The following is a 224536-nucleotide window of genomic DNA, read 5'->3' as shown; positions in this document are numbered from 1 at the left end:
CTGGCGAATACGCTCGATGTCTTCCGGGGCCATACGCGGCGTAATGTACGCCGCCACCGGATCGCCGGGCGCGAGCTTGACCAGCAGAAACGCCACCAGTGAAATAAAGAACAGCATCGGCAGCAGCTGCAGCAGCCGACGCGTGAGGAGTGTGTTCACGACGTGCCCTTTCAAAAGCCCCGACCTGACGGCCGGGGCAATCACTTATTTCTGATAGATTTTTGACAGATCCTGGAACAGATAGACCGGTTTCGGCTCCGCTTCCTCGGTGCCGCCAAAACGCTTGTCCACAGCGACGGTCGCATTGGTGTAGGCGATCGGGTAGTAGGTCATGTCGTTTGCCACGGTCTGCTGAATTTGCTTATAGATATCGGCCCGTTTTGCGGCGTCGGTTTCCACTGCACCTTTATCCCACAGGGCATCAAACTGCGGATTTTTGTAGTGCGCGTAGTTATAGGCTTCGTTGCTCATGAACAGCGATTTGTAACCGTCCGGCTCGGAGCCCATGATGTAGCCGCCCAGGTTCAGCTCCCACGCGGTGTTGTTCATATCGAGGCTGCGCTGAGACATGGCGTTGGAGTCCAGCGGCATCAACTCCACGTTCACCCCAATGCCCTTCAGCGCCTGCTGAATGTAGAGCGCCATGCTCTCCTGGGTTTTGTTGGTGTTCACGTACGCCAGGCGCAGCTTGAGATTGTCGGGCGCGCCGGACGTCTTCAGCAGCTCTTTGGCTTTTTGCAGATCGAACTTGTACTGTTCGACGTCATCCGTCTTGTAAAGCGTATCTGGCGTCAGGAACGACGTTGCCGGTTTAGCGTAGTCCAGTGAGGTAAACGCGGTCTGGGTGAGCTCGTCCTTGTTGATGGCATACGCGATGGCCTGACGCAGCGCTTTGCTCTTCATCACCGCCACGTTCTGGTTGAACGTCATATAGGCCAGACGGCCTTCCGGATAGACCACGAAGTCAAACTTACCGGTATTTTTCAGGCGGTTCACGTCCTGCGGGTCAACCATCTTGAGGTTGATTTCCCCGTTTTGCAGCGCAAGGTTGGCGGCGTTGCTGTCTTTGGCGAAACGGTAGGTGACCGAATCAAGCTTCGCTTTGCCGTTCCAGTAATCGTCAAAACGGGTCAGGGCGTAATATTGCCCGGCGCGGTACTCTTTGAATTTGAACGGCCCGGAACCTACCGGCGCATCGTTTTTGCTGCTCTTTTCCAGGTCGCCTTCACCGGCGAACACGTGCTGCGGGATCGGGTAGATTTGTACCAGGGTGCCGGTAAAGGCCGCGCTGACCTGCGGTAGGGTGAATTTGACGGTGCGCTCATCCACCTTGCTCACCTGTACCGGCTTGTCGCCGTAGGTGAACATGCTGCGGAAGATGCTGTGCTGTTTGGCATCCAGCAGCTTATTGAACGTAAAGACCACGTCGTCCGCCGTCAGCGGCTGGCCGTCCTGCCATTTGAGGTTGGGTTTTAACGTCAGGGTATAGCTCAGGTTGTCGGCGGAAGGCGTCAGGCTTTCCGCCAGGCCCCACTCAATGTTGCCGTTATTAAAACTGTACAGCGGGGCATAGAGCGCCTGCATGATCGTTAACGTCGTACGGTCACTGGCATAGAGCGGATTAACGGCTAACGGGTCGCCGGAGGTAATTCCAATAGTTAGCGAACCGCCCTCTTTTGGCGCGTCGTTTTTTGCCGCTGAGGGCGTATTTGTCTCTTTATTTTTCGCATCATCACAGCCCGCCAGGCCTAACGCGAGCGAAACGACCACTGCCGATAACAGAAGCTTGCGCATCTCACTAACTCCTTGCCTTATAAAGTGTTTATTACTGCATCTTTTATTTATGTTGAAGCATCATATTCAGCTTTATCGGTTTACGCATTAATTATGAAAATGCGATTTTCGATTAAGCTTATGCCGGATTTGATATATATAAGCGCCGGAAGGAATAGCGGCAGATCGATTACGCTCAGTTCGTTAAACGCTTCACAAATCTCCTGCTACACTGCCTCAACACATCACTCAAAAGGCAGGCCAACATGTCAGACAACACGTATCAGCCACCAAAAGTGTGGGAATGGAAAAAGAACGGCGGCGGCGCGTTCGCCAACATCAACCGCCCGATTTCCGGCGCGACCCATGAGAAAGATCTGCCCGTGGGCTCCCACCCGCTGCAGCTTTACTCTCTCGGAACACCGAACGGTCAGAAAGTGACGATCATGCTCGAAGAGCTGCTGGCGCTGGGCGTGACGGGCGCGGAGTACGACGCATGGTTGATCCGCATCGGCGAGGGCGATCAGTTCTCCAGCGGGTTTGTTGAGGTGAACCCGAACTCGAAAATACCGGCGCTGCGTGACCACTCCACGAACCCGCCAACGCGCGTCTTTGAATCCGGCAATATCCTGCTCTATCTGGCAGAGAAATTCGGTCACTTCCTGCCGAAAGATCCGGCTGGACGCACCGAGACCCTGAACTGGCTGTTCTGGCTGCAGGGCGCAGCGCCGTTCCTCGGCGGCGGCTTTGGCCACTTCTACAACTACGCGCCGGTAAAAATTGAATACGCGATTGACCGCTTCACCATGGAAGCCAAGCGCCTGTTCGACGTGCTGGATAAACAGCTGGCGCGCGGTCGCTACGTGGCGGGTGAAGAGTACACCATCGCGGATATCGCCATCTGGCCGTGGTTCGGCTGCGTGGCGCTGGGCAGCGTCTATAACGCCGCCGAGTTCCTCGATGCAGAGAAGTACACAAACGTGCAGCGCTGGGCGAAAGACGTGGCGAATCGCCATGCCGTTAAGCGCGGCCGTATCGTTAACCGCACCAGCGGCGAGCTGAACGAGCAGCTCCACGAACGCCACGCGGCGAGCGACTTCGATACCAATACGGAAGATAAGCGTCAGGCGTAATGTTCAGCCGGGCGGGTCCCCGCCCGGCAACTGAGATCCCAGCCCAGGGCATGATTAGCTTAAAGGTTGAGCCGGTATTGCTGGCACTATCTGGACGTTTTTCTCGCGTCAGAGAGTGAGAAATGACGTCTCAACCGACAGCAGTCACAAAGGATCTGTTATGAAACTTATTAAAACAACGCTGGTTATCAGCGCCCTCATTTTTTCCACCTCGGGAATGGCTATCGACAAAACCGCCGCTGGCGCGGTAGCAGGCGCGGCCATTGGTGCGGCCACGGGCAAAGATCTGAAATCGACCGTTGGCGGCGCCGTCGTGGGCGCAGGCACAGGTGCCATGTTCAAAAACGGCGGCAAAGGTAAAGCCGCGCGTAAGGGCGGCGCGGTAGGTGCTGCCGTAGGCGCAGGTGCCGCGGCGGTTACCGGCAAGAGCGTGCTGAAAGGTGCAGCCGTTGGTGCGGGCACGGGCGCGCTGATTGGTGAAGCGACGCACTGATAAATACAGCCGGGCAGCGCTCTGCGAGCCCGGCCTCGTTGTTATGCAGTAATCCCTCCGCACAAAGTCTCAAATTTTTGCGATCCGCTTTCAGAAATCACATCTTCCCCTGTGTCACAACCCCGTGAACAGTTGCCTGCCGTAGCCTGAAGATTACAATGCATTTGCTTATCGTAAACTACAGGCTACAATAATGGCTAAGGTCAAACACTACATCACAGCAGACGGGTACGACCCTTTTGATGCATATCTGAGAAGTGTGAAAGATCCCATAGCAAAAGCCATGATTGCTACACGTGTCGCCAGAATGTCTACGGGTAACTATGGTGATTGCAAGCCATGCAGAGAGAGCGTTTCAGAACTCAGGATTGACCAGGGGCCGGGTTACCGCGTCTATTTCAGCGAAGTCTTCGATCCGGCAGATGGCGCAGTGAGTCTGGTGCTATTGACTGGAACGAAAAAAAAGCAAAATGCAGATATTGACAGGGCCGTTGAGTATCTCAACGACTACAAGCGCAGGATATCAGAGGAAATCGGAATGGCTAAATCAGTACTTCATGATGACGCAATGGTACAGCTCCTGAAAGATTCTCCGGATTTCGCGCCCGTATATCTTCATCAGGCTTTTATTGAAATTGACGAGCCCGGAGGCTATGAGGCGTTCATGCTGGCTTTACGACATGTGATTGAAGCTTCTGGCGGGATGACCGTCATTGCTAAACGTGCAGGCATTTCTCGCGAATCACTCTATAAATCACTTTCACCAAACGGTAACCCTTCATTTAAGCGTATTGCGGAAGTGGCATCCGCAACGGGATATCCGATTTCCCGAATTGCAGCTGCAGGGTTAAACGCACCAGCGTGAGACGCACGTCAAAATACGCCCGGATGTGCTAGCCGCGCGAAGCATCAATGACGATCGTCATGCTGAAACGCCATTGGAAAAGGCGGTAAGAGACATGCCTGCATGCCGCCTCATCTGTTGCATTAATACTTAATGTCCCGCGCTTTTTGTCTTCCGGACTGTTTCATCTGACGCTTGTCCTGACGGCAGTCGTGATTACTCTGGTTATTGTTCGCCACGCAGGTCTGCTTCACCTGCCGCGACGCGTCGCGGGTTTCCTGCCTGACATCACGCGCCACGCGCCGCTCCTGCGCCTGCTGGGTCGCACTGGCAGAAACCGAGAACAGCATCAGAAGAATGCAAGAAAGGACAGGAATGACAGATAACGATCTGTTCATAGCAACACCTCGGAGAAGAGAGCCCAGAACGTCAGGGGGTTAGCAAAAGAATAGCAGTTTCAGAAGGGGCTGAATGGGGAAGGCGTTAATAATATAAGGCCGCACAAGGCGGCCTTGTACGTTGCGTTATGCCGTCAGGCGGAACTTCTGCACCGAGCGCTGAAGCTCTTCGGTCTGGCGCTCCAGCGCCGCCGCCGCGGCAGAAACTTCTTCAACCAGCGAGGCGTTTTGCTGGGTCACGCCGTCCATCTGGGTAATGGCAATCCCGACCTGCGAAATACCCTTGCTTTGCTCCTCAGAGGCGGAAGCGATTTGCTTCATGATGGTTGTCACTTCCGTCACGTCGCGCAAAATCGCATCCATGGTGGTGCCGGTGTCGCTCACCAGCTGCGCCCCCTGCTCTACGCGGGAAACGGAATCGGTAATCAACCCTTCAATCTCTTTAGCCGCATTGGCACTGCGGCTTGCCAGGTTGCGAACTTCGCCTGCCACTACTGCGAAACCACGCCCCTGTTCGCCGGCACGCGCCGCTTCAACCGCCGCATTGAGTGCCAGAATATTCGTCTGGAAGGCAATGCTGTTGATCACATTGGTGATTTCAGCAATTTTCTTCGAGCTTTCCGAAATACCGCTCATGGTGGTCACCACCTCTTCCACCAGCGAGCCGCCGCGGCTGGCGGTAGTTGAGGCCACATCGGCCAGCTGGCTGGCCTGACGCGCGCTTTCCGCGTTCAGTTTCACCGTGGCGGTCAGCTGTTCCATGCTGGCTGCCGTCTCTTCCAGCGCAGCCGCCTGCTCTTCGGTACGGGAAGAGAGGTCGTTGTTACCGCTGGAGATTTCCGTCGCGCCGCGCCAGATATTTTCACTGCCGGAGCGAATCGTGCTGACCGCTTCGCGCAGGCTGTCCTGCATCGCGCTCAGCAGCGGCACCAGCTGCCCCACGCAGTTGCGGCCGAACGGCTCAATGGGCTGGCTGAGATCGCCCTGGGCAATCTGGCGGAACTGCTGGCGAATGCGAGCCAGCGGTTTGACCAGCATCGCCACCAGGTAACGGTCGGTGAAGAGCAGGATCAGCAGGCCGATAATCGTGGCGACGATAATCACCGTGCGGGTCATGCTTGTCAGGCCGTCCACCACCACGCGGGTGCTGTCGAGCGACTTCGCGGCGGCATTGTTGAACGCCTCAGCGGCCGCACCGAACGCGCGGCTCAGCGGTGGCGTGACGTTGTTGGCCTGCTGGCGATACCCCTCCAGAGCCCCCTGCTTCGCCTGCTGCATTTGCGGCGTGACGCCCTGTTCAAGCAGCGCCTGCCAGGAGCCGATCACCCGTGAAGAGATCTGCTCGTCCATCGGGCCTGGGGAGATCGCTTTCATCTCGGCCAGTTTCTTGCCCATGTTATCCAGCGCCTGTTGGGCGGAGGACAGATCCGGCGTGCCGCCTGCGGCTTTGACTTCCATTGCGCGGCTCAGACGGGTCACAAAGCGGAAATATTGATCGTTACCCTGGCTGAGTACCGTCATCTGTTTAACCAGCTGGCGGTCGACTTCATTGCCATCCGATACGCGAGAAAGGGACCAGGTGCTGTACAACCCAACGCCCGCCCACATTAAACAAAAGATCCCGAGAATCGTCAGCATGACGAAACGGATCGTGAAATTACGGAGCATATTCATAAGTCTTCCTTGCCGTGAGGGTGAGTTCGCCCAGAGGCGAGTACTACTCTCGTTATCGGCAGGAAAGAGGGAAATTATAACGTTTTGTGATCATTTTTAATTAGCGTGGCTTCACTGGTCACACAGCTGCCGTTAATCATTAGGCCCGCGCTTAGTGATGCAATTTGTGATGTGATAAGTGCAGAGTGGGAAAGCGCTTTGAATCTGTGGCAGGCGTCGTCGGATAAATAGTGCTGTCTGATGCCCTCACCCCGGCCCTCTCCCACAGGGAGAGGGAGAAAGGCCGCACCGAGCGGTCCCCTCGCCCCTTTGGGGAGAGGGTTAGGGTGAGGGGTAAGGTGTACTTTATTTCTTACTGATCTTATCCAGATACCCCATCACAAACGCAGACAGCACAAACGTCAGGTGGATGATGACGTACCACATCAGTTTGTTATCCGGCACGTTCTTCGCGTCCATAAAAACGCGCAACAGGTGGATAGAAGAGATCGCCACAATCGACGCGGCCACTTTATTCTTCAGCGACGAAGCATCCATTTTGCCCAGCCAGCTGAGCTTCTCTTTACGCTCGTCGATATCGAGCTGGGAGACAAAATTCTCGTAGCCGGAGAACATCACCATCACCAGCAGCCCGCCCACCAGGGTCATATCCACCAGCGACAGCAGCACCAGAATCAAATCCGCTTCGGCAATAGAAAAAATGTTCGGCAGAACATGCCAGATTTCCTGAAAGAACTTAATCGTCAGTGCGATAAGTGCCAGCGAGAGGCCAAAATAGACGGGGGCCAGTATCCAGCGGGAGGCGTACATGGCATTTTCAAAAAAGCGTTCCATAAAGTCCTGTTTGCAAAAGAAACCAGCGCCCAGTATATCTCAACGGCGCTGGCTGTTTGCAATAACTCAACGGTACGTCACTCAGACGTTGTCTGGGTTAACTTCGGGACGTGCGTACTCCGGCCAGACTAGCGCCACCAGTTCAGGATAGGCTTCCAGACTGAACTCGCGAAAACACTGACGCAAATTTAATACGTCCAGATCGGAATAAGAGACCTTCTCGCCGTTAAGACAGCGCTTTTTAATATTGTCATAATATTTATAGACTGCTGAATTCAGATCGCTACAGCGACGCTGCGCCTCAAACAGTCCAGGCGTGTCATTAATTTCCGACATTTTCATGCGCTTAATTGTCGCGTGTAAAAAGTCGATATATTCGTGGTTCACCCGCCAGTACCAGACAGGCGTAACGGAGTTCATCAATACAGAGAAATGGTCTTCCCCTTCCTCTTTTGTCATCAGTTCAGGTTGCGGGGGTTCACTGGTGTCTTTCGACACTTTCGTTTTATTGAACTCCTGCATCAATAAAAGCACACCAGCGGTCAGTAATAGTAATGTGATGACCGTAAAAAAGATGCTGTTCATGGGTAGGCTCCATTTTTTTTGATTTTAAATTTGCCTCATGATATTGTCAACGAATCTCACGCCTTTACCAACCCCACCCTGTTGAAAATAAAGGAAATTAAAAATGCTGCCCGACTATCTCGTCCCGGCTAAGTACCACATTACGCCTGTGGAACAGCAACCGATGGAAGCAGAAAAAGAGGCCAGTTTCACTCAGGGGAAAAGAAAGCTCTCTGATTTCGAGCCCGATATATTAATTGGTGTTTCCCGAACTGGCAAATCCCGAAATATGTTGCTGGAAGAGCACGATCGCCATATAAAAGATCGCTTATTTCGCGCCATAAAAATTGAAGCCTTTGTCCACCTGCTGAATGACCTGCAGGCCGAGGGTGAAATAGATTCCCAGAAACTAAGTCAAATAATGGCTGAAAAAACCGAAGAAATTAATGAAGCGGGCAATGAAATTTGGCTTAATTTAATTACGCGCGAAAAAAACAACCCAATCTTTTATAGCCTGGGGGAAGATTAACGTGAAAGAAGTTAAAAACAACGACGTTTATTTGACTTTAGATGATAAAAAAAGTGATGAATTTATCTTAAAGCAAAATCTCGAGGCGCTGAGAAACACAAAAAATGACGAGATGACGCGTATTACGCAAGACCTGGTATCGATCCCGGCGACGCTGGTTCGTCTGAAATGGCAGAATCGCCGTGAAATTTATCCGTTGCAGGTCAAAGAAGAAATTTACGGTGCCGTGATGAACGCCATCATAGAGCAGCGTCCCGAGCTGAAAGAGAAGCTTCTGGGACGTCTTGAGGCCAATTATCAGTATCTGCTTGCCAGAGAAATCTCCACCCTGCGTCTGACGCGCAAGCTGTCCGACGGTGAGTACCGTACCTCAAACGTCACCTGCGTGGCGCTTGATGAGGACGCGCTGGCAATCCCTTCTACCGCACCGACGGATAATAAAAACGCTTAAGCCGACAGGCATAAAAAAAGCCGGCTTTCGCCAGCTTCTTTATCACTTCGAGGCCGCTTTCTCTTCGCCGACCAGTCCAATCTTCAGGTAACCCGCCTGATGCAGCGTGTCCATTACCTTCATCATGGTTTCATAATCAACGGTTTTATCCGCGCGGAAGAAGACCGTGGTGTCTTTCTTACCGCCCGTAAGCTGCTCCAGCGCCGGGATGACCGAGTCGGCCGTCACCGGGTCGTTCCCGAGGAACATTGATTTATCCGCTTTCACCGACAGGTAGATAGGCTTCTCCGGGCGCGGCTGGGGCTGGCTGGAAGAGGCGGGCAGATTCACCTTCACATCCACCGTCGCCAGCGGCGCGGCCACCATGAAGATAATCAGCAGAACCAGCATGACGTCGATAAACGGCGTCACGTTGATTTCATGCATTTCGCCGTTATCGTCCAGATTTTCGTTTAGACGCATCGCCATACTCTTAACCTGCGCGCAGTTTAGACGCCGCGTGCACCGGCTTAACCGAGCTGGCGTTCAGGTCGAGATCGCGGCTTTGCAGCAGCAGAACCTGCGCGGCAACATCACCCAGCGTGGCTTTGTAGCTGCCAATCATGCGTGCGAAGATGTTGTAGATAACCACCGCCGGGATAGCGGCGACCAGACCGATTGCCGTCGCCAGCAGCGCTTCTGCGATACCCGGCGCCACGACCGCCAGGTTGGTGGTTTGGGTCTGCGCGATACCGATAAAGCTGTTCATGATGCCCCAGACCGTTCCGAAAAGACCGATGAACGGTGAGATCGCGCCGATGGTCGCCAGATAGCCATTGCCGCGTCCCATGTGTCGGCCAACGGCCGCAACGCGACGCTCCAGGCGGAAACCGGTACGTTCTTTGATCCCTTCGTTATCTTCACTGCCAGCGGAGAGTTCCAGCTCGTTCTGCGCTTCGTTCACTAACAGGGTGGTCAGGCTTTTCGCGTGGAAGGATGAGGTCATATCTGAAGCCTGATCCAGAGAGCGGGCTTCAGCCAGCTGCTGCTGTTCCCGCTTAAGGCGACGCTTCTGCGAAAGCAGCTCGGCGCTTTTGCTGAAGAAGATAGCCCAGGTGACAACGGACGCCAGAATCAGGCCGATCATCACAATCTTAACCACGATGTCAGCATGCTGATACATGCCCCAAACGGAGAGATCCGTCTGCATCAAATTATTACCCACTCTGTATCTCCAGGACGCAAATCACAAAATCTGAGCGTAATAATATCAAAACGTCGTCGAATTGATAGTAGTTCTCATTAGTATTTGCATGGTGCCGTAATTTTCGTTCACTTTCCTTGCGCTTACGCAGTAAAAATTTCTTATGCAAATTTTTGCTAATATTTTCTGCTTATTCGATAAGCCCCGGGGTGCAGTTTTTTCCAATCGTGGTAGTCTGGACGTCCAGACGTATAAAAACAGGGTTAGCGAACATGACAAAGAAGCATCTTGATACCACGCTGGTACAGGCAGGACGCAGCAAAAAATATACGCAGGGATCGGTCAACAGCGTGATTCAACGAGCCTCCTCGCTGGTGTTTGATACCCTAGAGGAGAAAAAAATCGCCACGCGTAACCGCGCGAAAGGCGGGCTGTTTTATGGCCGTCGCGGCACGCTGACCCATTTCTCTCTTCAGGAAGCGATGTGCGAGCTGGAAGGCGGCGCGGGCTGCGCGCTGTTCCCGTGCGGGGCGGCGGCGGTCGCCAACACCATTCTGGCGTTTGTGGAACAGGGCGACCATATCCTGATGACCAACACCGCCTACGAGCCCAGCCAGGACTTCTGCACCAAAATCCTCAGCAAGCTCGGCGTAACGACCGGCTGGTTCGACCCGCTGATCGGTGAAGGCATTGCCGAACTTATTCAGCCAAACACGCGCATTGTGTTCCTGGAATCTCCGGGATCGCTCACCATGGAAGTTCACGACGTACCGGCTATCGTGAAGGCCGTGCGCAGCAAAGCGCCAGAGGCGATCGTGATGATCGACAACACCTGGGCGGCGGGCGTGCTGTTTAAAGCCCTGGAGTTCGACATTGATATCTCGATTCAGGCGGCGACGAAATACCTGATAGGCCACTCTGACGGCATGATTGGCACCGCGGTTTCCAACGCGCGCTGCTGGGATCAGCTGCGTGAAAATGCCTACCTGATGGGCCAGATGGTGGATGCAGACACGGCCTACATGACCAGCCGCGGACTCCGCACGCTGGGCGTTCGCCTGCGTCAACACCATGAAAGCAGCCTGAAGGTGGCCGAATGGCTGGCGCAGCATCCGCTGGTTGAGCGCGTGAATCATCCCGCGTTACCGGGCAGTAAAGGCCACGAATTCTGGCAGCGTGATTTTACGGGCAGCAGCGGTTTGTTCTCGTTCATACTGAAAAAGCGGCTGAATCACGACGAGCTGGCGAGCTATCTGGATAATTTTACCCTCTTCAGCATGGCCTACTCCTGGGGCGGTTTTGAATCCCTGATCCTGCCTAACCAGCCGGAACAGGTTGCGGCTCTGCGTCCCGGCGGTGAAGTGGACTTCAGCGGTACCCTGATTCGACTGCATATCGGTTTAGAAAACGTTGACGATCTGATTGCCGATTTAGCAGCAGGGTTCGAGCGTATCGTGTAGAGTGCTGGCTGAAAATGTACTCCCTGGACGCTTTTGTGGACACCGCAAGCAGAAAAGTCTGCTTGAGTTGCGCCCGGGATCAAACCCGACGGGCGAATAAGGGAGTACAATAGCGCTATATCTGCTGTTCCACAGGAAAGTCCATGGCTGTTATTCAAGATATTATCGCGGCGCTCTGGCAACACGACTTTGCCGCGCTGGCGGATCCTCACGTCGTCGGTATCGTTTACCTCGTGATGTTCGCAACTCTGTTTCTGGAAAATGGATTACTGCCAGCCTCTTTTTTACCCGGTGACAGCCTGCTTTTACTTGCCGGGGCGTTAATCGGGAAAGGCGTCATGGACTTCACGCCAACGATGGTTATTCTCACTTCCGCAGCAAGCCTGGGCTGCTGGCTGAGCTATCTGCAGGGCCGCTGGCTCGGGAATACCCGCGTCGTGAAAGGCTGGCTGGCGCAGTTACCGCATAAATATCATCAGCGTGCGACCTGCATGTTCGATCGCCACGGCCTGCTGGCACTGCTGGCGGGGCGTTTCCTCGCGTTTGTTCGCACGCTTCTGCCTACGATGGCGGGCATTTCCGGTCTGTCAAACCGCCGCTTTCAGTTCTTCAACTGGCTCAGCGCCCTGCTGTGGGTGGGTGTGGTCACCACGCTCGGCTACGCGCTGAATATGATCCCCTTTGTGAAACACCATGAAGATCAGGTGATGACCTTCCTGATGGTGCTGCCGATGTTCCTGCTGGTGGCAGGACTGGTGGGAACCATCGCGGTAGTGATAAAGAAAAAGTACTGCAGCGCCTGATACCCTCACCCTGACCCTCTCCCCATAGGGGAGAGGGGAAAAGCTTAAGCTCCCTGCATCGTTCTTATACGTGATGCATCTTCTCCCGGCGTGACGCCGAAATATCGCTTAAACTCCCGACTGAACTGCGACGCACTTTCGTAACCCACCCGCATCGCCGCCGCGCTGGCCTTCATGCCGTCGTGGATCATCAGCATCCGCGCCTTATGCAGCCGGTAGGTTTTAAGGTACTGCAGCGGCGAGGTGCTGGTTACCGACTTGAAGTTATGGTGAAACGCCGAGACGCTCATGTTCGCTTCCGCCGCCAGCTGGTCGACGCTGAGGTTTTCCGTGTACTGGCTTTCGATACGCTTGAGTACGCGGCTTATCAGGCTGAAGTGGGTCTGTCGGCTCACCAGAGCCAGTAACGCCCCGCCGCCCGGGCCCAGCAGCACGTGGTAGAGAATTTCGCGGACGATCTGTTTGCCCAGAATACGCGCGTCCAGCGGCCTTTCCATCACGTCCAGCAGACGTTCAATGGCGCAGAGGATCTCTTCCGACAGCGTCGCCGAGTTAATCCCGCTCGACGCCATAGACGGCTGGAAGAATTCGTCTTCGCCAATATCCATCAGCAGCTCCTGCAGCTGAAGAATATCGACGTTGACGCGAATACCGGCCAGCGGAACGGCCTCTGTCGCGAAGGTTTCACATTCGAAGGGTAAAGGTACCGTCAGGAGCAGATATTCATTGGTGTCGTAGCGGAACACGCGCTCGTTGATATAGCCAATTTTATGGCCCGAGAAGAGAAAAACGATGCCCGGCTGGTACATGACCGGCGTGCGCGTCCCGGGCTGCGTGCCGTAGAGCAGGCGAATGTCAGGAAGCAGATCGCTGACGCCATTTTCTTTATCTATCAGTCTTTTAATCTGCGCAGTGAGCTGATGGCAGATCGCTTCACGGTTCATATTACGTTACTCCGGGTACGGTTTCCGACGTTGACAGTGTGCGTGCTTTTCCGCGCTTTCTCCAGCGCTCTGTAGAAATGGGCAAGACATCGGCAGGAATGTGCATTGAGAGGATAGCCCCGGACGGCCACAATGTGCAGCATCAGGTCGCCCTCTGCGCCACCACGGTTTTTCACCCACTAAAGGGAACGAGCAATGAACAACTTTAATCTTCACACCCCAACCCGCATTCTGTTTGGTAAAGATGCTATCGCCGATCTGCGCGCGCAGATCCCCGCTGACGCCCGCGTACTGATCACCTACGGTGGCGGCAGCGTGAAAAAAACCGGCGTGCTGGATCAGGTTTACAGCGCCCTGGACGGTTTGGACGTGCGTGAGTTCGGCGGCATCGAGCCAAATCCGTCTTACGAAACGCTAATGAACGCGGTGAAAATTGCCCGCGAAGAAAATATCACCTTCCTGCTGGCCGTCGGCGGCGGCTCCGTGCTGGACGGCACCAAGTTCATCGCGGCGGCAGCGCACTACGCTGACGGCATCGATCCGTGGCACATTCTGGAAACCCGCGGCAGCGACATTAAAAGCGCAATCCCGATGGGCTCCGTGCTGACCCTGCCGGCCACCGGTTCTGAATCCAACAAGGGCGCGGTGATCTCCCGTAAAACGACCGGCGACAAACAGGCCTTTATGAACGAACACGTTCAGCCTGTGTTCGCGATCCTGGATCCGGTTTACACCTACACCCTGCCTGCGCGTCAGGTGGCGAACGGCGTGGTCGATGCCTTTGTTCATACCGTTGAGCAGTACGTCACGTATCCGGTAGATGCCAAAATTCAGGATCGATTCGCGGAAGGCATTCTGCTGACGCTCGTCGAAGAAGGTCCGAAAGCGCTGAAAGAGCCGGAAAACTACGACGTTCGTGCCAACGTCATGTGGGCGGCAACGCAGGCGCTGAACGGCCTGATCGGCGCTGGCGTGCCGCAGGACTGGGCAACCCATATGCTGGGCCACGAGCTGACGGCGATGCACGGTCTGGATCACGCTCAGACGCTGGCCGTTGTGCTGCCTGCCCTGTGGAACGAAAAACGGGATACCAAGCGTGCCAAACTGCTGCAGTATGCCGAGCGCGTGTGGAACATCACCGAGGGTTCTGACGATGCGCGTATTGATGCCGCCATCGAAGCGACCCGCAGCTTCTTTGAAGGTCTGGGCGTGCCAACGCGTCTGTCCGGCTACGGCCTGGACGGCAGCTCCATCCCTGCCCTGCTGGCGAAACTCGAAGAGCACGGCATGACCCACCTGGGCGAGCACGGCGATATTACGCTCGACGTGAGCCGTCGCATCTACGAAGCGGCACGCTAAGCGTTTTTGCCCTCCCGACTTTCGTTTTTTGACATTTCGTCCAGACTTAATGCACAACCCATCGCCGGAGGAACCCTCCGGCGATGCGCACCTGAAGGAGGAAAAATGGCAAACCAAACCGTAATCAAGCTGCAGGACGGCAACGTGATGCCCCAGCTGGGGCTAGGTGTATGGAAAGCCGGTAACGACGAGGTCGTCTCCGCCATTCATAAAGCCCTGGAAGTCGGCTATCGGTCCATTGATACCGCCGCCGCATATAAAAACGAGGACGGCGTGGGTAAGGCACTGGCCAGCGCTGGCGTCCCCCGCGATGAGTTATTCATCACCACGAAACTGTGGAACGACGATCAAAAACGTCCCCGCGAAGCGCTGGAGGAGAGCCTGGAGAAACTCCAGCTCGATTTCGTCGATCTCTGGCTGATGCACTGGCCGGTTCCGGCTATCGATCACTACGTTGATGCCTGGAAAGGGATGATTGAACTGCAGAAAGAGGGGCTGGTGAAAAGCATCGGCGTCTGTAATTTCCAGGTTCATCACCTGCAGCGGCTGATTGACGAAACGGGCGTTGCGCCAGTGATTAACCAGATCGAGCTGCACCCGCTGATGCAGCAGCGCCAGCTACACGCCTGGAACGCTACGCATAAAATCCAGACCGAGTCTTGGAGCCCGCTGGCGCAGGGCGGCGAAGGGGTGTTTGATCAAAAGATTATCCGTGAGCTGGCGGATAAATACGGTAAAACCCCGGCGCAAATCGTCATTCGCTGGCATCTGGACAACGGCCTGGTGGTCATCCCGAAATCGGTCACGCCATCGCGCATCGCCGAGAACTTCGACGTCTGGGATTTCCGTCTGGACAAAGACGAGCTGGGTGAGATTGCGAAGCTGGATAAGGGTAAACGTTTAGGCCCGGACCCGGACCAGTTTGGCGGGTAATCGCGTAAAAAAGCCGGGTGGCGGCTTCGCCTTACCCGGCCTACGTGTCGACATAAAAACCCCGGCTCGCCGGGGTTTTTTATTTACGCTTTGCGCTTCACGGGCTTCTTCACACTCGAATTACCGTTCGAACGCTGATGCACAATCGGCGTGTGCTTGGTCAGCGCCGGGCGCGTATTGCGGTTCTGGCGACGCGCTTCGCGCATCTCATCCAGCGTCGGGGCCGGTACCAGGCAGTCGCGGCGCGAGCCGATCAGGTGTTTTTTACCCATATCTTCCAGCGCCTGACGGATCAGCGGCCAGTTTTTCGGATCGTGGTAGCGCAGCAGCGCTTTATGCAGACGGCGCTGTTTATCCCCTTTCGGCACCACCACCTCTTCACTCTTATAACCAATCTTACTCAGCGGGTTCTTGCCGGTGTAATACATGGTCGTCGAGTTAGCGAGCGGTGACGGATAGAAGTTCTGCACCTGATCCAGGCGGAAGCGACGCTGCTTCAGCCACAGCGCCAGGTTCACCATGTCCTCATCGCGCGTGCCCGGGTGGGCAGAGATGAAGTATGGGATCAGATACTGCTCTTTACCCGCCTGCTTTGAATAGGTATCGAACAGCTCTTTAAATCGATCGTAGCTGCCCATGCCCGGCTTCATCATTTTCGACAGCGGGCCTTCCTCGGTGTGCTCCGGCGCAATCTTCAGATAGCCGCCGACGTGGTGCGTCGCCAGCTCTTTGATGTAGCGCGGATCTTCCACGGCGATGTCGTAACGTACCCCGGACGCGATCAGGATCTTCTTGATGCCCTTCAGGTCCCGCGCGCGGCGGTAGAGGTTGATCGTCGGCTCATGGTTAGTGTCCATATGCTCGCAAATGCTCGGATAGACGCAGGAGAGGCGACGGCAGGTTTGCTCCGCGCGCGGCGACTTGCAGCGCAGCATGTACATGTTCGCGGTTGGGCCGCCAAGGTCGGAAATCACGCCGGTAAAGCCCGGAACCGAGTCGCGAATCGCTTCGATCTCATTGATGATCGAATCTTCAGAGCGGCTCTGGATAATGCGCCCTTCGTGCTCGGTAATAGAGCAGAAGGAACAGCCGCCGAAGCAGCCGCGCATGATGTTGATCGAGAAGCGGATCATCTCATACGCCGGGATACGGGCGTTACCGTACGCCGGGTGCGGCACGCGCTTGTACGGCAGCGCAAAGACGCTGTCCATCTCTTCGGTGGAGAGCGGGATCGCCGGCGGGTTGATCCAGATAAAGCGCTCGCCGTGCTTCTGCATCAGCGCGCGGGCGCAGCCCGGGTTGGTTTCATGGTGCAGAATACGGGACGCGTGCGCGTAGAGCACCTTGTCGGCTTTCACCTTCTCGTAGGACGGCAGCAGCACGTAGGTCTTTTCCCACGGTTTCGGGCGCGGCGGCTGCACAACGATTGACTTCGCTTCCGCTTTTTTCGGCTCAACCGGCTTGTTATCGGCACACGGCAGATCTTCACCGTACGGGTGCGGGATAGGGTCGATTTTGCCCGGCATATCAATGATGCGGGAATCCACCCCGCTCCAGCCCGGCAGCGCCTCTTTCACCATAATGGCGGTATTGCGCACGTCGCGGATGCTGCTCACCGGCTCACCCTGCGACAGACGGTGCGCCACTTCCACCAGCGGACGCTCGCCGTTACCGTAAATCAGCATATCGGCTTTGGAATCCACCAGCACCGAGCGGCGTACGGTATCTGACCAGTAGTCGTAGTGGGCGGTGCGGCGAAGGCTCGCCTCGATGCCGCCCAGGATCACCGGGACGTCTTTCCAGGCTTCTTTACAGCGCTGGGTATAGACCAGGGTCGCGCGGTCGGGGCGTTTACCCGCCACGTTATCCGGCGTGTAGGCGTCGTCATGGCGCAGCTTGCGGTCGGCAGTATAGCGGTTGATCATCGAGTCCATGTTGCCTGCGGTGACGCCGAAGAACAGGTTCGGTTTACCCAGACGCATAAAGTCGTCTTTGCTGTTCCAGTCAGGCTGGGAGATGATCCCCACGCGGAAGCCCTGCGCCTCAAGCATACGGCCACAGATGGCCATGCCGAAGCTCGGATGGTCAACGTAGGCATCGCCCGTGACCAGAATGATGTCGCAGCTGTCCCAGCCCAGTCGGTCCATCTCTTCCCGGGACATCGGCAGGAATGGCGCCGGTCCAAAGCAGGCCGCCCAGTACTGGGGCCAGGAGAAGAGGTCACGATCCGGCTGGATCAGGGAAATTGCGCTCATAATGCTTCCGAAGAAAAAATAGACAAAAGGAGCGGGATTATACGCTGTTCATCCGCCAGATTTGAAGAAAAGGATGCATGAAGCAGGCAGATATTCGGGGAAGTCGTTAAAATACGGCGCCCTGATAATTTTGAATCATAATATTCACTATATTTTCCGGTGAGTTGCCCCGGAACGTGTTATTGCGCGGAGCTCTGTCGTGAAGCCCAACGATTCGTTACATGTATCCCAGCTGCGGGTTGTCCTTCACCTCTGCGGTTTTCTGGTTCTGCTGTACAGCCTTTCCATGCTGCCGCCGATGGTGATCGCCCTGCTGAATAAAGAGCGGACCTACTTTGCCTTCCTGACCACCTTTTTAACCTTTTTTACTCTCGGAGGGCTAACCTGGCGGGCAACACGTCACGCCGGCATACAGCTTCGCACCCGCGACGGGTTTGTGATTATCGTGCTGTTCTGGCTGCTGTTTTCATTCATTAGCGCCATGCCGCTCTGGATGGATGACGGGCTACAGCTCTCCTTTGCCGACGCGCTCTTTGAAGGGGTTTCCGGGATCACAACCACCGGGGCAACGGTGATCGGGGACGTCAGCGCCCTGCCTAAGTCTTACCTTTATTACCGCGCACAGCTGAATTTCATTGGCGGGTTAGGCGTCATCGTGCTGGCCGTCGCGGTCCTGCCGCTGCTGGGCATCGGCGGCATGAAGCTCTATCAGTCAGAGATGCCGGGGCCGTTCAAGGAGGAGCGTCTGACGCCCCGCCTTGCCGATACCGCGCGCACGCTGTGGGTGACCTACTTCGCGCTGGGCGTAGCCTGCACCCTGGCCTACTGGCTGGCGGGAATGTCATTTTTTGACGCCCTCTGTCACGGGCTGTCGACCGTGTCGTTGGGCGGATTTTCCACCCGCAGCGAGAGCATTGGGTTTTATGACAGCCACGCGATTGAGCTGGTCGCCGGGGCGTTTTCACTGCTCTCCGCGTTCAACTTCACCCTCTGGTACGTCGCCATTGTCAGACGCACCCTGAAACCGATTCGCCGCAGCCCGGAGGTTAAATTCTTTCTGAGCGCCGCCGCGGTGATTATTGTCATCACCGCCTGGCAGGTCTGGCATGCCGGGATGTACAACGCCACGGATAGCCTGGTGCACGCCTTCTTCCTTGCCAGTTCGATGATGACCGATAACGGCCTTTCGACAGCCGACTATGCCCAATGGCCCGCACACACCATCTTCCTGCTGTTGAGCGCCAGCTTTTTTGGCGGCTGCGTAGGCTCGACCTGCGGCGGGATCAAAGTCCTGCGCTTTCTCATTATGTTCAAGCAGAGTATTCAGGAGATGAACCAGCTGGCGCATCCGAGAGCGCTGCTGAGCATTAAGGTGGGCAAAAGCGTGGTGAATGAACGCGTCCTGCGCTCGGTATGGAGCTTCTTTTTTCTCTACGTGATGATCACAGGCTTTTTTGTCTGGTCGCTCAACCTGATGGGCTACGACCTGTTTACCGCATTCGCAACGGTTGCCGCCTGCATCAACAACATGGGGCTGGGGTTTGGCGAGACGGCGTCGACGTTCGGCACGTTAACCGAGGGGGCAAAACTGCTGATGTGCGCGGCGATGATCCTGGGGCGTCTGGAAATTTATCCGGTGCTGATTCTGTTCTCGCGCTTTTTCTGGCGGGCATAAAACATTCCCGGCGAACCGGGAATGACAGGATTATGGCGCAGGGTTGATCAGCATCTGCCCCACGGAGCCCCTGTCCATCATCTCCAGCGTCTGGCTGTGGAACAGGAACGGGAAGTGCGGCCACGAAGGCTGACCGTAATAGACAAGCAGTTCAACCTGGCCGTCCACCCAGACGGTATCTTTCCAGCCGCGGTCTTCCGGGAACGGCATCGCGCCGTTGACGTTGCGGATCAGGAATGCCACCCCTTCAATATGGAACGACTGCGGCATATCTGAACGGACCGTCCAGCGCTCCCAGGTGCCCTGCTGCGCGGTAATGTCGATGCGGTTGACGTCCCACAGCGCGCCGTTGATGCCCGGGTCGTCGCCCAGGCTGATATCACGGCTACGCACCGGCGAGCCGCTCATGATCTCCTGCGGCAGCAGACGCATTGGCAGGCTATCGGTCACCAGCGGCAGCAGACCGGTCGGGCGCAGGGTCAGAACCAGAGTCGAGACAAGAATGCTCGACGGTTCAAAGAACCCGCGAATGCGGTCCACAATGCTGGCCGCTTCACCGCAGGTGACAGACACTTCATCCCCATTGGTCATATCAATGAGAACTTCACGACGTTCGCCCGGCGAGAGCGCCAGCTGTTTGACGGAAACCGGCGCCGGTAAAAAGCCCTGGTCGCCGGAGATCACGTGCAGCGGACGGCCATCGCTCATTTGCAGCTGATAGCGGCGCGAGTTAGACGCGTTGAGCAGGCGCAGGCGCACCCAGCCGCGCGAAACTTCCACATACGGGCTTTGCGCGCCGTTGACCAGCAGCGTATCGCCGACAAAGCCACCGCTGCCCGGCTCGCTGTATTCTGGCGTACCGAAATTATCCAGACGCTTGTCCTGGATGATAACCGGGAAGTCATCCACGCCGTAGTGGTTCGGGATCGGCAGGGATTTGCTGACCTCATCTTCCACCAGCCACATTCCGGCCAGGCCATTATAAACCTGCTGCGCCGTGCGGTTAGGCGTGTTGGCGTGATACCACAGGGTGGCCGCGCTCTGGCGAATCGGCAGAACCGGCGCCCAGTCGGCGCTGGGTGACATCATTCGCGCCGCGCCGCCAATCAACGGGCCAGGCACCTGTAAGCCGCTGATGGTCATGGCGACATTTTCAGGGGTACGGTTACTGTAGATGAGCTTTACGTCATCGCCATTCCACACGCGTATGGTCGGCCCAAGGTAACGTCCGTTAATGCCCCAGACCGGCGCGCGCGTCCCTTGGGTAAAGGACCAGTGGCTGCGCTGCAGCGTCAGGAAAAGCGGCTGACCGCGACGGGATTCAATTAATGGCGGAATGGGCAGCGGCTGTTGCTGCCCGGCGGCGCTGGCTGTCAGCGGCATCGCACCCGCACAAAGGGCGATCCCGGAAGCCTGAATAAACTGACGCCGACTGAGTGACATATAAGCTCCATCTGAAACGACTAACAACGCGGGAATTCGTTTTCCCTTCAACGCCGGATTAAATCTTACCGGCGGCTTCTCTCTCTGCGACTTCTTTGTCGAGCTGCGCAATGTGCTGAGCCATCAGCTCACGGCAGTGCGCTGCCAGCTCGCGCACCTGGTCTTTACCGTATTTGCTGGTATCGACGGGTGGCAGCATTTCGACAATCACCAGCCCGTTATTCAGGCGGTTAAGATTAATCTTATTCGAAGTATTGGAAACACACACAGGAATAATTGGAACACCTGCCGCAATTGCGGCATGAAACGCCCCGGTTTTAAACGGCAGCAGGCCGCGGCCGCGGCTGCGCGTTCCTTCCGGGAACATCCAGATTGAGATTCTGCGCTTTTTAAAATGATTGACCACTTCCGCAATGGTGCTGTGCGCTTTCGCACGGTTATTACGGTCGATCAGCAGGTTACCGGTCAGCCAGTACAGCTGGCCAAAAAACGGGATCCACAGCAGGCTTTTTTTCCCCACCGTCACGGTCGGTGGCAAAACGATATTTGCGGCGGTCACCATATCGTAATTGTTCTGATGGTTGGCGATATAGATGGCGTTACCGAAATTCTCCGCCCCTTCAGGCAGACGTTTTTCAACCTTCAGACCAAACAGCGGCGCAAGGCGACCGAACATATGGCCGAAGGTGGCAACATGCTTAGGATTACGCGGACTGAACAGGCAATAGATGCAGCCGAAAATACAGACCAGAATGCAGTAGATAACGGTAAGAATAAGACGAACAATATATAGCATAGCGACCTCTGAAGCCCCAACAGCTGACAATTATACTTCACCTGTGGCCAGGTAAGGACTTTATTACGAGCGCGTATTGTTAATCGCAACGCACGAATTAACAACGATTTTACGGGAAATTTTATTGAAACTCCCCCTCCGGGCAGAGGGGGATATCACGACATTACTCTTCGCTGTCACCCGCGGTGCTGCGTGCAGGAGAGTCAATCTCCACGCGGTCGATGCGCTGCAGGCCGCGCATCAGCGAGCCGCGGCGACCGCGCTCACCCACCACTTTCTGCAGCTCTTCCGGACGAAGCTTGATCTTACGCTTGCCGACGTGAATGGTCAGCGTGCTCTGCGGCGGCAGGAGGAAGAGGTGCGCCAGGCCATCTTCGCCTTTCGCGGCTTCCGCCGACGGGATGTTGATGATCTTGTTGCCCTTGCCTTTCGACAGTTCCGGCAGATCGCTGACCGGGAACATCAGCATACGTCCGGCGGTGGTGATCGCCAGCAGCATGTCGCTTTCGTTCTCGATCACCAGCGGCGCCATCACGTGGGCGTTGTCCGGCAGGCTAATCAGCGCCTTACCGGCACGGTTACGGGAGACCAGATCGTTGAAGGTACAGATAAAGCCGTAGCCCGCATCGGACGCCAGGAGCAGCTTCTGGTCATCGGCTTCCATCAGCATATGGTCAACCGTCGCTCCCGGCGGCAGCGTCAGCTTGCCGGTGAGCGGCTCGCCCTGCCCGCGCGCGGAAGGCAGCGTAATCGGGTCGATGGCGTAGCTGCGGCCGGTGGAGTCGATAAACGCCACCGGCTGGTTGCTCTTGCCTTTCACCGCCGCTTTGAAGCTGTCGCCCGCTTTGTAGCTCAGGCCCGGCGCGTCGATATCGTGGCCTTTGGCGCTGCGCACCCAGCCGCTCTGCGACAGGACAATGGTGACCGGCTCGGACGGCTGCATGTCGTGCTCGTTCATGGCCTTCGCTTCTTCGCGCTCGTGCAGCGGAGAACGACGGTCGTCGCCGAAGGCGTCGGCATCGGCCTGCAGCTCTTTCTTCAGCAGGGTATTCATCTTGCGCTCGGACGCGAGGATCGCCTGCAGCTGATCGCGCTCTTTTTCCAGCTCGTTCTGCTCGCCGCGGATCTTCATCTCTTCCAGTTTGGCAAGATGGCGCAGCTTCAGTTCGAGGATCGCTTCGGCCTGGGTTTCGCTGATGCCAAAGCGCGACATCAGCGCCGGCTTCGGCTCGTCCTCGGTACGGATGATCTCAATCACTTCGTCGATATTGAGGAACGCCACCAGCAAACCTTCGAGGATATGCAGGCGCTTAAGCACTTTCTCCAGACGATGGTTCAGACGACGGCGGACCGTATCGCGGCGGAAGGTCAGCCATTCGGTGAGGATCTCCAGCAGGTTTTTCACCGCCGGGCGTCCGTCGAGACCAATCATGTTCAGGTTGATGCGGTAGCTTTTTTCCAGATCGGTGGTGGCGAACAGGTGGTTCATCACCTGCTCCATGTCCACGCGGTTGGAGCGCGGCACGATCACCAGACGGGTCGGGTTTTCGTGATCCGATTCATCGCGCAGGTCGTCCACCATCGGCAGCTTCTTATTGCGCATCTGTGAGGCGATCTGCTCCAGCACTTTGGCACCGGAAACCTGATGCGGCAGCGCGGTGATCACCACGGCGCCGTCCTCTTTATTCCACACCGCGCGCATGCGCACGGAGCCGCGACCGTTCTGGTAGATTTTGCGGATTTCCGCGCGCGAGGTGATGATCTCGGCTTCGGTCGGGAAATCTGGCCCCTGCACGATATCCAGCAGCTCGTCGAGCGTGGCTTTCGGCTGCTCAATCAGGGTAATAGCGGCTTTCGCCACTTCACGCAGGTTGTGCGGCGGAATGTCCGTCGCCATACCGACCGCGATACCGGTGGTACCGTTCAGCAGGATGTTCGGCAGACGCGCAGGCAGCATCTTCGGCTCCTGCATCGTACCGTCGAAGTTCGGCACCCAGTCAACGGTTCCCTGACCCAGCTCGCCCAGCAGCACTTCGGCATATTTAGAGAGGCGGGATTCGGTATAACGCATCGCCGCGAAGGATTTCGGATCGTCCGGCGCACCCCAGTTCCCCTGCCCGTCCACCAGCGGGTAGCGGTAAGAGAACGGCTGTGCCATCAGCACCATCGCTTCATAACAGGCGCTGTCGCCGTGCGGATGGTATTTACCCAGTACGTCACCGACGGTACGGGCGGATTTCTTAAACTTGGCGGTGGCGTTCAGCCCCAGTTCGGACATCGCATACACGATGCGGCGCTGAACGGGCTTCAGGCCATCCCCGATAAACGGCAACGCCCTGTCCATGATGACGTACATGGAGTAGTTCAGGTAGGCGTTTTCCGTGAATTCATGTAGCGCGAGGCGCTCTGCCATATCGCTCATTACGTGTGATTCCTCAACTCAGAAACCGAAGGGTTTCAGGCAATATTGCCGCAGATACTACCTCATCTGATGAATTGAGTCACAAAGAAAAAGGGCCGCACAGGCGGCCCTTTTCGGGTTATTTGTTCAGCTTAATAACCTGCTTCACGTCGATTTCAAACTCGTTCCAGTCTTTATCGACTTTACCCTGCAGTTCAACTTTATCCTGCGGAGTGACGGTCACGCCGTTCCAGCGCTTGTGGTCAATCTCAACCACGACCGTGCCGGATTCATCGCGGAAGGTGTAGCGGTCATCGGACAGGCGCTCGGTAATGTTCCCGCGCAGCTTCACCCAGGCATCGTCCTTCAGGTCTTTCACTTTTGCCGCGGTGGTGAGGTTGGCGTTGTTATCGACAAAACCGCCCTGCTGAGTTTGCGTCTGGGTCTGTGTGGCCGATGGGCCAGTAAAACCGCCCTGAGCAGCAAAGACCGGCGCGGTGGTCATCATCATGATGGCAGCAATTGCAGCGAATTTTTTCATCTTCATCTCTCCCTTTAATGTCGTTTCGCAGTCCATTTAACAGGGTAATCCTTAACAACTTCTTAAGGGAAAAATTTATTTATTATTGCTGTACAGCAGGCGCTTACAGAGGGTTTACTGACGACATCAAGGAGGGAACATGCGCATTTTACTGGTTGAAGACGACAGGTTAATCGGCGACGGTATCAAGGCGGGGTTGAGCAAAATGGGTTTTAGCGTGGACTGGTTTACCGACGGTAAAACCGGCCAGGCCGCGCTCTCCTCTGCACCCTATGATGCCGTGGTGCTGGATCTGACGCTGCCGGAAATTGACGGTCTGGACATTCTGCGCGCGTGGCGCGAAAGCGGGCGCAGCGAGCCGGTACTGATTCTGACGGCGCGGGATGCGCTTAACCAGCGCGTCGAAGGGCTGCGTCTTGGGGCGGATGATTATCTCTGTAAGCCGTTCGCGCTGATCGAAGTGGGTGCCCGCCTCGAAGCGCTGGTCCGCCGCAGCCACGGCCAGGCGAGTAGCGAGCTGCGTCACGGGAAGGTCACGCTCGATCCAACCCGTCTCGTCGCCACGCTGGACGGTGAGACGCTGACGCTCAAGCCGAAAGAGTTCGCGCTGCTGGAGCTGTTAATGCGTAACGCCGGTCGGGTGCTGCCGCGAAAGCTGATCGAGGAAAAACTCTATACCTGGGACGACGACGTCTCCAGCAACGCCATCGAGGTTCACGTCCATCATTTGCGCCGCAAGCTTGGGAGCGAGTTTATCCGCACCGTGCACGGCATCGGCTACACCCTGGGTGACGCATGCAACTGAGCCTGAAGCTGCGCCTGACGCTTCTCTTTTTACTTCTCTCTCTGACGGCCTGGTTTGCCGCCAGCCTGGTTGCCTGGCAGCAGACGACCCACAAGCTCGACAAGCTGTTCGATACCCAGCAGATGCTGTTTGCTAAACGGCTGCTGACGATGGATCTGGACGAGATCCGCGCCCCCGAACGCATGCGCGAGATCCCGAAAAAAGTGAAGCACGGTCGTCTGGACGACGACGCGCTGGCTTTCGCCATTTACGCCGTCGACGGCAAAATGCTCCTCAACGACGGTGAAAACGGACGCGATATCCCGTACCACTATCGCCGCGACGGGTTCGATAACGGGCAGCTGCAGGGCGACAACGACGAATGGCGCTTTTTATGGCTGACCTCACCCGACGGGAAGTACCGCGTGGTGGTCGGCCAGGAGTGGGAGTACCGCCAGGAGATGGCGCTGGACGTGGTCAGCTCGCAGCTGACCCCCTGGCTGGTGGCGCTGCCCGTGATGTTGCTGCTGCTGATCGTCCTCCTGAGTCGGGAGCTGAAGCCGCTGAAAAAGCTGGCGCAGACCCTGCGCTCCCGCTCGCCGGATGCCACCGATAAACTGCCGACCGAGGGTGTCCCTACGGAAGTGCGCCCCCTGCTCGACGCGCTGAATCATCTCTTCGCGCGCACCCAGGAGATGATGACCCGCGAGCGCCGCTTTACGTCCGATGCCGCCCACGAGCTGCGCAGCCCGCTGGCGGCCCTGAAGGTGCAAACTGACGTGGCGCAGCTCTCTCATGACGATCCGCTGGCGCGGGAAAAGGCGCTGACGCAGCTGCATGCGGGCATCGACCGCGCTTCCCGGCTGGTGGATCAGCTCCTCACGCTTTCGCGTCTGGACTCGCTGGATAACCTTGACGATGTCGAACCGATTCCCCTGGCCGACTTGCTGCAGTCGGCCGTGCTGGATATCTGGCATCCGGCGCAGCAGGCGGGCATTGATATTCGCCTGAACATCCATGCACCAGAGGTGACACGCACGGGCCAGCAGCTGCTCCTGAGCCTGCTGGTGCGCAACCTGCTGGATAACGCGATCCGCTATAGCCCGCGCGGCAGCGTGGTCGACGTGACGCTGGACGCGCGTGGCTTTATCGTGCGCGACAACGGCCCAGGCATTTCACCGGACGCGCTGGCGCGCATCGGCGAGCGCTTTTATCGCCCGCCGGGTCAGGATGCCACGGGCAGCGGGCTGGGGTTATCCATTGTAAAACGCATCGCCACCCTGCACGGGATGCGCGTTTCGCTGAGCAATGCGCCTGAAGGCGGTTTTGAAGTGAAGGTCAGCTGGTAGGGATTATTGCGTTTAACGCAAAAGACTTTGCACATTTTGCTCATTTTACCGCACCGTCCTCGCGCGTAGAATACAGGCCATACTCTCATCATCGAGGACAAATAATGAGCAACATCCTGATTATCAACGGTGCAAAAGAATTTGCGCACTCTAAAGGCCAGCTGAATGACACCCTGACCGAGGTCGCGGACGGTTTCCTGCGCGACGCCGGGCATGATGTTAAGGTCGTGCGCGCGGACAGCAACTACGACGTGAAGGCCGAAGTGCAGAACTTCCTGTGGGCTGACGTGGTGATCTGGCAGATGCCAGGCTGGTGGATGGGCGCGCCGTGGACCGTGAAAAAATACATGGACGACGTGTTCACAGAAGGTCACGGCTCGCTGTATGCCAGCGATGGCCGCACCCGCTCTGACGCCTCCAAAAAATACGGCTCGGGCGGCCTGATTCAGGGCAAAAAATATATGCTCTCGCTGACCTGGAACGCCCCGCTGGAAGCCTTCACCGATAAAGATCAGTTCTTCGAAGGCGTGGGCGTTGACGGCGCGTACCTGCCGTTCCACAAGGCTAACCAGTTCCTGGGCATGGATCCGCTGCCGACCTTTATCGTCAACGACGTGATTAAAATGCCTGACGTCCCGAGCTATATCGCAGAATATCGCAAGCATCTCGCGGAAATTTTTGCTTAACTGGTAGCCTGGAATTAAAGGAGTAGTAAACATGCTTACCGTAATCGCAGAAATCCGTACTCGTCCAGGTCAACATCACCGTCAGGCGGTGCTGGATCAGTTCGCGAAAATTATCCCGACCGTACTGAAAGAAGAAGGCTGCCACGGCTACGCGCCGATGGTGGATGCCGCCACTGACGCCAGCTTCCAGGCGACCGCGCCAGACTCGATCATCATGGTTGAGCAGTGGGAAACCGTCGCGCATCTTGAAGCGCACCTGCAGACCGCGCACATGAAAGCGTGGAGCGACGCGGTGAAGGGTGACGTGCTGGAAACCCACATCCGCATTCTGGAGCAAGGGGTTTAAGTTTCCCCTCCCCCGCCCTCTCCCGAAAGGAGAGGGAGAACAGATCCAGGCCCGGTGAGCGTCAGCGCTACCGGGCTTTGTTTTTAGGTGCTTTTCTTCCCCGGCTTTAACCCACGGTGTAGCTCGTTGATGCGCTTCATCGACTTGATGGTGCGCTGCGGCTCGGTGGAGGCGACGGATAAAATGATCATCTCCAGACACAGCAGTACCGTGCCGTGGAGCGGAATTTTGCCTTTTTCGCCGCCGCGCGGAACGTGGATCACCACGCTGGCCTCCTTGCTGAAACGCGAATCGAGGGCGTTGGTCAGCAATATAGTTGGAATGCCCAGACGTTTTGCTTCACGCAGCGTGGTTTGCCCCTCCCGGTGCGCGGATTTCTGCGCCATCATCACCAGCACGTCGCCGCGCTGAAGCGCAATCAGCTGCTCGGCAAGCCCTATTCCGGTACGGTTAAGCGGCGTGGCGGGTAACCCCATGCGACTGAACAGCCTGGCGGTGTACTCGGCCAGAATGCCGGAGGCGCCAATGCCAAATATGGCGACCTGCCTCGCCTGCGCCAGCAGAGAGACCGCCTGGGCCATCGCGTAGCGGTTGTGGGGTTCGGATAACACCTCGCAGGTGTGCTGATGCCCCTCCAGCACGAAATCAATGCTCGCGTTAACGTCGCTGGCGAGCGTATTCACCGTGGTGGACATCTTTTCGCTGGAGGTGACCACCGGACCAAACCACTGCTCCAGCGTTTGCTTGAGATCGCGCAGCCCGGCGAAACCCAGCGCCTGAATGGCGCGGACTACCGTGGCATCCGATGTTTTCAACAGCGTCGCGATCTCCATTGCGGTCTGTTCCATCACCGCTTCGCGGTTGTCATGGATATAGCGTGCAACCTGCAGCAGACGCGGCGTCAGCTGATGCGCACGCGCGCGAAAGCGGTCACCATAGACATCCACGCGCCCTTTCTCTTTGCGGATCACCGTGACGCCTCCGGCAGCGGACGCCCGGCAATCTGCGACTGCACCTGCGCGGCCATCAGCCCTAACGAGGCGTACGAATTCGAGATGGCCTCTTCACGCGAGATCAGCACGTAATGCCCGGTTCTGCAGGCATTCAGGAACTGACACCAGCCCGGCATGACCGCATCCATCGCCGCCAGCTCGTCCTGCGGTTTACCGCCCGTATCCCCGCGCCAGGTGGCGAAGACGAAATCGGCATCCAGCTCCGGCAGGCGCTCGGCGCTGACGTCGATGCGCCCTCCGTCCGGGATGGACTCAATCAGCGGCGGGAAGATGAACCCGGCGTCGCGCAACACGCGGCCCAGCGAGTGGTAGCTGTGCATGGCATTAATCTTTCCCTGATTCGCCTGAATCACGGACACGGTCACCTTGCGGGTATCAATAGCCGCCTTCAGGGCCTTAATCTGCTCCTGATAGCGCCGCTCCAGAATCTTGAGCCGCGCCTGCGTTCCCGTCAGCTGAGCCAGCTTGCGGTAGATCTCCGGCGCGCCGCCGTCGAGATGATCGATACTCACCGTCGGGGCAATTTTCGCCAGCTGTTCCAGCGGGGTGTTGCGGGTCGGCTCGGTAATAATTAGGTCAGGCTTTGCGGCGGCGATGGCTTCAATGTCGATATCGGCCGTGCCGATAAATGTAATGTCGGAATTATCGAAGTCGACGCCGGTCAACATGCCGCTGGAGCGCAGAAAGTGGCTGCCGTCCGGCCGCGTGCGGCCATGGCTTGCCACCGGCGGCACGCCAAGCTCAATCAGCGGAATGGTGATATCCAGATCGTGTAAAGAGACAATCCGTTTCGGATGAACCGGTACCACCACTTTTCGGTTAAGATCGTCAGTAAACGTCTGCGTCGGCTCCGCCGCACCCACCGCGAACCCCACCAGCAACAGCATCGAAAACACTACGCGCATTTTAGTCCCCTAAAATCTGTCCCGACGCTGCCAGAGCAGCAGCAGGAAAAACGGTCCGCCAATCAGTGAAATCACAATTCCCGCCGGCAGCTGCAGCGGGAGGAACGCCAGACGTCCGACGTTATCCGCCAGCAGCACCAGTAGCGCGCCCAGCACGGCGCTTCCCGTCAGGAGCGCGGTTTGCCCACCGCGCAGCAGCAGGCGCGCCATATGCGGGGCAATAAGCCCCACGAAACCAATACTGCCCACGCACGAGACGCAGGCCGCCGTCAGCACCACCGGGGCGAGAACCCGCAGCAGCGCCAGCCGGGTTATGCGCACGCCAAGGCCCGCGGCGGCCTGATTGCCAAGCAACGCCACGTCCGCAGCCCGTGCGGTAAACAGCAGCAGCGCAAACGCGGGGGCAGCCCAGAGCGCGGCTAACCCCACCAGCGTCCAGTTTGCCGCATGCAGGCTTCCCGCCAGCCACAGCATCGCCGTCTGCACGTCCCGCACGTCGGCGGTGGTGATAAAGACGCCCATTGCGGCGGCAAACGCCCACGACACGCCGATGCCGATCAGGATAAACCGCGGGCGCGAGATATCGCGCGCCAGGCCGATAACCAGCAGCGCGGTAAGCAGCCCACCGGCCATGCCGACCAGCGGACGCCAGGCCAGGCCCAGCGCCGGGAACTGAAAAATCAGCAGCAGTACCGCCGCGCTACAGCCCTCCTTCACGCCAATAAGCCCGGGATCGGCCAGACCATTGCGGGTGATGGACTGCATTGCCGCCCCCGCCATGCCGAGCATCGCGCCGCACAGCACCGCCATCAGCAGGCGCGGCAGGCGGATATCCATCACGATGTAGCGCGTCTCCGCCGTCAGGCTCTCAGGAGAAAACAGCGCGCGCCCGATGGCGGAGATGGGAACAGGCAGAGAACCGTGCGTCAGGCCAAAGCCCAGCAGGCTTAACGCCACCAGCGCTAAAAGCGTCAGGCAGGCCAGCGCCCTCGGGCGAACCAGCGCCGATAAACGGCCAATACGGATCGCGCGGAATCCGGCCCGGTTCATTTGAACATCCTCGATGCCATAAAGATGAATACGGGTGCGCCGACCAGGGCCGTCATGATGCCGGTTGCCAGCTCCCAGGGCGTAAACAGCGTGCGGGCGGCGATATCCGCCAGCAGCAGAACCAGCGCGCCACACAGGGCAGACAGCGGCACCATCACGCGTAAATCGACCGACACCAGACGGCGAATGAGCTGCGGCACGACCAGGCCGATAAAGCCAATCGGCCCGGCAATTGAGACGGCCGCGCCGCAGAGCAGCGCGATGGCCAGCAGGGCAAGCAGGCGGGTTTTCAGCAGCGACACGCCAAGCCCCTGCGCCATCCGGTCTCCCAGCGCCAGCATGTTGAGCGAGGGCGACAGCCCGATGGCGAGAACAAAACCGGCTGCTGCAGCCCACAGGGCGCTCCGGAGCGTCTGCACGTTGATCCCGGCCAGGTCCCCTGCCAGCCAGGTGCGCATGGCGAGCAGCGTCTGTTCATCGAGGATTAACACCGCGGCGGTAATCGACGAGGCAAACGCCGACATCGCCACGCCGCACAGCGTGACCTTCATCGGCGTAAGCCCGGTGCGACCGGACGAGGAGAACATCAGCACCAGCAAAAACAGCGCGGCGGCACCGGCGGCGGCAACGAGCGGGCGCCCAAACGGCAGCGACAGCCCAAGCGCGCTGGTAATCACGACCGCCAGCGCGGCCCCGGCGTTGAGCCCCAGAATATGCGGCTCGCCGAGCGGGTTGCGGATCACGGACTGCAGCAGCACGCCCGCCACGCCGAGCGCGGCGCCCGTCACCATCGCGGCGCTGAGGCGCAGCAGTCTTAATTTGATAATGACGTTATGGTCGAAATTGCGCGGATCGAAATGGAAAAATGCCTCCACCACCGTCTGCGGGGCGATGAAGCGTGCGCCGATGCCCAGATGCATAATCGCACCCAGCGCCAGCAGCAGTGCGAAGATCGGAAAGGCCAGAGAGGAGCGCATCATGGCTGAACGGTACTCTGGCGAAACGGCATAAAGAACGGCTTGCCGGTCAACGGGTTTATGGACATATGCACGTCCACATCAAACACCGCTTTGATCAGCTCCGGCGTGCAGGCATCGCCCTCATGCAATACGCCTGCAACTTTCCCCTGGCGTAAAAAGACCAGCGAGTCGCCGTAGTTTACGGCGAAGTTGAGATCGTGCAGCACCACCACGACGGTACGTCCGTGCTGGCGGGTCAGGGTGTGCAGCAGTTCCAGGATCTCCACCTGATAGCGGAGATCGAGAAACGTTGTGGGCTCGTCAAGCAGGATATACGGCGTTTGCTGCGCCAGCGCCATGGCGATCCAGCAGCGCTGACGCTGGCCGCCGGATAAGCTTTCCACCGGCATATGGGCAAACTCCGCCGTGCCGGTCAGGCGCAGGGCCTCTTCCACCGCCAGCTCGTCCTCGTCGCTCCACTGGCGCATAAAGTTCTGCCAGGGAAAACGCCCGCGCGAGACCAGCTCAAAGACGGTCAACCCTTCCGGGAGCAGCGGAGACTGCGGCAGGATACCCAGCTGGCGGGCGACGGCTTTGGTCGGCTGCTCGTGGATCGCCTTGCCGTCGAGAACTGCCGCGCCGCCCAGCGGCTGAAGCAAACGCGCAATGGTGCTCAGCAGCGTGGATTTTCCGCAGCCGTTCGCCCCTACCAGCACGGTCATTTTCTGCTGTGGGATCGCAAGGGAGATATCATCAACGATGATTTTTTTCTGATAGCCCGCAGAGAGGTTCTCCAGAACCAGTCCCGGTTTTTTTGTGTTGTGAGCCACGTGAATGCCAACGTAATAAAAAAGCGCAACAAATATAAATAAAAATCATTCTCTTTTGAGAGTTTGACGCTGCGCCATGTAGTAGTCAAGAGAAGAAACACCCTGATAAAACCAGGGGTAAGCCTGAGGAAAAATGAACAAGCAATGACTTTAAAAAGCATTTAATTCAATAAATTAATAATCATCCCGCTGCGCTTATACGCCCGGCTAAACGTTGTAGTCGATTTTTTCTTTTTTCCATTTACTACTACATTCGCGCATGATTGAATGATTCTCAATTACATGTCCGATGCCCACCGTGGCTAACGGACAGACCGTAAAGGGCAATGACTCACACATTTTTCCGCGAAACGTCATTCGCGGGATATTTCGGGATAACAGATGTAATGGCTACGTTCACACCTTCACTCTCTGGGGTAAAAGGGCGCGCGCTCTTTTCACTGCTGTTTATGGCGCCGCTGGTGCAGGCAGCAGATAACACCGCGACTAAAGACGGCGAAACGCTTACCGTCACCGCCGATCCAAATACGACGGCGGAGGCCACGAATGGCTATCAGCCGTTGAATACCTCCACCGCGACGTTAACCAACATGCCGATGCTGGACATCCCGCAGGTGGTCAATACCGTCAGCGACAAAGTGCTGGCGGATCAGCATGCCACCACGCTGGATGAAGCGCTCTATAACGTCAGCAACGTGGTGCAGACCAACACCCTGGGCGGCACGCAGGATGCCTTCGTGCGCCGCGGATTTGGCGCGAACCGCGACGGCTCGATCATGACCAACGGCCTGCGCACCGTGCTGCCGCGCAGCTTTAATGCCGCAACCGAGCGCGTAGAGGTGCTGAAAGGCCCGGCCTCGACGCTCTACGGCATTCTCGATCCGGGCGGCCTGATTAACGTCGTCACCAAACGCCCGGAGAAGACCTTCGGCGGTTCCCTTTCCGCTACCTCGTCCAGCTTTGGCGGCGGCACCGGACAGATCGATGTTACCGGCCCGATTGACGGCACGCGCCTGGCGTATCGCCTGACGGGCGAATATCAGGACGAGGATTACTGGCGTAATTTCGGCAACGAACGCAGCACCTTTATCGCTCCGTCGCTGACCTGGTTTGGCGATGACGCCACCGTGACCGTGCTCTATTCGCATCGCGACTATAAAACGCCGTTCGATCGCGGAACGATCTTCGATCTCAACACCAAAAAGGCCGTCAACGTCGATCGTAAAACCCGCTTCGACGAACCGTTTAACGTGACCGACGGCCAGTCCGATCTCGCTCAGCTCAACGCGGAGTATCGCCTCAACAGCCAGTGGACCGCGAAGCTCGACTACAGCTACAGCCAGGATAAATACAGCGATAACCAGGCCCGCGTGATGGCCTACGATTCTAAAACCGGCAACCTGACCCGCCGCGTGGATGCGACCCAGGGCTCGACCCAGCGTATGCACACGACGCGCGCGGATCTGCAGGGGAACGTGGACATCGCGGGCTTTTACAATGAGATCCTGACCGGCGTGTCGTATGAGAATTACGATCTGCTGCGTACGGATATGATCCGCTGTAAGAACGTTAAGGACTTCAATATTTACCACCCGAGCTACGGCAGCCTCGGCAAGTGCACCACCGTCTCGGCATCCGACAGCGATCAAACCATTAAGCAGGAAAGCTACTCCGCCTACGCGCAGGACGCGCTGTACCTGACCGATAAGTGGATCGCCGTCGCCGGAATGCGCTATCAGTATTACACCCAGTACGCGGGGAAAGGCCGTCCGTTTAACGTGAACACCGACAGCCGCGACGACCAGTGGACGCCGAAGCTGGGTTTTGTGTATAAGCTCACCCCGGCGGTCTCGCTGTTTGCCAACTATTCCCAGACGTTTATGCCGCAGTCGTCCATTGCGAGCTATATTGGCGACCTGCCGCCGGAAACGTCGAACGCGTATGAAATCGGCGCTAAGTTTGATCTGTTCGACGGCATTACCGCCAATATCGCGCTGTTTGATATTCACAAGCGCAACGTGCTGTATACCGAGAGCGTAGGTGATGAAACCGTCGCTAAAACCGCAGGCCGCGTGCGTTCTCAGGGCGTGGAGGTGGATCTCGCCGGGTCGCTGACCGAGAACACCAACATTATCGCCAGCTACGGCTATACCGACGCGAAGGTGCTGGAAGACCCGGACTATGCGGGCAAACCACTGCCGAACGTGCCGCGCCATACCGGCTCCCTGTTCCTGACCTACGATATTCACAATGCGTTTGCCGGGAATACCCTGACGCTGGGCGGCGGCGGGCACGGCGTAAGCCGTCGCTCAGCAACCAACGGTGCGGATTATTATCTGCCGGGCTATTTCGTGGCGGACGCGTTTGCGGCGTACAAGATGAAGCTACAGTATCCGGTGACGCTGCAGCTGAACGTGAAAAATCTGTTTGATAAGACCTACTACACGTCGTCCATTGCGACCAACAACCTGGGCAACCAGATTGGCGATCCGCGCGAAGTGCAGTTTACGGTGAAGATGGAGTTTTGATGTAAAAAAGCCCGGTGGCGCTAACGCTTACCGGGCCTACGAACCATTCCCTCTCCCGGCGGGAGAGGGTTAGGGTGAGGGCATCAGGCCTCAATATCCGCCATATCGCCTTTCTCCTGCAGCCAGTTGCGTCGGTCTTCCGAACGTTTCTTGGCAAGGAGCATATCCATCATGGCGTTGGTTTGCTGCTCGTCTTCGTCGCTGATCGTCAGCTGCACCAGACGGCGCGTGTTCGGATCCAGCGTCGTTTCGCGAAGCTGCATCGGGTTCATCTCGCCCAGCCCTTTAAAGCGCTGCACGTTCGGTTTGCCCTTCTTGCGCTTCAGCTGTTCCAGCACGCCCGCTTTCTCTTCTTCCGTCAGCGCGTAGTAAACCTCTTTGCCGAGGTCGATACGGTAGAGCGGCGGCAGCGCCACGTGGACGTGACCGTTTTTCACCAGCGTTTTGAAGTGCTTCACGAACAGCGCGCACAGCAGCGTGGCGATGTGCAGACCATCGGAGTCCGCATCCGCGAGGATACAGATCTTGCCGTAGCGCAGCTGGCTCAGATCGTCGCTGTCCGGATCGATGCCGATCGCCACCGAAATATCGTGCACTTCCTGCGAGGCCAGCACTTCATCAGAAGAGACTTCCCAGGTATTCAGGATCTTACCCTTGAGCGGCATGATCGCCTGATATTCACGATCGCGCGCCTGCTTGGCCGATCCGCCCGCCGAGTCCCCTTCCACGAGGAACAGCTCGGTACGGTTGAGATCCTGCGCGGTACAGTCCGCCAGCTTGCCCGGCAGCGCAGGGCCGCTGGTCAGCTTTTTACGCACAACTTTCTTCGCGGCACGCAAACGACGCTGGGCGCTGGAAATGGCCATTTCGGCCAGCATCTCTGCCGCCTGAACGTTCTGGTTCAGCCACAGGGTAAACGCATCTTTCACCACGCCGGAGACGAACGCCGCGCACTGACGTGACGACAGGCGCTCTTTGGTCTGACCGGCAAACTGCGGATCCTGCATCTTCACGGAGAGCACGTAGGCGCAGCGATCCCAGATATCTTCCGCCGACAGCTTCACGCCGCGCGGCAGGATGTTGCGGTATTCGCAGAACTCACGCATCGCGTCCAGCAGCCCCTGACGCAGGCCGTTGACGTGCGTACCGCCGAGCATGGTTGGGATCAGGTTGACGTAGCTTTCGGTCAGCAGCTCGCCGCCTTCCGGCAGCCACAGCAGCGCCCAGTCCACGGCTTCGGTATCGCCGCTAAAGTTACCGACAAACGGTTTTTCCGGCAGCGTCGGCAGTCCGTTTACCGCTTCGCACAGGTAGTCGTTCAGACCGTCGGCGTAGCACCAGGTTTGTGCGGTATTGTTAACGTGATCGGTAAAGGTGATTTCCACGCCCGGACACAGCACCGCTTTGGCTTTCAGCAGGTGCGTCAGGCGAGAAACGGAAAAACGCGGGCTGTCGAAGAAGCTTTCGTCAGGCCAGAAGTGGACGCTGGTGCCGGTGTTGCGTTTGCCGCACGTGCCGACAACCTGCAGATCCTGCACCTTATCGCCGTTTTCAAACGCGATGTTGTACACCTGACCATCGCGACGGACGTTCACTTCCACGCGTTTGGACAGAGCGTTCACCACGGAAATGCCCACGCCGTGCAGACCACCGGAGAACTGGTAGTTCTTGTTGGAGAACTTACCGCCTGCGTGCAGGCGACAGAGGATCAGCTCAACGGCAGGCACGCCCTCTTCCGGGTGGATATCCACCGGCATGCCGCGCCCGTCGTCGATGACTTCCAGCGACTGATCGGCGTGCAGAATGACGTCAACGCGTTTGGCATGGCCCGCCAGCGCTTCGTCCACACTGTTATCAATAACTTCCTGGCCCAGATGGTTTGGGCGCGTCGTATCGGTGTACATCCCCGGGCGGCGGCGAACCGGCTCAAGCCCGGTGAGGACCTCAATGGCATCAGCGTTATAGGTTTGCGTCATGATTTAAACTAGCAATTCGCATTGATTGTCAGTGGCTGTGCAGTCCAAGAAAATCGACAATCTGGGTGAAATGATTCTCAAAGCCCGTGAAAGCATGGTTTCCGCCCTCTTCTATAGTCTGGCGGCAGGAGGCGTAATACGCCACTGCCTGGCGGTAATCCAGCACTTCATCACCCGTCTGTTGCAGCAGCCAGATGAGATCCGGTGCCTCAAGCGGGTCGACCTGCATAACTTTGAGATCGTAAATATGGCGTGACTCTAGCACATATTGCTGCCCGGTGTAGGGGTTCTCGTTTTCGCCAAGAAAGTCCCTCAGCAGCTCAAATGGCCGTACCGCCGGATTAACCACAACGGCGGGCAGCATGAAGCATTGTGAGAGCCAGGTGGCGTAGTACCCGCCCAGGGATGAACCGACCACACCGAAGGTTTCGCCGCCGTGCGCAAGCACAATAGATTCCAGCATCTCCGCGGCCTCTGCCGGGTAAGGCGGCAGCTGCGGGATAATCATCTCAACGTCGGGGTGATGCTCGCTCAGCCACTGGCGAAACTGTGTCGCTTTTGCAGAGCGCGGCGAGCTGTTGAATCCGTGCAGATAAAGGAGCGTAGACATCAATAGCCTTCTGAAGCGGTATCCGGGCGGAATTTTGCACCGGTCAAACGGCAGACTTCCGTGGTCAGCGTGCCGTCGGCATGCAGTTCCAGCCAGCGCCAGCCTGGCGCGATGGTATCCAGCGTAAAGTTGGCGCAGTGCGGCTTAAACTGAACGCAGGTCGACGGCGTCGCCAGCATGCGGCGCCCGTTCCAGTCGAGATCCTGTTCCTGATGAATATGTCCACACAGCAGATTTTTCACCCGCGGGAACTTCGCCAGCACGCGATCCAGCGCCGCGGAGTTGCGCAGGCTGTGCTGATCGAGCCAGCTGCAGCCCGCCGGCAGAGGATGATGATGAAGCAACAGCAGCGTGTGACGTTCAGGTTCAGCAGCCAGTTTGGTCTCAAGCCAGTCGAGCTGAAACTCGCTTAACTCACCGTGCGGGACGCCAAACACCTGGCTATCGAGCAGCAGGATCTGCCACTGTTCACCCGCAAAAACACATTTCGCCGGAGAAATTCCCGCATCCTGAAGAGAGCTGTACATGGCGGGCTGGAAGTCATGGTTTCCCGGCAGCCAGACGCAAGGCACGCTAAAGCTCGCGATGCCTTCAGCAAAATGCTGGTAGGCCGCGGAGGACTGATCCTGCGCCAGATCGCCCGTTGCGACAATCAGATCGCATGCACGGTTTTCAGCGTGAATGGCGCTAAGTACCGCCTGATAACTCTCCCAGGTGTTGACCCCCAGTAGCGTTTCATGCTTTTCGGCAAAAAGGTGGGTATCGGTGATTTGTAATATCCTGACTGGCGCCCCACCAGCAACAGTCAGGTTCAACAGGCTTTCCAAATGGTGTCCTTAGGTAGGTTTATGACGCTAACAAACCGGAATCGCCATTGCTCCATGTGCTAAACAATATCTTAGCCAGTCGGCTAAAAACTGGTTAATTTGATGCTTTTCGTCGCGTTGATGCAACTTTTTATTCGGGTAATCATACCGCGCCTTGAAGCGAAAGATCTGCTGGCTTGAACACACTTCAGCGACCATCGCGTCGTGATAGAGACGCACCGTCATCGACGGCAGGCTCCAGTAGCTAATGCTGGGTGCCGTTTGCTCAATCTCCACCAGCGTAGTGTAGCGCGTTGATTCTGTTATCGTTAACCGATACTGCGCGTTGCTCACCTGATAGCTTACCGTTTCGCCGGGTGCGTCGTTTCGCGGCAGCAGGCGGCGCAATTGTGCGAAATTGGTTTCGCACAGGCGCATCATTTCTGGGAAGTCAGGTGTATAGCGCTTCATTTTTTCCACTCGTTTCGTAATGTCTGATAATGCAGCTGCAGCCATTGCAGGGCGATGACAGACGCTGCGTTGTCGATTTTCCCCTCTTCTACCCACTGATAAGCCTGTTCCCGGCTCACCACATGAACCCGAATATCTTCGTTTTCATCTGCCAGACCGTGGATCCCTTCCGCCGTCGTGGCGTCCACTTCGCCCACCATTATGGACAAGCGCTCGCTGGTACCGCCCGGGCTTGCCAGATAGCTCAGCACCGGTTTTGTACGGCCCACCACCAGCCCGGCCTCTTCCAGCGCCTCGCGACGGGCGACGTCTTCAACAGACTCACCTTCTTCGATCATCCCGGCCACCATCTCCAGCAGCCACGGGCTCTCACTGACGTCATAAGCGGCGATGCGGATCTGCTCCACCAGCACAACTTCGTCACGCACTGGGTCAAAGGGTAGCAAGACTGCCGCATGCCCGCGCTCAAAAATTTCGCGTCTGATTTCGCCGCTCATTTCCCCGTTAAACAGGCGATGCCTGAAACGGTAAAGATCCATTGAAAAAAAACCGCTATAAAGCGTTTCTCGTGCAATAATTTCTACATCGTTTTTGGCGAATGTCACGGGCAACTTTTCTGGTTTTTGCATGAGTCGAGTCCTGGTAGCAATGGTGATGAAATTGTGAATTTCAAGGCTGTTTGGCTGCCGTTTGTAAGGCTATATGGTAGATTGGTGCAAATTACCGCCAGATGGCACGTTACGCCAACCTTTTGGTATGGAAGATTCTGTTAGAATCGGCAATTATTTTTTAATTAGATCAGCGCTAATACTGCTTCACAACAAGGAATGCAAATGAAGAAATTGCTCCCCATCCTTATCGGCCTGAGCCTGACGGGCTTCAGTGCAATGAGCCAGGCGGAAAACCTGTTACAGGTCTACCAGCAGGCACGTCTGGGCAACCCTGATTTACGTAAATCAGCGGCCGATCGTGATGCTGCGTTTGAAAAGATTAACGAAGCGCGTAGCCCCTTGCTGCCACAGTTAGGTTTAGGTGCAGATTATACCTACAGCAACGGTTTCCGCGACGCTAACGGCGTAAACTCCAATGCTACCAGCGCCTCACTGCAATTGACACAGACGCTGTTTGATATGTCCAAATGGCGCGCCCTGACCCTGCAGGAAAAGAGCGCGGGTATCCAGGATGTGACCTATCAGACCGACCAGCAGACGCTGATCCTGAACACCGCCACGGCGTACTTCAACGTGCTGAGCGCGATTGACGCACTCTCCTACACCGAAGCGCAGAAACAGGCGATTTACCGCCAGTTAGATCAAACCACCCAGCGTTTCAACGTGGGCCTGGTCGCGATCACCGACGTGCAGAACGCCCGTTCACAGTACGACACCGTGCTGGCTAACGAAGTGACCGCGCGTAACAACCTCGACAACGCGCTGGAATCCCTGCGTCAGGTCACCGGGAATTACTATCCTGAGCTGGCGTCGCTGAACGTGGACAGCTTTAAAACGGATAAACCGCAGGCCGTTAACGCCCTGCTGAAAGAGGCGGAAAACCGCAACCTGAGTTTGCTGCAGGCGCGTCTGAGCCAGGACCTGGCCCGCGAGCAAATTCGTCAGGCGCAGGACGGCCATCTGCCAACCCTGAGCCTGAGCGCGTCTACCGGTGTCTCTGATACGTCCTATAGCGGCTCTAAAACCAATACGTCCCAGTATGACGACAGCAATATGGGTCAGAATAAAGTGGGTCTGAGCTTCTCCCTGCCGCTATATCAGGGCGGTCAGGTCAACTCTCAGGTGAAACAGGCGCAGTACAACTTTGTTGGCGCGAGCGAGCAGCTGGAAAGCGCCCACCGCAACGTGGTGCAGACCGTGCGTTCCTCCTTCAACAACGTGAACGCCTCAATCAGCAGCATCAACGCCTATAAACAGGCCGTTGTGTCTGCACAGAGCTCCCTGGATGCGATGGAAGCGGGCTACTCGGTCGGTACACGTACTATCGTTGACGTGCTCGACGCGACCACCACGCTGTACAACGCGAAACAGCAGCTCTCCAGCGCGCGCTACCAGTACCTGATTAACCAGCTGAACATCAAACAGGCTTTGGGTACGCTGAACGAGCAAGACCTGCAGATGCTGAACAGCGCGCTGGGCAAACCGGTCTCCACCTCTCCGGACAGCGTTGCGCCGGAGAACCCGGAGCAGGTTGCCGCGGTTGATAACTTCAACGCTAACAGTAGCACCCCTGCGGCACAGCCGGCCGCTGCGCGTACCACTACATCCGCCAGCAAAGGCAATAATCCGTTCCGTAACTAAGAGTGTTATCAGGCCCACTGCGGCCTGATGCCCTCCACCCCGCCCCTCTCCCACAGGGAGAGGGGCGCATCTGAATCACATCCGAACGTAAGCCAACGTAAAGATCCCCCTGATTCCGCCCCTCTTCGCTTCATTTTCAACCACTCATCCTCTATTCTGAGCGTTATTACCACTGGGTCCTGGAAGACAAACATGAAACGGACAAAATCCATAAATCACGCTTCGTTCCGCAAGAGCTGGAACGCGCGTCACCTCACCCCTGTTGCGCTGGCGGTCACGGCTGTCTTTATGCTGGCAGGCTGTGAGAAAAATGACGAAACGGTTTCGCTGTATCAAAACGCAGACGACTGCTCTGCCGCAACCGGCAAAGCCGCCGAATGTAAAACGGCTTACACCAGCGCGCTGAAAGAAGCGGAACGTACTGCACCGAAATATGCCTCACGCGAAGACTGCGTGGCGGAGTTTGGTGAAGGTCAGTGCCAGCAGGCACCGGCTCAGGCAGGCACCGCACCTGAAAATCAGGCGCAGGCGCAGTCCAGCGGCAGCTTCTGGATGCCGCTGATGGCAGGCTACATGATGGGTCGCCTGATGGGCGGCGGTGCGGGCTACCAGCAGCAGCCGCTGTTTAGCTCGAAAAACCCGGCCAGCCCGGCTTACGGTCAATATACCGATGCCAGCGGCAAAGGCTACGGCGCAGCGACCCCAGGCCGCACCGTGAACGTACCAAAAACGGCGATGGCGCCGAAGCCTGCGACCACCAGCACCATCACCCGCGGCGGGTTTGGTGAATCTGTGGCGAAGCAGACCAGCATGCAGCGCAGTGCGACAGGCACCTCCTCTACTCGCTCAATGGGCGGCTGATCATGGAACGAGTCAGTATCACCGAGCGCCCGGACTGGCGCGAAAAAGCCACCGAGTACGGTTTTAACTTCCACACCATGTACGGCGAGCCGTACTGGTGTGAAGACGCCTATTACAAGCTCACGCTGGCTCAGGTGGAAAAACTGGAAGAGGTGACGGCCGAGCTGCACCAGATGTGCCTGAAGGTCGTGGAAAAGGTCATCGACAGCGACGAGCTGATGGCAAAGTTCCGCATTCCGAAGCACACATGGGGCTTTGTGCGCCAGTCGTGGAAAACGAATCAGCCTTCGCTTTACTCTCGCCTGGATCTGGCGTGGGACGGCAAAGGTGAACCGAAGCTTCTGGAAAACAACGCCGATACGCCAACCTCTCTATATGAAGCGGCGTTCTTCCAGTGGATCTGGCTGGAAGACCAGGCCAATGCCGGAAACCTGCCGGAAGGCAGCGACCAGTTTAACAGCCTGCAGGAAAAGCTGATTGAGCGTTTTGCCGAGCTGCGTGAACAGCATGGCTTTAACCTGCTCCATCTCGCCTGCTGCCGCGACACGGAAGAAGACCGTGGCACGGTTCAGTATCTGCAGGACTGCGCCGCCGAAGCGGAAGTGGCGACCGAGTTCCTCTATATCGAGGATATCGGTCTGGGTGAAAAAGGTCAGTTTACGGATATGCAGGACCAGGTAATCAGCAACCTGTTCAAGCTATACCCGTGGGAATACATGCTGCGCGAGATGTTTTCCACCAAGCTGGAAGATGCTGGCGTGCGCTGGCTGGAGCCGGCCTGGAAGAGCATCATCTCTAACAAAGCCCTGCTGCCGATGCTCTGGGAGATGTTCCCGAACCACCCGAACCTGCTGCCAGCCTATTTTGCGGAAGATGATTACCCGCAAATGGAGAAATACGTCGTTAAGCCGATCTTCTCCCGCGAAGGCGCAAACGTCTCGATTATCGAAAACGGCAAGACGCTGGAAGCGGTTGAAGGGCCATACGGCGAAGAAGGGATGATCGTCCAGGAGTTCTATCAACTCCCGAAATTTGGCGACAGTTATACCCTGATTGGCAGCTGGCTCATCAACGATCAACCGGCCGGGATTGGCATTCGCGAAGATCGCGCGCTGATCACGCAGGATCTGTCACGGTTTTATCCGCACATTTTTGTCGAATAGGCCGCAGCCTGATGCCCTCACCCCGCCCCTCTCCCACAGGGAGAGGGTGCAAACACTAAAAACGGCAACCTGAGGTTGCCGTTTTGCTTTTATTATCCCACCTGCACCGACAGCATACTCAGACTGCCCATCTCAATACCGTCGACCGGGATCGTCACCGGTTCCTGACCATCCCACGCGCCAAGAACGTACAGCAGCGGCAGGAAGTGTTCCGGCGTCGGGTTAGAGAGCGAACCGCCATCATGATCCAGATAGTTCACCAGCGGATGCTCCTCAAGCGGGCCTTGCCAGGTCAGGTTCGCTTTGACGTAGTCGTTAAAAGAGGTTGCCCACGGGTACGGCGTGTTCTCACCGTGCCAGCGTGCGGTACGCAGGTTATGCACCACGTTGCCGCTCGCCACCAGCATGATGCCTTCATCACGCAGGGTTGCCAGCTTGCGCCCCACCTCCAGATGCCAGGCCGCCGGTTTAGTGCTGTCGATGCTCAACTGCACCATCGGGATATCCGCGTCAGGATACATTTTAATCAGCACGCCCCAGGAGCCATGGTCAAAGCCCCAGGCTTCTTTATCCAGCGTCACAGGGACAGGTGCCAGCAACTCTACCAGCTTTTGCGCCAGCTCAGGCGAGCCGGGGGCCGGATAATGCGTGTCGTACAGCGCCTGCGGGAAGCCGCCAAAATCATGAATGGTTTTTGGCGCTTCCATGGCGGTAACGCCCGTCCCACGGGTAAACCAGTGTGCAGACACCACCACGATCGCTTTCGGACGCGGCAACGTCTCGCCAAGATGACGCCAGGCGCGGGTATAGACGTTGTCTTCCAGAACGTTCATAGGGCTACCGTGGCCTAAAAACAGGGCTGGCATACGGGAAGAAGTCATGGTGATATCCTTACAGAAGGTGTCAATTTAATGGTGCTACATTACGCGCAATCCGGCAAAGATGAACGCAGATAAGCGTGAAGATCATCATCAGGAAATTTGAATGTAAGGAATGTGTAAAGCCGGGTTTTAACCCTCGCTTTGCCAGAAATGAATCATTTATATTAATGAGAATCATTATCATAAGGAGCAATGCATGTCAGTCCCCCTGATTCTGACCATACTGGCGGGCGCCGCGACCTTCATCGGTGCGCTCCTCGGCGTGCTCGGCCAAAAGCCCTCTAACCGCGTACTGGCCTTTTCACTGGGCTTTGCTGCCGGGATCATGCTGCTCATCTCCCTGATGGAGATGCTGCCTGCCGCGTTGGGCACAGAAGGCATGTCTCCGCTGCTGGGCTACGGCATGTTTGTCTTTGGCCTGCTAGGATACTTTGCCCTCGATCGGATGCTACCACACGCGCATCCGCAGGATTTAATGCAGAAAAACGTGACGCCCATGCCGCGCAATATCAAGCGTACCGCCGTGCTGTTAACGCTTGGCATCAGTCTGCACAACTTCCCGGAAGGGGTCGCTACCTACGTGACGGCCAGCAGCAATCTTGAGATGGGCTTTGGCATCGCGCTGGCGGTCGCCTTACACAATATTCCTGAAGGACTGGCCGTCGCCGGCCCCGTGTATGCCGCAACGGGATCGAAACGCACCGCGGTGTTCTGGGCGGGGATTTCCGGGATGGCCGAAATCCTTGGCGGCGTACTGGCCTGGCTGATCCTCGGTAGTCTGGTCTCTCCGGTAGTGATGGCGGCGATTATGGCCGCGGTAGCCGGGATCATGGTTGCGCTTTCGGTGGATGAACTGATGCCGCTGGCGAAGGAGATCGATCCTAACAACAACCCCAGCTATGGCGTGCTGTGTGGAATGTCGGTGATGGGATTAAGTCTGGTTCTCCTGCAGACCGCAGGAATCGGGTAAAAAAAACGCCGGGATATCCCGGCGTTTTTATTTTCAGCTGGCTTTGCGCTCGTGCGCCTGGCGATACTCAACCAGATCTTCAATCGTGACCACCGGCATGTTGTGCAGGCGGGCAAAGGTGATGCACTCCGGTGCGCGCGCCATGGTGCCGTCATCGTTGGTCAGTTCGCACAGCACACCAGCAGGTTTGAAGCCAGCCAGCGTCACCAGGTCGATCGTCGCTTCGGTGTGACCACCGCGGGTCAACACGCCGCCCGCCTGCGCACGCAGTGGGAAGACGTGGCCTGGACGGTGCAGATCGGATGGCTTCGCACCATCAGCAATCGCTGCACGTACGGTGGTCAGACGGTCAGCCGCAGACACACCTGTGGTCACGCCATGCGCCGCTTCAATGGTCACGGTAAAACCGGTACCAAAGGCGCTGGTGTTGTTTTCGACCATCATCGGCAGATCGAGCTGCTTACGACGATCTTCATTAATACACAGGCATACGATGCCGCTGCCGTGACGGATGGTCAGCGCCATCTGTTCAACGGTCATGTTTTCGGCGGCGAAAATCATGTCGCCTTCGTTTTCACGGTTTTCATCGTCAAGCACCATCACACCGCGGCCTTCGCGCAGTGCATCCAGTGCATGTTCAACACGTTGAGTTGAAGTGCCAAAAGAGGAAAGTAGCGTCTGATTCATGGTAAAAAAACCTCATTAACATTATGGTTACCAGAATCAGGGCAGTCTTAGGAGCGCCGTATAAGCGGCAAAAAGATAACGTGAGCGGGCCCATGCCCGACTTGATCGTTACTCTCTCCCATCCGGACTCTAACCGTCGGCCCCGGAATTACACCGGATCTGCTGACCTTTGAGTATTCACCCAAAGCGCTCGCGGGCTTTCAGCGTCACGCTGATTTACCGCCGGTGGGGAATTTCGCCCCGCCCTGAGAATAAGCGAGATAACTATAACGCTATTGATTATCCTGGGCAATGCATAAGCATCAAACAATTTTGTTTACCCCGGGCATGACGCGCTACAATGGACACTAACACTTTTCCATCAAGGGAAACGCCAATGATTGACCCGAAAAAAATTGAGCAGATCGCGCGTCAGGTTCATGAATCTATGCCAAAAGGCATTCGTGAATTTGGTGATGACGTAGAAAAGAAAATCCGCCAGACGCTCCAGGCGCAGTTGGTTCGCCTTGATTTAGTCAGCCGCGAAGAGTTTGACGTGCAGACCCAGGTTCTGCTGCGCACCCGCGAGAAGCTGGCGCTGCTGGAACAGCGTCTGAGCGAGCTGGAAAACCGCAATGCGCCGGAAGAAGTGAAGCCGGCACCGGCCATTCCACCGGTGGATGACCAGGAGTAAGTGCGGCCTGATGCCCTCACCCCAGCCCTCTCCCACAGGGAGAGGGAGAAAAAAACGGGCCAGCTGGCCCGTTTTTTTTTACTGACTGTCTTTCTGGATCTTCTTGATGATGTTGGTGGTTGAGCACCCGTCCTCAAAGTTGAGCACCATCACCTCGCCGCCGTTGGCCCAGACCTCTTCGCTACCCGCGATTTGCTCCGGCTTGTAATCCCCACCTTTTACCAGCAGGTCCGGCAGAATGCCGGCAATCAGGCGCTGCGGGGTATCTTCTTCAAACGACACCACCCAGTCCACCGCTTCCAGCGCGCCGAGCACAATCATGCGCTGCTCGAGCGGGTTCACCGGACGCGTTTCACCCTTCAGGCGTTTCGTCGATGCATCGCTGTTAACCGCCACAATCAGGCGATCGCCCAGCTTGCGCGCGTTCGCCAGATACGAAACGTGGCCCGCGTGCAGAATGTCGAACACGCCGTTGGTCATCACCACTTTTTCACCACGCTTGCGCGCGGCGGCAACGGCCACCTTCAGCTCGTCTTCGGTCATGACGCCAAAACCGGTATCCGCACGACCGCGCACCGCGTTTTCCAGCTCGATTGGCGAAACGGTTGAGGTACCAAGTTTACCGACGACCACGCCCGCCGCGGCGTTAGCGAAGTAGCACGCCTCTTCCAGCGAGTTTCCTGCTGCCAGCGTCGCCGCCAGCACGCCGATCACCGTATCACCGGCACCGGTCACGTCGTACACTTCCTGCGCCTGGGTTGGCATATGCAGCGGCGCTTTGCCCGGCTGCAGCAGCGTCATCCCCTGCTCGGAGCGGGTCACCAGCAGCGCGGACAGCTCGAAATCGGCAATGATCTTCATGCCGCGCTCAACCAGTTCGTCCTCGGTTTTGCACTTACCCGCCACCGCTTCAAACTCGGAGAGGTTTGGCGTCAGCAGCGTCGCGCCGCGATAGCGCTCAAAATCGGTCCCTTTCGGGTCGATCAGCACCGGCACGCTGGCTTTACGCGCCAGCTGAATCATCGTTTGCACGCTCGCCAGCGCGCCTTTGGCGTAGTCGGACAGCACCAGCGCGCCGATATTGCCCAGCGCCTGGTTGATACGCTCGTGCAGCGGCTCAGGATCAACGCCTTCGAACCCTTCTTCAAAGTCGAGGCGGATCAGCTGCTGGTTGCGCGACAGCACGCGCAGTTTCGTAATCGTTGGGTGGGTCGGAACAGAAACGAAGTCGCACTTCACGTTCACGTCCGCCAGCGACTTGCTCAGCGCGCGCGCCGCATCGTCGATGCCGGTCAGGCCCACCAGACGCGACTGCGCGCCCAGAGAGGCAATGTTCATCGCCACGTTTGCCGCGCCGCCGGGACGCTCTTCAATGGTGTCGACCTTAACCACCGGTACCGGTGCTTCCGGAGAGATGCGGCTGGTAGGCCCATACCAGTAGCGATCCAGCATCACATCCCCAACAACCATTACCCCAGCACGTTCAAACTCTGGCAGTGTTACTTTCATTCCTGACTCCAGAAAGATTCACAATTTGCGCGCGATAATATCACACTTGATTTGTTACGCACGGTTCCACCAGCCACTTCTGCCAGCTGGCCGTTACCTGAGCACGTTCATGAGCAAAACAGTCCAGCGCCACGTGCCCCGGCTGCTCCTGCAGCGCCAGGTGGTGAAGCTCATCGCGCAGCGTCGTATAGGCGCGGGTTAAGGCCTGCGCCTCCTGCTCGTCCATGATGTCGTTTTGCGCCAGCAGCTCCAGAATGCGCACGTTATCGGACCAGCGCGTCAGCTTCGGCTTGTCGTGGGCGTGCAGCAGCACCAGATACTGGGTAATGAACTCAATATCGGTAATCCCGCCCTCGTCGGCTTTAATATCAAAGCGATCGCGGTGTTTATTGCCGAGATGCGCGCGCATTTTCTCGCGCATTTCGCGCACTTCCGTTTGCAGCGTGCTGCCATCACGCACGGTGGTCATAACCTCCTTACGGATGACGTCAAACTGCGTTTTGAGCTGCGGATCGCCATACACCACGCGAGCGCGCACCAGCGCCTGATGCTCCCACGTCCAGGCTTCATTCTTCTGGTAATCGGCGAAGGACTCCGTCGAGGTTACCAGCATGCCCGCCGCGCCGGACGGACGCAGACGGGCATCCACTTCATACAGAATGCCCGACGAGGTGCGGGTGCTGAAAAGATGCATAATGCGCTGCGCCAGGCGAAGGTAGAACTGGCGCCCGTCAATTTCACGCTCGCCGTCGGTCATTACGTCAACCGGGCAGTCGTGCAGGAAGATTAAATCCAGATCGGAGCTATAGCCCAGCTCCCAGCCGCCAAGCTTGCCGTACCCCACGACCGCAAAGCCGCGTCCTTCACGTTCGGCCAGGTGTTTCGGCTGGCCGTAGCGCGCCACCATCTGCACCCACGCCTGATGGACCACCGCGTCGATGATCGCCTCAGCAAGCCAGGTTAAGTGATCGCTCACTTTCATCACCGGCAGCGTTCCGGCGATGTCAGCCGCCGCCACGCGCAGCATCTGCGCCTGCTTAAACTGGCGCAGCGCCTCCAGCTGTTGCTCTTCGTCCTCTTCCGGCACGCGCAGCAGATACTGACGCAGCTCGTCCCGGTAGGCATCCGTCGCCGTTGGCTGATACAGCGTGTTCGGGTCGAGCAGCTCATCCAGCAGCAGCGGGTAACGCGCGAGCTTGTTGGCCACCATCGGCGACGCGGCGCAGAGCGTAATCAGGTGCTTCAGCGCCCCCGGAAACTCGCTCAGGAGTTCCAGATAGGTGGTACGCGTGATAATCCCGCTCAGCAGCGGCATCATGCGCGACAGCGGCACCGGCGCGTCCGCCCGCGAGCAGACCTCGCTCAGCAGGTGCGGCATCAGGTGATCCAGCACCTGACGACCTCGCGGGCCGATGGCGCGTTTGTTCAGCTCAAGACGGAAATCCGCGATCAGCGCCACCACGCGATGGCGGGCGTCGTCGGTTAAGTGCGTCAGCACCGGCGTGGTGTCATCTTCCTGGAGCGCGTCCTGCCACAGCTCGCGCCAGTGCTCGGAAAGGGCATCGTCCGGTGATTCACTTTCGTCATCACCGATCAGCTCGTTAAAGATGCGGCGCACGCCCGCCATGTGAGCGTCCAGCCGTTCGGTTAACGCCGCCCAGTCGTCCACGCGCATGCCCCAGGCCAGGCGCGCCCGGTTAAGGTCATCGCCCGGCAGGGTCTGGGTCTGTTCGTCGTTGATGCTTTGCAGCAGGTTTTCCAGACGGCGCAGGAAAAGATAGGCCTCGCGCAGGGTTTGCGCGTCGCCGTCCGGCAGCAGGTGCAGCTGCTCGATGGCGCTCAGCGTCGGTAACAGCGAGCGGGACTGCAGGGACGGCTCACGGCCACCGCGAATAAGCTGGAAGACCTGAACGATAAATTCGATTTCGCGGATGCCGCCCGCGCCGAGCTTGATGTTGTCTTTCAGCCCGCGACGGCGCACCTCACGGGCGATCATCCCTTTCATATTACGCAGGGACTGGATCACGCTGAAGTCGATATAGCGACGGAACACGAACGGGCGCAGCATGGCGCGCAGCTCGTTGGCGTAAGCGTCGTCGCTGTCGCCCATGATCCGCGCTTTAACCATCGCATAGCGCTCCCAGTCGCGCCCCTGCTCCTGGTAGTAATCCTCCAGCGCGGCAAAGCTCAGCACCAGCGGTCCGCTGTCGCCAAACGGGCGCAGGCGCATGTCCACGCGGTAAACAAAACCGTCCTGCGTCGGCTGATCCAGTGCCTTAATCAGACGCTGACCGAGGCGGGTAAAGAACTGGGCGTTGTCCAGCTCGCGACGGCCGCCGCGCGTGGAGCCGTTCTCGGGCCAGGCAAAAATCAGGTCGATGTCGGAGGAGAAGTTCAGCTCGCAGCCGCCCAGCTTGCCCATCCCCAGAATCAACAGCGGCTGAGGAACCCCTTCCTCGCTGCACGGCGTGCCCCACTCTTTACAGCAGGCGGCGTAGAGCCAGTCGCGCGCGGCGACAATCAGCGTTTGCGCCAGCTCGCTTAGCTGCTGCAGCGTGCTCTCTTCGCTCACCAGCTCCAGCGCCTGAGCCCAGGCAATGCGCACCATCACCCGACGACGGAACTGGCGCAGGACGCGCATCAGCGTGGCTTCATCCGCAACGTCTTCGAGTGCGGTTTGCAGCCAGCCGGCGTAATGCCGCCACTCGTCCGCCTGCGGCGGCGCGTTCTCAAGCTCTGCCAGCCAGTCCGGGTTGGCGGTGATGCTTTCCTGCACAAAATCACTGAAGGCGAGCACGCTCTTCGCCTGCTCGCTTAACGATGACGCCGGTAATGACTCAGGCAGACGTTCGCAAACGGTCTGCCACTGCTGCTGTAACGGTGAAGAAAGCGGCATTATAGGGGTTCCTTGCCAGAGTTAACGTTTTCCGCTGTGCAGCCAGAACGGCTCCTGCGAAATGGCCTCGTTACGGAAATGCTCAATCTCAATATGCTGGCGGGTTTCAATGGCATGCTTCAGCCCCTGCCAGTTTTCCAGCCAGGCCTGGGTTTTAACGCCGTCATAAGCGCCGGAAAGCAGCAGCATGCTGTCGATGTTGCGCGACAGACGGGGAAGCTGATCGCCATACTGGTCCCCGAGCGGATACGCAAAGGTGCTCTTCAGCTCGGCGGCATGACGGGAAAGATGAATATCCGCGAAACGCTTAAAGTTTTCCGCGATTTTGGTCTCCGCTTTCGCATCCAGGAAGGCGCGCCAGCCGCGCGTCACCAGAAACTCGGTCAGCGCCAGTTTTGCCGAAGCGGCTTGCGGGCTGTAGATCGCCGTTTGCGCCGATACGTCGGAGAGCATCAGCGTTTCGGTTTGCGTCAGCAAATCACGTAAGTGAGCGCTCGCTTTGCGAGGAACAATACCGCCGAACAGCGTCAGGGTATGGCGCACCAGGGCAATCGCCGCCAGCACGTGGGATTTCGCGTTTTTCACATTTCGCACCCACAGCTCTTCATGGTATTGCCACTGAGAAAGCGCCAGCTCCAGCGCGGCTTCCAGGCCCTGTTCAACGCTGGCTTTCGGCGCAACGTGCAGGATGGTCGTCTCTTTCAGCACGCGCGGCGCATTTCCGGCGGCCAGATGGTAACCCCGCGCGGCTTTACTCAGGCTTCCCTGACGCAGTCCGGACTGGTTCACCAGCCTGCGCGCCAGCTTCAGCACGTCATTCGCGTCCCCTTCCAGCAGCTCAAGCTCGAGTTCGCAAATCGGTTCCTGCCACTCACCCGCCTTCACGTCGCCCAGATCGAGGGCGATTTCGATGCGGCTTTTGCCTTCCGTCACCAGCCATTTTTCGCGCCAGAAATCAGTGCTGAACAGCGGCTGCACCTGTTCCGCCAGCGTGGAAGGCAGTTCGCCATCCGGCCAGACTTCCGTCGGGAAACGTTCCAGCTCAAGTTCTGGCTTGCTGATGTCGATATTGTATTCCGGGCGCTGATGTAAACCGCCGACCACGCGGCCGGCAATTTTCATCGTCATCTCGTAGCGCCCGCTCGCGCCGCGGATGCGCAGCCCCATATCGTGGCGGCGCAGCCAGTTGTCTGGCGTTTCGTAATAGATATTAAGCAGTTGTACCGGTGCATGGTGTTCGCCGGAAAGCGTATGCAGATGCTGGCGGAGTGCGCCAACGCTGTCTTTTTCGACGATAAACTTTAATTCGATTTCTTGTGCCATAGCCTTGTACTTTTGCGGGCGTCACAGACGCGTCAATGAGGGCGAACTTCCTCGCCATTTGTTTGTCAGTACATAGTATTTTGCGCCAAATTGCCATGCAATGAGCAATTTGTCGGGTGTAAATCTGTAGAGTCGTGACACAGATGATTCTGATTGCTGACGAATGCTTTGCGTAGAGACACTGTTGCCACTACTATCGTTCCACTATTTATGAAAATAACGACTAATGATGCTTAAATTACGCCTGATTGGACTTACTTTACTCGCTTTTAGCGCCGCAAACGCAGTGCACGCTGAAGAGAAGCGTTACGTTTCTGACGAACTGAACACCTGGGTACGCAGTGGCCCTGGAGATAATTATCGCCTCGTGGGCACGGTGAATGCCGGCGAGGAAGTTACCCTGTTACAGACCAACGCGGACACCAATTACGGTCAGGTTCGCGACAGTACCGGCCGTACGTCCTGGATCCCGCTGAAAGAGCTGAGCACCGTGCCAAGCCTGCGCACGCGCGTTCCCGATCTGGAAAACCAGGTGAAGACCCTGACCGACAAGCTGAACAACATCGACGGCACCTGGAACCAGCGCACCGCTGAAATGCAGCAGAAAGTGGCGCAAAGCGACGGGGTGATTAACGGTCTGAAAGAAGAGAACCAGAAACTGAAAAACGAGCTGATTGTCGCGCAGAAGAAAGTGAATGCCGCTAATCTGCAGCTCGACGACAAACAGCGCACCATCATCATGCAGTGGTTTATGTATGGCGGCGGCGTGCTGGGCGTGGGTCTGGTGCTGGGTTTGGTGCTGCCGCATCTGATCCCAAGCCGCAAGCGTAAAGACCGCTGGATGAACTAATTCGTCTTCTCTGCCAGACTTACGTATCATTCTGGAAAAGAGAAAACGGGAGAGTTGGGCGTGAAGAGTTATCTGGTCGGTGGTGCGGTACGTGATGCGTTGTTAGGTCTGCCGGTCAAAGATAAAGACTGGGTGGTGGTTGGCGCTACCCCTGAAGAGATGCTCGACGCGGGCTACCAGCAGGTAGGCCGCGATTTTCCCGTGTTCCTGCACCCGAAAAGCCGTGAAGAGTATGCCCTGGCGCGTACCGAGCGGAAATCGGGCTCGGGCTATACGGGCTTCACCTGCTATGCCGCGCCGGACGTGACGCTGGAGCAAGATCTCCTGCGCCGCGATCTCACCATCAACGCGCTGGCGCAGGACGAGGACGGGCAGATCGTTGACGCCTATGGCGGTCAGGACGATCTGCGCAACCGCCTTTTACGCCACGTCTCCCCGGCGTTTTCTGAAGATCCGCTCCGCGTGCTGCGCGTGGCGCGCTTTGCCGCGCGTTACGCCCATCTCAGCTTCCGGATTGCCGATGAAACAATGGCGCTGATGACCGCCATGACCGAGGCGGGCGAGCTTGAACACCTGACGCCAGAGCGCGTCTGGAAAGAGACGGAAAATGCCCTCACCACGCGCAACCCGCAGGTCTTTTTCCAGGTCCTGCGCGACTGCGGCGCGCTGAAGGTGCTGTTCCCGGAAATAGACGCGCTGTTTGGCGTACCTGCCCCGGCAAAATGGCACCCGGAAATTGATACCGGCGTACACACGCTAATGACCCTGAGCATGGCCGCCATGCTCAGCCCTGACGTGGACGTGCGCTTTTCCACCCTGTGCCACGATCTCGGCAAAGGCTTAACGCCAAAAGAATTCTGGCCTCGCCACCACGGGCACGGCCCGGCGGGGGTGAAGCTGGTCGAGGGGCTGTGCCAGCGTCTGCGCGTGCCGAACGAGATCCGCGATCTGGCGAAACTGGTGGCCGAGTTCCACGATCTGATCCACACCTTCCCTATTCTGAAACCGGCCACCATCGTTAAGCTTTTCGATAACATCGACGCCTGGCGCAAACCCCAGCGCGTCGAGCAAATCGCGCTCACCAGCGAAGCTGACGTGCGCGGTCGTACCGGGTTTGAAGCGTGCGATTACCCGCAGGGACGTTTACTGCGCAAAGCCTGGGATGTAGCGAAAGCGGTGCCCACGAAGGACGTTGTCGAAGCGGGATTCAAAGGGCCGGAAATTCGCGAAGAGCTCACGAAACGGCGAATTCAGGCGGTGTCGGACTGGAAGGAAAAGCATTGCCCTCAGCCGAAAGACTGAGGGCCATCGGTCAGAAGAAGACCACGTACACCGCAGCCGCCACGATAAAGCGATAGATCGCGAACGGAATAAACGAGATACGCTTAATCAGCTGCAGGAAGGTTTTAATCGCAATCAGCGCCACGATAAACGCGGTGATGAAGCCGACGGCGAACATCGGAATGTCGCCAGCCGTCAGGAAGTGATAGCTCTTATAGACGTCGAGTACGGTGGCGCCCATCATCATCGGCACCGCCAGCAGGAACGAGAACTCTGACGCGGCGTAACGGCTTACGCCCATCAGCATCCCGCCGGAGATGGTTGCGCCTGAACGCGAGAAGCCCGGCCACAGCGCCAGACACTGGAAGCAACCAATGATAAACGCCTGACGATACGTCATATCGTCCAGACCTTCCGCCCGCGGCGTTTTTGGCTTCAGCACTTCCGCGGCGATCAGCAGGAAGCCCCCCACCACCAGCGCGTACATTACGTTAATCGGGTTAAACAGCGATTTGATGGCGTCGTGGAACACCAGGCCCAGCACCACCGCAGGGATCATCCCAAGCAGAATATGGATCAGTGACAGACGACCTTTACTGGCCCCCTCGTGCTGAGGCGGACGGCCAAAATGGATGCCGATCAGGCCAAACAGGCGACGCCAGAACATTACGACCACCGCCAGAATAGACCCCAGCTGGATCACCACTTCAAACGTTTTTGCGGTATCGCCTTCAAAGCCCAGCAGATGGCCAACGATAATCATATGGCCCGTACTGGAGACCGGCAAAAACTCCGTCAATCCTTCGACCACACCCAGTATTGCCGCCACCAGCAGCGAGTGCATATCGCTCATCTATAAACCCCTAAAAAAGATATAAAAAAACGGTCGCCCCAACGGCTACCGTGAAAGATACAGCTTTAAGACCGGTATAACCTAAAATGGTTTAGCAATTATGACGTTAATTCTTGCCTTTCAGATTTGTGCCACGCTCAATAATGACGCCAACGTTGGCGGCGCGCGCCACCGCTCCCGGCTTGCTCAGCTTGATGCGCACCCACGGTGAATTGAATTTTTTCAACAGCAATTCTGCGACTTCTTCCGCCACCCGTTCGACCAGCGCAAAACGTTGCCCTTCAACGTGGGCGATGACCGTTTCACTGATGTCGGCATAGCTCAGACAGTCGTTCACGTCATCGCTTTTTGCCGATTTGCGGTTATCCCATCCCATTTCGATATCGAACACCAGCTTCTGCTCGATGGTCTGTTCCCAGTCGTAAACACCAATTGTGGTGATTACCGAAAGTTGCTCTATAAATACAATATCCATCACGACCTGCCTGCTTTTTGGCTAAACCGGATACCACTTCCGGCGAATTATGCGTATTATCCACAGATGCTGAGAATACAGATACATTTTCAAAACGGAACAGCGTTATGAGTGCAATCGCGCCTGGAATGATCCTCCTCGCCTATCTTTGCGGCTCAATCTCCAGCGCCATTCTGGTCTGCCGCATTGCCGGGTTACCTGACCCGCGTGAAAATGGTTCCGGGAATCCGGGGGCGACCAACGTACTACGAATTGGCGGCAAGGGAGCAGCCGTAGCGGTTTTGATTTTTGATGTTCTGAAAGGGATGCTGCCCGTCTGGGGCGCCTATGCGCTGGGCGTTACGCCGTTCTGGCTGGGGCTCATTGCTATTGCTGCCTGCGTTGGCCACATCTGGCCCGTATTCTTCGGTTTTAAAGGCGGCAAAGGCGTTGCGACGGCCTTCGGTGCGATTGCACCTATCGGCTGGGATCTCACCGGCGTCATGGCCGGGACCTGGCTTCTGACCATTCTTCTTAGCGGCTACTCGTCGCTGGGCGCCATCGTCAGCGCGCTGATCGCTCCGTTCTACGTCTGGTGGTTCAAACCCCAGTTCACCTTCCCGGTGTCGATGCTCTCCTGTCTTATCCTGCTGCGTCATCACGACAATATCCAGCGCCTGTGGCGTCGTCAGGAGACCAAAATATGGACGAAGCTCAAGAGAAAGAAAAAAGACGCTCCGAAGGGTTAGTTATGCCTTATAGCCAAATGTGATTTTGGTCACCTTCTGCCTGTGGTAACTGTTAGAGACACAACACAACCACACAAAAAGAAAAATGGCAGAAATCACAGAACCAACTCCCCTTTCAACGGCAGGAAGCACCCCGGATGGCGACATCCAGTGGGTGCGCAGCGCGTCGGATGTATCACGCCTCGTTAATGACGGTTCTCAGGGCCGGACAAACGCCCGTATCGTGGTCGGAATCGCTTTGGGCGGCATTTTTCTCGATGCCTACGATCTGGGCGCGCTGGCGTTCGGCATTAAAGACATCACCCGCGAATTTAACCTGACGCCCGCCGGTACCGGCATGGTGGCCTCGGCCATTACCTTTGGCGCCATTGTCGGGGCGCTGCTCGGCGGTTACCTCACGGATAAAATCGGGCGCTATCGCGTTTTTATGGCTGATATGGTGTTCTTCGTGGTGGCAGCGATCGCCTGTGCGCTGGCCCCGAACGAATATGTGCTCGCGGGCGCCCGCTTTGTGATGGGGCTGGGGGTCGGGATCGACCTTCCCGTGGCGATGGCGTTTTTAAGCGAGTTCGCCAGGCTGAAAGGGCCCGGAAATAAGGCCTCCAGCGTCGCGATGTGGTGCCCCACCTGGTATGCCGCCATCAGCATCTCCTACCTGCTGGTGCTTTTCTTCTACGCCGTGCTGCCGGAGAGCCACAGCGACTGGCTGTGGCGTTTGATTCTCGGCTTTGGCGCGGTGCCCGCGCTGGTGATTATCGCCATCCGCAGCCGCTATATGAGCGAATCTCCGGTCTGGGCGGCGAATCAGGGCAACCTGAAAGAGGCGGCGTCGATTTTACGCCAGTCGTATAACATCAATGCCCACGTGCCGCAGGACGCGCTCGGCCAGCCCGCACCTGTCGTGAATAAAGCGAAATGGTCAAATTATCTGAACCTGTTCCGCGGCATCTACTTGCGCCGCACGACGCTCGCCACGCTGCTGTCCGTCGTCTCGTCGTTTGCCTACAACGCCGTGGCGTTTGGCCTGCCGGTGATCATCTCCAGCTTCTTTGTCCAGTCGATGCTCACCACCATTCTCATTTCTCTGGCGCTTAACCTGCTGTTTGCCTTCGTCGGCGGACTGCTGGCGGTACGCTACGTACCACGCTTCGGCGCCTGGCGGATGTCGCTTGCGGGTTATGCCTGCCAGCTTGTCGCATTGCTTGGCCTGGCGCTGATTGGCCGACCGGAAGGTGTCTCTGAAGGCGTGCTTGCTGTGGCGATGCTGGCGCTGTTCCTGTTCGGTCAGGGCTTCGGCCCGGGCGCGCATACCATGACGTTCGCCTCCCTGAGCTACCCGACCTCGCTGCGCGGCGTGGGCGTGGGCCTCAACCAGACGCTGATGCGCAGCAGTTCCACGCTGTCGCTGTTTCTATTCCCGCTGCTGGTCGCCTCGCTGGATACCGCCGTGTTCTGGGTGATTGCGCTGGCGCCGTTTATCGGCCTGGCGTCGCTGCTGGCGATCCGCTGGGAGCCGTCCGGGTATGACGTGGATGCGGAGGACTACCGGTAACGACACATCACTTCGGTGGGTTCACCCCACCGAAGGGTTCTTATAAATCGTCAAGCAGCGTCCGGGAGAGTTTTTTTAGCGTCTCAAGCTCATCGTCATTCATCCGCATGCTGCAGCGAATCAGGTCCGGCAAAGCCATCACCCGTTTCTTCAGGTCTTTCGCCTTATCGGTCAGTACGACATTTTTCATCCTTTCATCACCCACAACCGCGATACGGTTGAGGAATCCTTTTGCCTCAAGCTTTTGTACAAGCGGGGTCAATGTGCCCGAATCAAAAAACGTCTTATCGCTGAGATCGCGAAGTGGAATGTTGTCTTTCTCATAAAGCGCCATCAAAACAACGAATTGCGGATAGGTTAGATCCATCTCTTGCAGTAAAGGGCGATACTGGCGAACGAACGCGTTGGTGACCGAGTACAGCGAGAAACAAAGTAAATCGTCTAGTGTTTTGTTTTCTTTCATTTTTCTATCAACTCCGAATCGGTTTCCTGAAAAAATTATAAATAATGTTTGACTAAAAGTATCTTGCGCGCAAGTATTATACCAACAACTAAATAGCGCACTACATAGTTATCTCATCCGATCAAATACGCTTAAAGAGGTACTACCATGAAAACACTAACCGCCATCCTGGTTTCTTCAGTCTTCGCGTCAGCTGCGGCATCCGCTCAAACCACCAATACCCCAACCCCGACCGCAGGCGTACAGGCATTTCTTAATGTTTTGAATTCCGGCAAGGGTAAGCCAATGGAACAGATGACCCCGCAGGAGGCCCGCCAGGTACTGATTGGCGCACAGCAAGGCGCAAAACTGCCGCCCGCTCAGGTCTCTGAAAAAACGATCCAGGTAAATGGCCAGGCGATAAAACTGAAAATAGTGAAACCTGAAAACGCCAGCGGCACGCTCCCCGCTTTTATGTTCTTTCACGGCGGCGGCTGGGTGCTGGGTGACTTCCCTACCCACGAACGCTTAATCCGCGACCTCGTTCGCGCTTCGGGTGCCGCTGCGGTTTACGTCGATTACACTCCGTCACCTGAGGCCCATTTCCCGGTAGCAATTAATCAGGCCTATGAAGCGACAAAATGGGTCGCCGGGCACGGTCAGGAAATTGGCGTGGACGGTAGCCGTCTGGGTCTGGTGGGTAACAGCGTGGGCGGCAACATGGTGGCTTCGGTGGCGCTGCAGGCCAAACAGTTCAATGGGCCAAAGATTCGCTACAACGTCATGCTCTGGCCGGTTACCGATGCGAACTTTGATACTGCCTCGTATAACCAGTTCGAAAATGGCTATTTCCTGTCGAAAAACATGATGAAATGGTTCTGGGATAACTACACCACCAGCGCTGCCGATCGCAACAATATCCTTGCCTCTCCGCTTCGCGCCAGCACCGCGCAGCTGAAAGGCTTCCCCGAGACGCTGATCCAGACAGCGGAGCTGGACGTTCTGCGGGATGAAGGTGAAGCATTCGGGCGTAAACTGGATGCGGCTGGCGTCCCGGTGACCGTCACGCGCTATAACGGCATGATCCACGACTACGGCCTGCTTAACCCGCTGAGCCAGGAGCCAACGGTGAAAGTTGCCCTTGAGCAGGCAGGTGCAGCATTGCATGAACACCTGAAGTAGGATCGTCATTCATCTACAGAGCACGGCCCCGGCCGTGCTTTTGTATTTCTCCTGCCTGGCCATCCATAAGCGACTCGTATGACAGCCTTCATTTCCGCCAGGGCATACTGAAACGTATCCCGATGGTGTGGAAATGGATGCAGCATGTTAGCAGCTCAGGTCACTGATAATACGTATAAAGGCTGGCAGGCGTCGCTTGCCCTGCAGTTTTGTCACACCCCTGAGAAAACCCTCCTGCACTCCGCCCACCACGTCGGGCCGCTCACCGTTCAACGTCCGTTTTACCCCGAAGGGGAAACCTGCCACCTTTACCTTCTGCACCCGCCCGGCGGGATCGTGGGCGGCGATATGCTGGACATTTCCGTTCGGCTGGACGCCAAAAGCCACGCGCTCATCACCATGCCCGGGGCGAGCAAGTTCTATCGCAGCAGCGGCCCGCAGGCGCGTCTGAACCAGCATTTTTACCTCGATGAAGATTCCACGCTGGAGTGGCTCCCGCAGGACACCATTATCTTCCCCGGCGCGAATGCCGCGCTGCGCTCCGTCTTCCACCTGAAGGCCTCCAGCACGCTGCTGGCGTGGGAGCTGTACTGCCTGGGGCGTCCGGTGATCGGTGAGACCTTTAGCCACGGCACGCTGGAAAGCCGCCTTGAAATCTGGGTTGAAGACGAACCGCGCCTGATCGAGCGTCAGCATCTTAGCGACGGCGATCTCACGCCCGTCGCCGGACGTCCGTGGCTCGGCACGCTGCTGTTCTATCCGGCCAAAGAAGAACATCTCGACGCGGTGCGCGAACGGCTCGCCCCGCTGGAAAATTATGCAGGTGCAACGCTCGTTGACGATCTGCTGTCGGTGCGCTTTCTCTCCAACGACAACCTGATTTGCCAGCGGGTGATGCGCGACATCTGGCAGTCGCTTCGCCCGCTTCTCACCACCAAAACCGCCTGTTCGCCGCGTATCTGGCAGACATAAGAGAAACGTTATGGAACTGACCCCCAGAGAAAAAGACAAGCTGTTGCTGTTCACCGCCGCGCTGGTTGCCGAACGCCGCCTTGCGCGCGGGGTAAAGCTCAATTACCCGGAATCGGTCGCGCTGATCAGCGCCTTCATTATGGAGGGCGCGCGCGATGGCGAAACCGTCGCCTCGCTGATGGAAGCGGGCCGCCACGTCCTGAGGCGCGACCAGGTAATGGAGGGCGTCCCGGAGATGATCCCGGATATTCAAGTCGAAGCCACCTTCCCGGACGGATCGAAGCTCGTCACCGTCCACAACCCGATCGTCTAAGGAGCGCGTGATGATCCCAGGTGAATACCAGATCCAGCCCGGAACGATTGCCCTCAACGTCGGGCGTGAAACCCAACGCGTGGTTGTCGAAAATCACGGCGACAGGCCGATCCAGGTCGGATCGCACTACCACTTTTACGAGGTCAACCCGGCGCTGAAGTTCGATCGGGAAGCCACCAAAGGCTTCCGGCTGAACATCCCGGCGGGCACCGCCGTGCGCTTTGAGCCCGGCCAGAAGCGGGAAGTGACGCTGGTTCAGGTCACGGGGGCGCAGCGCATTTTCGGCTTTCGCGGCGAGGTGATGGGCGAGGTGAAACATGGCTGAGATTTCACGCCGGGCATATGCCGATATGTTCGGCCCCACTACCGGAGATAAAGTGCGGCTGGCCGACAGCGAGCTGTGGATCGAAGTGGAAGACGATCTCACGGTCTACGGCGAAGAGGTCAAATTCGGCGGCGGAAAGGTGATCCGCGACGGCATGGGCCAGGGGCAGATGACCGCTGAGGGCTGCGTGGATCTGGTTCTCACCAACGCGCTGATCGTCGATCACTGGGGGATCGTAAAAGCCGATATCGGCGTCAAGGACGGACGGATCTTCGCCGTCGGCAAAGCCGGGAACCCGGACATTCAGCCCGGCGTGACGATCCCCATTGGCGCGGCAACGGAAGTGATTGCCGCCGAGGGGAAGATCGTTACCGCCGGCGGGATCGACACCCACATCCACTGGATCTGCCCGCAGCAGGCGGAAGAGGCGCTGGTTTCCGGCGTCACCACCATGATCGGCGGCGGCACCGGACCGGCGGCGGGCACCAACGCCACCACCTGCACGCCGGGGCCATGGTATATCGCCCGCATGCTGCAGGCTGCCGATACGCTGCCGGTGAATATTGGCCTGCTCGGCAAGGGTAACGGCTCCAGCCCGGACGCCCTGCGCGAGCAGATTGCCGCGGGCGCCATCGGGCTGAAGATCCACGAAGACTGGGGCGCGACGCCCGCGGCAATTAACTGCTCGCTGGAGGTGGCTGACGAGATGGATATTCAGGTGGCGCTGCACAGCGACACGCTGAACGAGTCCGGGTTTGTCGAAGACACGCTGGCGGCCATCGCCGGACGCACCATCCACACTTTCCACACCGAAGGCGCGGGCGGCGGCCACGCGCCGGATATCATCACCGCCTGCGCGCATCCGAATATTCTGCCCTCTTCCACCAACCCGACCTTGCCCTACACGGTGAACACCATCGACGAGCATCTCGACATGCTGATGGTTTGCCATCACCTCGATCCGGATATCGCCGAGGACGTGGCGTTTGCCGAATCCCGCATTCGTCGTGAAACCATCGCTGCGGAAGACGTGCTGCACGACATCGGCGCGTTCTCGCTTACGTCGTCAGATTCGCAGGCCATGGGCCGCGTCGGGGAAGTGATTATCCGCACCTGGCAGGTGGCGCACCGCATGAAGGTCCAGCGCGGCGCGCTGCCGGACGAGACGGGCGATAACGACAACTTCCGCGTGAAGCGCTACGTCGCCAAATACACCATTAACCCGGCGCTCACCCACGGCATCGCCCATGAAGTCGGTTCGATTGAGGCGGGCAAGCTGGCGGATCTCGTGGTCTGGTCTCCGGCGTTCTTCGGCGTCAAACCCGCCACCATCGTCAAGGGCGGGATGATCGCCTGCGCGCCAATGGGCGATATCAACGCCTCAATCCCTACGCCGCAGCCGGTGCATTACCGTCCGATGTTTGGATCGCTGGGCGCCGCGCGCCACGCTACCCGACTGACGTTTATCTCGCAGGCCGCCAGTGCGAACGGCATCCCGCAGCAGCTCAACCTGCAGAGCGCCATTGCGGTGGTGAAAGGCTGCCGGACGGTGAAAAAGGGGGACATGATCCACAACGGCCTGCAGCCGAATATCACCGTGGACTCGCAAACCTACGAGGTGCGCGTCGACGGTGAACTGATAACCAGCGAACCGGCTGACGTTCTGCCGATGGCGCAACGCTATTTCCTGTTTTAAGGAGTGATGATGATCTATTTAACCCAACGCCTGGACCACGCGCATCCGATTACCGCCAGCGTCACGCTGCCGATTGACGTGCGGGTGAAAAGCCGCGCCCGCGTAGCGCTGAACGACGGCCGCGAAGCCGGGCTGATGCTGCCGCGCGGCCTGCTGCTGCGCGGGGGCGACCTGCTGACGACCGACGATGGCAGCGAGGTCATCGAAGTGATCGCCGCGCCGGAGTCAGTTTCCGTGGTGCGCTGCGCCGATCCGTTCCTGCTCGCCCGCGCCTGTTACCACCTGGGCAACCGCCACGTGCCGCTGCAGATCATGCCCGGCGAGCTGCGCTATCACCACGACCACGTTCTCGACGACATGCTGCGCCAGTTCGGGCTGGAAGTGGCCTACGCCAGCCTGCCGTTTGAACCGGAAGCGGGCGCTTACGCCAGCGATGCCCACAGCCACAGCCATTCTCACGCTCATTCACATTAAGGATCCATCATGCGCAAGTATTTACCGCTGTTACTGCTGGCTTTTTCCGTTCCCGCGCTCGCGCATCCCGGCCACGGCACCGACAGCTTTCAGGCCGGTTTTCTCCACCCGCTGACCGGGCTCGATCATCTGCTGATGCTGGCGGGTGCAGGCGTGCTCTCGGCGCTGAGCGGTCGCAAACTCCTGCTGCCGTTTGCCACCCTCGGGATGATGCTTGTCGGCGCCATTGCGGGCAGCCTGCTCGGCGGCTTCAGCGGTATGGAGATGCTGATTATCGCCTCGCTGGCGGTATCCGGCGTGATGATGTTTAAAACTGAAAACCGTCTGCTGCTGGCGGTACCTGCCCTGGCGATGTTCCACGGCTGGGCGCACGGCGTGGAGATGTCCGGCCACAGCTTCTGGCTCTTCACCAGCGGCTTTATGCTCGCCAGCGCCATGGTGCTGTGCGCCAGCTTTGCCGCGGGGCTGCTGCTGCGCCGTCACGACGGCCTGCGTAAAACCTTCGGCGGCGGGCTGATTGTCTCCGCCCTGCTGGCGCTGATGAGCTGATGGAGCACGCCCGCCAGAGGCTGCGCCTGATGCAGCTCTCCAGCAGCAGCCTGCCGGTCGGGTCGTTTACCTGGTCGCAGGGGCTGGAGTGGGCCGTTGAGGCAGGCTGGGTTACCGACGCCGACGCGTTCAAACGCTGGCAAATCCAGCAGATGGAGCAGAGTTTTTTCTGCGTCGATCTGCCGCTGTTTATCCGCCTTTATCAGGCCTGTGAGCAACGCTCTCTTACAAATGCAAAACGCTGGACGGCATACCTTCTCGCCTGCCGGGAAACGCGCGAGCTGCGCGAAGAGGAGCGCAACCGTGGAGCGGCGTTTACGCGGCTGATTAAGAGCTGGGAACCTGACTGTCCGCCCGAATGGCTGCCGCTGTTTATGCAAAGCCAGCTCTGCGGCATGGCCTGGCTCGGCGTGCGCTGGGGCATTAGCGCGCGCGAGCTGGCGCTGAGCCTCGGCTACAGCTGGATGGAGAGCGCGGTGATGGCGGGCGTCAAGCTGGTGCCGTTTGGGCAACAGGCCGCGCAGCAGCTGATTATCGAACTGGGCGACCATTACGCCGCCGGGCTTGAACAGGCATTTTTGCGCAGCGACGACGCGCTGGGGGCAGCAACGCCGCTGTCCGCCATCGCCTCCGCGCGCCACGAAACCCAATATTCACGACTATTCCGTTCCTGAGGAGTCAACATGGCTGATTACAAACATCCCCTGCGCGTAGGCGTGGGCGGCCCGGTAGGATCGGGCAAAACCGCGCTGCTGGAAGCGCTCTGCAAGGCGATGCGCGACACGTATCACCTGGCGGTGGTCACGAACGATATCTACACCAAAGAGGATCAGCGCATCCTCACCGAGGCAGGCGCGCTTGAGCCGGAGCGCATCGTGGGCGTAGAGACGGGCGGCTGCCCGCATACCGCCATTCGTGAAGATGCGTCGATGAACCTGGCGGCGGTAGAGGCGTTAAGCGAGAAGTTCGGCAATCTGGATCTGATCTTCGTGGAAAGCGGCGGAGACAACCTGAGCGCGACGTTCAGCCCGGAGCTGGCGGATCTGACCATCTACGTGATCGACGTGGCCGAAGGGGAAAAAATCCCGCGCAAGGGCGGGCCGGGGATCACCAAATCCGATTTTCTGGTGATCAACAAAACCGACCTCGCGCCGTACGTCGGTGCGTCGCTGGAGGTGATGGAGCGCGACACCAACCGCATGCGCGGCGAGCGTCCGTGGACCTTTACCAACCTGAAGGCGGGTGACGGGTTAGCGACGATTATTGCGTTTCTGGAAGAGAAAGGGATGTTGCGGGTGTAGGGCCATAATACCCTCTCCCTGTGGGAGAGGGTTAGGGTGAGGGATTACGCCTCCGGCAGTTCCGCCAGCGGCCAGCGCGGACGCACGGACACGCTCAGGTCGGACGTTGCGCACGCGTTCAGGCGCACCATTCCCGCGTAAGCGATCATCGCGCCGTTGTCGGTGCAGAATTCCGGACGGGCATAGAACACTTCTCCGCGACGCTTTTGCATCATCTCGGCGAGCTTCGCGCGCAGCGTGCGGTTAGCGCTCACGCCACCGGCCATCACCAGACGCTTAAAGCCGGTCTGATCCAGCGCGCGCTTGCACTTGATCATCAGCGTGTCCACTACCGCATCTTCAAACGCGCGGGCGATATCGGCGCGGGTCTGCTCGCTGTCATCGTTATTGCGAATCGTATTCGCCGCGAAGGTTTTCAGCCCGGAGAAGCTGAAATCCAGCCCTGGACGGTCGGTCATCGGACGCGGGAAGACAAAGCGCCCTTCCGTTCCCTGCGACGCCATTTTTGACAGCATCGGGCCGCCCGGATAATCCAGACCCAGCAGCTTGGCGGTTTTATCGAACGCTTCACCGGCGGCGTCGTCGATCGACTCGCCCAGCAGCTCGTACTTGCCAATGCCCGTTACGCTAATCAGCTGCGTATGACCGCCGGAGACCAGCAGCGCCACAAACGGGAATTCAGGCGGATTCTCTTCCAGCATCGGCGCCAGAAGATGCCCTTCCATATGGTGAACCGGGATCGCCGGCACATCCCACGCAAACGCCAGTGAACGGCCAACCGTCGCGCCGACCAGCAGCGCGCCGACCAGGCCCGGGCCTGCGGTATAGGCCACAGCGTCGATATCGTTTGAACTCAACCCGGCCTCTTTCAGCGCCGCCTGAATCAGGGGAACCGTTTTACGCACGTGGTCACGAGAGGCCAGTTCAGGTACGACGCCGCCGTAGTCAGCGTGCAATTTCACCTGACTATACAGCTGGTTGGCCAGAAGCCCTTTTTCGTCGTCGTAAATGGCGATGCCGGTTTCATCGCAGGATGTTTCAATACCCAGTACACGCATGACTTGTTTTACCTCGTTTCAATACCGCGCAGTGTAGAGCCTGGGCGGGTTGATGTAAAACTTTGTTCGCCCCAGGAAGAAGGCTCGTGTATACTCCTCACCCTTATTAAAGTCCCTTTCAAAATCGCATCGGTGCTTTACAAAGCAGCAGCATTTGCAGTAAAATTCCGCACCATTTTGAAATAAGCTGGCGTTGATGCCAGCGGCAAACCGAATTTATTAAAGGTGAGAGTTACATGCCGGTAATTAAAGTACGTGAAAACGAGCCGTTCGACGTAGCACTGCGTCGCTTCAAACGTTCATGCGAGAAAGCAGGTGTTCTGGCTGAAGTTCGTCGTCGTGAGTTTTATGAAAAACCAACGACCGAACGTAAGCGCGCTAAAGCTTCCGCTGTGAAACGTCACGCGAAGAAACTGGCTCGCGAAAACGCACGCCGTACTCGTCTGTACTAATTGGTTGAGGGCCTCAGCCCTCAATTGACAGACAGAGTAATAGTCGTAAGGCCGTGCTTCCGGAAGGAATGCGCGGCTTGTTTTCGTTTATGAGTCACTAAAAATAACGGGGCATATGGCCGGAAGAATCCCACGCGTTTTCATCAATGACCTGCTTGCCAGAACCGACATCGTCGATCTCATCGACGCGCGGGTAAAGCTAAAAAAGCAGGGCAAGAACTACCATGCGTGCTGTCCGTTCCATAACGAAAAAACCCCCTCCTTCACCGTAAACGGTGAAAAGCAGTTCTACCATTGCTTCGGCTGTGGCGCACACGGTAATGCCGTCGATTTTTTGATGAACTACGACAAGCTCGAGTTCGTTGAAACCGTCGAAGAGCTGGCGGCGATGCATAACCTTGAAGTGCCGTATGAAGCAGGCAGTGGGCCAAGTCAGATCGAGCGCCATCAACGGCAAACGCTGTATCAACTGATGGATGGCCTGAATTCGTTTTACCAACAGTCTCTTAAGCACTCTGCGGCTGAGCCTGCGCGTCAGTATCTGAACAAGCGCGGACTGAGCGACGATGTCATTGCGCGTTTCGCTATTGGTTACGCCCCGCCCGGCTGGGACAACGTGTTAAAGCGTTTTGGCGGCAATAGCGAAGATCGTAAGTCTCTCATCGATGCAGGCATGCTGGTCACCAACGACCAGGGACGAAGCTACGACCGCTTCCGCGAACGGGTGATGTTCCCGATCCGCGACAAGCGTGGCCGGGTAATTGGTTTTGGTGGTCGCGTGCTGGGTGATGCCCTGCCGAAATACCTCAACTCCCCGGAAACCGATATTTTCCATAAGGGCCGCCAGCTGTACGGCCTTTATGAGGCGCAGCAGAATAATGCGGAACCTCCGCGTCTTCTGGTCGTCGAAGGCTATATGGACGTCGTGGCCCTGGCGCAGTACGACATCAACTACGCGGTTGCGTCGTTAGGGACGTCCACCACCGCCGATCATATTCAACTGCTGTTCAGGGTGACCAACAACGTCATCTGCTGTTACGACGGTGACCGCGCAGGGCGCGACGCCGCCTGGCGCGCGCTGGAAACCGCGCTACCCTATATGACCGACGGGCGTCAGCTACGCTTTATGTTTCTGCCCGACGGTGAAGACCCGGATACGCTGGTGCGTAAAGAGGGCAAAGCGGCGTTTGAAGCGCGGATGGAGCAGGCTCAGCCGCTCTCCACGTTTTTGTTTAACAGCCTGATGCCGCAGGTCGATTTGAGTACCCCTGACGGGCGCGCGCAGCTCAGTACGCTGGCGTTGCCGTTAATCAGCCAGGTGCCCGGCGAAACGCTTCGCATCTATCTGCGTCAGGAGTTAGGCAACAAGCTCGGCATTCTGGATGACAGCCAGCTTGAACGTTTAATGCCAAAACAGGCTGAAAACGGTGCGGTTCGCCCCGCGCCTCAGCTAAAACGCACAACCATGCGTATACTGATAGGGTTGCTGGTCCAAAACCCCGAGCTTGCGCCGCAGGTGCCATCTCTGGCGGGTTTAAACCACGAAAAATTGCCCGGACTTGGCTTATTTTCAGAACTGGTCAATACGTGTTTGTCTCAGCCAGGTCTGACCACCGGACAACTTTTAGAGCACTATCGCGGCACAAAAGAGGCCGCTACCCTTGAAAAATTGTCGATGTGGGACGATATAGCAGATAAGGACATTGCAGAAAAAACGTTCACCGACTCACTCAACCATATGTTTGATTCGATGCTTGAGCTGCGCCAGGAAGAGTTGATTGCTCGCGAGCGCACACACGGTTTAAGCAGCGAAGAACGCCGGGAGCTCTGGATGATTAACCAGGAACTGGCGAAGAAATAAAAAATTTAACGGCTTAAGTGCCGAATATCGATCGGGAAGCCCCCGGCAGCCGCACTGAGAGGCAGCGGCAAAAATATAAGTACGCCCTCGCTTTAAAGGTTGGCAGCCCCATCGCCGACACCAATCAAACGAATTAAGTGTGGATACCGTCTTATGGAGCAAAACCCGCAGTCACAGCTGAAACTTCTTGTCCAACGTGGTAAGGAGCAAGGCTATCTGACCTATGCCGAGGTCAATGACCATCTGCCGGAAGATATCGTCGATTCAGATCAAATCGAAGATATCATCCAAATGATCAATGACATGGGCATTCAGGTGATGGAAGAAGCACCGGATGCCGATGATCTGTTGCTGGCTGAAACCTCCAACAACACTGACGAAGATGCGGAAGAAGCTGCTGCACAGGTACTGTCCAGCGTGGAATCTGAAATCGGGCGTACCACTGACCCGGTCCGCATGTACATGCGCGAAATGGGTACCGTTGAACTGTTGACCCGCGAAGGCGAAATTGACATCGCAAAACGCATCGAAGACGGGATCAACCAGGTTCAGTGCTCCGTTGCCGAGTACCCGGAAGCGATCACCTATCTGCTGGAGCAGTACGATCGCGTTGAAGCGGAAGAAGCGCGCCTGTCTGACCTGATCACCGGTTTTGTCGACCCGAACGCTGAAGAAGATATGGCGCCTACCGCCACTCACGTCGGTTCTGAACTGTCTCAGGAAGAGATGGATGATGACGAAGACGAAGATGAGGAAGAGAGCGACGACGACACCGCGGACGATGACAACAGCATCGACCCGGAGCTGGCGCGTGAGAAGTTTGCCGAGCTGCGTACCCAGTACGAAGTGACGCGTGACACCATCAAAGCGAAAGGCCGCAGCCATGCCGCCGCTCAGGAAGAGATCCTGAAGCTGTCTGAAGTCTTCAAACAGTTCCGCCTGGTGCCAAAACAGTTCGACTACCTGGTGAACAGCATGCGCGTTATGATGGATCGCGTACGTACCCAGGAACGCATCATCATGAAGCTGTGCGTTGAGCAGTGCAAAATGCCGAAGAAGAACTTCATCACCCTCTTCACCGGCAACGAAACCAGCGAAACCTGGTTCAACGCGGCTATCGCAATGAACAAGCCGTGGTCTGAAAAACTGCACGACGTGAAGGACGATGTGCATCGCGGCCTGCAGAAACTGCATCAGATTGAAGAAGAGACCGGCCTGACCATCGAGCAGGTTAAAGACATCAACCGTCGTATGTCCATCGGTGAAGCGAAAGCCCGCCGTGCGAAGAAAGAGATGGTTGAAGCGAACTTGCGTCTGGTTATCTCTATCGCCAAGAAATACACCAACCGTGGTCTGCAGTTCCTGGATCTGATTCAGGAAGGCAACATCGGTCTGATGAAAGCGGTAGATAAGTTTGAATACCGTCGTGGTTACAAATTCTCCACCTACGCAACATGGTGGATCCGTCAGGCTATCACCCGCTCTATCGCGGATCAGGCGCGCACCATCCGTATTCCGGTGCATATGATTGAGACCATCAACAAGCTCAACCGTATCTCCCGCCAGATGCTGCAGGAGATGGGCCGCGAGCCGACGCCGGAAGAGTTGGCCGAGCGCATGCTGATGCCGGAAGACAAGATCCGTAAAGTGCTGAAGATCGCCAAAGAGCCAATCTCCATGGAAACACCAATCGGTGATGATGAAGATTCGCATCTGGGTGATTTCATTGAGGATACCACCCTCGAGCTGCCGCTGGACTCTGCGACCACCGAGAGCCTGCGCGCTGCGACGCACGACGTTCTGGCTGGCCTGACCGCCCGTGAAGCAAAAGTCCTGCGTATGCGTTTCGGTATTGATATGAACACCGACCACACGCTGGAAGAAGTGGGTAAACAGTTCGACGTTACCCGCGAACGTATCCGTCAGATCGAAGCGAAGGCGCTGCGTAAGCTGCGTCATCCAAGCCGCTCTGAAGTGCTGCGTAGCTTCCTGGACGACTAATCGGTCCTGACAGTGAAAAAGCTCCCTTCGGGGAGCTTTTTTTTTGTTTATTCCCTCTCCCTGTGGGAAAGGGTAAGGGTGAGGGCATCAGGCCTCAGAGGATTACAGCCCCCGCACCATCAGCGCCTCATCCAGCTCGCGATACGCTTCCACCAGCTTATCCAGCGTCGCCCTGTTGAGCCCGCTCGGGTTCGGCAGCACCCACACCTGCGTCACGCCAATCGTGATGCTCTGCTTGCCCCACTGCGTTCCACGCTGGCTAAACGCCTGCTCGTAGGCCTGCTTGCCGAGGATCGCCAGCGCGGCCGGCTGATAATCCTCTATCTTCTTGATCAGCTCCCGCCCGCCGCTGCGCAGCTCATGCAGGTTAACCTCACTCGCCTGTACCGTAGGCCGCTCGACCAGCATGGTAATTCCGCAGCGCGTGTCCAGCAAATGCTGTTCCTCTTCGGGCTTGAGTAGCCTGTCGGTAAACCCGGCCTGGTAGATCGCCTTCCAGAAGCGATTGCCCGGATGGGCAAAGTGAAAACCGGTGTGCGCCGAGGACTTACCCGGGTTGATTCCGCAGAACACCACCCGCAGTCCTGGGGCCAGAATATCGTTGATCATCTTTACTCCCGCTCGATACATCGTCAGGGAAGTATAAAGGATTGATTATGCGTTGTTTATAAAAACAGCAGGCAGGTATGAATGGCTGGATTGCTGCGGGGAGTTACTTTATAATTCACCGCCACGGCCCCTTAGCTCAGTGGTTAGAGCAGGCGACTCATAATCGCTTGGTCGCTGGTTCAAGTCCAGCAGGGGCCACCAAATTTTACCTTTAAAATCATATAATTAAGCCATCCAAAACGGGATGGCTTTTTGCTATGAAGCGTCACTGTCCCCTTTTCGTCCCCTTTGCTTCTGAAGTGAGGGCATGTAGCTATTCGAAAGTACCTAAAGAAAGAGGGAGAACGAACATGGATTTGAAAAAAAAAGCTCTGATTTTTTTAAGAACCAACCCACATTTTGGTCCTGCAATGCTTCTCTTTTGCTTAGGGGGTATTTTTCTTACAACATCCAGATTTGCTATCGTTTCTGGGGCTTTGTTTGGTGCTGGGGCTTCGTTATTAGGCGCATGGATTTCTGACTTTAACACTAGAAAAAGAGAATCCAGTGCCAAGATTCAAAAGGACGAGGATGCTGTACAATACCTCACTCCCGAGTTGTTAAGAACAATAGTCCGGGTGTTGAAGATTCAAGAAAGAGCAATTATCAATTACAGTGCTAATGCTTCTGAGAACAACAAAAATGGCGAGCTCAGACTTCCGCTTAATCCAAACATTCACAATCTTGTTAAGCTAGGCGACCTCAAAGAAGATTTTATTCCCCATCTCCCACTTTTATATCCAAATACAAGTCAGTTCAAAGATCTGAGCGGAAACAAAGCAATAAAATTAGTGCTTTACTACGATTCTCTTTTTGAACTTGAAATGTTCGTCAAAGACTGGTGGAGAAGAGAAGGCCAAGTACCGTCTAATTTATTTAATCAAATTAGCCACCTTTCAGAAAACAGCTTAAGGCTGGCTTTAGATTGTTTAGCTGAACTTGGGATTAACCACAGCATCTATGACTCACCTCACACTGGCACTGTTCCCGAAAGAATAAGTAAAGCACTTACATATGCATCTCAAACAAGAGAACGCTGTTACGCAGATTTTCTAAAAGCAAAATCTACTCGCCAACCCGGGAAGTAGAACAAGAATAGCTTATAGACAAAGCGTATCTCGCCATCGAAAAGGATTGCGGCTTGTCTACATGTTGCGTGATTTTTCAGTTATGTGTTTAATGCGGGAACTCACCAACCCGCATCATTCAAAGAGTTATAGGTTCATCTTCTTCGGTTCATCACAACCTCTTGATCTTCCCCTTTGTACTTAAAATTGATTTACTCCTTAATTTTCTGATGGTTATGATTGTTTCTCAATTCTTTACTGATCCTTGAAAGTGAAAAATACTGAGATTCTTTTCAATCTTTTCAGTTTCGGATTTCCGCAAAGCAGCCAGCACTGGTGCGGTCTGGCGATGCAGTTTGAATAAAAATAAAACTGAAAAATTTTTATGATCCAAAAATCGCAGGCGGGTGCGGTGTAGTGCGATTTTTGTCTGCGAAAGATTTTTTTTTGCCATGCTGTGACGCTCCAGCGCTCTGCTGTCGGTACGATCTACTTTCAGTGTGGAGCTGACTGCCTGAAAGGCTGGAACACGCCAGAGCGCTTCTGGTTGCGCGTGATAAAGTCTGTTTGTGAGGATAGAGAGGAGACATTCCCGGTGGGGGATGAGGGGCATAAAAAAACCCGCTTTCGCGGGTTATGTTCTGGACAGGTTTACTTGCCAATAACCGGGGAGTATTTGCCGTTTAGCGTGTCCGCTTTCGCTCCGGTGCTCCGGATGGCTCCCGCGTTGGTCGGTGCTCCCGTGTTGCTGTGTGTGTGGCTTGCCGTTTGCTCTGCCAGCTCTTTAACCACATCGAGCGTGTCGAGCATCAGCTGTGCCACGTTGATTGTGCCAGAGCCAATCCATACCACTGGGGCAATAATCTGCTGTTGCACGGCCGCCACACTTTTACGTATTTGCCCAATTTTCTCGATCAGGTCTTTACCCGTTGTGACTGTCTGGCTCCCGGCTATGTCCGTTTCATCATTGCCGCCGATACTCACCACGCGGTTATTTACTGCCTGGCTGTAATCGCCTGTACATACCTGTTGAATGGCTCCGGCCATCAGCGTGGACGTGCCCAGCACCGTAACTTTGTCCGTGGTCTTAATGTTAGTTTCCCGGCTGACCAGCTCCCGCAGTTCCGTATCGGCCTTAACCATCCGCGCCATAGATGTTTCACTTATCGTCTGGTCTGTCTGCCTCACCCAGTCGCCCGCCTGGGTGACGCGCTGCGACACGTCCGCACGCTGCTGTTGCAGCTGCTCACCAGGCTGGATATCCGGTAAGCTTGTTCCCTCCGGCACGGTCTGCCGCACAAAGGGCTTATCCGGCCTTCCGCCAGTAAAAGCAATTTCAACCAGCGTCCCTTCAGGGGGAAACTGGAACATCCCGGAATCGTTACCTGCCATAGGAACCGGCAGAGGTACAGCTGAGTAAACAGGCGTGTCTTTATCCGGGTTGCCGTCCGCGTCTAACAGCTGTACATCTACCGCATAACGAGGACGGAACGGATCGGAGAAATTGCCGCTTTTGACCGCTTCAACGGGATTCATGACGCGGGCGAATTTTGGTAAATGCATCCCGGATGCCAGCTCCGGATAATGGCTTTCAATCTGGCGCTGCACGGGCGTTTTCTGGAGTGCCTGACCCGTTGAGCGGTTGCGCGGCGTCCAGGTCACAGCCATGGTGTCATTGTGCATGTGGACTTTTGTCACCCTCTCCCCGTTCAGATCCACGCCGGGGCGCAAACTCTGCACCAGGGGAAGCGTCATGGAGTTCCCGCCAGCCGCCCCCTGGTTAAATTCATGGGGGATCTCAATCGGGCGATCAGCAAACAGTGCTTTTTCCGCACCGCCCATATATACCGCGCCGTCCGGCAGCTGATACCAGACGTAATCCGTAATGCCGAAAGCCTTTCCGAGATTATCCAGCAGCTGATACCCCGTCCCGCTGTGGGTGAAATGTGGGATCGGACGGTCTGAATATTCTGTATCCGGAACGCTGAAGGTCAGGCCGCTGTGCTCTGTAAGCCAGCTGGCTATATCGCGCAGCGTAGGATGCTGGAACGAGCATGGCCACAGACGTTCAAACACACCGACCAGCTCACGAACAAACAACCGCTGGAAACCATTTTCAGCAGGTTGCGAGCGCTCCACATACCCGGTGAACCAGCGCAAAACCTGATCGGTATAACCCACATCGAGACGCACCAGTTTGCCTGTGTAATCCTGCGTTGTTCCGGCAGTAATAAACCCCCGGCCGCAGCTGTTCAGCTCCAGAACCAGGCTGGCATCAGCCAGGTGGATTTCATCCGTTGAAAGGTACAGGCGTTTAATCGGCTTCATTTTTTATACCAGCGCATCATTTACGGGCTTGAGTACCTTGCGTTCAAACCACGTCAGTTTTTCTTCATCCTCACCAGCTACCTGGCCTCCGTTCTTGCCGCTGCCACTTCCTGGCGTTTGTTTCACGGCTTTGTTTTTGCCGCTTGCCCTGGCCTCACGTTTTTCCTGCACGCTGATAACAAAAGCTTTCATGGATATCCCTCACATCATGCCGCTGGCGCTGGTAGTAACGATATCGACGGCAGCAGCGAGAACCGGCGCAGAGTGGAGATGGCTTTCAACGGTGTAAGCCAGGACGGAAAGGGAACGGATAGCATCACGGGCACGATCGAGAATTTGTGTGCGGCGTGCTGCTGTCATACGCTCAGTCGATACAGCTTCCCCAGCGATTGCCCCCACATTGGCGCTGGCACTCAAAGCGCAAAACTGCATATTGGCTTCAGTGGCGTTATTAACAGGAATGGACGGAAGGCAGTTAATCTGCCCCAGCATTCCGTCCAATAAATGCGCATCTTCGGTGTAATCGGTGATAGCCAAAAGCTCATCGCAGGTCAGGCGGTGCGGTTGAACCGGATTCAACTTATTGCGGAGGATCTGCGGACGCATCCCAACGGCAGCGGCTACATCTTCCAGATTGTGCGACAGCGCAAACGCTCGGCAAGCTGCATCAAAGTGAGCATGTTTAGAAGTCTGATAATCAAACATTGTTAGCTCCTCCCTAATCCGTACGATGAATTACGCGTTAAGCGAAACATCACATTCGCTTAACGCCATTACGGTTAAGGCGGCCATGTTCACTTCAACCAGCCCTTTTTTCTGTGCACCTTTAGGCTTGATAGGGAGTTTTCCGTAGGAAATCAAATACTCAGCAGTACTTCGCGACATGCCAATACGGCGGCAATATTCATCAAGTGGAAAGTATGGATCGGGGATCACGATTGTAATGTTGGGACGCATAATGCAAACTCCTCTTGTTGTGGATACGCCAATATCCACTGTTATTAACCTGCATTCGTAAAAAGCTACAAGAAGGAGAAACCAGATCGTATTAAGCGACAAATAAATCGATTCATCGCATTTTACGAAAAGCTGACTAAATTATGGGCAAATTCTCTTACGGACAAATCAGCCACAGCAGTGAAGTACTCGACAGAGTGATTAATGCTTATGGCTTTACGTCTAAGCTGATGCTTGCCGATCACTTTGGAATGGCATCGAGTAGCCTGGCTGGATGCTACAAACGAGGCGGCTTTCCCGCTGACATGGTAGTTAGGTGTGTAGCTGAAACTGGCGCATCGTTAGAATGGCTTGCTACAGGTCAAGGCAGGAAATTTGACGACGAAGAACTCGACATTATAAAAATGCCTCGTCGAAAAATCGTTGATGGCCTTCTTTACGATGCTGGCATGTACATGTTGGATAAGGTCTCATTCCTCCCGGGAGTCCCTTTACCTAAGTCCCCAAACTGCGTCCTAGAAGGTAATAGCCAATTTATCGTGGATACCTTATTTACTGAGGTTTATGACGATCAGTGGTTGGTTGAAATTGAAGATAAAATAAGCATTCGCACACTTACCCGCATCCCAATTAAGAAAGTCAGAGTAAGTGGCGTCGGCATGGCCTTTGATTGTGCAATAGAAGATATAAAAATTCTTGGTAGGGTTGTATTAACAATAAGATAAGCATAAGGATTTGAAGATGATTGACTACAAAAAAGCATCAAAAGACCAACTCAAAGCGGAGATGAAACGCTTAGCTGGCGTTGTATCTGACACGCCCTTTGGTACAAAAAAAGAATTCTTTCACCTCCCTGAAATTTTGAACTCGGGCGAACGTCCGGTGGCCATTGCCAGTGGCATGATGGACGGCAACACCTGGCTCATCACACTGACAAATAAACGCGTAATTTTCCTTGATAAAGGCATGATTTTTGGTGTTAAGCAGGTTGACATCAACCTCAACAACATTGTGAGCGTAGGCGGCAAGACGGGGCTTATGTTTGGTGAAATTATGATTTCTACTAGCGGCCAAAACTACACAATCAAAAATGTCATGAAAGGCTCAGTTATACCCTTCACAAATTTAGTGAACGAAACAAAAAACTCTCTGAACTCCCCTGCTTCGCAACAACAAGAACCGACCAAAGACACTGAATCATTCGATGATCAAATGGCGAAAATTGAACGTCTTGCAAAAATGAAAGAAGAAGGGATTCTTACAGAAGAAGAATTCCAGCAGCAGAAAAAACTCATTTTGAATGGTTAATTTATGTCTGTAAGAAAGTTAGCTAACGGCCAATGGGTTGCTGATTTTTACACTGTAGACAGAACTGATGGTAAAGACGGCAAGCGGGTTCGTAGGAAGTTTGCAACTAAAGGCGAAGCGCTGGCGTTTGAAAATTACACACTGCAAAAATTTGAGGACACGCCCTGGTTAGGCCAGGGCAAAGACAAACGCCGTCTTTCGGATCTAGTCCATCTCTGTTTTGAGCGCCACGGAATAACTTTGCGTGACGGCGAGAAACGTAAAAGCACCATGCTCTGGGCAGATCAGTACATGGGGTCGCCCCTGGCTACGGAATTCTCAGCCCAGCTTTTCACCGCGTACCGGGCAAAAAGGCTCGATGGCCATTTTGCCCGTACTAAGCGTGTTACTCAGGTTTCGCCTCGCACCATGAACTTAGAGCACGCGTATTCCCTCTCTGTATTCAATGAATTGAAACGGCTTGGTGAATGGGAAGCGCCAAACCCGTTAGAAAACATTCGACAGTTCAGAACAGAAGAAAGTGAGATGGCCTTTCTTACTGGAGAGCAGATTGACAGGCTCTTAGAAGAAAGCCGCCACAGCTCTGCTAAAGATTTGGAGATGATTGTCAGAATTTGCCTGTCTACTGGCGCTCGCTGGGGAGAGGCTGAGAAACTAAAGCGCAGCCAAATCGGTGCTGGGAAGGTCACATTTATAAAAACGAAAGGTAAGCGCAACCGCACAATACCATTAGACCCAGCAATCATAGCTGAACTGCCAAAAAAGAATGGAGCGCTTTTTAGTCCGTGTTATTACGCTTTTAGATCTGCTCTGGAAAGAGCTAGAATTGCATTACCGGCCGGGCAGTTGACGCACATTCTCAGACATACATTTGCATCCCATTTTATGATGAACGGCGGCAACATATTAGTCCTTCAAAAAACCCTCGGACACACCGATATCAAAATGACAATGCGTTACGCTCGTTTCGCGCCAAACCACTTAGAAGAAGCATTGAGATTAAATCCTTTAAATAACATTCACAAAAGAGAAATCCAATGAACAAAAACAACCTAGAACTATATTTAGATTATTATCTAGGACTGGACGCGCCGGGTTTTGCTGTTCTAGTTACTGGTGAATGGGGTTCAGGAAAGACGTTCCAAGTAATGAAAGCAATACCTCATGAATTACAATGTCATGTAAGTTTATTCGGAATCAGCGACTCCCAAGAAGTTTATAACACAGTATTTGCTAAAATGTTTCCCGGCAAAAACCTTGCCAAGAAGTTAATAGACATAACAAAGGATCTATCTGCCGAACTGAATGGAGTTACCTTCGGCGCAGGTTCCTTAGCCGGAAATATACTTAGTCCACTAATCAAACTAACTGTCGATCGGAATAAAATAATAATCTTTGATGACCTTGAGCGTTGCCCAATGTCGAACAAAGAAATATTTGGCGTTATAAATCAGTATATTGAACATCATCAATGCAAGGTAATCATACTAGCTCATGACAAAGAAACTCATGATGATTTCATCAAAACCAAAGAAAAAATCATAGGTCACACAATACAAATCGAACCTCAAATTGATGATGCAGCTGGTGTTTTCTTTAGTGAAAAATTCAAACTGAATAATTTCAACGCCATAAAGCCAGTAATAATTGGTGCATTTTTAAAAACCAATTGCAAGTCACTGAGGATATTAAAATATTTAATCAACGATTGTCATAGACTTCTTGAGTGTCTTGAGCCTATTCATTTAAAAAATACTATAGCAATGAAAGCGCTCTTCAATTTCTTTTGCATAGTTAATATTGAACATAAAATGGGGAATATAAGCACTGTTGATATAGAAGAAATCCCACAGGACTATATTCAATACGCGATTATCTTACAACAACAAGATGCCCACCAACCTGAATTAGATGAACCAACAAAAAAAAGAATAGCATTTTATCGCAAGTATAATGACATGGATTTAAGAAGCGATATTTTAGACCACGAGTTAACGGCCAAAATAATTAAAACTGGTGACTACCCAAAAGAAGAAATAATAAAGTCTCTAGGTGTATCAAAATTTTTTATTCGTAAATTTGACAACCCACCGTGGCTAACAATAATTAACTTTGATAATCAAGAGAGCACAAATGTAAGGACAGCCATTGTTGAAATGTTTGATAAATTTGAAGAAAACACAATGACTGACATAGGGGAAATAATGCATAGCTTCTGCTTATCTTATATGCTCTCTGAAAAAAAAGAAATCGAATATAGTTTTGAAGATTTATTTAATTCTCAAGAAAATTACATTAACACTCTTTTAGAAAAAGATTTACTACTTCCTGAACCATTAAATCCCGGGCCATTCATTGATGATATATACGAGCGTTCATATACACATACGTATTGGATAAGCGACTCATACAGAGATTACATTAACAGAATCGTTGAACATATAAGAAAATGCAGAAAAATAGCTCAAATCAAAAGGTATCCAATTTATGTTAATGAAATCCTTGAAGCATTAGATACTAATATAGAATATTTTAAGAAGTTACTGATTGGTACTCCCAATGAAGCTGGATTATATTCTAATATAGATATTATGAATTATATTGACCCCGACAATTTCATTGATCACTGGCTTAAACTTCCTGTTGAACTATGGAGTAAGGTTGGTTCGATCTTAAATGTTCGTTACAGAGGGGCTGCACATAACAATCTTGCTAATGAAAAGCAATGGGTGCAAACGGTCTGTGATAATCTCCTTATTAAAGCGGGATTACATAGAGGATTAGATCAATACAGAATCGAAAGGCTTGTACTACACCCTGCGTTAAAGTCTTTCTAGTGTCGCAAAAGTGTCGCACGAACTTAAGATTATTGGCCAACTTTGGTGGATATTGATTTTTTATATTATTGATTTCTAATCAAAAAATTGATTTTACATGTTTTCACATGGTTCTCATAATCGCTTGGTCGCTGGTTCAAGTCCAGCAGGGGCCACCAAATTTTAGTTTTAGAATCATATGATTAAGCCACTCAATTGAGTGGCTTTTTTATTGATTTTTTGAGCCGGCAACGCAGCCGCTAACCGTGGTTTAGCGAAGCCGTTCGGACACGCTCAGAGGCGCCCGGGGTCGCGATCAGGCGCTCCACGGACTCCATCGTCACGAACGTACAGCTGCAGTCTACATTGGTGCACTGGTGATAGCGCTCTTTGGTATTTTCACTTAGATAGCGACTGGTACGCGCATGCGCAGAGTGCTTGCACTTAGGACAATGAAACATGTACCCCTCCACTTGATTCACACTTTGTGAATCAATAATACCCAAAATAAAACCAATAGCAACTACATTACTCACTATCAACAGTAAATTTTTCGTCGCTGACGTTCAGCTCAAGCTTAAGCTGCGTGGTAAATCCGCTATCGTTGAGGGTATGCACCACCTCGCTGATGATCCACGCCTGCTCGTCGATGACGCGTTTAAAACCGTTTACCAGTACCGGCGTTTCGGGGAACAGATCGGCGCGTCCCAGGGCAAGCTGGATGGAAAACTCTACGGTTCCCCGCTGAAGCGCGCGCCACTTCGCCTCTGCGGCCCTGAGCGCCTGCTCTTCAGAGGCATAAACCGTGGTGAGCTCAAATACGTTTTCCGCCGATCCCACCAGCCTCTCTTGCGGTTTCTGCTCCTTGCCTGCTGCTCCCGCTACCGGTGCGGCGGCATCCGGGTGCTGCAGTGCTTCTGTCTGCTGCCCTCTGGACTGACGAGCAATACTCAATTGAGGATTTTGTTGTTTGGGGTCACGCGTTTGCAGCCATTTGGCCGTTACGCCGGAATAATTTTCACGGTCAGCTATGGAAAAAAGGTGCTTATCTCCATCCCCACGTTCAATCATCATTAAGGAAAGCGGAGTGCCGCTGGCCGTCACGGCCTGGCCCGCTTTCATAAAGATAATCTTCCCGGCTTTGATTGAAACAAATGCTCCATTACGTTCAGCAAGGCGGGAGAGGAAGGCCGCGTCTGTCTCCTGAGACTGGTCAATATGAGAGATGGCGATGGATGCAAGCCCCGACGCGACGCTGGCGGTCAACTGGTTACGCTGAGCGATGGTATCGACTATCGCGCCAATCGTCGTGTCATGCCACGACTGTTCGCGCCGCACGTTTAGCTTTCCACGAAAATCTGCGCTGAATCCCTGGATGGTCAGCGTGTCCGGCGCGCCCCGGAAATGAATCGCATCAATCGTAAAGTCCCCTTTCTCCTCGAGCGGGGTTCCCTCCCATCCCAGCCATAAGGACAGCCTTGCCCCCCGGGCAGGCAAGTCCAGCAGCCCGTCGGAATCATCCAGCAGAATATCCAGCTGATCGGCTTCCAGCCCCCGTTTGTCGGCCATGGTCAGGCTGATAAGACGATGGCTGAAATTTTGCGTGATATCACGATCGTCAAGCTTAAGCATAAAATCAGGGGCGATTTTTCCACCCGCCCGGATATTCATTTCGGTGATCATCCCACCAGCCCTCCAATGCTATTCCGTGCGCTTTCCACCAGCTCTGAGGCCTGCGTTCGCAGGTCGCCAAACGTCGTCATCAGCGATTCGTCCACGCGTTTTAGCGACAGGGTAAACTCAATTTTTCGGGCGGTACCGTCACTGTAAAAATCCGAATGCGTGTGCGTGACTTTCTCAATGACAAACATGCCGTGAATGATGCCGGTACCGTCTATCAACGGCCATGCCCGCCCCTCATTTGCCATCAGCTCAACCGCCTTGAGGGAAAGCCGCCCTCCCGTGAGTTCCGGGTAAAGTAAGCCGGAGAGGCTAAAGGATGTCTCACCTTCGCCAAGGTACTGCCAGGCTTTGGGTTTCCCGATGCGAGCGCTGGATGCCCAGCGGTAGTCTTTTGTGAATATCATTGACTGATACGGTAAGGTTCGTCGTTCAAAGACAAACAGACCCAGCACCATTAACATTTTTTCTCTCCTCAACCATACATAAAGCTGGATTGCTGCCGTCTCGCTTTATCCTGTTCAATGCTATCTATCGTCTCCCGGATTTGACGCGTCAGATCCGTTCCGGAGGCCGTGCTCCCCTGCAGCGTGATGTTATATTCGCTTTTACTCTGATCGACGTAAGAGCGTCCTCCAGTAGCGATGGTCGGCTGATACCCCAGGCTGCCGCCAGAAATCCCCGCGCCCGGAATATAAGCGCTGCCCGCCGGTGAGGATGCCGCTTCTGCTTTTGCCGCAGCGGCGTCGAGATCGCCCGACTCGTTTTTGATAAGACCGAGCTTCTCCAGCAGCCAGCTGGCCTTGCCGCTCAGGCTATTAAAGAGATCAAGCGGTGCCATTAACGCATCGCCCAGCGCCTGACCAAAAATCACGCCAGCGTTTTTACAGCCATCCAGCGTTTCCTGCGTTGCCTTGATCGGCGTAATCAAGTCGGTGAACCATTGCCAGATACCACCCAGCTTCTCCGAGATAGCGTCAAATACTGCCATCACCGGTGAGAACAGCGCCCCCAGCGGTGCGAAAGCCGTCGAAAGCCCTTCCATCACCCCGCCAAAGAAGGCGCTGATGGGCTCCCAGTATTTAAAAATCAGTAAAGCACCGGCAGCAATCGCCGCGCCAAGGGCAATCACCGGCCAGCTAAGCGCGCCCAGCACCGTCATGATGGCGCCTCCCACCACGCTGAATACCGTTCCCAACATCCCGGCCGCGGTAATAACCATATTGACGCCCGTCAGAACCGGGCCGATAACCGTGCCTACGCCACCCAGTACGCCAGCAAACGCCTGCGCGCCGACAACAATGCTGGCGAGGGTCTGCGTCAGCTCAGGGTTGGCATTCACCCAAAGGGAGGCCGTGCCAAGCCAGCCGGTTGCGGTTGTTATCAGGTTGCGCAGAGCGCCATCCGCTTGATCAAATACATCAATCTTCAACCCGTTCCACGCGGCCTGGAATCGGTTGATATCGCCGTCAAGATTATCGGTCTGCACGGAAGCCGCGAGCGCGGTACTGCCCTTTGCCCCCTGCAACTGCTGGCGTTTTTCATCAAGCGATCCATCACCCGCAGCGGAAGCCACCGCCCCCGCAGCTTTTATGGCATCCGGAGTCTGAACGTGGCGCAACATCGCGCTGAGCGCATCCCCGGCGGCGGCACCTTTCATTCCTTTTTCCGCCAGAACGCCAAGCAGCGTGGTGGTCTCTTCAAGCCCCATACCGGATGCACCCGCAGCGGGCGCAGCAGAGGTGACGGCCGCCACCATCTCAGCGAGGCTGGAATTCGAAGAGGTAGAACCGCGCATAAGCACATCTGCGATGCGTCCCGCATCCGTATCGGCCAGGCTATACGCGGCCTGCGTGCTGGCGATCATATCGGCCGCTTTAGCCGCGTCGACACTCCCCGCGAGGCTGAGGTTGACCGTTGGCGCGGTGGCCGCAAGCAGCCCATCGGCGTCATACCCTGAACGAGCCAGTTCGGTTTGTGCCCGGAGGACCGTATCTGCAGGTACTCCAGTCCCGGCACTGACCTCCCGCGCCTGCTGGCGAATCGCCTCAAGCCGGGGATCCCCCTTCGCCAGGCCAAGGTTTGCCTGAATGGCCGACATCTGCTTTTCAAAGCTGATGCCTGGCGCCATAAACCGGGACGTCTGGTCAAATCCCGCTTTTGCCATGCCCGCGCCCGCATTCGCAAGCTGACGCACCCGCGCGGTAACGCGTTTGCCTGACTCGTAGCGATTCTGAACGGCACTCAGCCGCTCCTGCTGCTGATTGACGCGGGCCAGCGCATCCCGCTGTCGGTTAAGCTGCTGCGTTTTTTCACTGATGTGACTTTTTAAACGACGTTCATCCGACGAGAGCGTGCGCGTGTTCACTCCCGCCTGAGCGAGTTCAGTGCGCTGACGCTGCACCGAGTAGCGTAAGCTGTTGTACTCATGCTTCAGGTCGACTGCCGATTTTCGGGCCGCAGTCAGCGCATCAGCCTGCGCCTGGGTGGGGTTTTGCGTGTTTTTAAACTGTACCGCCAGCGCCGCGGCCTGCTGTTTCGCCTGAGCAAGCGACTGCTCCGTCGTGGCGAGCCGGGCATTTGCTTTTCTGAAGCCGTTAATGCGCCCCGCCTGCTCATCGAGCGCCCCCAGCGCCGTCTGCGCATCGCGGATATCGCTCGCGAGAGTGAGGCTGGCGTTCTGGAGAGCGTTAAGCGGTCGGGTTGCCCGGTCGACTGCCTTAAGCAGCTCCTGAAGACTGACATTATTACTCATGGTGGTTTCCGCTTCGCTGCAGCGCTTTTTCGCGCCATAAGAGGAGTTCGGTCACGCTAAGGGAGTACAGTTCTGACGGCGGCCAGTGAAAAATCACCGCGATATCCGCCATCAGATCGTCGACCGACACATTTTCGGGAAATTTTAGCGAGCCGAAGCCGGTGACAAAAAACCGATCACCTTACCTGCAAAAGAGAGCAGATCGCAGGCATCCAGGCGTGCAACCTCATGCTCGGTCAGCGCTGGGGAGGTCATTCGCGGCAGCACCTTAATCAGCGCATCAACGTCAGATTGCGCCAGCGACGCCAGCGATACGCCGCGCAGGGTCCCCGCATTGGGTTTTGCGACGGTCACCTTTTCGATTTTTTGCTCGCCGCGCTGAACGGGGCTATCAAGCGTGACGATATGTGGGTTTTCACTTTCGTTCATGGCGGTCTCGTTGATATGTTCCATTTCGTTACTCTTCTGAAAGTTAACTCACCGGCCGGTCATCCCGGCCGGTTAAAGGGTTACAGGCCGATGGCCTTACGGTGTTCTGCCAGGCGATCGACGCCATCGACTTTGAGCACCATATTGATGATGTCGATTTCGATGATCTCTTTGCCATCAATGGTCAGCTGATAGTAAGCGCACTCGGTGGACATCTTGGTGGTGCCGCTCTCGCCCTGCTTGTTTTCACCGCCATCAAACTCTTTATGACGGCCGCGCATGACGATTTCGACGGCGGAGATTTCGCCGGTATCATCGCGCTGATAAGAGCCGGTAAAGCGCAGCGGCACGCTGTCCGCGCCCGGAGAGGCGTACTGCGCCCACAGCGCGGCGTCCGGCAGACCGCCGACGGTCCACTCCAGCGCCAGGGCATCATCGTCCAGGCCGAGGTCGACAGAGACCGAGCCCGGCATACCGCCGCCGCGATACTTCTCCAGCTTGCGGGTAAGCTTCGGTAGGGTCACGGACTCGACAACGCCCATATAGCTCAGGCCATCGTTGAACATATTTAGGTACTTAAGTTTGCGTGGTAACGCCATGCTTCAGCTCCTTAGCTGTTAACCGAATCTGACAGGTCTGCCAGATAGGTATCGGTGATGCGCTGGCGCAGGGTCAGATTTTCCAGCGGCGGGACAGGGGTGTAGTCGTAATCGATATACAGTTTCCCCGCTTTCAGGGTGGTTGCATCGTTCGACTCAGGGTCATACCAGCAGGAGCCGTCGACGATATAGCCGTTGGTTTTCAGCTCGCGGAACTTGGCGTTAATACCGGAAACGATGTCGCGAATAAGCGTTGGCGTGATGGGTTTATCCATCGCCCACGCGTGCGCTTCCGCCATGGTATCGGCCAGCACCTGTGCGGTACGGGTGTAGTTTTCAAAGACGAATAACGGATCGTCTGAGCAGGTACGGTTACCCCAGAATTTAAAGCCGTCGTTGCGAATCAGCGTGGTGACGCCAGCCTGGTTGAGCAGGTTCGCGTCGGTAGCCTGTTCCTGCAGATCCCAGGAGACAGAAGCGCTTACGCCAGTAACGCCGTTGACGCCAACGTTTGACAGGGTTTTATGCCAGCCCATGGTCTGGTCGATTTTGGCGCGCAGGCCAAGCGCGCGGGCGGTCGCCCAGGCCGTTGTCGTTGCGTTCGTGGTGGTATCCCATGCCAGAAAATCAGGATGGATAACCATCAGCTCGCGCTGGCTGAAGTTTTTGCGATAATTAATCGCTTCAGAAATGGTTTTACATCCCCATGCGCTGACATAGCCGAACGCGCGCAGGCTCTGGCACATGGCGGCCAGTGCGGTCGCCACTTCCTGAGAATCCAGCCCCGGCACGCCGAGAATACGTGGCTTGACGCCGGTTACCGTTTTCGCCGTGAGAAGCGCCTTCAGACCGGTATATTTACCGTTTTCATCGGTAGTACCGATGATGTTGGAAACGGTCTGCTTGCGCGCCTCTTCCGGGGTTTCAGCGGTGCCTTCGGCCACGCGAACAACCACGACAACCGGTTTGCACTGGTCGGCGATCGCCTGCAGAGAAGCGGACAGCGTCCCCGCCTTGCCGGCTTTCGCAATCGCGTTTTGCACGTTGGTAATGAGCACGGGCTCGTTTAAAGGAAATGTCTTGTCGTCAGCATCGCTGGCCGTACAGACCATGCCGATGATTGCCGTCGAGACAGTGGAAATGGTGCGGGTGCCATCGTTGATTTCGATAACTTCCACGCCGTGGTGAAAATCACTCATCCGTTTAACTCCTTGGTTAGTTGGTGAGTGATATTGTCGCGGCTGGGCTTGCTATGAGCTAACCATCCCTGTCCAGCGGCCGCTGGCACAACGATTGTCCGACTATCGTGGCGGGGAATTTTTTATAAAGCGTGGAAATACCCACATCAAAAATTAACGCAACGCGCTGTCGGGATTCCCCGGAAGCAATCAGCCTGCCAGCCTGAGCCCATTCCTCCTGCGTCAATTTAGGGCGTCTGCCACCAATTCGTCCCTGTTCTCGCGCTGCGGCCAGCCCGGCGCACGTCCTCTCGACAATGAGTTCACGCTCCATTTCAGCAAGCGCCCCCATGATATGGAAGAAGAAACGCCCCATTGGCGTTGAGGTATCAATGCTATCAGTCAAACTGCGGAAGTTAATGCTTCGCTGGCGTAGTTCCTCGGTCATTGAAACGAGGTGGCGCATACTGCGCCCGAGCCGATCAAGTTTCCATACAACGAGAGTATCGCCCGCATTAAGTTGTCTGAGGGCTCGATTGAGCCCAGGTCTGTTTGTCGATTTACCGCTGATTTTATCTTCAAAAATGAGCTCACATCCTGAACGCTGCAGCGCGTCACGCTGTAAGGCGGTGTTTTGTTCATTTGTTGACACACGTACGTATCCAATAAGCATGGTATTTCTCTCCGTCAAAACCGGAAATCATGCCATTTAATGGATAAACACGCATTTTCAAAAACCTTGGTTTGGGAGAAGGCTCTGCTTTGCCTGTCGGTGTACCCGTTCCGTGGCCGTCAGCAACTCCACCGACGGGGTGGCTTAAATGCAACGGAGCGGCGTTCACAGCCTCCCAGTACCCTAAATTGGCTCTGGCTTATCCTGCACTCAGATTACCTGATTTACGCGGTGAGTTTATCCGTGGCTGGGATGATGGACGTGGAGTTGATTCAGGGCGTAGCTTACTGTCGGCTCAGGGGGATGCTATTCAAAATATTGTCGGGACGTTGGGAAGAACCCAGCTATTTCAAGATACGATGTACACTGGTCCGTTTAATCAAATCGACCAGCTAGGTTCCGTTGGTTTGTCTCCTGCTCCCGGCCCTGCTGTTGGATATGGTGCCTGTAACTGGTCTTTTGATGCATCACGCGCAGTCCGCACTGCAACTGAAACTCGTGCGCGAAACATCGCATTTAACTACATCGTGAGGGCTGCATGATGGCTAAAGCTGAATTAAATCAGGACATGATCGCCACGATGGCAGGGGAAATCACCGTGTTTAACTACGATGGTGAGACACGCGAATATCTGTCCTCATCCGTTGAGTACATCGCCGTGGGGGTCAGTATTCCTGCAAATTCGTGCATTGACGCTCCGGGAGAGGGTAAAACCGGCTTTGCCATTTGCCGTACAGAAGACCTTTCATCATGGGAATATATCACTGACCACCGTGGTGAAACGGTATACAGCACAGAGACGATGCAACAAGTTGAAGTGACGGCACTGGGGGAATATCCCGAAGGTGCAACGCCCAATGCACCTGCATCACCGTACGATAAATGGGACGGAGAAAAATGGGTCACGGATTCTGCCGCAAAATATGAAGGTGATATTGCTGATGCAGAACAATACCGACAAACACTCCTCGCTCAGGTAGATGAACTAACCTCCGACTGGCGAGTGGAGCTGATGCTCGGTGATATCAGTGAAGAAAACAAAAAGAAACTGTCGTCTTGGATGGCTTATAAAGCTGCGATTAAAGCCGTCGATGTTTCGACGGCTCCTGATGTTAGCTGGCCTGCTCAGCCGGAGGTGTAGGCCATTTGATATTCGGTGCAGCGTCAGGAACGACCGCCTGCAATTCCTTTATGTAGGTCAGCCAGAGCATCAGGCTGGCCTTATCTTTATCACTGATAATGCCTAACTGCAGCTCCGTCTGCCATAGGCTGATCGTTGCCTGCGCTTTAACTAATAAAGCTGATTTTTGCTTTTCTGCAGCTTCCACGTCTGCGGTATGTAGCTTGTCGGTATTTGTAACCCACTCGCTGCCGTTCCACGTATCGTATGGCGTAGCAGGAGCCAGCGTCGTGGTCTCTTCTGGGTAATCCCCTGGTAAAGATACAACAAGTGCTTCACCAGTTTTGGTGCCGTAGATTGTTTCACCTCGATGGTCGGTAACATATTCCCACGCCGTAAAGTCTGCTGTACGACAAATGGCAAAACCCTCCTTTTGCTCTCCTGGCGCATCAGTACAGGATAAGGCTGGAATACCGACCCCCACGGCGAGATACTCAACGGATGAGGACTGTAATTCACGGGACTCACCGTTAAAGTTATAGACGATAATATCCCCAGCCACAGTGGCGATAAATTCACTATTTAGTTCAGCTTTTGCCATTATGCGGCCCTCACGATGTAGTTAAATGCGACGTTCCGTGGTCTTGCCACACCACCCACTGCGGATTGACCACTAACTGTTGTGCTTAATTGTGCGGTTGAGTACGGGATAGTGCCATTTGACGACAGCCGGTTAACAGCAAAAGGCTTTTGATAATTAGCCATTGAATCCATGCCCACACCATCCATTAATGGTTTGTAGTCAGGAGGTGCGTATACATGCATGGTGTTCATCACATCATCTTCTGTACTGCCGGAAATAGATACAGCCATCAAACTACCCATCTGAAGCGATAGCAGGCCGCGCCCTGAATCAACTCCACGTCCATCATCCCAGCCACGGATAAACTCACCGCGTAAATCAGGTAATCTGAGTGCAGGATAAGCCAGAGCCAATTTAGGGTACTGGGAGGCTGTGAACGCCGCTCCGTTGCATTTAAGCCACCCCGTCGGTGGAGTTGCTGACGGCCACGGAACGGGTACACCCACCGGCAAAGCAGAGCCTTCTCCCAAACCAAGGTTTTTGAGAACCTCGGCGCTCAACCCTGCATCGGCAATTTCTTTTAACGCATTGGCGATTAAAGGGTACTGTTTATGCGGATTATCAGCAGCAATATGCTTTTTCATCTGATCATCAGCGTAGCCCTTTACCTCAATAACTTTATCGTCAACGTACTGACGCGTTGCCAGCACAACCGACGGATCAATTTTCAGGGAAATTGATGATGTGCTCGACACAATAAGAATCATGCGGATGGTCTGCGTGCGGCCACTGCCTTCCTGCAGCTGAGGCTTATATGTCTCCGGGCAGTTAGCCACGGCGATCAGAATGCCGTCGTCGTCGTAGAGACCGATCTCTCGGATCCAGAAACCGCCCTCATTCTCGGGAATAATCTGTTCAGCGATGATCTGGCTGGTATTGTTTGGGTCAACAGCGAGCAGGTTCAGCGGCGCTATGCGTTTTTGGTTGACGAGCTTCGTCTGCGCCGGGTCGGGGGTTGGCAACGTTCCGTTGGCGTCGCCTACCGCCATTTGCGTCAGGTTGAGTTGCGTACCAAGTGCCGTCGCGTTAGCTAGCCGCGCCGCGCCCTGATTCGTCAGTATGGCAAAATATTTTGCGGTCATGCGTTCACTCTCAGGTTATCAATCAAATGGATGGCCGAGGCCGGGTAATAATCACCACAGACAATAAGTTCCTCAGTGGTATAGGGGTAAACAGCCAGCGCATCGCCGTGATAGCATCCTGCGCCAACATAAAACTCTCCCGTTGAGCTCAGGCTGATAGCCAGCCCGGTCATGTGTCTACTTGCCGGTTTGGCATCCTCAATGAGCCGTTCAAGCTCCTGATATATTTCGTCAGTGATGCCGTTATCAAGCACACCGACAACCAGACGGAATGTGCCAGGCTCCTCACCGAGCTGCCACCACTCGCGCACCTCAATCAAAAAGCCAAGCGGTTCCACCACACGACGCAATGCGCTGATGGTTCCTTTGTGCTGATGGACGAAAAACGAGGACATAATGACGCTGCGCTTCGTGCTCTCCGGCCACGCCTCATCCCAACGGTCTACCGACAGCGCCCATGCCAGGTAGGGAAGTAAATTCACCGGGCACGCGCTGGGGTTCCATAAGGTGCGTAGCGGTACCGGCACTCGTTCAATATTCGAGAGCGCAGCGGCAGCGGCGACTTCCAGCGGCGAGGATCCAACGGGTAACAGCCTTTCACTCATCCGAACCCCCGATCGCTATCTGATACGAGGTACAGTTCGAGGCCTGCGACTTACTCAGTACAATGTCAGAGTGGGGAGATTCCAGTTCCACGCGCTGCACGCCTTCAACGTGAAGTGCTGCATAGATGGCCGAGAGACGGATATCGCGTCCAAGGCGATGCTGCGCGCTGATATAATTCCGCAGCTTCTGCTCTGCAGCTTGCCTGATGGGTTCAGCTTCTGGTCCGGGATAAACGTAGAGCGTTGCGTTTATCTTGTAAGGCACAATTTCTGCTGACTGGACAGTTACACGATCGCCGACCGGGCGGACGGTTTCAGCGTTAAGCGCTTTTTCAACAACCGCCAGTAGTTCAGGACGAGCGGTACCATCCCCCTCACGGGATAACACCGAAATCGTCACGTATGCGGGCTGAGGGCTTTCAACCGAAACGTCAGCGACCCGCCCGTCGGCACTTCGACCATGATATTCATAGGCTCCAACCGGCCCCGCGACGCTCAACCCTTCAAAGGCCTGCTGCGCACGCAGTCGCAGGTCAGCATCAGACTCCATGACGGCAGCCGTTGGCGGAATGGTAGTGTCATCGCCCGGGGTGATGGTCAGGCGTTCGGTATTATTGTTTCCCGCAATAACGTCCAGATCGTGACCGGAAGAATAGGCCAGCGTCACGGCCAGCGCAGCCTCATTAACCCGCTGGCGCCAGATAACTTCCCGGTAGGCATTCTCCTGCAGCAGCTTCACAATCGGCTCGGATTCCAGCGTCAGCGTCCGTGCAATCGCCTCTCGCTCCTCTTCCGGATAGAGGGAGACAAAGGTGGCCTTTCGTTCTGCCAACAGCGTTTCATAATCCACCTCCTCCACGACATCAGGCGCGGCGAGCTGGCTCAGATCAACAATAGCCATAGCGTTTAACTCAGTGAAATGGTGATAGAAAAGGATTGCCCGGAGGTCGGGCGCGTGCCGGTGATATCGACATACAACGTCCCGTCGTTCTCCGAACGCTCGAAAGTGATGGCCGTCAGGCTTATTCGCGGCTCCCATTTCTGGATGGCGGAATAACAGGCGGCCATGATTTGCAGACGCAGCGCCGGGCTCTGCGGCCTGTCGATCATCGCCGCCAGCAGCGAGCCGTAATCCCGCCGCATGACCCGCGAGCCAATCGGCGTAATCAGAATGTCGCGCACGCTTTGCCGGATGTGTTCCGCCTCTGAAAGGCTAAGCCCGGTCTGCCTGTTCATCCCCCTGTAACGCACCGTCATTGTGTCCCCTTAGTCCAGCTTCCGCCGCTTTGCACACTGCCGTGCGCGTGGTTATCCACCTGCACCCCGTTGGAGGTGAATTTACCGCCGGAATGCTCAATATTTCCGGCCATCACACCGCCCTTCTGCACTTCAAGAGAGGCAGTAATTAACTTGTTAGTGCACACCACTTCAGGCGTATCCAGCGTGATGCGGGACGTTGACGTCACCCTCACCTCCGGCACGGTGGCGGTCAGCGATTCAGAGGCGGTAATATCGGCCGTTTTAATGCCTGTAACCGTCAGCGCCCCGTGACCGGGTTCGTACTCGATGACCGCCCCGTCAGGAAACGAGACGTGGAACGCATCAGGCGACCCGGACGGCGCCGGATGGTCGTCAGAGAAAATGCCGGGCAGCACAAAGGCGGTATCAAGCTCGCCGCCGATGGCCAGCAGCAGCACCTGCTCTCCCTCGGAAGGGGCCCACCAGACGCGTGAACGTCCCGCACGACAGGTGAGCCAGTTCAGCCAGGTGGTTTTCATCCCGCCGGTCTGGACACGACAAAGCCCTCTGCTGAGGTCAACATCGGTCACAACACCGATACGAATAAGATTGCGGATCGCGCGAGCGATGCCGTTCATGGAAGTTAATGTATTCATGAGAAGAGAATGCCGTTCAGGAGGAACGGCAGCAACGAGACGGGGTTTTCTGCGGGATGATACAACAAGCGGTCCAGACGGCAGTCGGATGGCGGCCTTCAGCGCGGGGAAATTACTCCTCCCACTGGCTGACCAGCTCGCCGTTAACGTACAGCGCCTTCGGACGCGTGACGGGCTCCGGCAGCGGCGGCTCGGGGGAATACGTCGCGTGCAGAGCGCCCTGCTCCTGGGAAACAAGAATACGCTCGGTTAATTGCACGCTGATGGTGATATCCATCGTATCGTCATCGTTTAAGACGATCGCGAAGGTGTAACCGTTTTTGCGGCCTTCATCGAGGGTAAAAATATCCGGCTGGTTTACCCGAAGCCAGGCCAGCACCGGGACGAAAAATCCCTCGCTGTCGCCGGTGAAGCCGCTAACCTTCGCGTTCAGCGCATACCGCTTTTCAAAGGAGAGCGAGGAGGCCTGGCGGGCGTCAATATTGCCGCCTCCGACCGACATCTGCAGGCGCTCCGGGTTGGCATTGAGTTGGGGGATCGCGTCAATTAATGCCTGACGCAGGCTCTTGAGTTTGTGCATCGAGTTTATCCTGACAGTCTTTAATGGTTTCAACCTGCAGCGCGCAGGCGATAAGGGCGTATTCCAGCCTGCGAATATCCGCGCTGAGATCGCCGTTAGTGGCGGGTTCGCTCCCCGGCATCGGGCAGCGGCTCACCTTCGGGCAGGCGTTGTAAACAATGGGCTGCAGAGGCGCAGGCGGTGCGGGTGTGCAGCCTGCGGACAGCATCAGGCAGCTGAGCGGTATACCAGCGGCGTAACGCTTCATTTTCATTGAGTAATCTCCCGATAGTCGCTTCCCGTCTTGCCCTCTCCTCGCCCGCGGTGACAAGCTCCTCACGGAGCCTGACCTGGGCGTTTTCATTTGCTCTGGCCATTCGCTGCGACAGGGACAGCTGCTGATTAAGCGTGGCGAGGGCCGTTTTTTGCTCGCTGGCGACCCGGTTGGCCGCGGCTAAGGAACGGGACAGGTTCAGGTTGTCATGACGAAGCCACAGCGCGATGGCCAGCAGCCCGGCCAGCGCCAGCATGAGCGTTCTCACGGCAGCCCCTTCATGCACCAGGCCTTCTCGCGGACGCGACGGTTTTCCAGCCCGGCATTTTTGACGCCGTTGACGTACACCCAGCGGGTAAGCTGCCCGCATGCCTGCGGCCACTGTTTACGTTTGATAAAGGACACCAGCGTCGAACGGCAGGCAGCGCCTGCGCCGACATTAAAGGTAAAACTCACCAGCGCGTCATAGACCCGGGGCGGCATCTCTACCGGTGCACACGCCGCCAGACGCCGCTCAACATTGAGCACATCAGCAACCAGGTTTACCGCAGCCTCACGCTCGGTAATGTCCCGCGTCGGCACAACGTTTGCCGTGTGGCCAATGCCGGACGTCCATACGCCGGCGCTACACCGGTAGGGCGAGAGGCGACATCCTTCGAGATCGGCAATCAACGCCAATCCTTCCGGGGACGTTTTCAGTAATCGAAAGTCAGGCATCAGCACCGCCAGGGCCAGCACGCCGGCGACGCTGCAACGCTTAATGATTGAGTTCACGAATGCTCTTCTTATCGAGGCCAAGAGACTGGAGATAGCGCCAGGTTTTTCGCTTAAACCAGTAATTCGTTAGCGCGGTAAAAATGGCGCACAGACTCCCCACGTACAGCGCGACTTTTTCAGGAGACATCGCCCCGAACCAGGCCAGCGCCACGGCCAGCCAGTAGGCGATAAACGTGGTGATTTTCTCCAGGCTCAGTCCCATAGGTTTACGGATTCTTTTGTGGGGGCGCTATTCACCTCCGGCATCTCTACCGGCGTGCCGTGAGGCAAGATAACGCCTAACTCCGCGAGGCCAGGATTGGCCTTCAGAACGGCTTCAACGACGCCAGCCGTGCGCCCATAAAAGCGGGCGCAAACGGCATCAAGCGTGTCCCCCTGCATTGCATAGATTTTCATCAGACGCTCCCAACATCCGGTTTCCAGGTACCGTAGAGTTTCCCGGGCCAGCAGGCTTTTCGCTATCGCTGACGGATGGACAATCGCGGGCACAACAGATCGTCCGCGAGCGGCGAAGCGTGGTTCAACGGAAGCGCAAAACAGGAATGAGGGTGTTGGTACGGGTGATGACGCCGGGGCTAGCGCCAGCTCTCGTCTTCCCAGACTTCCCGGAGGATAGCGTCCAGCGCCTCGCGATCGGCTTCTTTTTCAAGCCCCTGGAGCTCGACACCCGTCACCGATCCTATTTTCACGTTCACCCGCGATGACGGAAACAGGTAGCGTATTCTGCGGGTCAGTTCGCACTGAAAGGCCTCAACGACGGCATGATCGATCTGCTGATCTTTATCGAGAGTAATGTTCACCCGAACGTTGCCCTCTTTTTTGATTCGTTCCGGAACAGGCGATGCTGAGAACACAACGGTAAATGCGTTGTTCTTGATTAAATTTCCCCGCGCAATCTCAGCAATCAAATTCAGGGCAATCTCACGATCTCTTTCCTGACACGTTCCTTCCGTCGTCAGTCGCGCAATCAGCTCGACTCGTTCAATCATGACCTGCTCGTTCAACTCTCTGTCCACACAACCTCCACCACGAGATACTGTATAAACATACAGTAGCACGTATTCACAAAAAGAGTGAAGCGAAAAATCAGAACCCTTCACGGTATGTACATGATATGGATGGAGATTAGCGTGCCCTCTGAGCGAAGAGATCCATTAAAAGCCCAATACGTTCAAGGATTTTCCGCGCCTTTTGCTGGTAAGAACACGGTGCCGGAAATAGCGATCCGTCAGCTGCGCCCCTGCACCATTTATTGTTAAAGCGGCTGATGCCTCCCGCCATCAGATGCAGGGCTTCTGCCCGGCTGATGGCTATCCCGGTGGCGAGCCGTATCTCATCGATCACCTTCTCCGGCACGCCGTTCTGCGGGTCGCTCGCGAAGACGACGGACGCTGTCGCGCCAGGGCGGATGAATTTGATGCGTTCGGTTAACGCCCGCCTCGCACGTCGGCTGAGGGGTTGAGAAAGATCGGTCTGCGTACAGTTATTGACAGAACTCCGAGAGGATACGGGCGCGTCCTTAAGATCCGCGGCCCGCTTCGGCACAATTTTCCACTGCGTGAGCCGGGTTAAAACTGGGCTGCCCGCGCCAACGGCAGAATCGTACACGCCGCGGATGCGGACCGTTTCCTCGCCGTACTGGTTAAACCCGGCGCGCGGCTCATACAGCGTGCGCACCTGTAAATCATCGCGACGCACAAACGGCCCGCCCTGCGCAGTAACGTAACCCGCCCAGTCCCCGGCGTCGGCAGCCTCCTGGACGGCGGCAAACTCAACGCTCAGACCGCGCGCGGCATCGCTATCCACCAGACGTCGCAGCTCGCGGTAGACCGTAACCGGCGCGCCGCCGATGAACTGAAACTGGCGAATGTGCCAGCGCCCTGCCCAGGCCGACACGGCGGACGCCGTCTCCTTCAGCAGACCACCGCTTTCGTTATCGGTCTCGCCATCGAGCGCATAGCCGTCGATATTCTTTGAGATGTATTTGGCGATATAGCCGGTAGCGCTGCCTTTCTGCGGATCGATCGCGTCCGCGTGAAAGCGCGCCTGTCTGGCGTCTTCGCTCTGCAGCTCAGCGCCATCCTCCTGCCGGGCGTAATCCCCGATAATCCGGCGAACGCATTCGACGTCTTCCGGCAGCATAAACATCAGCATGTGCCAGTGGGGTGTACCGTCGTGATGGGGTTCCGCAACGCGGATACCAAAGATACGGCGCCCGTCCCGGTGCAATTTTGCCCGGATACGCGCCCACAGTCGGGTAAAGTAGAGTTGCGTATCCGCCGGGCTGGCCCCGTTCCACTTCGCGTTGGGGAAGCCTGATTTCAGCGTCGCGTGATACTGCGCGGGCGCGGTTAAGGTATAGAACTCGCCCACGTAGCCCAGCGCCTCACAGATATTTTCAAACCCGCGGATGCGGGTCATCAGTTCACAGCGACGTATCGCCGGGTTGGCCGCCGAGCTGTCGTATTTTTCAATCAGGCTGATGCGGTTGCCCTCTTCATCTTCCAGCTCCATGCCCTTGAGAAATTCGCGCGTGCGGCGCTTCTGCTCGCGCCACTCGGTCACGCAGCGTTTGCTCGCATACGCCGCTTTTCGCTTGCTGACGTTGCCGAGGGCAATCTGCAGATGCTCGCGCCAGGCAGCCGCGACCCGACGCAGACGCCCGCGCCACCACGCCTCGGAAAACATGCGGATCACCGCCGCGGCAACGTCATCTTTGTTGAAAAACGTCTTCGACACCCGCTCCCAGTGCGGAGGCGACACGTTGAACTGTCGGGCGATCAGTCCGGCGCGCTGATACCAGACGTACAGCGTCTGGTATTCACCCATCTCAGCATCGTTAATATTCGCCAGCTCGCCGCGAATAAAGCTGGCGATATCTGCGGCCAGCAGGTCGATGTCCGCGCGGGACATATCCGGAAGGCGGTTATAGCGGGCCACCAGTTCGACCATCCGCGAGGCGAGGTATTGCAGAAGCTGAGTGTCGAAATGGCCGTCAAACACGGCCCTCGAGACCTCGTCGTGCAGGCCTGTGCAGGCATAGCGTTCAGAGACCCGCCTCAGACGGGGTAACATCCTTTTGCAGAAGCGGATCAAAAAGGCGTTAGCCTGCGGGCTGCCCCTATGCTGTTCGAGGGCGTCAACCGTGCGCCAGACCTCGAAGCGTACGCAGTCAGGCTGCTGTGAGAGGGAAATTCTTGCCTGCTGCAGCGCCGCGAAAAGGCGATCGCGGCGCTGCTGTTGGGCGTGGGTGAGATAAGGGCTGGCAATGGCCGACCGTGGGGCATTCCACGGATAAGCAAATGACGTAGCCAACTTATCCTCCCCGGACGTGTTTATTTTTCATCTCCGCGATCTCCTGGCAGGTCACGCACAGGGCTACCCCAGGCACCGCTATTCGGCGCGCCTCCGGTATCGGGGCCTCGCAGTCCTCGCAGAGGAAACGCGAAGGCGATGCGGGTCGTCTGCGGGCGCGATTAATGTACCGCTCTCTGTCCTCCTGCTCGCGCGCCTGCGCAAGATCGATAAAATCGGCCATCAGTGCAGCTCCTGGGATTCACGCTCGTAGCGGGCCGCCTCGTGGCACAGCAGTTCGGCAACGTCTTCTCCGCTCATGCCGGTTTTGTAGATATGGCTCGCCAGGGCCTCCAGACGCAGGGAGACCGCGAGGGCTCGCGCGCATCGTTCCTCTGTTTTTGCCTCTGCCAGCAGGCGCTTCAGTTCTTCACTTCCGGTCGGATAAGGGCGGTTTTCACTGTTTCGCATCACGCGTTCTCCTTAAATTCAGGCAAAAGGATGCCCGGCGGGTTTACGCCATTAGTTTTTGGGTTGGGTTATATCGGCATGGTCAGCCGTTCAGGAAATAAACTCACGACAGCACGAAAATGATTCATGGCGTTAATCAGCGCCCTTTTCTCCTCTGTGGTTAGCTCACTGAGCTCGCACTCATGACGGGCGACGGGCAATCTCGCCAGGAAAAAGAGGGCGGCCAGCGCCCTGCTGTTCTCCTCAAAACAGGGATCGCGCTTATCGCGCAGTTCAGCCATAAACCGCGCCAGCTCTTTTCCGCTATCGCTCCCGTATCGGGCGCGCAGTTCAGCGATGTGGTTAAGCCCGCTAAGGCGCGCTCCCACGCTAAGTGGAACCCTTGCACGGGCAGCTTCTATCGCCATATCTCCCCTCGCGTAAACTCACGCACGCTAGTGCGCTGAAAACGGGCACAGCACGGTTTTTTCCGCCGTTTGATGATTGCGATTTCAGATGCCATGCTGCATGATTCCCATTTTGATAATGTCTGCAATCATTAGCCTCTGTTTGCCAACGCCTGCCGCTGATTGCCCGAATTTGTAATGATACTAATACCCAAGTGAGTATTAGTAAATACCCAAAGGAATATATTTTGATTTTAGATTCTCAAGTGAATAATGAAGAGTTACTCGATAGAATCTGTCAGGTATATGGTTTCACGCAGAAAATCCAGCTGGCCCGGCACTTCAATATCGCCGCCAGCTCGCTTCAGAACCGCTACGCGCGCGGTACCGTCTCTTACGACTTTGCGGTTCAGTGCGCGCTGGACACCGGCGCTAGCCTTCGCTGGCTGATGACCGGACAAGGTGCGCAGTTTGAAGGTCACCCCGCGCCGGGCGATCCGGTTTCGGTTTCCACATTCACACTGAGTGATGGAAAGCTGGAAGAAAATACCACTTTGAGTATTGACTCTGGTTTCTTTAGCAAACCGCTGGCTCGCGGCATCGCCGTTCGGGCGGAGGGAAAGCTGCACTTTATTGAAAAAGAGGCATCGTTAACCGACGGCCTGTGGCTGGTTGAGATTGAAGGCACTGCCAGCATCCGCGACCTCACGCTGCTGCCGGGTAAAAAACTCCACGTGGCGGGCGGCAAGGTTCCGTTTGAATGCGGTATCGACGAGATAAAAACGGTGGGTCGCGTAGTGGGGATTTACAGCGAGGTTAATTGAGGGTGGGTCGGATGCATTCGCCACCAAAGGTGGGGCGCTCGCTTTCGGGTAGGACACGGAAAAACCCGAGGCAGGGGAAAAAGAGGATCGACGCACATTAACAGGGCTGGTGAAGGTGTGGCATGTCGCTCTATCGGGTTTACCCCATAATGAGAGCACCACACATCAACTCATTAAAGAAATCCCCCATCGCGCCGATCATCATCCGTGTGTATTATTTCCTGTAGCTTTTACAACAACTAACCTTAACTCAAATACTTAAGCGCCAAAGCGAAAGGCATCATGAGCACACCGATCAAACGGCTAGAAATCATTAAAAATGCCATTGAACTGGAAGATGACGACATCATCCAGAGCCAGCTGACACGCCTGAAAAATGAAGCGTTTGACGATGAGCTACAGGCAATCGTCGTGGCGCTTGAGGAGAAGAACTACACCGCTGCGATGGCGGCAATTACCGCCTGGCTGCAGGGCCAGCGCGCCGTGACCCAGTGGCGAGATCCGCAGGTGGCCGCCAGCAAGCTGGAGCTGAAGGCGCTGGAAGAGCGTCTGCGCGATCTGATTGACCGCCGCAACGCCCGGGTGCAGCAGCTTGATGAGTTCAACGATCTCTATTTCTCTCGACTCGGACCGCTGATGCAGCAGATCCTCGCCCTGCGTAAAACGCTGGCCGAGCTCAATCTGCGCCGTCAGCAGGCGGAAGCGCGTCGTCGCGAGGAAGATTACCGTCGCTGCCAGCGCTATATGGCGCAGGCGGTAGAGGTGCTGGCGACGCTCACCCAGCGCTGGCGCGATCTCCCGGCCGACTCCGTGCAGGCCGCTGAGGCGCGTAAGCATCTGGAACAGCAAAGCAATCTGATTGCCAACCTGCTGGCCGAAGCGCTGGAGCTGGAGAGCGGCTTAACGCGCGAAGAAGAGCCTGCGCGTCAGGCGCGCGACGACGCTAACGAAGAGTACGAGAAGTATCGCGAGCAGCATCACGATGCCGAAGTGCGGCTGCGCAAGGGCAAGGATCTTTCGGAAGAGGATCGGAACGAACTCAAGCGCCTCTGGCGGCAGGCGAGCAAGCTCTGCCACCCGGATCTGGTGGCGGACGACCTGAAAGAGGAAGCTAACGCGATGATGGTCCAGCTCAACCAGGCGAAGCAGCGTGGCGACGTTAAAACCATTCGCTCACTGGTGGCCCGCCTGCAGCAGGGCTTTGAGCCATTGATGGCAAGCGACAGGCTGAACGATCTGGAACGTATCCGCAAAAAAATGGCGCAGGTTCGCGAGCAAATCGACATTTTAGTGAACGAGCTGGCGGAGCTGGAGAAAGAGGAGTCCTGGCTTCTGGTCTCGTCGCTGAACAATATGGAAGCTTACTTCGCTCAGCAGGAGAAAGCCCTGCACGAGGTCCGCGCCTCGCTCGAACATCAGGTGAGCGAAGCGCAACTGGATTCCGCCGCCTGATTATTTGGCGTGCCAGTATGCGCTGGCACGCACCAGCTGCTGGTCAATCGCGTCGGTTTCAAACTGACGGCTCAGCGTCTTCACCACCTTCCCTTCCCCGGTCAGCCAGATGAAGTAATCTTCCCCTGGAACGGTCAGCGCCGCCAGATGGTCCGTTACCGCCTGCTCGCTGTGGCCCACCACCCAGGTGATGTTGAATTCACTCAGGTGCGCCAGATACGCCTTATAAGAATCGTCCCCGACCGTCACAACCGCATGAATTTCCGGGTGAACCGGCAGTTTAGCAATGCTCTCCAGGCGTCGGCGCAGCGCGGGCATGCCGGACTCGTCGCACACGTACAGCTGCCAGGCGTAATCCTCCGGCACCACCAGCGAACCACGCGGACCGCCGATGGTCAGCCTGTCTCCCGCTTTCGCCTCGACCGCCCAGCGGCTGGCAATGCCGCCGTCGTGAATGAAGAAATCGAGTACCAGCTCATGGTTTGCCTCGTCGTACAGCGGCGTGTAGTCGCGCGTCTGAGGACGTACGCCGTCGCCCCAGTCGATGCCTTCATCGGTGACCACCGGCGGTACAAACACTGCCCCCGGGGCCGGGAAAAAGACTTTTGTATGGTCGTCGAAACCGCGGGAACTAAAGCCCTCCAGCTGCTCGCCGCCTAAAACAATGCGCTGGAAACCCGCGCTGGCGCGCTCAACGCGGAGCACCGTCAGCTCGCGAAAGCGCAGGTCATTACGAACACGCTGTGGGTAACGGGTAGATGCCATTTTTAGCCCCTTCTATGGTGAATACGATATATCTAAATCAATTATCCAAATGATAATGATTACTAATAAGTAAAAATGCAAGATCTTTTAGATTGCATCTGAATATATCTTAGATATAGTTTAGATATATCAAATTAAGAGAACTACTATGCGACACGAACACGACAGCGGCGGGCGCCGACCGCGCTTTTTCGGCCACGGCGATCTGCGGCTGGTGATTCTGGATATCCTGACCCGCAGCGCGAGCCACGGCTACGAGCTGATCAAAGAGATCGAGAATCTGACCCAGGGGAATTACACCCCGAGCCCAGGGGTGATCTACCCGACCCTGGATTATCTTCAGGATCAGACCTTTATCACCATTACGGAAGAAGATAACGGTCGTAAGAAGATTGCGATTACCGCTGAAGGACAACGCTGGCTGGACGAAAACCGGGAACAGCTGGAACAGATCCAGGTGCGTATCAAAGCGCGTTCCGTCGGTTTTCAGCTGCGCAAAAACCCGCAGATGAAGCGGGCGCTGGATAACTTCAAAGCGGTGTTAGACCTGAAGGTGAATCAGGGAGAGCTCAGCGACGCGCAGCTCAAGCAGATTATCGGCGTTATTGACCGCGCGGCGCTCGAGATCTCCCAGCTGGACTAAGCCGGAGCGTGCTCGCTCACGCGGAAGACGCGTACCAGCTCCTTCAGGTGCATCGCCTGTTCGTTAAGCGATGCTGCCGCCGCCACAGACTCCTCCACCAGCGCGGAGTTCTGCTGGGTGGTGGCATCAATCAGGCCAATCGCGCTGTTAATCTGCGAGATACCTTCCGTCTGCTCGTGGCTGGCCTGGCGGATTTCGCGCAGGATCACGTCCATCTCTTCCACGTTGCCGACCATCCCGTTGATCAGCGCACTCGCTTTTTCAACCAGGTTCATCCCGTCCTGGGTCTGGCTGGTAGAGCTCTCAATCAGCTCGCGGATTTCGCTGGCAGATGACGCGCTCTTCTGGGCAAGCTGGCGAACTTCACCCGCCACCACCGCAAAGCCGCGACCGTGCTCGCCGGCGCGCGCCGCTTCCACCGCCGCGTTCAACGCCAGAATATTGGTCTGGAAAGCAATAGCGTCGATCAGGTCGATAATGTCGGACATCCGGTTCGACGTCTCGTTAATCAGGCGCATTTTGCTGGTCACCTGCTTCATCATCTCGCCGTTGTTTTTAACCACCGTGGCGGCATCCGCCGAGAGGTTGGTCGCTTCCCCGGTATGCGAGGCGGTATTTTTCACCGTCGCGGTGATCTGCTCCATTGAGGCGGCGGTCTGTTCTACAGAACTTGCCTGCTCTTCCGTGCGCGCGGCCAGATCCTGGTTCCCGGCGACAATCTGCGCGGCTGCGCTGGAGATATTCTCCGAGCCGGTTTGCACCTGCTGCACGATGTCCAGCAGTCGCGTTTTCATCTCCATTAGCGCATGCAGCAGCAGGCCCGTTTCGTCTTTACCGTGTGGCGTGATGCTGCCCGTCAGATCGCCCTCAGAAATGGCTTTTGCAAAATGCACCGCCTCGCCGAGCGGACGAGTGATAGCGCGCACGATAAACCAGCCAATCAGGCTGCCTGCCGCGACGCTAAAGAGCGTGAGCAGGATCAGCAGCAGGCGGTTAGACCTGAAATCCCCTTCCACCTGCGCGCCGGCACTCTGCATCTCGCTGTTTTGAATGGTAATCAGCTCCTTCACCTTCGCTTTATAAGCCTGCTGCACGGCGAGGGTGGTGGTCATCATCTCCTGAATAGCGCCCGCACGATTGTTGTTCTGCACCGCCTGCAGAATGCGGTAGCGCGAGTCCAGATACTGCTGGCGCACGCTGCGGATCTCCGCCAGAACCTGCTGAGACTTTTGATCCTGCAACGCGTTGTTCAGCTCGCCCAGGATCACCGTGATGTGCTCGCTGATCTCTTTCAGGCGCTGCTGAGATTGCCCCGTATAGGTGCCCTGCTCGTCCAGCAGCATCAGCTGTTGAGTGCTAATAAATTCCTGGAAGTTATCGATTAACTGGTTCGCTTTTACCGTGGTCGGATAATCACTGGTAATAATCGATTGCATCCCGTTATTAGCCCGGTCCAGACTCAGCAGAGACAGGCTCGCACTGATGGCCATCAGGACAATAAAGAACCCGAACGCCAGAAATAATTTCGTGCCGATCTTTACGTCATGTAAGAACATATTTTCTCCATCGATGTGATTATTTCTCAGACGATCGCTGTTATCGGTAACGATTTCGCTAACTTTATGAGTTTGATCGTTTTTTTATTTCATAACCACCGCAATGCATAGGTGTAGGCTATTAATATGGCCTCATCGATCGTTACCAGACCGTCAAACGGGGTATTTTCGAAATAGCATTCTGAAGAACTGACTTAGGCAGGAATAAATAACTGAGGCAATTTCTTTAGTTATTTAATATTAAATTAACAATAAACCACATTAACAGTCACAATCAGAAAAATAAAACGCCGCTTATTCCTTACGGAATAAACGGCTTTTTTGGAACATTACTGACTCAGTGGAGCACAGTCACCGCATCCTTGAGGCGTCCGGCGCGGTGCTTCACCATTGCAGAAATGTGGGCGCTCTCCTCGACCAGGTCGGCGTTTTTCTGCGTAATGCTGTCGAGTTCAGCAACCGCGCGGGTCAACTCTGACAGCCCGGTTGCCTGCTCGGAGGTCGCGTGGCTGATCTGGGCGATAAGCTGCGTCACGTTTTTCACCTGCACCACGATATCATCCATCGTGCGGCCTGCGGCGTGAACCTGCTCAGAGCCGGACTGCACCTTGCTGGCGCTGGCATCAATGAGTTTACGAATATCATTGGCGGCACTGGCGCTGCGGCTGGCGAGATGGCGAACTTCGCCCGCGACCACGGCAAAACCTTTTCCCTGCTCTCCTGCCCTTGCCGCTTCAACCGCCGCGTTCAGCGCCAGAATATTGGTCTGGAAAGCGATGTCGTTAATCAGGGAGGTAATCGAGCCAATCCGCTGCGTGCTGTCGGCAATGTCATCCATGGTTTTAACGACGGTCTGCATCGCGTTGCCCCCTTTCGTCGCCGCGCTGCTCGCGGCCACGGAGAGTTTATCCACCTCGGCGGCGGTTTCAGAGTTACTCTGAACGGAAACGGCCATCTGGTTCATTGTTGCGACGGTCTGCTGCACGTTCGCCACGGTCTGACGCGTGCGATCGTTCAGATCTTCATTTCCCTGTGCCAGCCTGTCGCTGCCGTCACGGACGCTCACCACCTGGCTCGAGACGTCATTGATTAACCAGCGGCACATCAGGCCCAGCTGCCCGACCGCGCGCAGCGTCAGCCCCAGTTCGTCGCTGCGGTTCAGATGCTGCACGCTGTTGCGCTCACCGGTTGCGACCTTCAGCGCCTGTTGCGCCACATTCTCTACCGGGCGGACAATCTGTTGCTCAAACAGCAGCGTCCCCAGCAGCATCACCACCGCGGCAGCAACGAGCGGCATCCACCCGGCGGAAGTCGCGATCAGCGTGGCGGCGAGAACGGCTAAAAGCGCCGCCATCACGCTGCGCACGCGCCAGCGCAGCGGCATTGCCGGCAGTTTACCCAGCCAGCCTTTTCCAACCACCAGCCCCTTGTGCACACGTTTCTTACAGCTCCCGTCGTTCAGCGCCCGGTAGAGCGGCTCCACGGCCGCAATCTCTTCGGCTGTGGCTTTGGTGCGAATGGACATATAGCCCGTCACCTGCCCGCGGCGCACCATCGGCACCGCATTCGCTCGCACCCAGTAGTGGTCACCGTTTTTGCGCCGGTTTTTGACAATCCCGCTCCACGGCTCGCCCTGCTGCAGCGTGTACCACATATCGGCAAACGCGGCTTTTGGCATGTCGGGGTGGCGGACCAGATTGTGCGGCTGGCCCGTCAGCTCATCGAGCTGGTAGCCGCTCACCTGCACAAAGGTGTCGTTGGCGTGTGTGATGTAGCTGTGGACGTCTGTGGTAGACATTAAGGTGGTGTCATCGTCCAGAGGATATTCATTCTGGGTGACATAGGTTGGAGAGGACATCGTGGGCATCCCTTGCAGGTTATTTGAATGTTAATTTTGTGGGTCAATGTTTTTTCGGCGGTAAACAATTTATCTTTAGTTGTTAAACTTGATGAAGATCGCAGATTTCACTTAAACCATACTTTTTGTACGATTTTCTAATTCATTGATTTAAAATACTTTCGTAAAGAAATTACCTATAAAGCATGACCAGTTAATGCCCACTTAAGTTGCAGCCAATGCACTTCTTTAGTGCAGATGCGCTTTTCCGCCTCATTTACCCTTTTTGTCCTGTACCGCTAAATCCCGTTTCGGTTGCTCCGGCATGATTAAATATTGTGCAACATTATTTTAACCTGGCGTTTATCCCGATTTTCGTTAAGTCATCTGAAGTGGCGTAATCCCTGCAATACTTAAACCAGTATCATGTGATACGCGATCCCCGGGAGCACATTTTGAACAGGTTACCTTCCAGCGCCTCGGCTCTTGCCTGTACCGCGCACGCACTGAATCTCATTGAGAAGCGAACGCTCGATCATGAGGAGATGAAACAACTTAACCGAGAGGTCATCGATTACTTTAAAGAGCACGTCAATCCAGGTTTTCTGGAGTATCGCAAATCTGTTACCGCCGGCGGGGATTACGGAGCCGTAGAGTGGCAAGCGGGGAGTCTTAACACGCTTGTCGACACCCAGGGACAGGAGTTTATCGATTGCCTGGGTGGTTTTGGTATCTTCAACGTGGGGCACCGTAATCCAGTTGTGGTTTCCGCCGTACAGAATCAACTTGCGAAACAACCTCTCCATAGCCAGGAACTGCTCGACCCGCTTCGCGCCATGCTCGCGAAAACGCTGGCGGCCTTAACGCCCGGCAAACTGAAGTACAGCTTCTTTAGCAACAGCGGCACGGAATCGGTCGAAGCGGCGATTAAACTCGCCAAAGCGTACCAGTCGCCGCGCGGGAAATTCACCTTTATCGCCACCAGCGGCGCGTTCCACGGTAAATCCCTGGGCGCACTGTCTGCTACCGCCAAATCCACCTTCCGCAAACCGTTTATGCCGCTGCTGCCGGGCTTCCGCCACGTGCCGTTCGGCGACATTAACGCCATGCGCACCGTGCTGAGTGAATGCCGTAAAACCGGTGATGACGTGGCGGCGGTGATCCTGGAGCCGATTCAGGGCGAAGGCGGCGTTATCCTCCCTCCGCAGGGCTATCTGCCCGCCGTGCGTCAGCTGTGCGATGAGTTTGGCGCGCTGCTGATCCTCGACGAAGTCCAGACCGGGATGGGGCGCACCGGCAAGATGTTTGCCTGCGAGCACGAAAACGTGCAGCCGGACATCCTGTGCCTGGCGAAAGCGCTCGGCGGCGGCGTGATGCCGATTGGTGCGACGGTTGCGACTGAAGAGGTGTTCTCGGTGCTGTTCGACAACCCGTTCCTGCATACCACTACCTTTGGCGGTAACCCGCTGGCCTGTGCGGCCGCGCTGGCAACCATCAACGTGCTGCTGGAGCAAAACCTGCCCGCGCAGGCGGAGCAGAAAGGCGACATGCTGCTGGACGGCTTCCGTCAGCTAGGCCGGGAATATCCGGACCTGGTGCAGGACGCGCGTGGGAAAGGGATGCTGATGGCGATTGAGTTTGTCGATAACGAAACCGGCTATAGCTTCGCGAGCGAGATGTTCCGCCAGCGGGTGCTGGTCGCCGGAACGCTCAACAACTCGAAAACCATCCGCATCGAACCGCCGCTGACGCTGACGATTGAGCAGTGCGAGCAGGTGCTGAAAGCGGCGCGTAAAGCGCTGGCAGCGCTGCGAATAAGTGTGGAAGAGGCGTAATCAACGCCGGGTGGCGCTACGCTAACCCGGCCTACAAAATACTGCATGCAGGCCCGGTAAGCGTAGCGCCACCGGGCTGCTTTTTATCGGTGAAATTCCGCCACCGTCATGGTGAAGCGAAGCACGGTATCGCCTTCGTTCGCATATCCGTGCGCCGCTTCCGTTTTCGCCACCGCCGATGCGCCAGCGTTAACCTGGGTCACCGTCTCATCCACCGTCAACGTTAAAACGCCTTCGTTCACGTGCAGCAGCTCAAAGGTTCCCGCCGGGTGCCCCGGAGAGGTAAAGCGCTCTCCCGGCTGCATCTCCCACTGCCATAGCTCAATCATATCCGGGCCTGCGGTTCCCGCCAGCAGTCTGGCGCGTCCACCCTGTGCGCCCTGCCACAGCACCGGAATCGCGGCCTCTTCGATAACGTGCACCAGCGGCTCGCTGGATACGTTGACGATATCCGCTACGGAGATGCCGAGCGCGGCGGCCAGCTTGCACAAGATGGCGATACTGGGGTTGGCTGCGCCCTTTTCGATCTCCACCAGCATGCCTTTGCTAACGCCTGCCCGGCGGGACAGCTCGTCCAGAGACAGCTTTTTCTCTTTGCGCCAGTTGCGTATGCGGTTTGCCACGGCCAGGCTTACCTGGGCAACATTGGCACCCTGCGAAGTCATTATATTGACTTTATCAGTCATTAGTCACTACCATGGTATAAAACAGTCAATACAGGATTATTTATGTCTCTCGTTACGCCGTCAATAGATTCGCATCTTGCCGGGATTGCCCCGGGCTTTCGGGCGCTGAGCATTCTGGTTGAAGCTGCGCCGATAACCCACCCGGAGGTTGCGCCCGCCGCGCTGGCGCAGGCCTGCCAGCAGATGTTGAATGATGATGTGCCATGGGCTGATGCACACCTTTCAGACTGGGATGAGGTGTATAAAGCCTTCGGCGCGAAACCGAAGCGCACGCCCTGCTCGGCATCTGCCCTGCGCAAGCGGGTACTGAAAGACGGTTCGCTGCCGTCGCTGGATCCGGTCGTAGATATCTATAACGCGGTGAGTATTCGCTATGCCATTCCGGTGGGCGGGGAAAATCTCGCGGCGTATTCGGGTGCGCCGCGTCTGACGCTGGCTGACGGCAGCGAGCCGTTTGATACCTTCAAAGAGGGACAACCAGTGATGGAACATCCGGAACCGGGCGAGGTTATCTGGCGCGACGATCTCGGCGTCACCTGCCGCCGCTGGAACTGGCGCCAGGGGGTGCGTACCCGTCTGGACAGCCAGGCGCAATCCATGTGGTTTATTCTTGAAAGCCTGCCGTCGATGCCCCTTGCGGCACTGGAAGAGGCAGGAGAAGAACTGGTCAACAACCTGCAGCAGCTGATGCCGGGAGCCACGGCTCGGGTTCAGCTGCTGACGCTGTAGGAGGACAACACGATGTTTCACGGGTTAAGCGCGTTTCCGTTAACCCCCCTGAAAGAAGGGACGTTTGACGAGCACTCCTTCATCAATCTTCTGCGCCCCGTGGTCGACGCTGGTATGGATTCACTGGGCATTTTGGGCTCAACGGGAAGTTACGCCTATCTGACCGTTGAAGAGCGCGGTCGGATCGCACGCTGCGCGGTGGCGCATGCTGATGACATTCCGGTCATCGTCAGCATCGGCGCATTGCGGCTGGACGATATTCTGCGTCTAGCTGACGACGCGCAATCGGCAGGTGTCTCCGGCGTGCTGCTGGCACCCGTGTCGTACCAGCGATTAACGGAAGACGAAGTGTTTAATCTGTATGAAACGGTGACCCGCCAGCTCTCCGTACCGCTGTGCATTTACGATAATCCCGCCACGACCGGTTTTTCGTTTAGCGATGAACTGTTATTTGCCGCCGCGGCCCTGCCGAATATAGGGTCCATAAAGCTTGGCCGCGTGCCGGAGGACCTGTTGCAGGTACGCGCTCGTCTACCTGATACCGTCACGCTGGGCATCGCCGGTGACTGGCGAGCGGCCTCCGCCCTGCAGGCCGGGTTTGACGTCTGGTACTCGGTGGTCGGCGGGTTGTTTCCGCAAACAGCGCTGGCGATTGCCCGTTCGAAAGAGTCGGCACAATCCGAGCGGCTGGAGCCGCTTTGGGCGCTGTTCCGCCATTATGGTAGTTTGCGGGTGGTAGCGGCAGCGGCAGAAATGCTGGGGAAAGTGGAAACACCCGCGCTACCCTTCCCCCTTCAGGCTCTTCAGGGTGAGCCGCGCGAAGCGCTTGCTACGATACTTGCGGATCTGGCGCTGGCTTGAACAACGCCGGGTGGCGCTAGCGCTGACCCGGCCTACAAAACCTTTATAACGCCTGTTACTCCGGCAACAGCCCCACAAAACTGCGTTTCTTGCGCGGCTCCGACATCAGCTCCTCAAGCTTATCCACGCACGCCAGATAGTGCGGGGTTTGCTTGTGCGCCAGCACCGCCTCCTCGTCTTTATAGGCTTCGTAGATAAAGAACCGGGTCTTCACCCTCGGGTCCTGCAATACGTCAAAACGCAGGTTTCCCGGCTCCTGGATTGCCCCCTCGTGGTTGGCGCGAAACACCTCCAGAAACTCGTCCACCCGCTCGGGCTTAATGTTGATCTCCACCAGCGTCACGTTCATTTTGCTTCTCCCTGTTTCTCTTCCTGCCAGAACTGGAACGCATCGCGGGCGTTCCAGTTCTCGTGAACCACTTTTTTCACCGCCTTCAGCATGGCGAGCGGCGCGCTGGACTGGAAGATGTTGCGTCCCATATCCACGCCCGACGCCCCCTGATCGATAGCCCGCCAGCACATTTCCAGCGCCTCGTGCTCCGGCAGCTTTTTGCCCCCGGCGATAACGATCGGCACCGGACAGCTGGCGGTCACTTTTTCAAAGCCCTCGTCCACGTAGTAGGTTTTGACGAACTGCGCCCCCATTTCGGCGGCGATGCGGCTGGCCAGCGAGAAATAGCGCGCGTCGCGCGCCATCTCTTTCCCCACGCCCGTCACCGCCAGCGTCGGCATACCGTAGCGCGCGCCCGCATCGACAAGCTTGATGATGTTGTTGATCGACTGATGCTCAAACTCGCTGCCAATGTAAACCTGCGCCGCCACCGCGCAGACGTTCAGGCGCAGCGCGTCCTCCATCGCCACCGCCACGCACTCGTTGGACAGTTCGCCCAGAATCGAGTTACCGCCGGAGGCGCGCAGCACCACCGGTTTGTTCGTCGCGGCTGGCACCTGACTCCTGAGGATGCCGCGGGTGCACATCAGCACGTCGGTTTCGCCAAACAGCGGCGCGATGGAGAGGTCGATACGCTCAAGCCCGGTGGTCGGCCCCTGAAAGTAGCCGTGGTCAAAGGCCAGCATCACCGTGCGGTTGCTCTGCGGGTTGAAGATGCGCGCAAGCCTGGACTGCATGCCCCAGTCCAGCGAGCCGCAGCCCTTCAGGGTGTACGGCACATTCTGCTGCGCCGTGCCGATGCCAAAATCCTTGCCGTCTTTGATGTCGTCTAAATCAGCCATTTGCTCCCCCGTCAGAAATCGTATTTGCTGATGTTCTCTTTGGTGAACACCACGCGCTCCGGCAGCAGCACGATGCCGTTGCCCTTCGCCTCATACTGGTAGCCCTGCACGCTGTTCGGCTCGACCTTCAGCGCGCCGATATTTTTTACGTCCACGCTGTCGCCGACGTTAAGATCGCCTTTTTTCAGCAGGCGATCGGCGACGTTGACCGCAATTTTGCCCTGTTGTACGACATCCCACAGGCCGAAGGCTTTCACCGTGCCGCGCTCAACGTACGGGCGCATCACGTTCGGCGTGCTGAAGCCGACAATCGCCACCCCTTCCCGCTTCAGGTTTTCCGCCGCCTGCGCCGCCGCTGGAAGCGCGTTGGCGTCCGGGGCGATGATCGCATCCAGATCCGGATACGCTTTTAAGATCCCTTCGGCGGTTTGCAGGGATTTGGTGGCGTCGTTATAGCCAAACTGGGTCGTCACGACCTGCCACTGGGGGTGATCTTTCTCGATTTTGGCCTTCGCCTCTTTCACCCACTGGTTCTGGTCGGTGACGGTCGGGCTTGAGTAGAAGAACGCCACTTTAGCGTTCGGTTTGGTGACCTGTTTGCCCGCCATCTCCACCAGCAGGCCGCCCAGCTGCTCCGGCGTCCCCTGGTTGATGTAGATGCTGCGGCACTCCGGTTTGGTGTCGGAATCCCAGGTCAGGACCTTGACGCCGCGCTGCATCGCGCGCTTGAGCGCCGGGCAGAGGCCGTCCGGCGACACGGCGGAGACGATAATGGCGTTATAGCCCTGGTTAACGAAGTTATTGATGAGCTGCACCTGCCCGGAGACGCTCGGCTCGGTTGGGCCGTCGTAGGTCACGTCCACGCCGAGATCTTTTCCCGCCTCTTTCGCGCCGTTGCCGCCGCTGGTGAAGAACCCCACGCCCACCAGCTTCGGGATAAAGGCGATGCGGTCCGCCGCCTGCGCCGAGGCGAAGCTGAGGGCCATTGCCAGGACTATCAGTTTTGTTTTCATCTTACGCTCCGGATAGTTTTCTAAAGAGAGAACGCACCCACTCGCGGTGCAGACTCAGCGAACGTCCCATCACCACCACAACCAGCAGCGCCCCTGACAGCGCGCTCGACACCTGGTTAGGGATGCCGACCATCTGTAAACCCTGCTGCAGGTAGCCCACCAGCAGTGCCGCCAGCGCCGTACCAACAACCGAACCTGACCCGCCGTAGATATTGGCCCCGCCGAGCACGGCGGCGGTGAGCGCGGGCATCAGCAAATCACGCCCCAGATCCGAACGCGCGGAGCCGAAATAGGAGACCATCACCAGCGCGGCAACCGCCGAGGCCACGCCCACCAGGCCGTACAGCGCGTAGGGCATGCCGTTCACCGACAGCGCCGCATAGCGCGCCGCGCGCGGGTTTTGCCCGATCAAAAACAGATGGCGACCAAAGCGCCCTCGGTGGGTAATCAGCCAGAAGAAAAACGTAATCACCGCGAACAGCACCAGCGGGATCGGCAGGCCCAGCACCGTGAGGTTAGCGAACGCCATGAAGCCGTCCGGGAAGCCGCCGATGCCCTCGTAGCCCGTCGCGCCCGCCATGCCGGAGAGCAGCAGCGCGCCGCCGCCGTAGAGGTAAAGCGTGCCGAGGGTGATTACTAAAGGACTAATGCCGGTGTAGTGGATCAGCGCCGCATTCAGCAGTCCGCACAGCAGGCCGAGCAGCAGCGTCAATGGAATAGCGACCGCCATCGGCCACCCGGACTGCATCATCACGCCCAGCGCGATGGCGCACAGGCCGATAGTTGAGCCGAGGGAGATGTCGATCCCGCCGCTGATGATGACCAGCGTGAGCGGCAGCGCCACGATGCCGATGCAGATGAAGTCGCTGGTGCTGAACAGCAGCATGTTGACGTCGAGCATGCGCGGGTTGATGGCGCCAAAGAGCAGGATCTCCAGCACCAGTAAAATCAGCAGCGCGCTTTCCCAGTTAAGCCTCATTTACGCCACCTCTTTTTTGCGTTTGGGAAACGGGGTGACGTGCTTTCCCCCTTTGTTACCCGGCTGGAAGCGGCCGTACTTCAGCGCCCGCTGATGGCGCGCCAGCGCCTGGCGCAGACGCCCGTCGAGCACCAGCACGCCCAGCAGCACCAGCCCGGCGATAAAGTCGTTCCACCACGCCGGGAGCCTGAACAGCACCAGCACGGTGTCGATTTGGGTCAGGAAGAAGGCGCCGAGCAGCGCACCAATCAGCGTGCCCGTGCCGCCCAGCAGCGAAATACCGCCGAGCACGCAGGCGGCGATGGCCTTCATCTCCAGCCCGCTGCCGGTCTGGTTGGGCACAAAGCCAATCTGCGCGGCAAAGACGATCCCGGCGCAGGCCGCCAGCATGCCGTTGAGGGTAAAGGCGATCATGCGGGTGCGGTTCACCGCCACGCCCAGCTGGCGCGCGGCGGCGAGGTTATCCCCCACCGCGTAGAAATCACGCCCGAACGCGGTGCGCGACAGCGTCCACGCGCCGGTGACCGCGATAATCAACACCAGCATGCCGAGCGGCGAAATGCCGATGGCGGCAGGCTCAGAGAGGGATTTCAGCCCGGGTGGCAGTCCTTCAATCCACTTTCCGCCGGTCCAGAGCAGCATCGCGCCACGGTACAGCCCCAGCGTGCCGAGGGTGGAGACAATCGCCGGGATGCGCAGCCCCACCACCAGAAACCCGTTGAACGCCCCGGCCAGCGCGCCAGTAGACAGCGCGAAGAGAATGGAAACGGGCAGGCTGTAGCCGCTGTTCAGCGCCACGCCGACGGCAATGGCGGACAGCCCGACGGTTGAGCCAACGGACACGTCGATATTGCGGGTCAGCATCACCAGCGCAGCGCCGATGGCCAGCAGGATCAGGATCTGCGAGCTGGCGAAAATCATCCCGAGCGTCTGTAAACTCAGGTAGGACGGATTCAGCGCCACCAGCACGGCGAACAGCGCCAGAATGGCGAGGAACGCGCTCAGCTCGCGGTTTTTCAGTAAGGTCTTCATGACTGCCCTCCGAATGCCAGCGCCATCATCCTGTCGAGGCTGACGGCGTGGCGCGGCAGCTCGCCGCTGAGCACGCCCTGATGCATCACCAGCACGCGGTCCGCAAGGCCCGGGAACTCGTCAAGATCGCTTGAGATCATCAGCACCGCCACGTTCTGCGCCGCCACGCTTTTTATCAGCTGGTAGATGTCGGCGCGCGCCGAGACGTCCACCCCGCGCGTCGGTTCATCGACGATCAGCAATAAGGGGTTGGCCTCCAGACAGCGCGCCAGCAGCACCTTCTGCTGGTTGCCGCCGGAGAGCGTGCGCACGGTTTGATCCGCATGGTTGAGCTTGATCCCCAGCGCCCGGTGATAGCGCTCCACCACCGCCGACTCCCGCTTGCGCTGCTGCCAAATCGACGGCTCGTTCAGCGCCACCGTGTTCCAGCGGATCGGCGCGTCGAGGAACAGGCCGGACACCTGCCTGTCTTCCGGCAGGTAGACCAGCCCTTTTTCCAGGCGTGAACTTACCGGCTCGGCGGTAATGTCCTGATTCTCCAGCCAGACGCGTCCGCCGCGTACCGGCCGCAGGCCGTAGAGCGTTTCCGCAAACTCGGTGCGCCCGGATCCCACCAGCCCGGCCAGGCCGACGATCTCGCCGGCGTAGATCTCAAGGCTGAGATCGATAAAGCCTTCCCCGGTGAGATCCTCCACCCGCAGCACCGGGAAATCCTGCGGCTGGGTGCGGCGGTTGCCCGGCAGCGCCAGCCACAGCTTTTGCGTATCGCTGAGGGATTTCTCCCGGCTTACCGGCGTCATGGCGGCGATCAGGGCGCTGTCGTCAAACTGCGCGGTTTCACCGCTCAGCACCACCGCGCCGTCGCGCATCACCGAGACGTGGCTTGCCAGCTGGCGAATCTCCGGCAGCTTGTGCGAGATAAAGACAATCCCGACGCCGAGCGCCTGCAGGGCGCGGATCTGGCGGAACAGCCGCTCGGTTTCGCCGGGCGTGAGGGAGGCCGTGGGTTCGTCGAGGATCAGGATCCTCGCGTTGCGCATCAGCCCGCGCAGGATCTCCACCATCTGCTGATCCGCCACTTCCAGGGTGCTGGCGGCGGCGTCGAGGTTAAGCTGGCACTGGAGCTGCTGGAGCTTCTCCGCCAGGCGCTTTTCCAGATCGCGTTCGCGCGGCAGGCGAAACAGGATGTTTTCCCGCACCGTCAGGTTGGGGAACAGCAGCGGCTCCTGCGGCACCAGATAAATGCCTAACCCGTGCGCCTGAGCGGGCGTGAGCCGCGCATATGACTGCCCCTCGACAGAAAGTTCACCGCCGTCCGGCGTTTCGACCCCGGCGATTATCTTCATCAGCGTCGATTTTCCCGCGCCGTTTCCGCCCATCAGTGCGTGCACCTGGCCCGCAATCAGCGTGAAATCAATGCCTTTTAAGACCGGCACGCCTGAGAACTGCTTGCTGATATTCTGCGCGTCGAGAAGTGGTGTCATCATCGCTCCGCTATTGAACAAATGATTTTTAGATTTAATAATGTTCAAAAGCGTAGACGGTGAACTATATTTACAACCGTGCAGGGATCACAGTTTTATCGATTGAGATACAGATAAACCAGAAACGATCTAAAAGATCCGTTTTGTCGCGTGGCTCACACTTTCCCTTCGCGCCATCACGAACATATGATCTAAATTTTTATAAGAGTTCAACTATGAGCGATAAACGCACTGCGGAAGAAGGACGGTTTGCCGGGCTGGCACTGGCGGAAGAGGAGCTGGTGGCGCGCGTGGCCTGGTGCTACTACCACGACGGATTAACCCAGAACGACATCGGCGAGCGGCTCGGGCTGCCGCGCCTGAAAATCTCCCGCCTGCTGGAAAAAGGCCGTCAGTCCGGGGTGATCCGCGTGCAGATCAACTCCCGCTACGAGGGCTGCCTGGCGCTGGAGACCGAGCTACAGCAGCGCTTTGGCCTGAAGCTGGTGCGCGTGATGCCCGCGTTAAATACGCCGCCGATGAACGTGCGGCTCGGCATTGGCGCGGCGCAGTCGCTGATGGGCATACTGGAGCCCGGCCAGCTATTAGCGGTGGGGTTTGGTGAAACCACCATGAGCTGCCTGCAGCACCTGAGCGGCTTTATCAGCTCGCAGCAGATCCGCCTGGTGACGCTCTCCGGCGGCGTCGGGCCGTACATGACCGGTATTGGCCAGCTGGACGCGGCCTGCAGCGTCAGCATGATACCCGCCCCGCTTCGCGTGTCATCCGCAGAGGTGGCCGGGATCTTAAAACGCGAGACCAGCGTGCGGGACGTGATCCTCGCCGCCACCGCCGCCGACGTGGCGGTGGTCGGCATTGGTTCAGTGAACCAGCGCCGTGACGCGACGATACTGCGCTCCGGCTATATCAGCGAAGGTGAACAGCTGATGTACGCCCGCAAAGGCGCGGTCGGCGACATTCTCGGTTATTTCCTCAATGCCGAAGGGGAATGCGTCGAGGAGCTGGAGATCCACAAAGAACTGCTGGGCGTCACGCTCGATGAACTGGCGCAGCTGCCCACCATCGTTGGCGTAGCCGGAGGGGAAGAGAAAGCCGATGCGATTTATGCCGCACTGAAGGGTCGCCGTATCAATGGCCTGGTGACGGAGGAGACGACAGCCCGCGCGGTGCTGGCTCTGGCCGACTAAGAGCCGCCCTGCGCTAACAACGAGGCAAGCTCATGAGTTACCTTTTAGCGTTAGATGCAGGGACAGGCAGCGTTCGCGCCGTGATTTTCGATTTACAGGGCAACCAGATTGCCGTCGGCCAGGCCGAGTGGAAGCACCTGAGCGTGGAGAACGTGCCGGGATCGATGGAGTTCGATCTGGAGACCAACTGGCAGCTGGCCTGCCGGTGCATTCATCAGGCGCTGGAGCGCGCGCGCCTGAGCGCGGCGGATATTCAGTCCGTCGCCTGCTGCTCCATGCGCGAAGGGATCGTGCTGTACGACCGCAACGGCGAGGCCATCTGGGCCTGCGCCAACGTCGACGCCCGCGCCAGCCGCGAGGTGGCCGAACTCAAAGAGATCCACGACGACCGTTTTGAATCCGAAGTATATGAGGTTTCCGGCCAGACGCTGGCGCTGAGCGCCATGCCGCGCCTGCTGTGGCTGGCGCACCATCGTCCTGACATCTACCGTAAAGCCGCCACCATCACCATGATCAGCGACTGGCTGGCGGCGAAGCTCTCCGGCGAGCTGGCTGTTGACCCGTCTAACGCGGGCACCACCGGCATGCTGGATCTCTTCTCCCGCGACTGGCGTCCGGCGCTGCTCGACATGGCCGGGCTGCGCGCAGATATCCTCTCCCCGGTGAAAGAGACCGGTACCGTGCTGGGCGCGATTACCAAAGAGGCCGCTCAGCAGAGCGGCCTGCGCGAAGGCACGCCGGTGGTGATGGGCGGCGGCGACGTGCAGCTGGGCTGTCTGGGGCTGGGCGTGGTCCGCGCCGGACAAACGGCGGTGCTGGGCGGTACCTTCTGGCAGCAGGTGGTGAACCTGCCGCAGGTGCGTACCGACCCCGAGATGAACATCCGCGTGAACCCGCACGTTATCCCCGGCATGGCGCAGGCGGAGTCGATCAGCTTCTTTACCGGGCTGACCATGCGCTGGTTCCGCGACGCCTTCTGCGCCGAGGAAAAGCTGATTGCCGAGCGGATGGGGATGGACACCTATTCCCTGCTGGAGGAGATGGCCAGCCGCGTGCCGGCTGGCTCCCACGGGGTGATGCCGATCTTCTCCGACGCGATGCATTTCAAGCAGTGGTACCACGCCGCGCCGTCGTTTATTAACCTCTCCATCGACCCGGAAAAGTGCAACAAAGCGACGCTGTTCCGCGCCCTGGAGGAGAACGCTGCGATCGTTTCGGCCTGTAACCTGGCGCAGATTTCGCGTTTCTCCGGCGTGACGTTTGAAAGCCTGGTGTTTGCGGGCGGCGGGGCCAAAGGTGCCCTCTGGAGCCAGATCTTAAGCGACGTCACCGGGCTGCCGGTGCGCGTGCCGGAAGTGAAAGAGGCGACGGCGCTCGGCTGCGCGATTGCCGCAGGTGCGGGCGCGGGGCTGTTTGCGGATATGGCCTCGACGGGCGAGCGGCTGGTGAAGTGGAGCCGCGAGTTCACGCCGAACCCGCAGCACCGCGAGCTGTACGACGGCATGATGCAGAAATGGCAGGCGGTGTACGCCGACCAGCTCGGGCTGGTGGACAGCGGGCTGACGACGTCGATGTGGCAGGCACCGGGGTTAGTAAAAACCCACACCCCTCACCCTGCCCCTCTCCCCTGAGGGGAGAGGGAAAAATCAGATCGAGCCAATTCTTTGAGACCGCACCAGCCAGTCCCCTCTCCCCTCAGGGGAGAGGGTTAGGGTGAGGGGCGAAGTTCTTTGAGATCTATCACAATCATTCGATCCCGCTTTTACCTTTCCGCTGCCGCTGGCTAAATTAGTAACTCATCCGACCACATAACAATAATTTTACACTGGAAGAGACTATGAGCCGCTACCCGTCGTTATTCGCCCCCCTCGACCTGGGGTTCACCACCCTCAAAAACCGCGTGCTGATGGGCTCGATGCACACCGGGCTGGAAGAGCGTCCGGACGGGGCCGAGCGTCTGGCGGCCTTCTATGCCGAGCGCGCGCGCCACGGGGTGGCGCTGATTGTGACCGGCGGCGTGGCCCCTGCACCTTCTGGAGTGACGATGGAGGGCGGCGCGGTGCTGAACGATGCATCACAGCTTGCGCACCACCGGATCGTGACCGACGCGGTGCATAAAGAAGGCGGCAAAATCGCCCTGCAAATCCTGCACACCGGACGCTACAGCTATCAGCCGAACCTGGTCGCGCCGTCGGCCATTCAGGCGCCGATTAACCGTTTTAAACCTCACGCCCTTAGCCACGATGAGATTCTGGCGTTGATTGACGACTTCGCCCGCTGCGCGGCGCTGGCGCGCGAGGCGGGCTACGACGGCGTTGAGGTGATGGGTTCAGAGGGCTACCTGATCAACGAGTTCCTCGCCGCCCGTACCAACCAGCGCGACGACGAATGGGGCGGCGACTATGCCCGCCGGATGCGCTTTGCCGTGGAGGTGGTGCGCGCGGTGCGCGAACGTGCGGGCGCGGACTTTATTATCGTCTTCCGCCTGTCGATGCTCGACCTGGTGGAGGGCGGCGGGACGTTCGACGAAACCGTGCAGCTGGCGCAGGCGATTGAAGCCGCAGGTGCCACCATTATCAACACCGGCATCGGCTGGCACGAGGCGCGCATTCCGACCATCGCCACGCCGGTGCCGCGCGCGGCGTTCAGCTGGGTAACGCGCAGGCTGAAGGGCAAAGTGTCTGTTCCGCTGGTCACCACCAACCGCATTAACGATCCGCAGGTAGCGGACGATGTGATTTCACGCGGCGACGCCGACATGGTGTCGATGGCGCGCCCGTTCCTGGCCGATGCCGAACTGCTCTCCAAAGCGCAAAGCGGCCGTGCGGACGAGATCAACACCTGTATCGGCTGTAACCAGGCCTGTCTGGATCAGATCTTCGTCGGCAAGGTCACCTCTTGCCTGGTTAACCCGCGCGCCTGTCATGAAACCAAAATGCCGGTCGTTCCGGCGGTCAGTAAAAAGCGCCTGGCCGTGGTGGGCGCTGGCCCCGCGGGCCTGGCGTTTGCGGTGAATGCCGCCTCGCGCGGGCACAGCGTGACGCTGTTTGATGCGCTGGCGGAGATTGGCGGGCAGTTTAATATCGCCAAACAGATCCCCGGCAAAGAGGAGTTCTATGAAACCCTGCGCTACTACCGCCGGATGATCGACCTGACGGGCGTCGAGCTGCGGCTTAATCAGTTTGTCAGCGCGGCGGATCTGATCGGTTTCGACGAGGTGATCCTGGCGAGCGGGATCGTACCGCGCACGCCTGCGATCGAGGGCATCGATCATCCTAAAGTGTTGAGCTATCTGGATGTATTGCGTGACAAAACGCCGGTCGGCGAGAAGGTGGCGATTATCGGCTGCGGCGGGATCGGCTTTGATACCGCCATGTACTTAAGCCAGCCGGGCGAGGCCACCAGCCAGAACATTGCCGAGTTTTGCGTGGAATGGGGTATCGACACCAGCCTGAACCAGTCCGGCGGGCTACGCCCGGAAGGGCCGCAGCTGCCGAAAAGCCCGCGCCAGATCGTGATGCTGCAGCGCAAGGCCAGCAAGCCGGGCGAAGGGCTGGGCAAAACCACGGGCTGGATCCACCGCGCCACTCTGCTCTCGCGCGGGGTGAAGATGATCCCGGCGGTGAGCTACCAGAAGATCGACGACGAGGGTCTGCACGTCACGATCGGCGGCGAGCCGCAGCTGTTACGTGTGGATCATGTGATTTTATGCGCCGGGCAGGAGCCGAAGCGCGATCTGGCGGATCCGCTGCGCGAAGCCGGTAAAACGGTGCATTTGATCGGCGGGTGCGACGTGGCGATGGAGCTGGATGCGCGGCGGGCAATTGCGCAGGGGACGAAGCTGGCTCTGGCGATCTAGGGTATTGCCGGGCGGCCAGGGTAAAAGCAAAACGGCAACCCAGTTGCCGTTTTTAGCGTTTGCTCCCTCTCCCTGTGGGAGAGGGCCGGGGTGAGGGCATCAGGCCGCACATCCCCAATCTTACCGACGACGTCCCAGCTTCACCGCCTTCAGCACCACGAACTTGTTATTGGTCGCAATGGTGACGCAGTTGCCGAAAATCTTCTTCAGCTTGTGGAAGTAATCCAGGTGGCGGTTCGCCACGATGTATAGCTCGCCGTTGATTTTCAGGCAGCGGCGCGCGTGGTGGAACATCTCCCACGCGACGTTATCCGTCAGGGCGTGCTTCTGGTGGAACGGCGGGTTGCAGAACACGGCGTTGAAGCGGAACGGCTCTACGCCGGACAGCGCGTTGTTGATCATAAACTCGCAGCGGTCCAGCGCTTCCGGCATGTTGGTTTCCACGTTCAGACGGCTGGAGGCCACCGCCATCGGCGACTCGTCGCTGAACACCACGCTGGCGTCCGGGTTCTTCGCCAGCAGCGTCAGGCCAATCACGCCGTTACCACAGCCCAGATCGACAATCTCACCTTCCAGATTTTCCGGCAGATGTTCCATAAAGAAACGCGCCCCGATATCCAGCCCGGTGCGGGAGAAGACGTTCGCATGGTTGTGGATGGTCCAGTCGGTGCCTTCCAGCTTCCAGCTCAGGGTCTCCGGCGCGTCGGCCAGCTCCGGCGCGCTGAAGGTGCAGTTGATCAGGCGCGCTTTTTTCCAGGCCAGCGTCGTGGTGGTCGGGCCGAGGACTTTCTCGAACAGCTCGAGCGTCGAGGTGTGAATATCGCGCGCTTTAGCGCCCGCGATAATGCGCGTTTCCGGCGTCACGACCTTACGCAGCGCGCGCAGCTGTTGCTCCAGCAGCGCCATGGTTTTTGGCACTTTGATCAGCACCACGCCCGGCGCCTGTGGGTAGTCCGCGGTGCTGTCGAGGAATTTCACGCTGGATTCTTCGATGTCGTTATGGCGCAGGTTTTCACGCGTCGCCAGCTCGCTCAGGTAGGAATCGCCGATGCTGTATGGCGTGTGCTCCGCCAGGGCGCAGCCCAGCGCGCCAAAGGCGTCATTCAGGATCAAAACCGGGCCGCGGATTTCAGTCTCATCCAACTGCTGCAGCAGATATTCATCCGCCGCTTCCCACGCCATGAGCGGGTTAACGTCGTCCGTTTCCGGGAAACGTTTAAGGTTGAGTGAACGGAAACCGTTGTCTAAGTGGCTCATCGGCCCTCCTGAATGGTAAAATTTGGCGTATCCCTGAAAAGGGTGCGTGAGTATACCCGTTTTCGCATTAATTTGGGCTTTTGATGAACCAACTTACTTATCTCCAGGGCTATCCGGAGCATTTACTGACTCAGGTTCGCAGCCTGATTGCCGAGCAGAAGCTCGGCGCGGTGCTGGAAAAACGCTATCCCGGCACGCACGATTTCGCGACCGATAAGGCCCTCTGGCAGTATACGCAGGATCTGAAAAGCCGGTATCTGAAGAGCGCGCCGCCGATCAACAAGGTGATGTACGACAACAAGATCCACGTGCTGAAAAACGCGCTCGGCCTGCACACCGCCATCTCCCGCGTACAGGGTGGCAAGCTGAAAGCGAAGGCCGAAATCCGCGTCGCGACGGTTTTCCGTAACGCGCCGGAAGCCTTCCTGCGGATGATCGTCGTCCACGAGCTGGCGCACCTGAAGGAGAAAGAGCACGACAAAGCGTTCTATTCCCTGTGCTGCCACATGGAGCCGCAGTACCACCAGCTGGAGTTTGATACCCGCCTGTGGCTTACGCATTTATCGTTAAATGGTAATGCGGAATAGCGCACGCGAATTGTCATGATGACGTGCTACAGTGGCTAAAGGTTCCCCGCTACGGAGTACGTAAACGTTTATGATACGTTTCGCAGTCATTGGTACGAACTGGATCACGCGCCAGTTCGTCGACGCCGCCCACGAAACCGGCAAACTTAAGCTTACCGCAGTCTATTCCCGCAGCCTTGAGCAGGCGCAGAGTTTTGCCAACGATTACCTCGTTGAGCATCTCTTCACTTCGCTTGATGACATGGCGCAAAGCGACGCCATTGACGCGGTGTATATCGCCAGCCCGAACTCCCTGCACTTCCCGCAAACGAAGCTGTTCCTCAGCCATAAAAAGCATGTGATTTGCGAGAAGCCGCTGGCGTCAAACATTGAGGAAGTGGAAGCGGCCATTGCGCTTGCCCGCGAAAACCAGGTGGTGCTGTTCGAAGCGTTCAAAACCGCCAGCCTGCCGAATTTCCTGCTGCTGCAGCAATCCCTGCCGAAAATTGGCAAGGTGCGTAAAGCCTTTATCAACTACTGCCAGTACTCGTCGCGCTATCAGCGCTATCTGGACGGCGAAAACCCGAACACCTTTAATCCGGCCTTCTCGAACGGCTCTATTATGGATATCGGTTTCTATTGTCTGGCCTCTGCCGTGGCCCTGTGGGGCGAACCGCACGGCGTCAGCGCCACCGCCAGCCTGCTGGAGAGCGGCGTGGATGCGCACGGTGTTGCGGTGCTGGATTACGGTGATTTCAGCGTCACGCTGCAGCACTCCAAGGTGAGCGACTCCGTGCTGCCGAGCGAAATTCAGGGCGAAGCGGGCTCGCTGGTTATCGAGAAGATCTCCGAGTGCCAGAAAGTGAGCTTTGTGCCGCGCGGAGGCAAAGCGCAGGAGCTGACGCAGCCTCAGCATATTAACACTATGCTCTATGAGGCAGAGGTCTTCGCCCGTCTGGTGGAAGACAACGAAGTGAATCACCCCGGCCTCGCGGTGAGCCGCACCACGGCAAAGCTGCAAACGGAGATCCGCCGCCAGACCGGCGTGGTATTCCCGGCAGACGGCGTGAGCGCGGAAGCGATCGCGTAAAGCTGTGTAATGAAACGGCGCAGACCATTGACGAAACCAATGGTCTGACATATTTTGTTACCTGCAAAGGGGAGTAACTTCTTCGCCGGTGGATCGTCATTACGATGCGTTAAACACGCATCCGGTCGCCGGGCAACCTTCGTGGTTGTAAGTGAGACCTTGCCGGAAGGCGAGGTCTATGCATAAAAAGCTAACGGCTATCGTCTTCTGACCATGGCCGTTTTTGTTTTTTATGTGTAAGGAAAATTGTATGCATTCTGTCGGCACTCCAATGTTGTGGGGCGGATTCGCGGTTGTCGTGCTCATCATGCTGGCGATCGACCTCTTTTTGCAGGGGCGTCGCGGCGCACACGGCATGAGCATCAAACAGGCTGCGGCCTGGTCTCTGGTGTGGGTCACCCTCTCCCTGCTGTTCTGTGCCGCCTTCTGGTGGTACCTGGCCTCGACCGAAGGCCGCGCGGTGGCCGACCCTCAGGCGCTCGCCTTCCTCACCGGTTATCTGATTGAAAAAGCCCTGGCGGTTGATAACGTCTTCGTCTGGCTGATGCTGTTCAGCTACTTTGCCGTGCCTGCTGCCCTGCAGCGACGCGTGCTGGTGTACGGCGTGCTGGGCGCGATTATCCTGCGTACCATCATGATCTTCGCCGGCAGCTGGCTGATTACCCAGTTCGAATGGCTGCTGTACGTCTTCGGCGCGTTCCTGCTGTTCACCGGGGTCAAAATGGCGCTGGCGAAAGAAGACGGCTCCGCGATTGGCGATCGCCCGCTGGTGAAGTGGATCCGTGGGCATCTGCGCATGACCGACAAGATCGAGAGCGAGCACTTCTTCGTGCGCAAGAACGGCCTGCTGTTTGCCACTCCGCTGCTGCTGGTGCTGATTCTGGTTGAGCTAAGCGACGTGATTTTCGCGGTGGACAGTATTCCGGCGATCTTCGCGGTGACCACCGACCCGTTCATCGTCCTGACGTCTAACCTGTTCGCCATCCTCGGCCTGCGTGCGATGTACTTCCTGCTGGCGGGCGCGGCGGAGCGCTTCTCGATGCTGAAGTACGGTCTGTCGGTGATCCTGGTGTTTATCGGCATCAAGATGCTGATCGTCGATTTCTACCATATCCCGATCGCCATTTCGCTCGGCGTGGTGTTTGGCATTCTGATCGTGACGCTGATTATCAATACCTGGGTTAACCGCCAGCACGATAAGAAGCAGCAGGTGGAGTAAAACGTTCGGTGCGGACTGATGCCCTCACCCCGCCCCTCTCCCACAGGGAGAGGGGGAAATGCAATGTTGGCCGGGTAAGCGTAGCGCCACCCGGCATTTTCGTTAATCAATAGTTAAAAAACATGACGTAACACGTAAAATCCAGCATTTTACGCTTTCTTCCTTTCGCGCATTCCCTATACTCGACCAGGCAAACATTTACTTACATCCGGACATAAATGTGACTAAGAGCACATCCGGGATGGAACGCAATTTCACTCAGGAAATACGTATGAGCACACAATCAAGCGGACTGTTCGCGCGCCTGGCGCAGGGCAGCCTCGTTAAACAAATTCTGGTCGGGCTGGTGCTGGGTATTCTGCTGGCGATGGTGTCAAAACCTGCTGCGGAGGCTACGGGGCTGCTCGGGACCCTTTTCGTTGGCGCACTGAAGGCCGTGGCACCGGTACTGGTTCTGATGCTGGTCATGGCGTCAATTGCCAACCACCAGCACGGACAAAAAACCAACATTCGCCCCATTCTGTTCCTGTATCTGCTGGGAACCTTCTCGGCTGCCTTAACGGCCGTGGTGTTTAGCTTCCTGTTCCCGTCCACGCTGCACCTGACCAGCGCGGCCGGTGACATCACGCCGCCATCCGGCATTGTCGAAGTGCTTCGCGGACTGCTGATGAGCATGGTTTCTAACCCCATCACCGCGCTGATGAGCGGAAACTACATTGGCATCCTGGTCTGGGCGATTGGTCTGGGCTTCGCGCTGCGTCACGGTAACGACACCACGAAAAACCTGGTCAACGATCTGTCCAACGCCGTGACCTTTATGGTGAAGCTGGTGATTCGCTTTGCGCCAATCGGTATTTTCGGGCTGGTCTCCTCTACGCTTGCAACCACCGGTTTCGACGCGCTGTGGGGCTACGCGCAGCTGCTGGTTGTACTGGTCGGCTGTATGCTGCTGGTGGCGCTGGTGATCAACCCGCTGCTGGTGTTCTGGCAGATCCGCCGCAACCCGTATCCGCTGGTGCTGACCTGCCTGCGCGAAAGCGGCGTGTATGCCTTCTTCACCCGCAGCTCTGCGGCGAACATTCCGGTTAACATGGCGCTGGCGGAGAAGCTGAACCTGGACCGCGATACCTATTCCGTGTCGATCCCGTTGGGCGCAACCGTGAACATGGCGGGCGCGGCAATCACCATCACCGTGCTGACCCTGGCGGCGGTGCATACGCTGGGCATTCCGGTGGATCTGCCAACCGCATTGCTGCTGAGCGTGGTGGCGTCACTGTGCGCCTGTGGCGCATCCGGCGTAGCGGGCGGTTCGCTGCTGCTGATCCCGCTGGCGTGTAATATGTTCGGCATCCCGAACGAGATTGCGATGCAGGTTGTGGCCGTCGGCTTTATCATCGGCGTGCTGCAGGACTCCTGCGAAACAGCGCTGAACTCCTCTACCGACGTGCTGTTTACCGCAGCGGCCTGTCAGGCGGAAGACGCGCGTTTAGCGAAGAACCCCCTGCGCAGTTAACAACAAAAGCCCGGTGGCGGCTACGCCTTACCGGGCCTACAGGGTAAATGCAAAACGGCAACCAACGGTTGCCGTTTTTAGTGTTTGTACCCTCTCCCCATGGGAGAGGGTCAGGGTGAGGGCATCTGGCCGCACCGATTAAAGCGTCACACCACTCTTAAAGATCGCCAGCTCGCGAAAGTCGTTCTTCTCGTTACAGGTCTGCCTGCCGTTAGCAAATTCCACGATAGCGTCCACGAACTCCGTCAGCAGCTGCGGCATCGCTTTGCCGTGAATCAGCTGGCCCGCATCAAAGTCGATCCAGTGCTTTTTCTTTGCCGCCAGCTCGCTGTTGGTGGCGATTTTCACCGTCGGCACAAAACCGCCGTACGGCGTGCCGCGACCGGTACTGAACAGCACCATATGACAGCCAGCACCCGCCAGCGCGCTGGTGGCGACCGCATCGTTGCCCGGTGCGCTCAGCAGGTTCAGACCGTGGGTTTTCAGTCGCTCGCCGTAGCGCAGCACGTCAACCACCTGGCTCGCGCCCGCTTTCTGGGTGCAGCCGAGGGATTTCTCTTCCAGCGTGGTGATCCCGCCCGCTTTGTTGCCCGGCGACGGGTTCTCGTAAATCGGCTGATTGTGGGCGATGAAGTACTGTTTGAAGTCGTTCACCATGGTGACGGTCTTCTCAAAGGTCTCTTCGTCACGGCAGTGGCTCATCAGAATATGCTCCGCGCCGAACATTTCCGGCACTTCGGTCAACACCGTCGTGCCGCCGTTGGCAATCACGTAATCCGAGAAGCGGCCCAGCATCGGGTTAGCGGTAATGCCGGAAAGGCCATCTGACCCGCCGCACTCCAGCCCAAACTTGAGCTCGCTCAGCTTGCCCGGCTCGCGCCTGTCGTGGCGCATCACCTCATAAAGCTGGTGAAGCTGTTCAACGCCCGCTTCCACTTCGTCGTCCTGATGCTGGCACACCATAAAATGCACGCGCTCGGGATCGAACTCGCCCAGCGTGTCGCGGAAGGCGTCCACCTGATTGTTCTCGCAGCCCAGGCCGATCACCAGCACCGCGCCCGCGTTCGGGTGACGCACCATGTTTTGCAGCATGGTGCGGGTGTTAATGTGGTCGTCACCGAGCTGGGAACAGCCGTAGGTGTGGCTGAACAGATGCACGCCGTCAGTCCCTTCGGCGTTGTTGGTCTCTTTCAGGAAGCGCGTCTGGATCTGACGCGCAATTCCGTTGACGCAGCCGACGGTCGGGAGGATCCACAGCTCGTTGCGGATCCCCACGTCGCCGTTGGCGCGACGGTAGATCTGCACCTCACGATCGGCCGCCTGACGCTCTTCCGCGGGTAAATCAGGTTGATAGCTGTACTCGTCCAGATCGCTCAGATTGGTGCGGGTATTGTGTGAGTGAATGTATTCACCCGGCGCAATATCCGCCAGCGCATGGCCGATGGGCAAACCGTACTTCACCACGTTCTCCCCTTTCGCAATGGGGATCAGGGCAAACTTGTGCCCACGGACGATCGCCTGACGCAGGGTGACGCTCTGGTTATCAACGGTCACCACGTCGCCTTCAGCGAGATCCGTCAGCGCGACGGCCACGTTATCCAGCGAATGGATTTTGATGTATTGCATATCAACCTCAAACGGCCTTAGTTCAGTTCAATGGCGAAGTAGTCACGCGCATTGTTAAAGCAGATGTTTCTCACCATTTCGCCCAGCAGCTGGATATCCGCTGGCGCTTCGCCCGCGTGCACCCAGCGGCCAATCATCTGGCACAGAATGCGTCGGAAATATTCATGACGGGTATAGGACAGGAAGCTGCGGCTGTCGGTCAGCATGCCGACAAAGCGGCTCAGCAGGCCCAGCTGCGCGAGCTGCGTCATCTGACGCTCCATGCCATCTTTCTGATCGTTAAACCACCAGCCGGAACCGAACTGCATCTTGCCCGGCATCCCTTCGCCCTGGAAGTTGCCGACCATGGTACCCAGCACTTCGTTATCGCGCGGGTTCAGGCAGTACAGGATGGTTTTAGGCAGCAGGTTTTGTTCGTTCTGTTTGCTCAGCAGTTTTGACAGCTCTTCCGCCAGCGGACGATCGTTGATGGAGTCGAAGCCCACGTCAGCACCGAGCAGTTTGAACTGGCGCTGGTTGTTATTGCGCAGCGCGCCGATATGGTACTGCTGTACCCAGCCGCGACGCGCGTATTCCGCACCGAGGAACACCAGCACCGCCGTTTTAAACTGCGCCACTTCGTGCTCGCTTAAGCCTTCGCCAGAGAGACGACGCGCCAGAATGCTGTCCAGCTCGGCTTCGTTTGATTCCGCAAACAGCACCACGTCCAGCGCGTGGTCAGACACTTTACAGCCGTGCGCCGCGAAGTGATCCAGACGTTTGGTCAGCGCGGTTTGCAGGTCAGCGAAACGACGGATGTCGGTATCCGACACTTCCGCCAGCTTCGCCATGTAGTCGGTGAAGGTGGCCTGCTCAATGTTGAAGGCTTTGTCCGGGCGCCAGCTTGGCAGCACTTTGATATCAAAAGAGGTGTCTTTCGCGACAACGGCATGATGCTCCAGGGAGTCGATCGGATCGTCGGTGGTGCCCACCATCTTCACGTTCATCTGCTTCATGATGCCGCGCGCGGAGAAGTTATCCTGCGCCAGCAGTGCGTTGCAGCGATCCCAGATTTCATCCGCGGTCGTTGGGGAAAGCAGCTTGCCGGTGATGCCAAACGGACGGCGGAGTTCAAGATGGGTCCAGTGGTAGAGCGGGTTGCCGATGGTGTGTGGAACGGTTGCCGCCCAGGCGTCAAACTTCTCGCGGTCGGTCGCATCGCCGGTACACAGGCGCTCAGCCACGCCGTTGGTGCGCATGGCACGCCATTTATAGTGGTCACCCTTCAGCCAGATGTCATACAGGTTTTTGAAGCGATAATTTTCGGCAACCTGCTGCGGCGGTAAATGGCAGTGGTAGTCGAAAATCGGCTGGTCTTTTGCGTAGTCGTGGTACAGGCGGCGAGCAAATTCGGTATCTAACAGAAAATCTTCGGTCATAAACGGCGTCATTATCGTCTTCCTCATTACGGGAGCGCAGAAAGCGTATGTTCATATGCTGCAAAGTTATCACACCAATTTCCACCAACCGAAGCTTTTTTCGTGAGTGAGATCAATAAACGCCAACAAATAAATTACCCTCAATGAAGCAAACCCTTCTGCAGACCGCGCCAATACTGGCTTTGCGCGCGACGATTAATGTCCCCACAAAGAATCATACATTTGTGATGTCACTCACCTTTTAAAGTTGTATGACAAGTTATCTTTTCGCCGTCGCAAACACTCAGCCGACGGAATGCATTACCGGTGTGAGAGACATCGGGTTTAACGGTACGGATACCGACTTATGCACGCTTACTTATGGCAAGGTTCGGGCCGTTCCGGGACATGCTCCTGGTTACGCCCCTCCCGTTACACAACTGCTCCCGGAAACGGTTGAGAGGTTGCCGTGCTCTGGCGCGGAAATAACATAACGATGAGGTTTTAGATGCGTAAAATTAAAGGGTTACGTTGGTATATGATCGCACTGGTGACGTTAGGCACCGTGCTGGGCTACCTGACGCGTAACACCGTGGCAGCAGCAGCGCCAACGTTGATGGAAGAGCTGCATATCTCCACGCAGCAATACTCCTACATCATTGCCGCCTATTCCGCGGCGTATACCATCATGCAGCCTGTTGCGGGCTATGTGCTGGACATTCTCGGTACCAAAATCGGTTATGCCTTCTTCGCCATCGCCTGGGCGGTGTTCTGCGGTGCAACCGCGCTGGCAGGCAGCTGGGGTGGACTGGCGCTGGCGCGCGGTGCGGTCGGTGCGGCTGAAGCCGCGATGATCCCGGCGGGCCTGAAGGCCAGCTCCGAGTGGTTCCCGGCGAAAGAGCGTTCCATTGCGGTCGGCTACTTCAACGTGGGCTCGTCCATTGGGGCGATGATAGCGCCGCCGCTGGTGGTGTGGGCCATCGTGATGCACAGCTGGCAGATGGCGTTCATCATCTCAGGCGTGCTGAGCTTCGCCTGGGCGATGGCGTGGCTGATTTTCTACAAACACCCGCGCGATCAGAAAAAACTCTCCGAAGAAGAACGTGAATACATCATTGGCGGTCAGGAAGCGCAGCATCAGACCAACAACGGCAAAAAAATGACCGTCTGGCAGATCCTGGGCACCCGTCAGTTCTGGGGTATCGCCCTGCCGCGTTTCCTGGCTGAACCGGCCTGGGGTACCTTTAACGCGTGGATCCCCCTGTTCATGTTTAAAGTTTACGGCTTTAACCTGAAAGAGATCGCGATGTTCGCCTGGATGCCCATGCTGTTCGCTGACCTGGGCTGTATCGTGGGCGGCTACCTGCCACCGCTGTTCCAGCGCTGGTTTGGCGTGAACCTGATCGTTTCCCGTAAGATGGTGGTGACCATGGGCGCACTGCTGATGATAGGCCCAGGCATGATCGGCCTGTTCACCAGCCCGTACGTCGCCATTGCCCTGCTGTGCATCGGTGGCTTTGCGCACCAGTCCCTGTCCGGCGCGCTGATTACGCTCTCGTCTGACGTCTTTGGTCGTAACGAAGTGGCAACCGCCAACGGTCTGACCGGCATGGCCGCCTGGACCGCGAGCACCATGTTTGCACTGGTGGTCGGCGCGCTGGCGGATACCATCGGCTTCAGCCCGCTGTTCGCGGTGCTGGCGATCTTCGACCTGATGGGTGCGGTGGTTATCTGGACGGTGCTGAAAAGCAAATCGGCAGAGGAGCTGGCGAAAGAGTCACTCGGGAAACCGGCGACGCAGAGTTAGCGAAAATGCGTTTCGCCGAAGCCGCCTCCGGGCGGCTTTTTTAATGGCAAAATCTGGAGAGTGGCACGCAAAAGTGGTATAACAAATCATCTGCCGTACCCTGCCTGGAGCGCATATGGAAATCACCGAACCACGTCGTTTATATCAACAACTTGCTGCGGAGCTGAAAGATCGCATCGAGCAAGGCGTCTATCTTGTCGGTGATAAACTTCCCGCCGAGCGCTTTATCGCGGATGAAAAAAGCGTCAGCCGCACCGTGGTGCGTGAAGCAATTATCATGCTGGAAGTGGAAGGCTACGTTGAGGTACGCAAAGGCTCCGGCATTCACGTGATTTCTAATCTGCCGAAACACTCTCCCGTCGCGGACGAAAGTCTGGAATTCGCCAGCTATGGCCCGTTTGAGCTGCTCCAGGCTCGCCAGCTGATCGAAAGCAATATTGCTGAGTTTGCGGCGACGCAGGTGACCAAGCAGGACATCATTAAACTGATGGAGATCCAGGAAAATGCCCGTAAGGAGAAATGTTTCCGCGATTCAGAGTGGGATCTGCAGTTCCACGTTCAGGTCGCCCTGGCAACCCAAAATACGGCCCTGGCGGCAATCGTTGAAAAAATGTGGACTCAGCGCGTTCACAACCCGTACTGGAAAAAACTGCACGACCATATCGATTCCCGTACCGTCGACAACTGGTGCGACGATCACGACCAAATCCTTAAGGCGCTGATTCGTAAAGATCCGCATGCCGCTAAGCTGGCGATGTGGCAGCACCTGGAAAACACCAAGCAGATGCTGTTCAACGAAACCAGCGATGACTTCGAATTTAACGCTGACCGCTATCTTTTTGCCGATAATCCGGTTGTTCATCTCGATACGGCCCCCAGTGCCGCAAAATAGATGACCTTTCTGCTGGCAGGCGCTACGTCGCGCCTTCCGGCTTACAGGAGTAAGCAAAACATATATAGTGTCAGCCTTTGTAAATCCCCTCGCTCACTTCCTGGGCTTACGCCAAAATCAACTCACCCCTGCAAATTCTGTGACGCAGAACGTTGGGCTTTGTTACAATTGGATTCAATTCCTTATTTTGTAAGTTAGTGCTTGCTAACCAGCCAATTAACAGGGAACAGTGTTGGCCACACCGCAATGTGTCCGCGAGCGACCATAATGAAATCACAACAATGTCGCCGTGCTGTTTGTCCCGGATAACAGGCGTGACGTTAACCGATTTCCAGGAACACTGAATGGAACTTTTGACCCAACTACTGCATGCCCTCTGGGCGCAGGATTTTGAAACGCTGGCCAACCCTTCCATGATTGGCATGCTCTATTTCGTCTTGTTTATGATCCTGTTCCTTGAGAACGGTTTGCTGCCTGCTGCTTTCCTGCCCGGTGACAGTTTGCTGGTGCTTGTCGGCGTGCTGTGTGCCAAAGGGGCGATGGCGTTTCCACACACCATTTTATTACTGACCGTTGCGGCAAGCCTCGGCTGCTGGGTGAGCTATATCCAGGGACGATGGCTGGGCAATACCCGGATCGTCCAGAACTGGCTTTCTCATCTTCCTGCGCATTATCACCAGCGGGCGCACCACCTTTTCCACAAGCACGGGCTTTCCGCGCTGTTGATTGGCCGCTTTATCGCCTTTGTTCGCACCCTGCTGCCGACCATTGCCGGTCTGTCGGGGTTGAGCAGCACGCGCTTCCAGTTCTTTAACTGGATGAGCGGCCTGCTATGGGTGCTAATTCTGACGACGCTCGGCTATGCGCTGGGTAAAACGCCGGTCTTTATGAAATATGAAGATCAGCTGATGTCCTGCCTGATGCTGCTGCCAGTGGTTCTGCTGGTCTTCGGCCTGATTGGCTCACTGGTTGTCCTGTGGAAGAAGAAATACGGAGCCAGAGGCTAACGATGGCTATCTCACCGCTCGCCCTGCGCCGTTTTGCCGTTGCCGTGATTACGCTGATCGTCCTCAGCGCCATGCTGCTGGCATGGAGCGCGCTTTCGCATCAGGAATCGACGCTGGCCATCCGCCCGGTAAACCAGGGCGCCAGCGTGCCTGACGGTTTTTCTGTCTGGCATCATCTGGACGCGAACGGGATCCGCTTTAAGAGCATTACCCCGCAGGACGATGTTTTACTGATCAAGTTTGATTCCCGTGCGCAAAGTGCCGCCGCGAAAGTGGTTCTCGACCGTACCCTGCCGCACGGGTATATCATTGCCCAGCAGGAAGATGACAGCCAGCCTGCAGCCTGGCTGTCATTGATTCGCGATACGTCGCATCGGTTTGGATAACTTCCAGGATTCCGAATCTTTTCACTCACTTTGGTGAATCCCCCGTTTACTTACTATGCTTAAGTACGCGGAGCACCCCTCGATGTACTCCGCATAACTTTGGATAGCGGCTAACGCCGCAACACAATGGAAGGTTTCGATAATGAAATTCCGCATGACTCTGGCTCTGGCCCTTTTTTCTTTAAGCACAGCATCCTTCGCAAACTCTCTCTGTCAGGAGAAAGAACAGGATATTCAGCGTGAGATCGGTTATGCCGAAAAGCATAACAATCAGCACCGTGTTGATGGTCTTAAAAAAGCGCTGAGCGAAGTGAAAGCGAACTGTTCAGACAGCAAGCTTCGTGCCGATCACAAGAAGAAAATCGCTGAACAGAAGGACGAGATAGCCGAGCGCCGTCGCGACCTGCAGGAAGCGAAAGAGAAAGGAGATGCGGAAAAAATTGCTAAGCGCGAGAAGAAGTTGAAAGAAGCGCAGGACGACCTGAAAGCGCTGGAAGCTCGCGATTATTGAGTTAACGGAAATCTCAACAGGAGAGAGAATCATGTCAAAAGATACGACGTCTGAACATCTGCGCGCTGAACTGAAATCCCTGGCCGATACCCTTGAAGAGGTGCTGAACTCCTCTGCTGACAAGTCAAAAGAAGAGGTCAGCAAGCTGCGCAGCAAGGCGGAGCAGGCGCTGAAAGAGAGCCGCTATCGCCTGGGTGAAACCGGTGATGCGCTGGCGAAACAGACCCGCGAAGCGGCTGCCCGCGCGGATGAATATGTGCGTGATAATCCATGGACGGGTGTAGGGATTGGTGCCGCAGTGGGTGTGGTACTGGGTGTCCTTCTGACGCGTCGTTGATATGGAAGATCCTCGTCACGCACAAGGGCCTGCTAACAACGTCCTCGGCATCGGCCAGCGTATTTTAACGACGCTGGTCGGGATTGCCGAAACGCGCGTCCGGCTGGCAGTGGTGGAGCTGGAAGAGGAGAAAGCGAACCTCTTCCAGATGCTGCTAATGCTCGGGCTGACCATGCTCTTTGCCGCGTTTGGTCTGATGAGCCTGATGGTGTTAATCATCTGGGCCATCGATCCGCAGTATCGTCTTAACGCGATGATTGCCACCACCGTCGTTCTGCTGGTCGCCGCGTTGATAGGCGGTATCTGGACGCTGCGTAAAGCGCGCAAGTCCACTTTCCTGCGCCATACGCGTCAGGAGCTGGCGAACGATCGCGCTCTGCTGGAGGATGACTAGCCGTGAGCGATAAAGCCGAACGTCAAAAGCGAAAAGCGTACCTGTTAAGCCAGATCCAGCAGCAACGGCTGGATCTGTCGGCCAGTCGTCGCGACTGGATTGACGCGACGCGACGGTTTGACCGGGGCTGGAATACCGTTCTGAGCCTGCGTTCGTGGGCGCTGGTCGGCAGCAGCGTGATGGCGATCTGGACGGTTCGTCATCCGAACATGCTGATCCGCTGGGCTCGTCGTGGATTCGGCGCCTGGAGCGCCTGGCGTCTGGTGAAAGCAACGTTACGGCAGCAGCAGCTGCGGTGATAAAAGCAAAACGGTAACCCTGGTTACCGTTTTTTGTTTTTGCGGCCTCTCTCTGCGGGAGAGGGTTGGGATCAGGGCACCAGCGCGCACGCCCCCTTACTCAATATCTTTGAAGAAGATTGACAGTTTTCCTTGCTAACAATTACCACCCGCCCTGTTTATTATCCTCTCCATCGACAGCAACGCCGCGGTATCTACCCGGAATTGCAGACAAATAATGTTCAGCCGCTCATGTGGTTTCCTGGAGAGTAAAATGAAAAAATTAGAAGATGTTGGTGTACTGGTCGCGCGTATTCTGATGCCAATTCTGTTCATCGTGGCAGGTTGGGGAAAAATCACCGGTTATGCGGGTACCCAGCAGTATATGGAAGCCATGGGCGTTCCGGGGTTCCTGCTGCCGCTGACCATTATTCTTGAGTTCGGCGGCGGCCTGGCGGTACTGTTCGGCTTCCTGACCCGTACTACCGCGCTGTTTACCGCAGGCTTCACCGTGCTGACGGCGTTCATCTTCCACAGCAACTTTGCGGAAGGCGTGAACTCTCTGATGTTCATGAAAAACCTGACCATCGCGGGTGGCTTCCTGCTGCTGGCCGTCACTGGTCCGGGCGCATACAGCATCGACCGCGTTCTGAATAAGAAGTGGTAAGCACGCTATACTGAATGAACACAAAGCGAGGAGACATCTCCTCGCTTTTGCTATCTGACGGAGGAGAAAAAATGGGACAACTCGTAGACGGCGTATGGCAGGATGTCTGGTATGACACCAAATCCACCGGAGGTCGCTTCAAGCGCTCAGTTTCGGCCTTCCGTAACTGGCTGACTGCCGACGGCGCGCCAGGCCCGAGCGGCGAAGGCGGCTTCGCGGCTGAGAAAGACCGTTATCATCTTTATGTTTCGCTTGCCTGCCCGTGGGCACACCGCACGCTGATTGTGCGCAAGCTTAAAGGTCTCGAATCCTTAATTCCGGTTTCGGTCGTGAACCCGCTGATGCTGGAAAACGGCTGGACGTTTGACAGTGATTTCCCCGCGGCGACCGGCGACGATCTCTACCACCACGATTTCCTTTACCAGCTCTATCTTCGCGCCGATCCTCACTACACCGGGCGCGTTACCGTGCCGGTGCTGTGGGACAAGAAAAACCAGACGATTGTCAGCAATGAGTCTGCGGAAATTATCCGCATGTTCAATACCGCGTTTGACGCGCACGGTGCCCGCGCCGGAGATTATTATCCGGCTGAGCTGCGAGAGAAAATTGACGAGCTGAACAGCTGGATTTACGACAACGTCAACAACGGTGTCTACAAGGCCGGTTTCGCCACCAGCCAGGAAGCGTATGACGAAGCGGTTGGAAAGGTGTTTGAATCGCTGGAGCGTCTGGAGCAGATCCTGGGCCAGCATCGCTACCTGACGGGCGATCGCCTGACGGAAGCGGACATCCGCCTGTGGACCACGCTGGTTCGCTTCGATCCGGTCTATGTCACCCACTTTAAGTGCGACAAGCACCGCATCAGCGATTACCTGAACCTGCATGGTTTCCTGCGTGACATTTACCAGATGCCGGGTATTGCCGACACGGTCGACTTCGACCATATCCGCACCCACTATTTCCGCAGCCACAAAACCATCAACCCGACGGGCATTATCTCCATTGGGCCGTGGCAGGATCTGGATGAACCTCACGGGCGCGACGTCCGATTTGGATAAATACGAAGGGCATCACCAGATGCCCTTTTTTAATTCACAATCTCCATCTATCCTTACCTCGATCGCTTAGAAAACAAGTGATTGACTGACTAATGAGGCAAGGAAAATGGACTGGTATTTAAAAGTACTGCGTAACTACATTGGATTTGGTGGTCGTGCCCGCCGCAAAGAGTACTGGATGTTCGTTCTGGTGAACTTCATTCTCATTATGGTGCTGGGTATTGTGGATAAAATTCTTGGCTGGGAGCGGGCTGGCGGTGAAGGCGTGCTGACCACCATTTATGGCCTGTTAGTCCTGCTGCCATCGTGGGCGGTGCTGTTCCGTCGACTACACGACACCGATCGTTCAGCGTGGTGGTTATTGCTGCTGTTGATCCCGATTATTGGCTGGATCGTGATTTTGATCTTCAACTGCCAGAGCGGGACGCCGGGCGAAAACCGCTTTGGTCCGGATCCTAAGATCGGCGCATAAAAAAAGCCCGGTGGCGCTTCGCTTACCGGGCCTACAAATTACGATTTTATTTATTGTATTGCGTGAAAAGCTTCGGAATTTCGCGTAAACACCATGATTTGGCTTCGCCCATGCTGTCACGGCGCCACGCCATAATGATATCAACCTCGTGGCTATATTCCGGGCTGACTACGCGCAGCCGCCCTTCTGCAATGTCTTTTTCGACAAACGGGTACGGCATGGTCGCCACGCCCAGACCGGCCAATAGCGCCTGCCGTTTGTCTTCCAGCGAGGTCACCGTCAGACGAGGCTGTTTATCCAGCAGCTGCACCGTCAGCACCGGACGCTCGCGCGCGGTATCCGCTACCGCCACGCCGCGATACTTCACGCGCGTCACTTCAGAGAGCGGCTCCGGCTCCTGGTGAATCGGGTGATTAGGTGCGGCAACATAGACGTTCATCACGCTGTAGAGCTTGCGCGAGTTGATTTCCGATGAGGAACGGAAGTGCATGTCCGGCGCAATCACAATATCCGCCCTGCCCGTTTCCAGACGTTCCCACGCGCCTGCCAGCACCTCGGTGATGATTGACAGCTGCGTATTGGCCTTCGCCGCCAGGCGGTCCACCAGCGGGAACAGCGCTTCTGTCGGCACCAGCGCTTCGGTAACTAACGTCAGATGGGTTTCCCAGCCGCGCGCCAGCGCTTCGGCGTCCGTTGTGAGCTTGTCCGCCGCTTCCAGCAGCACGCGGCCGCGCTCCAGCAGCATTCGCCCCACGTTGGTGAATTTTGTTCGATGACCGGAGCGGTCAAACAGCACCACGTCCAGCTCTTCTTCCAGCTTCTGCATGGTGTAGCTTAGCGCAGACGGAACGCGCCCCAGCTCATCTGCCGCCGCCGCAAAACTGCCGCGCCGGTCAATCGCGTCCATGACGCGAAGCGCCTCAAGCGTCAATGCTCTCTCTTTAGCCATCTCGTTCTCATTCAGGAAATTTGAACATACCGGGCAGAATATCTGGCTAACAATGCAGCGTCCATACCTTTACCATTGTTTTAGTGTAAAGAGAGGTCAAGTTTATGATTACGACAAGAACAGCTAAACAGTGCGGACAAGCCGATTTCGGTTGGCTGCAGGCCCGCTACACCTTTTCCTTTGGACACTACTTTGACCCTAAACTCCTAGGTTACGCTTCACTGCGCGTGTTGAATCAGGAAGTGCTCGCCCCGGGCGCCTCCTTCCAGCCGCGTACGTACCCGAAAGTCGATATCCTGAACCTGATCCTGGAAGGCGAGGCAGAATACCGCGATAGCGAGGGCAATCATGTCCAGGCAAAGGCTGGCGAAGCGTTGTTAATTTCCACGCAGCCGGGCATCAGCTACAGCGAACATAACCTCAGCAAAGACAAAACGCTGACCCGTATGCAGCTGTGGCTGGACGCCTGCCCCGAGCGGGAAAATCCGCTGGTACAGAAGTTAGATTTAACGGGCGATAAGCAGCAGCTGATTGCATCGCCGGACGGCAGTAAAGGTAGCCTGCAGCTGCGCCAGCAGGTGTGGCTGCACCATATCGAACTGAAGAAAGGTGATCAGGCGAGCTTCCAGCTTCATGGTCCGCGCGCCTATTTGCAGTCTATTCACGGTACGGTACATGCGGTGACGCACACGGAAGAGAAAGAAGCGCTCACCTGCGGCGACGGGGCGTTTATTCGTGATGAAGCGAATATCACCCTGGTGGCGGATACGCCGCTGCGCGCGCTGCTGATTGATTTGCCGGTTTAGAGAATGCTCTCACCCTAACCCTCTCCCAATGGGAGAGGGAACCGATCGAGCCACGGCAGAATCATCCGGCGCCGTAAGAAATCACTCTGCCAGCGCGTTAGCCATATCGGTTCTAATCTGCTTACGCTGTTCCGGCGTCAACACCTGGCTGACGTCGAAGTAATATTTCACGCGGTAATAGCGGGTCTGCTCTTCAATTTTGCTAAAGGCAGCAAGCTGGCTTTTCACCGTGCTTTCGTCCCATTTACCCGCCTGGAACATGTCGATCAGCGCGCCGTCCTTCACCCCCGTCATCGGGATCTTGCTGACATTTTGTTCCAGCTGCTTATGCAGATCTTCAATCTTTTTAACCTGCTCATTGCTGAGCTTCAGGTGCTGTACCAGCGGATCCTGCGAGGGAGACGGGGCAGCCTCAACGTTCGCGGCCTGCGCCGTAAAACTGCACGCTGCCAGCGAGGCGGCGACCAGCGCAATACGGGTCATTTTCATCATCTTACTGTCCTTACATGCTGTGATAGGGAAAAGCAGGCGTATTGTTTTTCAAGAGCGGATGAATATGTGTGAGTAATTATATAAACAATTTTGTATGTTTAGCGGGCAAAAAAATGCCCCCAGGGTGAGGGGGCATGAGACCTGAATGTCGTCAGATAGATTGCGTAAACGTCCTCGAAATCACATCCTGCTGCTGCTCGCGCGTCAGGGCGTTAAAACGCACCGCATAGCCTGAAACGCGGATCGTCAGGTTCGGGTAATTCTCGGGATGCGCGATGGCATCGAGGAGCATTTCCCGGTTCATGACGTTGACGTTCAGATGCTGCCCGCCCTCAATGGACGCTTCGTGATGGAAGTACCCGTCCAGCAGCCCCACCAGGTTGGTTTTGCGCACCAGCTCGTCCTTGCCCAGCGCCTGCGGCACGATGGAGAAGGTGTAGGAGATCCCGTCTTTCGCGTAGGTGAACGGCAGCTTGGCCACCGACGTTAGCGAGGCCACGGCCCCTTTTCTGTCGCGGCCGTGCATCGGGTTCGCGCCAGGCGCAAACGGCGTGCCGCCGCGGCGTCCGTCCGGCGTGTTTCCGGTCTTCTGGCCGTAAACCACGTTGGAGGTGATGGTCAGGATCGACTGGGTTGGCACCGCGTTGCGGTAGGTTGGCAGCGCCTGAATTTTCTTCATAAAGCGCTCCACCAGATCGCAGGCGATGCTGTCCACGCGGTCGTCGTTATTGCCGTACTGCGGGTAGTCCCCTTCAATCACGAAATCGACCGCCAGACCGGTGTGGTCGCGCACCGGCTTCACCGTGGCGTATTTAATGGCCGACAGGGAGTCCGCCGCCACCGACAGCCCGGCAATGCCGCAGGCCATGGTGCGATAGACGTCCCGGTCGTGGAGCGCCATCAGCGAGGCTTCGTAGCTGTACTTATCATGCATGTAGTGAATGAGGTTCAGGGCGCTGATGTACTGCACCGCCAGCCAGTCCATAAAGTGATCGAGGCTCGCCATCACGGTATCGTAATCCAGCACGTCGTCCAGCAGCGGCTCGGTTTTCGGGCCGACCTGGATCTTCAGCTTCTCGTCCACCCCGCCGTTGATCGCGTACAGCAGCGTTTTGGCGAGGTTGGCGCGCGCGCCAAAGAACTGCATCTGCTTGCCGATCACCATCGGGCTGACGCAGCAGGCAATGGCGTAGTCGTCGCTGTTGAAGTCCGCACGCATCAGATCGTCGTTCTCATACTGCAGCGAAGAGGTGACGATCGACACCTGCGCGGCGTATTTCTTGAACGCGATCGGCAGTTGTTCAGACCAGAGGATCGTCAGGTTCGGCTCCGGCGCAGGCCCCATGGTGTGCAGGGTATGCAGATAGCGGAAGCTGTTTTTGGTCACCAGCGTGCGCCCGTCCAGCCCCATGCCGCCGATCACTTCCGTCGCCCAGATTGGATCGCCGGAGAAGAGCGTGTCGAACTCCGGCGTGCGCAGGAAGCGCACCATGCGGATCTTCATGATGAAGTGGTCAATCAGCTCCTGCGCCTGGACTTCATTCAGCCTTCCTGCCTGCATGTCGCGTTCAATGTAGATATCGAGGAACGAGGCCGTGCGCCCCAGCGACATCGCCCCGCCGTTCTGGGATTTCACCGCTGCAAGATAGGCAAAATAGACCCACTGCACCGCTTCCTGGGCGTTCATCGCCGGACGTGAAATATCAAAGCCATAGTTCGCCGCCATCTGCTGGATCTGCAGCAGCGCGCGCCTGTGCTCCGCCAGCTCTTCACGCAGGCGGATCGTCGCCTCCAGATCTTCACCGCGTTCCAGCCTGCCCTGCAGATCGGCAAACTGTAGTTCGCGCTCGCGCACCAGATAAGCGATCCCGTACAGCGCCACGCGGCGATAGTCGCCGATAATGCGTCCGCGCCCGTAGCCGTCCGGCAAGCCGGTCAGCACGCCGGATTTACGGCAGCGCATCATCTCCGGCGAATAGACGTCAAACACGCCCTGGTTGTGGGTTTTGCGCAGGTCGGTAAACAGGTATTCGAACTGCGGATCCATCTCCCGGCCATAGGCTTCGAACGAGCTGCGGATCATGTTGATCCCGCCATAAGGATGCAGCGCGCGCTTGAGCGGTTTATCGGTTTGCAGGCCGACGATCGTCTCCAGATCCTGGTCGATATAGCCCGGCCCGTGGGCCGTAATGGTGGTGGCGATGTTGGTATCAAAATCCACCGGGGCGTGGGTGGCGTTCTCCTGGCGAATGCCGACCATTACCTTCTGCCACAGCGCCGTCGTTGCTGGCGTCGCCTGCGCGAGGAAAGCTTCATCGCCTTCATAAGGGGTGTAGTTATGCTGAATAAAATCGCGGACGTTGACGGCGTTTTTCCATTCTTCACCGCGAAACCCGGCCCATGCGTCGCTGTAGGGCGCGACGCCCGTATCGATTGTTACTTTCATGTGATTCTCGCTTTATCAGGCGTAAGCCGCGGCCGGGGTAACCTTTCCAAGACGGAGGGCGTCCAGCGCGATCATTTTTTCTTCGTTGGTAGGGATAACCGCGCAGGCCACGCGGGACGATTCGGTGGAGATCACGCGCTCACCCGCGCTCCCCGGCAGGGCATTTTTGGCGTCGTCGAGGATGATGCCGAAGACTTTCAGATGTTCCGCCACCAGCGTGCGGACAAGCTTCGAGTTTTCGCCAATGCCGCCGGTAAAGACCACCCCATCCAGGCGGTGCAGCGACGCCGCGTGGCCGGCAATATGTCGCGCAATGCGGTGCACGAAGGTATGGATAGCCAGCTGCGCCCGCTCGTTGCCTTCGTGCCAGGCTTTCTCCAGCGCACGTAAATCGGAGGAGATGCCGGAGATCCCCAGCAGCCCGGACTCTTTATTGACCACGCGCTCCAGATCCTCGAACGACTGGCCGGTCTGCTGGGCAATCCACGCCATCGCGCCGAAGTCCACGTCGCCGCAACGCGTACCCATCACCAGCCCTTCCAGCGGCGTCATCCCCATCGAGGTGTCGACGCTTTCGCCGTTGCGCACCGCGCAGATGGACGCCCCGTTGCCGAGATGGGCAATCACCAGGCCGCTGTCGTCGGGGGACAGCCCGAGAAGCGTATGCGCCTGTGCGGCCACGTAGCGGTGAGAGGTGCCGTGGAAGCCGTAGCGGCGCACGCCCAGCTCTTCAAAATAGCGGTACGGCAATCCGTACAGATACGCCTGCGGCGGCAGCGTCTGGTGGAAGCTGGTATCAAATACCGCGACCTGCTGCACGCCCGGGAACAGGCGCTCTGCCGCTTCCACGCCGCTCAGGTTGGCGTAGTTATGCAGCGGTGCCAGCGGGGAGACCTGGCGAATCTGCGCGATCGCCTCTTCCGTGATCAGGGTCGACTCGCTGAAGAGGTTTCCCCCGTGCGCAATGCGGTGGCCAATTAAGGCCACGCTGCTCATCAGGTTACGCTTCTCCAGCTCCAGGGCGATGGCAGCCAGCGCCCCTTCGTAGTCCTGGTGAGCCAGTCTGGCTGGCTCACCCCCGTTCACGGAAATAAAGGCCTTCTCGGTGTTGATCCCGTCTGCAATGCCCGTCATCAGGGCATCGCAGCTGCTGGCGTCGAGCACCGAAAACTTAACAGAGGACGATCCGCAGTTAATAACCAGTACAACCGGAAACTCAATCATCATGTGACTCCGCTCTTCCTGAGCAATGGGTTAGAACAGTTTGTAAACGATATTCAGAATGGTCAGCAGGCCGACCGCGGTAACGAAGATGTTCTCGGTACGCCCTTTGTACTTCGCCAGCGCCGGTGCTTTGCGGATGGCATACATCGGCAGCAGGCACAGCAGAGAGGCAATGATTGGCGCCCCCATGGCTTCAATAAGGTCCAGAATGTTCGGGTTGGCGTAGGCCACAACCCAGGTGGAGCCCATGATGAACACCATGCTGATGGTGTTCAGTTTGCCAACAGAAACTTTCTTCTTATCGCCCTTGTAGCCGAACTTAAGGATCAGGCCGTTCAGCCCTTCCAGCGTGCCCAGGTAGTGACCGAAGAAGGATTTGAAGATAGCCACCAGCGCGATGATGGAGGCACCGTATTCCAGTACCGTTGCGAACGTCGATTTGGTTCCTGACATTGACGCAAAGTGGTTCGCCAGGTAGGAGAGCACCGGAATGTTCTGCGCCTTGGCGTCCGCCATGTTCTGCGGAGAGAGCGTAAACAGGCAGCTAAAGGCGAAGAACATCACCACGGCCACCATCAGCATGCTGGCGCGACCGATGATTTTGGAACATTTCTGCTCGGTGAACGCTTTCCCGAACTCCGGCTCGTACTCTTCGCGCTTGGAGACCACAAACGAGGAGACGATAGGCGAGAAGTTGAAGGAGAAGACCATGATGGAGATACCCAGCCACACCGTGACCAGAATGCCGTCATGACCGGTAAAGGCGATATCGCTCAGGTTGACCTGGTCGATCACCGCCGAGTTCCAGTAAGGGATCAGCGACAGGGAAATCAGCACCAGGCTGGCGATAAACGGGAACACCAGGAAGCTCATGACCTTCACCATCAGGTCTTTACCAAACCAGATAACAAAGGCCATCAGCAGCAGCAGGAACAGCGCCACCACGCCGCGGTTCAGCGCAGGCAGCTGGAGCTGGTTTTCCCAGAAGGTCATAAAGGTGTTGGTAATGGTGACGCCGTAAATCCAAAGCAGCGGGCAAATGGCGAAGAAGTAGAGGAAGGTGATCACCACCCCACCGGTTTTGCCAAAGTGCTCTTCCACCGTTTCGGTGATGTTGCCGGAGACGTTGCTGCCGGAGAGGCACAAACGCGCCAGCGCGCGGTGGCAGTAAAACGCAATCGGGAACGCAAGAACCAGCATCAGCAGGATAGGGATCAATCCACCAAAGCCTGCGCGAATGGGGAAGAACAGCACGCCTGCGCCAATGGCGGTACCAAACAGGCCGAGCGTCCATGTGGTATCAGACTTACGCCAGGAGGACGTTTTTGTCTGGCCAACGATAATGCTTTCAGTGTTGCTCATAGGTCACCTTTATGCGTCAACGAAGCCGGTAATTTGGGAAACACGGGAGAGATCGATATTGCCGCCGGAAATAATGCAGACGGTTTTACGACCCTGAATATAGTGGTCAAGCTTGCCGCTTAATAACGCGGCGCAGGCCAGCGCGCCGGCGCCTTCCGTCACCACTTTATTTCGCTGAATAAGCGCGATCATGCTGTCACGAATGTTGTCTTCGCTGACCAGCACAATGTCATCAACCAGCTCGCGAACAATTTCGAACGGTAAATTACCGGGGCGAGAAACGTCACAGCCGTCGGCCAGCGTGCCACTAACGCGATGGCTGATTATTTCCCCGGCCTGATACGATGCCGCCATGCCGTGAACATTTTCTGACTGCACGCCGATGATATTAATGGTGGGGTTAATGGATTTAATTGCCGTCGCAATCCCGGCAATTAAACCGCCGCCGCCGATAGGCACAATAACGTTATCCACATCGTATAAATCTTCGAGAATTTCCAGACCGATGGTGCCCTGCCCGGCGATCACTTTGGCGTCATCGTACGGCGGAATAAAAATGCGCCCTTCCATCTCGACGATTTCGCTGACTTTGGCAATGGTGTCGTTGAAGTTCTCGCCGTGCAGCACCACTTCAGCGGAGTAGTCGCGCGTCGCGGCCACTTTAGACTTCGGCGCGCCCATCGGCATCACCACTTTGCCGTCGATGCCAAGCATCGCGCAGGAGAGGGACACACCCTGCGCGTGGTTTCCCGCGGAGCAGGCGACAACGCCTTTGCGTTTTTCAGCGTCGGTCAGCGAGCTTAATTTGTTAAACGCGCCGCGGATCTTAAACGAGCCGGTACGCTGCATGTTCTCAAACTTCAGGAATATTTCGCCCTTGCAGCGTTCGCTAAGATAATTCGAGCGCGGCATACCTGTTTTATATATTTTTCCTGCCAGTCGTTTTCTGGCGTCCTGAATATCTTCAATCGTTACCGGGAGATCGTAGGTAATATGCATAATATCCTCGTTATAATAATTCATTCTTTTCGGGCAAAGTCAGGGTATCAGAGCGTTACAGAGATAAGCTCTGGGTGTTTTTAAATTGATTACTCATTATTCATCGTCGTCTTTCGATATTCATCGACGAATACTGTTTTGCCAGCTCAACTAATACTGACGCCGATTTTTTAATCCTGTAATTTTTTGACCACACGGCGGCATAACGCGCCACGGGTAATTCATCTTCTACGGGCAACACAATAAACTGATCAGAACCGAACGGTGCAATCATGTCGCGGGGAATCACCGTCAGATAATCGGCATTCAGGACAAGGTTATAAATGGTGACGACAGAATCGGTCTGGACGATGTTTTCGATGCTGATGTGGTTGTCTTGCAGGGTGGTCAGAAGTTCTTTGTAGTAGCCCATATCGGTTTGCGGCATCACCCACTGCTCGTGCGTGAGCGATGCCAGTGTCGTCGGGCCGGTGCACGTTCGCGTTTTGCTGGCGACCAGCACAAACTCGGACTCAAACAGCGGTTCGACGTGCAGATCCTGCAGCAGCATTTCATCACTCAGCGTGCCGATAGCGAAATCCAGACGACCGTCGCGAATAGCCGGAAGGAAAGAGGAGAGCTGGGCTTCATACATCGAGACGCGTGCTTTCGGGAACACTTCCTTGAATTTTTTGATCATCTCGGACAGGAAGGTAAAGCCGATCAGCGACGGGTAGCCAAAGGAGACGTCCATGACGGTACTGAAGCTCAGGCTGTTAATCTCACTCACCATGTTTTTCATTTCGCGGGTGATCGACTCAGAGTACGAGAGCAGAACCTGACCCGCGGCGGTGAGTTTTACGCCGGTGTTTTTACGCACCATCACTTCCACGCCGAAGTAGGACTCAATATCGCTGATGATTTTGCTGACGGCGGGTTGCGTCAGGCCAAGCTGTCTTGCTGCAGAACCTATGGAGCCACTTTTAATGACTTCCTGAAATACCACGAGGTGCTGTGTTTTCGGTAGAATAATAGTGTTCATAATATTCTGCGCTTATTTCCCTATGACGGAGCGAATTCTACCTAATAGTGTTTAAGGGGGTATGTGCTGTCACTCACAATTTGCTTTTCCGCACGTTTTACAGGAACAATGACAACCAAAAAACATATTTATTATCAATAAGATGAATAAGTAAGGCCACACCATTACGCTGATATCGATCAATAAAATCAGTAGTAATAAATTTATTTTATGGCGATAACCTTGATAAATTTTCCTGCGTTAAAAAAATCAATAAAGACGATCTTTCAGGCAATTAAAGACCAATAAATAACCGCTATTTGTTTGAAACATTCTTTCAGTTTATTAAATTTTTCCGATGCGAATTTTCAGGTTTGCGGAAAAGAGTGGAATGCGTCACATATTCACGGGAGAAATGTATTTGATTTCAATATATGCATATCAAACGAGAAAAGATTCTCGATCATATAGGTAACAAACATAACAAATTATCAATACTAAAAATCGTGTGTTTTTTAGCGCGAAATTTTGTGATGGCGATCGTCTACAGGTACAGGAACGATACGAAAGGTATAAAAGCAGTGAAATGTGCTTAATGTCGCAAATATGAGAATTGATGTCGTTTGTCCGGCGCTGCGCTTACCCGGTCAGCAACACCCGGAAAGCAAAAAACCCGCCGAGGCGGGTTTTTTTAAGAAGTTGAAGCTGACCGATAAGCCGGGTTCTGTCGTGGACAGTCATTCATCTAGGCCAGCAATCGCTCACTGGCTCAAGCAGCCTACCCGGGTTCAGTACGGGCCGTACCTTGTGAACCCCTATTTGGCCTTGCTCCGGGTGGAGTTTACCGTGCCACGGACTGTTACCAGCCGCGCGGTGCGCTCTTACCGCACCCTTTCACCCTTACCTGATCCCGCTTGCGCGGGCCATCGGCGGTTTGCTCTCTGTTGCACTGGTCGTGGGTTTCCCCCCCAGGCGTTACCTGGCACCCTGCCCTATGGAGCCCGGACTTTCCTCCCCTCCGCCCGTCTCCCCCGAAAGGGACGACGACGAAGCGGCGACTGTCTGGTCAGCTTCGGCGCGCAGTATAGAGGTTTTGCGCGCCGCTGTCACCCTCAGGTGTGGGCAAGGCGTGATTAACGCGCCACTTCCACCTTTGCCAGTTTTTCGTAGTAGCACGCAATCGCGCTGTGATCGGCCGTGCCCAGGCCATCCGCACGCAGCGCCTGCATCATCTCCATGACCGCCGCGGTCAGCGGCAGCTGCGCGCCTACGCCGTGTGACGTATCCAGCGCGTTCGCCAGATCTTTAATGTGCAGGTCGATGCGGAAACCGGGTTTGAAATTACGATCCATCACCATCGGCGCTTTGGCATCCAGCACGGTACTGCCCGCCAGACCACCGCGAATGGCCTGATAGACCAGATCCGGGTTGACGCCCGCTTTGGTTGCCAGCGTCAGCGCTTCGGACATGGCGGCAATGTTCAGCGCCACGATCACCTGGTTGGCCAGCTTGGTCACGTTACCCGCCCCGATGTCTCCGGTATGCACCACCGAGCCCGCCATGGCTTTCATCAGGTCGTAGTATCTATCGAAAATGGCTTTATCACCGCCGACCATCACCGACAGCGTGCCGTCGATCGCTTTCGGCTCACCGCCGCTGACCGGCGCATCCAGCATATCGACGCCCTTCGCTTTTAACGCCTCGCTGATTTCACGGCTTGCAAGCGGCGCAATAGAACTCATATCAATCAGCACCAGGCCCGGCTTCGCACCGTCGATAATGCCGTTCTCACCCAGCGCAACCTCTTTAACATGCGGGGAGTTGGGCAGCATGGTGATGATGACATCGCACTGCTCGGCAATGGCCTTCGCGGTGGTGGCCGTTTCAGCGCCCGCCGCTATCACCTCTGCCACGGCCTGCGGATTGTGATCGGATACCACCAGTGAGTAACCCGCTTTGATGAGGTTCTTACTCATTGGTTTACCCATGATCCCCAGGCCAATAAAACCCACTTTCAGCGTCATAATCTGTTTCCTCAATGATGGTTATTTTTTAAAAGCGTCGGCTAATTTCTGCGTGGCCGAGCGGAATACCCCGAGGTCGCTGCCGACGGCAACAAACGTGGCTCCCCACTCCAGATAGCGACGGGCGTCAGCCTCAACCGGCGCCAGAATGCCGCACGGTTTGCCGTGAGCTTTAGCGCGGGCAAAGATGTGCTGGATAGCGCGCTGCACGTCAGGGTGGCTGGCGTTACCCAGATGGCCAAAGGCGGCCGCCAGATCGCTTGGACCGACGAAGATACCGTCCACGCCGTTTGTGGCTGCAATCGCGTCAACGTTATCAACGCCCTGCTGGCTCTCGATCTGAACCAGAATAGTGATGTTGTTATTGGACTGCGCGAAGTAGTCCGGCACGGTGCCAAACATATTGGCGCGATGCGAAACGGAAACGCCGCGGATCCCTTCAGGCGGATAGCGCGTTGAGGCTACGGCCAGGGCCGCTTGTTCTTCCGTCTCCACAAACGGGATCAGGAAGTTGTAGAAACCGATATCCAGCAGGCGCTTGATAATTACCGGCTCGTTAGTTGGCACGCGCACTACCGGGGCGCTGAGGCTGCCTTTTAGCGCCATCAGCTGCGGAATAAAGGTGCTGATATCGTTCGGCGCATGTTCGCCGTCCAGCACCAGCCAGTCAAAACCTGCCAGGCCCAGCACTTCGGTGCTGATTGGGTTTGCCAGCGCGGACCAGCAGCCAATCTGAATCTGGTGTGCCGCGAGGGCCGCTTTAAATTTATTCGGGAAGATATCGTTACTCATCGTATTTACCTTTTTTATTCCGCAGCCTTTTTCAGTATCATTTTATTTATTCAGACACCGCACCAGCATTATATTTATTATTCTGACGTATTTTGGCGTTATAAAATCGTCATTCAGTATAAAACGCAACCCACGACCGCACATTGTTTTAATGCTCAAGCATTGCGTAACATTTCAAAGAATTTTTTTGCATATGCACAAGGCGCTGGGCGCTAATGCACAGAATCAGGCATTACCGGTTCTGGAGCGATCGCGATCACATTTTCATATCCCCTATGCTGACATGCTTTAATTCTGAAAGCCGCGTATTTATTTCTACCATTAGAAAATTGGCTGAATTTATTATCAGACACTTTGCTGGAGAATACTGAACAATGGCCGACATTGAAATTCGACAGGCATCGCCGACGGCGTTTTATATAAAAGTCCACGACACCGATAATGTGGCGATAATTGTCAACGACAATGGCTTAAAAGCGGGCACCCGCTTTCCGGACGGGCTGGAACTGATTGAGCATATTCCACAGGGACATAAAGTCGCCCTGGTGGATATCCCTGCTAACAGCGAAATCGTACGTTACGGTGAAGTCATCGGCTATGCCGTTCGCTCTATACCGCAGGGCAGCTGGGTTGAGGAGTCGCTGGTGGCGCTGCCGGAAGCGCCGCCGCTGAACACGCTTCCGCTGGCGACCCGCGTGCCGGAACCGCTTCCTCCGCTGGAGGGCTATACCTTCGAAGGCTACCGCAACGCGGACGGCAGCGTCGGCACCAAGAATCTGCTCGGCATTACCACCAGCGTGCACTGCGTGGCGGGCGTAGTGGATTACGTGGTGAAAATCATCGAACGCGATCTGCTGCCGAAATACCCGAACGTCGACGGCGTGGTGGGCCTGAACCACCTCTACGGCTGCGGCGTGGCGATTAACGCACCCGCTGCGGTAGTGCCGATCCGCACCATTCACAATATTGCCCTCAACCCGAACTTTGGCGGCGAGGTGATGGTAATTGGTCTGGGGTGTGAAAAATTGCAGCCAGAGCGCCTGCTGCAGGGCACCGAAGATGTGAAAGCCATTCCGGCAGACGAGGCCAGCATCGTGCGCCTGCAGGACGAACGCCACGTGGGTTTCCGCTCAATGGTCGACGATATCCTGCAGGTGGCTGAACGCCATCTGGACAAGCTCAACAAGCGCCAGCGCGAAACCTGCCCGGCGTCTGATTTGGTAGTGGGAACACAGTGCGGCGGCAGCGATGCCTTCTCCGGCGTGACGGCCAACCCGGCGGTGGGCTATGCGTCCGATCTGCTTGTTCGCTGCGGCGCCACGGTGATGTTCTCCGAGGTGACCGAAGTGCGTGACGCCATCCATCTGCTCACGCCACGCACCGTTAATGAAGAGGTCGGCAAGCGCCTGCTTGAGGAAATGGCCTGGTACGATAGCTATCTCGATATGGGCAAAACCGACCGCAGCGCCAACCCGTCTCCGGGGAACAAAAAAGGCGGCCTCGCGAACGTGGTGGAAAAAGCCCTTGGTTCGATTGCCAAATCCGGCCAGAGCGCGATTGTGGAAGTGCTCTCTCCGGGCCAGCGCCCGACCAAACGCGGCCTGATCTACGCGGCAACGCCGGCCAGCGATTTCGTCTGCGGCACGCAGCAGGTGGCGTCCGGCATTACGGTACAGGTCTTTACCACCGGGCGCGGCACGCCGTACGGCCTGATGGCGGTGCCGGTGATCAAGATGGCGACCCGTACCGAGCTGGCAAACCGCTGGTATGACTTAATGGACATCAACGCGGGCACCATCGCCACCGGAGAAGAGAGCATTGAGGACGTGGGCTGGAAACTGTTCCACTTCATTCTGGATGTCGCAAGCGGGCGGAAGAAAACCTTCTCCGACCAGTGGGGGCTGCATAATCAGCTGGCGGTGTTTAACCCGGCACCGGTGACGTGATTTTTCGCACCACATCTATCCCGCATTTAGGTAACCCGCCGGACACGCCGCAAACCTTCCAGGTTGAGGCGATACCTGTTGGCTAAATGACGCATAACGATCTGCAGGCCGGGTTAGGCTCAGCCGCCACCCGGCAAAACAGGCGGCAGGGGCTTACTCCCCCTGCTGCTCCAGCGCATGCTTATACAGCGCATTTTTCTTCACGCCGTGAATTTCCGCCGCCAGCGCAGCGGCCTTCTTCAGCGGTAGTTCCGCCTGCAGCAGCGCCAGCGTGCGCAGCGCATCGGCAGGGAGCGCGTCTTCCTGCGCCTTATGCCCTTCGACAATCAGCACCATTTCACCCTTGCGGCGGTTTTCGTCTTCCTTCACCCACGCCAGCAGTTCACCCACCGGCGCGCCGTGGATCGTTTCCCAGGTTTTGGTCAGCTCGCGCGCCAGCACCACGTAGCGGGCTTCTCCCCAGACGGTCACCATATCTTCCAGGCTCTCCAGCAGGCGGTGCGTGGATTCGTAGAAAATCAGGGTGCGCGGTTCCGCTTCCAGATCTTTTAAAACGTCGCGACGGCCTTTGGATTTGGCAGGCAGGAAGCCTTCATAGCAGAAACGGTCAGACGGCAGACCCGCGGCACTCAGCGCAGCAATGGCGGCACACGGCCCCGGCAGCGGCACAACGCGAATACCGGCTTCACGACAGGTACGCACCAGGTGATAGCCGGGATCGTTGATCAGCGGCGTACCGGCGTCGGAGACCAGGGCAATGTTCTGCCCCTCTTTCAGCTTCGCCACCAGCGTTTCGGCTTTTTGTTGCTCATTGTGATCGTGCAGAGCAAACAGACGGGCGTTAATCGCGAAATGTTGCAGCAGCAGGCCGGTGTGGCGGGTATCTTCAGCAGCAATTAAATCAACAGCTTGCAGTACGGTGAGCGCACGTTGGGTAATATCAGACAAATTCCCGATAGGAGTAGGTACAATATAAAGCTGGCCTTGAGAATTATCTGCCGTTTCGTGTTGTTTCATTGTTTCGTCCGTATTGCCGATTTAATATTGAGCATTGCGTAAAAAAAATCACTGGATACAGTATGGTACCGTTAACGTTTCTTCGAAAAAAAGCCACGCGCAGCGTGCCGCTTCTGCTGGCAGCCCTGATCTTTGCAGGCTGTGGCACCCAGGCACCTGACCAGAGCACCGCCCATCTTCAGGGATCTGCTCAGGCTGATTCTGGCTTTTATCTGCAACAAATGTCGCAGAGTTCAAATGATACCAAGACCAACTGGCAATTACTCGCCATTCGTGCACTGCTGAAAGAGGGTAAAACCCAGCAGGCAGCCGAACTGTTTAACCAGTTGCCAAAAGATCTTAACGACGCCCAGCGTCGTGAGCAGAGCCTGCTCTCTGCCGAGCAGAAGGTCGCGCTGAAAGATTACGCCGCCGCGAAGAAGACCCTCGGTGACATTGACGTGAGCGCGCTGGATAAAAATCAGCAGGCTCGCTTCTGGCAGGCGGGCATTACCGCTGAGCAGGGACGTCCTTCTCTCACGCTGCTCCGCGCCCTCGTCGCGCAAGAGCCGCTGCTCGGCGGTGCCGATAAGCAAAAAAATATTGATGCCACCTGGCAAGCGCTTGCCTCGATGACCCAGGAACAGGCGCAGGCGCTGGTCATCAACGCCGATGAAAACGTCCTTCAGGGCTGGTTGGATCTGCAGCAGATGTGGTTTAACAACCGCAGCGATCCAAAGATGCTGAAAGCCGGTATTACGGACTGGCAGACGCGCTACCCGCAAAACCCGGGGGCGAAAATGCTGCCAACCCAGCTGGTAAACGTGCAGAACTTTAAGCCAGCGTCCACCAGCAAAATCGCCCTGCTTCTGCCGCTCAACGGCCAGGCGGCGGTGTTTGGCCGTACCATTCAGCAGGGCTTTGAAGCCGCGAAAAACGGTACCACTTCGGTAACCGGCAGCGCGGTTCCCGCGCAGGCGGCCCAGGCGGCTAACGTGAATGATGTGGTCAGCCCGTCCGCAGCGGAGACCAGCGATCTGACCACGGCGCAAGCGCCGGCGCAGGGTACGATGCAAAACCCGGTGACGGCCCCGACGACGCCTCCGGCTACAGCAGCACCTGCTGCGGCAGCCCCGGCTACTACAGCACCTGCTACTAAGGCTCCGGCCGAGACGCAAGCGGCACCAGCACCTGAAGCGACAGCAGAACAGCCTCAACCGCAGCCTGCACAACCCGCGGCCCAGCCTGCTGCGCAGCCGCAGACCGTGGCAACCACCAGCGCCAACCCGGGCGCTGAGGTGAAAATTTACGACACCAGCTCGCAGCCGCTTGACCAGGTTCTGGCGCAGGTTCAGCAGGACGGGGCGAGCATCGTTGTCGGTCCGCTGCTGAAAAACAACGTGGAAGAGCTGATGAAGAGCAATACCACGCTGAACGTGCTGGCGCTCAACCAGCCTGAGCAGGTTCAGAACCGGGCCAATATTTGCTACTTCGCGCTTTCCCCTGAAGATGAAGCCCGCGATGCGGCGCGCCATATTCACGAGCAGGGTAAGCAGGCTCCGCTGCTGCTCATCCCACGCAGCGCGCTGGGCGATCGCGTGGCCAATGCCTTTGCCGATGAGTGGCAGAAGCTCGGCGGCGGCGTGGTGTTGCAGCAGAAATTTGGTTCCGTCTCTGAACTGCGCGCGGGCGTAAACGGTGGAGCGGGTATCGCGCTCAACGGCAGCCCTGTCCCCGCGAGCCTGCCGCAGCAGCAGGGCGTGACGATTGGCGGCCTGACGATCCCTGCCCCGCCTACCGACGCGCAGATTAGCGGTGGCGGCAAAGTGGATGCGGCCTATATCGTTGCCACGCCGCAGGAGATCGCCTTTATCAAACCGATGATCGCGATGCGTAACGGCAGCCAGAGCGGCGCAACGCTTTACGCCAGCTCGCGCAGCGCGCAGGGCACCGCAGGCCCGGATTTCCGCCTGGAAATGGACGGTCTGCAGTACAGCGAAATCCCGATGCTGGCAGGCAGCAACCCGGCGCTGATGCAGCAGGCGCTGAGTACAGTACGTAACGATTATTCGCTGGCGCGTCTGTATGCAATGGGTGTCGATGCATGGGCGCTGGCGAACCACTTTACCCAGATGCGTCAGGTGCCGGGCTTTGAGCTTAACGGCAACACCGGCGATCTGACCGCGACTCAGGACTGCGTGATCAACAGGAAGTTATCATGGCTCAAATACCAGCAGGGGCAAATCGTCCCGGCCAGTTAAGCCGTAAAGAGACCGGCGATGCGTGGGAGTTAAAGGCGCGTCGCTGGCTTGAAGGCAAAGGACTGCGCTTTATCGCCGCTAACGTCCGCGGGCGCGGCGGCGAAATTGATCTGATCATGAAAGAGGGTCAGGTCATCGTGTTTGTAGAAGTCCGTTTTCGACAGTCCTCCCGTTTTGGCGGTGCTGCCGCCAGCGTGACGCTCGCCAAACAACATAAATTATTACAGACTGCCCACTTGTGGCTTGCCCGCCATAATGGGAGCTTTGATACTGTGGATTGCCGGTTCGATGTGATAGCCTTCACCGGAAATGAGATCGAATGGCTTAAAAACGCTTTTGGCGAAGACGCATAATTAAGATTTAAAAGGGATAACGTGCTCGAAAGAATTAAAGTGTGCTTCACAGAAAGCATCCAGACTCAGATTGCCGCGGCGGAAGCCCTTCCGGATGCTATCTCGCGTGCCGCAATGACGCTGGTGCAATCCCTGCTTAATGGCAACAAAATCCTCTGTTGTGGCAACGGCACGTCAGCCGCCAACGCACAGCATTTTGCTGCCAGCATGATCAATCGCTTTGAAACAGAACGCCCGAGTTTACCCGCCATTGCACTTAATACCGATAATGTGGTCTTAACGGCGATTGCTAACGATCGTCTGCATGACGAAATTTACGCAAAGCAGGTGCGAGCCCTGGGTCATGCGGGAGATGTGCTGCTGGCCATCTCCACGCGCGGCAACAGCCGGGACATTGTCAAAGCCGTTGAAGCCGCCGTCACCCGCGACATGACCATCGTGGCCTTAACCGGCTATGACGGTGGTGAGCTGGCGGGTCTGCTTGGGCCGCAGGATGTGGAAATCCGCATTCCTTCTCACCGAAGCGCGCGTATTCAGGAGATGCATATGCTCACGGTGAACTGTTTATGTGATTTGATCGATAACACGCTTTTCCCTCACCAGGATGATTAAGGAGTTCTTATGAAGGCTTTATCGACCCTCGCAGTCCTTATGTCTGCATTACTGCTTCAGGGATGTATCGCTGCGGCCGTTGTGGGTACCGCCGCGGTAGGCACCAAAGCGGCAACCGATCCACGCACCGTGGGGACACAGGTGGATGACGGTACGCTGGAGCTGCGCGTCAACAGTGCGCTGTCGAAAGACGAACAAATCAAGAAAGAAGCGCGTATCAACGTGACGGCTTATCAGGGCAAAGTGCTGCTGGCAGGCCAGGCGCCAAATCTGGAGCTCGCCTCGCGCGCGAAACAGATTGCGATGGGCGTAGAAGGAACCACAGAGGTGTTTAACGAAGTGCGCCAGGGCAAGCCAATTGGCCTGGGTGACGCCTCTTCCGATACCTGGATCACCACCAAAGTGCGTTCCCAGCTGCTGGGCTCGGACCAGGTGAAATCCTCCAACGTGAAAGTGACGACTGAAAACGGCGAAGTGTTCCTGCTGGGTCTGGTGACCGACCGTGAAGGGAAAGCGGCGGCGGATATCGCCAGCCGGGTGAGCGGCGTGAAGCACGTCACCACCGCGTTTACTTACATCAAATAAAAAAAATCCCCTCGCTTGAGGGGATTTTTTTGTAGGCCCGGTAAGCGCCAGCGCCACCGGGCTTTTTTTACATCAACGCAATACTGCCCACAATCACCCCGCTCAACGCCACCAGTCCTGCGGTCAGCCACAGCGCTTTCGCCGGGAACGACTTACGCAGCATGATAAGCGACGGCAGGCTGATCGCCGGCAGCGTAATCAGCAGCGCCAGCGCCGGCGCGGTGCCCATACCGGCCAGCATCATGGTCTGAACAATCGGGATCTCCGCCGCCGTTGGGATCACAAACAGGCAGCCTGCAACGGCCATCGCAATGACCCACATCAGCGTGTTGTCGATAGCGCCATCCGCATGCGGAAAGAGCCAGACGCGCGCCGCTCCCAGCACCAGTACCGCCAGGATATAGACCGGGATGGTGCTCCAGAAAAGCTGCCAGAGCGCCCTGCCCCAGCGCGCAAAGAAGCCACCCTGCGGTTCGCTGACGTCCAGCTCAACGGCTGCGGGTTCTGCGGCAGTATCCTTCACCAGTTTTTGCACCAGCGTCGCCACCACCAGCACGGTCAGCAGCCCGGCGACCAGACGGATGAACGCAAAATGCCAGCCCAGCACAAAGCCCATAAACACCAGCGTTGCCGGATTGAGCAGCGGGTTCCCCATCCAGAACGCCAGCGCGCCGCCCATCGACACGCGCTGACGGCGCATCCCTGCAGTCACGGGCGCGGCGCAGCAGGAACACATCATCCCCGGCAGGGAGAAAATCGTCCCCAGCAGCGTGCCCTGAAAGCGCGGCTGCCCAAGGGTTTTCACCAGCCAGTTACGGGGGATAAGCACCTGAATCAGCGAGCCCAGAATGACGCCTAAAACGGCGGCCTTCCAGACGGCAAGGAAGTAGACCATGGCGTAGTCCCACGCCGCCTGAAGCGGGCTGGAATCAGCCTGAGCGAGAATAGATTTACCGATGCTGTGCGTTTCGGCGGCGGTGAAGGCTTTGCCGTAGTACGGCTGCCATTTCACGTACCAGAGGCCAACAATGACCACGAGAAAGAAGAGTGCGGGCTTCCACCATTGGACAGGTGTTGCCGCCTGAGATGAAGACTGACCAGTCATAGCATTCCCCGGAGAGTATTAGATTATTAGCCGGGGGAGTTTACGCCTCGCCCTGCGCGATTTCACGCAGTTTTGCCGAAGGGATAATGTTTACGCCCGCTTTCGACGGGGCCAGCCCCTCTTTTAGCATCGCGCGCGCGACGTCCCGCGCCTCGATGGATTTCCAGTTGCCGGGAAGAATGCGAAACAGCGGGGCAAATATCGACTCGTTAAACCGGCGTTCATCCCGGTGGCCGATCAGCATCGAAGGGCGCACTATCGTCAGCTGTTCCCATTTCTGCGCAATCAGCGCATCCTCCATCTTGCCCTTTACCTTGTTGTAGAAGAAAGGCGACCCGGCACTGGCGCCCAGCGCGCTGACCACCAGAAAATGTTTGGCGCCCAGCTTTTTCGCCGTGAGTGCGGTATCCACCACCAGCGTATAGTCGGCGTGGATAAAGGCCTCTTTGCTGCCCGCCTCCCGCCGCGTGGTGCCCAGACAGCAAAAGGCGATATCAATGGGATCCTGCACCTGCGCCAGCGCGTCGGTCAGCTGAGGATCGTGCGGATTAAAGACGCCGGATAAGTCCGCCAGCGGTCGACGCGTCGGGGCGGCGATATAGTTCACGCGGCGATCCTGAATCAGCAGCCGCAGCAGATGATCGCCCACTAACCCGGTAGCACCCGTAATCAATACCTGACTCATCTTTTCCCCTTTACAGAATTGTCCGTTTGCGAACTCAGCGTCGTCGACCACACTTAGAAGTCTGTTACAGGTAAGTATTTACCACAAGCGGAGAAAAATCAGTCTGAAGCCAAAACAACGGAGGAAGCATGGGCAAGAAAATCGCAGTCTTGATTACCGACGAGTTTGAAGATTCAGAATTCACCTCTCCAGCAGAGGCGTTCCGCAAGGCGGGACATGAGGTCATCACCATTGAGAAAGAGGCGGGTAAAACGGTGACAGGCCATAAGGGCGAGGCGACCGTAACCATCGATGAGACCATCGATAACGTGAGCCCCTCAGATTTTGACGCCCTGCTGTTACCCGGCGGTCATTCCCCGGATTCCCTGCGCGGGGACGAGCGCTTCGTGACCTTCACCCGAGACTTTGTCTCGACCGGCAAACCGGTCTTTGCCATCTGTCACGGCCCGCAGCTGCTCATCAGCGCAGAAGTGGTCCGCGGGCGAAAGCTTACCGCCGTGAAACCGATCGTTATCGATCTGAAAAACGCGGGGGCCGAGTTTTACGATCAGGAGGTGGTCAACGACAAAGACCAGCTGATCACCAGCCGAACCCCGGACGATCTCCCGGCGTTTAACCGCGAAGCGCTACGCCTGCTCGGCGCGTAACCAGTGCAGCTTCTTGCCAAAGCCCAGGGTGTTGTCGGTAAATTTCAGCTCATCGAGGCGGATTTCCCACACCGGGGCTTTTAGCGCAGCGGCAACGGGAAAGCGGCGCGTGTAGAGCTTACGGCGCGCGTCGCTCTCTTCACCATCCAGACGACGGATCTCCCCTTTAAACTGCACGCCGCGGATCAGCGCGACCGTTTTCGGCTGGCCGTTTACCGTGCCTGCCACCTTTGCCTGCTGGCCGCTCATCTGCGCATGACGCGTTTTGTCTTCACTCATGACATAAAAAGCCACGCGCTCAGGGTCATAGTAGTAAAACGCATTTGCGCACCACATTTCACCCTCGTCACAGACGCACCAGGTGACAACATGCTGCTTCGCCAGCCAGCGGTTAATGGCGGCCAGTGTTTCCATTTTCGTTCTCTCTCATGCTATGGTGCGTTCACCTTAACATACTGAATCCGTTTACCGTGTGCTGGTTTCTCTATCTTGTCCGAACCGCTGATAACGCCCTCTACACCGGGATCACCACCGATGTGGCGCGGCGTTTTTTACAACATCAAACGGGAAAAGGGGCAAAGGCGCTGCGGGGGAAAGGGGAATTACAGCTCGCCTTCTCAGCGGCAGTCGGCGACCGTTCGCTGGCGCTCAGGCTGGAATACCGCATCAAGCAGCTGACGAAGCGCCAGAAAGAGCGCCTCGTGACCGGAGACGGCTCCTTTGAGGCGCTACGCGAGAGCCTGATTAAAAGCGATTGAAATGGTCGTGATACTCGACCAGGCCATTGACGCCGTTGAGCGCATCGTCCGCCAGGCGATGGACCTGGAAAGCGGATTCCGTACCCGGCCAGCGGCAGCGCAGATCGTAATGCGCGGCCTGCTCAAAGCCTAAACGGCCATAGAACGCAGGATCGCCCAGCGTGACAACGGCCGCGTAACCGAACTCATTGAGCGAATCCAGCCCTTCATAGACCAGCTGGCGTGCCAGCCCCTGCCCGCGATAGCTTTCATCTACCGCCAGCGGCGCCATGCCTACCCACTGCAGCTCTTCGCCCTGAACGATGACCGGACTGAAGGCAACATAACCCACCACCTGACCTTCGTCATCGGTGGCAACCAGCCCCAGCGTAATCAGGCCGTCTTCGCGAAGGTCGTGGACCAGTTGGGCTTCGGCATCGCTCGCAAAGGCGCGGCGTAACAACGCATCGATCCCCGGCGCATCAATCCCAATTTCGACTCGAATCAGCATGGCTCACCTACTGAAGTGTGTTTACCGTCCGGCGGGGTTTTCAGCCCGGCCTCAACGAAATCTGCCATTTGCATTAACATCACGCGCAGCGCTTTTGGCATCTGCTCCAGCTCAATGGCATCCATTAAATTCTTCACGTACAGGCCCAGCTCCGTGTCGCCTTCAATTACCAGACGGCGCTGGAAGAAGAGCGTATCCGGATCCTGCTTGCGCGCGGCGATCATCAGCAGATCGCTGGCGTTGGCGCTAAAGCTCACATCCGCGTCGGCGGATTCGCGTACGATCAGCTGGTCATTCTCAACGGAGGTAAACCAGCGCAGCCCGATGTCACGCACCTCAATGCTTAACCAGCGGCCTTCCAGGAACTCCAGCTCGCCGTCCTGCAGCGCCTGGCGGAACTGCCAGCTCAGGACCTGCTCCAGCACCTGGCGTTTAAGCGCGAACGGCGCCAGCTTGACCGGCACGCTCAGCATTGATGGACCAAATTGTACGAGACGTGAACGCAGTTTATCCAGCACGAGCTTTACTCCCTGATATCTATAGTCCTGCTATTTTGCCATATCCGAAGCGCAACATAGCGGCGTAAATCAACAAACCGTCGTCAGCCGTACCTCATTATTGGTGTCATCAATACGCCATTAGCTGCCTTAAATCAAAAATTGTCGCGTATGGGTTAATTAAAATCCCAGCTCGTTAACAATTTTGCGATCGACTACATCAGGATAAATTATGGAGCTGCTCTGCCCTGCCGGAAATCTTCCGGCGCTTAAGGCGGCCATCGAAAATGGGGCCGATGCGGTCTATATCGGGCTGAAAGATGACACCAACGCCCGCCATTTTGCTGGCCTCAACTTTACGGAGAAAAAGCTTCAGGAAGCCGTTAACTTCGTTCACCAGCACCGCCGCAAGCTGCATATCGCCATCAATACCTTTGCTCATCCTGACGGCTACGCCCGCTGGCAGCGCGCGGTGGATATGGCAGCACAGCTGGGTGCCGATGCGCTGATCCTGGCCGACCTCGCCATGCTTGAGTATGCGGCAGAACGCTATCCCCATATTGAGCGCCACGTCTCTGTTCAGGCATCTGCCACCAACGAAGAGGCGGTGCGTTTTTATCATCAACACTTTGACGTGGCCCGCGTGGTGCTGCCGCGCGTGCTCTCTATTCATCAGGTTAAGCAACTCGCGCGCGTCACGCCAGTACCGCTGGAAGTTTTTGCCTTTGGCAGCCTGTGCATCATGGCCGAAGGCCGCTGCTATCTTTCCTCTTATTTAACCGGAGAATCGCCGAATACCGTCGGGGCCTGCTCTCCTGCCCGCTTTGTTCGCTGGCAGCAGACCCCTCAGGGCCTGGAATCTCGCCTGAATGAGGTGCTGATTGACCGCTACCAGGACGGTGAAAACGCCGGTTATCCCACCCTGTGTAAAGGCCGCTATCTGGTCGACGGCGAGCGCTATCACGCGCTGGAAGAGCCGACCAGCCTCAACACGCTGGAGCTGCTGCCGGAACTGCTGGCGGCCAATATTGCCTCGGTGAAAATTGAAGGACGTCAGCGCAGCCCGGCCTATGTGAGCCAGGTAGCGAAAGTGTGGCGTCAGGCCATCGACCGCTGCATGGCGGACCCGCAGAACTACGCACCACAGCAGGCCTGGATGGAAACGCTTGGTTCGATGTCCGAAGGCACGCAAACCACGCTTGGCGCGTATCACCGTAAATGGCAGTGAGAAAATCATGAAATATTCATTAGGACCGGTGCTCTACTACTGGCCAAAAGAGACGCTGGAAGATTTTTACCAACAGGCCGCGACCAGCAGCGCCGACGTGATTTACCTCGGCGAAGCGGTGTGCAGCAAGCGCCGCGCCACCAAAGTGGGCGACTGGCTGGATATGGCAAAGAGCCTTGCCGGCAGCGGCAAGCAGGTGGTGCTCTCCACGCTCGCGCTGGTGCAGGCGTCTTCCGAACTGGGCGAGCTGAAGCGCTACGTCGAAAACGGCGAGTTCCTGCTGGAAGCGAGCGATCTGGGCGTGGTGAACATGTGCGCTGAACGCAGGCTGCCGTTCGTCGCGGGTCATGCCCTCAACTGCTACAACGCCGTCACCCTGCGCCTGCTGCTCAAACAGGGAATGACGCGCTGGTGCATGCCGGTGGAACTCTCGCGCGACTGGCTGGCAAACCTGCTTAACCAGTGCGACGAGCTGGGCATTCGCAATCAGTTTGAAGTGGAAGTGCTGAGCTACGGCCATCTGCCGCTGGCCTACTCCGCCCGCTGCTTCACCGCGCGCTCGGAAGACCGCCCGAAAGACGAATGCGAAACCTGCTGCATCAAGTACCCGAACGGACGCAGCATGCTGTCGCAGGAGAATCAGCAGGTGTTTGTCCTCAACGGTATTCAGACCATGAGCGGCTATGTCTATAACCTCGGCAACGAGCTGGCGTCGATGGACGGGCTGGTGGATATGGTTCGGCTGTCGCCGCTGGATACCGGCGTATTCGCGATGCTGGACGCCTTCCGTGCCAATGAAAACGGCGCCGCGCCGCTGCCGCTGACGGCAAACAGCGACTGCAACGGCTACTGGAGACGGCTTGCCGGGCTGGAGCTGCAGGCGTAAAAAAGGCTCACTTTGTTAACAACGGTTATCATTATTTAATGCAGTATTAAAGATTGACCGTCGACAAAGTGAGCTGTTATGACTGACAAAACCATTCCGTTTTCGGTGCTGGATCTAGCGCCGATCCCACAAGGCTCCTCGGCAAGAGAAGCCTTTTCGCACTCTCTCGATCTCGCTCAGCTGGCCGAAAAGCGTGGCTATCACCGCTACTGGCTGGCCGAACACCACAACATGGTGGGCATCGCCAGCGCCGCGACCTCGGTACTGATTGGCTATCTGGCAGCAAATACCACCACCCTGCACCTGGGCTCCGGTGGCGTAATGCTGCCGAACCACGCCCCGCTGGTGATTGCCGAGCAGTTTGGCACCCTGAATACCCTCTATCCTGGGCGTATTGATTTGGGTCTTGGTCGTGCACCCGGCAGCGACCAGCCAACGATGCGCGCCCTGCGCCGCCATATGAGCGGCGATATCGACAACTTCCCGCGCGACGTGGCCGAGCTGGTGGACTGGTTCGACGCGCGCGATCCGAACCCGCACGTGCGCCCGGTACCGGGCTACGGTGAGAAGATCCCGGTGTGGCTGTTAGGCTCAAGCCTCTACAGCGCACAGCTCGCCGCACAGCTGGGGCTGCCGTTTGCCTTCGCCTCGCACTTCGCGCCGGATATGCTGCATCAGGCGCTGCATCTTTACCGCACGAACTTTAAACCGTCCGAGCGTCTGGAGAAGCCGTACGCGATGGTGTGCATTAACATCATTGCCGCCGACAGCAATCGCGACGCGGAATTCCTGTTCACCTCAATGCAGCAGGCGTTTGTGAAGCTGCGCCGCGGTGAGACGGGCCAGCTTCCGCCGCCGGTGGAGAATATGCATCAGCTGTGGTCCGCCTCCGAGCAGTATGGCGTGCAGCAGGCGCTGAGCATGTCGCTGGTAGGCGATAAATCGAAAGTGCGCCACGGGCTGGACGCGGTGCTGCGCGAAACGCAGGCGGATGAGATTATGGTTAACGGCCAGATTTTCGATCACCAGGCGCGTTTGCATTCGTTTGAACTGGCGATGCAGGTGAAAGAGGAACTGGTGGGGTAGTTTTTTGCTTTTCTCCCTCTCCCTATGGGAGAGGGCCGGCGTGAGGGGTTCAAACCGCACGTTTTACTGATAAACGGGCAACAGGTTAAAACTCGACAGCACGTGTACCAGTGCGTTACCAACGCCGAATACCAGAATCAGCGCAATCATCGGCTTACCGCCCCAGACGCGGAATTTCGGGCTGCCGAAGCGTTTACGTGATTTGCGCGCCAGCAGCGCCGGCACAATCGCCGCCCAGATAGTTGCCGCCAGCCCTGCATAGCCGATGGCGTACAGGAAGCCGTTCGGCCACAGCAGGCCACCCACAATCGGCGGCAGGAAGGTCAGCAGCGCGGTTTTTAAACGCCCCATCGCAGAATCATCAAAGCCGAACAGATCCGCCAGATAGTCAAACAGGCCCAGCGTCACGCCCAGGAAAGAGCTCGCCACCGCAAAGTTAGAGAAGATAACCAGCAGCAGATCCAGACTGCGGCTGTTCAGCACGCCGCTCAGCGCCTGCACCAGCACGTCGATGTTACCGCCCTTCTGGGCAATGCCGATAAATTCCGGACGCGGGATGTTGCCCATCGTCCCCAGCAGCCAAATCACATACAGACCCAGCGCCAGCAGCGTGCCGTAGACCAGACACTTCACAATGGTGCGGGGATCTTTGCCGTAGTACTTCATCAGGCTCGGCACGTTACCGTGGTAACCGAACGACGCCAGACAGAACGGCAGCGTCATCAGCAGGTACGGCGTGTAGGAGGTGTTCACTTCGGCGACGTTAAACAGCGTGGCGGGCGTCACGTGCCCCAGCAGGCTGCCGAAGGTCAGGAAGAAAGTGATGACCTTCGCGCCTAATACGATCGCCGTCATGCGGCTCACCGCTTTGGTACTCATCCAGACGATAAACGCCACAGCCAGCGCAAAACACAGCCCTGCCAGACGCGCCGGAACGTTCATCGACATCTCCGAGAAGGTATGGTGCAGAATCGAGCCGCTCGCTGAAATGTACGCGTAGGTCAGGATATAGAGCACAAACGCGATGGACAGGCCGTTCACCAGGTTCCAGCCTTTGCCCAGCAGATCTTTGGTGATGGTGTCGAAGCTGGAGCCAATGCGGTAGTTCAGGTTTGCTTCAAGGATCATCAGCCCGGAATGGAGCATGCAGAACCAGGTAAAGACCAGCGCCGCCAGCGACCAGAAGAACCACGCACCGGACATGACCACTGGCAGGGAAAACATCCCGGCACCAATGATGGTTCCGCCGATGATCACCACGCCGCCAAGCAGCGAAGGTGACGTTTGGGTGGTGGTTAGTGTCGCCATACAGCCTTTTCTCCAGTCAATCATGCGGTTCTGCATTTTAATGTGACGCACTGTACCAGTACAAGAGTACAAAAGGAATAAAAAAAGCCCCGATAGCGTGTATCGGGGCTGTATATTTTACTTTACGTCAGTTGCGTAAGGCTTACGCGTCACGGCGACGGCTGGTGCCTTCATCACGACGTGGGCCGCGGTTTTCGCGACGCTCGCCGGAGAAACGACGACCTTCACCACCGCGACCTTCGCTGCGGCCGCCTTCACGACGCTCGCCACCGAAGCTGCGACCACCGCCACGACGTTCGCCACCGCGGTCAGGACGTGGCTGTGCATCGCCCATCAGCTGCATGTTCATCGGCTTGTTCAGGATGCGGGTACGCGTAAAGTGCTGCAGCACTTCGCCCGGCATGCCTTTTGGCAGCTCGATGGTAGAGTGGGATGCGAACAGCTTGATGTTACCAATGTAACGGCTGCTGATGTCGCCTTCGTTAGCGATCGCGCCAACGATGTGACGAACTTCAACGCCATCATCACGGCCCACTTCAATGCGGTACAGTTCCATATCACCCGCGTCGCGACGTTCACGACGTGGACGATCTTCACCACCACGCTCTGGACGGTCACCACGTGGGCCACGGTCATTGCGGTCATTACGGTCGCCACGACGTTCGAAGCGATCGTCACGATCACGGAATTCACGCTTAGGACGCATCGGCGCATCTGGTGGCACGATCAGGCTACGTTCGCCCTGAGCCATTTTCAGCAGTGCTGCAGCCAGGGTTTCCATGTCCAGCTCTTCGCCTTCAGCAACAGGCTGAATCTGCGACAGCAGCGCACGGTACTGGTCCAGATCGCTGCTTTCCAGCTGCTGCTGTACTTTCGCGGCGAATTTTTCCAGACGGCGTTTGCCCAGCAGATCTGCGTTTGGCAGGTCAGCTTCTGGAATGGTCAGCTTCATGGTGCGTTCAATGTTACGCAGCAGACGACGCTCGCGGTTCTCAACGAACAGCAGCGCACGACCCGCACGACCCGCACGACCGGTACGGCCGATACGGTGAACGTAAGACTCGGAATCCATCGGGATGTCGTAGTTAACAACCAGGCTGATACGTTCAACGTCCAGACCACGTGCTGCCACGTCGGTTGCAATCAGGATATCCAGACGACCGTCTTTCAGACGCTCCAGAGTCTGCTCACGCAGGGCCTGGTTCATGTCGCCGTTCAGCGCTGCGCTGTTGTAGCCGCTACGCTCCAGGGCTTCAGCCACTTCCAGGGTCGCGTTTTTGGTACGCACGAAGATAATCGCCGCATCAAAATCTTCCGCTTCCAGGAAACGTACCAGCGCTTCGTTTTTGCGCATGCCGTACACAGACCAGTAGCTCTGGCTGATGTCCGGGCGAGTGGTTACGCTGGACTGAATACGCACTTCCTGAGGATCTTTCATGAAGCGCTTAGTGATACGACGAATCGCTTCTGGCATGGTGGCAGAGAACAGCGCGGTCTGATGACCGTCCGGGATCTGCGCCATGATGGTTTCGACGTCTTCGATGAAGCCCATACGCAGCATTTCATCTGCTTCATCCAGTACCAGGCCGCTCAGTTTAGAGAGGTCCAGAGTACCGCGCTTCAGGTGATCCAGCAGACGGCCCGGCGTACCGACAACAATCTGTGGGCCCTGGCGCAGGGCGCGTAACTGCACGTCATAACGCTGGCCGCCGTACAGGGCTACCACGTTTACGCCGCGCATATGTTTTGAGAATTCCGTCATGGCTTCTGCAACCTGAACAGCCAGTTCACGGGTTGGAGCCAGGACGAGGATCTGCGGTGCACGCAGGTCCGGATCAATGTTGTTCAGCAGCGGCAGCGAGAATGCTGCAGTTTTACCGCTACCAGTCTGGGCCATGCCCAGCACGTCACGACCAGAAAGCAGGTGTGGGATACACTCAGCCTGGATCGGAGATGGTTTTTCGTAACCCAGATCGTTAAGGGCTTCAAGGATAGGAGCCTTCAGGCCCAGATCTGCAAAAGTGGTTTCGAATTCAGCCATGTAGTACAAGTGCCTCGATATTAATGGCGGCCAGTCTACTTAGCTCATCGTGAAAATGATTAGCAATTTTCATTGAAAAGTGTGAACCGGCTCAAAGTAGGTGTATTGACGAACAACAATGCCCTCACCAGTTAAGGTGATGGCAATCAAAAGATTACGGGCTGATGTTTATGTCGTCAGCTATTGCTGGTCCGATTCTGCCAGGTCGTCATGCTCCTGGCCCAAGAGCGATAATTCCAACAATGCATAACGGTGCTCAACGAAGTTGTGTACGTTGTTAGCAACCGCTAATTTGAACAGTGCCGTAGCGCTGTCCATATCCCCCAGACTTAGGTAGTACTTACCTAAATAGAAGTTGGTTTCACTGAGATGCTCAGCGAGCGAGGTGTTATCCGTTGCGTCCGCCTTGAGGCGTTCCATCAGCGTTGCTTCGCTAATGTTGCCCAGGTAGAACTCGACAATGTTCCATCCCCACTGTTCCTTGTCCGATTTATCGAAGCGCTGTTTCAGTGCCTCTTTTGCCTGCTTCTCATCGAGCTTCCGCTCAACGATGTAAAGCCACAGGCTACGGAAAGGATCATTAGGATCGTCTTGATAAAACGCCAGCAGATCATCTTGCGCTAACTTATCACGACCGCCGTAATACAATGCGATACCGCGATTCAAGTGCGCGTAGTTGTAAGTTGGATCAAGCTCAAGTACAGAATCAAACGCTTCATAGGCAGCATCAAAATTGCCTGCCTGCGTTAAATAAATGCCTAAGTAATTGAATACTTCAGGCATATCAGGTCGGATAGCCAGCGCTTGTGAAAAATCATTTCGCGCCAATGCCCTCAGACCGAGACTATCATACAACACTCCGCGCTCATATAAAAGCTGTGCGCGTTCTTCATCGGTTAAAGCCCGACTGGCAAGTATTTGTTCCATGCGTGCCAGAATCACTTCCTGCTGCAAAGTCGGTTGCAATGGCACTGCGAGGACTTCGCTCTTACGCCAGGCAGAGTTGCTGCATCCTGCCAGCGTTAAAGCTGTCGCAACGAAACACCAGCGCAAAAAAGGCTTCATTTCCCACTCCCGAAGACAACTATTGGATGAACGTCCTGTCCCCCGGCGGCTTAACAAGGCGTCCTGCCTGATAATAGGCCCTCCGCAAAGCGGAGGGCAAATGGCAACTTACTCGCCTTGCTGTTCTGCTGCCTGTGCTTCTGGCGCAGCAGCTGGCTGAGACTGCTCGGTTGCTTCTTTAATGCTCAGACGGATACGGCCCTGGCGATCAACTTCCAGAACTTTCACCGGGACTTCCTGACCCATCTGCAGGTAATCGGTCACTTTCTCAACGCGCTTGTCAGCGATCTGAGAGATATGAACCAGGCCTTCTTTACCGCCACCGATGGCAACGAACGCGCCAAAGTCAACGATACGGGTCACTTTACCTGCGTAGACGCGGCCCACTTCGATCTCTGCAGTGATTTCTTCGATGCGACGGATCGCGAATTTCGCTTTCTCGCCGTCGGTTGCTGCGATCTTCACAGTACCGTCATCTTCGATTTCGATCGTGGTGCCAGTCTCTTCGGTCAGCGCACGGATTACGGAGCCGCCCTTACCGATAACATCTTTGATCTTGTCTGGATTGATCTTGATGGTGTGGATACGTGGAGCGAACTGAGAAATGTCGCCACGCGGCGCGTTAATCGCCTGTTCCATCACGCCCAGGATGTGCAGACGCGCACCTTTAGCCTGGTTCAGAGCAACCTGCATGATCTCTTTGGTGATACCTTCAATTTTGATATCCATCTGCAGCGCAGAGATACCTTCGCGGGAACCCGCTACTTTGAAGTCCATATCGCCCAGGTGGTCTTCGTCACCCAGAATGTCAGACAGAACAACGAAGTTGTCGCCTTCTTTCACCAGGCCCATTGCGATACCCGCAACGGCGGCTTTGATTGGCACGCCTGCATCCATCAGCGCCAGAGAAGCACCACACACGGAAGCCATGGAAGAAGAACCGTTGGATTCGGTGATTTCAGAAACCACACGAACGGTGTACGGGAACTTGTCAGCTTCTGGCATTACTGCCAACACGCCGCGCTTCGCCAGACGACCGTGACCAATTTCACGACGCTTCGGCGAGCCAACCATACCGGTCTCACCTACGGAGTACGGAGGGAAGTTGTAGTGGAACAGGAAGCTGTCAGTGCGCTCGCCCATCAGTTCGTCGATGATCTGTGCGTCACGTGCAGTACCCAGGGTCGCGGTTACCAGCGCCTGCGTTTCGCCACGGGTGAACAGCGCGGAACCGTGAGTACGTGGCAGAACGCCAGTACGCACATCCAGACCACGGATCATGTCTTTTTCGCGGCCATCGATACGCGGCTCGCCTGCCAGTACGCGGCTACGAACAACGTTTTTCTCGATTGCGTGCAGGATGTCGCTCAGTTCGTTAGCGTCCAGCGTTTCGTCTTCAGCAACCAGCGTCGCGATAGTTTCAGACTTGATCACGTCAACCTGAGCGTAACGCTCCTGTTTGTCAGTGATGCGGTATGCATCGCTCAGACGAGATTCTGCCAGAGCTGCAACGCGTGCGTTCAGCGCGTCGTTTGCTGCTTCTGGCTGCCAGTCCCAACGTGGTTTACCGGCTTCTTTCACCAGGTCGTTGATGTTCTGGATAACGATCTGCTGCTGGTCGTGGCCAAATACCACAGCACCCAGCATCTGGTCTTCGCTCAGCAGTTCAGCTTCGGATTCAACCATCAGCACAGCCGCTTCAGTACCCGCAACAACCAGGTCCAGCTTACTTTCTTTCAGCTCTTCCTGGGTTGGGTTCAGCACGTACTGGTCGTTGATGTAGCCAACGCGCGCGGCACCGATTGGGCCATTGAATGGAATACCAGACAGTGACAGGGCAGCGGATGCGCCGATCATGGCAACGATGTCCGGGTTAACCTGTGGGTTAACGGAAACAACGGTCGCGATAACCTGTACTTCGTTAACGAAGCCTTCCGGGAACAGCGGACGAACCGGGCGGTCAATCAGACGCGCAATCAGGGTTTCGCCTTCGCTTGGACGGCCTTCACGACGGAAGAAACCACCCGGGATTTTACCGGCAGCGTAGGTACGCTCCTGGTAGTTAACGGTCAGCGGGAAGAAGTCCTGACCTGGTTTAGCTTTTTTCTGGCCAACAACGGTAACGAATACCGCAGTGTCATCCATGCTTACCATAACGGCAGCAGTAGCCTGACGTGCCATCATGCCGGTTTCCAGCGTGACGGTATGTTGACCATACTGGAATTTACGAACGATCGGATTCAGCAAAGTTCTGTCCTTTCTTAAATGTTTGACAGCACACCACCGGTGTGCTGTCGATTTAACCCGACCTTCTTCGCATCCTCGCGACTAATGACAACCAACACCCCCATGGGTGAAGCCTCTCATTAGCCGCGCGAACCTCTGCAATGAAGATCATTTATAGCAACAATACAATAGTTTCCAGTGAATTGCTGCCGTCTGGTTGAAAAAAGGGGCCATCAGGCCCCCTTTTCTGAAACTCGCAAGAATTAGCGACGCAGACCCAGACGCTCGATCAGCGCGGTGTAGCGTGCAACATCTTTACGTTTCAGGTAGTCGAGCAGTTTACGACGCTGAGAAACCATACGCAGCAGACCACGACGGCTGTGGTGATCTTTTTTGTGCTCTGCAAAGTGACCCTGCAGGTGGTTAATCTGTGCAGTCAGCAGTGCAACCTGAACTTCGGTAGAACCGCTGTCGTTAGTACCACGACCAAACTCAGAAACGATTTTAGCTTTAGCTTCAACGCTTAGAGACATTTTCAAACTCCAAAGTATAAAGAATGTAAGGATGCCGATCTCTAATTCAGCAATCCCATGTACGCCCCGCAGATTGTTAAACAATTTACCAGGCGTTAAGCGGCGATATTCTACTCGTCTCCCCTGCTTATCGCAAGGTGAGCCGTTATCACCGTCACGCGTCGACCGGATATTCGACAACCAGACGACGCGGCGCAACGCGCCCTTCGCCATCCATTTCGCCCATACCGATGAATTTCCCTTCGTCACCTTCGGTCACGCGTACCAGTCCTTCCAGCGGCGCTTGTGCCGTACGAACCGGGTTGCCGTTCTTAAAGTAAACGGACGATGTTAAAGGAAGATTAACAACCGGGAAGTCCGCTGCCGGACTGTCCATCGGCATCAGCAAAGGATCCAGCAAATCTGCCGGTGGAATCCCCTGCGCTTCCGCCTGTTCTACCAGCTCGCGCAGATATTCCAGGGTGACCATCCGCTCCACCGGATACTTGCTCACCGCCAGGCGGCGCAGGTAAATCACATGCGCACCGCAGCCCAGCTTTTCACCGAGATCGTCGATGATGGTGCGAATATAGGTCCCTTTCGAACAGTGTACTTCCAGCTCCAGCTCATCACCTTCGTGGCGAATAAACAGCAGCTCATACACGGTTATCGGACGGGCTTCACGCGGGACGTCAATGCCCTGGCGCGCATATTCGTAGAGCTTCTTGCCCTGATATTTCAGCGCCGAATACATCGACGGCACCTGCATCGTGTCCCCACGGAAGCTCTCCAGCGCAGCATCAAGCTGTTCCGCGCTGAACGTCACCGGACGCTCTTCCACCACCTGGCCATCCGCGTCGGAGGTATCCGTGCGCTGGCCCAGTTTAGCGATAACGCGGTAGCGCTTATCGGAGTCGAGCAGGTACTGGGAAAACTTTGTCGCCTCTCCCAGGCAGACCGGCAGCATGCCCGTTGCCAGCGGATCGAGCGCGCCGGTGTGGCCCGCACGGTTGGCGTTATAAATACGCTTAACTTTCTGCAGCACGTCGTTGCTGGAAGCGCCCTGGGGTTTATCCAGCAGCAGCACACCATGCACGTCGCGACCGCGACGACGAGGACGACTCATTAGTCCTCCTTGCTGTCGTCCGCCGGGTTAACACGACGCTCGTCATCATGTTTAACCACGCTGGTCACCAGGTTGGACATACGCATACCTTCGACCAGCGAGTTGTCGTAGAAGAAGGTCAGCTCAGGCACGATACGCAGGCGCATCGCTTTGCCGAGCAGGGAGCGGATGAAACCAGAGGCTTCCTGCAGCGCTTTAATGCCGTTTTTCACTGCCGCTTCGTCCTGATCGTTCAGGAAGGTGACGAACACTTTTGCATACGCCAGATCGCGGGACATTTCGACACCGGAAACGGTGGTCATCATGCCGACGCGCGGGTCTTTAATTTCACGTTGCAGAATGAGCGCGATCTCTTTCTGCATTTCCTGCGCTACGCGCTGAGGGCGACCAAATTCTTTCGCCATAATAAATTCTCCAGACAAAAAAGGGGCTAAAAGCCCCTTTTAAAATTATTGCCGGGTGGCGCGAGGCGATCCCGGCTTACAATCGGTAATTAAGCGATGGTACGCTGAATTTCGATGATCTCGAACACTTCGATCATATCGCCAACGCGAACGTCGTTGTAGTTCTTCACGCCGATACCACATTCCATGCCGTTACGGACTTCGTTAACGTCATCTTTGAAGCGGCGCAGGGATTCCAGCTCGCCTTCGTAGATAACCACGTTGTCACGCAGTACGCGGATTGGGTTGTGACGCTTGATGTTACCTTCGGTAACCATACAGCCCGCGATCGCACCGAATTTCGGTGATTTGAACACGTCACGTACTTCAGCCAGACCGATGATCTGCTGTTTCAGTTCCGGAGACAGCATGCCGCTCATCGCTGCTTTCACTTCGTCGATCAGGTTATAGATGACGGAGTAGTAACGCAGATCCAGGCTTTCGGCTTCAATTACTTTACGCGCAGATGCATCCGCACGAACGTTGAAGCCAACCAGGATAGCGTTGGAGGCCGCAGCCAGGGTCGCGTCGGTTTCGGTGATACCACCTACGCCAGAACCGATGATCTTCACTTTCACTTCGTCGGTAGACAGTTTCAGCAAGGAGTCGGAGATCGCTTCCACAGAACCCTGAACGTCAGCTTTCAGAACGATGTTCACTTCGTGAACTTCGCCCTCGGTCATGTTGGCAAACATGTTCTCGAGTTTAGATTTCTGCTGACGAGCCAGTTTAACTTCACGGAATTTGCCCTGACGATACAGCGCAACTTCACGCGCTTTCTTCTCGTCACGCACAACGGTCACTTCGTCACCGGCAGCCGGAACACCGGACAGGCCCAGAATTTCCACCGGAATGGACGGACCCGCTTCCAGAACTTCCTGACCCAGTTCGTTACGCATCGCACGAACGCGGCCGTATTCGAAGCCACACAGAACGATGTCGCCCTTGTTCAGGGTACCTTCGCGTACCAGAACGGTTGCAACCGGACCACGACCTTTATCCAGGAAGGATTCGATCACCGCGCCGCTCGCCATACCATTACGGATCGCTTTCAGCTCCAGTACTTCAGCCTGCAGCAGGATCGCGTTCAGCAGGTCATCGATACCGGTACCCGCTTTCGCAGATACTGGGATGAACTGCGCTTCACCGCCCCACTCTTCCGGCATAACGCCGTACTGAGACAGTTCGTTCTTCACGCGGTCCAGATCGGCTTCTGGCTTATCGATTTTGTTGACTGCAACAACCAGAGGCACCTGCGCCGCTTTCGCGTGCTGGATAGCTTCGATGGTCTGTGGCATCACGCCGTCGTCTGCGGCAACAACCAGTACAACGATATCCGTTGCCTGAGCACCACGAGCACGCATTGAGGTAAACGCTGCGTGGCCTGGAGTATCCAGGAAGGTGATCATGCCGTTTTCGGTTTCTACGTGGTAAGCACCGATGTGCTGGGTAATACCACCCGCTTCACCAGAGGCAACCTTAGTAGAACGAATGTAGTCAAGCAGAGAGGTTTTACCGTGGTCAACGTGACCCATGATGGTCACAACCGGTGCACGCGGTTCAGCCGCAGCCCCAGTATCACGGTCGCTCATTACTGCTTCTTCCAGCTCGTTTTCACGACGCAGGATAACTTTGTGGCCCATCTCTTCAGCAACCAGCTGTGCGGTTTCCTGGTCGATGACCTGGTTGATGGTCGCCATGGCGCCCAGTTTCATCATCGCTTTGATGACCTGAGAGCCTTTAACCGCCATCTTGTTCGCCAGATCGCCAACGGTGATGGTTTCGCCAATCACGACGTCACGGTTAACGGCCTGAGCAGGCTTCTGGAAGCTCTGCTGCAGAGCGGAACCTTTACGCTTACCGCCTTTACCGCCGCGAACAGCAGCGCGTGCTTCTTCACGGTCAGCTTTGGATTCAGCGTGTTTGTTGCCTTTTTTCGCCGGACGCGCTGCTTTTGCATTACGGCCACGGCCACGACCGCCTTCAACTTCACGGTCGTTATCATCTTCAGCCTGACGCGCATGCTGAGAAGTGGTCACGTGATAGTCGCTGGTGTCTTCAGTCGGCTCAACGGTATTCACACCATTCTTCTCGTTTTCTTCTGCCATACGGCGCGCTTCTTCGGCGACGCGGCGAGCTTCTTCTTCCAGCTTACGGCGGGCTTCTTCTTCCGCTTTACGCTTCAGCTCGGCAGCTTCATTTTCACGGCGGGCTTTTTCAGCCTGGGCGGTTTTGGTCATTTCGTCTGTCTGTTGATTGCTCACTTTGTCTTTTTCCGCAGCGTCACGCTTCACTTTATCACTTGCGTCGCGTTTCGCTTTTTCTGCGGCCTCACGTTCAGCTTTTAATTCTGCTTCACGTTTGGCGGTTGCTTCCGCCTCACGCTGAGCTTGTTCTTCCGCTTCACGCTGTGCCTGCTCTTCCGCGGCAAGGCGTTCTGCCTCTTGCGGATCACGTTTTACAAAGGTGCGCGTCTTGCGGACTTCAATTTGTACCGATTTGCTTTTGCCACCGGTACCAGGGATATTTAACGTGCTACGCGTTTTGCGCTGCAGCGTTAACTTGTCAGGCGTAGAACCGTGTTCACGGTTCAGGTGCGTTAACAAGGTTTGTTTTTCTTGCGCGGTCACCGAGTCATCAGCGGACTTCGGGATCCCTGCATCAGCAAATTGCTGTACCAGGCGGTCCACGGAGGTCTGAATCTCAGCAGCCAGCGATTTTACAGTTACATCAGTCATGCTGTTCCTTCCTGCTACAGTTTATTACGCTTCGTCGCCGAACCAGCAAATATTACGTGCGGCCATGATGAGCTCGCCGGCTTTCTCGTCGGTTAAACCTTCGATATCAGCCAGGTCATCAACGCCTTGCTCAGCGAGATCTTCCAGCGTACAAACACCACGGGCAGCCAGCTTGAACGCAATCGCACGATCAAGACCTTCCAGATTCAGCAGGTCATCAGCCGGCTTCTTATCGCCAAGGCTTTCTTCCTGAGCCAGTGCCAGGGTGGTCAGTGCGTTTTTAGCGCGTTCACGCAGGGCTTCAACGGTTGGTTCATCCAGACCGTCAATTTCCAGCAGCTCTTTCATTGGCACATAGGCCAGTTCTTCCAGCGTAGAGAAACCTTCTTCAACCAGAACAGTGGCGAAGTCTTCGTCAATATCCAGGTATTTAGTGAAGGTATCGATCGCCGCATGGGCTTCAGCCTGATGCTTAGCCTGCAGGTCATCAACGGTCATTACGTTGAGTTCCCAGCCGCTCAGCTGTGACGCCAGGCGTACGTTCTGGCCGTTACGGCCGATTGCCTGCGCCAGGTTGCCCGCTTCAACAGCGATATCCATGGTGTGTTTGTCTTCGTCAACAACGATAGACGCCACATCAGCTGGAGCCATTGCGTTGATCACGAACTGCGCCGGGTTGTCATCCCACAGAACGATATCAATACGTTCGCCGCCCAGCTCAGTCGAAACTGCCTGAACGCGCGCACCGCGCATACCGACGCAAGCACCGACCGGGTCGATACGCTTGTCGTTGGTTTTCACCGCAATTTTCGCACGGGAGCCCGGATCGCGAGCCGCCGCTTTAATCTCGATAACTTCTTCACCGATTTCCGGCACTTCGATACGGAACAGTTCTACCAGCATTTCTGGTTTAGAACGGGTCACGAACAGCTGTGCACCACGCGCTTCAGGGCGAACGGCGTACAGAACACCGCGAATACGGTCACCTGGGCGGAAGTTTTCACGCGGCAGCATATCTTCACGCAGGATCACGGCTTCAGCGTTACCCGGCAACCCTTCGGATTTGATCTCCAGGGAGATGTTGTCGCGGTTCACTTTCTTCACCACGCCGGTGATGATTTCGCCTTCCTGATCGCGGAACTGATCGACAACCAGCGCGCGCTCGGCTTCGCGCACTTTCTGCACGATAACCTGTTTAGCGGTCTGGGTCGTGATACGGTCAAAGGTGACAGATTCAATCTGATCTTCAACGTACTCGCCCACGTTCAGACTTTCGTCTTCAAAACGGGCAGCTTCCAGCGTGATCTCTTTGGTCGGCTGGGTCACTTCTTCAACGATTACCCAACGACGGAATGTATCGAAGTCACCGCTTTTACGATCGATTTCTACGCGAACATCGATCTCTTGTTCGTATTTTTTCTTGGTTGCTGTAGCCAGTGCACTTTCCAGCGCTTCGAAAATCTTCTCACGCGGCAGTGATTTCTCGTTGGAGACGGCTTCAACAACAGCCAAAATTTCTTTGTTCATCGCGGGCTTTTCACCTCAATCCAGACTGTTAAAAGTGGGGAACCAGGTTCGCCTTCTGGATATTACTCAGCGCGAACACTTCATCTTTGCCTTCGACTGTCACCGTGATCATTTCACCATCAACGGCTTTGATAATTCCCTGCCATTTACGGCGGTTCTGTACGGCCATACGCAGAACGAGAGCCACTTCTTCACCGGTAAAGCGCACATAGTGCTCGGCCGTGAACATCGGGCGATCGAGGCCAGGTGAGGAAACTTCCAGGTTGTACGCAACGGTAATCGGGTCTTCAACATCAAGAACCGCACTCACCTGGTGGCTGACATCAGCACAATCATCAACATTGATGCCATCTTCACTATCAATATAGATGCGCAGCGTCGATGTACGGCCGCGAACGAATTCGATGCCGACCAGTTCGTAGCCCAGTGCTTCGACCGGTGCAGTAATCATCTCTGTTAATTTTTGCTCTAATGTGGACAAGCCCACCCCCAAGACATAAAAAAAGGGCGTAAAGCCCAGTTATTCTGTAGTCAGATAACAAAAAACCCCGATAAATCGGGGCTTTAGATAACTGAACCCTATAGCCACAACTGTGGCCTGGAGCACTTTCCGAAAGAATTTTTTCAAATCCAGCTACGAAGGCTCTAAGTCTTCACAGTATATTTGAAAAAGAACTTTATGGGAAAGTGGTTGCGGGGGCCGGATTTGAACCGACGACCTTCGGGTTATGAGCCCGACGAGCTACCAGGCTGCTCCACCCCGCGCCTGAAACGTGGCAAATTCTACGCGTTTTGGACAGAATTTGCAAATAATGCTGGGATTTGGTACCGAAGACGGGACGTAAAATCGGCGTTTAGTATATTGATAGTTGACCCCACCTGTCAACCCAACTTCCGCCAGATCAATTAGACCAAAATTTTTACAAAAAACGCACGACTCTCTTCCGGTCTTCGCCAAAAGATGATTAAATGAATACTCACTTATTTTGCATAAAAATGCACAAGAGAGCGAAAGCGGTCTCTAATCAGTCAATCAAGCAGGGTTTTATTCTATGACGACGATTCTCAAGCATCTTCCGGTAGGACAACGTATTGGCATCGCTTTCTCAGGCGGCCTGGATACCAGCGCTGCACTGCTGTGGATGCGCCAGAAGGGAGCGGTTCCGTACGCCTATACTGCGAACCTGGGTCAGCCGGATGAGGACGACTACGATGCCATTCCTCGTCGCGCTAAAGAGTATGGTGCAGAGAACGCGCGCCTGATTGACTGCCGTAAGCAACTGGTCGCTGAAGGTATCGCGGCTATTCAGTGCGGTGCGTTCCATAACACCACCGGCGGCCTGACCTATTTCAACACTACCCCGCTGGGCCGTGCGGTCACCGGCACCATGCTGGTTGCAGCGATGAAAGAAGACGGCGTGAACATCTGGGGTGACGGTAGCACCTATAAAGGTAACGATATTGAACGTTTCTATCGTTATGGCCTGCTGACCAACGCCGAACTGCAGATCTACAAGCCGTGGCTGGATACCGACTTCATCGACGAGCTGGGTGGCCGTCATGAAATGTCCGAGTTTATGATCGCCTGCGGCTTCGACTATAAGATGTCAGTCGAGAAGGCCTACTCCACCGACTCCAACATGCTGGGTGCGACGCACGAAGCGAAAGACCTGGAATTCCTGAACTCCAGCGTGAAGATCGTTAACCCGATCATGGGCGTGAAGTTCTGGGACGAGAACGTCAAAATCCAGGCTGAAGAAGTGACCGTGCGTTTCGAACGCGGCCATCCGGTTGCGCTGAACGGTAAAACCTTCTCTGATGATGTTGAGCTGATGCTGGAAGCTAACCGTATTGGCGGTCGTCACGGTCTGGGCATGAGCGATCAGATTGAAAACCGTATCATCGAAGCGAAAAGCCGTGGCATCTATGAAGCCCCGGGAATGGCACTGCTGCACATCGCTTACGAGCGTCTGCTGACCGGCATTCACAACGAAGACACCATCGAGCAGTATCACTCTCATGGCCGTCAACTGGGTAAACTGCTGTATCAGGGCCGCTGGTTCGATCCACAGGCGCTGATGCTGCGTGATGCGCTGCAGCGTTGGGTGGCAAGCGCGATCACCGGTGAAGTGACGCTGGAGCTGCGTCGCGGCAACGACTACTCCATCCTGAACACCGTGTCTGACAACCTGACCTATAAAGCAGAGCGTCTGACCATGGAGAAAGGTGAATCCGTGTTCTCACCGGACGATCGTATTGGTCAGCTGACCATGCGTAACCTGGACATCACCGATACCCGCGAGAAGCTGTTCAACTATGTTGAGAATGGCCTGCTCTCCGCCAGTTCAGGTAACGGTCTGCCGCAGGTTGAAAACCTGGAGCACAGCGATAAGAAGTAATCGCTGATGTAACGTGCAAAAGGCGCCCACAGGGCGCCTTTTTTATTTTGATTTTCGTAGGCCCGGTAAGCGCAGCGCCACAGGGCAACATGGCGGTTGACGCATGCGCTTACCCGCCCTACAAAAGATCGGAGATCTCGCAATCTACAGACGAAAAAAAAGACGTCTTTCGACGTCTTTTTTCTGGAATATTGGTACCGAGGATGGGACTCGAACCCACAAGCCCGTTAGGGCACTACCACCTCAAGGTAGCGTGTCTACCAATTCCACCACCTCGGTACAGAATACTTAGTGCGGGATATCGCTGGTTGGCTTAGCCGGTGCAGCTGGCTGAGTTTGCTCAGTTTTCGCTGGCGCGCTCAGATTTTCCCACTCGCTTCCTTTGCTGGTCTTGTTGCTGTTGATATTGCCAAGCACAAGGCTGATGATGAAGAACAGCGTAGCCAGAATCGCCGTTGTGCGGGTCATGAAGTTCGCAGAACCACTTGAACCGAACAGCGTACCGGAAGCGCCTGCTCCGAAGGAGGCTCCCATATCAGCGCCTTTACCTTGCTGCAGCATGATCAGCGCTACGAGAGCGATGGCTACAATAAGGAAAATAACTAAAAGAGCTTCGTACATAATCAACCTGTTCCTTGCGGATTTGCCGCATACCAATGCTTCGACCAATTAGCAGGATTTTTGTTTCCCACTGAAGCGGGTGTGAATACTAACCAAAGCGAATGACCTTCGCAAGGGCATTTTTGACGCATTGTATCAACTGCGGAAAAAAACAGCAAAAAGCCATTAATTGCTTAAAACAAAGGCGACAAAAGCCGCCTTTTTATACATTTAGCGTGCACGATTATGCAGCTTTCACAGCGTCCGCAATACGGTGTGCAAATTCGGTTACCTGCGCTTCGTCTTCACCTTCCACCATCACGCGGATCAGCGGTTCAGTACCGGACTTACGCAGCAGCACGCGTCCACGATTGCCCAGGGCCGCTTCAACGTCAGCCATCACCGCTTTGACGTTCTCGTTTTCCAGCGGATCGCCTTTACCGGCAGTGAAGCGTACGTTAACCAGGATCTGTGGGAACATTTTCATCCCGCTGCACAGATCGTGCAGGCTCATATGGTTGCGCGCCATCGCGGCAACCACCTGCAGCGCGGCCACGATACCGTCCCCGGTAGTAGTTTTGTCGAGCAGGATCACGTGACCCGAGTTTTCTGCACCGATGCGCCAGCCCTTCTCCTGCAGTTTTTCCAGCACATAGCGGTCACCCACTTTCGCGCGGACAAACGGAATACCGAGCTGTTTCAGCGCCAGTTCCAGGCCCATGTTACTCATCAGCGTGCCCACCGCACCGCCGCGCAGCTGGCCCTGACGCAGGCCCTCACGGGCAATGATGTAGAGGATCTGATCGCCGTCGACCTTATTACCTTCGTGGTCGACCATGATCACGCGGTCACCGTCGCCGTCCAGCGCAATGCCCAGGTCGGCTTTCTCTGCCAGAACGCGTGCCTGCAGGGCACGAACATCAGTTGCCCCCACCTGCTCGTTAATGTTCAGACCATCCGGCTCGCAGCCAATGGTGATGACTTTCGCACCCAGTTCGCGGAAAACATTCGGGGCGATGTGATAGGTCGCGCCATTAGCACAGTCCACCACAATTTTGAGGTGAGCCAGGCTCAGCTCATTCGGGAAGGTACCTTTACAGAATTCGATATAACGGCCCGCCGCATCAACGATACGGTTCGCTTTACCCAGCTCTGCGGAATCTACACAGGTGATCTCTTTTTCCATTTCGGCTTCAATGGCTTCTTCCACGTCATCCGGGAGCTTGGTGCCGTCAATGGAGAAGAATTTAATGCCGTTGTCGTAGAACGGGTTGTGAGAAGCTGAGATAACAATCCCCGCTTCCGCACGGAAAGTGCGCGTCAGATACGCGACAGCAGGCGTTGGCATTGGGCCCGTAAAGGAAGCGGACAGTCCAGCCGCCGCCAGACCCGCCTCCAGCGCGGACTCCAGCATATAGCCGGAAATACGGGTGTCTTTACCGATAATGATCTTACGGGAACCATGACGCGCCAGCACTTTGCCAGCAGCCCAGCCGAGCTTCAGGACAAAATCAGGAGTGATGGGAGCATCGCCTACACGCCCACGGATACCATCGGTACCAAAATACTTACGATTACTCATAGCGTTTGTTTTCCTTCGCTGCCAGTGTGGCTTCCACCACACGCATGGCTTCTACTGTTTCTTTGACGTCATGGACACGAATAATGTGCGCGCCCTGCATCGCCGCAATCACCGCGCAGGCCAGGCTGCCGCTCAGGCGTTCGCTCGGCCCCACGTTCAGCAACTGCCCAATCATCGACTTTCTCGACATCCCCACCAGCAGCGGCAGGTCAAAGTGATGGAATTCCGATAAGCGCGCAAGCAACGCATAATTGTGGGAGAGATTTTTACCGAAACCGAACCCCGGGTCGAGCAACAATTTCTCTTTTGGGATACCTGCACGTTCGCAGCGCGCAATATGTTCAATAAAGAAGCGATTCACGTCGGCAAAGACATCATCATACTTCGGTGCTTCCTGCATGGTTTTCGGTTGGCCCTGCATGTGCATCAGGCATACCGGTAACCCGGTCTCTGCCGCAGCTTCAAGTGCGCCGGGCTCAGTGAGCGAGCGAATATCATTGATAATGTGAGCGCCCACTCTCGCCACTTCACGAATCACTTCGGGTTTAGAGGTATCAACGGAGATCCATACTTCAAACCGCTGCGCGATAGCTTCAACCACCGGCACCACGCGCGCCAGCTCTTCTTCCACAGACACGTCAGCCGCACCAGGACGCGTCGATTCGCCGCCCACGTCAATAATGGTGGCACCCGCATTAATCATTAAATTCGCGTGCTTAACCGCCTCGATAAGCGTGTTATGCGTGCCGCCGTCAGAGAAGGAGTCAGGGGTAACATTCAGGATCCCCATCACATGGGGATGTGAAAGATCGAGATGCGAGTCCTGAGCGAATAATTTCATGGCGAAATCCCTGGTATCTATATCGTTAAACAGAAATGAAAAACCCCGGAGCAAGCTCCAGGGTTTGAGGTACAGACAAACGCTTCAACAGCAGTGACTTACTTATCGCCCAACTGTTCTGACATGGTGTTGCCCGGGTTTGGCGTACGCGGTTCATCAACCGGACGCGGCGCACGCGGGGTGCCATTGTTGTCAGAATTATTGGAAGCGCCTGGGTCTTCCCAGCCTGCTGGCGGACGCACTTCACGGCGCGCCATCAGGTCGTCAATCTGCGGTGCATCAATGGTCTCATATTTCATGAGCGCATCTTTCATCGAATGCAGGATGTCCATATTGTCGGTCAGGATCTGGCGAGCACGTGCATAGTTGCGCTCTACCAGAGATTTTACTTCCTGATCGATGATACGAGCCGTCTCATCGGACATATGTTTCGCTTTAGCCACAGAACGGCCGAGGAATACTTCACCCTCTTCCTCTGCATACAGCAGCGGACCGAGTTTGTCGGAGAAGCCCCACTGCGTCACCATGTTACGCGCCAGGTTTGTCGCAACTTTAATGTCGTTGGACGCACCGGTAGAAACATGTTCCACACCGTAGATAATCTCTTCTGCCAGACGACCGCCGTACAGGGTCGAAATCTGGCTTTCCAGCTTCTGGCGGCTGGCGCTGATCGCGTCGCCTTCAGGCAGGAAGAAGGTCACACCCAGCGCACGACCGCGCGGAATAATCGTCACTTTATGCACCGGATCGTGTTCCGGCACGAGGCGACCAATAATCGCGTGACCCGCTTCGTGGTATGCCGTGGACTCTTTCTGCGCTTCCGTCATCACCATGGAGCGACGTTCCGCACCCATCATGATTTTGTCTTTCGCTTTCTCAAACTCCACCATCGACACGACGCGCTTGTTACCGCGAGCGGCAAACAGAGCAGCTTCGTTGACCAGGTTCGCCAGGTCAGCACCGGAGAAGCCCGGGGTACCGCGCGCAATGATTGCCGCGTCGATATCTGGCGCCAGCGGTACGCGACGCATGTGAACTTTCAGAATCTGTTCACGACCGCGAACGTCCGGCAGACCCACAACAACCTGACGGTCGAAACGGCCTGGACGCAGCAGCGCGGGGTCAAGTACGTCCGGACGGTTAGTCGCCGCGATAACGATGATACCTTCGTTACCTTCGAAGCCGTCCATCTCAACCAGCATCTGGTTCAGCGTCTGTTCACGTTCATCGTGACCACCGCCCAGACCTGCGCCACGCTGGCGGCCCACGGCGTCGATTTCATCGATGAAGATAATGCACGGTGCTGCCTTTTTGGCCTGCTCGAACATGTCACGCACACGAGATGCGCCGACACCCACGAACATTTCGACGAAGTCAGAACCTGAAATAGTAAAGAACGGCACCTTCGCTTCACCTGCGATGGCTTTCGCCAGCAGGGTTTTACCGGTACCCGGAGGGCCAACCATCAGCACGCCTTTCGGGATCTTACCGCCCAGCTTCTGGAAACGGCTCGGTTCACGCAGGTATTCAACCAGTTCACCCACCTCTTCTTTCGCTTCGTCACAACCGGCGACGTCAGCGAAGGTGGTCTTGATCTGGTCTTCCGTCAGCATACGCGCCTTGCTCTTACCGAACGACATGGCACCTTTGCCACCGCCGCCCTGCATCTGGCGCATAAAGAAGATCCAGACGCCGATAAGAAGCAGCATCGGGAACCAGGAAATGAAGATAGAAGCCAGCAGGCTTGGTTCTTCTGGCGGCTCACCTACCACCTTGACGTTTTTGGTCAGAAGGTTATCAAGCAGCTTAGGATCGTTCACCGGGATGTAAGTCGTGTAACGGTTACTATCTTTCTTGGTAACGTTGATCTCACGTCCGTTGATACGCGCTTCGCGAACCTGGTCCTGATTGACCTCCTGCAGGAAGGTAGAATAATCCACCTTGCGGCCATTCGACTCGCTGGGCCCAAAGCTCTGGAATACTGACATCAGCACAACGGCAATGACCAGCCAGAGTATTAGGTTTTTCGCCATGTCACTCAAGGGATTAACCTCATATTACAACTGTGTTAAAAACAGCGTCAGGATACTCTATATCCAGTTTCATTCAAACTTTCGCCTGAAATCTACCGGTTATCATTTTCGCCCGGTCGCTACAATATACACTTCTCGGGAACGGGCCCGGGAAGAGTCCGGCTTACGAACTTTAACCTTCGCAAACAGGGAGCGAATTTCCTTAAGATACTCCTCGAAACCTTCGCCCTGAAACACCTTCACAACAAAACTACCACCAGGCGCTAGTACATCACGACACATTTCTAACGCTAGCTCCACCAGATACATGGCGCGGGGGATATCCACCGCCGGTGTTCCGCACATATTTGGTGCCATATCAGACATGACAACCTGGACCTTACTGTCACCTACACGATCAAGTAACGCTTTCAGCACTAATTCATCACGAAAGTCGCCCTGAAGGAAGTCGACACCGACGATGGGATCCATTGGTAAAAGATCGCACGCGATGATTCGGCCCGTTCCGCCGATCTGCGTTACCGCATACTGGGACCATCCGCCGGGTGCCGCACCGAGGTCAACAACCGTCATCCCCGGCTTAAAAAGTTTGTCACTTTGCTGTATTTCATCAAGTTTAAACCAGGCACGGGAACGCAACCCCTTTTTCTGTGCCTGTTGAACATATTTATCGCTAAAGTGTTCCTGAAGCCAGCGGCTGGAGCTGGCAGAACGCTTTTTACCTGTCATTTAACATTTCCGTCCTGGTTCATCGTTACCTGCCTGTGACGTAAATTTCTACGCAGCTATTTGGCGATATAAGGGAGATGGCGGTAGAATGAACCGTTTTCAATCCCAACGTAAGCAAAAATATACGATGAATCTGAGTACTAAACAAAAACAGCACCTTAAAGGTCTGGCACATCCGCTCAAGCCTGTAGTCATGCTTGGCAACAATGGTTTGACCGAAGGGGTGCTTGCCGAGATTGAACAAGCGCTGGAACACCACGAGCTGATCAAGGTGAAAATCGCCTCTGAAGACAGAGACACTAAAAACCTGATCGTGGAAGCCATCGTGCGCGAAACCGGCGCCTGTAATGTACAGGTCATCGGTAAAACGCTGGTGCTCTACCGCCCATCTAAAGAGCGTAAAATCTCGCTGCCACGCTAAGGATATCCTGAATCAAACACATTTTCTGTGTGAAACGAGGGATTTCTGTCAGCAGGCGAGCAAAATGCCATGCTCCTTGAGTTGATAAAAGGCCGCTATGCGGCCTTTTTCTTTTCTTTACAATGTATCAACATCTTAGTAGAGAAGCGAATTACAGGTATTCAACCTTAATAATTTCGTATTCCACTTCACCGCCAGGGGTGCGAATGGTGACAACATCGTCCTGCTCTTTGCCAATCAGGCCGCGAGCAATCGGGGAGTTCACTGAAATCAGGTTCTGTTTGAAGTCTGCTTCATCATCACCCACGATGCGATAGGTCTGCTCTTCGTCGTTGTCCAGGTTCAGCACGGTCACGGTAGAACCAAAGATCACACGCCCGTTGTTAGGCATTTTGGTGATATCGATAACCTGTGCATTGGACAGTTTTGCTTCGATATCTTTAATACGCCCTTCACAGAAGCCCTGCTGCTCACGAGCGGCGTGGTATTCAGCGTTCTCTTTCAGGTCGCCATGCTCGCGCGCATCCGCGATAGCGGCGATGATTTCAGGACGACGCACGGATTTCAGGAAATCCAGCTCTTCGCGCAGTTTTTCGGCACCACGTAAGGTCATCGGAATAGCTTGCATTTGTTATACCTCTTAAACATTCCTGTTGGGAGCAGTGTTCCCTGCTCCTGCCCCCCTAAGCGGGCAAGAAGCAAAAAGAAAACCGACCCGGGAGCAATGCCCCAGGTCAGCAGCAATTTTTCAATTTGATATGCATTTTACCGCGAAGTTCACTATGGGTCATCGTTTACTTTGCAGTGCCATGCACCGTAGTATGACGGTTTGTTTTCGGGTTGTTAGCGCGAGATTATGCGATTTTCCAGATTTATCATCGGATTGACTACCAGTATAACGTTCACCGCCCAGGCCGCGAATGTTGATGAGTACATTAATCAGCTCCCCGCAGGCGCGAACCTTGCCCTGATGGTGCAGAAGGTTGGCGCACAGGCTCCCGAGATTGACTATCACAGTCAACAGATGGCGCTGCCTGCCAGTACCCAAAAGGTGATCACTGCCCTCGCCGCCCTGCTCCAGCTCGGGCCTGACTTCCGTTTTACGACCACACTCGAGACCAAAGGTAACGTCGAGGGTGACGCACTGAAAGGCGATCTTATCGCCCGTTTTGGCGGCGATCCGACCTTTAAGCGCCAGGATATCCGCAATATGGTTGCGGTACTGAAAAAATCTGGCGTGCAGAAAATTGATGGCAATGTACTGATCGACACGTCCATCTTTGCCAGCCACGATAAAGCCCCAGGCTGGCCGTGGAACGACATGACCCAATGTTTCAGCGCCCCGCCCGCCGCCGCGATTGTTGACCGTAACTGCTTCTCGGTTTCGCTTTACAGCGCGCCAAAGGCAGACGATTTAGCGTTTATCCGCATAGCGTCCTACTACCCGGTCACAATGTTTAGCCAGGTCCGCACGCTGGCGAAAGGCTCCCCGGATGCGCAATATTGTGAGCTGGACGTCGTGCCGGGCGATCTTAACCGCTTCACGCTTACCGGCTGCCTGACGCAGCGCGCCGATCCGCTGCCGCTGGCCTTTGCGATACAGGATGGAGCAAGCTACGCGGGTGCCATTCTGAAAGATGAGCTGAAACAAGCGGGCATAACCTACACCGGCACGCTGCTTCGCCAGACGCAGGTCAATCAGCCCGGCACGGTCATCGCCAGCAAACAGTCTCCTCCGCTGCACGATTTACTGCGAATCATGCTGAAAAAGTCGGACAACATGATTGCCGACACCGTGTTCCGCATGATTGGCCACGCGCGTTTCGGCGTGCCGGGAACCTGGCGCGCGGGTTCAGACGCCGTTCGTCAGATCCTGCGCCAGCAGGCCGGGATCGAACTGGGTAATACCATCGCCGTCGATGGCTCCGGATTATCGCGTCATAATTTGATCTCTCCGGCCACGATGATGCAGGTGCTTCAGTACATTGCACAGCATGACACTGAGCTAAACTTTATTTCAATGCTGCCGCTGGCCGGGCATGACGGTTCGCTGCAGTATCGCGCCGGGCTTCACGCTGCCGGCGTGGATGGCAAAGTATCCGCTAAGACAGGCTCGCTGCAGGGGGTTTACAACCTTGCAGGCTTCATCACTACCGCCAGCGGACAACGCATGGCATTCGTGCAGTATCTTTCCGGCTATGCCGTCGAACCGACCGACCAGCGCAATCGCCGTATTCCGCTTGTTCGCTTCGAAAGCAGGCTTTATAAGGACATCTACCAGAATAACTAGCGATGAAACTACTCATAGTTGAAGACGATCTGTTATTGCAGGAAGGGCTGGCGCTGGGGCTGGCCAATGAAGGGTATGCCCTCGACTGTGCTGGCACCGCAGCGGAGGCGGACGCCCTGATCCAGAGCGGCGAATACAGTCTGGTGATCCTCGATTTGGGCTTGCCTGATAAAGATGGCGCCACGCTGCTCAGCCAGTGGCGACGCCGCGGTATCGCCAACCCGGTGTTGATCCTGACGGCACGCGATGCCATTGAAGATCGCATCACCGGCCTCGATGCAGGCGCAGATGATTACCTGGTGAAGCCTTTTGCGCTTGCTGAGCTTCAGGCGCGAGTGCGGGCGTTGATTCGCCGCTATCAGGGCCATAGCGATAACTTACTCACCGACGGCGATATTACGCTGAATCTGCAAACCCAGCAGGTACTGCGCCGGGACCAGGCGGTAGAGGTGACGCCAAAAGAGTTCGCCCTGCTTACGCGTCTGATCATGCGCAGCGGGCAAACGGTGCACAGAGAAACGCTCCAGCAGGATATCTACTCCTGGCAGGACGATCCGGGGTCAAATACCCTTGAAGTTCACATCCATAACCTGCGTCGCAAGCTCGGCAAGGACAGAATCAAAACCGTCCGTGGCGTTGGCTATCGCCTTGAGAGCCAGAAATGAACAGCATGCGTCGGCGTTTAATGGTGCTGCTGGCGGTCATTCTCTTATTTTTCCAGCTGATAAGCGTCATCTGGCTGTGGCATGAAAGCCGCGAGCAGATCGGTTTTCTGGTGAATGAAACGCTGTCGGCAAAAGCCCGTAATAACCATGTCGAAAAAGAGATCCGCGAAGCGATTGCTTCCCTTCTCGTCCCTTCTCTGGTGATGGTAGGCTTTACGCTGTTTTTCTCTTTCTGGGCAGTCACCTGGATAACCCGACCGCTGAATAAACTGCGTGACAGCCTGGCTAACCGTTCGGCAGATAACTTAACTCCGCTTCCTATGTATTCCGACATGGAAGAAATCGGCGCGGTGACAACCTCCCTGAACCAGCTGCTCGCCCGGCTGGACAATACCATTCAGCAGGAGCGTCTCTTCACCGCTGACGCCGCGCACGAGCTTCGAACGCCCCTTGCCGGTATCCGGCTCCATCTGGAGCTCATGGCGCAGTCAGGCGCACCACAGGCCGCGACGTTAATTAGCCGTATCGATCAGCTCATGCATACCGTTGAGCAACTGCTGATGCTGGCCCGTGCCGGACAGGCAATGGCCAGCGGCCACTACGAAACCGTGAGCTGGACGGAAAATATCATTGAACCTCTCGGCCTGGGCCATGAAGCCAAAGAGCATACGGTGATTTGGCCCGCTAAAAGCGCGCTCACGGTTCAGGGAGACGCCGTGCTCCTGCGTCTGATGCTGCGCAACCTGCTGGAGAATGCCGGGCGCTACAGCCCGGCAGGGACAACGATTACAGTGACATTAACCGAGGTCGACGGGGGGACGCAGATCGGCGTGATCGATCAGGGGCCCGGTATTGATGACGCGCACCGACAGTCAATTACCGAGCCATTCCGCCGTCTTGACCAGCGCTACGGTGGCAGCGGTCTGGGCCTGAGTATCGTGCAGCGCATCTTGCAGCTCCACCACGGCAGGTTGACGCTTGAGAACGGCGCTGAAGGTGGTTTGATCGCCAGCTGCTGGCTGCCCGCAACGCTGGGATAAAAAAAGCCCCCATAATGGGGGCTTTGGACAGATATTAGTGCTTGTAGATGAACTCGACGCCTTCTTCGTCGTCTTCATCCCAGTCATCGTCCCAGTCTTCATCATCCTCTTCCGCTTCCAGCTCTTCAAGCTGCTGGCGGTGGTAGTCATCCCACATGAATTCGACTTTTTCAGGCTGTTTCGCTTCTTCCGCCTGAACAATTGGGTTCTCAATGATGAAGGTCATCACATCCCAGCACAGATCTTTCACGCCAACCTGGCTTGCCGCAGAGATCAGGTAGTATTTATCTTCCCAGCCCATCGCTTCAGCAATCGCTTTAGCTTTCGCTTCCGCTTCAGCTTTGTCCATCAGGTCGATCTTGTTGAAGACCAGCCAGCGTGGTTTATTCGCCAGTTTTTCGCTGTATTTTTCCAGCTCACCGATGATGATGCGGGCGTTTTCTACCGGATCGGAACCGTCGATAGGATCGATATCGATAAGGTGCAGCAGCACGCGGCAACGCTCAAGGTGTTTCAGGAAGCGAATACCCAGACCCGCGCCTTCCGCAGCGCCTTCAATCAGACCCGGAATATCGGCAACCACAAAGCTCTTCTCGTTATCCATACGGACAACGCCCAGGCTTGGTACCAGCGTGGTAAACGGATAGTCCGCCACTTTTGGTTTCGCCGCAGAAACGGCGCGAATGAACGTCGATTTACCGGCGTTTGGCATACCCAGCATGCCCACGTCTGCCAGAAGCATCAGCTCCAGCTGCAGATCGCGCTTATCGCCCGGCGTACCCATCGTTTTCTGACGCGGAGTACGGTTAACGGAGGATTTGAAACGGCTGTTACCCAGACCGTGCCAGCCGCCTTTCGCCACCATCAGGCGCTGACCGTGTTTGGTCATGTCACCCATGGTTTCACCGGTCCCCTGGTCAATCACACGCGTACCGACCGGAACCTTAATGGTGACGTCTTTACCGCGTTTCCCGGTACAGTCACGGCTCTGGCCGTTCTGGCCACGTTCAGCGCGGAAGGATTTTTCGAAACGGTAGTCGATCAGCGTGTTGAGGTTCTCATCCGCCTCCAGCCACACGTCACCACCATCCCCGCCGTCGCCGCCGTCAGGACCGCCACGTGGGATATACTTTTCACGGCGGAAGCTCACGCAACCATTGCCGCCATCACCAGCCACGACCAGGATCGTCGCTTCATCAACAAACTTCATTTTACTCTCCGTAACTCATTCGCCTGAGCGGGGGACTACTACAACCGCTTCATTTTTGCGCCAACGTCCCCAAAGACGATGACCAATGGCGGAATACATCGCGCCCGCAACCACGACAAACGCACCGAGATAACCCAACAGGTTGAGCATCGGTCTGACGAAGACATCGGGCCAGGCCATTGATAACAAATCTGAAAATAACAGCGTAAACAGCGGAGTAAGCGTAATTAACGCGCTCACCTGTGCCGCCTGCCAGCGCGCCATCGCTTCGGCCAGCGCGCCATAACCGACCAGCGTGTTCAGCCCACAAAAAATGAGGCACGCCAGTTGCCAGTCGCTAAGCTGGGAAATCACACCCGGCTTTGCTAATGGCAGCAATGCTATTGTACACAAAGTGTACAATAAAAAGAGGATCTGCTGTGAGGCAAGACGACGCAATAACACCTTTTGTGCGACGCCATAGCTCACCCAAACCGTTGCTGCCCCCACACCAAAAATTACACCCCATGTGTAATCCGTCAGGCGGGTGAAAATCTCAATCAGACTGGTGTTGAAGAACATCACCAGACCGCACAGCAGCATGCTCGCCCCGATAATCTGCGTACCGCGCATCTTTTCCTTGAGGATAAAGACGCTGGCGACCATCATGCCCACCGGTGAAAGCTGACCTATCACCTGCGACGCCGTGGGGCTGAGATATTGCAGGGAAGAGCTGAACAGGATGAAGTTACCGAACAGACCGCCCGTCGCGATAGCCAGCAATACCAGCCAGCGCGGTTTGCGGAAGAGCCGCAAGGGTGGAAGCTTACCTTTGATAGCCAGAATGGCCCCGAGGCCGATGCTTGCCATCAGAAAGCGATAAAAGACCACCGTAGGCGGCTCCATCACTTCCAGTACCTGCTTCATTGCAATTGGCAGCGCACCCCAGCACATTGCGGTAGTGAGCGCCAAAAGAATACCAATGCCGGCCTGCTGCTTCATGCCCGTTTTCCCTACAGAAAAAATTACCGGGTTTCCAATGTAAAAAGCCCCGCAACAGGTTGCGGGGCTTTAATCCGTTACCGGACCGAGAAAACCTTACTCAGCAACGATGCTGATGTATTTACGGTTGTTCGGGCCTTTAACTTCAAATTTCACTTTACCGTCTGCTTTAGCAAACAGAGTGTGGTCACGACCGCAACCTACGTTGTTGCCAGCGTGGAATTTGGTACCACGTTGACGAACGATGATGCTACCCGCCAGAACGGATTCGCCACCGAAACGCTTAACGCCAAGGCGTTTAGCTTCTGAATCGCGACCGTTACGTGTGGAGCCGCCAGCCTTTTTATGTGCCATTTAAATCTCTCCTCAGGTCTTAGGCGCTGATGCCAGTAATTTTCACATCAGTGAACCACTGACGGTGGCCCTGCTGCTTACGGTAGTGCTTACGACGACGAAACTTAACGATTTTAACTTTCTCGCCACGACCGTGTGCAACAACTTCAGCTTTGATAACGCCGCCATCAACGAAAGGAACGCCGATTTTGACTTCTTCACCGTTTGCGATCATCAGAACTTCTGCGAACTCAACAGATTCGCCAGTTGCGATGTCCAGCTTTTCCAGGCGAACGGTCTGACCTTCGCTTACTCGGTGTTGTTTACCACCACTTTGGAAAACCGCGTACATATAAACTCCGCTTCCGCGCACGTCCTCGTATGAATCAGAGTGCGCTATAAATATTCACAATAGGGCGCGAATATTACGCAAAACGCGAGCCTTTGACAAGTGCTACCGTCAATACATGAAGAAAAAAAACACAACACGTACGGTAACGTTTATCTGTGCCGTTTTTTCAGTACAATCAGCACTACTATTGATAAACCGAAACCCTTCGTTACCCCATTGAAGATGGGATCAACAGGATAAAAAGCCCGGCTTTTGCGATGAATTTAGAAAAAATCAACGAGTTAACCGCGCAAGATATGGCGGGTGTGAATGCAGCAATCCTGGAGCAACTCAACTCTGACGTTCAGCTGATCAATCAGTTGGGCTATTACATCGTCAGCGGCGGCGGTAAACGCATTCGTCCGATGATTGCCATTCTGGCTGCCAGAGCCGTTGGCTATCAGGGAAATGCTCACATCACTATCGCAGCGCTCATCGAATTTATTCACACGGCGACGCTTCTGCATGACGATGTTGTGGATGAATCGGATATGCGTCGTGGCAAAGCCACGGCAAACGCCGCTTTCGGAAACGCAGCCAGCGTCCTGGTGGGGGATTTTATCTATACCCGCGCCTTCCAGATGATGACCAGCCTGGGCTCCCTGAAAGTGCTGGAAGTGATGTCCGAAGCCGTAAACGTCATTGCTGAAGGCGAAGTGCTGCAGCTGATGAACGTCAACGACCCTGATATCACCGAAGAAAACTACATGCGCGTCATCTACAGCAAAACGGCGCGCCTGTTTGAAGCGGCTGCCCAGTGTTCCGGCATTCTGGCCGACTGTACTGAAGCCCAGGAAAAAGGCCTGCAGGACTATGGCCGCTATCTGGGTACGGCCTTCCAGCTGATTGATGATTTGCTGGACTACAGTGCGGACGGCGAAACGCTCGGTAAAAACGTGGGCGATGACCTGAACGAAGGTAAACCCACCCTGCCGCTGCTTCATGCTATGCGCAACGGAACAGCCGACCAGGCGAAAATGATCCGTGAAGCGATTGAGCAGGGAAATGGCCGCCATCTTCTGGAACCTGTACTGGAAACTATGGCTATCTGCGGATCGCTGGAATGGACGCGTCAGCGCGCGGAAGAAGAAGCCGACAAAGCCATCGAAGCGCTTCAGGTCATTCCAGACAGCCCGTGGCGCGAGGCACTGATTGGTCTTGCCCACATCGCCGTTCAGCGCGACCGTTAATCCCCTTGTTTCTCCCCGCAGCGATAGCGGGGAGATTCCAGTACACACCTGTAAATTCCGTGTTCATGTAAATTCATCGGTTTAGAGACCGCATGAATAAAGCCGTGTCTTATTCTGAATATCCCTTCAAGTAACGCGAACTTTTTAGAACAAGAAGTTGAAATGGGTATAGTAACCGCGTCGTTTCAGAAGAAACGGCGTAGGTGAATCCGAACTTAAGGACGGCGTTATGGATACGAAATTTATCGACTGGCACACGGCTGATATTATTGCCGCGCTGCGCAAAAGAGGCACTTCACTGGCAGCAGAGTCCCGCCGCCATGGACTGAGTTCTTCCACTCTGGCAAACGCCCTCACCCGCCCCTGGCCCAAGGGAGAATTAATTATCGCGACGGCGCTGGATACGCATCCGTGGGTAATTTGGCCTTCACGCTATCACGATCCCATTACCCATGAATTTATCGACAGATCGCGCATGATTCGCCAGAGAAAGGTAAAAAGAGAACCGCAGGAATAACGCATTTTTGACAGGAACAGCAACCCCCCGGTCATTGCTGGCAGGGGGCTGCCGGAACGATTACTCGCCCTTCACACGCTCGATGTTGGCACCCAGCGCGCGCAGTTTATCTTCGATACGTTCATAACCACGATCGATGTGATAGATACGATCCACGATCGTTGTACCTTCCGCGATACAACCCGCCAGCACCAGGCTTGCAGACGCACGCAGATCGGTTGCCATCACCTGAGCACCTGACAGTTTCTCAACGCCGTGGCAAATCACGGTATTACTTTCGATCTCAGCATGCGCGCCCATACGGATCAGCTCCGGTACGTGCATAAAGCGGTTCTCGAAAATGGTTTCTGTGATGAAGCCAGTGCCTTCGGCAACCAGGTTCAACAGGGTGAACTGCGCCTGCATGTCCGTAGGGAACGCCGGATGCGGTGCCGTACGCACATTGACCGCTTTTGGACGCTGGCCGTGCATATCGAGGCTGATCCAGTCTTCACCGATTTCGATATCCGCACCCGCATCGCGCAGTTTCGCCAGCACCGCATCCAGGGTATCTGGCTGCGCGTTGCGACAAACAATCTTCCCGCCAGAAATCGCCGCAGCGACCAGGAAGGTACCGGTTTCGATACGGTCCGGCAGAACGCGATAGACACCACCGCCCAGACGCTCAACGCCTTCGATGGTGATACGGTCGGTACCCTGACCGGAAATCTTTGCCCCCAGCGCCACGAGGAAGTTGGCGGTATCCACAATCTCCGGTTCGCGCGCGGCATTTTCGATGATGGTGGTACCTTCTGCCAGCGTCGCCGCAGACATAATGGTGACCGTTGCGCCCACGCTCACTTTGTCCATGACGATGTGCGCGCCTTTCAGACGACCATTAACGGACGCTTTAACGTAACCTTCTTCCAGCTTGATCTCGGCGCCCAGCTTCTCCAGACCAAAGATGTGCAGGTCAACCGGACGCGCACCGATGGCGCAACCGCCAGGCAGAGAGACCTGCCCCTGACCAAAACGCGCCACCAGCGGGCCAAGCGCCCAGATGGATGCACGCATGGTTTTCACCAGATCGTAAGGGGCTGAGAAGTTGTTCACCTTGCTGGCGTCGATCCAGACGGAACCGTTACGCTCGACTTTCGTGCCCAGCTGGGTGAGCAGCTTCATGGTGGTGTCGATATCTTTCAGCTTCGGTACGTTCTGAATTTCTACCGGCTCTTCAGCCAGCAGCGCAGCAAAGAGGATTGGCAGCGCGGCGTTTTTAGCGCCAGAAATTGTGACTTCGCCCTGGAGACGCGTTGGCCCCTGTACACGAAATTTATCCATTGTGTGCTCTCTTATAAATTCAACCGTGCTGCGGGCCTGTCGCCCTCAGCTCAAAAACCGTTTAGTTTGCGATCGCGTGCCCACTCTTGCGGGGTGAACGCTTTAATCGACAGGGCGTGGATGCGGTTATCCGCAATATATTCCATCAGCGGCGCGTACACAGCCTGCTGTTTCTTCACGCGGCTCATACCGTCGAACATCTCACCCACAGCAATAACCTGGAAGTGACTGCCATCGCCAGTGACGTGGGCTTCCTGAAGGGAGAGTGCATTCATCAGCACTGTCTGGATTTCATGATTTTCCATGGGCTCTTAATCATCTGATAGTGAAAACAAGCCCAACATCTTAGAGCAAAGTGGCGTTGTCTTAAACAAGCAAAAAGCCCCGACGATGAAACAGTCAGGGCTTTCGGAAGTAACGCACTGAAAATATTAACGAGGCAGTACGTCCTGAGGGAGATTGTAGAGCTGCGCAAGGGTCACGACATTATCGCTCGCGCCGTGAAGTTTGACGCTTGTCCCCTGCTTTTTCCCCACGGCAACCAGATGGGCAAGCAGCGCAACACCCGCCGTATCCACCCGCGTGACGTCGGTTAAGTCGATAAGCGTCACGCCCTGCATCGCTTCGTGGCGTTTGTCCCACAGTGGGTTCAGCAGATCCTGATCCAGTTCACCGGACAGCTTTAATGTCTCGCCTTCACGCGACCAGCTGAGTTGCTGTGACATTACTTCTTCTCATCCAGAGTAATTTTCTGGCGAGAGATAGACTGCAGCTGAGCGGTCAGGCCATCAATGCCTTTGGTGCGCAGCAGGTCGCTCCATTCGTTCTGTTTGGTGGTGATCATGCTTACCCCTTCGGCAATCATGTCATACGCCTGCCAGTGACCGGTCTGGCTGTTTTTACGCCACTGGAAATCCAGACGAACCGGCGGACGACCGTTAGGATCGATGATCGTCACACGGATAGGGACGATGGTCGCATCGCCCAGCGGCTGCTCAGGCGCAATCTGATAGGTCTGGCCGTGGTACATCGCCAGCGCCTGGCCATAAGCCTGTTTCAGGTATTCACGAAACGCGGCAAAGTAGGCATCACGCTGCGCAGGGGTCGCGTCTTTGTAATAACGTCCCAGCACCAGCGCACCCGCATATTTAATCTGCACGTACGGCAGCAGCTCCTGGTCAACGACGTCACGCAGATAATCAGGATTAGCACGAATTTTAGGCTGTTCGTTTTTAAGACGGTCGAATGTCTTCTTCGCCGCTTCGTCCATCAGTTTGTACGGGTTACTCTGATCCGCAGCGTGGGCGGCGGTTAGAGGGGCGATGACCAGCATGGCAACCATTAACAGTCGTTTAAACATGAATGACTTCTCCTGATATTAATTCGCAGCACCTGGCGTCGGTGCGACGTCGGTATGATCTTCGCTCTGCGCAGGGGCAGCGTCGGATTTTTTCTCATCCCCTTTACTGTTGTAAAGGAACTGACCAATCATATCCTCCAGAACCATCGCGGATTTCGTATCCTGAATGACGCTACCGTCTTTAAGGATAGTCGTTCCCAGCTCGGGATCTTCAAAGCCAACGTTAAGCGCCAGATATTGTTCGCCCAGCAGGCCGGAAGTACGGATAGAAAGGGAACTGGTGTCCGGGATATGGTTGTAACGCTCTTCGATATCCATCGCGACGCGGGGCAGATAGGTTTTCTCATCCAGCGTAATGTCAGATACGCGTCCGATCACCACGCCGCCGATGCGGACCGGTGAACGCGCCTTCAGCCCGCCGATGTTATCGAAGGTGGCATAGATGCGATACGTCGGCTCGGTGCGTACAGACGTGATATCCGCCGCTCTCAGGCAGATAAACAGCGCGGCCAGCAGCGCCAGCAGCAGGAATACACCGACCCAAATTTCATTTTTTCTCGTTTGCATGAACTCAATTCCCAAACATCAGTGCGGTGAGCACAAAATCCAGACCCAGTACGGCCAGCGACGAATGTACGACTGTACGTGTAGTTGCGCGGCTAATGCCCGCCGACGTCGGGATGGCATCGTAACCATTGAACAATGCAATCCAGGTGACCGTAATGGCAAATACCACGCTTTTAATCAGGCAGTTAACCAGATCCATTCGCAGGTCGATGGCGTCCTGCATCGCGGACCAGAAGAAACCGGCATCAATGCCTTTCCAGTGCACACCAACCAGCGAACCGCCCCAGATACCCACGGCGACAAACAGAATAGTCAGTAACGGTAAAGAGATCACCCCAGCCCAGAAACGCGGCGAGATCACGCGACGCAGCGGATCGACCGCCATCATCTCCATGCTGGAGAGCTGCTCGGTCGCACGCATCAGGCCAATTTCAGCCGTTAATGCCGACCCCGCGCGCCCGGCGAACAACAGCGCCGCCACAACCGGCCCCAGCTCGCGCAGCAGCGAGAGCGCCACCAGCATCCCGAGGCTGGTTTCCGCACTGTAGGTTGTCAGAACCAGATAGCCCTGCAGCCCAAGCACCATACCGATAAACAGACCGGAGACAATGATGATGAGCATCGACAGCACGCCGACATTATAAAGCTGCCGCACCAGCAGCGGTGCGTGCTTACGGAATTCCGGCTTGCCGACCAGCGCGTTGAATAACATCAATCCGGCACGCCCGAACGTCCTGATGGTTTTTATGCCACGGTGTCCGAGAGCGGCCAACGCATTTAACAGCATGAGTGGCTTAACTCCCTATTCCCAGTAAATCGTCACGATAGTCGCCCGCCGGGTAGCGGAACGGCACAGGGCCATCGGCAATACCGTCAAGGAACTGCCGCACGCGCGGATCGCAATTTTCCTGCAGCGCCTGAGCGCTACCGTGTGCGACGATCTTTTTGTCCGCCACAATATAGGCGTAATCGGCAATGCTCAATACTTCCGGTACATCGTGAGATACCACAATGCAGGTGACGCCAAGCGCGCTGTTCAGTTCAGAGATGAGCTTCACCAGCACGCCCATCGTGATGGGATCCTGTCCAACAAACGGTTCGTCGAACATGATTAAATCAGGTTCTAATGCAATGGCGCGTGCCAGCGCGGCGCGGCGCGCCATCCCGCCGGACAGCTCCGAAGGCATCAGCTTTGCGGCGCCCCGCAAACCGACGGCTTCGAGCTTCATCATCACCGTGCTTTTCAGCAGTTCAGGCGGCAGGCTGGTATGCTCACGCAGCGGATAGGCCACGTTATCAAAGACATTCATGTCGGTGAACAAGGCTCCCGACTGAAAGAGCATGCTCATGCGTTTGCGGACAGTATACAGACGCGAGCGTGACATCTCCGGGATGTTTTCGCCATCAAAGAGGATTTCACCGCTATCAGGTGGGATCTGCCCACCAATAAGGCGCAGCAGGGTCGTTTTACCGATCCCGGACGGCCCCATGATGGCAGTGATTTTGCCACGCGGTACGGTCAACGAAATATCATCAAATATCAATCTGTTGGCGCGAGAAAAACTCACGCCGCGAACATCGACTAAATTCGCCATCGTTTGGCTCATTTATGGTTCCTTTATTACCCTGCTCACGTTAAGGCATGCCGCCTGAATCAGCCCTCAACTCCGCATTTTTACAGAATAATAGCCGTTGAGGTTAGCGAAAGCTGGCATTTGTTTTACTTTTCCGGCGCATAAAGTCAAAATTAGGAATTCGTTACGCCTCAGACTGTATGCAGTCCAGCCATTCCCGTGCGATGGACCGACGAGTATACCTGAAGAAAGGACTTTTGATGCTTTTAGCAACAGCACTGTTAATAATTGGTTTACTTTTGGTGGTCTACAGTGCTGACCGTTTAGTGTTTGCTGCATCTATCCTGTGTCGCCTGACGGGTGTACCGCCTGTCGTCATCGGGATGACCGTGGTGAGTGTTGGAACGTCACTTCCTGAAATCATCGTCTCTGTCTCGGCATCGCTGCATGGTCAGTTAGACCTGGCAGTAGGTACCGCGATTGGCTCCAACATCGTCAATATACTCTTGATTTTGGGCCTGGCCGCACTGCTCCATCCATTTCGCGTGCATTCTGATGTTCTGCGCCGTGAATTGCCGCTAATGTTAATCGTAAGCCTGCTGGCAGGCTGCGTATTTTACGATGGTGTACTGAGCTACAGCGACGGCATTTTCCTGCTGGCTCTGGCCGTCATCTGGCTGCTGTATAGTGTTAAAATCGCCCGTCTGGCTGAGAAGCAGGGTCAGGATAGCCTCACGCGGGAGCAGGTCGCCGAACTGCCGCGAGAAGGCACGTTGCCTGTTGCCCTGCTCTGGCTTGGCGTTGCGCTGATCATCATGCCGATGGCAACGCGCATGGTCGTGGATAACGCGACCGTGCTGGCGAACTATTTCGCTATCAGTGAACTGACCATTGGCCTGACGGTGGTTGCCATCGGCACCAGCCTGCCGGAGCTGGCCACGGCCATTGCGGGGGCACGTAAAGGTGAGGATGACATTGCCATTGGTAATATCATCGGTTCCAACATATTTAATATCGCCATTGTGATGGGCCTGCCGGCCCTGATAACGCCAGGGCCCTTTAATCCCCTGGCGTTCTCACGCGACTACGGCGTGATGTTATTGGTCAGCGTGATATTTGCCCTGCTCTGCTGGCGGCGGCAACGACAGATCGGCAAAGGCGCAGGCGCGCTGCTGACGGGTGGATTTATCGTATGGATGGCGATGCTGTACTGGCTCTCGCCTCTTCTCTCTGGGTAAACGGAAACGCATTATGTCGCAAATAGAATTGCAGCCGGGTTTTGACTTTCAGAAAGCAGGCAAAGAGGTTCTGGAGATTGAACGTGAAGGTCTGGCGCAGTTAGATCAGTACATTAATCAGGATTTTAGTCTGGCATGTGAGAAGATGTTCTACTGTGCCGGCAAAGTCGTGGTGATGGGGATGGGTAAGTCCGGCCACATTGGACGCAAAATGGCGGCAACGTTTGCCAGCACCGGAACCTCTTCCTTCTTTGTACATCCGGGGGAAGCCGCGCACGGTGACCTGGGTATGGTCACGCCGCAGGATATCGTCATCGCGCTGTCCAACTCCGGGGAGTCCAATGAAATTCTGGCGCTGATCCCGGTACTGAAGCGACTGCAGGTGCCGCTTATTTGCATGACCAGCCGTCCGGAAAGCAGCATGGCGCGGGCGGCCGATATTCACCTGTGCGTGAAAGTGCCTAAGGAGGCCTGTCCGCTCGGCCTGGCGCCGACGTCCAGCACCACCGCCGCGCTGGTCATGGGTGATGCGCTTGCCGTCGCGCTGCTCGAAGCCCGCGGTTTTACGCCGGAAGATTTCGCGCTTTCCCACCCGGGCGGCGCGCTGGGGCGCAAGCTTCTGCTTCGGGTAAACGATATTATGCACACCGGGGATGAGATCCCTCACGTCAGTAAAGAAGCCTCCCTGCGTGATGCGCTGCTGGAAATCACCCGTAAAAATTTGGGTATGACGGTCGTATGCGACGATCTGATGAAAATTCAGGGGATCTTCACCGATGGCGACCTGCGCCGCGTGTTCGACATGGGTGTAGATGTCCGCACGCTCGGCATTGCCGATGTGATGACGCCGGGCGGTATCCGCGTCCGTCCGGGTACGCTGGCCGTGGATGTGCTGAACCTGATGCAGTCCCGCCACATTACCTCAGTGATGGTTGCCGATGGCGACCAGTTGCTGGGTGTGGTACATATGCATGATCTGCTGCGCGCAGGCGTAGTGTAATGAAGGATAAGACAATGAGTAATGCGGGTGCATCCCTTGCAACCTGTTATGGACCGGTCAGTACCCAGATGATGGCAAAGGCGGAAAACATTCGTCTGCTCATCCTGGACGTGGATGGCGTACTTTCCGATGGCCTGATTTACATGGGCAATAATGGTGAAGAGCTGAAAGCGTTTAACGTTCGCGACGGCTACGGTATCCGCTGCGCGCTCACCTCGGGTATTGAGGTGGCTATCATCACCGGGCGAAAAGCTAAACTGGTAGAAGACCGCTGTGAAACCTTAGGAATTACCCATCTGTATCAGGGTCAATCCGATAAGATGGCGGCGTTTAAGGATTTACTGGGTAAACTGGCTATCGCGCCGGAAAACGTAGCCTACGTCGGGGACGATCTGATTGACTGGCCCGTGATGGCTGAAGTCGGGCTGAGCATCGCCGTTGCCGATGCGCATCCGCTGCTGATCCCGCGCGCTGACTACGTTACCCACATCAACGGGGGCCGTGGTGCCGTACGTGAAGTCTGCGATCTGCTTTTGCTGGCGCAGGGCAAGCTTGATGAGGCCAAAGGGCAATCGATATGAGTAAAACCAGACGCTGGATTATCATTTTGCTTTCGCTTGTCGCACTGGTATTGATTGGCGTGAACCTTGCCGATCGCGACGATCCGCAAACGGAAGTGGTCAACAATAACGATCCAACCTATAAAAGCGATCACAGCGACACCGTGGTCTACAGCCCGGAAGGCGCGCTGAACTATCGCCTGATTGCCCAGCATGTTGAATATTTTTCAGATGACGGTATTTCGTGGTTTACCCAACCTGTCATGACCACATTTGATAAGGACAAAGTGCCGACGTGGTCAATTAAGTCAGATCGGGCAAAACTGACAAATGACCGTATGCTTTATCTGTATGGCCACGTTGAAGTCAACGCCCTGACCGCTGACTCGCAACTGCGAAAAATTACGACGGATAATGCCCAAATTAACCTGGTAACCCAGGACGTGACCTCGCAGGATCTGGTCACACTGTATGGCACAACATTTAATTCCAGCGGTTTGAGAATGCGCGGGAACTTACGCAGCAAGAACGCCGAGCTGATTGAAAAGGTTAGAACCTCCTATGAAATTCAAAACAAACAAACTCAGCCTTAAAGTAATTATCGCCAGCGCGATGCTGGCGACCAGTCTCCCCGCGCTTGCTGTAACGGGCGATACCGACCAACCGATCCATATCGAGTCTGATACCCAGTCTCTCGATATGCAGGGCAACGTCGTCACCTTCACGGGTAACGTCGTCATGACTCAGGGCACCATCAAAATTAACGCCGACAAAGTGGTCGTGACCCGTCCGGGTGGCGAGCAGGGCAAAGAGATCATTGATGGTTACGGCAACCCGGCCACCTTCTACCAGATGCAGGATAACGGCAAGCCGGTGAAAGGCCGCGCCTCGCATATGCACTATGAGCTGGCGAAGGACCTGGTCATCCTGACCGGAAACGCGTATCTGGAACAGCTGGACAGCAACATTACCGGCGACCAGATCACCTATCTGGTGAAAGAGCAAAAAATGCAGGCCTCCAGCGAGAAAGGCAAACGCGTCACGACCGTACTGGTTCCGTCGCAGCTGCAGGACAAAGGCAAAGGCCAGGCCCCGGCACAGAAGAAGAGTAACTAATTCGTTATGGCAACATTAACTGCAAAAAATCTCGCGAAGGCCTATAAGGGCCGCCGTGTCGTAGAAGATGTCAGTCTGACCGTCAACTCCGGCGAAATTGTAGGGCTGCTTGGCCCTAACGGTGCGGGTAAAACCACCACCTTCTACATGGTCGTTGGCATTGTGCCGCGCGATGCCGGCAACATTATCATTGACGATGAAGACATCAGCCTTCTGCCGCTGCACGCGCGCGCGCGTCGCGGGATCGGCTACCTGCCGCAGGAAGCCTCCATTTTCCGTCGTCTTAGCGTTTACGATAACCTGATGGCGGTCCTGGAAATTCGTAACGATCTGACCAGCGAACAGCGTCAGGATCGTGCCAACGAGTTGATGGAAGAGTTCCACATTGAGCATCTGCGCGACAGCCTCGGTCAGGCACTCTCCGGGGGTGAACGCCGTCGTGTTGAGATTGCACGTGCGCTGGCCGCAAACCCGAAATTTATCCTTCTGGATGAACCGTTTGCCGGCGTTGACCCGATCTCGGTTATCGACATTAAACGCATCATTGAACACCTGCGTGACAGCGGTCTTGGCGTTCTGATCACCGACCACAACGTCCGTGAAACGCTGGCCGTATGTGAACGCGCGTATATTGTGAGCCAGGGCAATCTGATCGCCCACGGTACGCCGCAGCAGATCCTCGAAGACGATCATGTTAAGCGCGTCTATCTTGGGGAAGACTTCAGACTCTGATAGGGTAGAGGTAACGTAACGCCGAACCGGAGAAAAACGCTCTGAACATGAAGCAAGGTTTGCAATTAAGGCTCAGCCAACAACTGGCAATGACGCCGCAGCTACAGCAGGCAATTCGCCTGTTGCAACTGTCCACGTTAGAACTTCAGCAGGAGCTCCAGCAGGCGCTGGACAGCAACCCCCTGCTGGAACAAACCGATCTTCATGACGAGGTAGATACTCAGCAGTCACAGGATACAGAAGCGCTCGACACCGCGGATGCACTCGAACAAAAAGAGATGCCCGACGAGCTACCGCTGGATGCCAGCTGGGATGAAATCTACACCGCCGGAACCCCTTCCGGTACGCGTGCAGACTACCAGGATGATGAGCTACCAGTCTATCAGGGAGAAACCACCCAGTCGCTGCAGGATTACCTGATGTGGCAGGTGGAACTTACCCCCTTCTCCGATACCGACCGCGCGATTGCCACCTCAATTGTCGATGCCGTTGACGACACCGGCTATTTGACCGTCACGCTGGACGATATCCTGGAAAGCATGGGCGACGAAGAGATTGAACTTGAGGAGATCGAAGCCGTTCTGAAGCGCATCCAGCGTTTCGATCCGGTAGGCGTGGCCGCAAAAGATCTGCGCGACTGCCTGCTGATCCAGCTTTCTCAGTTCAGCAAAGAGACGCCATGGCTCGACGAGGCGCGTTTAATCATCAGCGATCATCTGGATCTGTTGGCCAACCACGATTTCCGCAGCCTGATGCGCGTCACGCGCCTGAAGGAAGAGGTGCTGAAAGAAGCGGTAAATCTGATCCAGTCGCTCGATCCGCGCCCGGGACAGTCGATCCAGACCAGCGAGCCCGAGTACGTCATCCCGGACGTGCTGGTGAGAAAACACAATGACCGCTGGGTCGTTGAACTGAATTCAGACAGCATCCCTCGCCTGCAAATCAACCAGCAGTATGCCTCCATGTGCACCAGCGCGCGTAACGACTCCGACAATCAATATATTCGTAGCAATCTTCAGGAAGCGCGATGGTTGATCAAAAGTCTGGAGAGCCGAAATGATACGCTGCTGCGCGTCAGCCGCTGTATTGTCGAACAGCAGCAGGCGTTCTTTGAGCAGGGCGAAGAGTATATGAAACCGATGGTACTGGCGGATATCGCCCAGGCCGTCGAAATGCATGAATCAACCATTTCCCGTGTCACCACGCAGAAGTATCTGCACAGTCCACGCGGTATATTTGAGCTTAAGTATTTCTTCTCCAGCCATGTGAATACCGAGGGCGGCGGCGAAGCGTCGTCAACGGCCATTCGTGCCCTGGTGAAGAAGTTGATCGCCGCGGAGAACCCCGCGAAGCCACTAAGCGACAGTAAGTTAACCACCATGCTGTCCGATCAGGGTATTATGGTGGCACGTCGTACTGTTGCGAAGTATCGAGAGTCTTTATCCATTCCGCCGTCCAACCAGCGTAAACAGCTGGTCTGACACAACCGATAAGGAAGACACTATGCAGCTCAACATCACTGGACAAAACGTCGAAATTACTGAGGCTTTACGCGACTTTGTGAACGCGAAGTTTGCAAAACTCGAGCAGTATTTCGAAAGGATCAATCAGGTCTATATTGTGTTGAAAGTGGAGAAAGTGACTCATATCTCGGATGCCACCCTGCATGTTAACGGGGGTGAACTGCATGCCAGTGCGGAAGGGCAAGACATGTACGCTGCTATCGACGGCTTGATTGATAAGCTTGCACGACAGCTCAATAAACATAAAGATAAACTGAAACAACACTAATTGTCCGGGCAGTTAACGGGTGCAGGACGGCCTGTTGTGAAACACAACAGGCCATTTGTACAGTTAGCGCTTAGGTGAAATTATGATGAACAACGATTCCGCTCTTCAACTGAGCAATGTCCTTAACCAGGAATGTACCCGCAGTGCGGTTCACTGCCAGAGCAAAAAACGTGCGCTGGAGATCATCAGTGAACTGGCTGCCAAACAGCTGGGCCTGCCGCCGCAGGTGGTGTTCGAAGCGATTCTGACCCGTGAAAAAATGGGCAGTACCGGTATCGGCAACGGCATCGCGATCCCGCACGGCAAACTGGAAGAGGATACCCTGCGTGCCGTTGGTGTGTTTGTGCAGCTTGAAACACCCATCGCCTTCGATGCCATTGATAACCAGCCCGTCGATCTCCTCTTCGCGCTGCTGGTACCTGCCGACCAGACGAAAACCCATCTGCATACGCTGTCGCTGGTCGCAAAACGTCTGGCCGATAAAACCATTTGCCGTCGACTGCGCTCGGCCCAAAGTGATGAAGAGCTCTATCAAATTATCACTGAAGCAGAAGGCAATCAGGATGATGCATAACCAGGAGATGGCCTTCACATCTGTTGTCCTGAGGAGAAACGGAACATGGTGCTGATGATTGTCAGTGGCCGTTCAGGGTCGGGGAAATCCGTTGCTCTGCGCGCCCTGGAAGACATGGGTTTTTACTGCGTCGATAACCTGCCGGTCGTGTTGTTACCCGATCTGGCCCGCACGCTGGCGGAGAGACAAACCTCTGCCGCCGTCAGTATCGACGTTCGTAACATGCCTGAATCGCCAGAGATCTTCGAACAGGCCATGAGCAACCTGCCTGACGCGTTCTCGCCTCAGCTGCTGTTCCTCGATGCAGACCGCAATACGCTGATCCGCCGCTACAGCGATACCCGTCGTTTGCACCCGCTATCCAGCAAGAACCTCTCTCTGGAGAGCGCTATCGATGAAGAGAGCGACCTGCTGGAGCCGCTGCGTTCTCGTGCCGACCTGATTGTCGACACCTCTGAGATGTCCGTTCACGAGCTGGCGGAAATGCTGCGTACCCGGCTGTTGGGTAAACGCGAGCGCGAACTGACGATGGTGTTCGAATCCTTCGGCTTTAAGCACGGTATTCCGATTGATGCGGATTATGTTTTCGACGTGCGCTTCCTGCCGAACCCGCACTGGGATCCAAAACTGCGTCCAATGACCGGTCTGGATAAGCCGGTGGCGGCGTTCCTCGACCGGCACACAGAAGTACACAATTTTATCTACCAGACGCGAAGCTACCTTGAGCTATGGTTACCTATGCTGGAGACAAACAATCGTAGCTACCTGACGGTGGCGATTGGCTGTACCGGCGGTAAACATCGTTCGGTTTACATCGCCGAACAGCTGGCCGACTATTTCCGCTCGCGCGGGAAGAACGTTCAGTCCCGTCATCGCACGCTGGAAAAACGTAAAACATGACCGTAAAACAAACCGTTGAGATCACCAACAAGCTGGGTATGCATGCACGCCCGGCGATGAAGTTGTTTGAGCTGATGCAGGGTTTCGATGCAGAGGTTCTGCTGCGGAATGACGAAGGCACCGAAGCGGAGGCGAACAGCGTGATTGCGCTGCTGATGCTGGATTCCGCCAAAGGGCGCCAGATTGAAGTAGAAGCCACCGGCCCTCAGGAAGAGGAAGCGCTGGCGGCGGTGATTGCCCTGTTTAACGCAGGATTCGACGAAGATTAAGGTCTGCTATTCAGGCGGGTAGCGCTGCGCTTACCCGCCCTACATAAGATTATTACGCTGCATAAACCCCTCTCCACCCAGCTGATTCATCTGGCGCATAATCCACGCCTGACGGCTTCGCACATAACCTGATGGGGCACTGGCCTTAAAGCGGATAGGGTTCGGTAACACAGCGGCCAATAGCGCTGCTTCTGACATGCTCAGACGGCTGGCTGGCTTATTGAAATACCGCTGTGCGGCAGCTTCCACGCCAAAAATACCATCGCCAAACTCAGCGACGTTGAGATAGACGGTCAGAATTCGTTTTTTGCTCCAGACCGTTTCCATCCCCAGGGTCAACCCCGCTTCCAGCCCTTTTCGCACCCAGCTTCGACCATCCCACAGAAACAGGTTTTTGGCCGTCTGCTGCGACAAGGTTGATGCCCCGCGCACGCGGTTTTCATGGCGTTCGTTATGGGCTAGCGCCTTCTCAATGGCCGCCACGTCGAACCCCCAGTGCTCCGGGAATTTCTGGTCCTCCGCCGCGATGACCGCCAGCCCCATGAACGGGGAGATCTCGTCCATGCTCACCCAGTCAGAGTGGGCAACATAGCTGAAATCGCCGCTGAACCACGCGCCGAGCTGGCGCTCAACCATAACGGCAGAGAACGGAACCGGCATAATGCTGAATAAAGCCAGCCCGCCTCCCCAGAATACCGCCAGCACAAGTACGATGCGCAAGAGAAAACGTTTCACCCCTGCGCCTGCGGCAAATTTACGCCTCATTCAGTCAGCACCAGCACGCGAGCCACCAGCTTTTCAATACCTGAGGCCGCCTCAGCGATATTATTCGCCAGCATATAAGCCGGCGTGGTGACAATTTTGTTATCTTCATCAACCACAATGTCATCAACCGGGCACGGAACGTGTTCGCCCCCCATTTCCTCGACGATCTCTGCGGTATCAATATCCGTCCCGATAGTCAGGCGCAGCGGGAAATCAAAAATCCTGGGCAGCATTGCCGGCGCGATGCAGATAAAGCCCTGCGGTTTTCCTGCCGCGTGCATGGCCTGCGACAGCGCCTTTAAATGAGGATCGACCTGACACTCCGCTCCCTGCGCAGCAAAGGTACTGAGATTTTTGGCCGCGCCAAACCCACCCGGCACAATAAGCGCATCAAGCTCTGTAGGGTCTGCCTGAATAAGAGGATGGATATCACCTCGCACAATACGCGCGGCTTCAATCAGTACATTACGGGTTTCCGCCATCGGCTCGCCGGTCAGATGATTAATCACATCCGCCTGATTTTTGTCCGGCGCAAAACAAATAACCTCTGCTCCCTGCTTAGCCAGGGCCAGCAGCGTGATTACGGCTTCATGTATTTCAGAACCATCGTAAACACCGCATCCGCTCAGCACGACACCAATCTTTTTCATCATGACAATCCTTTTCTGCAACTTGCTGAAGCACATTAATAATTTTGATTAAAACGCTATGCTTCACACATTTCACTGATTCATGTAACAAACCATTTAAGATTTGCTATCTTATCTGCGTGCGGCCTAAATTTTTCAGGCAGCGCCCTTTCGAAAATAACTTTATAAAACAGGCGCAGCCACGATTTCCCTGGTGTTGGCGCAGTATTCGCGCACCCCGGTTAATCCGGGGTCATTTTTTTCTGGCGTCGACCCAGGCTTTAAGCACCGCCACATCGTTTTGCCACTCTTGTTTCATCTCTTCAACCCAATCACCCACGTTATCTTCCCATGCAGGTAAATCAGGCGACTGAATCTGTTGACCCAGCTGCTGCAGATGGCGTAAACCGACCGAACCGGCGGCGCCTTTGATTTTATGTCCTTCTTCGACGATGCCCTTCTGGTCCCGGGCGGTCAGGTTTGATTCCAGCACGCTCAGATAGCCCGGCATCATTTTTTCGAACACCGCCAGACCATCGGTAATCAGTTTCGGACCCACCAGTTCGATGTACTGCTCCAGCATCGCGGTATCGAGTATCGTTTGGGCTTTTGCGCTATCAACAGACGTCATGGTGCTCTCCTCTTCATCACGGGTATCCCAGAACTTTTTAATCATGGCGGTCAGAGCAGGCACCGCTAGCGGCTTGCTGAGTACATCGTCCATACCGGCATCGAGATACTCTTTTTTGTCTTTCAGCACGTTCGCCGTCAGCGCCACCAGCGGCGGCAGCTCGTCGGCCGCGTACTGACGCGTCAGCTCACGAGAGATATCCAGCCCGGTCATATCCGGCAGCTGGATATCGAGCAGAACAAGATCGTATTCGCCCGGTTTAAACATATCCAGCGCGGCCTTACCGGTCATCGCGACATCCACGCTATTGCCCAGTTTTTCCAGCACCGAGCGCGCCACAATCACGTTCAACTCAATGTCTTCTACCAGCAGGACGTGCAGCGCGGGCAGCGGCATGTCGTCGTTTTCAAAGGTATCCTCAACTTCCTCCGCCACCGCCGGCGCATGGACCGTCAGCGTGAAGGTTGATCCTTTGCCCGGCTGGCTGACAACGGTGATATCGCCCCCCATGCTCTTCGCCAGCCGCTTAGAGACCGCCAGGCCAATGCCCGTTCCTGTCGCCGGTTTCCCGCCGTTGCTGTCCTTCACCTGGTAGTACATCGCGAAAATTTTGTCCTGCTCCTCCTGCGGAATACCCATCCCGGAGTCTTCCACCTCGAAGTGCAGCATATCGCCTTCGTCAAAGCGGATGCGCACCGCCACCTGCCCCTTCTGGGTAAATTTCACCGCGTTGCTGATGAGATTCCACAGGATCTGACGCAGACGCGTGCCGTCGGTCACCACTTTATGCGGCAGCGGCAGGGTGGGATCCATGACAAAGCTCAGTCCCTTCTGCTGCGCCTGCAGGCCGGAGAGATTTTCGAGGTCGGCAAGGAAGCTGGTGAAATCAACCGGCTGATTATCAAGCTGAACTTTACGGCGCTCCATCTTATCCATATCAATAATATCGTTGAAGATATTACCCAGCGTGACCGCGGATACATGGATAGTCTTGAGGTATTTTTCCTGCTCTGCGGTCAGGTCGGTATCCAGCAGAATACGGCTCAGCCCGACAATGCCATTAAGCGGCGTACGCAGCTCGTGGCTGATGGTGGAGATAAAGGTAGTCTTATCGCGGCTGGCGCGCTCCAGGGCATCCTGGTAGCGCTTACGCTCGGTGATATCGCGGCCAAAGCCCATCAGGCCGTGGCGTTTCCCCACGCGGTCATAGTAGGGCACCTTACGGATCTCAAAGCAGGCCTTGCGTCCGTCCGGGTAATCCAGCCACTGTTCATAGGTCAGCGAGACGTTATGGCGGAATACTTTTTCGTCCGTCTCCATAACCTTGGCCGCCGCCTCTTCAGAGTAAACGTCCTGCGGCTTCAGGTTAATCAGCTGCTTCTCGCTTTTCCCGGTGAGCAGCTCCATCGCCCGGTTACAGCCGGAAAATTCTTTATCTTCATTACGGTAAAACACCAGATCCGGCGAAGCATCGAGGAACGACCGCAGGAAAGAGGATTGCTGCTCAAGCTGGATCTGCGTGACCTCGCGCTCTTTCATTTCGATTTTCAGCTGCTCCAGCGTGGCCTGACGCTCGGCTTCCGCCTTCTCACGATCGGAGATCTCCTGATTCAGCTGCGCAATGTTGTCTTTAAGCTGGACGTTGAGCTTCAGGTCGCGCTCGCGCATCTCTTCCAGTTTATCGACCAGTTTTGACAGACGCTGACGGGACTCTTCAAGCTGTTCAACCACCACGGAAAGGAAATAGACCGCCCAGGGCGTAATGAGCAAGCCAAAGAAGATGGAGCGGATGACGTCGATACTCTCGACCTGACCATGCAGAACCATGGTGACGGCCATTTGTACGACAATGGCCAGAACGACCAGCGCCAGCGCAAGCAGCATGGAGAAACGCACCAGCCCAAGCTTCATCATCAGGTCGACGTAATACTGGGCAAGCATTCGAATTTGCTTCATAGAGGATCCCTTCACGACTTTATCGCTCAATAATACTCAAATTCAGGGCGAGGCGTTGAAGGTTGTGAGAAAAAGTGCGGGGTGAAACAGGAGATTAGCCTCGCTCCCGGTTAACCGGAAGCGAGGAGAGGTCAATCAGGAGCGTTTCAACAGCAGCCAGAGGCTGATCAGGAGGAAACTGGCGCTTGGCAGCAGCGCACCAATTATCGGCGGAATGCCATAAACCAGCGTTAGCGGACCGAAGATCTGATCGAGCACGTAGAACACAAAGCCGAAACTGATACCGGTCACGACGCGCACGCCCATCGGCACGCTGCGTAACGGGCCGAAGATAAACGACAGCGCCATCAGCATCATCACCGCCACGGACATCGGCTGGAAGATCTTGCTCCACATGTTGAGCTGGTAACGTCCGGCGTCCTGCCCGCTCGACTTCAGGTATTTCACATAGTTGTGCAAACCGCTGATGGAGAGCGCGTCAGGATCCAGCGCCACAACACCGAGCTTATCGGGCGTCAGGTTGGTTTTCCACGTACCGGTTACCGTCTGAGAACCCGTAATCTGTTTCGGATCGGTCAGGTTAGACTCATCAACCTGGGACAAACGCCACTGTTTATGTTCGGCGTCAAATTTCGCCGAAGAGGCGTGGCGGACTGACTCCAGACGGCGCTGGTCATCGAAAGCATAGATGCTCACCCCACCCAGCTCATCATTCCCCTTCACCCGTTCGATGTAGACGAAGTTTTTACCGTCTTTCGCCCATAAACCTTGTTGGGTCGAGAGCAGCGAGCCGCCGTACATGGCCTGCGCACGGTAGTTACGCGCCATCTGTTCACCCTGCGGCGCGACCCACTCGCCAATCGCCATGGTCAACAGCACCAGTGGGATCGCGGTTTTCATTACCGACAGCGCAACCTGCATGCGGGTAAAGCCCGAGGCCTGCATAACGACCAGCTCACTGCGCTGCGCCAGCATCCCCAGCCCCAGCAGCGCGCCCAGCAGGGCCGCCATCGGGAAGAAGATCTGTACATCTTTCGGCACGCTGAGCAGGGTATACATCCCCGCGCCCATCGCGTCATAGCTCCCCTGGCCGGCTTTTTTCAGCTGATCGACAAATTTGATAATGCCGGAGAGCGACACCAGCATGAACAACGTCATCATGATGGTGGTAAAAATGGTTTTACCGATATAGCGATCAAGAACGCCAAACGCCTGCATTAGATGGCTCCTTTACGCGAGAATCGGGCACGTATGCGGCGCACAGGCACCGTATCCCACAGGTTTAATCCCAGCGCCAGTAAGATGTACAGGCTGTTGACGAACCATGTCCAGACCATAGGGTCCAGCTTACCCTTCGCGCCGTTAGAACGAATCGAGGTTTGCAGCAGGAAATAGATCAGGTAAAGCAGCATCGCCGGCAGCATAGAGAGCACGCGGCCCTGGCGCGGGTTCACCACGCTCAGCGGAACGACAATCAGCGCCATCATAAACACGGTGAATACAAGAGTAATACGCCAGTGGAACTCAGCACGCGCTCTGTCGGTATCGGTATTCCACAGGGTACGCATGTCCATTTGCTCGGTATCCGTTGGATCGAGCGCCACCGCCTGATGGCCGATAATGGCCTGATAGTTCTGGAAATCCGTAATACGGAAGTCGCGCAGCATGGCTGTGCCTTCGAAACGGGTGCCTTTGTTCAGCGTCACGATCTGAGAACCATCTTTGCGCTGAGCAAGCTGACCGGAGTCTGCAACCACCACGGAAGGACGCGCGTTACCTTTGGGACGTAACTGCGCCAGGAATACGTCGTTGAATTTACTGCCGTCAACGCTCTCAATGAACAGCACGGAGTTGCCGTCGGTCGCCTGCTGGAATTGCCCCTGGGCTAAGGCTGCCATGCCGGGGTTGGCTTTCGCTTCGGCCAGCACTTCGTCCTGATGACGGGAAGACATGGGACCCGCCCACATCACATTCACCGCCGCGACAATACCCGTGAACAGCGCCAGTATCATGGCCGCTTTCACCAGTACCGCTTTGCTCAGGCCACAGGCATGCATCACCGTGATTTCACTCTCGGTGTAGAGTTTCCCAAGCGTCATGAGCAGGCCAAGGAAAAGACTTAGCGGCAGGATGAGCTGCGCCATTTCCGGGATCCCTAAACCAAGCAGGGAAAGCACCAGATTTGTTGGAATTTCGCCGTCAACGGCCGCACCGAGGATCTTAACCAGCTTCTGACAGAAAAAAATCAGCAGCAGGATGAAGAGAATCGCCAGTTGGCTTTTGAGCGTCTCCCGCACCAGATATCTTATGATTATCACTTTAAATACGCCCGTAAAAACCCGTCTCTTTGCTGGAAAATCGCTTGTTTCATGGCTTAAACGTCATTTATTCTCTTGAGTCGTCGAAATCATCGCTAAGATTAAAACATCCGGCGGATTCACGCTTCAGGACTTTTTCTGACGTGTCGAAACCGTAGTAACGTAAGATTAACACGAAGTCACCACAACAGCGGACATGAGTTACGAAAGGTTTCAATTCTATCCGTAGCTGCCGCCGTTGTCTTTAAGATTCAGGAGCGTAGTGCATGGAGTTCAGTGTAAAAAGCGGTAGCCCGGAGAAACAGCGGAGTGCCTGCATCGTTGTGGGCGTCTTTGAACCACGCCGACTCTCCCCGATCGCCGAGCAACTCGATAAAATCAGTGACGGCTATATTAGCGCCCTGCTGCGCCGTGGCGAACTGGAAGGCAAACCTGGGCAGACGCTGTTACTGCACCATGTTCCGAACGTGCTGTCAGAACGTATTCTGCTGATTGGCTGCGGCAAAGAACGCGAGCTTGATGAACGTCAGTATAAGCAGGTGATTCAGAAAACAATCAATACGCTGAATGATACCGGCTCAATGGAAGCCGTCTGCTTCCTGACGGAGCTGCACGTTAAAGGGCGTAACACCTACTGGAAAGTGCGTCAGGCGGTTGAAACGGCAAAAGAGAGCCTGTACAGCTTCGATCAGCTGAAGACCAATAAAAGCGAGCCGCGTCGTCCGCTGCGTAAAATGGTCTTTAACGTGCCAACCCGTCGCGAGTTGACCAGCGGCGAACGCGCGATCCAGCACGGTCTGGCGATCGCGGCCGGCATTAAAGCGGCCAAAGATCTCGGCAACATGCCGCCTAATATCTGTAACGCGGCGTACCTGGCCTCTCAGGCACGTCAGCTGGCCGACGCCTACAGCAAAAACGTCATTACCCGCGTCATCGGCGAACAGCAGATGAAAGAGCTGGGGATGCACTCTTACCTTGCGGTCGGTAACGGCTCGCAGAACGAATCCCTGATGTCCGTCATCGAGTACAAAGGCAATCCGTCCGAAGACGCGCGCCCGATTGTGCTCGTCGGTAAAGGCCTGACCTTCGATTCCGGCGGTATCTCCATCAAGCCTGCCGAAGGCATGGATGAGATGAAATACGACATGTGCGGTGCGGCGGCGGTTTACGGCGTGATGCGCATGGTCGCGGAACTGCAGTTGCCTATCAACGTGATCGGCGTACTGGCGGGCTGCGAAAACATGCCTGGCGGGCGCGCCTATCGTCCGGGTGACGTTCTGACCACCATGTCCGGCCAGACCGTTGAAGTGCTGAACACCGACGCCGAAGGCCGTCTGGTGCTGTGTGACGTGCTGACCTATGTTGAGCGCTTCGAGCCGGAAGCGGTGATTGACGTCGCTACCCTCACCGGAGCCTGTGTGATTGCGCTGGGTCACCATATCACCGGCCTGATGTCGAACCACAATCCTCTGGCGCACGAGCTTATTGGTGCCTCAGAGCAGGCCGGGGACCGCGCATGGCGTCTGCCGCTGGGTGACGAGTATCAGGATCAGCTGGAGTCTAACTTTGCGGATATGGCGAACATTGGCGGACGTCCTGGCGGGGCGATCACCGCGGGCTGCTTCCTGGCACGCTTCACCCGCAAGTACAACTGGGCACACCTGGATATCGCGGGCACCGCATGGCGCTCCGGTAAAGCCAAAGGCGCAACCGGCCGTCCAGTGGCGCTGCTGTCGCAGTTCCTGCTGAACCGCGCAGGTTTTAACGGCGACGAGTAAGTCAAAACGGCAGTAAACCGTAGGCCGGGTAAGGCGAAGCCGCCACCCGGCTTAAGCATTTAAAGTGAGCACAAGAAGCCCCATATATGAAGAATGCAACGTTCTACCTTCTGGACAACGACACCCATCAGGATGGCCTCAGCGCCGTAGAACAGCTGGTGTGTGAAATTGCCGCAGAACGTTGGCGCGCAGGTAAACGCGTTCTGATTGCCTGTGAAGATGAACAGCAGGCGATTCGCCTGGATGAAGCGCTGTGGGCGCGCCCGCCGGAGAGTTTTGTGCCGCACAACCTGTCGGGCGAAGGCCCGCGCGGTGGAGCACCGGTTGAAATTGCCTGGCCGCAAAAGCGCAACAGCAGCGCGCGCGATATTCTGATTAGCCTGCGGATAGATTTTGCAGATTTTGCCACCGCTTTCACAGAAGTGGTAGACTTTGTCCCTTACGAAGAATCTTTAAAACAACTGGCGCGCGAACGCTATAAAGCGTACCGCCTGGCTGGTTTTAACCTGAATACGGCAACCTGGAAATAATGGAAAAGACATATAACCCACGCGATATCGAACAGCCGCTTTACGAGCACTGGGAACAGCAGGGCTATTTCAAGCCTAACGGCGACGAAAGCAAAGAGTCCTTCTGCATCATGATCCCGCCGCCGAACGTCACCGGCAGTTTGCATATGGGTCATGCTTTCCAGCAGACCATCATGGACACCATGATCCGCTATCAGCGTATGCAGGGTAAAAACACCCTGTGGCAGGCGGGGACTGACCACGCGGGTATCGCGACCCAGATGGTGGTTGAGCGTAAAATTGCCGCTGAAGAAGGAAAAACCCGCCACGACTACGGTCGCGACGCGTTCATCGACAAAATCTGGCAGTGGAAGGCGGAATCCGGCGGCACCATTACCCGTCAGATGCGCCGTCTCGGCAACTCCGTGGACTGGGAGCGCGAGCGCTTCACCATGGACGAAGGCCTGTCCAACGCCGTTAAAGAAGTCTTCGTCCGCCTGTACAAAGAAGACCTGATTTACCGCGGCAAACGCCTGGTAAACTGGGATCCAAAACTGCGCACCGCCATCTCTGACCTGGAAGTGGAAAACCGCGAGTCTAAAGGCTCCATGTGGCACATCCGCTATCCGCTGGCCGATGGCGCAAAAACCGCCGACGGCAAAGATTACCTGGTGGTCGCAACGACCCGTCCGGAAACCCTGCTGGGCGATACCGGCGTGGCCGTTAACCCGGAAGATCCGCGTTATAAAGATCTGATCGGCAAATTCGTGGTGCTGCCGCTGGTAAACCGCCGTATTCCGATTGTGGGCGACGAACACGCCGACATGGAAAAAGGCACCGGCTGCGTAAAAATCACCCCTGCGCACGACTTCAACGACTATGAAGTCGGCCGTCGTCACGCCCTGCCGATGATCAACATTCTTACCTTCGACGGCGATATCCGCGAAAGCGCAGAAGTGTACGACACCAAAGGCAACGAATCCGACGTTTACTCCAGCGACATCCCGGCTGAGTTCCAGAAGCTGGAGCGTTTTGCCGCGCGTAAAGCCATCGTGGCTGCCGTTGACGCGCTCGGCCTGCTGGAAGAGATCAAACCTCACGATCTGACCGTGCCGTACGGCGACCGTGGCGGCGTGGTTATCGAGCCAATGCTGACCGACCAGTGGTACGTGCGTGCCGACGTGCTGGCGAAACCGGCTGTCGAAGCGGTTGAAAACGGCAGCATTCAGTTCGTGCCGAAGCAGTACGAAAACATGTACTTCTCCTGGATGCGCGACATTCAGGACTGGTGTATCTCCCGTCAGCTGTGGTGGGGTCACCGTATTCCGGCGTGGTACGACAACGAAGGCAACGTTTACGTTGGCCGTAGCGAAGACGAAGTTCGTCAGGAAAACAACCTGAGCGCGAACGTTGCGCTGCGTCAGGACGAAGACGTGCTGGACACCTGGTTCTCCTCCGCGCTGTGGACCTTCTCCACCCTCGGCTGGCCAGAAAACACCGACGCGCTGCGTCAGTTCCACCCAACCAGCGTGATGGTGTCCGGCTTCGACATTATCTTCTTCTGGATTGCCCGCATGATCATGATGACCATGCACTTCATCAAAGACGAAGACGGCAAGCCGCAGGTTCCGTTCCATACCGTCTACATGACCGGTCTGATCCGCGACGACGAAGGCCAGAAAATGTCCAAGTCCAAGGGTAACGTTATTGACCCGCTGGACATGGTTGACGGTATCTCTCTGGAAGATCTGCTGGAAAAACGTACCGGCAACATGATGCAGCCGCAGCTGGCTGAGAAAATCCGCAAGCGTACCGAGAAGCAGTTCCCGAACGGGATCGAGTCTCACGGTACCGACGCCCTGCGCTTCACCCTGGCGGCACTGGCCTCAACCGGTCGTGACATCAACTGGGACATGAAGCGTCTGGAAGGTTACCGTAACTTCTGTAACAAGCTGTGGAACGCCAGCCGCTTCGTGCTGATGAATACCGAAGATCAGGATTGCGGCTTCAACGGCGGCGAGATGACGCTGTCTCTGGCAGACCGCTGGATCCTGGCGGAATTCAACCAGACGGTGAAAGCGTTCCGCGAGGCGCTGGACAGCTACCGCTTCGATATCGCGGCGGGCATCCTGTATGAATTCACCTGGAACCAGTTCTGCGACTGGTATCTGGAGCTGGCGAAGCCGGTGATGAACGGCGGCACTGAGGCGGAGCTGCGCGGCACGCGCAATACGCTGATTACCGTTCTGGAAGGTCTGCTGCGCCTGGCGCATCCGGTCATTCCATTCATCACCGAAACCATCTGGCAGCGCGTGAAGGTGATTGCAGGCATCAACGCCGATACCATCATGCTGCAGCCGTTCCCGGAATTCGATGCGGCCAAGGTTGATGAAGCGGCGTCCGCGGATACCGAGTGGCTGAAACAGGCGATCGTTGCGGTACGTAACATCCGTGCTGAAATGAACATCGCCCCAGGCAAACCGCTGGAGCTGCTGCTGCGTGGCTGCAGCGAGGCGGCCGTTCGTCGCGTCACCGAGAACAACACCTTCCTGAAAACCATGGCGCGTCTGGAAAGCATCACCGTGCTGCCTGCGGATGACAAAGGTCCGGTTTCCGTGACAAAAATCATCGACGGCGCCGAGCTGCTGATCCCAATGGCGGGCCTGATCGACAAAGACGCCGAGCTGGCTCGTCTGGCGAAAGAAGTGGCAAAAGTCGACGTGGAAATTGGCAAAATCGAAAGCAAGCTGGCGAACGAAGGCTTTGTCGCCCGCGCGCCGGAAGCGGTCATCGCGAAAGAGCGCGAGCGTCTGGTTGCCTTCGCCGATGCGAAGACCAAGCTGATCGAGCAGCAGGCGGTTATCGCAGCCCTGTAATGCTTTTACCCCTTACGCTTCAGGGCGTAAGGGGTATCCTTCCTGAAAACTCCTCGCTTGCACTCCCCTTTCTGCGGTGCTATTAACAGCAGTTATGTGTCAATTTTTGTAATGAGTAATGCTATGAGCGTGATTACCCCCGTCGCGACGACGATGCGCCGGATCGCTGAGCAGGATAACCCGGCAATCGCCGCCGTTATCCGCACCGTTTCTGCCGAATATGGCCTGACGGCTGACAAAGGCTACACGGTTGCCGACCCGAACCTGGACGAGCTTTACCAGCTCTACAGCCAGCCAGGGCATGCCTACTGGGTAATCGAGCTGAACGGTCAGGTTGTGGGCGGCGGCGGCGTGGCGCCCCTCAGCTGCAGCGAGCCGGATATCTGTGAGCTGCAGAAAATGTATTTTCTGCCAACGGCGCGCGGGCAAGGGCTGGCGAAAAAGCTGGCGCTGATGGCGCTGGACCACGCGCGCAAGCAGGGTTTTACCCGCTGCTACCTTGAAACAACCGCTTTCCTCAAAGAGGCCATCGGCCTGTATGAACATCTGGGCTTTGAGCATATCGATGCGCCGCTGGGCTGTACCGGCCACGTTGATTGCGAAGTCAGGATGCTGAAAAGTCTGTAACTTTCGTTCCTGCCCTCTTCTGTTAAGCGGCTGTAAACTGAATGCTCTACACTCTCAGTTCACACCACAACGGGGGAAACACGATGTCGAAGATAAAAAGCTACGCCGCACCGCAGGCGGGTGCAGAACTTGAGCTGTACGAGTACGATGCGGGCGAACTAAAAGCAGAAGACGTCGAAGTACAGGTTGATTACTGCGGGATCTGCCACTCGGATCTCTCGATGATCGACAACGAATGGGGCTTCTCGAGCTATCCGCTGGTTGCCGGGCACGAAGTCATTGGCCGCGTCGTGGCGCTCGGTAGCGCCGCGCAGGACAAAGGGCTGAAAGTGGGCCAGCGCGTGGGCATTGGCTGGACGGCACGCAGCTGCGGCCACTGCGATGCCTGTATCAGCGGCAATCAGATCAACTGCCTCGAAGGCGCCGTTCCCACCATTCTGAACAAGGGCGGTTTTGCCGATAAGCTGCGCGCCGACTGGCAATGGGTCATCCCGCTGCCGGACGGCATTGATATCGAATCCGCCGGTCCGCTGCTGTGCGGCGGTATCACCGTCTTCAAACCCCTGCTGATGCACCATATCACCGCCACCAGCCGCGTGGGCGTCATCGGTATTGGCGGTCTGGGCCATATCGCCATCAAGCTGCTGCACGCGATGGGCTGTGAAGTCACGGCGTTTAGCTCGAACCCGGCGAAAGAGAAAGAAGTGCTGGCGATGGGTGCGGATAAAGTCGTTAACAGCCGCGATCCTGATGCGCTGAACGCGCTGGCTGGGCAGTTTGACCTGATCATCAACACCGTTAACGTCGATCTCAACTGGCAGCCGTACTTTGAGGCGCTGGCCTACGGCGGTAACTTCCATACCGTAGGTGCCGTAATGAAGCCGCTGCCGGTTCCGGCGTTTACCCTGATCGGCGGGGATCGCAGCGTGTCAGGCTCCGCGACCGGTACGCCGTTTGAGTTGCGCAAGCTGATGAAGTTTGCCGGACGCACCAAAGTGGCGCCGACCACCGAACTGTATCCGATGTCGAAAATCAACGAAGCGATCCAGCACGTGCGTGACGGCAAAGCCCGCTACCGCGTGGTGTTGAAAGCGGATTTTTGATGTGACATTGGCGGGGAATGTGCGGCCTGATGCCCTCACCCCAACCCTCTCCCACAGGGAGAGGGCGCACACACTAAAAACGGTAACGATCGTTACCGTTTTGCATCTACCATGGCCTTAAACACCTCAGCCACCGCGACCGCACCGGGATCCATTACCCCATCCAGATTCTCTTTATTCACATACGATGAACGTCCCGCGCCGGCTTTCGCCATTTTCGCCGTTGCTTCGGCACCGTGCTGTGCGGCCTGCGCCGCTGCCTGAAGATCGCCATTCTTCAATGCTTCAAGCGCCGGTTGCAGCGCGTCGATCAGGGTACGATCGCCGAGATCTGCCCCACCGTACTGCTTCATCTGCGCCAGCCCGCTGAGCAATGCCTCGGGCAGCGGCTGACCATCGTGAAGCTTTTGCCCGGCCGCGGTGAAGAAGATCGACATCAGCACCCCGCTCGATCCGCCCATCACCGTCGCCAGCCGCTCGCCCACCAGCAACAGCAGCGTCGATACGTTATCAAGCGGGAGCTTGCGATCCTCCAGACGCTGCGCAATATCCCGCGCCCCTTGCGCAAAAGTGGAGCCGGTATCGCCGTCGCCCACTTTGGCATCCAGCGCGTTCAGTCGGTTTTCCAGCTGGAGCAGCGTTTTCGTCACCGAGGAGACATACTCGCCCACCCGCAGATTGTCCGACGGAGTGTATTCCACGCGATCGTGAATGGCGGTATGCGCCACGGTGCGCAGTGGCGCAAACGCCACGGGCTTCTGCCAGCCCAGCGTTTCGACCTCGGCGTGAATCGCCTTTTCAAAGAAGTCATTAAGCTTCAGCAGCGTGAGCGAAAAGCCCTTCATGTCCAGCGCGCTCACCAGCGGCGCGGGGCCTATCAGGTACGCGATCTCCTCTTTCAGCGCCGAATGCGCCAGCTCTTTGGTCAGCAGCGCCATCTCCAGCGCCGATACGCCGCCGAGATTGTTAATCAATACCGCAAACCGCCCTTCTCCCGCCTGCGCGCGTAACGGTGTCACCAGCGTGTCGATAATGGCTTTACTGTTCTGCGTATCCACGACGGAAGCACCGGGCTCGCCGTGAATGCCCAGCCCCAGCTCGACATGGCCCTGCTTAATGCGCCCCTCTTCCTCGTCGCTGCCCGGCAGGTTGCACGTTTGCATCGCAACGCCCAGGCTCCAGAGGTTATCGCAGGCCTGTTGCGCAATATCCCGCACCTCGCTTAGCGATTTACCGTGCTCCGCCGCATAGCCCGCAATCTTGTGCACCAGTGCCGTACCGGCAATACCGCGCGGCTGTTTGTTATCCGGCAGCGCGATATCGTCCGCCACGATCGCCATCTCCACCTTCAGGCCGTAGCGTTTGGCCTTTTCTGCCGCCAGACCAAAGTTCAGGCGATCGCCGGTGTAGTTTTTGACGATCAGCAGACAGCCGCGATCGCCCGTGACCGCCACAATGGCGTTCAGCACCGCATCCACGCTCGGCGAGGCAAACAGATCGCCACACACTGCCGCCGTCAGCATCCCTTTGCCAACAAACCCGGCGTGCGCGGGTTCGTGGCCTGAGCCGCCGCCGGAGATCACCGCCACGCGGCTTTTGTCCCAGTCGCCGCGTGCGACGATCCTGATGGCCGGATCGATATCAAGTTTGACGAGGTTTGCGTGTGGCGCAGAAAGCAGTATGCCTTCAATGGCATCGTTGACCAGCTGTTTGCGATCGTTAAAGAAGAATCTGGACATCGTTTCCCACTATTTTTGTGAACCGTATGCAAAAGCATAGTCCGCGCTGGATAATGCGCCGCAAAGTCAGGAATTTACTCAACCAAATTGCGGCCAGATTGCCTATACTCCCCCCAGGACAAAGAGAGGAAGCGCATCATGAGTACACCATTGTTAATTGCCAGGACGCTGGAAAAAGAGCTGTATTTACTGCCCTCGATGGCGAACCGCCACGGTCTCATCACCGGAGCGACCGGGACGGGGAAAACCGTCACCCTGCAAAAGCTGGCGGAGTCGCTTTCGGAGATTGGCGTACCGGTCTTTATGGCTGACGTGAAAGGCGATTTAACCGGTGTGGCTCAGGAAGGTACGGCCTCTGAGAAACTGCTCGAACGGCTGAAGAATATTGGCATCACGGACTGGACGCCGCATAACAATCCGGTGGTAGTGTGGGATATCTTTGGTGAGAAAGGCCACCCGGTGCGCGCTACCGTCTCCGATCTCGGCCCGCTGCTGCTGGCCCGTCTGCTTAACCTCAACGACGTGCAGTCCGGCGTGCTGAATATTATCTTCCGCATTGCCGACGATCAGGGGCTGCTGCTGCTTGATTTCAAAGATCTGCGCGCCATTACCCAGTACATCGGCGATAACGCCAAATCCTTCCAGAACCAGTACGGCAATATCAGCAGCGCCTCGGTGGGTGCCATTCAGCGCGGGTTACTGACGCTGGAGCAACAGGGCGCCGAGCACTTCTTCGGCGAGCCGATGCTGGATATCAAAGACTGGATGCGCACCGACAGCAGCGGCAAAGGCATCATCAACATTCTGAGCTCCGAGAAGCTCTACCAGATGCCAAAGCTCTACGCCGCCAGCCTGCTGTGGATGCTCTCCGAACTGTACGAACAGTTACCCGAAGCGGGCGATCTGGAAAAACCGAAGCTGGTCTTCTTCTTCGACGAAGCGCACCTGCTGTTTAACGACGCGCCGCAGGTCTTGCTGGATAAGATTGAACAGGTCATTCGCCTGATCCGCTCCAAAGGCGTTGGCGTCTGGTTTGTCTCGCAAAACCCATCGGACATTCCGGATAACGTTCTCGGCCAGCTCGGTAACCGCGTGCAGCACGCCCTGCGCGCCTTTACGCCGAAGGATCAGAAAGCGGTGAAAGCCGCCGCGCAAACCATGCGCGCCAACCCTGCCTTTGATACCGAAGCGGCGATTCAGGCGTTAGGCACCGGTGAAGCGCTGATCTCGTTCCTGGATGCGAAGGGCAGCCCGTCCGTGGTGGAACGCGCCATGGTGATCGCGCCCTGCTCGCGCATGGGGCCCGTTACCGACGATGAACGTAACGGCCTGATTAACCACTCTCCGGTTTACGGAAAGTACGAAGACGAGGTTGATCGCGAGTCCGCGTTCGAGATGCTGCAAAAAGGGGTGCAGGCGACAACGGAGTCGCAGGATGCGCCTGCCGCTAAAGGACAGTCCGTCGCCGTGGATGACGGTATTCTCGGGGGGCTCAAAGACATCCTGTTCGGCAGCACCGGGCCGCGTGGCGGCAAGCGCGACGGCGTGGTACAGACCATGGCGAAAAGCGCGGCGCGGCAGGTCACCAATCAGATAGTGCGCGGCATGCTGGGAAGTCTGTTAGGCGGCCGTCGCCGGTAGACGGGGAACCCACGGGCGGCCAAGCGCTGAACCCTGCACACCGTTCTCCTGCAGATAGCGGTCGATTTCCACCATCCCCGTCCAGCGGTTCTCACACCATAGCGGTGCCAGAAGCGTTGGACGGCGGGCGCTGGCCGAGATGCGATGGTAGACGATTTCCGGCGGGGTGTGGCGAATCATCTCCCCCGCCGTCACCGTATAGTCTTCAAGCTCAATTCCGCTTAACCGCCCGGCTTCCCAGGCTTTCGCCATAATGCTTCCCGTAACGATATGCAGCGGGTGCAGCTTAATGCCGTCCACGCCGGTTTCAACCACCTTTTCCAGCGTCTCCAGGCCGTGCTGCTGCCCTTCACCCGGCAAGCCGACAATCAGATGCGAGCAGACCTTCAGCCCGCGCTCGCGGGCCAGGCGCGTGGTGCGCTGGTAGCAGGCGAAATCATGGCCACGGTTAATACGGTGCAGGGTTTTGTCATGCGCGGTCTGCAAGCCCAGCTCCAGCCAGATCTCGTAGCCTTGTTCTTTGTACTCGCTGAGCAGGTCCAGCACCGCGTCCGGTACGCAGTCCGGGCGCGTGCCCACGCACAGCCCAACGATGTTAGCCTGGCTGACGGCCTGCTGATACATAGAGCGCAGCACCTGCACCTCCGCCCACGTGCTGGTGTAGGCCTGAAAATAGGCCAGATACTGCTTCGCGCGGTTCACCAGGCTCGCCTGATGGGCAAGCTGTTCAGCGATAGATTTATGCTGCTGGGCTTCGTCAGCAAAGGACGCAACGTTACAGAAGGTGCAGCCGCCGCGCCCGATGGTGCCATCGCGATTCGGGCAGCTAAACCCGCCGTGCAGCGTCAGCTTATGAACCTTTTGCCCGTACCGCTGCAAAAGATCCCCACCAAACATATTGACTAATTTCTGTAACTGCATAATCTGATAGACCGTCCCGGAGAAAGGGGACAAGCCTGCCACTTTTAGCCTCTGTCGGCGATGACCTGGATCAATCGTCCCGGACGGCCTTTATCTATATGAATAAATACTCAGGATTACTGCAATTTCATTCACGCCATTCGTGATTACTTTTCCTTATGTTCTGATTGTTTTTTTCATTTATAGCGCCACCACTGAAAAACAGTGGGTTTATGCGGGTTTTCAGCCGATACCAGATTATTATTCTGCTATAAAACTGCTATTCAGCACGCTACATTGATAATACCGCTTTCATATAGTGAGTCAGATCACACTCCGCTGCGTCCTGCCAGGGCATACATTCAATGTAAAAATAGTTAAATAACATTTACTTTCAAAGATATAAGCGCTCTTTAGCACATTTTTGTATAAATAAGATTGCCATTTGACCTGTGTACCAATTCCCGATAAGTTGGAAATCCGCTGGAAGCTTTCTGGATGAGCGGCCTGCTCATCATATTTATGCAGTAATTGAGATTCCCTCTGAAGCAAGTCCTCAAACTTGTTTACCTGCGCGAAAGGATGAAAAAGAGGGCGAATGCGAGGTCCGCGTATGAAACGCAAACCCCGTCGCCATGCTCTTTCTGTGCCTGTGCGCCACGGTAAAGTTCAGTGGGAAGCCCGACGAGCCTGGGGAGGTTCACTGATATGTTGTACGATAAATCCCTTGAGAAGGATAACTGTGGTTTCGGCCTGATCGCCCACATAGAAGGCGAACCTAGCCACAAGGTAGTGCGTACTGCTATTCACGCACTGGCCCGAATGCAGCACCGTGGCGCTATTCTTGCCGATGGTAAAACCGGCGACGGTTGCGGCCTGCTGCTGCAAAAACCGGATCGTTTCTTCCGCATCGTGGCGGAAGAGCGCGGCTGGCGTTTAGCCAAAAACTACGCTATCGGCATGCTGTTCCTGAATCAGGATCCTGAAAAGGCTGCCGCCTCACGCCGCATCGTCGAAGAAGAACTTCAGCGTGAAACCCTGTCGATTGTCGGCTGGCGCAATGTGCCAACCAACGAAGGGGTGCTCGGTGAAATCGCCCTCTCCTCGCTGCCTCGTATTGAACAGATTTTCGTTAATGCGCCTGCGGGCTGGCGTCCGCGTGATATGGAACGCCGTCTGTTTATCGCCCGC

General features: G+C 56.3%; 231 protein-coding genes, 3 tRNA genes, 1 other RNA gene, 1 pseudogene and 1 riboswitch (2 of these 237 only partly in view). Of the genes and pseudogenes, 105 read left to right on the top strand and 131 right to left on the bottom strand.

Annotated features, from left to right (window positions below; translation table 11 throughout):
- Nucleotides 1-159, bottom strand: the 5' end (the start) of a protein-coding gene (locus HCH49_RS15690; RefSeq protein ID WP_033146639.1) for an ABC transporter permease. 795 nt of this gene lie to the left of the window's left edge; the window shows 159 of its 954 coding nt (coding positions 1-159); its start codon is at nt 157-159; its stop codon lies beyond the left edge, outside the window.
- 45 nt (nt 160-204) lie between these two features.
- The gene (locus tag HCH49_RS15685; RefSeq protein WP_221702966.1) at nt 205-1794 is read right to left on the bottom strand and encodes an ABC transporter substrate-binding protein; all 1590 of its coding nucleotides are present in this window, start codon (nt 1792-1794) and stop codon (nt 205-207) included.
- 245 nt (nt 1795-2039) lie between these two features.
- Here HCH49_RS15685 and yghU point away from each other — a divergent pair, with 245 nt between their 5' ends.
- The 4 genes and pseudogenes from yghU (at nt 2040) to HCH49_RS15665 (ending at nt 4264) form a co-directional block, all read left to right on the top strand.
- Nucleotides 2040-2906, top strand: coding sequence for a glutathione-dependent disulfide-bond oxidoreductase (gene yghU, locus HCH49_RS15680; protein WP_023309162.1), 867 nt, complete (start codon nt 2040-2042; stop codon nt 2904-2906).
- 160 nt (nt 2907-3066) lie between these two features.
- Nucleotides 3067-3399: a hypothetical protein gene (locus tag HCH49_RS15675; RefSeq protein WP_029740720.1), complete on the top strand. Its 333-nt coding sequence runs from the start codon at nt 3067-3069 to the stop codon at nt 3397-3399.
- 193 nt (nt 3400-3592) lie between these two features.
- Nucleotides 3593-3919 (top strand): annotated as a pseudogene (locus HCH49_RS15670) (type II toxin-antitoxin system RelE/ParE family toxin); the annotation flags it as partial.
- A gap of 18 nt (nt 3920-3937) precedes the next feature.
- Nucleotides 3938-4264, top strand: coding sequence for a DNA-binding protein (locus HCH49_RS15665; protein WP_032640599.1), 327 nt, complete (start codon nt 3938-3940; stop codon nt 4262-4264).
- Nucleotides 4265-4386: 122 nt separating this feature from the next.
- Here HCH49_RS15665 and HCH49_RS15660 read toward each other — a convergent pair whose 3' ends face one another.
- The 4 genes from HCH49_RS15660 to HCH49_RS15645 all read right to left on the bottom strand — a co-directional run bounded on the left by HCH49_RS15660 (nt 4387) and on the right by HCH49_RS15645 (nt 7734).
- Nucleotides 4387-4641 carry a hypothetical protein gene (locus HCH49_RS15660; protein WP_023309166.1) on the bottom strand — a complete coding sequence of 85 codons (255 nt, stop codon included), beginning with the start codon at nt 4639-4641 and terminating at the stop codon, nt 4387-4389.
- Between the two features lie 126 nt (nt 4642-4767).
- Entirely contained in the window at nt 4768-6315 is a 1548-nt protein-coding gene (locus HCH49_RS15655) for a methyl-accepting chemotaxis protein (protein WP_048977759.1), read from the bottom strand.
- A 345-nt stretch (nt 6316-6660) separates the two neighbouring features.
- Nucleotides 6661-7149 (bottom strand): TIGR00645 family protein, encoded by a 489-nt coding sequence (locus HCH49_RS15650; protein ID WP_023309169.1) that lies wholly within the window; start codon nt 7147-7149, stop codon nt 6661-6663.
- A gap of 81 nt (nt 7150-7230) precedes the next feature.
- The gene (locus tag HCH49_RS15645) at nt 7231-7734 is read right to left on the bottom strand and encodes an ESA_00282 family adhesion-associated protein (protein WP_023309170.1); all 504 of its coding nucleotides are present in this window, start codon (nt 7732-7734) and stop codon (nt 7231-7233) included.
- A 103-nt stretch (nt 7735-7837) separates the two neighbouring features.
- On the opposite strand from HCH49_RS15645, the gene HCH49_RS15640 reads away from it, so the two are divergent.
- Both HCH49_RS15640 and HCH49_RS15635 read left to right on the top strand, forming a co-directional pair.
- Entirely contained in the window at nt 7838-8242 is a 405-nt protein-coding gene (locus HCH49_RS15640; RefSeq protein ID WP_221702965.1) for a hypothetical protein, read from the top strand.
- A 1-nt stretch (nt 8243) separates the two neighbouring features.
- The gene (locus HCH49_RS15635; protein WP_064673307.1) at nt 8244-8693 is read left to right on the top strand and encodes a hypothetical protein; all 450 of its coding nucleotides are present in this window, start codon (nt 8244-8246) and stop codon (nt 8691-8693) included.
- 42 nt (nt 8694-8735) lie between these two features.
- Here the strand turns inward: HCH49_RS15635 and exbD are convergent, their stop codons facing one another.
- Nucleotides 8736-9161 carry a TonB system transport protein ExbD gene (gene exbD / locus HCH49_RS15630; RefSeq protein ID WP_023309173.1) on the bottom strand — a complete coding sequence of 142 codons (426 nt, stop codon included), beginning with the start codon at nt 9159-9161 and terminating at the stop codon, nt 8736-8738.
- Between the two features lie 4 nt (nt 9162-9165).
- Nucleotides 9166-9897 (bottom strand): tol-pal system-associated acyl-CoA thioesterase, encoded by a 732-nt coding sequence (gene exbB / locus HCH49_RS15625; RefSeq protein ID WP_023333405.1) that lies wholly within the window; start codon nt 9895-9897, stop codon nt 9166-9168.
- Nucleotides 9898-10148: 251 nt separating this feature from the next.
- Between exbB and metC the strand changes: the two genes are divergently transcribed.
- Together metC and yghB are read left to right on the top strand one after the other, a co-directional pair.
- Entirely contained in the window at nt 10149-11336 is a 1188-nt protein-coding gene (gene metC, locus HCH49_RS15620) for a cystathionine beta-lyase (protein ID WP_221702964.1), read from the top strand.
- Between the two features lie 143 nt (nt 11337-11479).
- Complete coding sequence (gene yghB, locus HCH49_RS15615; protein ID WP_023309176.1) at nt 11480-12139, top strand: DedA family general envelope maintenance protein YghB; 660 nt, start codon at nt 11480-11482, stop codon at nt 12137-12139.
- A 44-nt stretch (nt 12140-12183) separates the two neighbouring features.
- On the opposite strand, the gene HCH49_RS15610 is transcribed toward yghB, so the two are convergent.
- The gene (locus tag HCH49_RS15610; protein ID WP_033146645.1) at nt 12184-13083 is read right to left on the bottom strand and encodes an AraC family transcriptional regulator; all 900 of its coding nucleotides are present in this window, start codon (nt 13081-13083) and stop codon (nt 12184-12186) included.
- 195 nt (nt 13084-13278) lie between these two features.
- On the opposite strand from HCH49_RS15610, the gene yqhD reads away from it, so the two are divergent.
- The gene (gene yqhD / locus HCH49_RS15605) at nt 13279-14442 is read left to right on the top strand and encodes an alcohol dehydrogenase (protein ID WP_033146646.1); all 1164 of its coding nucleotides are present in this window, start codon (nt 13279-13281) and stop codon (nt 14440-14442) included.
- Between the two features lie 105 nt (nt 14443-14547).
- Nucleotides 14548-15375, top strand: a complete 828-nt coding sequence (gene dkgA, locus HCH49_RS15600; protein ID WP_033146647.1) for a 2,5-didehydrogluconate reductase DkgA — start codon at nt 14548-14550, stop codon at nt 15373-15375.
- An 83-nt stretch (nt 15376-15458) separates the two neighbouring features.
- Here the strand turns inward: dkgA and HCH49_RS15595 are convergent, their stop codons facing one another.
- Nucleotides 15459-17630, bottom strand: coding sequence for a YgiQ family radical SAM protein (locus HCH49_RS15595; protein ID WP_221702963.1), 2172 nt, complete (start codon nt 17628-17630; stop codon nt 15459-15461).
- A gap of 199 nt (nt 17631-17829) precedes the next feature.
- On the opposite strand from HCH49_RS15595, the gene HCH49_RS15590 reads away from it, so the two are divergent.
- Entirely contained in the window at nt 17830-19305 is a 1476-nt protein-coding gene (locus HCH49_RS15590; protein WP_221702962.1) for a TrkH family potassium uptake protein, read from the top strand.
- Nucleotides 19306-19335: 30 nt separating this feature from the next.
- On the opposite strand, the gene ftsP is transcribed toward HCH49_RS15590, so the two are convergent.
- The 4 genes from ftsP to HCH49_RS15570 form a co-directional block, all read right to left on the bottom strand.
- Nucleotides 19336-20748 carry a cell division protein FtsP gene (gene ftsP / locus HCH49_RS15585; RefSeq protein ID WP_033146650.1) on the bottom strand — a complete coding sequence of 471 codons (1413 nt, stop codon included), beginning with the start codon at nt 20746-20748 and terminating at the stop codon, nt 19336-19338.
- A 58-nt stretch (nt 20749-20806) separates the two neighbouring features.
- Nucleotides 20807-21544, bottom strand: coding sequence for a 1-acylglycerol-3-phosphate O-acyltransferase (gene plsC, locus HCH49_RS15580; protein ID WP_023333413.1), 738 nt, complete (start codon nt 21542-21544; stop codon nt 20807-20809).
- 163 nt (nt 21545-21707) lie between these two features.
- Nucleotides 21708-23966, bottom strand: a complete 2259-nt coding sequence (parC, locus tag HCH49_RS15575) for a DNA topoisomerase IV subunit A (RefSeq protein WP_029740706.1) — start codon at nt 23964-23966, stop codon at nt 21708-21710.
- A gap of 118 nt (nt 23967-24084) precedes the next feature.
- Nucleotides 24085-24486 carry a YgiW/YdeI family stress tolerance OB fold protein gene (locus tag HCH49_RS15570; RefSeq protein ID WP_023309189.1) on the bottom strand — a complete coding sequence of 134 codons (402 nt, stop codon included), beginning with the start codon at nt 24484-24486 and terminating at the stop codon, nt 24085-24087.
- Between the two features lie 139 nt (nt 24487-24625).
- Here HCH49_RS15570 and qseB point away from each other — a divergent pair, with 139 nt between their 5' ends.
- From qseB to HCH49_RS15550, 4 genes are all read left to right on the top strand, one after another.
- Complete coding sequence (gene qseB / locus HCH49_RS15565; RefSeq protein WP_033146652.1) at nt 24626-25291, top strand: quorum sensing response regulator transcription factor QseB; 666 nt, start codon at nt 24626-24628, stop codon at nt 25289-25291.
- Nucleotides 25282-26619: a quorum sensing histidine kinase QseC gene (qseC, locus tag HCH49_RS15560; protein ID WP_221702961.1), complete on the top strand. Its 1338-nt coding sequence runs from the start codon at nt 25282-25284 to the stop codon at nt 26617-26619. The genes qseB and qseC overlap by 10 nt, the downstream gene beginning before the upstream one ends.
- A gap of 104 nt (nt 26620-26723) precedes the next feature.
- Nucleotides 26724-27305 carry an NAD(P)H-dependent oxidoreductase gene (locus tag HCH49_RS15555; protein WP_023333418.1) on the top strand — a complete coding sequence of 194 codons (582 nt, stop codon included), beginning with the start codon at nt 26724-26726 and terminating at the stop codon, nt 27303-27305.
- A gap of 31 nt (nt 27306-27336) precedes the next feature.
- The gene (locus HCH49_RS15550; RefSeq protein ID WP_008502984.1) at nt 27337-27651 is read left to right on the top strand and encodes a putative quinol monooxygenase; all 315 of its coding nucleotides are present in this window, start codon (nt 27337-27339) and stop codon (nt 27649-27651) included.
- An 83-nt stretch (nt 27652-27734) separates the two neighbouring features.
- On the opposite strand, the gene HCH49_RS15545 is transcribed toward HCH49_RS15550, so the two are convergent.
- Genes HCH49_RS15545 through HCH49_RS15525 form a run of 5 tightly spaced genes read right to left on the bottom strand, consistent with a single transcriptional unit; the run spans nt 27735 to nt 32408 of the window.
- Complete coding sequence (locus HCH49_RS15545; protein WP_033146656.1) at nt 27735-28622, bottom strand: MurR/RpiR family transcriptional regulator; 888 nt, start codon at nt 28620-28622, stop codon at nt 27735-27737.
- A complete protein-coding gene (locus tag HCH49_RS15540) occupies nt 28619-29569 on the bottom strand; it encodes an iron-siderophore ABC transporter substrate-binding protein (RefSeq protein ID WP_221702960.1) in 951 nt (316 codons plus the stop codon). Before HCH49_RS15540 ends, HCH49_RS15545 begins: the two co-directional genes overlap by 4 nt.
- 9 nt (nt 29570-29578) lie before the next feature.
- Entirely contained in the window at nt 29579-30619 is a 1041-nt protein-coding gene (locus tag HCH49_RS15535; protein WP_221702959.1) for an iron ABC transporter permease, read from the bottom strand.
- Complete coding sequence (locus HCH49_RS15530; RefSeq protein WP_033146659.1) at nt 30616-31599, bottom strand: FecCD family ABC transporter permease; 984 nt, start codon at nt 31597-31599, stop codon at nt 30616-30618. Before HCH49_RS15530 ends, HCH49_RS15535 begins: the two co-directional genes overlap by 4 nt.
- On the bottom strand, nt 31596-32408 hold the full coding sequence (locus HCH49_RS15525; protein WP_033146660.1) for an ABC transporter ATP-binding protein: 813 nt from the start codon (nt 32406-32408) through the stop codon (nt 31596-31598). The genes HCH49_RS15530 and HCH49_RS15525 overlap by 4 nt, the downstream gene beginning before the upstream one ends.
- Before the next feature lie 386 nt (nt 32409-32794).
- Between HCH49_RS15525 and HCH49_RS15520 the strand changes: the two genes are divergently transcribed.
- A complete protein-coding gene (locus tag HCH49_RS15520; RefSeq protein ID WP_221702958.1) occupies nt 32795-34936 on the top strand; it encodes a TonB-dependent siderophore receptor in 2142 nt (713 codons plus the stop codon).
- An 83-nt stretch (nt 34937-35019) separates the two neighbouring features.
- On the opposite strand, the gene parE is transcribed toward HCH49_RS15520, so the two are convergent.
- The 5 genes from parE to nudF are packed head-to-tail and all read right to left on the bottom strand — an operon-like array spanning nt 35020 to nt 39428.
- Entirely contained in the window at nt 35020-36912 is a 1893-nt protein-coding gene (parE, locus tag HCH49_RS15515; RefSeq protein WP_029740698.1) for a DNA topoisomerase IV subunit B, read from the bottom strand.
- A 28-nt stretch (nt 36913-36940) separates the two neighbouring features.
- Complete coding sequence (gene yqiA / locus HCH49_RS15510; RefSeq protein ID WP_008502976.1) at nt 36941-37522, bottom strand: esterase YqiA; 582 nt, start codon at nt 37520-37522, stop codon at nt 36941-36943.
- Nucleotides 37522-38349, bottom strand: a complete 828-nt coding sequence (cpdA, locus tag HCH49_RS15505; RefSeq protein WP_024906493.1) for a 3',5'-cyclic-AMP phosphodiesterase — start codon at nt 38347-38349, stop codon at nt 37522-37524. Before cpdA ends, yqiA begins: the two co-directional genes overlap by 1 nt.
- Nucleotides 38350-38376: 27 nt before the next feature.
- Nucleotides 38377-38799: a DUF1249 family protein gene (locus HCH49_RS15500; RefSeq protein ID WP_003862516.1), complete on the bottom strand. Its 423-nt coding sequence runs from the start codon at nt 38797-38799 to the stop codon at nt 38377-38379.
- Entirely contained in the window at nt 38796-39428 is a 633-nt protein-coding gene (gene nudF / locus HCH49_RS15495) for an ADP-ribose diphosphatase (RefSeq protein ID WP_023333429.1), read from the bottom strand. The genes HCH49_RS15500 and nudF overlap by 4 nt, the downstream gene beginning before the upstream one ends.
- A gap of 204 nt (nt 39429-39632) precedes the next feature.
- Here nudF and tolC point away from each other — a divergent pair, with 204 nt between their 5' ends.
- From tolC to HCH49_RS15480, 3 genes are all read left to right on the top strand, one after another.
- Complete coding sequence (tolC, locus tag HCH49_RS15490; protein ID WP_033146662.1) at nt 39633-41111, top strand: outer membrane channel protein TolC; 1479 nt, start codon at nt 39633-39635, stop codon at nt 41109-41111.
- A 192-nt stretch (nt 41112-41303) separates the two neighbouring features.
- A complete protein-coding gene (locus HCH49_RS15485) occupies nt 41304-41972 on the top strand; it encodes a DUF1190 family protein (protein WP_029740695.1) in 669 nt (222 codons plus the stop codon).
- A gap of 2 nt (nt 41973-41974) precedes the next feature.
- Nucleotides 41975-43135, top strand: coding sequence for a glutathionylspermidine synthase family protein (locus HCH49_RS15480; protein WP_029740694.1), 1161 nt, complete (start codon nt 41975-41977; stop codon nt 43133-43135).
- A gap of 92 nt (nt 43136-43227) precedes the next feature.
- On the opposite strand, the gene ygiD is transcribed toward HCH49_RS15480, so the two are convergent.
- Nucleotides 43228-44016, bottom strand: a complete 789-nt coding sequence (gene ygiD / locus HCH49_RS15475) for a 4,5-DOPA dioxygenase extradiol (protein WP_167819384.1) — start codon at nt 44014-44016, stop codon at nt 43228-43230.
- Nucleotides 44017-44212: 196 nt separating this feature from the next.
- On the opposite strand from ygiD, the gene zupT reads away from it, so the two are divergent.
- The gene (zupT, locus tag HCH49_RS15470) at nt 44213-44986 is read left to right on the top strand and encodes a zinc transporter ZupT (RefSeq protein ID WP_033146665.1); all 774 of its coding nucleotides are present in this window, start codon (nt 44213-44215) and stop codon (nt 44984-44986) included.
- A 33-nt stretch (nt 44987-45019) separates the two neighbouring features.
- Here the strand turns inward: zupT and ribB are convergent, their stop codons facing one another.
- Nucleotides 45020-45673, bottom strand: coding sequence for a 3,4-dihydroxy-2-butanone-4-phosphate synthase (ribB, locus tag HCH49_RS15465; RefSeq protein ID WP_023309208.1), 654 nt, complete (start codon nt 45671-45673; stop codon nt 45020-45022).
- A 106-nt stretch (nt 45674-45779) separates the two neighbouring features.
- Nucleotides 45780-45930: riboswitch (FMN riboswitch) on the bottom strand.
- A 119-nt stretch (nt 45931-46049) separates the two neighbouring features.
- Here ribB and ubiK point away from each other — a divergent pair.
- A complete protein-coding gene (ubiK, locus tag HCH49_RS15460; RefSeq protein WP_028014454.1) occupies nt 46050-46346 on the top strand; it encodes a ubiquinone biosynthesis accessory factor UbiK in 297 nt (98 codons plus the stop codon).
- A gap of 78 nt (nt 46347-46424) precedes the next feature.
- On the opposite strand, the gene hldE is transcribed toward ubiK, so the two are convergent.
- From hldE to HCH49_RS15445, 3 genes are read right to left on the bottom strand one after another with little or no spacing between them, the layout of a single operon-like run.
- Complete coding sequence (gene hldE / locus HCH49_RS15455; protein ID WP_033146667.1) at nt 46425-47855, bottom strand: bifunctional D-glycero-beta-D-manno-heptose-7-phosphate kinase/D-glycero-beta-D-manno-heptose 1-phosphate adenylyltransferase HldE; 1431 nt, start codon at nt 47853-47855, stop codon at nt 46425-46427.
- A gap of 40 nt (nt 47856-47895) precedes the next feature.
- Nucleotides 47896-50751 carry a bifunctional [glutamate--ammonia ligase]-adenylyl-L-tyrosine phosphorylase/[glutamate--ammonia-ligase] adenylyltransferase gene (gene glnE, locus HCH49_RS15450; RefSeq protein ID WP_047060362.1) on the bottom strand — a complete coding sequence of 952 codons (2856 nt, stop codon included), beginning with the start codon at nt 50749-50751 and terminating at the stop codon, nt 47896-47898.
- A gap of 21 nt (nt 50752-50772) precedes the next feature.
- The gene (locus HCH49_RS15445) at nt 50773-52074 is read right to left on the bottom strand and encodes an inorganic triphosphatase (protein WP_221702957.1); all 1302 of its coding nucleotides are present in this window, start codon (nt 52072-52074) and stop codon (nt 50773-50775) included.
- 229 nt (nt 52075-52303) lie between these two features.
- Here HCH49_RS15445 and HCH49_RS15440 point away from each other — a divergent pair, with 229 nt between their 5' ends.
- Nucleotides 52304-52924: a TIGR04211 family SH3 domain-containing protein gene (locus HCH49_RS15440; protein WP_221702997.1), complete on the top strand. Its 621-nt coding sequence runs from the start codon at nt 52304-52306 to the stop codon at nt 52922-52924.
- Nucleotides 52925-52984: 60 nt separating this feature from the next.
- On the top strand, nt 52985-54226 hold the full coding sequence (locus tag HCH49_RS15435; protein WP_023309213.1) for a multifunctional CCA addition/repair protein: 1242 nt from the start codon (nt 52985-52987) through the stop codon (nt 54224-54226).
- A gap of 10 nt (nt 54227-54236) precedes the next feature.
- On the opposite strand, the gene bacA is transcribed toward HCH49_RS15435, so the two are convergent.
- Both bacA and folB read right to left on the bottom strand, forming a co-directional pair.
- Nucleotides 54237-55058 carry an undecaprenyl-diphosphate phosphatase gene (gene bacA / locus HCH49_RS15430; RefSeq protein WP_033146670.1) on the bottom strand — a complete coding sequence of 274 codons (822 nt, stop codon included), beginning with the start codon at nt 55056-55058 and terminating at the stop codon, nt 54237-54239.
- A 106-nt stretch (nt 55059-55164) separates the two neighbouring features.
- Nucleotides 55165-55533 (bottom strand): bifunctional dihydroneopterin aldolase/7,8-dihydroneopterin epimerase, encoded by a 369-nt coding sequence (gene folB, locus HCH49_RS15425; protein WP_023333447.1) that lies wholly within the window; start codon nt 55531-55533, stop codon nt 55165-55167.
- 107 nt (nt 55534-55640) lie between these two features.
- Here folB and plsY point away from each other — a divergent pair, with 107 nt between their 5' ends.
- Nucleotides 55641-56261, top strand: a complete 621-nt coding sequence (plsY, locus tag HCH49_RS15420; protein WP_023309216.1) for a glycerol-3-phosphate 1-O-acyltransferase PlsY — start codon at nt 55641-55643, stop codon at nt 56259-56261.
- Nucleotides 56262-56346: 85 nt separating this feature from the next.
- Nucleotides 56347-57813 carry an MFS transporter gene (locus HCH49_RS15415; RefSeq protein ID WP_047060359.1) on the top strand — a complete coding sequence of 489 codons (1467 nt, stop codon included), beginning with the start codon at nt 56347-56349 and terminating at the stop codon, nt 57811-57813.
- Between the two features lie 40 nt (nt 57814-57853).
- On the opposite strand, the gene HCH49_RS15410 is transcribed toward HCH49_RS15415, so the two are convergent.
- Nucleotides 57854-58276 (bottom strand): MarR family winged helix-turn-helix transcriptional regulator, encoded by a 423-nt coding sequence (locus HCH49_RS15410; protein WP_221702956.1) that lies wholly within the window; start codon nt 58274-58276, stop codon nt 57854-57856.
- Nucleotides 58277-58423: 147 nt separating this feature from the next.
- On the opposite strand from HCH49_RS15410, the gene HCH49_RS15405 reads away from it, so the two are divergent.
- From HCH49_RS15405 to ureG, 9 genes are all read left to right on the top strand, one after another.
- Nucleotides 58424-59437 carry an alpha/beta hydrolase gene (locus HCH49_RS15405; RefSeq protein WP_033146672.1) on the top strand — a complete coding sequence of 338 codons (1014 nt, stop codon included), beginning with the start codon at nt 58424-58426 and terminating at the stop codon, nt 59435-59437.
- A 144-nt stretch (nt 59438-59581) separates the two neighbouring features.
- Nucleotides 59582-60409: an urease accessory protein UreD gene (locus HCH49_RS15400; RefSeq protein WP_221702955.1), complete on the top strand. Its 828-nt coding sequence runs from the start codon at nt 59582-59584 to the stop codon at nt 60407-60409.
- A 10-nt stretch (nt 60410-60419) separates the two neighbouring features.
- Entirely contained in the window at nt 60420-60722 is a 303-nt protein-coding gene (locus HCH49_RS15395; protein ID WP_006811999.1) for an urease subunit gamma, read from the top strand.
- Nucleotides 60723-60732: 10 nt separating this feature from the next.
- Nucleotides 60733-61047, top strand: a complete 315-nt coding sequence (locus HCH49_RS15390; RefSeq protein ID WP_045404057.1) for an urease subunit beta — start codon at nt 60733-60735, stop codon at nt 61045-61047.
- On the top strand, nt 61040-62743 hold the full coding sequence (gene ureC, locus HCH49_RS15385; protein WP_221702954.1) for an urease subunit alpha: 1704 nt from the start codon (nt 61040-61042) through the stop codon (nt 62741-62743). The genes HCH49_RS15390 and ureC overlap by 8 nt, the downstream gene beginning before the upstream one ends.
- A gap of 9 nt (nt 62744-62752) precedes the next feature.
- Nucleotides 62753-63217 (top strand): urease accessory protein UreE, encoded by a 465-nt coding sequence (gene ureE, locus HCH49_RS15380; protein ID WP_032640519.1) that lies wholly within the window; start codon nt 62753-62755, stop codon nt 63215-63217.
- 9 nt (nt 63218-63226) lie between these two features.
- Complete coding sequence (locus HCH49_RS15375; protein ID WP_221702953.1) at nt 63227-63766, top strand: HupE/UreJ family protein; 540 nt, start codon at nt 63227-63229, stop codon at nt 63764-63766.
- Nucleotides 63766-64440, top strand: a complete 675-nt coding sequence (locus HCH49_RS15370; protein WP_063409301.1) for an urease accessory protein UreF — start codon at nt 63766-63768, stop codon at nt 64438-64440. Before HCH49_RS15375 ends, HCH49_RS15370 begins: the two co-directional genes overlap by 1 nt.
- A 9-nt stretch (nt 64441-64449) precedes the next feature.
- Nucleotides 64450-65067, top strand: coding sequence for an urease accessory protein UreG (ureG, locus tag HCH49_RS15365; RefSeq protein ID WP_014071813.1), 618 nt, complete (start codon nt 64450-64452; stop codon nt 65065-65067).
- A gap of 44 nt (nt 65068-65111) precedes the next feature.
- Here the strand turns inward: ureG and tsaD are convergent, their stop codons facing one another.
- Nucleotides 65112-66125 carry a tRNA (adenosine(37)-N6)-threonylcarbamoyltransferase complex transferase subunit TsaD gene (tsaD, locus tag HCH49_RS15360; RefSeq protein ID WP_221702952.1) on the bottom strand — a complete coding sequence of 338 codons (1014 nt, stop codon included), beginning with the start codon at nt 66123-66125 and terminating at the stop codon, nt 65112-65114.
- 236 nt (nt 66126-66361) lie between these two features.
- Between tsaD and rpsU the strand changes: the two genes are divergently transcribed.
- The 3 genes from rpsU to rpoD all read left to right on the top strand — a co-directional run bounded on the left by rpsU (nt 66362) and on the right by rpoD (nt 70439).
- Complete coding sequence (rpsU, locus tag HCH49_RS15355; RefSeq protein ID WP_001144069.1) at nt 66362-66577, top strand: 30S ribosomal protein S21; 216 nt, start codon at nt 66362-66364, stop codon at nt 66575-66577.
- A gap of 115 nt (nt 66578-66692) precedes the next feature.
- On the top strand, nt 66693-68438 hold the full coding sequence (gene dnaG / locus HCH49_RS15350) for a DNA primase (protein ID WP_023333458.1): 1746 nt from the start codon (nt 66693-66695) through the stop codon (nt 68436-68438).
- Between the two features lie 153 nt (nt 68439-68591).
- Nucleotides 68592-70439 carry an RNA polymerase sigma factor RpoD gene (rpoD, locus tag HCH49_RS15345; protein ID WP_023309228.1) on the top strand — a complete coding sequence of 616 codons (1848 nt, stop codon included), beginning with the start codon at nt 68592-68594 and terminating at the stop codon, nt 70437-70439.
- A gap of 102 nt (nt 70440-70541) precedes the next feature.
- On the opposite strand, the gene mug is transcribed toward rpoD, so the two are convergent.
- Nucleotides 70542-71048 carry a G/U mismatch-specific DNA glycosylase gene (gene mug / locus HCH49_RS15340; RefSeq protein WP_221702951.1) on the bottom strand — a complete coding sequence of 169 codons (507 nt, stop codon included), beginning with the start codon at nt 71046-71048 and terminating at the stop codon, nt 70542-70544.
- A gap of 125 nt (nt 71049-71173) precedes the next feature.
- Between mug and HCH49_RS15335 the strand changes: the two genes are divergently transcribed.
- Together HCH49_RS15335 and HCH49_RS15330 are read left to right on the top strand one after the other, a co-directional pair.
- Nucleotides 71174-71249, top strand: a tRNA-Ile gene (locus HCH49_RS15335).
- A gap of 149 nt (nt 71250-71398) precedes the next feature.
- The gene (locus HCH49_RS15330; RefSeq protein WP_221702950.1) at nt 71399-72175 is read left to right on the top strand and encodes a hypothetical protein; all 777 of its coding nucleotides are present in this window, start codon (nt 71399-71401) and stop codon (nt 72173-72175) included.
- Nucleotides 72176-72401: 226 nt separating this feature from the next.
- Here the strand turns inward: HCH49_RS15330 and HCH49_RS22245 are convergent, their stop codons facing one another.
- From HCH49_RS22245 to HCH49_RS15305, 5 genes are read right to left on the bottom strand one after another with little or no spacing between them, the layout of a single operon-like run.
- Nucleotides 72402-72767, bottom strand: coding sequence for a hypothetical protein (locus tag HCH49_RS22245; RefSeq protein WP_260454144.1), 366 nt, complete (start codon nt 72765-72767; stop codon nt 72402-72404).
- A 38-nt stretch (nt 72768-72805) separates the two neighbouring features.
- Nucleotides 72806-74482 (bottom strand): phage baseplate assembly protein V, encoded by a 1677-nt coding sequence (locus tag HCH49_RS15320; RefSeq protein WP_221702949.1) that lies wholly within the window; start codon nt 74480-74482, stop codon nt 72806-72808.
- 3 nt (nt 74483-74485) lie between these two features.
- Nucleotides 74486-74674 (bottom strand): hypothetical protein, encoded by a 189-nt coding sequence (locus tag HCH49_RS15315; protein ID WP_221702999.1) that lies wholly within the window; start codon nt 74672-74674, stop codon nt 74486-74488.
- A gap of 9 nt (nt 74675-74683) precedes the next feature.
- Nucleotides 74684-75187, bottom strand: coding sequence for a phage regulatory CII family protein (locus HCH49_RS15310; RefSeq protein WP_221702948.1), 504 nt, complete (start codon nt 75185-75187; stop codon nt 74684-74686).
- A gap of 30 nt (nt 75188-75217) precedes the next feature.
- Nucleotides 75218-75439: a regulator gene (locus HCH49_RS15305; protein WP_221702947.1), complete on the bottom strand. Its 222-nt coding sequence runs from the start codon at nt 75437-75439 to the stop codon at nt 75218-75220.
- 143 nt (nt 75440-75582) lie between these two features.
- On the opposite strand from HCH49_RS15305, the gene HCH49_RS15300 reads away from it, so the two are divergent.
- The 4 genes from HCH49_RS15300 to HCH49_RS15285 are packed head-to-tail and all read left to right on the top strand — an operon-like array spanning nt 75583 to nt 79584.
- The gene (locus tag HCH49_RS15300; protein ID WP_221702946.1) at nt 75583-76164 is read left to right on the top strand and encodes a phage repressor protein CI; all 582 of its coding nucleotides are present in this window, start codon (nt 75583-75585) and stop codon (nt 76162-76164) included.
- Nucleotides 76165-76180: 16 nt separating this feature from the next.
- On the top strand, nt 76181-76747 hold the full coding sequence (locus HCH49_RS15295; RefSeq protein ID WP_221702945.1) for a PH domain-containing protein: 567 nt from the start codon (nt 76181-76183) through the stop codon (nt 76745-76747).
- 3 nt (nt 76748-76750) lie between these two features.
- Nucleotides 76751-77788, top strand: a complete 1038-nt coding sequence (locus tag HCH49_RS15290) for a tyrosine-type recombinase/integrase (protein WP_221702944.1) — start codon at nt 76751-76753, stop codon at nt 77786-77788.
- On the top strand, nt 77785-79584 hold the full coding sequence (locus HCH49_RS15285) for a KAP family NTPase (protein WP_221702943.1): 1800 nt from the start codon (nt 77785-77787) through the stop codon (nt 79582-79584). The genes HCH49_RS15290 and HCH49_RS15285 overlap by 4 nt, the downstream gene beginning before the upstream one ends.
- A 239-nt stretch (nt 79585-79823) precedes the next feature.
- Here the strand turns inward: HCH49_RS15285 and HCH49_RS15280 are convergent, their stop codons facing one another.
- From HCH49_RS15280 to HCH49_RS15240, 9 genes are all read right to left on the bottom strand, one after another.
- Nucleotides 79824-80024 (bottom strand): ogr/Delta-like zinc finger family protein, encoded by a 201-nt coding sequence (locus HCH49_RS15280; protein WP_029741756.1) that lies wholly within the window; start codon nt 80022-80024, stop codon nt 79824-79826.
- Nucleotides 80025-80091: 67 nt separating this feature from the next.
- Nucleotides 80092-81246 (bottom strand): phage late control D family protein, encoded by a 1155-nt coding sequence (locus HCH49_RS15275; RefSeq protein WP_221702942.1) that lies wholly within the window; start codon nt 81244-81246, stop codon nt 80092-80094.
- On the bottom strand, nt 81243-81707 hold the full coding sequence (locus HCH49_RS15270) for a phage tail protein (RefSeq protein WP_023309232.1): 465 nt from the start codon (nt 81705-81707) through the stop codon (nt 81243-81245). Before HCH49_RS15270 ends, HCH49_RS15275 begins: the two co-directional genes overlap by 4 nt.
- Nucleotides 81708-81718: 11 nt before the next feature.
- Nucleotides 81719-83998 carry a phage tail tape measure protein gene (locus tag HCH49_RS15265; RefSeq protein ID WP_221702941.1) on the bottom strand — a complete coding sequence of 760 codons (2280 nt, stop codon included), beginning with the start codon at nt 83996-83998 and terminating at the stop codon, nt 81719-81721.
- Nucleotides 83991-84110, bottom strand: a complete 120-nt coding sequence (locus HCH49_RS15260; protein WP_023616176.1) for a GpE family phage tail protein — start codon at nt 84108-84110, stop codon at nt 83991-83993. Before HCH49_RS15260 ends, HCH49_RS15265 begins: the two co-directional genes overlap by 8 nt.
- Nucleotides 84111-84142: 32 nt before the next feature.
- Nucleotides 84143-84451 carry a phage tail assembly protein gene (locus HCH49_RS15255; RefSeq protein ID WP_033146681.1) on the bottom strand — a complete coding sequence of 103 codons (309 nt, stop codon included), beginning with the start codon at nt 84449-84451 and terminating at the stop codon, nt 84143-84145.
- A gap of 56 nt (nt 84452-84507) precedes the next feature.
- Entirely contained in the window at nt 84508-85026 is a 519-nt protein-coding gene (locus tag HCH49_RS15250) for a phage major tail tube protein (RefSeq protein WP_023309235.1), read from the bottom strand.
- 11 nt (nt 85027-85037) lie between these two features.
- Nucleotides 85038-86225 (bottom strand): phage tail sheath protein, encoded by a 1188-nt coding sequence (locus HCH49_RS15245; protein WP_047060339.1) that lies wholly within the window; start codon nt 86223-86225, stop codon nt 85038-85040.
- A 58-nt stretch (nt 86226-86283) separates the two neighbouring features.
- Nucleotides 86284-86877: a recombinase family protein gene (locus HCH49_RS15240; RefSeq protein ID WP_033146684.1), complete on the bottom strand. Its 594-nt coding sequence runs from the start codon at nt 86875-86877 to the stop codon at nt 86284-86286.
- 71 nt (nt 86878-86948) lie between these two features.
- On the opposite strand from HCH49_RS15240, the gene HCH49_RS15235 reads away from it, so the two are divergent.
- Both HCH49_RS15235 and HCH49_RS15230 read left to right on the top strand, forming a co-directional pair.
- A complete protein-coding gene (locus HCH49_RS15235; protein WP_221702940.1) occupies nt 86949-87419 on the top strand; it encodes a phage tail protein in 471 nt (156 codons plus the stop codon).
- Nucleotides 87419-88018 carry a tail fiber assembly protein gene (locus HCH49_RS15230; RefSeq protein WP_221702995.1) on the top strand — a complete coding sequence of 200 codons (600 nt, stop codon included), beginning with the start codon at nt 87419-87421 and terminating at the stop codon, nt 88016-88018. Before HCH49_RS15235 ends, HCH49_RS15230 begins: the two co-directional genes overlap by 1 nt.
- Here HCH49_RS15230 and HCH49_RS15225 read toward each other — a convergent pair.
- From HCH49_RS15225 to HCH49_RS15150, 17 genes are all read right to left on the bottom strand, one after another.
- A complete protein-coding gene (locus HCH49_RS15225) occupies nt 87990-88598 on the bottom strand; it encodes a tail fiber assembly protein (protein WP_182073056.1) in 609 nt (202 codons plus the stop codon). The two genes, HCH49_RS15230 and HCH49_RS15225, sit on opposite strands and share 29 nt — an antisense overlap.
- Complete coding sequence (locus HCH49_RS15220; RefSeq protein WP_221702939.1) at nt 88598-89722, bottom strand: phage tail protein; 1125 nt, start codon at nt 89720-89722, stop codon at nt 88598-88600. Before HCH49_RS15220 ends, HCH49_RS15225 begins: the two co-directional genes overlap by 1 nt.
- Nucleotides 89719-90327: a phage tail protein I gene (locus tag HCH49_RS15215; protein ID WP_221702938.1), complete on the bottom strand. Its 609-nt coding sequence runs from the start codon at nt 90325-90327 to the stop codon at nt 89719-89721. The genes HCH49_RS15220 and HCH49_RS15215 overlap by 4 nt, the downstream gene beginning before the upstream one ends.
- Complete coding sequence (locus HCH49_RS15210; protein WP_039260509.1) at nt 90320-91228, bottom strand: baseplate assembly protein; 909 nt, start codon at nt 91226-91228, stop codon at nt 90320-90322. The genes HCH49_RS15215 and HCH49_RS15210 overlap by 8 nt, the downstream gene beginning before the upstream one ends.
- 5 nt (nt 91229-91233) lie before the next feature.
- Nucleotides 91234-91584 carry a GPW/gp25 family protein gene (locus tag HCH49_RS15205; protein WP_064673337.1) on the bottom strand — a complete coding sequence of 117 codons (351 nt, stop codon included), beginning with the start codon at nt 91582-91584 and terminating at the stop codon, nt 91234-91236.
- Entirely contained in the window at nt 91581-92222 is a 642-nt protein-coding gene (locus HCH49_RS15200; protein ID WP_033146689.1) for a phage baseplate assembly protein V, read from the bottom strand. The genes HCH49_RS15205 and HCH49_RS15200 overlap by 4 nt, the downstream gene beginning before the upstream one ends.
- 112 nt (nt 92223-92334) lie before the next feature.
- Nucleotides 92335-92802, bottom strand: a complete 468-nt coding sequence (locus tag HCH49_RS15195) for a phage tail protein (protein WP_033146690.1) — start codon at nt 92800-92802, stop codon at nt 92335-92337.
- Nucleotides 92765-93010, bottom strand: a complete 246-nt coding sequence (lysC, locus tag HCH49_RS15190; RefSeq protein WP_231926973.1) for an Rz1-like lysis system protein LysC — start codon at nt 93008-93010, stop codon at nt 92765-92767. Before lysC ends, HCH49_RS15195 begins: the two co-directional genes overlap by 38 nt.
- Nucleotides 92898-93311 (bottom strand): Rz-like lysis system protein LysB, encoded by a 414-nt coding sequence (lysB, locus tag HCH49_RS22240; RefSeq protein ID WP_071891638.1) that lies wholly within the window; start codon nt 93309-93311, stop codon nt 92898-92900. Before lysB ends, lysC begins: the two co-directional genes overlap by 113 nt.
- Before the next feature lie 8 nt (nt 93312-93319).
- Nucleotides 93320-93829: a lysozyme gene (locus HCH49_RS15185; protein WP_048981243.1), complete on the bottom strand. Its 510-nt coding sequence runs from the start codon at nt 93827-93829 to the stop codon at nt 93320-93322.
- Nucleotides 93813-94034 (bottom strand): HP1 family phage holin, encoded by a 222-nt coding sequence (locus HCH49_RS15180; RefSeq protein ID WP_029741404.1) that lies wholly within the window; start codon nt 94032-94034, stop codon nt 93813-93815. Before HCH49_RS15180 ends, HCH49_RS15185 begins: the two co-directional genes overlap by 17 nt.
- Entirely contained in the window at nt 94025-94228 is a 204-nt protein-coding gene (locus tag HCH49_RS15175; protein WP_023309248.1) for a tail protein X, read from the bottom strand. Before HCH49_RS15175 ends, HCH49_RS15180 begins: the two co-directional genes overlap by 10 nt.
- Nucleotides 94229-94407: 179 nt before the next feature.
- Nucleotides 94408-94848, bottom strand: a complete 441-nt coding sequence (locus tag HCH49_RS15170; protein ID WP_196355060.1) for a DinI-like family protein — start codon at nt 94846-94848, stop codon at nt 94408-94410.
- Nucleotides 94849-94957: 109 nt separating this feature from the next.
- Nucleotides 94958-97147: a replication endonuclease gene (locus HCH49_RS15165; protein WP_221702937.1), complete on the bottom strand. Its 2190-nt coding sequence runs from the start codon at nt 97145-97147 to the stop codon at nt 94958-94960.
- Nucleotide 97148: 1 nt separating this feature from the next.
- Nucleotides 97149-97370 carry a TraR/DksA family transcriptional regulator gene (locus tag HCH49_RS15160; protein ID WP_045404086.1) on the bottom strand — a complete coding sequence of 74 codons (222 nt, stop codon included), beginning with the start codon at nt 97368-97370 and terminating at the stop codon, nt 97149-97151.
- Nucleotides 97370-97597: a DUF2732 family protein gene (locus HCH49_RS15155; RefSeq protein ID WP_029741400.1), complete on the bottom strand. Its 228-nt coding sequence runs from the start codon at nt 97595-97597 to the stop codon at nt 97370-97372. The genes HCH49_RS15160 and HCH49_RS15155 overlap by 1 nt, the downstream gene beginning before the upstream one ends.
- 68 nt (nt 97598-97665) lie before the next feature.
- Complete coding sequence (locus tag HCH49_RS15150; protein ID WP_033146696.1) at nt 97666-98004, bottom strand: DUF5347 domain-containing protein; 339 nt, start codon at nt 98002-98004, stop codon at nt 97666-97668.
- Between the two features lie 227 nt (nt 98005-98231).
- On the opposite strand from HCH49_RS15150, the gene HCH49_RS15145 reads away from it, so the two are divergent.
- Together HCH49_RS15145 and HCH49_RS15140 are read left to right on the top strand one after the other, a co-directional pair.
- Nucleotides 98232-98807: a phage repressor protein CI gene (locus HCH49_RS15145; RefSeq protein WP_047060318.1), complete on the top strand. Its 576-nt coding sequence runs from the start codon at nt 98232-98234 to the stop codon at nt 98805-98807.
- 282 nt (nt 98808-99089) lie between these two features.
- Nucleotides 99090-100259 (top strand): DNA repair protein, encoded by a 1170-nt coding sequence (locus HCH49_RS15140; RefSeq protein ID WP_033146698.1) that lies wholly within the window; start codon nt 99090-99092, stop codon nt 100257-100259.
- Here HCH49_RS15140 and HCH49_RS15135 read toward each other — a convergent pair whose 3' ends face one another.
- Nucleotides 100260-101024 (bottom strand): siderophore-interacting protein, encoded by a 765-nt coding sequence (locus tag HCH49_RS15135; RefSeq protein WP_221702936.1) that lies wholly within the window; start codon nt 101022-101024, stop codon nt 100260-100262.
- 148 nt (nt 101025-101172) lie between these two features.
- Here HCH49_RS15135 and HCH49_RS15130 point away from each other — a divergent pair, with 148 nt between their 5' ends.
- Nucleotides 101173-101667 (top strand): PadR family transcriptional regulator, encoded by a 495-nt coding sequence (locus tag HCH49_RS15130; RefSeq protein ID WP_167818700.1) that lies wholly within the window; start codon nt 101173-101175, stop codon nt 101665-101667.
- On the opposite strand, the gene HCH49_RS15125 is transcribed toward HCH49_RS15130, so the two are convergent.
- Nucleotides 101664-103223, bottom strand: coding sequence for a methyl-accepting chemotaxis protein (locus tag HCH49_RS15125; protein ID WP_058841615.1), 1560 nt, complete (start codon nt 103221-103223; stop codon nt 101664-101666). The genes HCH49_RS15130 and HCH49_RS15125 overlap by 4 nt on opposite strands.
- Before the next feature lie 337 nt (nt 103224-103560).
- The gene (locus HCH49_RS15120; RefSeq protein ID WP_221702935.1) at nt 103561-105081 is read right to left on the bottom strand and encodes a PAS domain-containing methyl-accepting chemotaxis protein; all 1521 of its coding nucleotides are present in this window, start codon (nt 105079-105081) and stop codon (nt 103561-103563) included.
- 434 nt (nt 105082-105515) lie between these two features.
- On the opposite strand from HCH49_RS15120, the gene ygjG reads away from it, so the two are divergent.
- Complete coding sequence (ygjG, locus tag HCH49_RS15115; protein ID WP_023309267.1) at nt 105516-106895, top strand: putrescine aminotransferase; 1380 nt, start codon at nt 105516-105518, stop codon at nt 106893-106895.
- A gap of 83 nt (nt 106896-106978) precedes the next feature.
- Here the strand turns inward: ygjG and HCH49_RS15110 are convergent, their stop codons facing one another.
- Nucleotides 106979-107581, bottom strand: a complete 603-nt coding sequence (locus HCH49_RS15110; protein ID WP_064673344.1) for a helix-turn-helix domain-containing protein — start codon at nt 107579-107581, stop codon at nt 106979-106981.
- Between the two features lie 42 nt (nt 107582-107623).
- Between HCH49_RS15110 and HCH49_RS15105 the strand changes: the two genes are divergently transcribed.
- Both HCH49_RS15105 and HCH49_RS15100 read left to right on the top strand, forming a co-directional pair.
- The gene (locus tag HCH49_RS15105; RefSeq protein WP_221702934.1) at nt 107624-108310 is read left to right on the top strand and encodes a B3/4 domain-containing protein; all 687 of its coding nucleotides are present in this window, start codon (nt 107624-107626) and stop codon (nt 108308-108310) included.
- Between the two features lie 12 nt (nt 108311-108322).
- A complete protein-coding gene (locus HCH49_RS15100) occupies nt 108323-109171 on the top strand; it encodes a dihydrodipicolinate synthase family protein (protein WP_033146705.1) in 849 nt (282 codons plus the stop codon).
- Nucleotides 109172-109226: 55 nt separating this feature from the next.
- Here HCH49_RS15100 and lsrG read toward each other — a convergent pair whose 3' ends face one another.
- The 6 genes from lsrG to lsrA are packed head-to-tail and all read right to left on the bottom strand — an operon-like array spanning nt 109227 to nt 114912.
- Nucleotides 109227-109520, bottom strand: coding sequence for a (4S)-4-hydroxy-5-phosphonooxypentane-2,3-dione isomerase (gene lsrG / locus HCH49_RS15095; protein ID WP_008503162.1), 294 nt, complete (start codon nt 109518-109520; stop codon nt 109227-109229).
- A complete protein-coding gene (gene lsrF / locus HCH49_RS15090) occupies nt 109517-110404 on the bottom strand; it encodes a 3-hydroxy-5-phosphonooxypentane-2,4-dione thiolase (RefSeq protein WP_047060306.1) in 888 nt (295 codons plus the stop codon). The genes lsrG and lsrF overlap by 4 nt, the downstream gene beginning before the upstream one ends.
- A gap of 11 nt (nt 110405-110415) precedes the next feature.
- Nucleotides 110416-111417 (bottom strand): autoinducer 2 ABC transporter substrate-binding protein LsrB, encoded by a 1002-nt coding sequence (gene lsrB, locus HCH49_RS15085; RefSeq protein WP_033146708.1) that lies wholly within the window; start codon nt 111415-111417, stop codon nt 110416-110418.
- Between the two features lies 1 nt (nt 111418).
- Entirely contained in the window at nt 111419-112396 is a 978-nt protein-coding gene (gene lsrD, locus HCH49_RS15080) for an autoinducer 2 ABC transporter permease LsrD (protein ID WP_221702933.1), read from the bottom strand.
- A complete protein-coding gene (gene lsrC / locus HCH49_RS15075) occupies nt 112397-113428 on the bottom strand; it encodes an autoinducer 2 ABC transporter permease LsrC (RefSeq protein ID WP_221702932.1) in 1032 nt (343 codons plus the stop codon). It lies immediately after the preceding gene.
- Nucleotides 113425-114912, bottom strand: coding sequence for an autoinducer 2 ABC transporter ATP-binding protein LsrA (gene lsrA / locus HCH49_RS15070; RefSeq protein ID WP_033146711.1), 1488 nt, complete (start codon nt 114910-114912; stop codon nt 113425-113427). Before lsrA ends, lsrC begins: the two co-directional genes overlap by 4 nt.
- A 215-nt stretch (nt 114913-115127) precedes the next feature.
- On the opposite strand from lsrA, the gene lsrR reads away from it, so the two are divergent.
- The 3 genes from lsrR (at nt 115128) to HCH49_RS15055 (ending at nt 119958) form a co-directional block, all read left to right on the top strand.
- Nucleotides 115128-116099, top strand: a complete 972-nt coding sequence (lsrR, locus tag HCH49_RS15065; protein WP_221702931.1) for a transcriptional regulator LsrR — start codon at nt 115128-115130, stop codon at nt 116097-116099.
- A gap of 32 nt (nt 116100-116131) precedes the next feature.
- The gene (gene lsrK, locus HCH49_RS15060) at nt 116132-117730 is read left to right on the top strand and encodes an autoinducer-2 kinase (protein WP_221702930.1); all 1599 of its coding nucleotides are present in this window, start codon (nt 116132-116134) and stop codon (nt 117728-117730) included.
- 206 nt (nt 117731-117936) lie between these two features.
- Nucleotides 117937-119958 carry an NADPH-dependent 2,4-dienoyl-CoA reductase gene (locus HCH49_RS15055; RefSeq protein ID WP_221702929.1) on the top strand — a complete coding sequence of 674 codons (2022 nt, stop codon included), beginning with the start codon at nt 117937-117939 and terminating at the stop codon, nt 119956-119958.
- A 120-nt stretch (nt 119959-120078) separates the two neighbouring features.
- Here the strand turns inward: HCH49_RS15055 and rlmG are convergent, their stop codons facing one another.
- The gene (gene rlmG / locus HCH49_RS15050) at nt 120079-121215 is read right to left on the bottom strand and encodes a 23S rRNA (guanine(1835)-N(2))-methyltransferase RlmG (protein ID WP_023333530.1); all 1137 of its coding nucleotides are present in this window, start codon (nt 121213-121215) and stop codon (nt 120079-120081) included.
- 83 nt (nt 121216-121298) lie between these two features.
- Here rlmG and HCH49_RS15045 point away from each other — a divergent pair, with 83 nt between their 5' ends.
- The 4 genes from HCH49_RS15045 to sstT all read left to right on the top strand — a co-directional run bounded on the left by HCH49_RS15045 (nt 121299) and on the right by sstT (nt 125603).
- The gene (locus HCH49_RS15045; protein WP_023333531.1) at nt 121299-121802 is read left to right on the top strand and encodes a YgjP-like metallopeptidase domain-containing protein; all 504 of its coding nucleotides are present in this window, start codon (nt 121299-121301) and stop codon (nt 121800-121802) included.
- A gap of 70 nt (nt 121803-121872) precedes the next feature.
- Nucleotides 121873-122871 carry a Gfo/Idh/MocA family protein gene (locus HCH49_RS15040; RefSeq protein WP_033146716.1) on the top strand — a complete coding sequence of 333 codons (999 nt, stop codon included), beginning with the start codon at nt 121873-121875 and terminating at the stop codon, nt 122869-122871.
- A gap of 250 nt (nt 122872-123121) precedes the next feature.
- Entirely contained in the window at nt 123122-124090 is a 969-nt protein-coding gene (locus HCH49_RS15035; protein WP_029739669.1) for a TerC family protein, read from the top strand.
- 271 nt (nt 124091-124361) lie between these two features.
- On the top strand, nt 124362-125603 hold the full coding sequence (gene sstT, locus HCH49_RS15030) for a serine/threonine transporter SstT (RefSeq protein ID WP_064673352.1): 1242 nt from the start codon (nt 124362-124364) through the stop codon (nt 125601-125603).
- A gap of 138 nt (nt 125604-125741) precedes the next feature.
- Here the strand turns inward: sstT and HCH49_RS15025 are convergent, their stop codons facing one another.
- On the bottom strand, nt 125742-127229 hold the full coding sequence (locus HCH49_RS15025) for a UxaA family hydrolase (protein ID WP_221702928.1): 1488 nt from the start codon (nt 127227-127229) through the stop codon (nt 125742-125744).
- Between the two features lie 17 nt (nt 127230-127246).
- Nucleotides 127247-128659 (bottom strand): glucuronate isomerase, encoded by a 1413-nt coding sequence (gene uxaC / locus HCH49_RS15020; protein WP_047060289.1) that lies wholly within the window; start codon nt 128657-128659, stop codon nt 127247-127249.
- A gap of 475 nt (nt 128660-129134) precedes the next feature.
- Between uxaC and HCH49_RS15015 the strand changes: the two genes are divergently transcribed.
- From HCH49_RS15015 to HCH49_RS14965, 11 genes are all read left to right on the top strand, one after another.
- A complete protein-coding gene (locus tag HCH49_RS15015) occupies nt 129135-130433 on the top strand; it encodes an MFS transporter (protein ID WP_023333537.1) in 1299 nt (432 codons plus the stop codon).
- A 115-nt stretch (nt 130434-130548) separates the two neighbouring features.
- Entirely contained in the window at nt 130549-131325 is a 777-nt protein-coding gene (gene exuR / locus HCH49_RS15010; protein ID WP_221702927.1) for a transcriptional regulator ExuR, read from the top strand.
- Between the two features lie 344 nt (nt 131326-131669).
- Nucleotides 131670-132332 (top strand): DedA family general envelope maintenance protein YqjA, encoded by a 663-nt coding sequence (gene yqjA / locus HCH49_RS15005; protein ID WP_024906405.1) that lies wholly within the window; start codon nt 131670-131672, stop codon nt 132330-132332.
- A gap of 2 nt (nt 132333-132334) precedes the next feature.
- Nucleotides 132335-132718 (top strand): EnvZ/OmpR regulon moderator MzrA, encoded by a 384-nt coding sequence (gene mzrA / locus HCH49_RS15000; protein ID WP_039260467.1) that lies wholly within the window; start codon nt 132335-132337, stop codon nt 132716-132718.
- Between the two features lie 142 nt (nt 132719-132860).
- Nucleotides 132861-133229, top strand: coding sequence for a DUF1090 domain-containing protein (locus HCH49_RS14995; protein ID WP_023309291.1), 369 nt, complete (start codon nt 132861-132863; stop codon nt 133227-133229).
- Nucleotides 133230-133260: 31 nt separating this feature from the next.
- Nucleotides 133261-133566 (top strand): YqjD family protein, encoded by a 306-nt coding sequence (locus tag HCH49_RS14990; RefSeq protein WP_008503141.1) that lies wholly within the window; start codon nt 133261-133263, stop codon nt 133564-133566.
- Between the two features lies 1 nt (nt 133567).
- Nucleotides 133568-133960 (top strand): phage holin family protein, encoded by a 393-nt coding sequence (locus HCH49_RS14985; protein ID WP_023333540.1) that lies wholly within the window; start codon nt 133568-133570, stop codon nt 133958-133960.
- A 2-nt stretch (nt 133961-133962) separates the two neighbouring features.
- Complete coding sequence (locus HCH49_RS14980; protein ID WP_033146723.1) at nt 133963-134259, top strand: YqjK-like family protein; 297 nt, start codon at nt 133963-133965, stop codon at nt 134257-134259.
- A gap of 253 nt (nt 134260-134512) precedes the next feature.
- Nucleotides 134513-134905: a DoxX family protein gene (locus tag HCH49_RS14975; RefSeq protein WP_221702926.1), complete on the top strand. Its 393-nt coding sequence runs from the start codon at nt 134513-134515 to the stop codon at nt 134903-134905.
- Nucleotides 134906-134976: 71 nt separating this feature from the next.
- On the top strand, nt 134977-135963 hold the full coding sequence (locus tag HCH49_RS14970; protein ID WP_033146724.1) for a glutathione S-transferase family protein: 987 nt from the start codon (nt 134977-134979) through the stop codon (nt 135961-135963).
- 106 nt (nt 135964-136069) lie between these two features.
- Nucleotides 136070-136435 carry a DUF805 domain-containing protein gene (locus HCH49_RS14965; RefSeq protein WP_029739660.1) on the top strand — a complete coding sequence of 122 codons (366 nt, stop codon included), beginning with the start codon at nt 136070-136072 and terminating at the stop codon, nt 136433-136435.
- Between the two features lie 46 nt (nt 136436-136481).
- Here HCH49_RS14965 and HCH49_RS14960 read toward each other — a convergent pair whose 3' ends face one another.
- Nucleotides 136482-137384, bottom strand: a complete 903-nt coding sequence (locus HCH49_RS14960; RefSeq protein ID WP_029739659.1) for a LysR family transcriptional regulator — start codon at nt 137382-137384, stop codon at nt 136482-136484.
- Nucleotides 137385-137488: 104 nt separating this feature from the next.
- Between HCH49_RS14960 and HCH49_RS14955 the strand changes: the two genes are divergently transcribed.
- Nucleotides 137489-138190: a pirin family protein gene (locus HCH49_RS14955; RefSeq protein ID WP_033146726.1), complete on the top strand. Its 702-nt coding sequence runs from the start codon at nt 137489-137491 to the stop codon at nt 138188-138190.
- Between the two features lie 81 nt (nt 138191-138271).
- Here the strand turns inward: HCH49_RS14955 and HCH49_RS14950 are convergent, their stop codons facing one another.
- From HCH49_RS14950 to garL, 9 genes are all read right to left on the bottom strand, one after another.
- Nucleotides 138272-138682: a Spy/CpxP family protein refolding chaperone gene (locus tag HCH49_RS14950; protein ID WP_033146727.1), complete on the bottom strand. Its 411-nt coding sequence runs from the start codon at nt 138680-138682 to the stop codon at nt 138272-138274.
- Nucleotides 138683-138833: 151 nt separating this feature from the next.
- On the bottom strand, nt 138834-141128 hold the full coding sequence (pflB, locus tag HCH49_RS14945; RefSeq protein ID WP_023309297.1) for a formate C-acetyltransferase: 2295 nt from the start codon (nt 141126-141128) through the stop codon (nt 138834-138836).
- A 15-nt stretch (nt 141129-141143) separates the two neighbouring features.
- Entirely contained in the window at nt 141144-142352 is a 1209-nt protein-coding gene (gene tdcD, locus HCH49_RS14940; protein ID WP_048974687.1) for a propionate kinase, read from the bottom strand.
- 30 nt (nt 142353-142382) lie between these two features.
- Nucleotides 142383-143714: a threonine/serine transporter TdcC gene (tdcC, locus tag HCH49_RS14935; protein ID WP_033146729.1), complete on the bottom strand. Its 1332-nt coding sequence runs from the start codon at nt 143712-143714 to the stop codon at nt 142383-142385.
- A gap of 9 nt (nt 143715-143723) precedes the next feature.
- Nucleotides 143724-144713, bottom strand: coding sequence for a bifunctional threonine ammonia-lyase/L-serine ammonia-lyase TdcB (gene tdcB, locus HCH49_RS14930; protein WP_033147079.1), 990 nt, complete (start codon nt 144711-144713; stop codon nt 143724-143726).
- A 100-nt stretch (nt 144714-144813) separates the two neighbouring features.
- Complete coding sequence (gene tdcA / locus HCH49_RS14925) at nt 144814-145734, bottom strand: transcriptional regulator TdcA (RefSeq protein WP_008501504.1); 921 nt, start codon at nt 145732-145734, stop codon at nt 144814-144816.
- Nucleotides 145735-146410: 676 nt separating this feature from the next.
- Nucleotides 146411-146787: RNase P RNA component class A (gene rnpB, locus HCH49_RS14920), an RNA gene on the bottom strand.
- Nucleotides 146788-146846: 59 nt separating this feature from the next.
- The gene (gene garR, locus HCH49_RS14915; RefSeq protein ID WP_023309302.1) at nt 146847-147737 is read right to left on the bottom strand and encodes a 2-hydroxy-3-oxopropionate reductase; all 891 of its coding nucleotides are present in this window, start codon (nt 147735-147737) and stop codon (nt 146847-146849) included.
- A 21-nt stretch (nt 147738-147758) separates the two neighbouring features.
- Nucleotides 147759-148529: a 2-dehydro-3-deoxyglucarate aldolase gene (gene garL / locus HCH49_RS14910; RefSeq protein ID WP_045888055.1), complete on the bottom strand. Its 771-nt coding sequence runs from the start codon at nt 148527-148529 to the stop codon at nt 147759-147761.
- A gap of 374 nt (nt 148530-148903) precedes the next feature.
- Here garL and garD point away from each other — a divergent pair, with 374 nt between their 5' ends.
- Nucleotides 148904-150475, top strand: coding sequence for a galactarate dehydratase (gene garD / locus HCH49_RS14905; RefSeq protein ID WP_033146732.1), 1572 nt, complete (start codon nt 148904-148906; stop codon nt 150473-150475).
- 153 nt (nt 150476-150628) lie between these two features.
- Here garD and rsmI read toward each other — a convergent pair whose 3' ends face one another.
- Nucleotides 150629-151492, bottom strand: coding sequence for a 16S rRNA (cytidine(1402)-2'-O)-methyltransferase (gene rsmI / locus HCH49_RS14900; protein ID WP_023309315.1), 864 nt, complete (start codon nt 151490-151492; stop codon nt 150629-150631).
- 62 nt (nt 151493-151554) lie between these two features.
- Here rsmI and HCH49_RS14895 point away from each other — a divergent pair, with 62 nt between their 5' ends.
- The 4 genes from HCH49_RS14895 to dolP are packed head-to-tail and all read left to right on the top strand — an operon-like array spanning nt 151555 to nt 155282.
- A complete protein-coding gene (locus HCH49_RS14895) occupies nt 151555-153732 on the top strand; it encodes a penicillin-binding protein activator (RefSeq protein WP_221702925.1) in 2178 nt (725 codons plus the stop codon).
- Nucleotides 153690-154085: a YraN family protein gene (locus tag HCH49_RS14890; RefSeq protein WP_025756731.1), complete on the top strand. Its 396-nt coding sequence runs from the start codon at nt 153690-153692 to the stop codon at nt 154083-154085. Before HCH49_RS14895 ends, HCH49_RS14890 begins: the two co-directional genes overlap by 43 nt.
- A gap of 21 nt (nt 154086-154106) precedes the next feature.
- The gene (gene diaA / locus HCH49_RS14885; protein ID WP_003861754.1) at nt 154107-154697 is read left to right on the top strand and encodes a DnaA initiator-associating protein DiaA; all 591 of its coding nucleotides are present in this window, start codon (nt 154107-154109) and stop codon (nt 154695-154697) included.
- 9 nt (nt 154698-154706) lie between these two features.
- Nucleotides 154707-155282 carry a division/outer membrane stress-associated lipid-binding lipoprotein gene (dolP, locus tag HCH49_RS14880; RefSeq protein ID WP_029739641.1) on the top strand — a complete coding sequence of 192 codons (576 nt, stop codon included), beginning with the start codon at nt 154707-154709 and terminating at the stop codon, nt 155280-155282.
- 67 nt (nt 155283-155349) lie between these two features.
- Here dolP and HCH49_RS14875 read toward each other — a convergent pair whose 3' ends face one another.
- Both HCH49_RS14875 and HCH49_RS14870 read right to left on the bottom strand, forming a co-directional pair.
- The gene (locus HCH49_RS14875; protein WP_094934462.1) at nt 155350-156387 is read right to left on the bottom strand and encodes a permease; all 1038 of its coding nucleotides are present in this window, start codon (nt 156385-156387) and stop codon (nt 155350-155352) included.
- Between the two features lie 40 nt (nt 156388-156427).
- Nucleotides 156428-157072, bottom strand: coding sequence for an NAD(P)H-binding protein (locus HCH49_RS14870; protein WP_033146736.1), 645 nt, complete (start codon nt 157070-157072; stop codon nt 156428-156430).
- Nucleotides 157073-157200: 128 nt separating this feature from the next.
- On the opposite strand from HCH49_RS14870, the gene HCH49_RS14865 reads away from it, so the two are divergent.
- Nucleotides 157201-157719: a type 1 glutamine amidotransferase domain-containing protein gene (locus tag HCH49_RS14865; RefSeq protein WP_023333577.1), complete on the top strand. Its 519-nt coding sequence runs from the start codon at nt 157201-157203 to the stop codon at nt 157717-157719.
- Here HCH49_RS14865 and HCH49_RS14860 read toward each other — a convergent pair.
- Nucleotides 157699-158133: a YhbP family protein gene (locus HCH49_RS14860; RefSeq protein WP_064673362.1), complete on the bottom strand. Its 435-nt coding sequence runs from the start codon at nt 158131-158133 to the stop codon at nt 157699-157701. The genes HCH49_RS14865 and HCH49_RS14860 overlap by 21 nt on opposite strands.
- 14 nt (nt 158134-158147) lie before the next feature.
- On the opposite strand from HCH49_RS14860, the gene HCH49_RS14855 reads away from it, so the two are divergent.
- Nucleotides 158148-158477 (top strand): GIY-YIG nuclease family protein, encoded by a 330-nt coding sequence (locus HCH49_RS14855; RefSeq protein ID WP_023309323.1) that lies wholly within the window; start codon nt 158148-158150, stop codon nt 158475-158477.
- Here the strand turns inward: HCH49_RS14855 and HCH49_RS14850 are convergent.
- Together HCH49_RS14850 and HCH49_RS14845 are read right to left on the bottom strand one after the other, a co-directional pair.
- Nucleotides 158464-158967 (bottom strand): GNAT family N-acetyltransferase, encoded by a 504-nt coding sequence (locus tag HCH49_RS14850; RefSeq protein WP_023309324.1) that lies wholly within the window; start codon nt 158965-158967, stop codon nt 158464-158466. The genes HCH49_RS14855 and HCH49_RS14850 overlap by 14 nt on opposite strands.
- Nucleotides 158961-159485: an SCP2 domain-containing protein gene (locus tag HCH49_RS14845; RefSeq protein ID WP_029739636.1), complete on the bottom strand. Its 525-nt coding sequence runs from the start codon at nt 159483-159485 to the stop codon at nt 158961-158963. Before HCH49_RS14845 ends, HCH49_RS14850 begins: the two co-directional genes overlap by 7 nt.
- A 211-nt stretch (nt 159486-159696) precedes the next feature.
- Between HCH49_RS14845 and HCH49_RS14840 the strand changes: the two genes are divergently transcribed.
- The 3 genes from HCH49_RS14840 to HCH49_RS14830 all read left to right on the top strand — a co-directional run bounded on the left by HCH49_RS14840 (nt 159697) and on the right by HCH49_RS14830 (nt 162664).
- Entirely contained in the window at nt 159697-160692 is a 996-nt protein-coding gene (locus HCH49_RS14840; RefSeq protein ID WP_023309326.1) for a peptidase U32 family protein, read from the top strand.
- Nucleotides 160693-160699: 7 nt separating this feature from the next.
- Nucleotides 160700-161578, top strand: a complete 879-nt coding sequence (locus HCH49_RS14835; protein WP_211438624.1) for a U32 family peptidase — start codon at nt 160700-160702, stop codon at nt 161576-161578.
- 78 nt (nt 161579-161656) lie between these two features.
- Entirely contained in the window at nt 161657-162664 is a 1008-nt protein-coding gene (locus HCH49_RS14830; RefSeq protein WP_047060267.1) for an LLM class flavin-dependent oxidoreductase, read from the top strand.
- A gap of 63 nt (nt 162665-162727) precedes the next feature.
- Here HCH49_RS14830 and mtr read toward each other — a convergent pair whose 3' ends face one another.
- The 12 genes from mtr to HCH49_RS14770 all read right to left on the bottom strand — a co-directional run bounded on the left by mtr (nt 162728) and on the right by HCH49_RS14770 (nt 176415).
- The gene (mtr, locus tag HCH49_RS14825; RefSeq protein ID WP_048974688.1) at nt 162728-163972 is read right to left on the bottom strand and encodes a tryptophan permease; all 1245 of its coding nucleotides are present in this window, start codon (nt 163970-163972) and stop codon (nt 162728-162730) included.
- Between the two features lie 142 nt (nt 163973-164114).
- The gene (locus HCH49_RS14820; protein WP_039260432.1) at nt 164115-166013 is read right to left on the bottom strand and encodes a DEAD/DEAH family ATP-dependent RNA helicase; all 1899 of its coding nucleotides are present in this window, start codon (nt 166011-166013) and stop codon (nt 164115-164117) included.
- Nucleotides 166006-166086, bottom strand: a complete 81-nt coding sequence (yrbN, locus tag HCH49_RS14815) for a protein YrbN (RefSeq protein ID WP_097397692.1) — start codon at nt 166084-166086, stop codon at nt 166006-166008. Before yrbN ends, HCH49_RS14820 begins: the two co-directional genes overlap by 8 nt.
- A 107-nt stretch (nt 166087-166193) precedes the next feature.
- Nucleotides 166194-167078: a lipoprotein NlpI gene (gene nlpI, locus HCH49_RS14810; protein ID WP_023309331.1), complete on the bottom strand. Its 885-nt coding sequence runs from the start codon at nt 167076-167078 to the stop codon at nt 166194-166196.
- 108 nt (nt 167079-167186) lie between these two features.
- Nucleotides 167187-169325, bottom strand: a complete 2139-nt coding sequence (pnp, locus tag HCH49_RS14805) for a polyribonucleotide nucleotidyltransferase (RefSeq protein ID WP_024906369.1) — start codon at nt 169323-169325, stop codon at nt 167187-167189.
- 242 nt (nt 169326-169567) lie between these two features.
- Entirely contained in the window at nt 169568-169837 is a 270-nt protein-coding gene (gene rpsO, locus HCH49_RS14800; RefSeq protein WP_003861789.1) for a 30S ribosomal protein S15, read from the bottom strand.
- Between the two features lie 154 nt (nt 169838-169991).
- Complete coding sequence (gene truB / locus HCH49_RS14795) at nt 169992-170942, bottom strand: tRNA pseudouridine(55) synthase TruB (protein WP_221702924.1); 951 nt, start codon at nt 170940-170942, stop codon at nt 169992-169994.
- Nucleotides 170942-171346, bottom strand: coding sequence for a 30S ribosome-binding factor RbfA (gene rbfA / locus HCH49_RS14790; protein WP_003024988.1), 405 nt, complete (start codon nt 171344-171346; stop codon nt 170942-170944). The genes truB and rbfA overlap by 1 nt, the downstream gene beginning before the upstream one ends.
- A gap of 89 nt (nt 171347-171435) precedes the next feature.
- Nucleotides 171436-174123 (bottom strand): translation initiation factor IF-2, encoded by a 2688-nt coding sequence (infB, locus tag HCH49_RS14785; protein ID WP_029739629.1) that lies wholly within the window; start codon nt 174121-174123, stop codon nt 171436-171438.
- Nucleotides 174124-174147: 24 nt separating this feature from the next.
- A complete protein-coding gene (gene nusA, locus HCH49_RS14780) occupies nt 174148-175650 on the bottom strand; it encodes a transcription termination factor NusA (RefSeq protein ID WP_029739628.1) in 1503 nt (500 codons plus the stop codon).
- 28 nt (nt 175651-175678) lie between these two features.
- A complete protein-coding gene (rimP, locus tag HCH49_RS14775; protein ID WP_014833432.1) occupies nt 175679-176131 on the bottom strand; it encodes a ribosome maturation factor RimP in 453 nt (150 codons plus the stop codon).
- Between the two features lie 207 nt (nt 176132-176338).
- A tRNA-Met gene (locus HCH49_RS14770) sits at nt 176339-176415 on the bottom strand.
- A 287-nt stretch (nt 176416-176702) separates the two neighbouring features.
- Between HCH49_RS14770 and argG the strand changes: the two genes are divergently transcribed.
- Entirely contained in the window at nt 176703-178049 is a 1347-nt protein-coding gene (gene argG, locus HCH49_RS14765; protein WP_024906366.1) for an argininosuccinate synthase, read from the top strand.
- A 192-nt stretch (nt 178050-178241) separates the two neighbouring features.
- Here the strand turns inward: argG and HCH49_RS14760 are convergent.
- From HCH49_RS14760 to rlmE, 6 genes are all read right to left on the bottom strand, one after another.
- A tRNA-Leu gene (locus HCH49_RS14760) sits at nt 178242-178328 on the bottom strand.
- Between the two features lie 9 nt (nt 178329-178337).
- Nucleotides 178338-178670, bottom strand: coding sequence for a preprotein translocase subunit SecG (gene secG / locus HCH49_RS14755; RefSeq protein ID WP_023333590.1), 333 nt, complete (start codon nt 178668-178670; stop codon nt 178338-178340).
- A 223-nt stretch (nt 178671-178893) separates the two neighbouring features.
- Complete coding sequence (glmM, locus tag HCH49_RS14750) at nt 178894-180231, bottom strand: phosphoglucosamine mutase (protein WP_023309339.1); 1338 nt, start codon at nt 180229-180231, stop codon at nt 178894-178896.
- A complete protein-coding gene (gene folP, locus HCH49_RS14745; protein ID WP_023309340.1) occupies nt 180224-181072 on the bottom strand; it encodes a dihydropteroate synthase in 849 nt (282 codons plus the stop codon). Before folP ends, glmM begins: the two co-directional genes overlap by 8 nt.
- A gap of 98 nt (nt 181073-181170) precedes the next feature.
- Nucleotides 181171-183105 carry an ATP-dependent zinc metalloprotease FtsH gene (ftsH, locus tag HCH49_RS14740; RefSeq protein WP_029739626.1) on the bottom strand — a complete coding sequence of 645 codons (1935 nt, stop codon included), beginning with the start codon at nt 183103-183105 and terminating at the stop codon, nt 181171-181173.
- Between the two features lie 102 nt (nt 183106-183207).
- Nucleotides 183208-183834: a 23S rRNA (uridine(2552)-2'-O)-methyltransferase RlmE gene (rlmE, locus tag HCH49_RS14735; protein ID WP_003861812.1), complete on the bottom strand. Its 627-nt coding sequence runs from the start codon at nt 183832-183834 to the stop codon at nt 183208-183210.
- Nucleotides 183835-183961: 127 nt separating this feature from the next.
- Here rlmE and yhbY point away from each other — a divergent pair, with 127 nt between their 5' ends.
- Nucleotides 183962-184255 (top strand): ribosome assembly RNA-binding protein YhbY, encoded by a 294-nt coding sequence (gene yhbY / locus HCH49_RS14730; protein ID WP_003861814.1) that lies wholly within the window; start codon nt 183962-183964, stop codon nt 184253-184255.
- A gap of 151 nt (nt 184256-184406) precedes the next feature.
- Here yhbY and greA read toward each other — a convergent pair whose 3' ends face one another.
- The gene (greA, locus tag HCH49_RS14725; RefSeq protein ID WP_014171793.1) at nt 184407-184883 is read right to left on the bottom strand and encodes a transcription elongation factor GreA; all 477 of its coding nucleotides are present in this window, start codon (nt 184881-184883) and stop codon (nt 184407-184409) included.
- Between the two features lie 228 nt (nt 184884-185111).
- Here greA and dacB point away from each other — a divergent pair, with 228 nt between their 5' ends.
- From dacB to pmrB, 3 genes are read left to right on the top strand one after another with little or no spacing between them, the layout of a single operon-like run.
- The gene (gene dacB, locus HCH49_RS14720; protein ID WP_221702923.1) at nt 185112-186545 is read left to right on the top strand and encodes a serine-type D-Ala-D-Ala carboxypeptidase; all 1434 of its coding nucleotides are present in this window, start codon (nt 185112-185114) and stop codon (nt 186543-186545) included.
- A gap of 2 nt (nt 186546-186547) precedes the next feature.
- On the top strand, nt 186548-187210 hold the full coding sequence (gene pmrA, locus HCH49_RS14715) for a two-component system response regulator PmrA (RefSeq protein ID WP_033146744.1): 663 nt from the start codon (nt 186548-186550) through the stop codon (nt 187208-187210).
- Complete coding sequence (gene pmrB / locus HCH49_RS14710; RefSeq protein ID WP_221702922.1) at nt 187207-188250, top strand: two-component system sensor histidine kinase PmrB; 1044 nt, start codon at nt 187207-187209, stop codon at nt 188248-188250. The genes pmrA and pmrB overlap by 4 nt, the downstream gene beginning before the upstream one ends.
- 34 nt (nt 188251-188284) lie before the next feature.
- Here pmrB and cgtA read toward each other — a convergent pair whose 3' ends face one another.
- The 4 genes from cgtA to rplU all read right to left on the bottom strand — a co-directional run bounded on the left by cgtA (nt 188285) and on the right by rplU (nt 191126).
- Complete coding sequence (gene cgtA, locus HCH49_RS14705; RefSeq protein ID WP_023333597.1) at nt 188285-189460, bottom strand: Obg family GTPase CgtA; 1176 nt, start codon at nt 189458-189460, stop codon at nt 188285-188287.
- A gap of 15 nt (nt 189461-189475) precedes the next feature.
- Nucleotides 189476-190441, bottom strand: coding sequence for a DMT family transporter (locus HCH49_RS14700; protein WP_023309346.1), 966 nt, complete (start codon nt 190439-190441; stop codon nt 189476-189478).
- Nucleotides 190442-190537: 96 nt separating this feature from the next.
- Nucleotides 190538-190795, bottom strand: a complete 258-nt coding sequence (rpmA, locus tag HCH49_RS14695; RefSeq protein ID WP_004385076.1) for a 50S ribosomal protein L27 — start codon at nt 190793-190795, stop codon at nt 190538-190540.
- A gap of 19 nt (nt 190796-190814) precedes the next feature.
- Nucleotides 190815-191126, bottom strand: a complete 312-nt coding sequence (gene rplU, locus HCH49_RS14690) for a 50S ribosomal protein L21 (protein WP_003025032.1) — start codon at nt 191124-191126, stop codon at nt 190815-190817.
- A 257-nt stretch (nt 191127-191383) separates the two neighbouring features.
- Between rplU and ispB the strand changes: the two genes are divergently transcribed.
- On the top strand, nt 191384-192355 hold the full coding sequence (gene ispB / locus HCH49_RS14685) for an octaprenyl diphosphate synthase (protein ID WP_024906360.1): 972 nt from the start codon (nt 191384-191386) through the stop codon (nt 192353-192355).
- 229 nt (nt 192356-192584) lie between these two features.
- On the top strand, nt 192585-192872 hold the full coding sequence (sfsB, locus tag HCH49_RS14680; protein ID WP_023309348.1) for a DNA-binding transcriptional regulator SfsB: 288 nt from the start codon (nt 192585-192587) through the stop codon (nt 192870-192872).
- A gap of 60 nt (nt 192873-192932) precedes the next feature.
- Here sfsB and murA read toward each other — a convergent pair whose 3' ends face one another.
- From murA to mlaF, 7 genes are all read right to left on the bottom strand, one after another.
- Nucleotides 192933-194192 (bottom strand): UDP-N-acetylglucosamine 1-carboxyvinyltransferase, encoded by a 1260-nt coding sequence (murA, locus tag HCH49_RS14675; RefSeq protein WP_023309349.1) that lies wholly within the window; start codon nt 194190-194192, stop codon nt 192933-192935.
- A gap of 50 nt (nt 194193-194242) precedes the next feature.
- Complete coding sequence (ibaG, locus tag HCH49_RS14670; protein ID WP_008501458.1) at nt 194243-194497, bottom strand: BolA family iron metabolism protein IbaG; 255 nt, start codon at nt 194495-194497, stop codon at nt 194243-194245.
- 126 nt (nt 194498-194623) lie between these two features.
- Nucleotides 194624-194917 (bottom strand): lipid asymmetry maintenance protein MlaB, encoded by a 294-nt coding sequence (gene mlaB / locus HCH49_RS14665; RefSeq protein WP_048981183.1) that lies wholly within the window; start codon nt 194915-194917, stop codon nt 194624-194626.
- Nucleotides 194917-195552, bottom strand: coding sequence for a phospholipid-binding protein MlaC (mlaC, locus tag HCH49_RS14660; RefSeq protein WP_033146748.1), 636 nt, complete (start codon nt 195550-195552; stop codon nt 194917-194919). The genes mlaB and mlaC overlap by 1 nt, the downstream gene beginning before the upstream one ends.
- 18 nt (nt 195553-195570) lie before the next feature.
- Nucleotides 195571-196119 carry an outer membrane lipid asymmetry maintenance protein MlaD gene (gene mlaD / locus HCH49_RS14655; protein WP_033147081.1) on the bottom strand — a complete coding sequence of 183 codons (549 nt, stop codon included), beginning with the start codon at nt 196117-196119 and terminating at the stop codon, nt 195571-195573.
- Nucleotides 196120-196123: 4 nt separating this feature from the next.
- Nucleotides 196124-196906, bottom strand: coding sequence for a lipid asymmetry maintenance ABC transporter permease subunit MlaE (gene mlaE / locus HCH49_RS14650; protein WP_010436044.1), 783 nt, complete (start codon nt 196904-196906; stop codon nt 196124-196126).
- 7 nt (nt 196907-196913) lie between these two features.
- Nucleotides 196914-197726, bottom strand: a complete 813-nt coding sequence (gene mlaF / locus HCH49_RS14645) for a phospholipid ABC transporter ATP-binding protein MlaF (protein ID WP_024906354.1) — start codon at nt 197724-197726, stop codon at nt 196914-196916.
- A gap of 227 nt (nt 197727-197953) precedes the next feature.
- On the opposite strand from mlaF, the gene HCH49_RS14640 reads away from it, so the two are divergent.
- From HCH49_RS14640 to npr, 11 genes are all read left to right on the top strand, one after another.
- Nucleotides 197954-198931: a calcium/sodium antiporter gene (locus tag HCH49_RS14640; RefSeq protein ID WP_221702921.1), complete on the top strand. Its 978-nt coding sequence runs from the start codon at nt 197954-197956 to the stop codon at nt 198929-198931.
- A gap of 13 nt (nt 198932-198944) precedes the next feature.
- Complete coding sequence (gene kdsD, locus HCH49_RS14635; RefSeq protein WP_023333606.1) at nt 198945-199931, top strand: arabinose-5-phosphate isomerase KdsD; 987 nt, start codon at nt 198945-198947, stop codon at nt 199929-199931.
- A 14-nt stretch (nt 199932-199945) separates the two neighbouring features.
- The gene (gene kdsC / locus HCH49_RS14630; protein ID WP_023309356.1) at nt 199946-200512 is read left to right on the top strand and encodes a 3-deoxy-manno-octulosonate-8-phosphatase KdsC; all 567 of its coding nucleotides are present in this window, start codon (nt 199946-199948) and stop codon (nt 200510-200512) included.
- The gene (gene lptC / locus HCH49_RS14625) at nt 200509-201084 is read left to right on the top strand and encodes an LPS export ABC transporter periplasmic protein LptC (protein WP_033146749.1); all 576 of its coding nucleotides are present in this window, start codon (nt 200509-200511) and stop codon (nt 201082-201084) included. Before kdsC ends, lptC begins: the two co-directional genes overlap by 4 nt.
- Entirely contained in the window at nt 201053-201607 is a 555-nt protein-coding gene (lptA, locus tag HCH49_RS14620) for a lipopolysaccharide ABC transporter substrate-binding protein LptA (RefSeq protein WP_033146750.1), read from the top strand. Before lptC ends, lptA begins: the two co-directional genes overlap by 32 nt.
- Nucleotides 201608-201613: 6 nt before the next feature.
- On the top strand, nt 201614-202339 hold the full coding sequence (gene lptB / locus HCH49_RS14615) for an LPS export ABC transporter ATP-binding protein (RefSeq protein ID WP_033146751.1): 726 nt from the start codon (nt 201614-201616) through the stop codon (nt 202337-202339).
- Between the two features lie 47 nt (nt 202340-202386).
- Complete coding sequence (rpoN, locus tag HCH49_RS14610) at nt 202387-203820, top strand: RNA polymerase factor sigma-54 (RefSeq protein ID WP_047060252.1); 1434 nt, start codon at nt 202387-202389, stop codon at nt 203818-203820.
- Nucleotides 203821-203842: 22 nt separating this feature from the next.
- On the top strand, nt 203843-204130 hold the full coding sequence (gene hpf / locus HCH49_RS14605) for a ribosome hibernation promoting factor (protein WP_008501444.1): 288 nt from the start codon (nt 203843-203845) through the stop codon (nt 204128-204130).
- A gap of 82 nt (nt 204131-204212) precedes the next feature.
- Nucleotides 204213-204704 carry a PTS IIA-like nitrogen regulatory protein PtsN gene (gene ptsN, locus HCH49_RS14600; RefSeq protein WP_008501443.1) on the top strand — a complete coding sequence of 164 codons (492 nt, stop codon included), beginning with the start codon at nt 204213-204215 and terminating at the stop codon, nt 204702-204704.
- Nucleotides 204705-204749: 45 nt separating this feature from the next.
- Nucleotides 204750-205604, top strand: coding sequence for an RNase adapter RapZ (gene rapZ / locus HCH49_RS14595; protein WP_014885397.1), 855 nt, complete (start codon nt 204750-204752; stop codon nt 205602-205604).
- The gene (gene npr / locus HCH49_RS14590; protein WP_003861872.1) at nt 205601-205873 is read left to right on the top strand and encodes a PTS phosphocarrier protein NPr; all 273 of its coding nucleotides are present in this window, start codon (nt 205601-205603) and stop codon (nt 205871-205873) included. The genes rapZ and npr overlap by 4 nt, the downstream gene beginning before the upstream one ends.
- A 39-nt stretch (nt 205874-205912) precedes the next feature.
- On the opposite strand, the gene mtgA is transcribed toward npr, so the two are convergent.
- From mtgA to lptF, 5 genes are all read right to left on the bottom strand, one after another.
- Complete coding sequence (gene mtgA / locus HCH49_RS14585; protein ID WP_094934468.1) at nt 205913-206638, bottom strand: monofunctional biosynthetic peptidoglycan transglycosylase; 726 nt, start codon at nt 206636-206638, stop codon at nt 205913-205915.
- The gene (gene elbB, locus HCH49_RS14580) at nt 206635-207288 is read right to left on the bottom strand and encodes an isoprenoid biosynthesis glyoxalase ElbB (RefSeq protein ID WP_094934469.1); all 654 of its coding nucleotides are present in this window, start codon (nt 207286-207288) and stop codon (nt 206635-206637) included. The genes mtgA and elbB overlap by 4 nt, the downstream gene beginning before the upstream one ends.
- 232 nt (nt 207289-207520) lie before the next feature.
- Nucleotides 207521-209854, bottom strand: a complete 2334-nt coding sequence (gene arcB, locus HCH49_RS14575; protein WP_094934470.1) for an aerobic respiration two-component sensor histidine kinase ArcB — start codon at nt 209852-209854, stop codon at nt 207521-207523.
- 135 nt (nt 209855-209989) lie between these two features.
- Complete coding sequence (gene lptG / locus HCH49_RS14570) at nt 209990-211072, bottom strand: LPS export ABC transporter permease LptG (protein WP_024906346.1); 1083 nt, start codon at nt 211070-211072, stop codon at nt 209990-209992.
- Nucleotides 211072-212172, bottom strand: coding sequence for an LPS export ABC transporter permease LptF (gene lptF / locus HCH49_RS14565; protein ID WP_024906345.1), 1101 nt, complete (start codon nt 212170-212172; stop codon nt 211072-211074). The genes lptG and lptF overlap by 1 nt, the downstream gene beginning before the upstream one ends.
- A gap of 266 nt (nt 212173-212438) precedes the next feature.
- Between lptF and pepA the strand changes: the two genes are divergently transcribed.
- The 5 genes from pepA to HCH49_RS14540 all read left to right on the top strand — a co-directional run bounded on the left by pepA (nt 212439) and on the right by HCH49_RS14540 (nt 219065).
- Nucleotides 212439-213950: a leucyl aminopeptidase gene (gene pepA, locus HCH49_RS14560; RefSeq protein ID WP_023309366.1), complete on the top strand. Its 1512-nt coding sequence runs from the start codon at nt 212439-212441 to the stop codon at nt 213948-213950.
- 86 nt (nt 213951-214036) lie between these two features.
- Nucleotides 214037-214480 (top strand): DNA polymerase III subunit chi, encoded by a 444-nt coding sequence (gene holC / locus HCH49_RS14555; protein ID WP_008502815.1) that lies wholly within the window; start codon nt 214037-214039, stop codon nt 214478-214480.
- Nucleotides 214480-217335: a valine--tRNA ligase gene (locus tag HCH49_RS14550; protein WP_221702920.1), complete on the top strand. Its 2856-nt coding sequence runs from the start codon at nt 214480-214482 to the stop codon at nt 217333-217335. The genes holC and HCH49_RS14550 overlap by 1 nt, the downstream gene beginning before the upstream one ends.
- Nucleotides 217336-217458: 123 nt before the next feature.
- The gene (locus HCH49_RS14545) at nt 217459-217962 is read left to right on the top strand and encodes a GNAT family N-acetyltransferase (RefSeq protein WP_033146756.1); all 504 of its coding nucleotides are present in this window, start codon (nt 217459-217461) and stop codon (nt 217960-217962) included.
- A gap of 83 nt (nt 217963-218045) precedes the next feature.
- Nucleotides 218046-219065 (top strand): NAD(P)-dependent alcohol dehydrogenase, encoded by a 1020-nt coding sequence (locus HCH49_RS14540; RefSeq protein WP_213730045.1) that lies wholly within the window; start codon nt 218046-218048, stop codon nt 219063-219065.
- 92 nt (nt 219066-219157) lie between these two features.
- On the opposite strand, the gene HCH49_RS14535 is transcribed toward HCH49_RS14540, so the two are convergent.
- Complete coding sequence (locus HCH49_RS14535; RefSeq protein ID WP_033146758.1) at nt 219158-220804, bottom strand: dihydroxyacetone kinase subunit DhaK; 1647 nt, start codon at nt 220802-220804, stop codon at nt 219158-219160.
- 138 nt (nt 220805-220942) lie between these two features.
- On the opposite strand from HCH49_RS14535, the gene HCH49_RS14530 reads away from it, so the two are divergent.
- Nucleotides 220943-222445 (top strand): helicase HerA-like C-terminal domain-containing protein, encoded by a 1503-nt coding sequence (locus HCH49_RS14530; RefSeq protein WP_033146759.1) that lies wholly within the window; start codon nt 220943-220945, stop codon nt 222443-222445.
- Here the strand turns inward: HCH49_RS14530 and HCH49_RS14525 are convergent.
- Nucleotides 222425-223366, bottom strand: coding sequence for a TIGR01212 family radical SAM protein (locus tag HCH49_RS14525; protein WP_101744690.1), 942 nt, complete (start codon nt 223364-223366; stop codon nt 222425-222427). The two genes, HCH49_RS14530 and HCH49_RS14525, sit on opposite strands and share 21 nt — an antisense overlap.
- 687 nt (nt 223367-224053) lie before the next feature.
- On the opposite strand from HCH49_RS14525, the gene gltB reads away from it, so the two are divergent.
- A protein-coding gene (gltB, locus tag HCH49_RS14520) for a glutamate synthase large subunit (protein ID WP_221702919.1) crosses the window boundary here: on the top strand, nt 224054-224536 show its 5' end (the start). The gene runs 3978 nt beyond the window's last position; 483 of the gene's 4461 nt are visible here — the first part of the coding sequence; its start codon is at nt 224054-224056; its stop codon lies off the right edge, out of view.

This window comes from Enterobacter sp. Y17 (assembly GCF_019730495.1).
GTDB classification, from domain to species: Bacteria; Pseudomonadota; Gammaproteobacteria; order Enterobacterales; family Enterobacteriaceae; genus Enterobacter; species Enterobacter asburiae_B.
Note: the sequence above shows the minus strand (reverse complement) of the source record. Positions and strands in the feature narration are given on the sequence as shown.

What these genes read in the sequence shown, in the direction of transcription:
- HCH49_RS15685 (WP_221702966.1), bottom strand. Translation starts at nt 1,794, where the DNA reads ATGCGCAAGCTTCTGTTATCGGCAGTGGTCGTTTCGCTCGCGTTAGGC.
- yghU (WP_023309162.1), top strand. Translation starts at nt 2,040, where the DNA reads ATGTCAGACAACACGTATCAGCCACCAAAAGTGTGGGAATGGAAAAAG.
- HCH49_RS15675 (WP_029740720.1), top strand. Translation starts at nt 3,067, where the DNA reads ATGAAACTTATTAAAACAACGCTGGTTATCAGCGCCCTCATTTTTTCC.
- HCH49_RS15665 (WP_032640599.1), top strand. Translation starts at nt 3,938, where the DNA reads ATGGCTAAATCAGTACTTCATGATGACGCAATGGTACAGCTCCTGAAA.
- HCH49_RS15660 (WP_023309166.1), bottom strand. Translation starts at nt 4,641, where the DNA reads ATGAACAGATCGTTATCTGTCATTCCTGTCCTTTCTTGCATTCTTCTG.
- HCH49_RS15655 (WP_048977759.1), bottom strand. Translation starts at nt 6,315, where the DNA reads ATGAATATGCTCCGTAATTTCACGATCCGTTTCGTCATGCTGACGATT.
- HCH49_RS15650 (WP_023309169.1), bottom strand. Translation starts at nt 7,149, where the DNA reads ATGGAACGCTTTTTTGAAAATGCCATGTACGCCTCCCGCTGGATACTG.
- HCH49_RS15645 (WP_023309170.1), bottom strand. Translation starts at nt 7,734, where the DNA reads ATGAACAGCATCTTTTTTACGGTCATCACATTACTATTACTGACCGCT.
- HCH49_RS15640 (WP_221702965.1), top strand. Translation starts at nt 7,838, where the DNA reads ATGCTGCCCGACTATCTCGTCCCGGCTAAGTACCACATTACGCCTGTG.
- exbD (WP_023309173.1), bottom strand. Translation starts at nt 9,161, where the DNA reads ATGGCGATGCGTCTAAACGAAAATCTGGACGATAACGGCGAAATGCAT.
- metC (WP_221702964.1), top strand. Translation starts at nt 10,149, where the DNA reads ATGACAAAGAAGCATCTTGATACCACGCTGGTACAGGCAGGACGCAGC.
- yghB (WP_023309176.1), top strand. Translation starts at nt 11,480, where the DNA reads ATGGCTGTTATTCAAGATATTATCGCGGCGCTCTGGCAACACGACTTT.
- HCH49_RS15610 (WP_033146645.1), bottom strand. Translation starts at nt 13,083, where the DNA reads ATGAACCGTGAAGCGATCTGCCATCAGCTCACTGCGCAGATTAAAAGA.
- yqhD (WP_033146646.1), top strand. Translation starts at nt 13,279, where the DNA reads ATGAACAACTTTAATCTTCACACCCCAACCCGCATTCTGTTTGGTAAA.
- dkgA (WP_033146647.1), top strand. Translation starts at nt 14,548, where the DNA reads ATGGCAAACCAAACCGTAATCAAGCTGCAGGACGGCAACGTGATGCCC.
- HCH49_RS15595 (WP_221702963.1), bottom strand. Translation starts at nt 17,630, where the DNA reads ATGAGCGCAATTTCCCTGATCCAGCCGGATCGTGACCTCTTCTCCTGG.
- ftsP (WP_033146650.1), bottom strand. Translation starts at nt 20,748, where the DNA reads ATGTCACTCAGTCGGCGTCAGTTTATTCAGGCTTCCGGGATCGCCCTT.
- plsC (WP_023333413.1), bottom strand. Translation starts at nt 21,544, where the DNA reads ATGCTATATATTGTTCGTCTTATTCTTACCGTTATCTACTGCATTCTG.
- parC (WP_029740706.1), bottom strand. Translation starts at nt 23,966, where the DNA reads ATGAGCGATATGGCAGAGCGCCTCGCGCTACATGAATTCACGGAAAAC.
- HCH49_RS15570 (WP_023309189.1), bottom strand. Translation starts at nt 24,486, where the DNA reads ATGAAAAAATTCGCTGCAATTGCTGCCATCATGATGATGACCACCGCG.
- qseB (WP_033146652.1), top strand. Translation starts at nt 24,626, where the DNA reads ATGCGCATTTTACTGGTTGAAGACGACAGGTTAATCGGCGACGGTATC.
- qseC (WP_221702961.1), top strand. Translation starts at nt 25,282, where the DNA reads ATGCAACTGAGCCTGAAGCTGCGCCTGACGCTTCTCTTTTTACTTCTC.
- HCH49_RS15555 (WP_023333418.1), top strand. Translation starts at nt 26,724, where the DNA reads ATGAGCAACATCCTGATTATCAACGGTGCAAAAGAATTTGCGCACTCT.
- HCH49_RS15550 (WP_008502984.1), top strand. Translation starts at nt 27,337, where the DNA reads ATGCTTACCGTAATCGCAGAAATCCGTACTCGTCCAGGTCAACATCAC.
- HCH49_RS15540 (WP_221702960.1), bottom strand. Translation starts at nt 29,569, where the DNA reads ATGCGCGTAGTGTTTTCGATGCTGTTGCTGGTGGGGTTCGCGGTGGGT.
- HCH49_RS15535 (WP_221702959.1), bottom strand. Translation starts at nt 30,619, where the DNA reads ATGAACCGGGCCGGATTCCGCGCGATCCGTATTGGCCGTTTATCGGCG.
- HCH49_RS15530 (WP_033146659.1), bottom strand. Translation starts at nt 31,599, where the DNA reads ATGATGCGCTCCTCTCTGGCCTTTCCGATCTTCGCACTGCTGCTGGCG.
- HCH49_RS15520 (WP_221702958.1), top strand. Translation starts at nt 32,795, where the DNA reads ATGGCTACGTTCACACCTTCACTCTCTGGGGTAAAAGGGCGCGCGCTC.
- parE (WP_029740698.1), bottom strand. Translation starts at nt 36,912, where the DNA reads ATGACGCAAACCTATAACGCTGATGCCATTGAGGTCCTCACCGGGCTT.
- yqiA (WP_008502976.1), bottom strand. Translation starts at nt 37,522, where the DNA reads ATGTCTACGCTCCTTTATCTGCACGGATTCAACAGCTCGCCGCGCTCT.
- HCH49_RS15500 (WP_003862516.1), bottom strand. Translation starts at nt 38,799, where the DNA reads ATGAAGCGCTATACACCTGACTTCCCAGAAATGATGCGCCTGTGCGAA.
- nudF (WP_023333429.1), bottom strand. Translation starts at nt 39,428, where the DNA reads ATGCAAAAACCAGAAAAGTTGCCCGTGACATTCGCCAAAAACGATGTA.
- tolC (WP_033146662.1), top strand. Translation starts at nt 39,633, where the DNA reads ATGAAGAAATTGCTCCCCATCCTTATCGGCCTGAGCCTGACGGGCTTC.
- HCH49_RS15485 (WP_029740695.1), top strand. Translation starts at nt 41,304, where the DNA reads ATGAAACGGACAAAATCCATAAATCACGCTTCGTTCCGCAAGAGCTGG.
- HCH49_RS15480 (WP_029740694.1), top strand. Translation starts at nt 41,975, where the DNA reads ATGGAACGAGTCAGTATCACCGAGCGCCCGGACTGGCGCGAAAAAGCC.
- ygiD (WP_167819384.1), bottom strand. Translation starts at nt 44,016, where the DNA reads ATGACTTCTTCCCGTATGCCAGCCCTGTTTTTAGGCCACGGTAGCCCT.
- zupT (WP_033146665.1), top strand. Translation starts at nt 44,213, where the DNA reads ATGTCAGTCCCCCTGATTCTGACCATACTGGCGGGCGCCGCGACCTTC.
- ribB (WP_023309208.1), bottom strand. Translation starts at nt 45,673, where the DNA reads ATGAATCAGACGCTACTTTCCTCTTTTGGCACTTCAACTCAACGTGTT.
- ubiK (WP_028014454.1), top strand. Translation starts at nt 46,050, where the DNA reads ATGATTGACCCGAAAAAAATTGAGCAGATCGCGCGTCAGGTTCATGAA.
- hldE (WP_033146667.1), bottom strand. Translation starts at nt 47,855, where the DNA reads ATGAAAGTAACACTGCCAGAGTTTGAACGTGCTGGGGTAATGGTTGTT.
- glnE (WP_047060362.1), bottom strand. Translation starts at nt 50,751, where the DNA reads ATGCCGCTTTCTTCACCGTTACAGCAGCAGTGGCAGACCGTTTGCGAA.
- HCH49_RS15445 (WP_221702957.1), bottom strand. Translation starts at nt 52,074, where the DNA reads ATGGCACAAGAAATCGAATTAAAGTTTATCGTCGAAAAAGACAGCGTT.
- HCH49_RS15440 (WP_221702997.1), top strand. Translation starts at nt 52,304, where the DNA reads ATGCTTAAATTACGCCTGATTGGACTTACTTTACTCGCTTTTAGCGCC.
- bacA (WP_033146670.1), bottom strand. Translation starts at nt 55,058, where the DNA reads ATGAGCGATATGCACTCGCTGCTGGTGGCGGCAATACTGGGTGTGGTC.
- folB (WP_023333447.1), bottom strand. Translation starts at nt 55,533, where the DNA reads ATGGATATTGTATTTATAGAGCAACTTTCGGTAATCACCACAATTGGT.
- plsY (WP_023309216.1), top strand. Translation starts at nt 55,641, where the DNA reads ATGAGTGCAATCGCGCCTGGAATGATCCTCCTCGCCTATCTTTGCGGC.
- HCH49_RS15415 (WP_047060359.1), top strand. Translation starts at nt 56,347, where the DNA reads ATGGCAGAAATCACAGAACCAACTCCCCTTTCAACGGCAGGAAGCACC.
- HCH49_RS15410 (WP_221702956.1), bottom strand. Translation starts at nt 58,276, where the DNA reads ATGAAAGAAAACAAAACACTAGACGATTTACTTTGTTTCTCGCTGTAC.
- HCH49_RS15405 (WP_033146672.1), top strand. Translation starts at nt 58,424, where the DNA reads ATGAAAACACTAACCGCCATCCTGGTTTCTTCAGTCTTCGCGTCAGCT.
- HCH49_RS15400 (WP_221702955.1), top strand. Translation starts at nt 59,582, where the DNA reads ATGTTAGCAGCTCAGGTCACTGATAATACGTATAAAGGCTGGCAGGCG.
- HCH49_RS15395 (WP_006811999.1), top strand. Translation starts at nt 60,420, where the DNA reads ATGGAACTGACCCCCAGAGAAAAAGACAAGCTGTTGCTGTTCACCGCC.
- HCH49_RS15390 (WP_045404057.1), top strand. Translation starts at nt 60,733, where the DNA reads ATGATCCCAGGTGAATACCAGATCCAGCCCGGAACGATTGCCCTCAAC.
- ureC (WP_221702954.1), top strand. Translation starts at nt 61,040, where the DNA reads ATGGCTGAGATTTCACGCCGGGCATATGCCGATATGTTCGGCCCCACT.
- ureE (WP_032640519.1), top strand. Translation starts at nt 62,753, where the DNA reads ATGATCTATTTAACCCAACGCCTGGACCACGCGCATCCGATTACCGCC.
- HCH49_RS15375 (WP_221702953.1), top strand. Translation starts at nt 63,227, where the DNA reads ATGCGCAAGTATTTACCGCTGTTACTGCTGGCTTTTTCCGTTCCCGCG.
- HCH49_RS15370 (WP_063409301.1), top strand. Translation starts at nt 63,766, where the DNA reads ATGGAGCACGCCCGCCAGAGGCTGCGCCTGATGCAGCTCTCCAGCAGC.
- ureG (WP_014071813.1), top strand. Translation starts at nt 64,450, where the DNA reads ATGGCTGATTACAAACATCCCCTGCGCGTAGGCGTGGGCGGCCCGGTA.
- tsaD (WP_221702952.1), bottom strand. Translation starts at nt 66,125, where the DNA reads ATGCGTGTACTGGGTATTGAAACATCCTGCGATGAAACCGGCATCGCC.
- rpsU (WP_001144069.1), top strand. Translation starts at nt 66,362, where the DNA reads ATGCCGGTAATTAAAGTACGTGAAAACGAGCCGTTCGACGTAGCACTG.
- dnaG (WP_023333458.1), top strand. Translation starts at nt 66,693, where the DNA reads ATGGCCGGAAGAATCCCACGCGTTTTCATCAATGACCTGCTTGCCAGA.
- rpoD (WP_023309228.1), top strand. Translation starts at nt 68,592, where the DNA reads ATGGAGCAAAACCCGCAGTCACAGCTGAAACTTCTTGTCCAACGTGGT.
- mug (WP_221702951.1), bottom strand. Translation starts at nt 71,048, where the DNA reads ATGATCAACGATATTCTGGCCCCAGGACTGCGGGTGGTGTTCTGCGGA.
- HCH49_RS15330 (WP_221702950.1), top strand. Translation starts at nt 71,399, where the DNA reads ATGGATTTGAAAAAAAAAGCTCTGATTTTTTTAAGAACCAACCCACAT.
- HCH49_RS22245 (WP_260454144.1), bottom strand. Translation starts at nt 72,767, where the DNA reads ATGCCCCTCATCCCCCACCGGGAATGTCTCCTCTCTATCCTCACAAAC.
- HCH49_RS15320 (WP_221702949.1), bottom strand. Translation starts at nt 74,482, where the DNA reads ATGAAGCCGATTAAACGCCTGTACCTTTCAACGGATGAAATCCACCTG.
- HCH49_RS15315 (WP_221702999.1), bottom strand. Translation starts at nt 74,674, where the DNA reads ATGAAAGCTTTTGTTATCAGCGTGCAGGAAAAACGTGAGGCCAGGGCA.
- HCH49_RS15310 (WP_221702948.1), bottom strand. Translation starts at nt 75,187, where the DNA reads ATGTTTGATTATCAGACTTCTAAACATGCTCACTTTGATGCAGCTTGC.
- HCH49_RS15305 (WP_221702947.1), bottom strand. Translation starts at nt 75,439, where the DNA reads ATGCGTCCCAACATTACAATCGTGATCCCCGATCCATACTTTCCACTT.
- HCH49_RS15300 (WP_221702946.1), top strand. Translation starts at nt 75,583, where the DNA reads ATGGGCAAATTCTCTTACGGACAAATCAGCCACAGCAGTGAAGTACTC.
- HCH49_RS15295 (WP_221702945.1), top strand. Translation starts at nt 76,181, where the DNA reads ATGATTGACTACAAAAAAGCATCAAAAGACCAACTCAAAGCGGAGATG.
- HCH49_RS15290 (WP_221702944.1), top strand. Translation starts at nt 76,751, where the DNA reads ATGTCTGTAAGAAAGTTAGCTAACGGCCAATGGGTTGCTGATTTTTAC.
- HCH49_RS15285 (WP_221702943.1), top strand. Translation starts at nt 77,785, where the DNA reads ATGAACAAAAACAACCTAGAACTATATTTAGATTATTATCTAGGACTG.
- HCH49_RS15280 (WP_029741756.1), bottom strand. Translation starts at nt 80,024, where the DNA reads ATGTTTCATTGTCCTAAGTGCAAGCACTCTGCGCATGCGCGTACCAGT.
- HCH49_RS15275 (WP_221702942.1), bottom strand. Translation starts at nt 81,246, where the DNA reads ATGATCACCGAAATGAATATCCGGGCGGGTGGAAAAATCGCCCCTGAT.
- HCH49_RS15270 (WP_023309232.1), bottom strand. Translation starts at nt 81,707, where the DNA reads ATGTTAATGGTGCTGGGTCTGTTTGTCTTTGAACGACGAACCTTACCG.
- HCH49_RS15265 (WP_221702941.1), bottom strand. Translation starts at nt 83,998, where the DNA reads ATGAGTAATAATGTCAGTCTTCAGGAGCTGCTTAAGGCAGTCGACCGG.
- HCH49_RS15260 (WP_023616176.1), bottom strand. Translation starts at nt 84,110, where the DNA reads ATGGCGGATATCGCGGTGATTTTTCACTGGCCGCCGTCAGAACTGTAC.
- HCH49_RS15255 (WP_033146681.1), bottom strand. Translation starts at nt 84,451, where the DNA reads ATGGAACATATCAACGAGACCGCCATGAACGAAAGTGAAAACCCACAT.
- HCH49_RS15250 (WP_023309235.1), bottom strand. Translation starts at nt 85,026, where the DNA reads ATGGCGTTACCACGCAAACTTAAGTACCTAAATATGTTCAACGATGGC.
- HCH49_RS15245 (WP_047060339.1), bottom strand. Translation starts at nt 86,225, where the DNA reads ATGAGTGATTTTCACCACGGCGTGGAAGTTATCGAAATCAACGATGGC.
- HCH49_RS15240 (WP_033146684.1), bottom strand. Translation starts at nt 86,877, where the DNA reads ATGCTTATTGGATACGTACGTGTGTCAACAAATGAACAAAACACCGCC.
- HCH49_RS15230 (WP_221702995.1), top strand. Translation starts at nt 87,419, where the DNA reads ATGGCTAAAGCTGAATTAAATCAGGACATGATCGCCACGATGGCAGGG.
- HCH49_RS15225 (WP_182073056.1), bottom strand. Translation starts at nt 88,598, where the DNA reads ATGGCAAAAGCTGAACTAAATAGTGAATTTATCGCCACTGTGGCTGGG.
- HCH49_RS15220 (WP_221702939.1), bottom strand. Translation starts at nt 89,722, where the DNA reads ATGACCGCAAAATATTTTGCCATACTGACGAATCAGGGCGCGGCGCGG.
- HCH49_RS15215 (WP_221702938.1), bottom strand. Translation starts at nt 90,327, where the DNA reads ATGAGTGAAAGGCTGTTACCCGTTGGATCCTCGCCGCTGGAAGTCGCC.
- HCH49_RS15210 (WP_039260509.1), bottom strand. Translation starts at nt 91,228, where the DNA reads ATGGCTATTGTTGATCTGAGCCAGCTCGCCGCGCCTGATGTCGTGGAG.
- HCH49_RS15205 (WP_064673337.1), bottom strand. Translation starts at nt 91,584, where the DNA reads ATGACGGTGCGTTACAGGGGGATGAACAGGCAGACCGGGCTTAGCCTT.
- HCH49_RS15200 (WP_033146689.1), bottom strand. Translation starts at nt 92,222, where the DNA reads ATGAATACATTAACTTCCATGAACGGCATCGCTCGCGCGATCCGCAAT.
- HCH49_RS15195 (WP_033146690.1), bottom strand. Translation starts at nt 92,802, where the DNA reads ATGCACAAACTCAAGAGCCTGCGTCAGGCATTAATTGACGCGATCCCC.
- lysC (WP_231926973.1), bottom strand. Translation starts at nt 93,010, where the DNA reads ATGCTGTCCGCAGGCTGCACACCCGCACCGCCTGCGCCTCTGCAGCCC.
- lysB (WP_071891638.1), bottom strand. Translation starts at nt 93,311, where the DNA reads ATGCTGGCGCTGGCCGGGCTGCTGGCCATCGCGCTGTGGCTTCGTCAT.
- HCH49_RS15180 (WP_029741404.1), bottom strand. Translation starts at nt 94,034, where the DNA reads ATGGGACTGAGCCTGGAGAAAATCACCACGTTTATCGCCTACTGGCTG.
- HCH49_RS15175 (WP_023309248.1), bottom strand. Translation starts at nt 94,228, where the DNA reads ATGAAAATCTATGCAATGCAGGGGGACACGCTTGATGCCGTTTGCGCC.
- HCH49_RS15160 (WP_045404086.1), bottom strand. Translation starts at nt 97,370, where the DNA reads ATGGCCGATTTTATCGATCTTGCGCAGGCGCGCGAGCAGGAGGACAGA.
- HCH49_RS15155 (WP_029741400.1), bottom strand. Translation starts at nt 97,597, where the DNA reads ATGCGAAACAGTGAAAACCGCCCTTATCCGACCGGAAGTGAAGAACTG.
- HCH49_RS15150 (WP_033146696.1), bottom strand. Translation starts at nt 98,004, where the DNA reads ATGGCGATAGAAGCTGCCCGTGCAAGGGTTCCACTTAGCGTGGGAGCG.
- HCH49_RS15140 (WP_033146698.1), top strand. Translation starts at nt 99,090, where the DNA reads ATGAGCACACCGATCAAACGGCTAGAAATCATTAAAAATGCCATTGAA.
- HCH49_RS15135 (WP_221702936.1), bottom strand. Translation starts at nt 101,024, where the DNA reads ATGGCATCTACCCGTTACCCACAGCGTGTTCGTAATGACCTGCGCTTT.
- HCH49_RS15130 (WP_167818700.1), top strand. Translation starts at nt 101,173, where the DNA reads ATGCGACACGAACACGACAGCGGCGGGCGCCGACCGCGCTTTTTCGGC.
- HCH49_RS15125 (WP_058841615.1), bottom strand. Translation starts at nt 103,223, where the DNA reads ATGTTCTTACATGACGTAAAGATCGGCACGAAATTATTTCTGGCGTTC.
- HCH49_RS15120 (WP_221702935.1), bottom strand. Translation starts at nt 105,081, where the DNA reads ATGTCCTCTCCAACCTATGTCACCCAGAATGAATATCCTCTGGACGAT.
- HCH49_RS15110 (WP_064673344.1), bottom strand. Translation starts at nt 107,581, where the DNA reads ATGACTGATAAAGTCAATATAATGACTTCGCAGGGTGCCAATGTTGCC.
- HCH49_RS15105 (WP_221702934.1), top strand. Translation starts at nt 107,624, where the DNA reads ATGTCTCTCGTTACGCCGTCAATAGATTCGCATCTTGCCGGGATTGCC.
- HCH49_RS15100 (WP_033146705.1), top strand. Translation starts at nt 108,323, where the DNA reads ATGTTTCACGGGTTAAGCGCGTTTCCGTTAACCCCCCTGAAAGAAGGG.
- lsrG (WP_008503162.1), bottom strand. Translation starts at nt 109,520, where the DNA reads ATGAACGTGACGCTGGTGGAGATCAACATTAAGCCCGAGCGGGTGGAC.
- lsrF (WP_047060306.1), bottom strand. Translation starts at nt 110,404, where the DNA reads ATGGCTGATTTAGACGACATCAAAGACGGCAAGGATTTTGGCATCGGC.
- lsrB (WP_033146708.1), bottom strand. Translation starts at nt 111,417, where the DNA reads ATGAAAACAAAACTGATAGTCCTGGCAATGGCCCTCAGCTTCGCCTCG.
- lsrD (WP_221702933.1), bottom strand. Translation starts at nt 112,396, where the DNA reads ATGAGGCTTAACTGGGAAAGCGCGCTGCTGATTTTACTGGTGCTGGAG.
- lsrC (WP_221702932.1), bottom strand. Translation starts at nt 113,428, where the DNA reads ATGAAGACCTTACTGAAAAACCGCGAGCTGAGCGCGTTCCTCGCCATT.
- lsrA (WP_033146711.1), bottom strand. Translation starts at nt 114,912, where the DNA reads ATGACACCACTTCTCGACGCGCAGAATATCAGCAAGCAGTTCTCAGGC.
- lsrR (WP_221702931.1), top strand. Translation starts at nt 115,128, where the DNA reads ATGAGCGATAAACGCACTGCGGAAGAAGGACGGTTTGCCGGGCTGGCA.
- lsrK (WP_221702930.1), top strand. Translation starts at nt 116,132, where the DNA reads ATGAGTTACCTTTTAGCGTTAGATGCAGGGACAGGCAGCGTTCGCGCC.
- HCH49_RS15055 (WP_221702929.1), top strand. Translation starts at nt 117,937, where the DNA reads ATGAGCCGCTACCCGTCGTTATTCGCCCCCCTCGACCTGGGGTTCACC.
- rlmG (WP_023333530.1), bottom strand. Translation starts at nt 121,215, where the DNA reads ATGAGCCACTTAGACAACGGTTTCCGTTCACTCAACCTTAAACGTTTC.
- HCH49_RS15045 (WP_023333531.1), top strand. Translation starts at nt 121,299, where the DNA reads ATGAACCAACTTACTTATCTCCAGGGCTATCCGGAGCATTTACTGACT.
- HCH49_RS15040 (WP_033146716.1), top strand. Translation starts at nt 121,873, where the DNA reads ATGATACGTTTCGCAGTCATTGGTACGAACTGGATCACGCGCCAGTTC.
- HCH49_RS15035 (WP_029739669.1), top strand. Translation starts at nt 123,122, where the DNA reads ATGCATTCTGTCGGCACTCCAATGTTGTGGGGCGGATTCGCGGTTGTC.
- sstT (WP_064673352.1), top strand. Translation starts at nt 124,362, where the DNA reads ATGAGCACACAATCAAGCGGACTGTTCGCGCGCCTGGCGCAGGGCAGC.
- HCH49_RS15025 (WP_221702928.1), bottom strand. Translation starts at nt 127,229, where the DNA reads ATGCAATACATCAAAATCCATTCGCTGGATAACGTGGCCGTCGCGCTG.
- uxaC (WP_047060289.1), bottom strand. Translation starts at nt 128,659, where the DNA reads ATGACGCCGTTTATGACCGAAGATTTTCTGTTAGATACCGAATTTGCT.
- HCH49_RS15015 (WP_023333537.1), top strand. Translation starts at nt 129,135, where the DNA reads ATGCGTAAAATTAAAGGGTTACGTTGGTATATGATCGCACTGGTGACG.
- exuR (WP_221702927.1), top strand. Translation starts at nt 130,549, where the DNA reads ATGGAAATCACCGAACCACGTCGTTTATATCAACAACTTGCTGCGGAG.
- yqjA (WP_024906405.1), top strand. Translation starts at nt 131,670, where the DNA reads ATGGAACTTTTGACCCAACTACTGCATGCCCTCTGGGCGCAGGATTTT.
- mzrA (WP_039260467.1), top strand. Translation starts at nt 132,335, where the DNA reads ATGGCTATCTCACCGCTCGCCCTGCGCCGTTTTGCCGTTGCCGTGATT.
- HCH49_RS14995 (WP_023309291.1), top strand. Translation starts at nt 132,861, where the DNA reads ATGAAATTCCGCATGACTCTGGCTCTGGCCCTTTTTTCTTTAAGCACA.
- HCH49_RS14990 (WP_008503141.1), top strand. Translation starts at nt 133,261, where the DNA reads ATGTCAAAAGATACGACGTCTGAACATCTGCGCGCTGAACTGAAATCC.
- HCH49_RS14985 (WP_023333540.1), top strand. Translation starts at nt 133,568, where the DNA reads ATGGAAGATCCTCGTCACGCACAAGGGCCTGCTAACAACGTCCTCGGC.
- HCH49_RS14975 (WP_221702926.1), top strand. Translation starts at nt 134,513, where the DNA reads ATGAAAAAATTAGAAGATGTTGGTGTACTGGTCGCGCGTATTCTGATG.
- HCH49_RS14970 (WP_033146724.1), top strand. Translation starts at nt 134,977, where the DNA reads ATGGGACAACTCGTAGACGGCGTATGGCAGGATGTCTGGTATGACACC.
- HCH49_RS14965 (WP_029739660.1), top strand. Translation starts at nt 136,070, where the DNA reads ATGGACTGGTATTTAAAAGTACTGCGTAACTACATTGGATTTGGTGGT.
- HCH49_RS14960 (WP_029739659.1), bottom strand. Translation starts at nt 137,384, where the DNA reads ATGGCTAAAGAGAGAGCATTGACGCTTGAGGCGCTTCGCGTCATGGAC.
- HCH49_RS14955 (WP_033146726.1), top strand. Translation starts at nt 137,489, where the DNA reads ATGATTACGACAAGAACAGCTAAACAGTGCGGACAAGCCGATTTCGGT.
- HCH49_RS14950 (WP_033146727.1), bottom strand. Translation starts at nt 138,682, where the DNA reads ATGATGAAAATGACCCGTATTGCGCTGGTCGCCGCCTCGCTGGCAGCG.
- pflB (WP_023309297.1), bottom strand. Translation starts at nt 141,128, where the DNA reads ATGAAAGTAACAATCGATACGGGCGTCGCGCCCTACAGCGACGCATGG.
- tdcD (WP_048974687.1), bottom strand. Translation starts at nt 142,352, where the DNA reads ATGATTGAGTTTCCGGTTGTACTGGTTATTAACTGCGGATCGTCCTCT.
- tdcC (WP_033146729.1), bottom strand. Translation starts at nt 143,714, where the DNA reads ATGAGCAACACTGAAAGCATTATCGTTGGCCAGACAAAAACGTCCTCC.
- tdcB (WP_033147079.1), bottom strand. Translation starts at nt 144,713, where the DNA reads ATGCATATTACCTACGATCTCCCGGTAACGATTGAAGATATTCAGGAC.
- tdcA (WP_008501504.1), bottom strand. Translation starts at nt 145,734, where the DNA reads ATGAACACTATTATTCTACCGAAAACACAGCACCTCGTGGTATTTCAG.
- garR (WP_023309302.1), bottom strand. Translation starts at nt 147,737, where the DNA reads ATGACGCTGAAAGTGGGTTTTATTGGCCTGGGGATCATGGGTAAACCA.
- garL (WP_045888055.1), bottom strand. Translation starts at nt 148,529, where the DNA reads ATGAGTAACGATATCTTCCCGAATAAATTTAAAGCGGCCCTCGCGGCA.
- garD (WP_033146732.1), top strand. Translation starts at nt 148,904, where the DNA reads ATGGCCGACATTGAAATTCGACAGGCATCGCCGACGGCGTTTTATATA.
- rsmI (WP_023309315.1), bottom strand. Translation starts at nt 151,492, where the DNA reads ATGAAACAACACGAAACGGCAGATAATTCTCAAGGCCAGCTTTATATT.
- HCH49_RS14895 (WP_221702925.1), top strand. Translation starts at nt 151,555, where the DNA reads ATGGTACCGTTAACGTTTCTTCGAAAAAAAGCCACGCGCAGCGTGCCG.
- HCH49_RS14890 (WP_025756731.1), top strand. Translation starts at nt 153,690, where the DNA reads ATGGCTCAAATACCAGCAGGGGCAAATCGTCCCGGCCAGTTAAGCCGT.
- dolP (WP_029739641.1), top strand. Translation starts at nt 154,707, where the DNA reads ATGAAGGCTTTATCGACCCTCGCAGTCCTTATGTCTGCATTACTGCTT.
- HCH49_RS14875 (WP_094934462.1), bottom strand. Translation starts at nt 156,387, where the DNA reads ATGACTGGTCAGTCTTCATCTCAGGCGGCAACACCTGTCCAATGGTGG.
- HCH49_RS14870 (WP_033146736.1), bottom strand. Translation starts at nt 157,072, where the DNA reads ATGAGTCAGGTATTGATTACGGGTGCTACCGGGTTAGTGGGCGATCAT.
- HCH49_RS14865 (WP_023333577.1), top strand. Translation starts at nt 157,201, where the DNA reads ATGGGCAAGAAAATCGCAGTCTTGATTACCGACGAGTTTGAAGATTCA.
- HCH49_RS14860 (WP_064673362.1), bottom strand. Translation starts at nt 158,133, where the DNA reads ATGGAAACACTGGCCGCCATTAACCGCTGGCTGGCGAAGCAGCATGTT.
- HCH49_RS14855 (WP_023309323.1), top strand. Translation starts at nt 158,148, where the DNA reads ATGCTATGGTGCGTTCACCTTAACATACTGAATCCGTTTACCGTGTGC.
- HCH49_RS14850 (WP_023309324.1), bottom strand. Translation starts at nt 158,967, where the DNA reads ATGCTGATTCGAGTCGAAATTGGGATTGATGCGCCGGGGATCGATGCG.
- HCH49_RS14840 (WP_023309326.1), top strand. Translation starts at nt 159,697, where the DNA reads ATGGAGCTGCTCTGCCCTGCCGGAAATCTTCCGGCGCTTAAGGCGGCC.
- HCH49_RS14835 (WP_211438624.1), top strand. Translation starts at nt 160,700, where the DNA reads ATGAAATATTCATTAGGACCGGTGCTCTACTACTGGCCAAAAGAGACG.
- HCH49_RS14830 (WP_047060267.1), top strand. Translation starts at nt 161,657, where the DNA reads ATGACTGACAAAACCATTCCGTTTTCGGTGCTGGATCTAGCGCCGATC.
- mtr (WP_048974688.1), bottom strand. Translation starts at nt 163,972, where the DNA reads ATGGCGACACTAACCACCACCCAAACGTCACCTTCGCTGCTTGGCGGC.
- HCH49_RS14820 (WP_039260432.1), bottom strand. Translation starts at nt 166,013, where the DNA reads ATGGCTGAATTCGAAACCACTTTTGCAGATCTGGGCCTGAAGGCTCCT.
- yrbN (WP_097397692.1), bottom strand. Translation starts at nt 166,086, where the DNA reads ATGAAAATTGCTAATCATTTTCACGATGAGCTAAGTAGACTGGCCGCC.
- nlpI (WP_023309331.1), bottom strand. Translation starts at nt 167,078, where the DNA reads ATGAAGCCTTTTTTGCGCTGGTGTTTCGTTGCGACAGCTTTAACGCTG.
- rpsO (WP_003861789.1), bottom strand. Translation starts at nt 169,837, where the DNA reads ATGTCTCTAAGCGTTGAAGCTAAAGCTAAAATCGTTTCTGAGTTTGGT.
- truB (WP_221702924.1), bottom strand. Translation starts at nt 170,942, where the DNA reads ATGAGTCGTCCTCGTCGTCGCGGTCGCGACGTGCATGGTGTGCTGCTG.
- rbfA (WP_003024988.1), bottom strand. Translation starts at nt 171,346, where the DNA reads ATGGCGAAAGAATTTGGTCGCCCTCAGCGCGTAGCGCAGGAAATGCAG.
- infB (WP_029739629.1), bottom strand. Translation starts at nt 174,123, where the DNA reads ATGACTGATGTAACTGTAAAATCGCTGGCTGCTGAGATTCAGACCTCC.
- nusA (WP_029739628.1), bottom strand. Translation starts at nt 175,650, where the DNA reads ATGAACAAAGAAATTTTGGCTGTTGTTGAAGCCGTCTCCAACGAGAAA.
- argG (WP_024906366.1), top strand. Translation starts at nt 176,703, where the DNA reads ATGACGACGATTCTCAAGCATCTTCCGGTAGGACAACGTATTGGCATC.
- secG (WP_023333590.1), bottom strand. Translation starts at nt 178,670, where the DNA reads ATGTACGAAGCTCTTTTAGTTATTTTCCTTATTGTAGCCATCGCTCTC.
- glmM (WP_023309339.1), bottom strand. Translation starts at nt 180,231, where the DNA reads ATGAGTAATCGTAAGTATTTTGGTACCGATGGTATCCGTGGGCGTGTA.
- folP (WP_023309340.1), bottom strand. Translation starts at nt 181,072, where the DNA reads ATGAAATTATTCGCTCAGGACTCGCATCTCGATCTTTCACATCCCCAT.
- ftsH (WP_029739626.1), bottom strand. Translation starts at nt 183,105, where the DNA reads ATGGCGAAAAACCTAATACTCTGGCTGGTCATTGCCGTTGTGCTGATG.
- rlmE (WP_003861812.1), bottom strand. Translation starts at nt 183,834, where the DNA reads ATGACAGGTAAAAAGCGTTCTGCCAGCTCCAGCCGCTGGCTTCAGGAA.
- yhbY (WP_003861814.1), top strand. Translation starts at nt 183,962, where the DNA reads ATGAATCTGAGTACTAAACAAAAACAGCACCTTAAAGGTCTGGCACAT.
- greA (WP_014171793.1), bottom strand. Translation starts at nt 184,883, where the DNA reads ATGCAAGCTATTCCGATGACCTTACGTGGTGCCGAAAAACTGCGCGAA.
- dacB (WP_221702923.1), top strand. Translation starts at nt 185,112, where the DNA reads ATGCGATTTTCCAGATTTATCATCGGATTGACTACCAGTATAACGTTC.
- pmrA (WP_033146744.1), top strand. Translation starts at nt 186,548, where the DNA reads ATGAAACTACTCATAGTTGAAGACGATCTGTTATTGCAGGAAGGGCTG.
- pmrB (WP_221702922.1), top strand. Translation starts at nt 187,207, where the DNA reads ATGAACAGCATGCGTCGGCGTTTAATGGTGCTGCTGGCGGTCATTCTC.
- cgtA (WP_023333597.1), bottom strand. Translation starts at nt 189,460, where the DNA reads ATGAAGTTTGTTGATGAAGCGACGATCCTGGTCGTGGCTGGTGATGGC.
- HCH49_RS14700 (WP_023309346.1), bottom strand. Translation starts at nt 190,441, where the DNA reads ATGAAGCAGCAGGCCGGCATTGGTATTCTTTTGGCGCTCACTACCGCA.
- rpmA (WP_004385076.1), bottom strand. Translation starts at nt 190,795, where the DNA reads ATGGCACATAAAAAGGCTGGCGGCTCCACACGTAACGGTCGCGATTCA.
- rplU (WP_003025032.1), bottom strand. Translation starts at nt 191,126, where the DNA reads ATGTACGCGGTTTTCCAAAGTGGTGGTAAACAACACCGAGTAAGCGAA.
- ispB (WP_024906360.1), top strand. Translation starts at nt 191,384, where the DNA reads ATGAATTTAGAAAAAATCAACGAGTTAACCGCGCAAGATATGGCGGGT.
- sfsB (WP_023309348.1), top strand. Translation starts at nt 192,585, where the DNA reads ATGGATACGAAATTTATCGACTGGCACACGGCTGATATTATTGCCGCG.
- murA (WP_023309349.1), bottom strand. Translation starts at nt 194,192, where the DNA reads ATGGATAAATTTCGTGTACAGGGGCCAACGCGTCTCCAGGGCGAAGTC.
- ibaG (WP_008501458.1), bottom strand. Translation starts at nt 194,497, where the DNA reads ATGGAAAATCATGAAATCCAGACAGTGCTGATGAATGCACTCTCCCTT.
- mlaB (WP_048981183.1), bottom strand. Translation starts at nt 194,917, where the DNA reads ATGTCACAGCAACTCAGCTGGTCGCGTGAAGGCGAGACATTAAAGCTG.
- mlaC (WP_033146748.1), bottom strand. Translation starts at nt 195,552, where the DNA reads ATGTTTAAACGACTGTTAATGGTTGCCATGCTGGTCATCGCCCCTCTA.
- mlaD (WP_033147081.1), bottom strand. Translation starts at nt 196,119, where the DNA reads ATGCAAACGAGAAAAAATGAAATTTGGGTCGGTGTATTCCTGCTGCTG.
- mlaE (WP_010436044.1), bottom strand. Translation starts at nt 196,906, where the DNA reads ATGCTGTTAAATGCGTTGGCCGCTCTCGGACACCGTGGCATAAAAACC.
- mlaF (WP_024906354.1), bottom strand. Translation starts at nt 197,726, where the DNA reads ATGAGCCAAACGATGGCGAATTTAGTCGATGTTCGCGGCGTGAGTTTT.
- HCH49_RS14640 (WP_221702921.1), top strand. Translation starts at nt 197,954, where the DNA reads ATGCTTTTAGCAACAGCACTGTTAATAATTGGTTTACTTTTGGTGGTC.
- kdsD (WP_023333606.1), top strand. Translation starts at nt 198,945, where the DNA reads ATGTCGCAAATAGAATTGCAGCCGGGTTTTGACTTTCAGAAAGCAGGC.
- kdsC (WP_023309356.1), top strand. Translation starts at nt 199,946, where the DNA reads ATGAGTAATGCGGGTGCATCCCTTGCAACCTGTTATGGACCGGTCAGT.
- lptC (WP_033146749.1), top strand. Translation starts at nt 200,509, where the DNA reads ATGAGTAAAACCAGACGCTGGATTATCATTTTGCTTTCGCTTGTCGCA.
- lptA (WP_033146750.1), top strand. Translation starts at nt 201,053, where the DNA reads ATGAAATTCAAAACAAACAAACTCAGCCTTAAAGTAATTATCGCCAGC.
- lptB (WP_033146751.1), top strand. Translation starts at nt 201,614, where the DNA reads ATGGCAACATTAACTGCAAAAAATCTCGCGAAGGCCTATAAGGGCCGC.
- rpoN (WP_047060252.1), top strand. Translation starts at nt 202,387, where the DNA reads ATGAAGCAAGGTTTGCAATTAAGGCTCAGCCAACAACTGGCAATGACG.
- hpf (WP_008501444.1), top strand. Translation starts at nt 203,843, where the DNA reads ATGCAGCTCAACATCACTGGACAAAACGTCGAAATTACTGAGGCTTTA.
- ptsN (WP_008501443.1), top strand. Translation starts at nt 204,213, where the DNA reads ATGATGAACAACGATTCCGCTCTTCAACTGAGCAATGTCCTTAACCAG.
- rapZ (WP_014885397.1), top strand. Translation starts at nt 204,750, where the DNA reads ATGGTGCTGATGATTGTCAGTGGCCGTTCAGGGTCGGGGAAATCCGTT.
- npr (WP_003861872.1), top strand. Translation starts at nt 205,601, where the DNA reads ATGACCGTAAAACAAACCGTTGAGATCACCAACAAGCTGGGTATGCAT.
- mtgA (WP_094934468.1), bottom strand. Translation starts at nt 206,638, where the DNA reads ATGAGGCGTAAATTTGCCGCAGGCGCAGGGGTGAAACGTTTTCTCTTG.
- elbB (WP_094934469.1), bottom strand. Translation starts at nt 207,288, where the DNA reads ATGAAAAAGATTGGTGTCGTGCTGAGCGGATGCGGTGTTTACGATGGT.
- arcB (WP_094934470.1), bottom strand. Translation starts at nt 209,854, where the DNA reads ATGAAGCAAATTCGAATGCTTGCCCAGTATTACGTCGACCTGATGATG.
- lptG (WP_024906346.1), bottom strand. Translation starts at nt 211,072, where the DNA reads ATGCAGGCGTTTGGCGTTCTTGATCGCTATATCGGTAAAACCATTTTT.
- pepA (WP_023309366.1), top strand. Translation starts at nt 212,439, where the DNA reads ATGGAGTTCAGTGTAAAAAGCGGTAGCCCGGAGAAACAGCGGAGTGCC.
- holC (WP_008502815.1), top strand. Translation starts at nt 214,037, where the DNA reads ATGAAGAATGCAACGTTCTACCTTCTGGACAACGACACCCATCAGGAT.
- HCH49_RS14550 (WP_221702920.1), top strand. Translation starts at nt 214,480, where the DNA reads ATGGAAAAGACATATAACCCACGCGATATCGAACAGCCGCTTTACGAG.
- HCH49_RS14545 (WP_033146756.1), top strand. Translation starts at nt 217,459, where the DNA reads ATGAGCGTGATTACCCCCGTCGCGACGACGATGCGCCGGATCGCTGAG.
- HCH49_RS14540 (WP_213730045.1), top strand. Translation starts at nt 218,046, where the DNA reads ATGTCGAAGATAAAAAGCTACGCCGCACCGCAGGCGGGTGCAGAACTT.
- HCH49_RS14535 (WP_033146758.1), bottom strand. Translation starts at nt 220,804, where the DNA reads ATGTCCAGATTCTTCTTTAACGATCGCAAACAGCTGGTCAACGATGCC.
- HCH49_RS14530 (WP_033146759.1), top strand. Translation starts at nt 220,943, where the DNA reads ATGAGTACACCATTGTTAATTGCCAGGACGCTGGAAAAAGAGCTGTAT.
- HCH49_RS14525 (WP_101744690.1), bottom strand. Translation starts at nt 223,366, where the DNA reads ATGCAGTTACAGAAATTAGTCAATATGTTTGGTGGGGATCTTTTGCAG.